This is a genomic window from Pseudonocardia autotrophica (genome assembly GCF_003945385.1).
GTDB classification, from domain to species: Bacteria; Actinomycetota; Actinomycetes; order Mycobacteriales; family Pseudonocardiaceae; genus Pseudonocardia; species Pseudonocardia autotrophica.
Genome location: NZ_AP018920.1, coordinates 4,214,892 through 4,445,109, shown reverse-complemented (window position 1 = coordinate 4,445,109; position 230,218 = coordinate 4,214,892). Strand labels below are relative to the sequence as shown.

Here is a 230,218-nt window from a genome sequence, read left to right as displayed (position 1 = left end):
GTCGTCTTCATCCCGGCGGCGGACGCCGGCCGGGTGCTCGACCTGGCCGACCGGATCGTCGAGCGGGAGACCGCGATGGCCGCGGCGGTCGGCGCCGGACGCCCGGTCACCGACGTCATGCACGACAGCAGGTTCCCCACGGTCGAGGAGGCCGATCGATGATCCACCCGCTCGCCGGGTACTCCGCGGCGACGATCTCCGACGCGCTGGACCGGATCGGACGGCCGGGCGCACTGCTCGGGCTGGCGCCGATCGCCGACGGCGTGCGGCTGTGCGGGCGGGCGTTCACCGTCCGCTACGTCCCGGCCGGGTTCCCACCGGGGACGGTCGGCGACTATCTCGACGACGTCGGACCGGGCGAGGTCGTCGTGCTCGACAACGGCGGTCGCACCGACTGCACGGTGTGGGGCGACATCCTCACCGCGATGGCCGCCGACCGCGGGATCGGCGGCACCGTGATCGACGGGGTCTGCCGGGACGTGCAGCGCGCACTCGGTGCGGGCTACCCGCTGTACAGCCGGGGGCGGTTCCCGCGCACCGGCAAGGACCGGGTGGAGGTCGCCGAGGTCGGCGGTCCGGTCGGCGTCGGCGGGGTGCAGGTGCGTCCCGGTGACCTGCTCGTCGGTGACGCCGACGGGATCGTCGCGGTCCCACGGGAGGTCGAGGACCGGATCGGCGAGATCTGCGCCGCGATCACCGCGAGCGAGGACGCGATCCTGGCCGACGTACTGGCCGGGAGCAGCCTGGCCGCCGCCCGCCGCCGGCACGGCTACCACCTGCTGCAGCGTCAGGAGGCGTCCCGGTGACCGGCCGGCCGATCCCGCACGCCGAGCTGATCGAGCTGGGCACCGCCACGGTCTCCGAGGCCTCCGGCGAGCAGATCGTGCTGCCCCCGCGGATGCGTCCGGTCTGGCCGGGCGCCACGGTCGCCGGTACCGCGTTCCCGGTCCGCGCGGTGGCCGGTGACAACCTCCCGCTGCACCTGGCGGTGGAGCTCGCCGGGGAGGGCGACGTGCTCGTCGTCGACGCGGCGGGTGCGCCGCACGGCTACTGGGGCGAGGTGCTCGCCGTCGCCGCGGCCTGCCGGGGGATACGCGGGTTGGTGATCGACGGCGGGGTGCGGGACACCGCGCGGCTCGAACAGCTCGGGTTCCCGGTCTGGAGCAGCACGGTCGCGCTGGCCGGGACCGTCAAGCGGGACTCGGGCGGCGTCGGTGACCCGATCAGCCTCGGCGGGGTCCGGGTCGCCCGCGGCGATCTCGTCCTCGCCGACGGCGACGGCGTCGTGGTGCTGCCCGCCGACCGGCTGCCCGCGGTGCTCGACGCCGCCCGGGAACGGGTGCGCACCGAGGCCGGATACCTGGAGCGGCTGCGGGCCGGCGAGCTGACCGTCGATCTCCTCGATCTCCCACGACCGACCCGGAAGGCGTGAGCATGGACTATCCGGAGCTGTCCCTGCTGGTGGCGGGCACACCGCGCAGCGGCGGCGGGCGGGCGGTGCGGCCGGTCGTGAATCCGGCGACCGGCGCCGCCGTGGGCGAGCTGCCACTCGCCACCGACGACGATCTGGACGAGGCGTGCGAGGCGGCCGCCACGGCGTTCCCCGGCTGGGCGGCGACCCCCGCCTACGACCGGTACGGGGTGCTACGCCGGGCCGCCGATCTGCTCCGCGAACGAGCCGGCGAGATCGGCCGGGCCACCACCCTGGAGCAGGGCAAGCCGGTGGCCGAGGCGACCGTGGAGGTGCGCGGCGCCGCGGACATCCTGGACTGGTTCGCCGAGGAGGGCAGGCGGGTCTACGGCCGGGTGGTCCCGGCCCGGACTCCGGGCGTGCGGCAGCTGGTGCTGCGCAAGCCGGTGGGTCCGGTCGCGGCCTTCACCCCGTGGAACTTCCCGATCACCATTCCGGCCCGCAAGATCGGGGCGGCGCTCGCCACGGGCTGCACCATGGTGATCAAGCCGGACGAGCAGACCCCGGCCACCGCGCTGGCGCTCGCCGGTGCCCTGGTCGAGGCCGGACTACCCCCCGGAGTCCTGTCGGTGGTGTTCGGCGACCCGGCGGCGGTGTCGACCTGGCTGATCCGGTCCCCGCAGATCCGCAAGGTCACCTTCACCGGCTCGACCGCCGTCGGGCGGCAGATCGCGGCGCTGGCGGCCGAGGACGTGAAGCGGGTGACCCTCGAGCTGGGCGGGCACGCCCCCGTGCTGGTGTTCGACGACGCCGACCTGGAGAAGGCCGTCCGGCTGGCGGTGCTCGCGAAGTTCCGCAACGCGGGTCAGATCTGCATCGCGCCAACCCGGTTCCTCGTCCAGTCCGGGGTGTACGACGAGTTCACCGACCGGTTCGCCGCCGCGATCGGGACGGTCCGCCCCGGCGACGGGCTGGACCCGGCCACGACGATGGGGCCGCTCGCCCACGTGCGGCGCCCGCCCGCGATGGCCGCGTTGGTCGCCGACGCGGTGGAGCACGGCGCCGAGATCGCCGCCGGCGGCGGGCCGGTGCCCGGTGCCGGTGGCCACTTCTGGGAGCCGACGCTGCTGACCGGCGTCGCACCGCAGGCCCGGGTGATGCGGGAGGAGCCGTTCGGCCCGCTGGCCGTCGCGGTGCCCTTCGGCGATCTCGACGAGGGGCTGGCCGCGGCGAACCGGGTCCCGTACGGGCTGGCCTCCTACGCGTTCACCGCGGACCGGTCCACCGCGCACGCCGTGGCGGAGGGCATCGAGGCCGGGATGCTCGCGGTCAACCACTTCATGCTGACCGCGCCGGAAACTCCGTTCGGCGGGATCAAGGCGAGCGGGTACGGATCGGAGGGCGGAACCGAGGGGGTGGACGACTACCTGTTCAGCAAGCTCGTCAGCGAGGCCTGACCGCGATCGGGGCGGTGCAGGCGTAGGCCGACGTCCGCACCCGTCCCCGCCGGCCGGGCCTCACCAGCCGAGCAGACCGACCGCCAGCGCGTGCAGCAGCCAGAACGGCCCGAACGCGAGCGCCACCAGCATTCCGGGCCCGGCGCCGCGGCGCGCGGGGAACACCAGCACGGCCGAGCCGACCAGCCACGGCAGGGCGAGCGCGAGCCCGCGCAACGGCCAGGAGGCCACCCCGGTCACGGCGGCGATCAGCAGGGCGACGGCGACCCAGCCGGCGGGCGCGGCGATGCAGCGGGCGAGCACCGGACCCGCACCGGCCGGCGCCGCGGGCCCGGCGGGCTCGGGGGCGGTCCGGGCCGGGTACGGCGGCGCCCCCGGCATCGGCGCGTGCGGGGGGTGCTGTCCCGGATCCACCCCGGACCAGCCCGGTGCGCCCTGCCAGGGGAACCGCTCCCGCTCCTCGCCCACACCCCGGACGGTAGCGCCTCCGGAGCCGGCTGCGGCGTGTTCAGGCCGCGGATCGTGCGCCGCGGCCGTAGGTGAGAGCGCGCAGCAGTGTCTCGGCCGGGCCGCGCAGACCGGCCCGGTCCGATGCGGTGGCCACCAGCACCGTCACCGCCCACACCCCGACCCCGCACAGGGTGGCCGCCCAGACCGGGAGCCCCGAGCCGAGCCCGAGCGTCCACGCCGGGAACAGCGCGACGAACGCGATCGACTGGGCGAGGTAGGCCGACAGCGACCGCTGCCCGGTGGCCAGCAGCGCCGCGCCCAGCGGCCCCGGCCCGCCACGCCCGGCCCACCGGGCCGCGATCAGCCCGGCGGCGGCCGCGTACCCGACCCCGGCGGCGTACCCGGACAGTGCCTGCACCGGCCCGGCGAGCAGGCCCGCGGCCGTGCCCGGTGCCCAGATCCCGGCCGCGACCAGCGCGAGCGGCAACCCACCCAGTACCCCGGCCCCGATCCCCGCAGCGGCGGTGCGGGCCAGCTGCCTGCGGTAGCGGACCGGGTCGTCCAGCCAGCCCGCCCGGGCCAGCAGCACTCCGATCGCGACCGCGCCGGCGAGCGCGAGCGCGTTGATCGGGAGGAACCCGAACAGCCATTCGCCGAACCGTGCCGTGGCGGCCGCAGTGGCCGAGTCGGTGACCGTCGACGGCGTGCCGGACGCGACGTCGGCGCTGGTCGTCGCGACCGGCAGGTACAGCAGGCAGCTGACGGCGATCGTCCCGACGGCGGTGCTCACCAGTGCGACCGTGCTCCCGCGCACCAGCAGGCCGGCCAGCAGTATCGCCAGCAGCCCGTACGCGGCGGCGATGTCACCGGACCACAGCAGAATCGCGTGCGCCGACCCGATCCCGAACAGCGCCGCGCCACGGCGCCGGACCAGCGCGACGACCGGTTCCCCGGCGATCTGCCCCCACTCGGTGCGGCGGCGCGCGAGCATCGCGATGCCGTAGCCGAACAGCACGCCGAACAGCGGATAGGCGCGGCCGTCGACCAGCAGCAGCTGCACGGCGGCGAGCACGGCGTCGGCGCCGGCCAGATCCTGCGGGTAGCCGCGCACGCCGATGCCGCGGTCGTGCACGAAGGTGTGCGCGTTCGCCACCGCGATCAACAACAGGGCGGCCCCGCGGGCCAGGTCCGGGGCCGGGGAACGCCTCGCCACCGGGAGCGCACGCACCCGGCGGACGCTACCGGGTGTGGTTCCGGACACCTGGAGCGATCCCTGTGCTCCCCGTCGCGGCGATCCGGGGCGCACAGGGCTAGGGTCCGGCTCGTGTCTGCTACCCCAGTTACCGTCACCGTCACCGGAGCCGCTGGCCAGATCGGTTACGCGCTGCTCTTCCGGATCGCCTCCGGTCAGCTCCTGGGGTCCGACACCCCGGTGAAGCTGAACCTGCTGGAGATCCCGCAGGCCGTCAAGGCCGCCGAGGGCACCGCGATGGAGCTCGACGACTCCGCCTTCGGCCTGCTGCGCGGCATCGACATCTACGACGACGCGAAGGCCGCCTTCGACGGCGCCAACGTCGCGCTGCTGGTCGGCGCCCGCCCGCGTACCAAGGGCATGGAGCGGGGCGACCTGCTCGAGGCCAACGGCGGGATCTTCGGCCCGCAGGGCAAGGCCATCAACGACGGCGCCGCGAGCGACATCCGCGTGCTGGCCGTCGGTAACCCGGCCAACACCAACGCCCTGATCGCCCAGGCCGCCGCGCCGGACGTCCCGGCCGACCGGTTCACCGCGATGACCCGCCTGGACCACAACCGTGCGCTGGCCCAGCTCGCCAAGAAGCTCGGCGTCGGCCTCGACGAGATCACCAAGCTCACGATCTGGGGCAACCACTCGGCGACCCAGTACCCGGACCTGTTCCACGCCGAGGTCGGCGGCAAGATCGCTGCCGAGCAGGTCGAGCGGGAGTGGCTGGAGAACGACTTCATCCCGACCGTCGCCAAGCGCGGTGCCGCGATCATCGAGGCCCGGGGCGCGTCCTCCGCGGCGTCGGCCGCCAACGCCGCCATCGACCACGTGTACGACTGGGTCAACGGCACCCCGGCCGGCGACTGGACCTCCGCCGCGATCCCGTCGGACGGTTCCTACGGCGTCCCCGAGGGCCTCATCTCCTCGTTCCCGGTCACCTCCGAGAACGGCGAGTGGAAGATCGTCCAGGGTCTGGAGATCGACGAGTTCTCCCGGTCGAAGATCGACGCGAGCGTCGCCGAGCTGGGCGAGGAGCGCGACGCCGTGCAGAAGCTCGGCCTGCTCTGATCCGTCACCGCTGACCCGTACACCGGCCGCGATCACCCCTGGTGGGTGGTCGCGGCCGAGTGGTCTCCGGCTCACGCACCCCGGGGAGGTCGGCGTTGGTGCCGGTGCGTTCCTGGCCGCTCCACACCAGGCAGCTCACGCCGGGTGGGTGTGCCCGGTGGGCGTGGTGGTGGTGATGCCGCCGGGTGTGTGTTCGACCGCCCACCCGGGCTGCTCGCGGACGTGGTTGTGGAACTCGCAGACGCCGCGCCCCGTGTCGAGGTCGGTGACGCCGCCGTCGGCGACGCGCCGGATGTGGTCGATGTGACGGATCGGCGCGTCGCAGTAGGGCTCGGCGCACCGGTTCCGGGTCCGGGCCCGGATGATCTCGGCGAGCAGGCCGGTGAAGCAGCGTTGCCGGGACTCCCCGCCGACGACGGTGCCCCTCCTGGTGACCAGCCGGCGCCAGCTGAGCCGGCCGCGGGCCGTGGCCAGGAGGTCCGCGGGGACCGGGCCGTAGCCCGGGATCTCGACCGGGAGCGGGCTGTCGGGGTCGACGAGCAGCTCCAGGGGGACCAGCACCTGCAGCTGGAGGTCGGTCTCGCCGGCGTGCGCGGCACCGGTGAGCCGCTCGACAAGCGTGTCGGCGGCGAACTGGCCGCGCCCGCGGGTCAGCGGCTCCGGGGCGACCGACGCCTCGGTGTGCGCCCGGTTCAGCGCGGCGAGGCAGCTGACCGCCTGCTCCAGGGGCAGGTAGGCCGATAGGTAGGCCATGCCGTCCGGCGCCGGACGGACGGTGACCCGTCGCTCGGCCCGGGCCCGCACTGCGCGGTCGCGGAACTGCTGCGGTGCGACCTGCGCGGCGATCGAGCGGGCGAGATCGCGGATCCGGCCGAGCCCCAGGCGGGTCAGGTCGTGGGCGGCGAGCCGGCGATCCACCTCGGTCCGCCCGGCCCGGTCCAGGTGATCGGTGGCCGCCGCGACCGCCGCGGCGGCGTCGGCACTCAGCTCGCCGGCCGCGTGTAGCGCGCGGACGAGGTCGAGCCCGTCGTGCAGGTCCCGCGCGACTCGGAAGCGGGTCGCCGCGACCGTCGGGGATGTGCGGGTCGCCAGCGCGACCTGTGCGCGCACGCTGCGGTCGAGCTTCTCCGGCTCCACGTGCCCCGACGCCGTCCGCCCGGCCACATGGGCGCGGGCGAACGCGCGGATGCGCGCCGTCTGCAGTGCGGCGATCGAGTTCTGCAGCGTTTGCAGCTGCGCGATCTGGTCGATCAGCTCGGCCTCGCCGCTCCCCGCGGGCTCGGCGTGCGCCGCCAGTTCGACCGACAGCTGCACCAGCGCCAGGTCGGCGTGCGGGAACGCCGGACTCCCGGAGATGTCCGGCAGGGGCGGGTCGTGGACCGCGGTCATGCCTCGATCATAGCTGGTCCGAGGCTTTGTGTCGAACAGATGTTCGAAATGCTCGGGCGCCTCCCGGACGGTCAGGCCAGCCGGGTCCCAGTCGTCCCGTCGAACAGATGTGTCCGCTCCGGATCCGGCACCAGACGCAGCGTCGCGCCCCGTTCCGGCGGGGTGCGCGCGTCCACCCGCGCGATCAGCGTGGTGCCGTCCGCGGTAACCGCGCCGGGGCTGCCGCGCAGCGTGCCGTAGACGTAGGCGTCTGCGCCGAGCTCCTCGACGACGTCCACCACGACCTCCAGCCCGTCCACGCCCGCGCCGGCCGGTCGCAGGTCCTCCGGCCGGATCCCGACCGTCACCGAGCCGGACCGCGCGGTCCCGGAGAGCGAGGCGCGCGGCAGCGGAATCGAGACCCCGCCGAGCGGGATGGAGTCCCCGGCGACCGGCACCGTCACCAGGTTCATCGCGGGCGACCCCACGAAACCGGCGACGAACGCATTCACCGGCCGGGTGTAGAGCTCGCGCGGCGTCGCGCACTGCTGCAGCACCCCGCGGTCGAGCACGGCGACCCGATCGCCCATCGTCATCGCCTCCACCTGGTCGTGGGTGACGTAGACGGTGGTGACCCCGAGCCGCCGCTGCAGGCCGGCGATCTGCGTGCGGGTCGAGACCCGCAGCTTCGCGTCCAGGTTGGACAGCGGCTCGTCCATGCAGAACACGGCGGGCTCGCGCACGATCGCCCGGCCCATCGCCACCCGTTGCCGCTGCCCGCCGGACAGCGCCCGCGGCTTGCGGTCCAGCAGCGCCGACAGGTCCAGGATCTTCGCCGCCTCCCCGACCCGCCGCGCGATCTCGTCGCGCGGCCGGCCGGCGTTGGTGAGCGCGAAGCCCATGTTCGCCGCCACCGTCATGTGCGGGTAGAGGGCGTAGTTCTGGAACACCATGGCGATGTCCCGGTCCTTGGGCCGGACGTCGGTGACGTCCCGGTCGCCGATCCGGATCGCGCCGTCGTCGACGTCCTCCAGCCCGGCGAGCATCCGCAGCGACGTCGACTTCCCGCACCCGGACGGGCCGACCAGCACCAGGAACTCACCGTCGGCGATCTCCAGGTCGAGGCCGTCGACGGCCGGGGTGTCCGAGCCGGGGTAGAGCCGGGTCGCGTTGTCGTAGCTGACGCTCGCCATCAGAGGTCCCCCATCACAGGTTCGGGGCGACGTCGCCGTCGTAGATGCCCTGCAGGGTGGTCTTCAGCGTGGCCAGCTCGGCCTGCGGGTCGGCCTGCTGGGTGAGGATGTTCGCGCAGGTCCGCGCGATCTCGCCGTCGGCGCCCGGGAAGAAGGCCCGTGCCCGGTCCTGGGTCCGGGTGACGTCGAGCTGGTCGATCGCCACCTGCCGCAACGAGGTCTCGGCGAGCAGCGGCGAGATGTCGGCCGACTCGCGGATCGGCAGGTAACCGGTGGCCTGGGACAGCGCCACGGTGTTCTCCGGCGAGGTGAGGAACGCCGCGAAGGTGGCCGCGGCCAGCTGGCGCTCCGGCTCGATCCCGGCCGGGATGCCGACACCCGCGCCACCGGTCGGGCACACCGGTCCGGACACCGACCCGGCCGGCAGGAACCCGGCTCCGACGTCGAAGTTCGACGACTCCAGCACGGTCACCAGGCTGCCGGTGGAGCCGATCGTGGCGCTGACCGCACCGGCCGAGAGGTCGGTGGTGCCCTCGGTGCCCGCGACGCCGGCCCAGCGGTCGGTGTAGACCGCGTCCTGCAGGAACTGCATCGCCGCGACCGACTCGGGGGAGTCGCAGGTGATGTCCCACTCGTCGCTCCACGCGCCGCCGGCGCCCCAGAGGTTGTTCTGGAACGACCAGCCGGCGTAGTCGGCCAGCGCCGGGAGCTGGAACGCGTTCTGCGTGCCGTTGCCGGCGCCCTGCAGGCGCGGGCCCCACTCGGCCATCTCGGCCCAGGTCTGCGGGGCCCGGTCCGGCAGCCCGGCGGCGGCCCAGTGCGCCTTGTTGTAGTAGAAGATCGGCGTCGAGCGGGCCCAGGGCAGCGCCCACAGCTTCCCGTCGTAGCGGTAGTCCTCGATGAGCTGCTCGCGGTAGTCGCCGGTGTCGATCCCGACCGCGTCGATCAGCGGGTCCATCGGCACGATCGAGCGCTGCATGTAGTAGCGGAACCACCACACGTCGGACAGCACGACGAGATCCGGCAGCGTGCCGCCGGCCTGCGCGGTCTGGAACCGCTGGGCGATCTCCTCGTAGTTCTGGCCGGCGGTGACCAGGTTGACCCGGATGCCCGGGTTCTGCTGCTGGAACCGCTCGATGATCTGCCGGGACACCTCCTCGGAGCTGCCCGGATTGTTCGACCACCAGGTGATCTCGCTCGCGGGCTGGACGCCGGAGTAGTCGATGTCGCCTCCGGCGTCACCGTCGCCGCCGGAGGTGGAGGGGCCGCCGCAGGCCGCGAGGGCCGCGGTGGCGCCGGCGAGGCCGGCGAATGTCAGGAAGGAGCGCCGGTCGAGGGACGGAGCGCGCATGGCGAGGTGTTCCTTTCGAGGGGTGGGCAGGCCGAGGGAGGGAGACTCAGTCCTTGACCGCGCCCTGGGTGAGCCCGGCGATGATGTGTCGCTGGAGCGCGATGAAGACGATGAGGACCGGGACGATGACGGCGACCGACCCGGCCATGAGCTGCCCGTAGGCCGCGGCGCGGTTGTCCACGTTGGCCAGCAGAGTGAGCCCGACCGGCAGCGTCATCATGTCCGGCCGGGAGACGATCACGAGCGGCCAGAGGTAGTCGTTCCACTCGTTGACGATGGTGACCAGCGCGACCGTGGCCACGGTCGGCCCGGACACCGGCAGCACCACCCGGGTCAGCCTTCGCCAGTGCCCGGCACCGTCCAGCTCGGCCGCCTCGAGCAGGCTCGGCGGCAGCGTCCGGAAGTGCTGGCGCATCAGGAACGTCCCGAACGCGGTGCCCAGACCGGGCAGGATGATCCCCCAGTAGGTGTCGGCGCCGCCGAGCGAGGTGATCAGCGTGTAGTTCGGCAGCAGCGACACCTGCGGCGGGACCATCAGGGTCACCAGCAGCCCCGCGAAGATGACGTTCTTGAACGGGAACCGGACGAAGACCAGCCCGTACGCGGTGAGCACCGCCAGCGCGACCTTGATCGCCGAACCGATCACGGTGACCAGCACCGAGTTCGCGAACACCCGGCCGAACGGCAGCCGCTCGGTGGCCGTGGCGTAGTTCGCCCAGGTCGGATCGGAGGGGAACAACGCCGGCGTCTGGGTGATGATCTCGGGTAGCGGCTTGAACGAGGAGAACACCATCCAGAGCAGCGGGAACACCACGACGAGCACCGCGAGCACCAGCGGCACGTAGGCGCTGAGCGCGGCGTCGGCGAGCTTGCGAGGAGACAGGGCCCGGGTGCTCACGCGTAGTGCACCCGCTTCTCCATCCAGCGCAGCTGCACCAGCGTGAAGACGACGAGCAGCGCGAACAGGATCGTCGACACCGCGGCCGAGTAGCCGCCCCGGTTGTAGCCGCCGAAGGCCTGCAGGTACGCCTCGTAGATCAGTGTCGTCGTGCCGCGGCCCAGCGGCGTCATGATCCGGATCAGGTCGAACGCCTGCAGCGAGTTCAGCACGCTGGTGACCAGCAGGAAGAACGTCGTCGGCGACAGCAGCGGCAGGACGACCTTGAAGAACGTCCGGGTGGGGGAGGCGCCGTCGAGTGCGGAGGCCTCCAGCAGGTCGCGCGGGATCGACTGCAGGCCCGCCAGGTAGATCACCGCGGCGTAGCCCATGTTCTTCCACACGTAGACCACGCAGATCATCACCAGCGACAGCGTCGGGTTGTTGAAGAAGTCCGGCGCCGTGCCGCCGAACGTGCGCAGCACCGAGCCCAGCACACCGATCGTCGGGTCGAACACGAACAGCCAGACCAGCCCGACGCCGACGCCGGAGAGCACGAACGGGGAGAACACCGCGGCCCGCGCGACTCCGGTGCCGGGCACCCGCCGGTTCAGCGCGAGCGCGATGAGCAGGCCCAGCACCATCGACCCGCCGACGGTGACGACGGTGAACACCAGCGTCGTCCACAGGATCGTCGCGCTGGAGGGTGATGTGAGGAACCGGACGTAGTTGTCCAGGCCGATGAAGGTCGCCGTCGGCGAGCCGAGCGTCCAGTTCAGCAGCGAGTACTGGAGGTTGGCCAGCACCGGCCGGTAGGCGAAGGCGATGATCAGCGCGACGTTCGGCAGGACCAGCGCCAGGAACACCCAGAAGTCGTGCCGGTCCCGGCCGGTGAACCGGCGCCGGGGGCGGCGCCGCCCCGGCGGGCGCTCTCGTACGGACCCGCCGGGGCGGGTGGTGGTGGCCGTCATCGGACCTCGCGGCGGATCGGGGGACACGGTGGTGACCGCGCCCTTGCGACCCGGGAGACCCTGACAGCCATGGGTGGAGCCGACATTGCGGTGTTCACACGGGCGGGTGAATGCCGGGCGACCTCCCCGGGGTGACCACCCGCCGTGCTCACCGATCCCGGCGTGGCGCCCCCATGCTCGCCGAGATCGTGTCGGCGGCGGCCGAGAGCTGCGCGAGGTACTCGCTGTCGTCGTCGATGTCGAGCACGTCCCGGGTGCTCAGCAGTGCCAGCGACGCGGCCATGCCGCGGTCGTCGTGCACCGGGACCGACAGCACCGCGATCCCGCGCGGGCTGACCTGTGACGCGTGTCCGCGCTCGCGGACGCTCCGGGCCCGGTCGTGGAGCAGCTCCCGGTCGGCCTCGTCGAGTGCGCGTGCCGCGGCGTGCACCCGGGAGTCGTCGAACCGGAACGCGTGGAAGATCAGGCTCTGCGCGGTCGACCAGCCCAGCTGCATCCCGACCCGCACCGTGACCACGATCTCCCGCTGCGGTGGCTCGCTGACCACCGCGACCACCGGCGACGACGCCCCCCACAACGAGAGCACGCTGGTGATCTGGGTGGCCCGCGCCAGATCGGCCATCGGCTCCGCGGCGAGCGCTGCGATGTCGCGCCGTCCGAAGGCGAAGGCGCCGAGCTGCATGAGGATCGGGCCCGGTGCGTAGAGCCGGTCCGGTCGCAGCTCCAGCACGTTGGCCGCCACCAGCGAGTTCAGATACCGATACGTCGTCGTCCGGTTGAGGCCGATCAGCTCGGCCGCCTCGGCGGGGGAGACCGCCTCCCGGTGGGGGCCGAACAACCCCAGGATCATGCCGACGCGATCGACCGACTGGATGTCCACGGTCGCCATCCGAACCCCGCAATCTGGTCGCTTCCTGTTAGCGATGTTCATATCACGAACAGTGACCTGCGGCGATCGTCGCATGCGCACTCGTTGACACTCGTAATGCGAACAGTCATGCTCCGATGCGAACACATCAACGACCCTGCGAGGGGTCGCGCAGTCCGAAGGGATCGTCCATGCCGGCCCACCCCCCGATCGCCGAACTCCTCGACGGAGCCGTCGACCTGCACTGCCACTCGGGTCCGAACCCGTTCGCCAGGGAGTTCGACCACGTGGAGGCGGCCCGCGACGCGCAGCGGCTGAACATGCGCGGGATCCTGGTGAAGTCCCACCACCACAACACCGTGATGGACCTGCTCGCGATGAAGCGCGAGCTCACCGACGTACGCACCCCGGTCTTCGGCGGCGTCGCACTCAACGCCCAGGTCGGGGGCATCAATCCCTACGCGGTGGCGATGAGCCTGCGGATGGGCGGCCGGGCGGTCTGGTTCCCGACCTTCTCCAGCCGCTGCCACTGCGAGAACGACCACCACGGCTTCCCCGAGTCCGAGATCGACATTCCGAACCGCATCGTGAACGTGGTCGATGCCGACGGGGAGTTCGTCGACGGGGTGCACGAGGTCATCGACCTGATCGTGGAGAGCGACGCGCTCATGTCGGCCGGGCACGTCTCCCCGGCCGAGGCGCGCAAGCTCTTCCTGGCGGGCCGCGATCGCGGTGTGCGCCGGATGATCATCAGCCACCCGAACTTCGTGATCGACGCCGATCCCGCCGAGTGCGTCGAGTTCGCCGAGCTCGGGGCCTACGTCGAGCACGAGGTCGGGATGTACGACCCGATGGGTTTTCGCAAGTGGGACCCGCAGCTGCTGCTCGACTGGATCCGTAAGGTCGGCCCGGACCACACCGTGCTGTCGTCCGACCTCGGGCAGCGCGGCCGCCCGATGCCGGTCGACGCATTCCTGCGGGTCGGTGCCGAGCTGCTCGACCGCGGCCTGGGCATCGACGAGCTGAAGCAGGTGACCAGCCGCAACGCGGCGTTCCTGCTCGGTCTCGACGACGAGCGTCCGGCACCGGTCGGGTCCTGAGCGGGCCGGAGACGACGATGACCTACCCCGAGCGTGATCCCCGCTCCCAGCTCGCCGCGGCGCCGACCGCCGTCCTCCCCGGCGCGCCACCCGCGACCCGGTACCTCGACTTCGCCGATCTCGCCCCGGCCTCGGTCTCGGACGCGGGCAGCCGCTCCTGGATCGTCCGGGCGCGCAACATCGTGTTCGTCCTCACCGAGCTCGTCGCGGGCGAGGTGCTGCACCGCCGCGACGACGACGAGGTTCTCCTCGTGGCGACCACCGACGACCTGGAGCTGGATCTCGCCGCGGGCACCGGTGAGCTGCGGGTGAGTGCCGCCACCCGGGGCCAGGCCGTCGCCGTGCTGCCGCCCGGCGCGACCGAGGTCCGGGCAGGTACCGCGGGACGGATCGTGCGCCTGTTCGCCACCGGTGCCGCTGACCTCGCCGACGCCGCCTGCAATGCGGACGACTACCGCGAACCCGCGCCGGCAACCGCGGTGAGCGCGCCGTGGCCCGAGCCCGCCGGCGGTGCGGCGCTGCGGGTCTATCCCGACGTGGCGTCGGTGCCGCGCTCCCCGGACCGGATGGGCCGCATCTATCGCAACCGGCACGCGATGGTGAACGTGCTGTACCCGCGGACCGGCCCGCGCGACCCCGCCAGCCTGTCCCCGCACCACCACGACGACTTCGAGCAACTCAGCTATGCCGACACCGGCACCTTCACCCACCACGTCCGGACCCCGTGGGGCAGCGACCGGCGGCACTGGCGCGACGACGAGCACCGGACCATCGGCTCACCGTCACTGGCGATCATCCCGCCCCCGCTGGTTCACACCACCGAGGCGGTCGGCGACGGGGAGAACCGGCTGATCGACATCTTCGCCGGGCCGCGGGAGGACTTCTCGGCCCGTCCCGGATGGGTGCTCAACGCCGAGGACTACCCGGCGCCCGGCGGGATCGGCGGATGAGCGCGCCGCGCGCCCTGCACCGGTCCGGTGCGGTCGCCGACGGACCCGCCTGGGGCACCTGGATCAAGCTCCCCGGTCCGGAGAGCACCGAGATCATGGCAGCCGCGGGCTTCGACTTCTGTGTGATCGACACCGAGCACACGCTGCTCGACCCCTCGCAGGTCTACAACCACATCGTCGTCGGCAGCGGTCTCGGCATGCGGATGCTGGTCCGGGTCGCCGAGGCCCGGCCCGCGGTCGTGGCGCGGCTGCTCGACGCGGGCGCCGACGGCGTCGTCGCACCGCACGTCGACGACGCCGCGGCGGCAGGCGCGCTGGCCGCCGCCACCCGGTTCCCGCCCGACGGAGGCACCCGGGGATCCGGGGCGACCTCCCGGGCCGGTGGGTGGGGGAGCAGGCCACGCAGCGAGTACCTGGCCGGCCGGTCACTCGCCGTCGCCCAGATCGAGAGCGCCGCCGCGGTGCGCGACATCGACGCGATCTGCGCCGCCGGACCGGGGGCGGTCCTCGTCGGCCCCGCCGACCTGGGGCTGGACCTGGCGCGCGACGGCGGGGCGGGCTCGGTCGAGGAGCTGGCCGGGACCGTGCGCGCGGCGGCGGGCCGGGCCGGTCTGCTGGTCGGCACGGCGTGCGGTGCGGACCGGGCGGCCGCCGTGGCCCGGCAGGGATACGACTTCGTCGTGTGCGGCAACGACGCGACGTTCATGGCAGACGCCGCACGCGCGGCACTGACCGCGGCCCGCGACGCCGGGAGCGGCGCGCGGACCCCCGGGGGCGAGGAGGCCTTCGCATGGCAGAACCGGTGATGACGTTCTCGCACGTCACCAAGCACTACGGGCCGGCCGGGGGCGGGACACGCGCCGTCGACGACCTCGATCTCGAGATTGCCGACGGCGAGTTCGTCTCGATCGTCGGTCCCAGCGGGTGCGGCAAGTCGACCCTGCTGAAGCTGGTCATGGGGCTGGAGCCGCTGACCGGCGGTTCGATCGAGTACCGGGCCGAGGCCACCTCGATCCAGGCCATGACGGGCATGGTGTTCCAGCAGCCGCTGCTGCTGCCGTGGCACACGGTGCTCGACAACGTCCTGGTGCCCTCGGCGCTGCAGGGCCGGGCCCGCAAGCGCGCCGACACCGGCCACGCACGCACCCTGCTGGGGATGCTCGGGCTCACCGACTTCGCCGACCGGTATCCGTACCAGCTCTCCGGCGGCATGCAGCAACGCGTCGGGATCGCCCGGGCGTTGCTGCACGATCCGCGCATCCTGCTCATGGACGAGCCGTTCGGAGCGCTGGACGCGATGACCCGCGACCAGCTCACGATGGACCTGCTCGATCTCTGGGAGCGGGACCGCAAGACGGTCCTGTTCATCACACACAGCATCTCCGAGGCCGTGCTGCTCTCAGACCGGGTCGTCGTGATGACCCCGCGGCCCGGGCGCATCGCCGAGATCGTCGACATCGACGTTCGCCGGCCGCGAACCCTCGACATGGTCAACACTCCCGAGTTCGGGCGGATCGCGGGGCACATCCGGCAGCTGCTCGACGACACCGAAAGGGTGCCGGCATGAGGACCGAAGCGCACGAGCGGGCGGCCCGGGAGGGAACGGCCCAGGGCAGGACGGCCCGGAAGCGGACAGCTCCGGCGACGACCGCGCAGCGCACTCCGCGCACGGTCCGCCGCGAGCCCGGATCCGCGACCGGGCGCCGCCGGCTCTCCGATCTGCCGGGCGGGCTGCTGGCCGGCGGGACGGTCGTGCTGCTGCTGGTGCTGTGGGAGGTCGGGGTCCGGGGACTCGGTGTCTCGCAGATCCTGCTCCCGGCACCGAGCCGCATCGCCGAGGCCCTCTACCAGGGCTTCGCGACCGGCCCGTTCCTCGAGCACACCTGGGTGACCCTGCAGGAGATCCTCTACGGCTTCGCGATCGCGGTGGTCACCGGACTGCTGGTCGCCGTGCTCGTGACGTCGTCGACGCTGGCCGAGAAGATCGTGCTGCCGATCGTCGTCGTGCTGCAGACGGTCCCCAAGGTCGCGCTCGCCCCGCTGCTGCTCGTGTGGTTCGGCTTCGGCATGGAGTCGAAGATCGTCACGACCGCGCTGATCGCGTTCTTCCCGGTGCTGGTCAACGCCACGCTCGGGTTCAACGCGACGAGCACCGACCAGATCCACATGATGCGCTCGTTCGGCGCGACCCGCAGGCAGATCCTGCTCAAGCTCCGCTTCCCGACCGCGGTGCCCAGCATCGTCGCCGGGCTGGACGTCGCCGTGGTGCTCTCGGTGATCGGCGCCATCGTCGCCGAGTTCGTCGGCGCCCAGGCGGGCCTGGGCTACCTGATCATGGCCAGCAACACCTCGCTGGACGTCGCGACGATGTTCGCCGTGCTGGTCGTGCTCTCGGTGATCGGTCTCGTCCTGCACTACGCGGTGGTGCTCGCCGGACACCGGCTCGCCTTCTGGTCCGAGGCCAACCGCACCCGCGCCACCACCCCCTGATCCAGCACCTCCCCGTCGGAACCCCGAGGTACATCGATGAAGAACGTCCTCCGGCTGGCTGCGGCCCTCGCCGCCGGCTCACTCCTGCTCTCGGCCTGCGGTTCGTCGGGCTCCTCGGCCCAGCAGGTCTCCATGACCCTGGCCACCCCCACCTGGAACGCCGGGGTCGCCAGCATCGCCGTCTCCGAGGAACTCGGCTACTTCGAGGCCGAGGGCCTCGACATGGAGGTCATCCTGGTCGACTCCGGGACGACCCAGGTCCAGCAGATCGGCACCGGTCAGGTCGAGACGGGTGCGGTCAGCCCGGAGCCGGTGATCATCGGCAGGCAGGACGGCAAGGACCTCGACCTGCGCTACTTCATGAGCTACTACAAGGGCAACATCTACGGCCTCGCCGTACCCGAGGACTCCGACATCCGCACCATCGCCGACCTGGCGGGCAAGCGGGTCGGCGCGATCTCGCTGTCCAGCGTGTCGGTGACCCAGGCACAGGTCGGGCTGCGAGAGGCGGGAGTCCCGGTCGACTCGGTGAACTTCGTCGCGATCGGTACCGGGGGCCAGCAGGCCGCCGCTGTCACCGGCGGACAGGTCGACGCGGTCGCCCTGCTCGACACGTCCTTCCAGGTACTGGAGAACCAGGGGATCGCGCTCCGGACGATCGACGTCCCGGGGGCCGCGAACCTGACCAGCGGCGGCCTCGCCGCGCGTGCCTCGGACCTCGACGCGGATCCCGAGACCTACACGAAGGTCGGCCGGGCGATCGCGAAGGGTGTCGTGTTCGCCCAGGCGAACCCGGAGGCCGCCGTCCGCATCCTCTACCGGGCCCGCCCGGAGTCCCGGCCGGCCGGGCTCGACGAGCAGCAGGCGATCGACTCCGGGGTGGCGGTGCTGAAGGCGCGGCTGGTCAACCTGGGCGCCGACGCCCCCGACGGCGAGTACGGCGCGATCGACCCGGCCATGCTGGATGCGAACGTCGAGTTCCTGCAGAAGGCCGACCTGATCAGCACCGAGGTGCCCGCCGCCGACCTGTACACCGACGATCTCATCGCGGGCATCAACGACTTCGACGCCGAGGCCGTACGGGCGGAGGCGGCGAGCCATGCCGGCTGATCCGACGGTCACGATCGACGCCGCGGACCTCGAGCCGGCCGCCGCGTACCGGCTGCTGACCGGCGTCGTCGTCCCGCGGCCGATCGCCTGGGTCAGCACCGTCGACGAGCGGGGCGTACCGAACCTGGCGCCGTTCAGCGCCTTCACGATGGTGTCGAACGACCCGCCGATGGTGGGCATCAACATCGGGCGGCGCGGCGGCGAACGCAAGGACACCGCCCGCAACATCCACGCCACCGGCGAGTACGTCGTCAACATCGCCCGGTGGGACGATCACGAGCTGGTGCACGAGAGCTCCCGGGCGATGCCCCGCGGCGCCGACGAGGCGGCCGAGCTGGGGATCCGGCTCGCACCCGCCGACGTCGTGCGGGCGCCGCGGGTGGCGCACGCACCGGTGTCGCTGGAGTGCCGGTTCGCCCGGGCGGTCGAGTTCGGCCGCGGGGGCGCCGAGTTCACCGTCGGTGAGATCGTGCGCTTCCACGTGCTGGCCGAGCTCCTCGACAACGGCAAGATCGACACCGCGGCGCTGGACCCGGCGGCCCGGATCGCGGGGCCCAGCTACAGCAGGCTCGGGACGACCCGGACGCTGCGCCCGGTCCCGGTGGCTCTGGAGGTCCCGGCCCACTGATGTCCCGGCTCGCCGCTGTCCGCGGCCGGCGGGCCGGGTGCGGTGGGCCGGACCGCCGCGCCTCAGACCGCGATGCGGCAGATCGCGAACGCCTCCGCCGGCACGGTGAACGAGTCGTCCTCACTGCGCGTCGGCTCCGAGGCCAGCAGGATCCGGGTGATCGTCGCGCCCAGCGACAGCGTGACCGGCTCCGGGCCCAGGTTCACCACGACCCGCATCGCGCCCCGGTTCACCACGAGCGTCCTGGCCTGGGCGTGCACGTCGACGCCGATCGAGTCCAGCCACGGGTCGGACAGCTCCGGCCAGGCCCGGCGCAGCGCGATCAGCTCCCGGTGCATCCGCAGCAGGGTGGCGTGCGGTTCCTGCTCGGGCTCGCTCCAGTCGAGCGTGGAGTCGACGAAGGTCGACTCGGCATTCGGGTCCGGGACCTCGTCGGCGTCGGACCAGCCGTGGTCGGCGAACTCCCGGCGGCGCCCATCGCGGACCGCCTGCTGCAGACCGGGATCGGGGAACCGGGAGAAGAACTGCCACGGCGTGCGGGCCCCCCACTCCTCGCCCATGAACAGCATCGGCGTGAACCCGGAGGTGAACAGCAGCGCCGCCCCGCAGGCCAGCAGCCCGGGGGACAGGGTGTGGGTGAGCCGGTCGCCGGTGGCGCGGTTGCCGATCTGGTCGTGGTTCTGCAGGTAGGTGACCAGCCGGCTGCCCGGGATCCGCGCGGTGTCGATCGGGGCGCCGTGACTGCGCCCGCGGAACGACGACCAGGTGCCCTCGTGCAGGAAACCGCGGGTCAGCACGTGCGCCAGCCCGTCCAGCCCGGACTCGGCGAAGTCGCCGTAGTAGCCCTGGCCCTCGCCGGTGAGCACCGCGTGCAGGCAGTGGTGCACGTCGTCGGCCCACTGGGCGTCCAGGCCGTATCCGCCGCCCTCCCGCGCGGTGATCATCCGCGGGTCGTTCAGATCGGACTCCGCGATCAGCGACAGCGGGCGCCCGACGTGTGCCTCCAGCGCGGTGACCTCGATCGCGAGCTGCTCGAGGACGTGCTGGGCCCGGGTGTCGCGCAGCGCGTGCACCGCGTCGATCCGCAGCCCGTCGAGGTGGAAGTCGCGCAGCCACATCAGCGCGTTGTCGATCACGAACCGGCGGACCTCGTCGGAGCCGGGGCCGTCCAGGTTCAGCGACGGGCCCCAGATGTTCGAGCCCGCGAAGTACGGGCCGAACCGGTCGAGATAGGCGCCGGACGGGCCGAGGTGGTTGTAGACGACGTCCAGGATCACCCCGAGACCGCGGGCGTGGCAGGCGTCGACGAACCGCTTGAACGCCTCCGGGCCGCCGTAGTTCTCGGTGACCGCGTACCAGCCGACACCGTCGTAGCCCCAGTTCACCGGGCCGTCGACGGCGTTCACCGGCAGCACCTCGATCAGGTCGACGCCGAGCGAGACGAGATGATCCAGCCGGCTGATCGCGGTGTCGAACGTGCCGCCGTCGGTGAAGGTGCCGATGTGGCACTCGTAGAGCACCGCGCCGGCGAGCGTGCGGCCGGTCCAGCTGTCGTCGGTCCACCAGAACGTGTCGTGCTCGTGCACCCGGGAACGCCCGTGCACCCCGGCCGGCTGCCATGCCGACCGCGGATCGGGCAGCGGCGTGGGGTCGTCGTCGACGACGAACGCGTAGTCCGTGCCGTGCCCGTGGTCGGGCAGCTCGGTCCGCCACCACCCGCCCGGAGCGGGATCCAGCGCGATCCGGTCCGCGCCGATCACGACGCTGACACGGTTCCTGTCGGGGGCCCACACGGCGAACTCCGTCACGGACGACGATCCTTCCGCACCGGACCGGGGTAGCGCCCGTCCGGGCCGGGGTGGGACCCCTCACGCTCCGGCCCGGATCGTTCTAGGCTGCCCCGATGACGGACCCGGACTCCGGCGCCGAGGTCGGCGACCTCGACCAGTACGCCCAGCTCCAGCCCGAGGACACGCTCGAGGTCGGCGACCTCACCGATGTCCTGGACGAGGGCTACTCGCCGCCGGAACGTCCCTGGAACAGCCGCGACCACGAGACGCTCGACGAGCGGCTCGCCGACGAGCAGCCCGATCCGTGGAACGCGACCGACCCGGCGGCGGAACCCGATGACCGTCGCGACGTCGACGACGTGACGGGGGAGTACCTCGGTGACACCTCGGACACCGACGGGGAGCTGCGCGACGACGAGGTCGGCCACCGCCGGGCCGGCCGGTTGACCGTCGACGACCCGACCTTCGACGGCAGCGAGGGCGGCACCAAGGACCTCACCGCCGGCGACGCGGGGATCGACGGCGCCGGGGCCTCCGCCGAGGAGGCCGCGGTGCACGTGATCGGCGACGACGAGGTCTGAGCGGCCGGGGATCTCAGGCCGGGCGGACCAGCAGCGCCACCGGGTAGCGGGCCAGCAGCTCCCCGAGCCGGGGCGCCGCACTCCCCACCGGCCGGTTGGCGATCATGTCGTGCCAGTCGGTGAACCCGCCCGGCAACGGCAGCGTGGTGTCGCCCCAGCCGCCGCGCCGGTCGAGGCGCTCCGGCAGCCGGGTCGCGACGGCCACCAGCGCGCCGCCGCCCCGCGAGAACGCGACGGCGTGCTCGGCGGCCGCGCCCTGCACGGGCACCGGGCCGTATCCGGTGAACAGCTCCGGCCGGTACCGGCGCAGGCGCGCGGCAGCGGCCGTGACCAGCAGCTTCGCCGCACCCTCCGCGTCGACCGGTGGCTGCCAGCCGGCATCGATCCGCTCCAGCAGCCGGTCCCGGACACCGAAGTCGACCGGCCGCCGGTTGTCCGGGTCGACCAGCGAGTACTCGAACAGCTCGGTGCCCTGGTAGACGTCCGGCACGCCCGGCCCGGCGATCTGCAGCAGCTTCTGGCCGAGCGAGTTCGACCGGCCGGGGCCGGCGATCCCGGCGACGAACGCCTCGATCTCCTCGACCAGCTCGGTGTCGGCGAGCACGGCCGCCGGCCAGTCCGCGATCGCGGCGTCGACGTCGGCGACCGCGTCGACGTGCGAGGTGACGAGCTTCGCCTCCTTCGAGGCCTTGCCCAGGTAGCCGGCGAGCCGGTCGGCGGGGATCGGCCACGCCCCGACCAGCGACTGCCAGGCCAGCAGCTCCAGCGACCGGTCCGGCAGCGGATGGCGCACCGACCAGCGGCGCACCCGGTCCGCCCAGTCGGCCGGCCGCTCGGCGAGCACGGCCAGCCGGGCCCGGACGTCCTCGGAGCGCTTCGTGTCATGTGTGGACAGCGTGGTCATGGTGCGCGAGCGGCCGGCCTCACGGTGCGCCAGCCCGGCGTGGAACTCGGCCACCGAGACACCGAATCGGGCCGGGTCGCCGCCGACCTCGTTCAGCGCGACGAGCCGGTTGTACCGGTAGAACGCGGTGTCCTCGACGCCCTTCGCGGTGACCATCCCTGAGGTCTGCTGCAGCCGGGTCGCGTACTCCGAGCCCGGATCACCCACCAGCCCCCGGTAGAGCCCGGTGAGCACCGGGCCGAGCTCGGGACGCCGGGTCCTGGCCACGGCGACGGCGACATCGGCGGCGTCGCGGCCCTCGGCGATCTCCGGCGTGAGGTACGAGCGGTACACCGGGAACCCGCAGAGGAACTCGGCGACGGCGTCGTGCAGGTCCGCGGCGGTGACCGAGGTCAGATCGACGCCGGTGAGCCCGGCGTCGGCACCGGGCCCGGCCCGGAACGCGTCGGCGATCCGCCGTACCTCGGCGACCAGGATCTGCTCGACGACCAGGTGCCTGCCGTCGTCCTCGATCGCGTGCGCCGAGCGCTTCTCCCCGGTGTGCTCGGCAGCGAACTGGGTGAGCAGCCCGGCGCCGTCCGGGTCGACGAACACCCCGCAGACCTCGCGCAGTGCCTCATAGCCGGTGCTGCCGTCGACCGGCCAGGACGCCGGCAGGTCCTCGCCGACGCCGAGGATCTTCTCGACCAGCAGCCACTTCCACGGACCGATCTCCGAGCGGAGCCGCCGCAGGTAGCCGCCGGGATCGGACAGGCCGTCGGGATGGTCGACCCGCAACCCGATGATCGTCTCGTGCTCTCGGAGCAGCCGCAGGACCGTCGCGTGCGTGTCGGCGAAGACCTGCTCGTCCTCGACCCGCACCGCGGCCAGATCGGAGACGTCGAAGAACCGCCGGTAGGTCAGCTCGGCGGCACCACGCCGCCAGGAGACGAGCCGGTAGTGCTGCCGCTCGTGCACCTCCTGCGCGGAACCCTCCCCGGTGCCGGGCGCGATCGGGAACCGGTGCTCGAAGTAACGCAGCTCCGGGGCCGGGCCGTCGGACACGGTGAGCTTCTCGAGCGCCCCCGCCTCGTCGGCGTCGAGCACCGGCAGCAGCAGCGGGCCGGCACCCCAGTCGACGTCGAAGTGACCGGCCCACCGGGACGCGGGCCCGTGCGTCAGCACGTCCCACCACCACGGATTCTCCGCGGGCCGCGCGACCCCCACGTGGTTGGGGACGATGTCGAGCAGCAGCGTCAGCCCGCGCTCGTGCAGGGTGGCGAGCAGCGCCCGCAACCCGTCCTCGCCGCCGCGCTCGGCGGACACCACGCCCGGGTCGACGACGTCGTAGCCGTGGTTCGAGCCGGTTCCCGACGCGAGCAGCGGTGACGCGTACAGCGCGCCGATGCCGAGCCGGTCCAGGTAGCCGGTCAGCGCCCTGGCGTCGGTGAAGGTGTGCCGGTCGGAGAACTGCAGCCGGTAGGTGGAACCCGGAAGGCGGTTCATGCTGGTGCGCCTCAGCCCTTCGATCGCAGGACGAGCAGGGAACGAGCGGGCAGGGTCAGTACCGAGCCCGCGGAGACCGGATCGAGATCGGCTCCGCCGTGACCGGCGCCGGCCGGCGGATGGACCTCGCCCGAGTGGGTGTCGACGACGGTCTCCCAGGCCGGGCCGAACTCGGCCGGCGGCAGCGTCGCGTCGATGTCCTCCCAGTAGGAGTTGAAGCAGAGCAGGAACGAGTCGTCGGTGATCCGCTGCCCGCGCTGGTCGACGTCGGCGATCTGCTCGCCGTTGAGGAAGACGACCACGGCGCGGCCGAGCTCGTTGTCCCAGTCCTCCTCGCGCATCTCCCGCCCGGCCGGGGTGAACCAGCCGATGTCGGCGATCTCGTCGTCGGCCGAGGAGCGGCCGATCGGCTTGCCTGCGAAGAAGCGGCGGCGCCGGAACACCGGGTGCGCGTGCCGCAGCGCGGTGACCCCGGAGACGAAGGTGACCAGGTCGTCGTGCTTGTCGCCGAGCTCCCAGTCCTGCCAGGCGATCTCGTTGTCCTGGCAGTAGACGTTGTTGTTGCCGCCCTGGGTGCGGCCCAGCTCGTCGCCGTGCAGCAGCATCGGTGTGCCCTGCGAGAGCAGCAGGGTGGCCAGGAAGTTGCGCTGTTGCTGGGCGCGCAGTGCCCGGATCGCCTCGTCGTCGGTGGGGCCCTCGACGCCGCAGTTCCAGGAGCGGTTGTGGCTCTCGCCGTCGTTGCCGCCCTCGCCGTTGGCGTCGTTGTGCTTGTCGTTGTAGGAGACGAGATCGGCGAGGGTGAAGCCGTCGTGCGCGGTCACGAAGTTGATCGAGGCGTACGGCCGCCTGCCGTCGGCCTGGTACAGGTCCGAGCTGCCGGTGATCCGGGACGCGAACTCGCCGAGTGAGCCGGCCTCGCCGCGCCAGAAGTCGCGGACGGTGTCGCGGTACTTGCCGTTCCACTCGGTCCACAGCGGCGGGAAGTTACCGACCTGGTAGCCGCCGGGCCCGACGTCCCACGGCTCGGCGATCAGCTTGACCTGCGAGATCACCGGATCCTGCTGGACCAGGTCGAAGAACGTCGAGAGCCGGTCGACGTCGTAGAACTCGCGGGCCAGTGTGGAGGCGAGATCGAAACGGAACCCGTCGACGTGCATCTCGGTCACCCAGTACCGCAGCGAGTCCATGATCAGCTGCAGGGTGTGCGGGTTGCGCACGTTGAGCGAGTTCCCGGTGCCGGTGTAGTCCATGTAGTACCGGGCGTCGTCGGAGACCAGCCGGTAGTACGCGTGGTTGTCGATGCCGCGCATCGACAGCGTCGGGCCCATGTCCGAGCCCTCTGCGGTGTGGTTGTAGACGACGTCGAGGATCACCTCGATGCCCGCGTCGTGCAGGTCGCGCACCATCGCCTTGAACTCCGCGACCTGCGACCCGGACCGGATCGCGCCGGCCGAGTAGGCGTGGTGCGGGGCCAGGAAGCCGATGGTGTTGTAGCCCCAGTAGTTCGACAGGCCCTTCTCGGTGAGGTGGTGGTCCTGCACGAACTCGTGCACCGGCATCAGCTCGACGGCGGTGATCCCGAGCCGGCGGTAGTGCTCGATCATCGCCGGGTGCGCGACGCCGGAGTAGGTGCCGCGCAGCTCCTCCTCGACGTCGGGGTGCAGCGTGGTCAGCCCGCGGACGTGCGCCTCGTACACGACGGTCTCGTTGTACGGGATCTTCGGCGGGCGATCGGAGCCCCAGTCGAAGTAGGGGTTCACCACGACCGACTTCGGCACGTACGCCGCCGAGTCGGTGTCGTTGCGCGAGTCGGGATCGCCGAAGTTGTAGCCGAACACGGCCTCGTCCCAGTCGACCGGCCCGTCGAGGGCTTTGGCGTAGGGGTCGATGAGCAGCTTGTTCGGGTTGCAGCGCAGGCCCTGTGCCGGGTCGTACCGGCCGTGCACCCGGTAGCCGTAGCGGCGGCCGGGCTCGACGCCGGGCAGGTAGCCGTGCCAGACGAAGCCGTCCACCTCGCTCAGCCGCACCCGGGTCTCGATCAGCCCACCGGGTTCGTCCGGATCCGGATCGAACAGGCAGAGCTCGACGGCTTCGGCAACCTCGGAGAACAGGGCGAAGTTGGTACCGGTGCCGTCGTAGCTGGCGCCCAGCGGGTAGGCGTGCCCGGGCCAGGGCTGCATGCTGCGGTCCTTTCCTCGCGCCCGGCCGACGGCCGTGTGCGCGCTCAAACCTATCGGGGCGGGCAGCGTTGCCACAGGGACGCGGAGGTCACCCGGGACTGCGTGACGTGCACGTCATGCAGTGCGTGTCATGCAGTGCACGTCACAGCGCCGAGTGAGCGACCGGCTCCCGCTCAGTGTCCCAGGGTGGACGGACGGGACCGGGAGCCGGGCTCAGGAGTCGGCGAGCCGGGCGGGGAACCCGCCGGTCGCGACCGGGCTCCAGCGGGTCGGGGTGATCCGGATCAGCGCCTTGCCCTGGTCGATCATCGCCTGGCGGTAGGCGTCCCAGTCGGGGTGCTCGCCGGAGATCGACCGGAAATAGTCCACCAGCGGCTCCAGCGCGTCGGGCAGCGTGAGGAGCTCGGCATCGCCGTCGACCTGGACCCAGGCGTCGCCGAAGTCGTCGGACAGCACGATCACCGAGGCCGCGCCGCTCCGCCCGACGTTGGCGGACTTGGCCCGCTCCGGGTATGTGGAGATCACGATCCGGCCGTGCTCGTCGACGCCGCCGGTGACCGGGGAGCCCTGCACCCCGCCGTCGGCGCGGGAGGTCAGCAGCACCATGTGATGGCGGGGCCGGACGAACTCGAGCAGCTCGTCGAGTTCGACGCGGGTGGCGGTGGCGATGGTGCGCGGCATGCGCGCCAGCGTATGACCGTCACACGGTCGCCGCCCGGCGTACTAGGGTCCGGACACGTGAGCAGCGTCTTCACCAGGATCATCGACGGTGACCTCCCCGGCCGCTTCGTCTACTCCGACGACCGGTGCGTGGCCTTCCTCTCGATCAACCCGCTCGGCCCGGGGCACACCCTGGTCGTCCCGCGTGCCGAGGTCGACCGGTGGGTGGACGCCGACGTGGAGCTGACCGCACACCTCACCCGGGTCGCGCACGCCGTCGGTGGCGCGGTGCGCGACATCTGGGCCCCGCCGCGGGTGGGGCTCCTGGTGGCCGGATTCGAGGTCCCGCACCTGCACGTGCACGTGTTCCCGGCCTGGGACATGGCTGCGTTCGACTTCGCGAACGCCGCCGCGACTGTGGACGCCGCCGAGCAGGACGGCCACGCCGACGCGCTGCGCGGCGCGCTGCGCGCCGCCGGCCACGGCGATCACGTCCCGGCCTGATCCGGGGCGGCGCAGGTGCAGCTCATCCTGGTCCGGCACGCCCTCCCGCAGCGGGTCGAGCACGGTGACGGCACGTTCGCCGATCCCGGGCTGACCCCGGAGGGACACGCCCAGGCCCGACGCCTGGTCGCGGCCCTGGACGGCGAGCCGGTCGACGCGCTCTACACCAGCACGATGCGTCGCGCGGTGCAGACGGCGGCGCCGCTCGCGACGGCCCGCGGGCTCACCTCGACCACCCGCGCCGACCTGCGGGAGTTCGACGCCGAACGGACCGAGTACGTCCCGATCGCGCAGCTGGCCGAGGCGGATCCGGAGTCCTGGGAGCGGATGCGCAACGGATACCTGCCGGGGCACGTCGACGCCGACGCGTTCCTGGGCCGGGTCCGGTCCGGGATCGAGGAGATCGTCGCGTCGCATCCCGGCCGCGCGACCGCCGTGGTCGTGGCGCACGCGGGGGTGGTGAACGCCTACCTGGCGGCTGTGCTGGGGACCGATCGGACACTGCCGTTCCCGCTCGACTACGTCGGCGTGACCCGGGTCGTCTGTGCCCGGGACGGACTGCGCAAGGCCCGCACGGTCAACGACATCTCGCACGTCAGGGACCTGGTGTGAGCCCGGGGTGATCGGGTGCGGCCCGGCCGGTTCCGGCGACCGTCCGGCGACGGAGGGGGGTACGTTCGTCCGGCGGCGGGCCCATTCGGACAACCGGATGCGTCCGGTTGTTGCCGTTCGTCGCCGTCCTGCTGCCGTCCGTCGGTACGCATACGCGCTGACCTGACGTTTCGGATCGGTGTACCTACGCTCGACGAGAATCCCGGTGGCCGTTTCCGAGTCCGGCGACATCTGAGTAGGCTCGATCGGCGGATGCCCCCGCCGGACCTCCTCACGGCGCGTCGAAGGGACCGGATGGCAGTGACCGGCAGTGGGGGGAGCGCGGCTTCCGGGCGCCCTCACGGTGCCGGGCCGCCCACGACCGGCAGCCCGTTCCGGGTCCGCGACTTCCGGGCACTGTGGTCGGCGGAGATGCTCTCGGCCGCCGGCGACCAGGTCGCGCGGGTCGCGCTCACCGTGCTGGTGCTGGAACGGACCGGCTCGGTGGCCTGGTCCGCGACGTTCTACGCGCTGACCTTCCTGCCGGCACTCGCCGGGGGCCTGCTCCTGGGGCAGCTCGCCGACCGGTTCCCGCGCCGGCTGGTGATGGTGGCGACCGATCTGGTCCGGGCCGGACTGGTCGGGGTGATGGCGCTGCCCGGGCTCCCGCTGCCGGTGCTGTGCGCGCTGCTCGTCGTCGTCGTGCTGCTCGGCGGCCCGCACAACGTGGCCCGCTCGGCGGTGCTCCCGGACCTGCTCGGGGGCGGGCTGCTGGCGCGCGGAATCGCGCTGCGCCAGGTCTCGGTGCAGGTGGCGCAGGTCGTCGGGTTCGGCGGGGGCGGGCTGCTGGTGGCCCTGCTGGCGCCGTCCGGTGCGCTGCTGGTCGACGCGGCCACCTTCGGTCTCTCCGCCGCTGTCGTCGGGTTCGGGATGCGCTCGCGCTGGGCGGTCCGGCGGGCCGACGTCGCCGGTGATCCCGGGGCCCGGGGGGCCGAGCCGGGAACGTGGCTGCAGGGCACCCGGTCCGGGCTGTCGCTGGTGTTCCGGCATCCGCGCCGCCGCTACCTGGTCCTGATCGCCTGGCTGCTCGGGATCTACGTGCTGCCCGAGGCGCTCGCCGCGGCCTACGCCATGGCGATCGGAGCCGGGCCGGTGGCGACCGGGTTGCTGATGGCGGCGGATCCCGCGGGCAGCGCGGTGGGCGCACTGCTGTTCGCCTTCGTACTCCCGGCGCGCTTCCGGGAGCGGTGGATCGTGCCGCTGGCCGTGGGCGCGGCGATCCCGCTGGCCCTCACGCCGCTCGCGCCGGGTCTCTGGCCCGCGGTGGGGCTGTGGGCGGTCTCCGGCGCATGCGCGACGGCATGCCTGGTGCAGGCCCAGGCCGGATTCGCCCGCGAGACACCGACCGCGGTGCGTGGCCGGGCCACCGGCGTTGCCGCGTCGGGTCTGGTCGGCAGCCAGGGAGTAGCGGTGCTGCTCGGTGGGCTGCTCGCCCAGTGGACCGAGCCGGCCACCGCGCTGGGTGTCGTGGGTGTGGTCGGGGTCGTCCTGGCGCTCGGGGCGCGCAGGATGGTCGGGGGCTCACCACCGGTTGTCGCGGGAGCTGCCGGGTGACCCCGCGGGAACGGGGTCCCGGCACCCCCGGGATTCGATGCCGATCGGTCGGTTCTCACCAGCCACGGTTGCGCATCACGTCACCTCCTGTATGTCAGGTGCCCGATCCGGTCACGGTGTGCGATCAACTGGTCACCAGTGTACCCGTTCGGGTGACATCGCCAAGGGGAAGCGATCGTGCTGTCTCGGTTCAGCTGTGGCGGGAGTCACGGACCGGGGTGAGTCGATGACCCGCGCGCGACGGAGCGCCTACCGGTGCCCGACCCTGGACCTGCCCAGGCCGATGGTCCTGGTGCTGTTCACGGTCGAGCTGCTCACCGTGGGGCTGGTCGCCGGTGGTCTCGCCGCACTGCCCGCCGACCGCTCGACCGGTCTCGCCCTGCTCGGCGCGATCGGCCTGGTGGCACTCGGGGTGGTGCACACCGAGCTCGCCACCGGCATCGAACGGGTCCGGCGGCGGGTGGCGCACGCGTCCTACTTCGATCTGTCCAGCGTCTGGACGTTCGCCGGCGCGCTGCTGTTCCCGCCGGGGGTGGCCGGTCTCGTGGTGATCGGCGTCTACAGCCACCTGTGGTGGCGGGTCTGGCGTCCCGCGGGCGCCGGCTTCTACCGGCACGTGTACACGACCTCCACCGTCGTACTCGCCGCGATCGCCGCGTCGACAGTGGTGGCACCGGACGGTCTGGCGACGGTCGCCGGTGCGGGCGGGCCGGGCAGCATGCTCCCCGCCGTGGGCCTGCTGCTGCTCGCGATGGCCGTCTACGTCGTGGTCAACCAGGTGCTGGTCGCGCTGGCGCTGGCACTGACGACCGGGCGCCGGTTCGCACTGCGCGGCGTGCTGGGGGAGTGGGACGACCACATCCTGGAGGGCGCGACGCTGTGCCTGGGCGTGCTGGCGGCGCTCGCCGCGCTCCGGCAGCCGCTGCTGATCCTGCTGGTGCTCCCGCCGCTGCTGGTGCTGCACCGCGCCGTGCTGATCCGTCAGCTCGAGGAACGCGCCAACACCGACGCCAAGACCGGCCTGCTCACCGCGGCGGCCTGGCGGGGGCAGGCACATCGTGGTCTGGCCCGCGGCCGCCGGCACCGCGACGCCGTCGCCGTGCTGATCCTCGACCTGGACCACTTCAAGTCGGTGAACGACTGCTACGGGCACCTCGCGGGCGACGAGGTGCTCACCGCGGTCGCCCGGACGCTGACCGCCCAGGTCCGCGAGGTGGATCCGGTCGGCAGGTTCGGCGGCGAGGAGTTCGTGGTGCTGCTGGCCGGGCTCCCGCACGGGCAGGAGGGCCGCACACTGGCGCACGCCGCGGCCGAGCGGATCCGGCGGGCCGTGCGTGGCCTCGCCGTGCGGGTGGACCAGCCCGGGGGGCCGCTGACCATCGCCGATCTCTCGGTCTCGGTGGGTGTCGCCATCACCGGCCAGGACGGCGAGTCGCTCGAGGAGCTCATGCAGGTCGCCGACTATGCGCTCTACGCCGCGAAGCGGGCCGGACGCAACCGGGTGCGGCTGGGGCGCTCGGAGGGCGAACCCGGCTCGGAGGCCTAGCCGGTCTGCTCGGAGGCCTCGCCGGTCTGCTCGGGGATCTCCGGACGCGGGAACTGGTGCCTGCCGATCCGCACCGCGTCCCGTCCGGCCCGCTTCGCGGCGTAGAGCGCCGAGTCGGCGACCTCGAGCAGTGCCGTGGTCCCGGTGCCGTCGGCCGGGAACAGGGCTCCGCCGATCGACACGGTGATGCCCAGCCCGTCGCGGCCCGGGCGGGGCCCGCTGTTCGAGGCTCCGGTGCCGGGCCCGACACCCTCCTGCTGCCCGGACACCCGGGTTCGGAGCCGCTCGGCGATCTGCCGGACCTCGTCCTGCCCGTCGTGGCCGGAGAGCCGGGGGAGCAGCACCACGAACTCCTCGCCACCGAACCGCCCCACCAGGTCGTGGTCGCGCAGCTCCTCGCGCAGTACCTGTGCGGTGGCGGCGAGCACCTGGTCGCCGTAGAGGTGCCCGTGCGTGTCGTTGATCTCCTTGAAGTGGTCCAGGTCGAGGAGCAGCAGCGCGGCCTGCCGCCGCTCCCGCTCGGCGACCTGCAGCGCGTGGGCGCTCCGGACGCTCCACGCGGCATGATTGAGCAGTCCGGTCTTGGCGTCCAGGTCGGCCTTCTCCCGCAGGTGACGGACCTGGATCGTGCGGTGCAGGACGATGATCGGCGGCACCGCCAGCACCGCCGCGAGCGGGCCGACGGTGAGCAGCGCGACCGCGGTCAGCGCCCCCAGGCAGAGCGTGGCCAGCTCCAGCACCAGCTCGTCGCCACCGAAGAGGATCTGCAGGATGCGGGACTCGGGATTGACGATGGCGACCGCGCCGAGCACGAGGCAGGTGTTCACCACGGTGTAGACGAGCAGCGCCAGCACCAGCCCGAGAATCGGCGGTAGTCCCTCGTAGACGCCGCCCGGGCCGGTGGCGCCGACGATCGCCGAGGCGCCGTGCACCGCGACGATCACGGTGCTCGCGTTGTAGACCTCCCGGTAGGCCGGTCGGCGGTCGGGCAGTGGTACCGGCCGCAGCACCCGCCAGTACAGGTGGGTGTAGAGGACCACCACGACGACCGCCCCGAGTGCCGGCGGGAGCAGCAGCGCCGCGGCGAGCGTCCAGACCGACGTCAGGTTCACGTGATGGGTGTCGGCCGTGTAGCGCCGGATCCGCTCGATGCCGACCACGATCTCGGTGTGCAGCAACCCGGCCACCGTCAGGGTGAGCAGCAGCCCGAGGGTCGCCGGATCGAGATCGGGCCGTAGCACCAGGTCGCTGAGCGTCAGTGCGCCGGCCAGCAGCTCCACCGCGAGCATCGCGCCCAGCAGGCTCGACGGCACCCGCCAGACCTGCCAGCGGTCGATCCGGAACAACGGGGCAGGCGGCGAGGTCATGCCGCCCCCTCTCGTCGTGCCCGGGCCGAAACCGCCGTCGAGGCGGTAGAGCTCTCGATCGTAGCCGTCGACCGGTCGCGCGGAGTGGTCGAAGTCGCCTTTCGCACAGTGCCGTCCCAGCTCGGCCCGCACCCGTCGACTACTCTGCGTAATGATCAGTTTCGGATAGCGCGGAGCGGCTTCGCGCAATGGTGGTTGCCCGATTGTTTTGGATCATGATGAGGGTGATTCTGAACCCGCCGCCCATTTCTGCCCGGCTTCGCCGGCGGGTGTCCGTTCGGTGGACGGTCGCCAGGTCGGAGCCGGAAGTTTCGGTACGCGGGAGATGGATCAAGAAAGGGAGGGTGTCGTGCGCAACTGGGGTTTCTGAGTCCGCCCGGCGGATGTATCGAATGCGTTTCGTGGCTGATCGACGAGGTGAGGGGAGTTGTCATGCGTAACTGGGGATTCTGATCTTGCGAAACCGGACCCGCCGGTAACGGGATGCGGCGCGCCGGGCGGTGACCACCGCCCGGCGCGCGCCCGCGAGCCCGCTCGACGACCGCTCCGTAGAGTGTGGGCGTGAGTCGATGCCGGGGCGTCGTGGGCGGTTCCCCGCCTGCGGGAGGTCTCCGGCGGCGAGGAGGCAGTACGTGACGACGAACCGGGGGCTCACCGCGATCCGGCGCCCGGCCGACCTGCGTGGGCTCGGCACGGAGGAACTCACCTCGCTGGCGGCCGAGATCCGCGGCTTCCTGATCAAGGCGGTCTCGCGGACCGGCGGGCACCTGGGGCCGAACCTGGGTGTGGTCGAGCTGACGATCGCCCTGCACCGGGTCTTCGACTCGCCGCGCGACACCGTGATCTGGGACACCGGGCACCAGGCCTATGTGCACAAGCTGCTGACCGGCCGGCACGACGGCTGGGACCGGCTGAAGAAGACCGGCGGGCTGTCCGGGTACCCCAGCCGCGCCGAGTCCGAGCACGACCACGTGGAGTCCAGCCACGCGTCGTCGTCGCTGTCCTGGGCCGACGGCGTCGCCAGGGCGAACGAGCTCGCCGGACGGGACCGGCACGTCGTCGCGGTGATCGGGGACGGCGCGCTCACCGGCGGGATGGCCTGGGAGGCGCTGAACAACATCGCGGCCGGCAGCGACCGCAACGTGGTCGTCGTCGTCAACGACAACGGCCGCTCCTACTCACCGACCATCGGCGGGCTGGCCGATCGGCTGGCGTCGCTGCGGCTGCAGCCCGGCTACGAGCGGATCCTCGAGGCCGGGAAACGGACGGTCCAGGGCACCCCGGTCGTCGGGCCGGCGCTGTACGCGGGCCTGCACGCGATCAAAGCGGGCGTCAAGGACGCGGTCAGCCCGCAGGAGCTGTTCGGCGATCTCGGCCTGAAGTACTTCGGCCCGGTCGACGGCCACGACATCGCGCAGGTCGAGTCGGCGATGCGCCGGGCGAAGCGGTTCGGCGGCCCGGTGATCGTGCACGCGGTGACCCGCAAGGGCAACGGTTACCCGCCCGCCGAGAACGACGACGCCGAGCAGATGCACAGCCCGGCCGCTTTCGACCCGGCGACCGGGGAGCCCACCGGGACGCCCTCCACCGGCTGGACCGACATCTTCGCCGAGGAGGTCGTCGAGCTGGGTTCGCGCCGCAGCGATGTCGTCGCGATCACCGCCGCGATGCTCGGCCCGACCGGGCTGGCGCCCTTCGCCGCGGCCTTCCCTGACCGGCTGATCGACGTCGGGATCGCCGAGCAGCACGCGCTCACGACGGCGGCCGGATTGTCCCGGGCCGGGATGCACCCGGTCGTCGCGCTGTACTCGACCTTCCTCAACCGCGGGTTCGACCAGCTGCTGATGGACGTCGGCCTGCACTCCGAGCGGCTCACCCTGATGCTGGACCGCTCCGGTGTCACCGGCAGCGACGGGCCGTCGCACAACGGGATGTGGGACCTGTCGCTGCTCGGGATCGTCCCCGGCATGCGGGTCGCCGCACCCCGGGACGAGGAGACCCTGCGCGAGGAGTTCCGGGAGGCCGTCGCGGTCACCGACGGGCCGACCGCGCTGCGCTATCCGAAGGGGGCCGTGGTGTCGTCGGTGCCCGCCGTCCGGCGGCTCGACGGCCCGGCCGGCGTCGACGTGCTGCACGAGCCGTCCGACCGGCGCGCCCAGGTGCTGATGGTCTGTGTCGGTGCGTTCGGCACGCTGGGGGTGGCGGCCGCCGAGCGGCTCACCGACCAGGGGATCGACGTGACCGTGGTGGACCCGCGCTGGGTGCTGCCGGTCCCGCGCGAGCTGCTGACCCTGGCCGCGGACCACCAGCTGCTGGTCACGGTGTCCGACTGCGGCACGCACGGTGGCTTCGGCTCGGCCCTGTCCGACGCGCTGCGGGCCTCCGACATCGACGTCCGGCAGCGGGACCTGGCACTGCCCCAGGAGTACCTGGAGCACGGCAGCCGGGACGACGTGCTGGCCAGGACCGGTCTGACGGTGCAGGATGTCGCGCGGCGGGTCACCGAGTGGGCGGCCGCCTCCGCGCCGACGGTGCCGGAGCTGGACGCCCACCGGGCGGTCCGGGGGTCCTGAGATGCGTGTGATCGTGGTCGAGGACGAGCCCGCCATGGCCGATGCGGTCGCCCGCGGCCTGCGTCGGGACGGGATCGCGGTCGACGTCGCGTACGACGGCGACGAGGGCTCGGAGAAGCTGTCGGTGACCCGGTATGACGTCGCCGTGCTCGACCGGGACCTGCCCGGCCGCAGCGGTGACGAGCTGTGCGACGAGCTCGTCGCCGCCGGTGGCACCACCCGGGTTCTGATGCTCACCGCGTCGGGCACCCTCGCGGACAAGGTCGAGGGGCTCTCCCGCGGCGCCGACGACTACCTGGCCAAGCCGTTCGACTTCCCCGAGCTGGTCGCGCGGGTCCGCGCACTGGGCCGCCGGGCCACCCCGGCCCTGCCGCCGACGCTGGCCGCCGGTGATCTCGTACTGGACCCGGCCCGGCGGATGGTCGTCCGGTCCGGGCGTCCGGTCGAGCTCACCCGCAAGGAGTTCGGCGTGCTGGAGGTGCTGCTCGCCGCCGGCGGTGCGGTCGTCTCGTCGGAGGAGCTGCTGGAGCGGGTCTGGGACGAGAACGCCGACCCGTTCACCACCACCGTGCGGGTCACCGTGATGACCCTGCGCAAGAAGATCGGCGAGCCGGCCCTGATCGAGACGGTGGTCGGCGCCGGGTACCGGGTGCCGGACGCCGCGTACACCGGCATCCCGCCCGGGTCGGCCGCGGGCTGAGCCGGTGCACCGCCTCCGGCCGCGGCTGACCGCGCTGGCCACCGTGCTGGTGGCGGTGGTCGCGGGCCTGTTGCTGTGGCTGGGCTGGATGCTCGTCGGCGCGGCGGTCGCCGGAACGCCGGCGCTCCCCGGGACGGTCGTGGTGAACGGGGTTCCGGTGCCGGCCGAGACGGCCAGGGACGCGATCGCCGCGTCCGCCCGGGACCAGGTGCTGCGGGCCGGACTGATCGCGTTCCCGCTGGTCGTCGTGGCCGGCGCGGTGACGTCGTGGGTGCTCGTGGGCCGGTTGCTCGAACCGCTGCGCCGGGTGGTCGACACCGCGTCGAGGCTCTCGGCGAACTCGTTGGACGAGCGGGTGGCCCTCGACGCGGCGCGGGGCGAGGTCGCGGAGCTGGCGGCGGCGTTCGACGCGATGCTGGACCGGCTGCAGGCGGCCTTCGACGCGCAGCGCCGGTTCGTCGCGAACGCCGGGCACGAGCTGCGCACGCCGCTCGCGGTGCTGCGCACCGAGGTCGACGTGACCCTGCAGGACCCGGACGCCGACGCGGCCGAGCTGCGCCGGATGGCCGAGGTGGTGCGGGACGCCGGCCGCCGCTGCGACGAGCTCGTCACCGGGTTGCTGCTGCTCGCCCGCACCGAGGCGACCGGCCCGCTGACCGGTGCCGACCGGGTCCCGGTGGACCTCGCCGGGGTGCTGACCGCCGAGCTGTCGATGATCGCCCCGGACGTCACCGCGCGGGCGCTGACCGTGCGCACCGATCCGCGGCCCGCGGTCGTCGCGGGCAACGAGGCGCTGCTCCGCCGGCTGGTGGCGAACCTGCTGGAGAACGCGGTGCGGCACAACCGGGACGGCGGCTGGATCGAGGCGGGCTGCGATGCCGGACCCGGGGTGCTGCTGCGGGTGGTCTCCTCCGGCCCGGAGCTGGCGCCGGATCAGGTGGCGGAGTTGTTCGAGCCGTTCCGCCGGGGACCGGTCGCCCGCACCGCGCACACCCGGGGATCCGGGCTGGGCCTGTCGATCGTCCGGGCGGTGGCGGAGGCGCACGGCGGCACCGTGTCCGCCGACGCCGTACCGGATGGTGGGTTGGAGGTTCGGGTGCATCTGCCCGGGATCGACGGCCGGGACGTCACGCCGGTGGACCACGAGGCGCCGGTGGCCACCGGTGATCGCGTCCCGGACCGGCGGTTGCCGGCCTTCCCCGAACGCTGAGCCGGCGCGCAGCGCTCTGCCGCGCACGTCCTCGCGCCGGGAGCACCTGGTGGGGGACCGGCAGCGGGGAGCGGGTGGACTCAGGCGGGGGCGAGGACCGGTTCGAGCAGCGGGGCCAGCAGATCGGCCTGCCACGGCCGGGCGCCGCCGGCGGCGAGTGCACCGCGGACGTCGCCGTCGGCGGGCGGTGTCCAGCACAGCCGGCGCAGGAGATCGGGTTGCAGCAGGTTCTCCACCGGGATGTCGTGCTCGTCGGAGACGGTGGCCAGTGCGGCACGCGCAGCGGTCAGCCGGGCGGCGGCATCCGGGTCGCGATCGGCCCACCGGGACACCGGGGGCGGACCGTCCGACGGCGCGGAGCCGCGGGGCAGCTCGGACTCGGGGAGCTCGGCGGCGCGGCGGAGCGCGTCGAACCAGTAGCGGGCGAGCCGGCGCTGCGACCGGCCGCGGAAGACCGGGAGCTCGGCGAGCGCCTGCGGCGACTCCGGGTTCCGGACGGCCGCGTCGACGATCGCCGCATCCGGCAGCACCCGGCCGGGTGCGATGTCCCGCTCGGCGGCGAGAGTGTCCCTGGCGTGCCACAGCTCGCGGGCCGCGGCCAGCGGCCGGGGCCTGCGCACCTTGTGGATCCCGGAGGTCCGGCGCCACGGTTCGGCACGCGGGCCCGGCGGCGGAGCGGTGCGGACGGCCTCGAACTCCTGGCGGGCCCATTCGGTCTTGCCCTGCTCCTCGAGCAGGCCGGCGAGCACGTCGCGCAGCTCGATCAGCACCTCGACGTCGAGCGCGGCATAGACCAGCCAGTCCTCCGGCAGCGGCCGGCGCGACCAGTCGGCCGCGCCGTGGCCCTTCTCCAGGGACAGTCCCAGCAGGTTCTCCACCATCGGGCCGAGGCCGACCCGGGGCAGCCCGGCCAGCCGCCCGGCCAGCTCGGTGTCGAACAGCGATCCGGGGAGCAGATCGATCTCGGCGAGGCAGGGCAGGTCCTGGGACGCGGCGTGCAGCACCCATTCGGGACCGTCGAGTGCGGTGGCGAGGGGAGCGAGCGCACCGCGCAGCGGGATCGGGTCGACCAGCGCCGAGCCGGAGCCCGCCCGTCGCAGCTGCACCAGGTAGGCGCGCTGCGAGTAGCGGAATCCGGATGCGCGCTCGGCGTCGACCGCGATCGGGCCGGTTCCCCCGGCGAGCCGGTCGGCCACCTCGGCGAGAGCGTCCGGAGACGCCGTCACCTCGGGCAGACCGTCGGCCGGACTGAGCAGGGGAACCGGATCGGGTGAATCGTCCGGGGACGGATGACCGGGCGGCCGGGTCTCCGTACCGCCTGTCGTCCGCATCCCCTGATTCAGCGAATGACCCCCGCACGCATCGCGAGCGCCACCATCTGTGCGCGATCGCCGGTGCCGAGCTTGCGCCCTATCCGGGACAGGTGGCTCTTCACCGTGAGCGCGGAGAGGTTCAGTGCCTCGCCGATCTCCTTGTTGGACTGGCCGTCGGCGACCAGCTGGAGCACCTCGACCTCACGGGCGGAGAGCTCGCGAGGAGTGTTGTCGGTGCCGGGGACCCGCGAGCCCGTCGCCAGCAGCGGGGCGACCGTCGGGTCGGCGTAGACGCCGCCGTCGAGCACCCGCTTGACGCCGTCGGTCACGATCGACGGAGAAGCGGACTTCAGCAGGTACGCCTGCGCCCCGGCCTGGAACGCCGAGCGGACCGCGTACGGGTCGTCCGAGGACGCCAGAACGACGAGCCGGTTCCACCCGAGCGACCGCAGCTCGCTCACCAGGTCCAGACCGCTGCCGTCCGGCAGGGTCAGGTCGAGGATCGCGAGATCACACGGCCCTGCCGCATGGGCGCGGGCCCGTGCCTCGGTGACTGAGGCGGCCTCGTGCACCGTGCCGGCCCCCATCGAGCGGAGCCTGCCGGCGATCGCCTCCCGCAGCAGCGGGTGGTCGTCCACGACGAGAACCGTGAACAGCTCCTCCCGTGGCTGCGGGACGATCCCCGGCGAGAGCACGGCTCCACCGATCGGAGCGCCACCTGCGGTGGTGCTGCCGGAGCTCTGCGCCGGCACTTGCTGGCCAAGTACAGCCACGTCGTCAACCTTCCTGGAGTCGGTCGTCAGCCCCCGACCAACACCGGAACCCGAGGGACGGAGAGTGGCGCTCGGCCGCACGGGTGGGTGCCATGCGGGAGATGGTATCCCTCCATGCGGCCTAACGTCCCGTGTGCATTCGAACTTCTGCCCCGGAAAGTTACATGGATGTGGGGGCGGTCCCACCCCTACGGGTGACATTTCTCGTCAGCACGCCGCTGACCTGCATCTATCAGCCGGGTGACCGAGTCAACGGTACGGCGCCGACCGGGGGCAGCCCGGCCGCGGTGGCCACCAACGAGCCGAACGCGACGGCGTGTCGGGCGAGGTCCGCGTCGCTCTCCGTAGGCGTCCAGGAGGCCCGCAGCTCGACGTCGTCCTCCCGGGGAGGGTGGTCGTCGGGGCCCTGGAGCCCACCGAAACGGACCGACGACGTCTGGGTGACGGTGCCGCCCAGTGCGGTGAAATCCGCACCCGCGTGCTCCAGTGCGTCGGTCAGCCAGGACCAGCCGATGCTCGGCAGCATGTCGTCACCGAGCTGGCCCACCTCGAGCCGCGCCTGGACGAAACAGACCAGCCGGAAGGTGCCCTGCCAGCGGTCCTGGCCCTCCGGGTCGTGCAACAGGATCAGCCGGCCGGAGGTGTCCGGCTCGTCCAGGTCGTCGGTGCCGTCACCGCGGTGGCCGATGTCGGCCTCCACGCTGGTCGCCCAGCTGAACGGCGCGAGCCGGGGTGGCGCCTCGAGCGCGCGCACCACGAGCTCCGGGCGCGGGGCCACCGAGGCGAGCGAGGTCACTGCCCGATGGAACAGCGGCGGTGGGGAGATCGGGTCCGGCACGGCGGGAGACTCTAGGGCGAACCGTCCGTCGTCGCAGGCAGGCGCGCCGACGCGGGTGGCAGCCGATGGAGGACCGGGTCGTGGGAGGATGGCGGGGTCATGACAGCAGGTACAGCAGGCTCCGTCTCCGCCGTCCCCCGGGCCCGGCGGGACCTGGCCGGATCCCCGTTCCTCGAGGCCGCGCGCGGGCGTCGTCCGTCGCGGCTGCCCGTGTGGTTCATGCGCCAGGCCGGGCGCTCGTTGCCCGAGTACCGCGCGCTGCGGACCGACAACGGGATGCTCGAGGCCTGCCTGACCCCCGACCTCACCTGTGAGATCACGCTGCAGCCCGTGCGCAGGCACGGTGTCGACGCGGCGATCCTGTTCTCCGACATCGTGGTGCCGCTGTACCTGGCGGGCATCGGGGTGGACATCGTGCCGGGCACCGGCCCGGTGGTGGACGCGCCGGTGCGCACCGCTGCCGACGTCGAGGCCCTGCCGGAGCTGGCCCCCGAGCAGGTGGGCCGGGTGGCGGAGGCCATCGGGCTGTTGCTACCGGAGCTGGGGGACACGCCGCTGATCGGTTTCGCCGGTGCCCCCTTCACCCTCGCGTCCTACCTGATCGAAGGTGGCCCGAGCCGCAACCACGAGCGGACCAAGGCGCTGATGCGCGCGGAGCCGCAGGTGTGGCACGCGCTGATGGCCAAGCTGTCCCGCTCGACCCTGACGTTCCTGCAGCAGCAGGCCGCGGCCGGGGTCGACGCCCTGCAGCTGTTCGACTCCTGGGCCGGCGCGCTGTCCGAGCGGGACTACCGCGAATTCGTCCTCCCGCACTCGACGGCGGTGCTCGGTGCGCTCGCCGGGACCGGCCTGCCGCGGATCCACTTCGGTGTCGGCACCGCCGAGCTGTACGGCGCGATGACCGAGGCCGGTGCGGACGTGATCGGCGTCGACTGGCGCACCCCGCTCGACGTCGCCGCGCGCCGTGCCGGCGGTGCCGTCCCGGTGCAGGGCAACCTCGATCCGGCGGTGCTGTTCGCCGGGCAGGAGTCGATCGACGCCGATGTCGCGCGGATCGCGGCGGAGGGTGCCCGCTGCCCGGGCCACGTGTTCAACCTCGGGCACGGGGTGCTGCCGCAGACCGATCCCGACGTCATCACCCGCACGATCGAGGCCGTCCACGCCCAGCCGACCGGGTGATCCGGTGACCCGGGTCGCCGTCGTCGGCGGCGGGATCTCCGGACTGGCCGCGGCGCACCGGCTGCGCACCCTGCTCGGGCCGGATACCGCGATCACCGTCCTGGAACAGCGGGACCGGCTGGGCGGGGTCCTGCGCACCGTCGATCTGGCGGGAGCGCCGTTCGACGTCGGCGCCGAGGCGTTCCTGGTGCGCCGTCCCGAGATGCTCGACCTGCTCGACGAGCTCGGCCTGTCCTCGTCACTCACCCACCCGACGCCGGCGACGGCCACCATCCGGGCCGGCGGGCGGACCGTGCGGCTCCCGCGCGGGACCCTGATGGGGGTTCCCGGGCGCGGGGCCGAGCTCGACGGGGTGCTCTCCGCGGCGGGACTGGCCGCGGTGGCCGCGGAACCGTCGACGCCGCTGAAGTGGGAGCCCGGGGGCGACATCGCGCTCGGCGGGTTGCTGCGCGAGCGGTTCGGGCCGGAGGTGGTCGACCGGATCGCCGATCCGCTGCTGGGCGGCGTGTACGCGGGCCGGGTGGACACCCTCGGGCTCCGGGCGACGGTTCCGGCGCTGGCCGCGGCACTGGACGCGGGAGCGTCGTCGGTGTCCGACGCCGCCACGGCAGGCATGCGGTCCGGCGGGCAGCCGGGCGGGACGCTCGCCGCCGGGAAGCGGGACGAGGCGGCCCCGCCGGCGGGGCCGGTCTTCGGCGCGGTGCGCGGCGGCTACCGGGAGGTGGTGGCCGCGCTGGTCGCGGCGTCGGCGGCGACCGTGCGCACGGCGACGACGGTGCGCGCCCTGGAACGCCGCGCCACGGGCTGGCGGTTGGTGCTCGGACCGGTGCCCGATCCCGAGATCCTCGACGTCGACGCCGTCGTGCTGGCCGTCCCGGCGCCCGCGCTGCGCAGGCTCCTCGAACCGGTCGTGCCGGCCGCGGCCGCCGCGGCGGCCCGGATCGACCTGGCGTCGTCGGCGGTGGTCGCGCTGGCCTACCGGCCGTCCGAGGTGCCCGCGCCGCCCGTGACGAGTGGCTGCCTGGTCGCCGCCGACGAGCCGCTGTCGGTCAAGGGGGTGACCCACGCGTCGACGAAGTGGGCGCACCTCGGAGAGGACGGCCTGATTCGGCTGCGGGCCTCGGTCGGCAGGTTCGGCGAGGAGGCGAACCTGCAGATCGACGACGGGGAGCTGGTCGCCAGGGTCCGCGCCGATCTGGCCGAGCTCGACGGCATCGAGGCAGCCCCGGTGGCGTCGTACGTGCAGCGCTGGGGCGGTGGTCTGCCGCAGTACGGCGTCGGGCACACCGGCACGGTCGCGGCGCTGGAGTCCGCGATCGCCGCCGAGCCCGGCCTGGCCGTCGCCGGGTCGCTGCTGCACGGGGTCGGCTTGCCGGCCTGTGTCGGTACCGCGCGGGCCGCCGCCGAGCGGGTCGCGGCCGCGGTCCCGACTACCCGCTGACCCGGCCCGCCACGTGGCTGATCTCCGTGGTGGGCCGCGGTATCGCGTCGGACCCCCGGCGTACCATGCGATCCATGGCCCGCGTGGACGTCAAAGCGATCAACGAGACCATTCGGTACACCATGTGGTCGGTGTTCCGGGTCGAGCCCGGCCGGCTCGGTGACGACCGGTCCGAGGCGGCGCGGCAGGCGACCGAGTACCTCGACTCGCTCGCGAACAAGGACGTCGCGGTGCGCGGCGTGTACGACCTCGCCGGTGTCCGGCACGACGCCGACTACATGATCTGGTGGCACGCCACCGAGATCGAGTCTCTGCAGGCCGCGTACGCCGACCTGCGCCGCACGACCGCGCTCGGCCGCGCCTCGGTCCCGGTCTGGAGCCAGACCGCGCTGCACCGCCCGGCGGAGTTCAACAAGAGCCACGTCCCGGCGTTCATGGCCGGCGAGGAGGCCAAGCGCTACGTCTGCGTGTACCCGTTCGTCCGCTCCTACGAGTGGTACCTGCTGCCCGACGACGAGCGCCGGAAGATGCTCGCCGACCACGGCAAGGAGGCCCGCGGCTACGCCGACGTCCGGGCCAACACCGTGCCGGCGTTCGCGCTGGGCGACTACGAGTGGATCCTCGCGTTCGAGGCCGACGAGCTGTACCGGATCGTCGACCTCATGCGGCACCTGCGCGGCACCGAGGCGCGCCGGCACGTCCGGGAGGAGATCCCGTTCTACACCGGCCCGCGGGTCGAGGTCGGCGATCTGGTCGCGTCGCTGCCCTGACCGGGCCTACTCGCCCGGTTCGAGGGTGAGCGAGACCGAGTTGATGCAGTAGCGCAGGTCCGTCGGGGTGCCGTAGCCCTCCCCGGCGAACACGTGCCCGAGGTGGCTGTGGCAGTTCGCGCACAGCACCTCGGTCCGTGCCATCCCCATCGTCGTGTCGGTCCGCTCGATGACCGCCTCGCCGGCCAGCGGCGTGAAGAACGACGGCCACCCGCAGTGCGACTCGAACTTCGTCTCGCTGCGGAACAGCTCGGACCCGCACGCCCGGCAGCGATACACGCCGGTGCGCTTCTCGTCGGTGTACTCACCGGTGAAGGGCCGCTCCGTCCCGGCCTGGCGGAGCACCTGGTACTCGGCCGGGCTCAGCTGGGCCCGCCACTCCTCGTCGGTCTTGACGACCTTCGGTGCGGGCTCGGTGTCGGAACCGGCGTCACCGGTGTTGCGGCTGAACAGACCCATGCACCCACGCTAACCCCTCTCCGGGCGCCGTGCCTCAGAGCCAGGTGGAGACCACGAAGACGACCGCGTTCGCGATCACCCAGGCGGCGAAGGTCAGCAGCAGCGTGGTGACCACGACGGCCGCCGTGCGGTGCGGCCCGCGCAGCCGGTTCGCCGAGTCGGCGAAGTCCCCGACCCCACGGATGTAGCCCTCCACCGAGCAGGACGGCACGCGCTGCATCCGGTCCAGGTGCTCGGCGAACGCGCGCGCTTCCGGATCGGCCGGATCGAGATCGACCAGGTCGTCGTCGAACCGGGGGGACCGGTCGTCGTTCATGGCGCCACGATAGTCGGCGCGCACCGGTGTGATCGCGGTAGGTTCGCCCGCGTGGCGAGCCGAGACGTCGTGATCCTGCAGGTCGACGGGCCGGACGGGCCCCGGGACGTCCGGCTGACCAGTCCGGACAAGGTCACCTTCCCGAAGCCGGGGATCACCAAGCGCGAGGTGGTCGAGTACTACCTGGCCGTCGGTGGCCCGATGACGCGTGCACTGCGCGACCGTCCGACCAACCTCAAGCGGTTCAACGACGGCGTCGACGGTGATCCGTTCTTCGTCAAGCGGGTGCCGAAGGGGGCTCCGGACTGGGTGCGGACCTGCACCGTGACGTTCCCGAGCGGGCGGACCGCCGAGTCGGTCGCGATCACCGAACCGGCGACGATCGCGTGGGCGGCGAACCTCAACACCCTCGACTTCCACCCGTGGCCGGTCCGCTGCGCGGACACCGACCGTCCCGACGAGCTGCGGATCGATCTCGATCCGCAGCCGGGGACCGGCTTCGCCGATGCCGTCGCCGTCGCCGGGGTGCTGCGGGAGGTGCTCGACGAGGCGGGCCTCACCGGATGGCCGAAGACGTCCGGCGGGCGCGGCCTGCACGTGTTCGCCCCGATCCGGCCGGAGTGGGACTTCATCGAGGTCCGCCGGGCGGTGATCGCGATTGCCCGCCGGGTGTGCCGGCGGATCCCGGAGCGCGCCACCGTCGACTGGTGGAAGGAGGAACGCGGCGAGCGGGTGTTCCTCGACTTCAACCAGGCCGCGCGGGACCGGACGATCGCGTCGGCCTGGTCGGTTCGCGGGCTGCCGGACGCGACCGTCTCGATGCCGCTGACCTGGGACGCGCTCGCCGGCGTCGATCCGGCCGAGTTCACCCTGCGCAGCGTCCCGGGAATCCTGGAGCGGCACGGCGACCCGCACGAGACGATGGACGAGCGGCCGGGTGGCTGCGCGACCGCGCTCGGCTGGTACGCCGAGGACGAGAGCGAGCGCGGGCTGGGGGAGATGCCGTACCCGCCGGAGTATCCGAAGATGCCCGGGGAGCCGATGCGGGTGCAGCCGTCCCGCGCGAAGCGCTCCACCGGCGAGAACAGCGGCTGACCCCACGAGGTGGCCCCCGCGACCCCGCATGACGGCCGGTACTCGCCGCCGGTACTCGCCGACGTCGCCGGGCCGGCCGCTCTCGCCGCGCACGCCGAACGATCTGATGTCACCGGGTACGTGCTGGGCGTGGTCGAGGCGAGCACCGACGAGTACGCCCGCGCCTATGCGCGCACGCCTCCGGCGGAGTTGCTGACCGACGTGCGCGTGCTGGCCCGGCACGTCGGCGCGCTGCTCGACGGCCGGACCACGCCGGCGCAGCGCCGCTGCCTGATGGTCGCGGGCGGCTGGCTCGCCCTGCTCGCGGCCACCCTGTACGTGGATCTCGGCGCCCGCCGGTCGGCCGCCGGCGCCCGCACGGCCGCGGCGACGCTGGGCCGGGAGGCCGAGCACGACGAGATCGCGGCGTGGTCGATCGAGATCGACACCTGGGCCGCCCTGGTCGATCAGGACTAGCGCCGCGCCGCCACCCTGGCCGGGGCCGGGCAGGCTGCGGCCCCGGCCGGATCGGGCGCCGCGGTACAGCTCACCGCGCAACGCGCCCGCGCCGCGGCCCGTCTCGGCGACGGTGCGACGGTGCGCGCCGCCCTCGACCACGCCGAGCGGATCCTGGACGACCAACCGGCCGACCGGCCCGCCGACCACCACGTCAGCTTCGACGGTCGCAAGCTCGACGGCTACACGGCGACCGCGCTGTCATGGCTCGGCGACCCGGCGGGGGAACGCCACGCCCGCGCGGTGGTCGACGCCTACGCCGCGGGTGGCCCGCCGCGCAGGTTGGCCACGGCGCGCCTGGATCTCGGCCTGATCCTGGCTCGCGATCGGCGTCCGGACGAGGCGGCAGGGCTCGGCCTGCTCGCGGTCGACGCCGGGGTGCTGGTGCCCTCGAACGTATGGCGCGCGACGGAGCTGGACGACGCACTGTTCGCGTTCCGCGACGTGCCGGAGGTTACGGAGCTGCACGACCGGCGCCGCGATGGCGGGATGCCGTAGCCCGGCTGCTCGGTCTCCACCGGATCTGCCTCATGCGCCGGTTCGGTGTGAGCAGCGCGCGAGCGGGTCGGCGTCGACCACGTTCACCGCGAAGATCCCGCGCCGGCAGGTGCGGCTGATGCGCAACACCTACCCGCGGGCCCGCGGGTGGGCGAAGCTGCCACCGGGGCGCGACGTGGTGGAGGCTGTCCAGGTGGTGGTTGGGGGCGGTGCGGACGCGGTGACCGTGGACGGCGCGCACAGCGACACCGGCCGGGCCCCGGACGTCGCCGGTCCGGTGGGCCGGCTCCGGTTCGGCGCCCGCGTGGCGGTGTTGACGACGGTGGCTGTGCTGGCCGTGCTGGCCGGACCGGTCCCGTCCGGCTCCGCGCGGGCCGCGCCGGCCCAGCATCAGGACGACCGGCTGGCCGAGGTCGATCGCTTCGTCGCCGAGTTCGCCGCGGCGAACCGGATACCCGGTGTCGCGCTGTCCGTGGTGCAGGACGGTAGTCGGCACGTGCGCGAGTTCGGGTCGGGGATCACACCCGACACGAAGTTCGTCATCGGTTCGGAGAGCAAGACCTTCACCGCCGTCGCCGTACTCCAGCTGGTCCAGGAGGACCGGGTGGACCTGCAGCGGCCGGTCCGCGACTACCTGCCCGACCTGCGCTCGGCCGATCCGCGGTTCGACGACATCACCGTGGACATGCTGCTGCGGATGTCCAGCGGCCTCTCCGAGATCAACAGTCCGGCCCGGCCACGGGCAGCCACCGGCGACGCGATGCTGGCCGCCGCCGTGGACGGGCTGGGTGAGCTGCCGCTGTTCGCCCCGCCCGGCGAGGCCTTCGACTACGCCAACCTCAACTACACCCTGCTGGCGCGGATCGTCGAGCTGGTGTCCGGTACCCCCTACCACGACTACCTGCGGACCCGGATCTTCGAACCGCTGGGCATGACCGGGACGACCACCGTCGAGCTGGCTTCGCAGTTCGATCCCGCCATCCTCCCCGGGCTGGCGCCGGGGCACGCTCAGGTGCTCGGCCTGCCGTTCCCCTGGCCGGAGACCCCGCTGTTCGTCGTCGGCGCGGGCGACGTGGTGTCCACGGCCACCGACATGGCGCGCTGGCTGGAGGTCGTCCGCGGGGGTGACGCGGGGGGCGTGCTGCCGCCGGGAGCGCTCGATCAGGCGCGCCAACCACTCGACCCGGCGCTCAACAACTACGCCATGGGTTGGATGACCTACCCGGCCACCGCCGACCTCCCGCTGCGCATCTACGGCGGCGGCGACCTGCCGACCTACCACGCCGACATCGTCATCGCCCCGGAGACGGGCACGGCGGTGAGCGTCATGGTCAACACCAACCTGGCCTTCCCGCCGGTCCGCCTGCCGCTGCTCTACCGGGAGATCGCCACCGGGGTGTCGGCGATCCTGCACGGCAAGGACCCGCGCAGCGTCGCCGACCCGATCTCCGCCGGGGACGACCCGATCTCCGCCGGGGACGACCCGACCGTGCGCACCGTGGCCGACCTGGTCCCGCTGGCGGTCGTGCTGCTGGCGGTGGTCGGCGCGGACCGGGGCGTGGTCCGCGCGCCGGTCTGGGTCGCGGCGCGGCGCCGCGGCCCGCGGTGGCGGCTGGCGGGCTCACTCGTCGGACTCGGGTTGCTGGTCGTCGTGCCGTTCGCGTTGCTCGGGCTGTTCTCGCTGGCGGCCGGGCGGCCGGTGCCGGTGAACTACCTCTTCTCGGCCTGGCCCAGCGCGTTCGTCGCGGCGGTGAGCCCGGCCGTCGCCGCGCTCGTGGTCGCCGCGGCGCGGGCCCGGGCCGCGGCCACCCGCCCGGCGACCACCGGGGGTTGACCACGTAGTACCTCTCGCAGGCCGACACTCCGGCCGAGCCCGCCCGGCGTCAGCGGAGTTTCAGCAGATCGGCGTCGACCGTCAAGAGTTCGCCGAGCATCGTGTCGTAGGCGAGTGCCCCGTTGATCTCGATCTCGGCGTGCACGGTGTCCCCTTCGGACAGGGCGATGACGTCCCCGCGCAGCGCGACGATGTCCCCGCGCAGCGCGAGCGTGGTCGGATCGTCGAACGACGCCGGGACCGGCCCCGCCGAGAGCAGGACGAGTTCGGTGCCGGTGTTCGCGTCGGCCCGGACCACGGTCCCGTGCACGACGAGTCGTTCGCCGACGTGCGAGTCGGGCTCGCGGACGATCGCGTTCCACTCCGCGATCCCGACCTCCCGGGGCGGCTGCGGTGCGACGACGAGAGCGCCGGCACCACCGGAGGTGACCGACCAGCTGGACGAGCCGACGATCATCGCGGGGAAGGCGACTCCGCACAGCACCAGCGCCATGACGGCCGTGCCCTGACCGGCGCTCCGCCCGGACTGTGCCCGGCGCAGCGCAACGGGGGCGACGACGGCCGCGATCAACCACAGCGACACCGTGAACGGGCGGAATCCCAGGAGGAGCCCGAACAGGGCGGTGGATCCGGCGAGCACCAGGGCCGCCGTCGCGAGCCTCCGCCTGCGCCGCGGCGGTGCCGGCTGCCCGGACCGGGACCGTGTGGGCGGGAACGACGGAATCGGCGGACTCTGACGGCTCGGCACGCCTTGTTGACGGAAGTGCACCCGGCGCCGTTGCGTCGTGCGGCCGAACCTCATCAGTTCTGACGATCCGGACATGGGGGCGCGCCGATCGGGCGTAACGACATCGGGCCGATACCGGAGATGCCTGCGTGAACCCCACCCCGTCCTCGCCGGAAGGCGCCGAGAATTCTCCGCACGATGCGTCGCCGGTGCACCGGCCGGAAGGAGCGCGGCGCGACCGTCCTGTGTGGCACTGGATGGTGGTGAGCAGTGCCGTCACCGCCGTCGTCGTCACCACTGTGGTGGTCGCGGTGATGTCGGCCGGCGGGGGCGGTGGGACGGCCACCGCATCGGCGGACACCCGGTCGTCGGCCACCCCTGCTCCGGTGCGGACGACGACCCGGACGCCGCCGCCACCGACCACGACCGTCGCTCCGCCGCCCGCACCGGCCCGCGAGATCTCGTCCCGGGACTGGCAGAAGATCGCCCGGGACCCGAACTCCCACCTCGGCGACAGCATCGTCGTGCACGGCCACGTCACCCAGTTCGACTCCGGCACGGGATTGACCACCTTCCGCGCCAACGTCGACGGGACCAGGCAGGGCCGGTGGTACGACTACCAGACGAACACGTTGCTCACCGGAGAGCGGGAGGCGGTCGCGGACCTGGTCCAGGGTGATCTGTTCCGGGCCGAGGTCGTCGTCGGCCAGCCCTACAGCTACACCAACACGATGGGCGGCTCGACGACCGTGCCGACCCTCACGATCACCACGGTGACCCGGACGGGTTCCGCCGACTGACGACCCCCGAGCGGCATGCTCGGTGGCAGAATCGGACCGTGTACGCGTTCCTGGACGACGGCCCGCACGCCGGTGAACTCGTGCGCATCGATCCCGAGGCCTCGGGTCGCCCGCCCCGGACGCTGGAGCTGGCCGATCCCGGCGGTGAGCCCGCGGTCTACGACCTGATCGGCCCGCACCACGACCCGGACCGGTGGATCTACCGGCGGGCTCGAGCGACCGAACCGGACGGCTGAGGATCAGCCCTGTTCCCGGGCGCGCTTGCGACGCTTGCCCTCGTGCATGGCCTGCACCCGGGGCACCGGGATGGCGCGGCCCTCCTCGAGCAGGATCGCGGGCGCCGGCGCCGGCGCCGGGCGCAGCGCCCGCCACAGGTCGTCGTCGCCGAGCAACCCGGCCACGGTGCGCACGGTGATCCCGGCGGGGGAGAGGTCGTCCAGGTCGTCCCAGTGCACCGGGAACGACACCGGCAGTCCGGGGCGCGCCCGGGGGCTGTAGACGGCGACCAGGGTCGCCCAGCCCGCCCGGGTCGGGTCCAGGAACACCCGTCCGCCGCGGTCGTCCCGGATGAAGGCGGTCGTCGCGACGTCCGGCCCGAGCATCGCGGCGCGGGCACACAGGGCACGGGTCGCGGCGAACGCGTCGTCGACACCGAGCGCGGTCGACAGCGGCACGACCAGGTGCAGTCCCTTCGCCCCGCTGGTCTTGACGACGGCGTCGAGCCCGAGGGCCCGCAACGCCTGGCGGACCAGCCGGGCGGCGGCGACCACCGCGGCGAACGGACCGTCCGGCGGCGGATCGAGGTCGATCACCAGCTCGTCGGCGGCGGTCGCACCGGCGCTGCGCAGGGTCGGGTGGAACTCGATCGCCCGCTGGTTGCCGAACCACAGCAGGGTCCGCCGATCGGCGCACACCGGGTAGTGCACGGTGCGCTGCGAACTCTCCGCCCACACCGGCATGGTCGGGATCCAGTCGGGCGCCCCGCGGGGGAGGTTCTTCTGCATGAAGGGTTGCTGGCCGGGCCGGGCCCGGACCACCGACAGCGGCCGGTCGGCGAGCGCGGGCAGCAGCCGGTCCGCGACCGCGTCGAGATGGTCGAGCAGCTCCCGCTTGGTCACGCCGGCGCCGTCGAACACCGGACCGTCCAGGCTGGTCAGCTCGACGCCGTCGCGGATCTCGTCGACCTGCCTGCGGGCCATCGTGGGCTCCTCCCTCAGCCGATGAAGCCGCGATCGGCCAGCCAGGTCCTGGCGACCTCGCGGGCGTCCCGGCCCTCGGCCGAGACCTGGCCGTTGAGCTCCTGGACGGTTCGCTGGTCCAGCGCCGCTGAGATCGGCGCGAACGCCTCGGCGATCTGCGGGGCGCGATCGAACGCGTCCTGCCGGATGGTGGGGGCCGCGCTGTAGGTGATGTGGTAGCCGCGGTCGTCCTCCAGGACGGCCAGCCCGAGGCCGGGGATGCGGCCGTCGGTGGCGGCCACCTCGCCGAACAGGCACACCCCGTCGGCGGTCGACTGGAAGATCAGCCCCTGCTCCAGGACGGAGGTCCGTTCCCGGGGAACCTCGACGTCGTAGGCCTGCTGCAGGCCGCGCAGACCGTCCGCCCGGGAGTGGTACTCGGTCTCCACACAGACGGTGCCGGGTTGGCCGGAGCGCACGTAGCCGGCCATGTCGCTGATCGTGTTCAGGCCCAGCCGGGTGGCCGTGGTCCCCTCGACGACGAAGGCGTAGGTGTTGTCGAAACCGGCCCGGTCGAGCCAGACCACGCCGTTCTCCGCGCCGTCGCGGGCCCGCAGCTCGCGCAGCACCTCGTCGTCGGGGAGCTTGCGGGTCTCCTGCAGGAACGACGCCCACGCCGTGCCCGTATACTCCCAGTACAGCGAGATGTCGCCGGAGAGCAGCGCCTGGCGGGTCACGTCGGAACCGCCGACGTTGCAGCGGTCGGTGACCGTCGCCCCGACCGACTCCAGGGCGGCGATGGAGATCTGGCAGAGCAGGATCTGCTCGTCGAAGTTCTTCGAGCCGACCACGTAGGTCTGGCCGGACAGATCCACCGATTCGGCGAGCGAGCCCGACGAGGCGCGCGGCCCGCTTCCGGCCAGCCCGGCACAGCCACTCGCCAGCAGGGCGATGGCGGACAGCATCGCGACGAGTAGCGCGGCCCGCCGGGGAACTCGGTCCGGATGCATCCTCACGCGCTGTCGCCCCAGGTCGCAGGTGTGTTGCCGGTAGCCGATCACGGAACGCGCCGCCGTGCAACACCGTGCGTGCCGCCGGTTGCCTGCGGCGCGCACGGGCAATCCGGGCGAACGGGACGCGGCCCCGCACACCGCCTGTGGGACGGGTGTACGGGGCCGCGGCCGGAGACGTCACACCGGTCAGCCGGTGAAGCCCTCCTCGGTCAACCAGGTGCGTGCGACCTCGCGGGCGTCACGCCCCTCGGACGAGACCTGGCCGTTGAGGCGCAGCATGGTCTCGTAGTCCAGAGCGGTCGAGATCGGCGCCATGACCTGGCGGATGGCCTCGTTCTGGGTGTAGGTCTCGTTCCGGACGATCGGCGCCGCGTTGTAGGTGACGTGGTAGCGCTTGTCGTCGTCCAGCACGGTCAGACCGAGACCGGGGATCCGGCCGTCGGTGGTGAACACCAGGCCGAAGGTGCAGTCGCCGTTCTGGGTGGCCTGGTAGATCGCGCCGGTGGCGAGCACCTGCAGGCGGTCCGCCGGGACCTGGAAGTCGTAGGTCTCCTGCAGGCCGCGCAGTCCGTCGTCACGCGAGTTGTACTCGGTCTCGACACAGACCGTGCCCGGCTTGCCCTCCCGGATGTAGGTGGCCATGTCGGTGATCGTGGCGAGGTTCTCCTCGCGCGCCTTGTCGCCGTTTACGGCGAAGGCGTAGGTGTTGTTGAAGTCGGCCTTGTCGAGCCAGACGAGCTGGTTCTCCTGCAGGTCGCGCTCGGCGACGAGGCGGTAGAGCTCGTTGTCGTCCGGGATGCGCTCGGTCTCCTGGAAGAACGACGCCCACGCGGTGCCGGTGTAGTCCCAGTAGATGTTGATGTCGCCCGCGAGCAGTGCCTGCCGCGCGACGTCGGTGCCACCGAGGTTGCAGCGCGGGGTGACGTTGCCGCCGACCGACTCCAGGGCGGCCACCGTGATCTCGCAGAGCACGAGCTGCTCGTCGAAGTTCTTGCCGCCGACGATGTAGTCGACGCCCTCGAGGTTGCCCGCGTCGGCGAGCGTGCCACCGGAGGCGGAGGGGCCGCTGGCGTCGAGGCCGCCACAGCCGGCGAGCGTCACCGCGGTGACGGCAGCGATGGCCGTCCACGCGATGCGCCGGGAACGTCGTCCGAATCTCAAGGTGTCCTCCAGGAAAAGGCGGTGCGGTGCGACGCCCTGCGGTGCGGCGTCATGGAACGTCGGGGGAGTACGGGGGCGGGTCAGCCCGCGGAGCGACCGACCATGTACTCGGCCAGGCCTGCCAGCCAGTCCACGATCAGCGCGAGGGCGGCCACGATGGCGGCGGCGACCAGGGTCCCGGTCGGCCTGCCGAGCTCGAGCATTCCCTTGATCGGCTCACCGAGACCGCCCGCGCCGATGAAGGTCGCCAGTGCCGCGGTGCCGACGTTCAGCACCAGCGCGACCCGGACACCGGCGACCATGACCGGTGTCGCCAGCGGCAGCTCGACCCGGAACAGGGTCTGCCGGGCCGACATCCCGATGCCGCGGGCCGCCTCGATCAGCGCCCGGTCCACCTGCTGCAGCCCGACGACGGTGTTGGTCAGCACCGGCAGCAGCGCTGCCAGGGCGAGCGCGACGACCGCCGTCGTCAGCCCGAGACCGAGCGGTGAGAAGGCGAGCAGCACGATCACGCCGAATGCGGGCAGTGCCTGCATGAACCCGGTGAAGGCGAGCACCGGCCGCTGGATCCGGCGGGCGGCCGGACGGCTGATCGCGATCCCGGCCGGGATCGCGATGATGATGACGACCAGGGTGGAGAGCCCGGTGAGTACCAGGTGCTCCCAGAGCCGGGTCCCGAGCGCCTGCGGGTTGATCACCGAGCGCTCGACGTCGTCGAGTCCCTGGGACATCGCGTAGGCGAAGACCACCGCCAGGCCGATCACCGCGATGAGCGGGTTGGCGATCAGGGTCCGGTCGAACCGGCGCCGTACCCGGCGAGGCGCGTCCTCGACCTCGGCGGCGTCGGTGGCCGCCTCGGGGGCCGGGGCACTCATGCGCCCGCCTTGGTCTTGAGGCCCTCGACGAGGTCGCGCCACCACAGCGCGCCCTGCAGCTTCTGCTGGTCGTCGACGACGCCGATCAGCTCGGTCTGCGAGTCGAGCATGATGTCGACGGCGTCGTAGACGGTGCCCGACTGCGGGACCGTGACCAGCTGCGGCAGCGCCGCGGTGCCGGGGAGGTAGGCCCAGCGGACCGGGCGGCCCTCGGCGTCCGCCTCGTAGGTCGGCGAGCCGTTGCGCTCGGCCGCCCCGTCCAGCCCGACCGCCTGCAGCTCGAGCCGGGACAGTTCGAGCAGCGAGAGCCGCCGTACCGCGGCGCCGGAGCCGACGAACTCGGCGACGAACTCGTTCGCCGGGTGGGTCAGGATCGTGTCCGGGGTGTCGTACTGCTGCAGCGTCCCGCCGGGCCCGAAGACGGCGATCCGGTCGCCCAGCTTGACCGCCTCGGTGAGGTCGTGGGTCACGAAGCAGATCGTCTTGGCGATCTGCTGCTGCAGCTCCAGGAACTCGTCCTGGATGCGCTCGCGGGTGATCGGGTCGATGGCGCCGAACGGTTCGTCCATCAGCATCACCGACGGGTCCGCGGCGAGCCCGCGGGCCACGCCGACCCGCTGCTGCTGGCCGCCGGAGAGCTGGCGCGGGTAGCGGTCCCGGTAGTCGCGGGGCTCCATGCCGACCAGGTGCAGCAGCTCGTCGACCCGCGCGGTGATCCGGTTCTTGTCCCAGCCCAGGATGCGCGGCACGACGGCGATGTTGTCGCCGATCGTGAAGTGCGGGAACAGTCCGACCTGCTGGATGACGTAGCCGATCCGGCGGCGCAGCTCGTCGGCGTTGACCTGCGTGACGTCGTCGCCGTCGAGCACGATGCGGCCGGTGCTGGGTTCGATCAGCCGGTTCATCATCTTGAGCGTGGTCGTCTTGCCGCAGCCGGACGGCCCGATGAACATCGAGATGGTGCCCTCCGGCACCTCCAGGTTGAGCTCCTGGACGGCCGGCGCGGTGGCCTTCGGGTAGGTCTTGCTGATGCCTTCGAGGGCGATCATGGTTTTGCCGGAATCAGACACGGATCCCCCTCGGGGTGGTGAAACGCTGCACGAGCCAGAACACGATCTCGTAGACGGCAGCCACGACGAGGCAGCCGAGCGTGGCTGCCAGGACCTGGTTGAACGAGTTGACCGATCCGAGGCGCTGCAGCCCCAGGAGCAACGACGAGCCGAAGCCCGGGCCGTTGATGGCGCCCGCGACGACCGCGATACCGATGATGATCAGCACCGCGACCCGGATCCCGGAGAGGATCACCGGCCAGGCCAGCGGGAGCTGGATGGTCAGCATCCGGCGGACCGGGCCCATCCCCATGCCGCGGGCGGATTCGAGCACCGCGTCGTCGACCGAGGAGAGGCCGGCGACCACGTTGCGCAGGATCGGGTAGGTCGCATAGAGGGTCAGCGCGACCAGCGACGGGGTGGCGCCCAGGCCGAGGATCGGCTGCAGCATGCCGAACAGCGCCAGCGACGGGATGGTGAGCGCGGCCGAGCTGGCGATCAGCAGCCCCTCCCGGCCGCCCATCCGCACCGGCTTGCTCCAGGTGTCCGGGGTGAGGCGGTTCGTGTGCAGCAGCGTCCCGGCCGCGAGCGCGATCAGGGCGGCGATTCCGACCGCAATGCCGACCAGCAGAAAGTGCTGCTGGGCGTAGAACGTCAACTGGCTCAGCTGTGTCGCGACATAGGTGAAGAAATCCACCGTGCTCCTTCCGCCCGGATCCCGTGCCCGCCGAGCGGCTCAGGCTGATCGGTCCTTCTGCGCCACTCGGCAACTGGTGCCACCGGCGTTACACCCTCCCGAATGACGTGACGGCTCCCGGCCGCTCGCCCCCCGACGTCGGTGCGACCTGTGGTGACCCTGTCGCCGAGCGGAGCCTAGCCGGACGAGCGTGGCCGAGGTAAGACGAACGGTCCGTTCCGTGACGTCGTGGTGTCCGTTTGGGAAACCGTTTCCCTGAACTGTTCCCGCAGGTCGAGCGGCAAGCGGAGGCGTGAAACGCAACCTCGCCGGAAACTGCCGGATACGGAATCGTGACCTTCGGTGTCGGTTTCGTCGCAGGACGTGGTGACTGCGCGTGCACCGACGGGAGCAAGCCGTTACGGCGGGCAGACCACCGGTTCGGCCGGTGCCCGGCCCTCGACGAGTGCCCGATCGACCACCTCGGTCACGCACGGCGTGTGTCCGTAGGCGCCGGTCCCGGCACCCTGCCAGCGGACCACCCGCCCGTCGCCGAGCTGCTCGGCGGTGCGGTCGGCGCCGCTCTGCGCGGACCGCGGATCCTGCGCGGTACCCAGCACCAGCACCGGCGGCGGTGCGTCACCCTGCGGCGCGGACGGCGGCACCGGGCCACCGGAGGGCCACGGCCCGCACGACACCAGCTGCTGGGCCGCCGCCGTACCGAACAGCGGGAAGCGCTCCACCCAGTCCCCGGCCAGCTCGGCCGCCTCGCCGGGGGTGACCCGGACCCGGCTGTCGTTGCACCGGGTGGCCAGCGCCGCGTCGAACCGGCCCTGCGGCCCACCGATCGGGACCAGCATCCGGACCAGGCCCGCGGGGTCGCCGCCGTCGGCCGCGGCCAGCGCCGCCTGCAGCTCCGGCCAGCGCGCGGGCTGGGCCAGCACCGACCGGACGGCGCGGACGGTGGCCCCCGCGGTGACCGCGTCGCCGTCGCCGACCGGCAGCGCCGTTCGGCCCAATCGGTCGAGCAGCGCCGTCACGGTGGCCCGCGGGTCGGCTCCGAGCGGGCAGTCCGGGCCCGCTGCGCAGGCGGTGGCGAAGGCGTCGAACGCGGACTCGGCGGCCGCGGTGGCGGCCTCGGTGGCGGCCGGGTCGTCCAGGGTGGGATCGCCCGGACCGTCCAGCACGACCCGGCCGACGGCGCCCGGGTGCCGGGTCACCCAGCCCGCGGCCGCGTCCGCCCCGTCGCCGATGCCGACCAGGTTCAGCCGGGCCGGTCCGAGCGCGCTGCGCAGCGACTCGAGATCGTCGGCGGTGGAGGTGGCCCGGTAGCTGGTCAGGGTGCCGGACAGCAGCAGGTAGCAGTCCTGCACGATCGACCGGGAGTGCTCCAGCAGCGCCGACATGGCCGGGGTGTCCCAGCGGTCCGGTGCGGCGTCGAGCAGCGCCGCGCGGGCGTCGGTGGGGGCGCAGTCCAGCAGGTCCTCGCCCGCACCGCGCCGGTCCATGCCGACCACCTGGTAGGTCTGCAGCATCTCGGCGGGCATCCGGCCGGCGAGTGCCGCCGCGGCCCGCGCGGACCCGTCCGTTCCGGTGTCGCCGAGGACGACGAGTGCGGGCAGGTCGGCGGGCGCGTCCGGTGCGCTCACCCGGGTCAGGCCGAGCCGGGCGGGGCCCAGATCGGGCCGGCTTCGGTCGGCGGGCACGGTGAGCTGCCCGCAGCCGACCGTGAGCGCCCGCGCGGCCGGGACCGGTGTCCCGGCCGCGGCGAGCCCGGCCAGCACGTCGGCGGTGCAGTCGGTGAAGGCCGGGCCGCCACCGACCGGCTCGATCCCGGGCAGGGCGTCGGGATCGGCGGCCGGTTCGGACGCCGCCGGCGGGGGAGCGGCGGGCAGCAGCTCGCCGCGCACGGCCACCGGCGGGCGCTGGGACGGCCCGACCGCGCAGCCGGCGAGCAGCGCACCGCACAGCGCCATGACCAGCAGCATCAACGACACCCCGACGGGGGTGCGTCCGCACCGCTGCCGCACCGTGATCCCCCGCTCGTCGTCCCGCCGGTGGGTCAGTGTGCCGGTGGCCCGGTGAGAACCGGGTGAGACCGGCGGATCAGCGGGCGGTCCAGCCGCCGTCCTGGGCGAGCGAGCTGCCGGTGATCGACGGCGAGGCCGGTCCCCACAGCACCGCGGCCAGCTCGGCGGTCTCGGCGGGCTCGATCAGCCGCTTCACGGCCACCGGGGTGAGCATGATCTTCTCGACCACCTCGTCCGGCGAGATGCCGTGCGTGCGCGCCTGGTCGGCGATCTGCGCCTCGACCAGCGGGGTGCGCACGTAGGCCGGGTTGATGCAGTTGCTGGTCACGCCGTGCTCGGCGCCCTCCAGCGCGGTCACCTTCGACAGCCCCTCCAGGCCGTGCTTGGCCGACACGTAGGCGGACTTGAAGGGCGAGGCCCGCAACCCGTGCGCGCTGGAGATGTTGACGACCCGGCCCCAGCCACGGGCGTACATGTGCGGCAGCGACCGGCGGATCAGCCGGAACGGCGCCTCGAGCATCAGCCGCAGGATCGCCGAGAAGATCTCCGGATCGAACTCCTCGAGCCGTGACACGTGCTGACGACCGGCGTTGTTGACCAGCACGTCGACATCGGCCGGCAGCTCATCGACCGCGTCGAGATCGGACAGGTCGCAGGTCAGCGGCGTGATCAGCGGGCTGTCGGCGGCCAGCGCGGCGACCCGGTCCGGATCGCGGTCCACCGCGTACACCGCCGCACCGTCGGCGACCAGCCGGCGGGCGACGGCGGCGCCGATCCCGCTGCCCGCGCCGGTGACCAGAGCCTTCTTGCCGTCCAGCAGAGCACCCATGCCGCCGACCGTACGGCGCCCGGCGGACCCGTCCGCTATGAGCCGGATCACGCCGGGCGACCGGGTGTCTCAAGCGACCCGCGGGCCCCGCTCCCGGGGGCCGGAGTCCAGCTCCAGCCGGACCGCGACCGGCAGATCCGGGTAGCCGAGCGAGTCGCGCACCTCGGGGAGCACCTCGCTGTCGAGCCGGCGGCAGATCTCGGCGACGCCGCTGTCGGCGACGTCCTCCTCAACCCACACGGTGGCCCGTACCGCGGGCGCCGAGGCCCGGCCGACCATCCGGGCGCGGGCGCGGGTGACGCCGGGCAGTGCGCTCGCACCCTCGGCGAGCGCGTCCGCTGCGGCCGCGGCGTCGATCCGGATCTCCGACCCCGATCCGGCGTCCAGCACCAGATCGGGCCGCGACTCCGGGCGCAGCCCGCGGGCCGCCCAGAGCAGCCCGAACACGAACAGCACGATCCCGGCGACGATCGCGGTCACCCGGGCCGCCGTCCCGTTCGCGATCAGGAAGTCGCTGATCATCGGGTCGAGCAGCGGGCGCTGCGGCCGGTTCTCGCCGAACACGCCCGTCACCAGCAGCACCGTGAGTACCCCGGCGGCCAGCAGCACGACACCGAGCACGGTCAGCCCCCAGCGCGCGCCGCCCGCGGAGCGGTACTGCGCGCGGCGGGCCGCCCTGGCCGCCCGCCGGGGATCTGCCGGGGAGATCGTGCGGCCGCCGTCCGAGGGCTGCGGACCGCCGGTGTCGACCGGTGCGGTCGGGGTGGTGTCGGCGGTCATCAGTGCACTCCCTGGGACGAGCGGTGCGAGCCCGGCAGTTCGGCGGTGGCCCGCACGGTGAGCCGGGGACGCCGGGTGAGCGGCAGCGCGTCGAGCACGCCGGACGCGGCGGTGCGGGCCTCGTCGCGGACCTCGCCGGTGTCCCCGCGCCCGCGGGCCCGGACGACGACCGAGCCGGCCGACGCGGTGACCGATGCGGCGGTGACCGGGTCCAGCGCGCGGACCCGGCTGCCGACCAGGCGGGCGAGCACCCGCGGCGCGGTCGCGACGGTCAGGCCCGGCGACGGGGAGTCGAGCGCGACGTCGTGCCGCCGCGCCAGCAGCCCGATCACCAGCAGCAACACGCCCGCGACGATCGCGGCGACGGCGCCCCACAGCACCGGCTGAGCGGTCCAGAGGGTGTTCTCGGCGGTGCTGCGCCAGTCCCGCCATGGCAGCAGCAGGCCGGAGCCGCTTCCGGGGTTCACCCAGGCAGCCACGACCTCGATGACGAGCAGCGCACCGAGCCCGGCCACCGCCAGGCTGAGCAGCGGCGCGAGCACGCGGAGCAGGACACGCACGGTGTGCCACCTGCCTTTCTGGGTCGGGAGATCCGGGTCAGTGCACCCGGGTGGTCTCGGGTTCGGTCGCCCGGTCGGACTGCAGGGCGCTCACCTCGACGGTGAACCCGCGCAACCGGCGTCCGGTCATCCGGCGCAGATCGGCGGCGACGCGCTCGCGTACCTCCGCGACGGCGGCCCGCACCGGGCCGGGATAGACCAGCGTCACCCACAGCCGGACGTCGATCTCGTCGTCGGAGCGGGTGCTGACCCGGGCACTCGGCCGGGACTCACCCACCCCGAGGCCGGCCACGGTGCGCGCGCGGTGCCGGGTCGCCGGTGCGGTGTCGGCGGCGTACTCGACGATCTTCTTCAGGACCGCCGGGTCGATGTCGAGCGAGCCGCGGTCGGCCGGCTCGGGTAGCGCGGTCACCGGTCGCGGCCGCGGCCGAGCACGCCGCTGACGTCGAGCTCGCCGTCGAGCACGCGTCCGGCCAGCAGGCCGATGACACCCAGCACGAGGGTGATGACGAAGGCGAGGAATCCGCCGGTGGCGCCGGCGACGCCGAGCAGGAGACCCGCCAGCAGGCCGGTCTGGGTGGCGTTCATGTCGTTTCCTCCGAGACGGGCACCCGCGCCGTGTGACCGGCGCCGGTGCCGAGGGATCAGGGCTCGCTGGTACCGGAGCGGCCGGGCCGGTCGACCCGGGGGTGCGTACGGCGGCGCACGGTGCGGATCAGCGCCACCAGCACCCGGGTCGGGAGCGGCATGTCCGGGACGATCTCGATCGGTGCGTCGTAGCGCCGGTCGTCGTGCGGTGCGGAGCTGCCCGCTCCCGGGGCGTGCCCCGCGGCCAGCGCCCGGTACCGGGCCAGGCCGGCCCGGAAGACCTCCGGGTCACCGCCCCGGTCCGGATGGTGGGTGCGGACGAACGACCGGTACGCCGCGCGCTGCTCGGGCGTGAGCCCGGCCCGGCCGTCCCGAGCGTCCATCCGAACCTCCGTGCTGTGCGTCATGGAGCGCCGAACACCGTGTGGCCCGGGAGGGCGACCCCCGGTACGACGACGTCGGACACGATGACGTCGACCGGTGTCGCGCCGACGAGCGGTGCGACGGACCGGCGCAGGGCTGCGACGGTATCCGGGATCGGGTGGTCGAGGTTCAGCACCACTCCGATCTCCACCGGCTCGCCCGGCCCTCCGACGTGCACCCCGATCAGCCGGCTGCCCGACAGCCAGGTGGCGACGGCACCGAACATCCCGCCGTCCAGCCGGACGACCGCGGGATGCGCGGTGACCGCCTCGGCGACCAGCTCGGCCAGCACACCCGGTTCCGGGTCGCGGGCGCGCTCCGCGGCGACCGCGGCGGCACCGGGGCTGCCGGTGACCACCGCGGCGGGGGAGTCGGGGGACTCGGGCACCGTCGTCACTCCACGACGCGGCCGGTCGGGGCGGGCGCGCGGTCGGCCGCGGGGGCGTCGTCGTCCTCACCGGCGAGGTGGATGTCGTTCACCGAGATGTTGACCTCGATGACCTGGAGTCCGGTCATCCGCTCGACGGCGCCGATCACGTTGCGGCGCACGGCCTTCGACAGCTCGGCGATGGCGACGCCGTACTCGACGACGAGGTCGAGATCGACCGCCGCCTGCTTCTCCCCGACCTCGACGGCGACACCGGCGACATTCGAGGCACCGGTGGCGCTGCCACCGGGGATCCGCTCGCGCAGCGCACCGAACGCGCGGGACGCGCCGCTGCCCATCGAGTGCACGCCCGCGACCTCGCGGGCGGCGATGCCGGCGATCTTCTGCACCACCGACGCGGCGATCGAGGTCTTCCCCTGGGTGGTCGCGTCGCCGATCGCGGCCGGGCTCGCACCGGAGGTCGTGGCGGGGCTGCTGGAGGTCATCGTCCTGCTCCTCTCGCGGCGGCCGGGAGCGATCCCGTGCCGCCGGCTCGTCCTGCGGTCCCTCGTGTGATGCCCAACGCACGGCAGCCCTCACGGGACTTCACTCGTTCGGCGGATATGAAGCCCTCCGGTAGTGCAACAGGAGGGTCCCGTCGGGTGCGGCGGTGTGCCCGACGAGCCGCATCCGGCGCAGCGGCGCGGCGTCCGGGCCACTCGCGATCCGCCCGGCCGTGCCGGCGGCCAGCACCGGGACCAGGGTGAGCCGCAGCTCGTCGACGGCGTCCGCGGCGACCAGCGCTCCGAGCAGGGTCGGGCCGCCCTCGCACAGCACCTCGTTCAGCCCGCGCCGGGCCAGCTCGGCCAGCAGCGTGCCGGGATCGAGATCGGGCAGCGGCACGATCTCGGCACCGGCGGCCGCGAGCGCGGCCCGCCGCGACTCCGGTGCAGCCGCGGTGGTGAGCACCAGCGGCGCCGTGATCGTGTCGGTGAACAGCGGCGCCGCCGGATCGAGGTCCGCCGACCCGGTGACGACGGCGACCGGCGGAGGCGGGCCGGGAGCAGCCCCGTCCGGCCCGACCGGGCGCGGACGCACCCCGCGGTAGTCCTCGTCCCGCGCGGTGCCCGCGCCGACCAGCACGACGTCGGCGGCCCGGCGCAGGGACCGGAACAGCTCGCGGTCGGCCGGGGTGCTGAGGCCCTGCGAGCCGCGACCGCCCGCGGCGACCGCGCCGTCCAGCGACGTGACCATGATCGCGGTGACCCGCTGGGCGTTCCGGTGTCGCTGCACGTCCGGAGCATGCCGGGCGTCCGGATCGTGAGCGCGACGTACCCCCACAGGTGTTCAGTCATAGGTCAGCCTCACTTATGGTGAGCGGAGCCGCGCCAGACGGGTGCGCTCCGCAAACGATGCGCAGGGAGACCGCAGCAAGGTGAACGCGATCCGCGTCCGACCCCGTCCGACGGGGCCCCCGGCGCCACCGAAGCGCTCGTTGCGGCGCAGACGGCTGATCGGCCTCGCCGGCCTCACCACGGCGGTGCTGCTCGCCGTGCTGGCCAGCATCGCGATCGGCACCAAGGTCATCCCGCCGAACGAGGTGCTGTCCGCGCTGGTCGCACCCACCGGCACCGAGAACGACGTGGTGGTGCGCGCACTGCGGATCCCGCGGACCGTGCTCGGGGTGCTGGTCGGCGTCGCGCTCGGGCTGGCCGGCGCGCTGGTACAGGGCTTCACCCGCAACCCGCTCGGTGATCCCGGGCTGCTCGGCGTGAACGCCGGCGCCGCGTTCTTCGTGGTGGTCGGGATCTACGTCTTCGGCGTCACCTCACTGTTCGGCTACGTCTGGTTCGCCTTCGCCGGTGCGCTGGTCGCCAGCGTGGTGGTGTTCGTGATCGGCACCAGGGCGCCGGGCGGCGCCACCCCGGTGACGCTGGCCCTCTCCGGTGCGGCGGTGACCTTCCTGCTCAGCGCCCTGACGTCGTCGATCGTGCTCCTCGACGAGACCAGCCTGGACGCCTACCGGTTTTGGAGCGTCGGCTCGCTCGCCGGCCGGGACGCGGCCGTCGGCGGCCAGGTGGTGTGGTTCATCGTGGCCGGCGCGATCCTGGCGCTGGCCAGCGCACCCGCCCTGAACGCGCTGTCGCTGGGCGACGACGTCGCCACCTCACTGGGGCACTCGGTGCGCCGGACCCGGATCGTCGGCGTCATCGCGATCACCCTGCTCGCCGGCGCCGCCACCGCGGCCTGCGGGCCGATCGTGTTCCTCGGCCTGATCGTGCCGCACGTGGTGCGCGCCTTCACCGGCCCCGACCACCGCTGGCTGCTGCCCGCCTCGGCGCTGGCCGGCGCGGTGCTGCTGCTGCTCGCCGACGTCGTCGGCCGGGTGGTCGCCCGGCCCGGTGAGCTGCAGGTGGGCATCGTCGTCGCGCTGATCGGCGGGCCGTTCTTCATCGCGCTGGTGCGCCGCCGGAAGCTGGGGGCGGTATGAGCGCCACGACCGAGGCCCCTCCCGCACCGCCCGCGGTGCCCGGGCGGCGCCCGATCCGCTACGGCCGGTTCTCCGGCGTGCTGCGGATGCGCCCGCTCGTCGTGCTGCTGATCTGCGCGGTGGTGCTGCTGCTCGCGGCGGCCGCCAACATGGGCCGGGGCGACTACCCGATCGCGATCACCGACGTGCTGGCCACCCTGTTCGGCGGCGGCGACGCCGGCCAGCAGCTGGTCGTGCTGGAGCTGCGGCTGCCGCGGACGCTGGTCGGCGCGTTGGTCGGCGGCGCGCTCGCGGTGTCCGGCGCGATCCTGCAGTCGATCGCCCGCAACCCGCTGGCCAGCCCGGACATCATCGGCGTGCAGTGGGGCGCCAGCGCGGCCGCGGTCTTCGTGATCGTGCTGGGCGGCGGCGCGGTGGGCGTCGGCGGGTCGTTCGCGGCGCTCGGCATCCCGCTGGCCGCGCTGGTCGGTGGCCTGGTCAGCTCGCTGGTCGTCTACGTACTGGCCTGGCGGCGCGGCATCCAGGGCTTCCGGCTGGTGCTGATCGGGATCGGGATCCAGGCGGTGCTGGTCGCGGCGGTGCAGTGGCTGCTCACCGTCGCCCAGATCTACCAGGCGGCCCAGGCCCAGGTGTGGCTCAACGGCAGCCTGAACGCCCGCAGCTGGAACGAGGTGGTGCCGCTGTCGATCGCGATGGCGGTGCTCGTCCCGGCGGCGCTGATCCTCGCGCACCTGCTCGGCGGCCTGCGGTTCGACGACGACACCGCCCGCGGCCTGGGCATCCGGGTCAACGGCGCGCGCACCGGACTGCTGCTCGTCTCGGTCGGCCTCGCGTCGGTGGCGACGGCCGCCGCCGGGCCGATCGCGTTCGTCGCGCTGGTCTGCCCGCAGATCGCCCGGCGGATCTGCCGGGTCGGGAGCCCGCCGATCGCGGCGTCGATGATGCTCGGCGCCGCGCTCACCGTGCTCGCCGACCTGATCGCACGCACCGCGCTCGGCTCGATCGAGCTGCCGGTCGGCATCATCACCGCCGTCCTCGGCGCCCCCTACCTGCTCTACCTGCTCGCCCGCTCCCGTCAGGAGGCCCGTGCATGACCGCGCATCTCGAGGCTCGGACCACCACCGGGGGCGACCCGGTGGACCCCGACATCGTCCGGCTGCGGGCCGAGGGCGTCGAACTCGGCTACGGCGACCGCACGATCGTCGAGAACCTCGATCTCGACGTGCTGCCCGGCCGGGTCACGACCGTGATCGGCCCGAACGGCTGCGGCAAGTCCACCGTGCTGCGCGCGCTGGGCCGGCTGCTGCCGACCCGGTCCGGCCAGGTGCTGCTGGACGGCAGGCGGATCGACCGGACGCCCACGAAGGAGGTCGCCCGGGTGCTCGGCGTGCTGCCGCAGTCGCCGCTGGCGCCGGAGGGCCTGACGGTCGGCGACCTGGTGGCGCGTGGCCGGCACCCGCACCAGGCCTGGTACCGCCAGTGGTCCGGTGACGACGAGCGCGCCGTCGCGGACTCGCTGGCCTGGACCGGGCTGTCGGACCTCGCCGACCGTCCGGTGGACGAGCTGTCCGGCGGCCAGCGGCAGCGGGCCTGGATCTCGATGGCGCTCGCCCAGGAGACGGACCTGCTGCTGCTCGACGAGCCGACCACCTTCCTCGACCTGGCGCACCAGGTCGACGTCCTGGAGCTGGTCCGCAGGTTGCAGTCCGAGGCGGGCCGCACGGTGGTCATGGTGCTGCACGACCTCAACCTGGCGGCCCGCTACGCCGACCGGCTGATCGCGATGAAGGACGGCCGGATCGTCGCCACCGGCACCCCGGCCGAGGTGATCACCGAGGAGCTGCTCGCCGAGGTGTTCGGACTGCGCGCCCGGGTGCTGCCGGATCCGGTGACCGGAACCCCGCTGGTCGTTCCGGACGTCGGCCCGTCGCTGCACGCCCCGGCACCGGTCGCGCAGCACTGAGGGTGATCCGGCCGTTCCCGGTGCGATCGCGCGGGTGCACACTGACCCGCGAATGATCGGGCGAAGGGGGCACATGTGGACGAATGGGAGCAGACGCTGGGCGCGGGGCCGCTGCTCGGCATAGCTGCGGCGGCGATCGCGCTGATCCTGGTTCTGATCATCCGGTTCCGGGTCCACGCGTTCCTCACCCTGATCCTGGTCTCGCTGCTCACCGCGCTGGCCACCGGCGTCCCGCTGGGCGAGGTCGTGGACGTCCTGACCGACGGCCTGGGCAGCACGCTCGGTGCGGTGGCGCTGCTGATCGCGCTCGGCGCGATGCTCGGCAAGCTCATCGAGCACTCCGGTGGCGCGAAGGTGCTGGCCGAGTCGCTGGTCGAGCGCTTCGGCGAGAAGCGCGCGGTGCTCGGGCTGAGCCTGGCGTCGCTGCTGATCGGATTCCCGATCTTCTTCGACGCCGGCCTCGTGCTGATGCTGCCGATCATCTTCGCGGTCGCCCGGCGGGTCGACGGCGGCCGCAACGTGCTGCTCTACGGCATCCCGGCCGCGGCCGCGTTCTCGGTCATGCACGTGTTCCTGCCGCCGCACCCCGGCCCGGTGGCCGCCACCGACCAGTTCGACGCGAACCTGGGCCTGGTGCTGCTGGTCGGCATGATCGTGGTGCTGCCGATCTGGTGGCTCGCGGGTTACCTGTGGGGCACCTGGATCGGCCGCCGGATCGTGCACCCGGTCCCTGCGTTGTTCGGCACCGTCGACGACGACCAGCCCGCCGACCCGCCGCGGCTGGGCACCGTGGTCATGCTGCTCGCGCTGCCGATCCTGCTGATCCTCGGCAACACCGGGCTGGACGCGCTCGCCCAGGTCGGCGTGGTCGACGCCGACGCGGGCTGGGTGCAGTTCCTGAGCATCCTCGGCTCGTCCGGCATCGCGCTGCTGATCGGCGTGTTCGTCGCGATGGTCGTACTCGGCAGCCGCCGCGGCACCGACAAGAACGCGCTGGAGAAGCTGCTCGAGTCCTCGCTCGGGCCGATCTCGTCGGTCGTGCTGATCACCGGTGCCGGTGGGATGTTCGGCGGTGTGCTGCGGGCGTCCGGGATCGGTGACGCGCTGGCCGACGCGCTGGACGCGGTCGGGCTGCCGGTGATCGTCGCCGCCTACGTGATCGCGGTCGTGCTGCGGGTGGCGCAGGGCTCGGCGACGGTGGCACTGGTCACCTCGGCCGGGCTGGTGGCACCCGCGGTCATCGCCGGCGGCTTCAACTCCGTCGAGGTCGCCTGCATCGTGCTGGCCACCGCCGCCGGCTCGGTGTTCGCCGGGCACGTCAACGACTCCGGCTTCTGGCTGGTCGGACGGCTGATGGGGCTCGACGTCGCCACCACGCTGAAGACCTGGACGGTGCAGCAGACCATCCAGTCGGTGGTCGGGTTCGCCGCGGTGCTGCCGATCTTCCTGTTGGCGGGTGCCTTCGGCTGATCGGTGGTCGGGCAGGATCGGGCGGGTGAGCCCGAACGATCCTGCCGACCGTCCTCCGTTCCTGGCGACCCGCGCCGTGCACGCCGGGAACGACGTCGATCCCGGCACCGGCGCGATCCGACGTCCGATCGTCGCGGCGAACTCCTACGCGCTGCCCGAGGACCCGTCCGAGCTGGACTGGTCCGGCACCGGGACCCGGCTCTACACCCGCAACGGCGGGGCGAACCAGGCGTGGCTGGAGGACAAGCTGGCCGCCCTGGAGGACCCGTCCGGGGTGTCCGAGGGTGGCTGCGCTGCGGTCGCACTGGCGTCCGGGGTGGCGGCGCTGCACGCGGTGCTGTTCACCTTCCTGCGCACCGGCGACCACGTGGTGAGCTCCGACGTCACCTACGTCGCCACCCACCGGCTGCTCACCGAGCTGCTGCCGGACCGCTACGGCATCACCGCGACGCTGGTCGACTCCTCGGACCCGGAGGCGGTGCGGGCGGCGATCCGGCCGGAGACCCGGCTGGTGCACGTCGAGACGCCGGCCAACCCGACGACCCGGATCACCGATGTCGACGCGGTCGCCGCCGTCGCGCACGAGCACGGTGCGCTGCTGAGCGTGGACGCCACGTTCGCCACCCCGGTGCTGCAGCGGCCGCTGGAGCGCGGCGCCGATCTGGTCGTGCACTCGCTCACCAAGTACGTGAACGGGCACGGCGACGCGATGGGCGGGGCCGTGCTCGGCAGGCGCGAGCTGGTCGACCGGATCCGGGCCGACGCGATGGTCGACGCCGGCGGGGTGATCAGCCCGTTCAACGCCTGGCTGATCATGCGGGGCTCGGTGACGCTGCCGATGCGGATGCGGGCGCACTGCGACTCGGCGCTGCAGCTGGCCCGGTTCCTCGAGGGCCGGCCCGAGGTGGCCTGGGTGGCCTACCCCGGGCTGGCGTCGCACCCGCAGCACGAGCTGGCCGGTCGTACCCTGGACGGCGGTTTCGGCGGGATGCTCGCCTTCGCCCTGGACGGGCCGCCGGAGCTGCAGAACCGGTTCGTCGCGAACCTGCGGATCATCACCTCCGCGGTGTCGCTCGGGCACGACGAGTCGCTGATCGTGCACGTCGGTGCCGGGAGCGACGGCCGCGCGGCGCACTTCCCGCCGGAGTTCCGCCGCTACGGCCACCTGCGTTTCTCGGTCGGCCTGGAGGACCCGCGGGACCTGCTCGCCGACCTGGAGCAGGCGCTGGCCGCGCTCACCCGATGAGCGATCGGCCCACGATCTCCTTCATGATCTCGTTCGTGCCGCCGTAGATGGCCTGCACCCGGGAGTCGACGAACGCGCGGGCGATCGGGTACTCGAGCATGTAGCCGTAGCCGCCGTGCAGCTGCACGCAGCGGTCGACGACCCGGTTCTGCAGGTCCGAGCACCACCACTTGGCCTTGGCCGCGTCCGGCACGGACAGCTCGGACGTGACGTGCTCGCGCAGGCAGCGGTCCACGAAGACCCGTGCGATCGACACCTCGGTGTCCATCTCCGCCAGCTCGAAGCGGGTGTTCTGGAAGTTCGCCACCGGACGCCCGAACGCCTTGCGCTCCTTGGTGTACTCCACGGTCGTCCGGAGCGCGGCCTCGGCACCGGCGACCGAGGCGACGGCGATCGACAGCCGCTCCTGGGCGAGGTTCTGCATCAGGTAGACGAAGCCCTGGCCGACCTCGCCGAGCCGGTTCGCGTCCGGCACCCGGACGTCGGTGAAGCTCAGCTCCGCGGTGTCCTGGGCCTTCATGCCGACCTTCTTGAGCCGGCGTCCGCGCTCGAAGCCGGCCATCCCGCGCTCGACGACGAACAGCGTGAACCCGAGGTGCTTCGCATCCGGGTCGGTCTTGGCGACCACGATCACCAGGTCGGCGAGGATGCCGTTGGTGATGAAGGTCTTGGAGCCGTTGAGGATCCAGTCCCCGTCGGCGTCCTGCTTCGCGTTGGTGGCGATGCCCTGCAGATCGGAGCCGGTGCCCGGCTCGGTCATCGCGATCGCGGTGATCAGCTCGCCGGAGCAGAAGCCGGGCAGCCAGCGCTGCTTCTGCTCCTCGGTGCACAGCCGCAGCAGGTAGGGCTGGACGACGTCGTTGTGCAGCGGGTAGCCGACCCCGCTGGTGCCGGCCGCGACGATCTCCTCGTCCAGCACGGCGTTGTAGCGGAAGTCGTCGACCCCGCCGCCGCCGTACTCCTCGGGGACACCCATACCGAGCAGGCCCGCGGCGCCGGCCGCGGTCCAGATCGACCGGTCGACCTGCCCCTCGTCCTCCCAGCGTTCGTGGTGCGGGGTGATCTCCTTCGCGATGAAGGTGCGACAGAGGTCGCGGAACGCGTCGTGTTCGTCGTCGAAGATCTCGCGCTGCATGGCGGTGAGTGTCACATACCGGCCGGTAACTTCGGGAGTCCTCGCGTGCCGTCGGTGACCCCCGAGTGCCGTAGGGTGCGCGCGTGCACCTCGTCGACGCCGTGGCCAACGTCTGGGACCGGACCGTCGTCGGGCAGCTCGCCGATCTGGAGCGGATGCCGCGCGAGGCCGTCGTCGGTTCCCCGGCGGGCATCCTGTTCCGCTATCGCCCGCTGTCCGGTGTGGACGCCGTCGATGGTGCCCCGGTGCTGCTCGTGCCCCCGCTCGGCGCCCCGGACTTCGCCTATGACCTACGGCGCGGCTGCTCGCTGGTGGAGCACCTGTTGCAGCAGGGGCGCACCGTCTACCTGATCGACTACGGCCCGAAGTCGTTCTCCGACCGGACGCTGGGCATCGAGCACTGGGTCGACGACCTGCTGCCGTCGGCGGTCCGCGAGGTCGCCCGCGCCGAGGAATCCGACGTGCACCTGGTCGCCTGGTCGCTGGGCGGGATCTTCGCGCTGCTCACCGTCGCCGCCGCCGTGCAGTCCCGGGAGCCGCTGCCGGTGCGCAGCGTGTCCGTGATCGGCACCCCGGTGGACGTCTCGCGGGTTCCGCTGGTGGCGCCGCTGCGACCGCTCGCGGAGGTCGCGGGCGGCCGGATGGTCTCGTCGATCTATCGCGGTATCGGGAGCTTTCCGGCGCCGTTGGTGAGCTGGGCCTTCCACCTGACCGCGGTGGACAAGCTGGTCACCCGGCCACTCGCGGTGCTGTCCCGGATCGACGACCGGGACTGCCTCGCCCAGATCGAGGCCGTCGATCACCTGATGAACAACATGCACGGCTATCCGGGGCGGGTGTTCGGCCAGATCTTCCATCTGCTGCTGCGCAGCAACGATCTGGCCTCCGGCGGACTGCGGCTGGCGGGCCGCGACGTCGAGCTGTCCGACGTGGACGTCCCGGTGCTGGTGGTCGCCGGCCGGGACGACGTGATCGCGCCGCTCAAGGCCGTGCGCAGTGCGGTGCTGCTGCTCTCCGGCAGTCCGGACGTGCGGTTCACGACCGCGCCGGGCGGTCACCTCGGCGTCCTCACCGGGCGGCGGGCGCGGAGCACGACGTGGCCGGAGCTGGACCGGGCGCTCGCCGACTGGGACGCCGCGGCCGGCGGGGTCGAGCCCGGCTCCGCCGCCTCTGTCGACGCTGCCGGCTCCGGCGCCGGGAGACCGGTCGCCGGGACCTGACGGGGTCCGGGCCGAGCTTGACCTCCCGACTCATCAAGTGATTTAGTCACTTTATGAGTGCGGGGCAGATGTCGCTGTCGGAGCGGCTGGCCGACGACATCATGCGGATCATCCGGGTCGAGGGGCTGGCGCCCGGCGACCAGCTCGAGTCGTCCCGGGATCTGGCACGCCGGTTCGAGGTGACCACCCCGACCGTGCGTGAGGCGTTGCGCCGGCTGGAGGCGACCGGCGCCGTCGAGTTCCGGCACGGCTCGGGGACCTACGTCGGCCCCGGCGCCGACCGGCGCGTGCTGGCCAACCCGCACGGACCCGCCGCCACCCCGGAGAGCGTGCTGGAACTCGTCGAGGCCCGGCTGGTACTCGAACCGCCGATCGCCGCCGCGGCCGCCCGCACCCGGGACGCGGCGGGACTGCTGCTGATGGAAATGAGCGTCACCAATGCGCTGCATCCGCCGCAGGGCGATCTCCGCCCGGCCGTGCACTTCCACGTCGCACTCGCCGCCACCAGCGGCAACGCCGTGCTGCGGGAGACGGTGCAGGCGCTGCTCGAGGTCCGGGCCCGGGACCAGATCGAGATCCGGCACCGTTACGACGACCGCGAGCGCGACCACGCCGAACACGTCCGGCTGCTCGACGCCGTCCGCAGCGGTGATCCCGACCTGGCCGCCGCGCTGACCACCGAACACCTGGCGGCGATCCGCTCGGCGGTCGGCGGGTGAGCCCGCCCGGCTGACGGTCGGGACCGAACAAGCCCGCCTCGCACCCGCGGCGGCACCGACCGGTGCTGTCGCTGTCCCGCCCTGCCCGGAGCACGACCCCGGGCGGGCCGAACCGGTCGTCGACGACGCCGCCCGAAGGGAAGCCCATGCCCGGAACGAGGAGAACCCGGCTGCTCGCACTCGCCGCCTGCCTGTCCGTCGCGATGGCGGGGGCGCTCACCACCGCGGGCACCGCGGCCGCGGGGGAGGCGCCGGCGCCGCGTGCGCCAGGCTGTGACATTCCCGCCCAGCCGCCCGGTGACACGCCTGCCGACACGTCCACCCCGCAGCAGCCCGGCACCAGTGTGGACCGGATCGTCCGCTCCGGTGGGCTGGACCGCGCCGTCCGGCTGCACCTGCCCGACGGCTACACCGCGGACCGCGCCTGGCCGGTGGTGCTGGTCTTCCACGGCCGCGGCAACAGCGGCCCGACCACCGAGGGGTTCACCGAGCTGTCCGCGCTGCCCGCGATCCTCGCCTACCCGGACGGCGTCGTGGGCGGCGACGACCGGCTGGCCTGGCAGGGTGCGCCGTACTCGGCGCCCGGGGTGGACGACGTCGCCTTCACCGGCGACCTGCTCGACGAGCTCGAGTCCACGCTGTGCGTCGACACGAAGCGGGTCTACGCGACCGGGAAGTCCAACGGCGGCGGGTTCACCGAGATCCTGGCCTGCCGGCTGGCGGACCGGATCGCCGCGTTCGCCCCGGTCGCCGGTGCGTACTACCGGGCGGGGGAGCCGCCCTGCGAGCCGGGCCGCGCCGTCCCGGTGCTGTCGCTGCACGGCACCGGCGACACGACGATCCCCTACACCGGCGACGCCGGCCGCGGGCTCCCGGCGATCCCGGACTGGGTCGCGGGCTGGGCCGAGCGGAACTCCTGCGCACCGCAGCCGGCGACCCGCCGGATCGAGCCCGACATCACCGTCTCGACCTGGTCGGGATGCGACGCCCGGGCACAGGTCGAGCACGTTGCGATCGACGGCGCCGGGCACACCTGGCCGGGCGCGACGCTCTACAGCGGCGGTGGCAGCACCACCTACACGGTGCGCGCCACCGACCTGATCTGGGAGTTCTTCAGCAAGCACCACCTGCGGTGACGACTCCCGTGCGGTGCTGAGGGGTCACCGCACGGGTGTGGGCCCGGGGACGTCGGGGAACAATCGCGAGCATGCGATATCTCGACGTCCCCGGGGCCACGCGGACGCCCTGGTCGGTGATCGGCCTGGGCACCTGGCAGTTCGGCTCCACCGAATGGGGCTACGGCACCGGGTTCGAGGGCGAGGCCACGCGGATCGTCGCCCGCGCCCGGGAACTCGGCGTCACCGTGTTCGACACCGCGGAGCTCTACGGGTTCGGCCGCAGCGAGCGGATCCTGGGGGAGGCGCTCCGCGCGTCCGGCGGGACCGACGACGTCGTGCTCGCCACCAAGTTCTTCCCGCTGCTGCCGCTGGCGCCGGTGCTCGAACAACGCGCGGTCGCCTCGGCCGCCCGGCTCGGCGTGTCCTCGATCGACCTCTACCAGATCCACAAGCCGCACCCGGTGCTCGGCGACGCCTCCGCGATGCGGGGAATGGCTGCGCTGCAGCGGATCGGGCTCGTCAGCGAGGCGGGCGTCTCGACCTACTCGCAGGCCCGCTGGCGTGCCGCCGAGGCTGCACTCGGTGCGCCGGTGCTGTCGAACCAGGTGGAGTTCAGCCTGCTGCGTCGCGAGCCGGCCGCCGACCTGGTGCCGTTCGCCCAGGAGAAGGGCCGGGTCGTCATCGCCTACAGCCCGCTCGCCCAGGGCCTGCTGACCGCCCGCTACGACGCGACCAACCGGCCGTCGAACACGGTGCGGCGCACCGCGGCCTGGCTTCCGGAGAACCTGCGGGCGCTCCGTCCGCTGCACGACGTGCTGCGCGACGTGGCGTCCGGGCACGACGCGACGCCCGCGCAGATCGCGCTGGCCTGGGTGGTGCACCACCCGAACACGGTCGCGATCCCGGGGGCGTCGAGTGTCGCGCAGCTGGAGTCCAACGTGGCCGCCGCCGGAATCGCCCTCGCCGCGGACGAGTACGCCGGTCTCACCGCGGCGGCCGCGGCCGTGCGGCGCACCCTCGGACCGCGCGCGCTGCCCGCGCTGGCCCGGGACCTGACCGGTGCGCGAGCGAGTCGTTGCACCGCGTGACGATGTGACATGGACCGGGTGAAAACCGTGAGCGTCGCAAACGAGAGAGGTCTATCGTCGCCCTCATGGTGACGCTCGTCCCCTCCGTATCCCGTGCGGCGCACGACACGGCGGTGGCGGAGCTGCGCCGGCGCCGATCCGGCGCCGGGCGGGTGCAGCTGGGCAAACCGTCGTCGAACCTGTTCCGGTTCGGCGACCGGGACACCGGCCGCGGTGCCACCCGGCTCGACACCTCGGCACTCGACGGTGTGCTCGCAGTCGACCCGGTCACCCTGACCGCCGAGGTCCAGGGCATGGCCACCTACGAGACCATCGTGGACGCCACGCTCGCGCACGGGCTGATGCCGCTGGTCGTCCCGCAGCTGAAGACGATCACGCTCGGCGGCGCGGTGACCGGGCTCGGGGTGGAGTCGACGTCGTTCCGCAACGGTCTGCCGCACGAGTCGGTGCTGGAGATGGACGTGCTGACCCCGGCCGGGGAGCTGCTGCACGTCACCCCGGACGGCGAGCACTCCGATCTGTTCGTGGCCTTCCCGAACTCCTACGGCACCCTCGGCTACGCGCTGCGGCTGGTCGTCGAGCTGGCGCCGGTGCGGCCGTTCGTCCGGCTGACCCACCACCGGTACCCGAGCGCGATCCCCGCCGCGGCGGGGATCGAGGAGCTGGCCGGATCCGGGGCGGACTTCCTGGACGGGGTGGTCTTCGACGCCGGCGAGCACTACCTGAGCGTCGGCGAGTTCGTCGACGCTCCGATGCCCGGCGCACGGATCTCCGACTACACCGGCCAGGAGGTCTTCTACCGGTCGCTGCAACGCCGCCCGGTCGATCACCTCACCGTCCGCGACTACCTGTGGCGCTGGGACCCGGACTGGTTCTGGTGCTCGCGCGCCTTCGGCGTGCAGCATCCGCTGGTACGCCGGTTCTGGCCGCGCCGGTTCCGGCGGTCCGACGTCTACCGCAGGCTGGTCGCTCTCGACCAGCGGTACGGGGCGTCCAACCGGGTCCGTGCCGCGATCGGCGTCCCGACCGAGGAGATGGTCGTGCAGGACGTCGAGATCCCGGTCGAGCGGCTCGCCGAGTTCCTCGCGTTCTTCCACGCCGAGGTGGGGATCGCCCCGGTGTGGCTGTGCCCGCTGCGGCTGCGTGGCGAGCGGTCGTGGCCGCTGTACCCGATGGAACCGGGCCGGCTCTACGTCAACGTCGGTTTCTGGTCGTCGGTGCCGGAGCGCCCGGGGGACCCGTGGGCACACAACCGCCTCGTCGAGGAGTGCGTCGCGGAGCTGGGTGGGCACAAGTCGTTGTACTCGACCGTGCACTACGGCGAGGACGAGTTCTGGTCGCACTACAACGGTGCGGCGTATCGGGCGGTGAAGCAGCGGTACGACCCGGCCGGGCAGGCGCCCGACCTGTACCGCAAGGTGACCGGCCGCTGAGGGGATCCGGCGGCCGGCGGAGCTGGAAGGTGGTTCGGCGATGACGGGAGTGCTGGAGCGACGAGACACGACGACCGAGCCGGTCGCCGGGATCCTGTCCCGGGTGATCGGCAGGGCGCCGGACCTGCGGGTCGAGGCGTTCGACGGGTCCCACAGCGGCCCCGACGACGCATCGGTGACGCTGCGGGTCGACTCACCACGGGCGCTGGCCCGGCTGGTGAGCGCCCCGGGTTCGCTGGGGCTGGCCAGGGCCTATGTGACCCAGGAGATCGACATCGATGGTGACCTCTACACCGCGCTGAGCGCGATGGCCGAGGTGACACTGCACTCGATCCCGCGCCGGGAGCAACTGTGGCTGGCCCGGCGGCTGCTGCCGTACTGGCGCGAGCACCGGATGCCACCACCGGATCTGGAGGCCCGCCCGCGCGGGCTGCTGCACTCCAAGCGCCGTGACTCGCAGGCCATCTCGCACCACTACGACGTCTCCAACCGGTTCTACGAGTTCGTGCTCGGCGAGTCGATGACCTACACCTGCGCCGCGTACCCGCACGCCGACGCCACCCTCGAGGAGGCCCAGGCGAACAAGTACGCCCTGGTCGCGGCCAAGCTGGACCTGCAGCCGGGAACGGCGCTGCTCGACGTCGGCTGCGGCTGGGGCGGCATGGTCCGGCACGCCGCCGCCGAGCACGGTGTGAAGGCACTCGGGGTGACGCTGTCGCGCGAGCAGGCGGCGTGGGGGCAGGCCGAGATCGAGCGCCAGGGCCTCGGCGGGCTGGCCGAGATCCGGCATCTCGACTACCGCGACCTGCCGGACGGCGCCTTCGACGCGGTGTCCTCGATCGGTCTGACCGAGCACATCGGCAAGGCCAACATCGACACCTACTTCCGGGCCATGCAGGCCAAGCTGCGGCCCGGCGGGCGGATGCTCAACCACTGCATCACCCAGCCGTACAAGCCCGACCACCGCAACACCGACCCGTTCATCCACCGCTACGTGTTCCCGGACGGCGAACTCGAACCGATCGGCACCCTGGTGACCGCGATGAACGAGGCGGGTTTCGAGATCCGGCACGCGGAGAACCTGCGCGAGCACTACGCGCTGACGCTGCGCGACTGGGGCACGAACCTGGACCGGAACTGGACCGACGCGGTCGCCGAGGTCGGCATCGGGCGGGCCAGGGTGTGGCGGCTCTACATGGCGGCCTGCCGGCTCGGGTTCGAGCTGAACAACATCCAGCTGCACCAGGTGCTGGGGGTGAAACTGCACGCCGACGGCAGCGCGGGGTTCCCGCTGCGCGGGGAGCACGGGGCGTACTGAGCGGCGGTGCGGCGGGCCGGGCGCACCTCGTCGCGGCACGCCTCGGCTCGTCAGGTGAGCCGGCGGGCCGCGGCGACGGCCTGCCCGGCGTACCCGCCGCCGAACAGCACCGTGTGCACCAGCAGCGGGAACAACTGGTGCAGCGGGACCCGCTCGCGCCATCCCTCGGCGAGCGGCGTGCCGGCGTCGGCGGCCGCTTCGGCGTAACCGGCCAGCACCTGTTCGAGATGGGGCAGGCCGAACAGGTCCAGCATGGCCAGATCGGACTCCCGGTGCCCGCCGTGTGCCGCCGGATCGATCAGCCAGGCTGCGCCGCCGGACCACAGGACGTTGCCCGACCACAGGTCGCCGTGCAGCCGGGCGGGCGGCTCGTCCGGCCCCACGAGGCGATCGATCCGCTCGCACACCCGGTCGATCGCGGCCGCACCCACCGGATCCAGGTCACCGCGGTCGCGCGCGATCCGCAGGTAGGGGAGCACCCGGTCCTGCACGAACCACTCGCCCCACGGGCCGTCGTGGGGCACGTTGCGCATCCCGGCGTGCCCGATCCACGCCGACGCCGGGCCGCCCGGTGGCGGGGCGCCGAACGCCTGCGCCCCAGCGGCGTGCAGGACGGTGAGCCGTCGCCCCAGCTCCCCGGCGGCGTCGGCGGTGGGCCGCCCGGGCGGGATCCAGGTGCTCGACAGCCACTCGTCGTCGGCACCGAGGACCTCGGGCACCGGCGGCCCGCCGGGGACGGCGAGCCAGCGCAGCCCCGCGGCCTCGGCCGGGATCGCGCCGGGATCCGCGGCGCCGCTCTTCACGACCACGGTGACCGCCTCGGCGCCGTCGCCGAGCCGGAACCGGGGCGGGTGCCCGCCGAGCTCCGCGGCGACCGTCCGCCCGGTCAACCGCTGGACGGGAGCGCTCACGCCTGCCGTTTCACGTGCTCGACCAGGCCCGGCAGCGCCGCGGCGATCATCTCGTACACCTCGGTGAACCCGTCCGGCCCGCCGTAGTACGGGTCCGGGACCTCGGCGCCCTCCGCCGCGTCGGGATCGAACGAGCGCAGCAGCCGGACCCGCTTGGGATCCGGTACCGAGGGCTGCAGCGACCGCAGGTGCCCGGCGTCGAGTGCGATGAGCAGGTCGGCGGCGAGGATCTCCGAGTCGACCTGGCGGGCCCGGTGGCCGGTGCCGAAGCCGTGCTCGGCCAGCACCTCGGCAGCGCGGTCGTCCATCGGCTGGCCGATGTGCCACTGGCCGGTCCCGGCGCTCGTCACGCGGACACGGTCGGCCAGCCCGACGGCCTCGACCTCCGCGGCCAGCATCTTCTCGGCGATCGGTGAGCGGCAGATGTTGCCGGTACAGACGAAGACGACGTTCAAGCTCTTACCTCCTGTGGGGAGCGTGCGAGGACGTCGACGCTGACCCTCCCATGTCCGGCCGGGCCGGGAGGAGACCCAGCCCCGTGATCCCGGCCCTCGAACCGGCATCGGAGGCCGGTCCGGTGCTCATCCTCTCCTACGTTGCCGCACTCGTCGCTCCGCCGTGCCCGCACGGTGCGCGCTGCCGGTCGGCCATGGGCCCCGATCACGGCGACCGGTCGACGGTTCGGCCGTCGGTCTCTGCGCGGGTCCGCGCGAGCGCCGCGGAGGCCCGGCCGTGCCTGTATCCAGGTATCGCAAAACTCTTTTGTCGGAATCGTCACTGCTTTCCGTGCGTGTCGTTGAGCTGAACGGGTCAACTCAAATTCACACCAGGTCAGCGAGGAACAATGACGAAGAAGATGCGCCGTACCCTCATCGGCGCTGCGGCGGTGGCCGCATCGGCGGCACTGTTCGCTCCGGTTGCCTTCGCCGGCGACGGCAGCGGCGACCACGGCTCGAAGCACGGTGCGGAGACCTCCGGGCTGACCGCCATGGGCCTGGCCCACGACACACTGGTCAAGTTCACGACCTCCGATGCCGGCGCGGTCGCCGAGATCGGCACGATCACCGGTCTGACCGACGCCGACAAGCGTCTCGTCGGTCTCGACTACCGGGTACAGGACGGCAAGCTCTACGGAGTGGGCGACGGCGGCGGCATCTACACGGTCGACGAGTCGAACGCCTCGGCCACCGAGATCGGCCGGCTCAGCGTCGACCTGGACGGCAAGAACTTCGGCGTCGACTTCAACCCGGCAGCGAACGCGCTGCGGGTCGTCAGCGACACCGGCCAGAACCTGCGTCAGCCGTTCGCCACCATGCCGCTGGCCGCCACCGTCGAGGACACCGACCTCACCAACCCGGCCACCGCACCGGCCACCGGCACGGTCCCGGCCACCGGCGTCACCGCCGCGGGCTACACCAACAACGATCTGAGCGCCTCGACCGCGACCACACTGTTCGTGCTCGACACCGACCTCGACCGTGTGTCGGTGCAGTCCCCGGCCAACAGCGGGACCCTCGCCCCCACCGGGTCGCTGCCGGCCGACATCGGCGCGATCGCCGGGCTGGACGTGTACAGCACCCTGACCGACGGTGTCACCACCGCGAACGACGCGTTCGCCACCGTCGACGTGGCCGGCTCGACGCGCCTGTGGAAGGTCGACCTGCTGACCGGCAGCGCCCAGGACCTCGGCGAGCTGGCCGCCCCGGTGGGTTCGCTGGCGATCAAGCTCGACCAGTAGTCACAGCACCGGTTCAGACACGCAGCGGCGGCGGACTCCGACCCGGAGCCTGCCGCCGTTTCGTCGTCGTCGCACCCGGCGAGGCCGGGTCCACCCCTGCTCACCCACCCCGCCGTGCCGATCCGTACCGGCGCCCGCCGTAGGGTGTCCGGATGCCGTTCGATCACCCTCGGCCCGGTCACGGACCCGGTGACCCGGGCGCCCACGACCTGCGCCACCACGGCGACTCCGAGGTGGCCGACGGCCTCCTCGACTTCGCCGTCAACGTGATCGGGGACGGGCCGCCCGCGTGGCTGCGCGACCGGCTGGCCGCGACGCTCGACGGCCTCGGCCGCTACCCGCGGGCCGACCACGATGCGCAGGCCCGCGAGGTCGCCGCCGCCCGGCACGGCCGCACCCCCGACGAGGTGCTCCCGCTGGCGGGCAGCGCGGAGGGATTCTCGCTGCTCCCGGCGCTGCGTCCGCGCCTCGCCGTGGTCGTGCACCCGGGGTTCACCGAGCCGGAGGCCGCGCTGCGCGCCTCCGACGTGGACGTCGTGCGGGTGCACACCGATGCGGCCGACGGGCACGCACTGCATCCGGCGGCGGTCCCGGACCGGGCCGATCTCGTCGTCATCGGGAACCCGACCAACCCGACCGGCGTGCTGCATCCCGCCGACACCGTGCGCGCGCTGGCCCGGCCCGATCGGGTGCTCGTGGTCGACGAGGCGTTCGCGGACGCGATCCCCGGTGAACCGGAGTCGCTCGCCGGCAACGGCGACGTGCCCGGCCTGCTCGTCCTCCGCTCGCTGACCAAGACCTGGGCCCTGGCCGGGCTGCGCGCCGGGTACGCGCTCGGTGCCCCGGCCCTGCTGGCCCGGCTCGCCCGCCCGCGCCCGCCATGGCCGGTCTCGACACCCGCCCTGGAGGCGATCATCGCCTGCTGCGAGCCGGACGCGCTGTCGGCCGCCGACCAGCGGGCCCGCGAGCTGGCCGCACACCGGGTCTCGATGACGAGCGCACTCGAATCGATCGAGGGCGTCGCGGTGTCCCACGGCGTGGCCCCCTATCTGCTACTGCACCTGCCCGACGGCACCGGGCACGAGGTCCGGCGGCTGCTGCGCGCGGCCGGGATCACGATCCGGCGCGGCGACACCTTCCCCGGGCTCGGCCCGGACCACGTCCGGGTCGCGGTGCGGCCACCGGAGCTCGCCCGCCGGCTCGCCGAGGAGCTGGAGCTGGCCCTGCGCACGCTGGTGGTGCCGGCATGAGCGCGGCCCTGCGGGACGTGACCGACGCCCTGGAGGCGGCCTACCCGCCCGCGCTCGCCATGGAGTGGGACGCGGTCGGCCTGGTCTGCGGTGACCCCGCCGAGCCCGTCGACTCGGTGCTGTTCGCGGTCGACCCGACCCCGGAGACCGTCCGGGAGGCGATCGACTCGGGTGCCGGGCTGCTCGTCACGCACCATCCGCTGCTGCTGCGCGGGGTGCACGGCGTCGGCGCCGACACCCCCAAAGGGGCGCTGCTGCACACGCTGATCCGGGCGGGCGTGGGGCTGTTCACCGCGCACACCAACGCCGACATCGCCGATCCCGGCGTCTCGGACGCCCTGGCGGACGCGCTCGGCCTGCGGACCGAGGGCCCGCTGCAGCCGGAACCGGCCGAGCCACTGGACAAGATCGTCACCTTCGTGCCGGTCGGACCGGCGATCGCGCAGGTGCACACCGCACTGGCGGACGCGGGCGCCGGTCACTTCGGCAACTACTCGCACTGCTCGTTCGCCACCGCGGGCACCGGCCAGTTCCTCCCGTTGGACGGGGCGGTCCCGGCGATCGGCGAGGTCGGGCGCCTGGAGCGGGTCGCGGAGACCCGGCTGGAGATGGTGCTGCCGCGGTCCCGGCGGCACGCGGTCCTCGCCGCGCTGCGCTCCGCGCACCCCTACGAGGAACCGGCCTACGACCTGGTGGAGATGGCTCCGCTGCCGTCGTCGCGGGGGCTGGGCCGGATCGGCACGCTGCCGGAGCCGGAGTCGTTCGCCGCGTTCACCGAGCGGGTGGCCGCGGCGCTGCCCGCCACCGCGTGGGGCGTCCGCGGCGCGGGCGAGAGGGACCGCCGGATCCACCGGGTCGCGGTGAGCGGCGGCTCCGGTGACTCCGCGCTGGGTGCCGCCACCCGGGCCGGGGTCGACGCCTACGTGACCGCCGATCTACGTCACCACCCGGCGTCCGAGCACGTGCTCTCGGGTACCGGACCGGGCGGCCCGGTACCCGCGCTGGTCGACGTCGCGCACTGGGCGTCGGAGTGGCCGTGGTGCGAGCAGGCGGCGGCCGTGGTGCGGTCGGCGCTCGGCGGTAGCGTCTCGGTGTCGGTCTCCCGACTGCGCACCGACCCGTGGACCACGGCGGCCACCGCCGTCGCAGAGGCTGCGCCCCAGCCCACCCCCCATCAGACGGAGGCGAGATCATGAAGGCCGACCCCACCACCCAGGCGAAGCTGCTTCAGCTGGCCGAGGTGGACGCCGAGATCGGCCGTCTCGCCCACCAGCGCCGGACCCTGGCCGAGCACAAGCAGTTCGAGGAGGCGGAGCAGCGGGTCCGGGACGCCCGGGACGCCGCCGTCCGCGCCGAGACCCGCGCCGGTGACCTGGACCGGGACATCGCGCGGATCGAGCGGGACGTCGACGGCGTCCGGGCCCGCACCGAGCGCGACCGGACGATGCTGGCCGGGTCCGGGATCGGGGCCAAGCAGGCCACCGAGCTGCAGCACGAGCTGGACACCCTGGCCCGCAGGCAGGGCGTGCTGGAGGACGAGCAGCTCGGTGTGATGGAGGAGCGCGAGGCGGTCGGGGCGGAGCTGGAGCACGCCCGCGCCGAGCTGGCCGCCGCCGAGGAGCACATCGCCGAGGTCGGTACCCGGCGTGACCGCGCCGAGGGCGACATCGACGTCTCCCGGGCCGGCCGGGACCGGGCGCGGGCCGAGCTGGTCACCGTGCTCCCGGACGAGCTCCTCGCCGACTACGAGCGGATCCGCGCGAAGGGCGGGGTCGCGGCCGGGGCGCTGCGCGAGTCGCGTTGCAGCGCCTGCCGCCTCGAGCTGGACCGCACCTTCATCGCGCAGGTCCGCGGGACCGCTGCCGACGAGGTCGTGCACTGCGAGGAGTGCGGCGCGATCCTGGTGCGTGGCAAGTGAAGCTGGTCGTCGAGGCGGACGGTGGATCGCGCGGCAACCCCGGTCCGGCCGGATACGGCGCCGTCGTGCTCGACGCGGGCGGGCGGCAGGTGCTCGCCGAGGTCTACGACGGGCTGGGCACCGCCACGAACAACGTCGCCGAGTACCGCGGATTGATCGCCGGTCTCGCGGCGGCCCTGCAGCTCGGCGCCACCGAGGTCGAGGCCCGGCTGGACTCCAAGCTCGTCGTCGAGCAGATGAGCGGCCGCTGGAAGGTCAAGCACCCGGGGCTGCAGCTGCTCGTCGACGAGGCCCGCGATCTGGTGCGGCAGTTCGACTCCGTGACGTTCGGCTGGATCCCGCGCAAGGACAACGCGCGCGCCGACGCGCTGGCGAACCGGGCGATGGACGGCGAGTCGAACCCGACCCCGGACCCGTCGGCCGCCGCCGGGCCGGAGCCCAGGCCGGCGCCGCCGGAGAGATCAGCGAGCACCGGGGGTTCCGGGGACTCGGGGATCGCCGGGACCGACTCGTCGGCCGCGGCCGCGGCCTGGACCGGTCAGGCGGGCACCCCGGTCCGGATGATCCTGCTGCGGCACGGGCAGACCGAGCTGTCGGTCGAACGCCGCTACTCCGGGCACGGCGATCCGGAGCTGACCGACATCGGTCAGAAGCAGGCCGCCGCGGCGGCCCGCGCGCTCGCCGCCCGGCTGGCGAAGCAGGGCGTCACCCCCGCCGCGGTGCTGTCGTCGCCGCTGCGCAGGGCCCGGCAGACCGCGGCCGCGGTGGCCGAGGCGACCGGCGCGGACCTGCAGGTCCGCGACCGCTTGATCGAGACCGACTTCGGCGGCTGGGAGGGTCTCTCCTTCGCCGAGGCGCGGGAGCGGGACCCGGAGCTGCACGGCCGGTGGCTCGGATCGGCCGACGTCGAGCCACCGGGCGGGGAGAGCTTCCGTGTGGTGGGGGAGCGGGTCGATGCGGAGCGCCGCCGGATCATCGAGGACTTCCCCGGGGCCACGGTGATCGTGGTCAGCCACGTGACGCCGATCAAGATGCTGATCCGGGACGCGCTCGGCTCCGGCGACGAGGTGCTGTACCGGATGCACCTGGACCTGGCCTGCACCAGCGTGGCCGACTTCTACCCGGACGGCGGCGCCTCGGTCCGGCTGGTGAACGACACGTCCTACCTGGACTGAGCTCCGCCCGATATCGCGGATCGGCGCGCCATGCACGCAGGCGCGCCGCTGTATCGATACAACCATGGCCCGAACGGGCGGAGTCGACTCCGGAGCGTTGTCCCCCCACCACTCCCGGGCGATGATCTGCGGGCACCGTACGGGTTGGTTCTCGTACGGAGCGTGAACGCTGTCTCGGTGTCGGGGAACGGAGAGACGAATGTCGGTGCGGTCTTCTGGAGCGCTGTCCCATGAGCACGACTACGGATACGACCTGGCGCACGAGATGAGCACGATCGCCCGGCTGCCCCAGCAGCGGCGTGGCACGTCCCGTCCGGTCGGGGTGCCGGCCCGCGAGCTGGACCCGGACACCGATCTCGGGCACGACATGGCCCACGAGTTCTGAGCCACCGATCCACTGAGCCACCGATCCACTGATCCACCGACGGCCCCGCCCGGCACCTGCCGCGCGGGGCCGTCGCACGTCCCGCCCAGAGGTCTCCGCTCAGGTCAGCAGTGCGAGCGACGCCCACAGCGCGAGGGTCGACGCGAGCAGTCCCAGCGGCACGGTGACCGCACCCAGCCCGACGAACGTCCCCAGCCGGGGCGGGTCACCGGCGCCGGCCGCGATCCGGCGCCAGAGCAGCGTGGCCAGCGATCCCGCGTAGGTCAGGTTCGGGCCGATGTTCACACCGAGCAGCATCGCGAGCACCAGCCCGGTGTGCGGCGACGGACCGAGCGCCGCGAGCATGACGAGCGTCGCGGGCAGGTTGTTCACCAGGTTGGCCAGCACCGCGGCGACCACCGCGGTGAGCAGCAGGCCGGTGAGATCGGGGGTGTCGGGCAGCAGTGTCCCGAGCCACCCGGCGAGCTCCTGCCCGGCCACGGCGGCCACGACCACACCCAGTGCCAGCACGAACAGGCAGAAGCCGGGGGAGATCGCGGTGACCAGCCGCACCGGGCCCGTCTCGCGGCGCAGCAGGGCGCGGACCGCGAGCACGGCGGCCCCGGCCGCGGCGATCCAGCCCGGACCGACGCCCAGCGCCGAGGACATCCCGAACCCGGCGAGCGTCGCGGCGAGCACCGCCAGCGCGAACGCCGGCGCCCGCTGCGCTGCCGCCGAGTCGGCGGCCGGTCCGGTCACCGCGCTGCCGCGCTCCGGCGCCTCGGGCTGCTCGCCGGGCCCGCCGCGCAGGTCCCGGGCGAAGTAGCGGCGCAGCACCAGGTACTCCACGACGAGTACCGCCGCCCACGGCCCCACCATCAGCCCGGCGAACCCGAGGAAGCTCAGCCCGGTCGCCGGGAACGCCAGCAGGTTCGTCAGGTTCGACACCGGCAGCAGCCCGGAACCCGAGTTCGACAGGTGCGCGCAGGCGTAGGAGTGCGGCCGCGATGGCAGCCGCAGTCGGGCGGCGGTGGCCAGCACCACCGGCGTCAGCAGCACCACCGTCGCGTCCAGGCTCAGCACCGCGGTCGTCCCGGCGGCCGCGCCGAACACCAGTACCAGCAGCCGTCCTGGCATCCCGCCCGAGGCGCTGCCCAGACGTGCACCCAGCCAGCGGAAGACACCCTCGACGTCGGCGAGATGACCGAGCAGCAGGATCGCGGCCAGGAACCCGACCGTCGGCGCCAGCTCGGCGATCTCGTCCAGGGCGACGTCCGGGGTGACCAGCCCGGCGGCGACCGCCAGCAGCGCGGCGGGCACGGCGACCACCGCCTCGGGCAACCCGAACGGCCGCAGCGTGGCGGCGGTGAGCACCGCCGCCAGCAGCGCGACCGCGAGGAGCAGGCTCACTGCAGGAACAGCGCGACGCCGACCGCGAGCCCGAGCAGCACGACGGCCCAGCGGAGCACGTTCTCGGGCAGCCTGCGCGCGACGAGCGCCCCCAGGAAACCGCCGATCAGCGTGCTCGGGGCCAGCAGCGCCACCGCGAGCCAGTCGACCGGCGCGCCGATCGCGAACACCACGACCGTCACCGAGGCGACCACCAGCGACAACACACCCTTCAGCGCGTTCAGCCGGCGCAGCTCGTCGTGGGCGAACAGGGCCAGCGTGGAGATCAGGATGACGCCCAGCGCGCCACCGAAGTAGCCGCCGTAGATCGCGGCCAGGAACACTGCGACCAGCAGCCCGGCCCGCCGATCCCGCGCGCCGCCCGCCGGGTCGCCGATCAGCCGCTTCAATCGCGGGCCGAGTGCCATCGTCAGGCTGGCCAGGATCACCAGCACGGGCACGACGGCGTCGAACACCGTCGCGGGCAGCACCAGCAGCAGTGTGCAGCCGACCCCGGAGCCCAGCGCGGCGACCGCGGCGGTCCGGGCGATCCGCCCGCCCTGACCGACGAGCTCCCGCCGGGCGCCCGCGACCAGGCCGACGTAGCCCGGCCACTGGGCGACCGAGTTGGTGACGTTCGCGGCGAGCGGGGGGAAGCCGACCGCGAGCAGCGCCGGGAACACCAGCAGTGAACCACCGCCCGCGACGGCGTTCACCGCACCCGCGAGCAGTCCGGCGACCAACAGGAAGACCAGGGTCCACGGCTGCGCGAGGTCGATCACCCGCAGACCGTAAACCCACCGGGAGCACACACGGTCCGGGACGGCCGTCCCGCCATCCGGACGTCCGGTTTGCCCCGGAGGTGGGGTTCGGTGCAAGGGTGCGGGGGTGAGTGCGATGCAGCGCGTGCAGACGGTGGGCGACGTGGTCGGCCGATGGTTCCCGGTGATCGTCCTGGTGGCGGGAGCGGTGGCGCTGGCGGTGCCGGGTGTGTTCGACGGCTGGTCCTCGGCCGTCCCGTGGCTGCTCGCGCTGATCATGCTCGGGATGGGCATGACGCTGCGGCCGGTCGACTTCGCCTACATCGTGCGGCGGCCCGCCGCGTTCGCGATCGGCCTGGGCGCTCAGTACGTCGTGATGCCCGCGGTCGGCTGGCTGCTGACCGTGCTGGTCGACCTGCCGCCGGAGATCGCCGTCGGGGTGATCCTGGTGGCCTGTGCACCCGGCGGCACGGCGTCCAACGTGATGGTCTTCCTCGCCCGCGGGGACGTCGCGCTGTCGGTCGCGATGACCTCGGTGTCGACGCTGGTCGCACCGATCGTGACGCCCCTGCTGGTGCTGCTGCTCGCCGGGCAGTACCTGCCGGTCTCGGCGGGCAGCCTGTTCTTCTCCATCGTGCAGATCGTGCTGATCCCGGTGGTGCTGGGATTCCTGCTCCGGCGCTTCGCCGGCGGCGTCGTCGACCGGATCACACCCGCGCTGCCGCTGGCGTCGGTCATCGGGATCACGACCGTCGTGATGATCGTCGTCGCCGGGTCGGCGGACGCGCTGTTCGCCGCCGGGCTCGCCATCGTGGGGGTGGTGATCGTGCACAACCTGGCCGGGCTCGCACTCGGCTACGCGGTCGCCCGCGCGTTCGGGCTCGACGCCACGGCCCGCCGCGCGGTGTCGATCGAGGTGGGGATGCAGAACTCCGGGCTCGCCGCGACCCTCGGGACCGTACACTTCGGACCCGCGGCCGCCCTGCCCGGTGCGGTTTTCTCGGTGTGGCACAACGTGTCCGGTGCCGCACTTGCCAGCTACTGGTCGAAGCGTCCGGTGCCGGTCACCACCACGCGGGAGTGACCGGCACCGGCGCACCGGCTCGGTGCTGATTCACCGCCGCCGGCTCGGTGTCGATTCACCGCCTCCGGCTCGGTGCTGATTCGGAGCCGCCGGCTCGGTGCCGATTCAGTGCCGCAGCCCGGCCTCCTTCAGCAGCGGCATGACCCGCTCGCCGAAGTACTTGAGCTCCTCGTTGTAGTCGATCAGGCCGAAGATCATGCCTTCCATGCCGGCCTCGTTGAGCTTGCCCAGCTCCTCGGTGACCTGCTCCGGGGTACCGACGATCGGGTAACCGCCCCAGCCGGCGATGAACCGTTCCTGCATCGCCTTGACCGCGTGGTCGAACGACTTGCTCTCGCCCGATCCGGCGATCTTGATGACGTTGCCCGCGGCACCCCAGTCGCCCTCGTCCACCACCTGCTGGAAGGCCCGCTTGGCCTCCTCCTCGGTGTCCCGGCAGACGACCAGGCCGTAGGTCATCACCTGGATGTCTCGCTGGTAGTCGTCACGCGCCTTGGCCCGGACCTTGTCGGTGTAGGCGGTGATGTTCTCCAGGGTGTCCAGCGACGCGAAGTTGATGTCGACGTTGCGGGCGGAGAACTCGATCCCGGCCGGCGAGTTGCCGGCGTTGAGCAGCGCCGGCCGCGGCGCCTGGTGCGGCTTCGGGTAGGCCTCGAGCAGGTCGCCGCGGAAGAACTCCGAGTCCAGGCTGAACGATCCCTCCTCGGTCCAGAGCTTGGTGGCGAAGTCGATCCAGTCCTGGCCGAACGCGTAGCGCTGGTCGTGCTCGCGCTGCTCGGTACCGAACATCTCCATCTCCGGCGGCACCCAGCCCATCACCAGGTTGAGCGCGAACCGGCCGCCCGAGATGTGGTCGATCGTGGTGGCGGCCTTGGCCGCGACGATCGGGTGCACCGTCGGCAGGTGCGAGGTGGCGGCGATGGAGATCCGCTCGGTCGCCTCGGCGAGTCCGGCCGCCCAGGCGTAGGTCTCGAAGCAGTTGCCGTTGAAGTTGGTCGATCCGCCGAAGCCCTTCCAGCGGGCGACCGGGACGAGCACGTCGAAGCCGAGATCGTCGGCCCGGGTGGCGATCTCCCTCGTGTGCTCCCAGGTGATCTTGTAGGTGCTCGGGGCGTGGCTCATGATCAGCCCGTACGAGCAGTTGGTGCCGAACAGGCCGAGCTTCACCTTCTGGTCGCCGAACAGCGGGTTGGTCTGCGCGCGGTCGACCAACGGCCGGGTCTCCTCCGGCGGACGGGGGTCGGTCGGGTTGAGGCCGAGGCGCTCGTTCGCGGTGACGGTCACGAAAATGTCTCCTTCTGGTGATGCGGGGAGCTCTAGCCGAGCTGGAAGGGGTCGCGGGTGCCGCCGGTCAGTTCGACGAAGACGGACTTGTTCTCGGTGTACTCGTTGATCGCGTCGACACCGTTCTCCCGGCCGATGCCGCTGGCACCGAAGCCGCCGAAGGGCATGTTCGGGGCGATCACCCGGTAGGCGTTGATCCACACCGTCCCGGCGCGCAGCTTCGCGGCGACCCGGTGCGCGCGGTGCACGTCCTTGGTCCACACCGCACCGGCCAGGCCGTACGGGGTGTCGTTGGCGAGCTTGAGCGCCTCGTCCTCGTCGGTGAACCGGTACGCGGCGAGCACCGGCCCGAACACCTCCTCACGGACGATGGTGTTCTCCGGCGTCACATCGGTCACGACGGTCGGGCGGACGAACAGCCCGCCCCGCTCGGCGTCCGGCTCGCCACCGCAGGCGAAGGTCGCGCCCTCGGCGGCGGCACCGCGCAGGTAGCCGAGCACCTTCTCGTACTGCGGCCGGTTCGCGACCGGACCCATCTCGGTGGCCTGCTCGGTCGGGTCGCCGAGGACGATCGCGTTCGCCCGTGCGGCGACCTTCTCCACCAGCGCGTCGTGCACATCGGCATGCACGATCAGCCGGGACCCGGCCATGCAGGTCTGTCCGGTCGCGGCGAACACCCCGGCGACCAGGCCGTTCGCGGCGGCGTCCAGGTCGGCGTCGGCGAACACGATCTGCGGGGACTTCCCGCCCAGCTCCAGGGTGACCCGGTTGATGTTCGCCCCGGCGGCCTGCGCGACGGCCGCACCGGTCGCCGTCGAGCCGGTGAAGGCGACCTTGTCCACCCCGGTGTGCCCGGCGAGCGACTGCCCGGTCGCCCGGTCCCAGCCGGTGACGACGTTCAGCACGCCGTCCGGGAGACCGGCCTCGTGCAGCACCTGGGCGAACGCCACCGTCGATGCGGGGGAGTGCTCGGAGGGCTTGACGACCATCGTGCAGCCCGCGGCCAGCGCGGGTGCCAGCTTGAAGGTCAGCAGTAGCAGCGGCGAGTTCCACGGGGTGATCGCGCCGACCACGCCGACCGGCTCGCGGGTGGTGTAGCCGAAGTAGTTCGGGTTCACCGGCGGGATCGTGCGGCCCTCGATCTTGTCGGCCAGCCCGGAGAAGTAGTAGTACCACTGCGGCAGCGCGGTGAGCTGCCCGCGCATCTCGCGCAGCAGCTTTCCGGAGTCGTTGACCTCCAGCCGGGCCAGCCGCTCGGCGTTGGCGGCGATCGCGTCGCCGCAGCGGCGCAGGATCGCCGCCCGTTCGAACCCGGTCTTCGCGCCCCACTCGCCGTCGAACGCGTTGCGGGCCGCGGCGACGGCCTCGTCGACGTCCTCGGGTGAGCCGTCGGCCAGCCGGGCCCACGGTGCGCCGGTGTAGGGGTTCTGCGACTCGAACGTGGCGCCCGACCTGGCGGGCACGGTCCGGCCGTTGATGAAGAGCCCGAACTCTTCCAGTGCTGGTGTCTCCGCCATCTGCTGTGACATCTCCTCGGACATCTCCTCTGGTGGCTCCGTCGCCTGCCTGCGGTGGATCCGGAGGCTATGGCGGTCCGTGTGTCGGTCGATATCCGCGCGCCGCACCGGTGGAGCCGTTCCGCGCAGCACCCGGGATCCGCACTGAGCGGCTGGCCGGACGCACTCAGCGGCTGGTAGCAGCGCCGCAGACGGGCTTAGGCTGGCCTGCACGAGGTATCCGCGGCACGAGGAGGTGTCGAGTTGATGCAGATGCAGCCCGGCGGCACGCTCGAGCGCTATCCGGTCCTGGCGACGTGCAGCCTCGAGCACGCGCGCGAGGCGGTCACCCAGACCTACCTGCGGCACGACATCACCGCACCCGACGACCGGGTCGCGATGACGCTGAACGCCACCACCGACCGGGTGTTCACCGTCGGCTACCTGACCTACCAGTCGCCGGCGACGCTGGTCATGCCGCCGACCGAGGACAACTACCACGTGAACCTCACGGTCGCGGGCGGCACCAGGGCCGAACGCAGCGACGGGTGCCGGGCGCGAACCGAGGCCGGCTCCTCGGGCGTCGTCCTGCTGCCGGACCGGACGAACACCGTGCGATGGTCCTCGGACGCCGAACAGCTGATCCTCAAGATCCCGCGCACCAGCCTGGAGACCCACCTGAGCGAGCAGCTCAACCGCCCCGTGCACGACGTCGTCGACTTCGGGTTCGGCCTCGACCTCACCACCCCGGCCGGACGGACACTGCTGGCGTCGGTGGAGTTCCTCGCCCGCGAGCTGGACCGCCCCGGCGGGCTGGCGGACATGCCGATCGCCCGGGAGCAGCTCGAGGCGTTCGTGATGACGCAGCTGCTGCACGCCGGCCGGCACCGCTACAGCGACGCGCTGGCCGAGCCCGCCGATCCGGTGCGCTCGGGCCGGCTCGGCCCGGTCCTGGACCACATGGAGCAGCACGCCGACTCCCCGCTCACGCCGCAGGAGCTGGCCCGGGTGGGGTGTATGAGCGTCCGGACCCTGCATGCGGCGTTCCAGCAGGAGCTGGGGGAGTCCCCGATGAGCCACCTGCGCCGGATCCGGCTCGACCGGGTCCGCGCCGAGCTGCAGCGCTGCGACCCGGCGACGGTACGGGGCACCGAGGTCGCGCTGCGCTGGGGGTTCCTGCACCAGAGCCGGTTCGCCCAGCAGTACCGGCAGCGGTTCGGGGAGCTGCCCCGGGAGACGTTGCGGGGCTGATCAGCGGCGGGGCCGTCCGGCTCTCCGCTCGGACGCCGTCCAGCTCGCCAGGAGGTCCATCGCCTCCCGGGACGGCGACCCGGCCGCGGTCGTGTAGAGGAACAACACGGTGTCCGGATCACCGGGGGGTACGAGTGTCTCGTACTCCACGGTGAGCTCCCCGACGACGGGATGGCGCAGCCGCTTCGACCCGTGGGTCCGCTGGTAGACCCGGTGTTCGGACCACCACCGGCCGAACTCGGGGCTCTCCTCGCGCAGGTGTGCGACCAGCGCGACGGTCGCCCGGTCGCCCGGATCACGGCCCGATTCCAGCCGCAGGGTCTCCACCGCCGCCCGCGCCTGGATCTCCCAATCGACGAACAGCGCCCGGGCGTCGGCGTCGAGCAGGATCCACCGGGCGTAGTTGCGCTCGGGGCCGGGGAACCGCTCGAAGTCGGTGAACAGCGCCGTCGCAATCGGGTTCGCGGCTAGTGCCTCGTCAGGCAACGTTCGGTAGGTAATCCGGTCTGCGGATCTTGGACTCGGGGGCGAAGTGCCGTTTCGGGGTCGCGTGTCTGTTGGCCCACCGGATGTAGCCGGCGATCGAGGCTTCTTGGGCGGTGTGGGAGGGGTAGTCGCTGCCGTCGAGGGTGAAGTAGCGCAGCGCCGTGAACTCGCACTCGATCCAGTTCAACCACGAGGCGTTGGTCGGGGTGAACACCAACTCGACGTCGTGGCCGGCGCACCAGTCGGCGACCTGAGCCTTGCGGTGCGGGGAGAAGTTGTCGCACACGACATGCAGCCGTCCGGTCGGGAACCGGGCACGCAGCTGCTTGAGGAAGGCGAGGAACTCCTGCCAGCGCTTCGGGTCCCGGAACCGGTAGAACATCTGGCCCGAGGCCAGATCCAGTGCCCCGAACACGTGCCGCACCCCGCCGACGCGGTTGTAGGTCGCGCGCAGCCGCGCTGGTCGCCCGCTGGGGAACCATCCCCGCCCTGGTCGGGGCTGCAGGTTCAGCGGCCCGAACTCATCGACGCAGATAACGCGCCCACCGTCGGGGATCTGCCCGGCTGCGGCCTGGTCATAGAGCTCCAGGATCCGGTTCATCTTCACGGTGAACTCCGGGTCCCGACTGGTCTTCCAGGTCTTGGTGGCCTGCCAGCGCACACCGGCATCGCGCAGGACCTGACGCACGGTCTCGGTGCTCCCCACGATCCGATGCCGCTCGCGCAGGTGGGCGACCAGCTTGGTCAGGCTCCACGTGGTGAACGGCAACTTGAGGTCCTGCGGCGGGGTGCGGGCGACCCGGCAGATCAGCTCGCGGGCATCGGGGCCGAACCTACGGGGTCGGCCCCCGCTCCATTTTGGGTCCAGCCCGGCGAACCCCTTCTCGTTGAACGCGTGGATCACCTCCCGCGCGTACTGGGCCGTGGCGGCGAACATCGCCGCCGCCTCGGTGGCGCTGCGGCCCTGCACCGAGGCCAGCACGATCCCCGCCCGGCGCAGTCGGACCCGGTCCCGCGCAGTCCTGGTGATCTTCACCAGACGCTCCGCGTCGGCCGGGTCCAACTCCCGGACGAACACCTCAGGCTGTCGAGCCATCGCCCACCTCCAGCGACAGCCTCGCGCTCGCCGGCCCAGTCGATCAAGCTGGCCGGTTACGCCCCCAACGTTTCCTGACGAGGCACTAGTACGTCCATCCGTCGCCCCAGTAGCAGGGCGGGTTCACCGTCGAGCGCGTCCAGCAGCTGGTGCAGGCCGGGGCGCACCCGTTGCACCTCCCGGGTACGGGGCCGCGGTGACGCGGAGCCCAGGCCGATCAGGTCGGCCAGGTGCGCCCGGCCTGCGGCGTCCAGCTCCAGGGCACGGCCGAGGGCGTCGACGACCGCGGGCGACGGCACGATGCGGCGGCCCTGTTCCAGTCGGGCGTAGTAGTCGGTGGAGACGCCGGCGAGCAGTGCCACCTCCTCGCGGCGCAGCCCCGGCACCCGGCGGACCCGGCCGTCGGCGGGCAGACCGGCGTGGGCCGGATCGCACTGGCTGCGCGCGCGTCGCAGGAAGTCGGCGAGCTCGCGGTTGTTCCCGGCCATGCCGATCAGTGTCGCGCACAACGGTGCGACGGGACCTGGTCCTCCGAGTCCTGGGTAGCCGGGTCCGCGGTCGCGGAGGGCCCGCGCCGGGCCTCCGGAGCGGCTTCCCGGACGCCAGGCTGGGAGCACGTCATCACCGGCGGCGGGTCGCCACCGAACATGCGACCGCCGCCGGAAACCCGATCCATCCGAGGGAGCACCACATGAGCCGGATCCTGGTCGTCATGTCCGCGGCCGACACCTGGGAGCGCACCGACGGCACGTCCTACCCGACCGGCTACTGGGCCGAGGAGTTGGCCGCGCCGTACGAGACGTTCACCGCCGCCGGGCACACCGTCGAGTTCGCCTCGCCGGGTGGGGTGCTCCAGTCCCTGGACCGGCACAGCGCCGACCCCGGGGTCGCCGGGCCCGACTGCGAGCGGTGGGTCCGGATCGCCGAGGTCGCGCTGCGGGAGTCCGGACCGCCGCTGCGCCTGTCCGACGTCGATCCGGACCGTTATGCGGCGATCGTGCTGCCCGGCGGTCACGGGCCGGTCGTCGACCTGTTCTCCGACGCGGATCTCGGTGCCCTGCTGGCTCGGGCCGACGCTGCCGGCACGATCGTCGGCGCGGTGTGTCACGGGCCCGCAGGCCTGCTCAGCGCCACCGGGCCGGACGGCGGATGGCTGTTCGCCGGGCGTCGGATGGCGGCGTTCACCGACGAGGAGGAGTCGCTCTTCGGCACGGCCGACGGGGCTCCGTGGCTGTTGGCGAGCCGGTTGCGCGAGCGTGGCGCGCGGCACGAGAGCGGTCCGGCCTATCAGGCCTTCACGGTGGCCGACGGCAATCTGATCACCGGGCAGAATCCGGCGTCGAGCGCCCCGATGGCCGACTTGATCGTCGCGGAGCTGGCGACGCGTGCGTAGCCGGGGGGTCCCCGGGAACGGGGCGACCTCCCGGCCGCGGAGATCGACCGGCTGCTCGATGTGGTCGAACAGCAGCGACGTCCGGGCGGGACCCGCGCCGAGGGCGTGCACCCGGCCCACGGCGATCGTGTTCCCCGCCCGGGAACTCGTCGGCGAGTGTGCAGTCGACCCGGGCGGCGACGCCGTCGAGCGCCGGGGAACCGGATGGGGCCGATGTCGAGCCGATGCCGGACGCGGCTCGTAGCCTGGGGCCATGACCACAGCCACCGAGATCGCGTTCGAGAACACCTTCGTCCGCGACCTGGAAGGCCTGTACCTGCCGTGGGAAGCGGCGCCGGCCCCGGAACCGCGGCTGGTGCTGTTCAACGAGGCGCTGGCGGCAGAGCTCGGCCTGGACCCGGCGGCGCTGCGCACGCCCGAGGGTCTCGGCCTGCTCACCGGCACGGTCGTGCCGGAGTCGGCGACGACGGTCGCGCAGGCCTACGCCGGGCACCAGTTCGGCAACTACTCGCCGCGCCTCGGCGACGGCCGCGCGCTGCTCGTCGGGGAGCTCGTCACACCGTCCGGGGAGCGCCGCGACCTGCACCTCAAGGGTTCCGGCCGGACCCCGTTCGCCCGCGGCGGTGACGGGAAGGCGCCGCTGGGCCCGATGCTGCGCGAGTACCTGGTGTCCGAGGCGATGCACGCACTCGGCGTCCCGAGCACCCGGTCGCTGGCGGTCGTCGCGACCGGTGAGCACGTGATGCGCGACCGCGGCCCGGAGCCGGGCGCGGTGCTGGCCCGGACGGCGTCGAGCCATCTGCGGGTGGGGACCTTCCAGTTCGCCGCCGCCACCGGCGAGATCGACGTGCTGCGCAGGCTCGCCGAGCACGCGATCGCCCGCCACCATCCCGGCGCCGCCGATGCCGAGCGGCCCTACCTGGAGCTGTTCCGCCGGGTGCTCGGCGTGCAGGCGGAGCTCGTCGCGCGCTGGATGCAGCTGGGCTTCGTGCACGGCGTCATGAACACCGACAACATGACGATCTCGGGCGAGACGATCGACTACGGCCCCTGTGCGTTCCTCGACGCGCACGATCCGGCGACCGTCTTCAGCTCGATCGACCACGGCGGTCGCTACGCCTACGGTAACCAGCCCGGGATCGCCCAGTGGAACCTGGCCCGCTTCGGGGAGGCGCTGATCCCGCTGATCGACGACGACTCCGACGAGGCGATCCGGCTGGCGACCGAGGTGCTCGGGGAGTTCGCGGACTGCTACCTCGCCGCCCGCGACGAGGGCTACCGGGCGAAGCTCGGCCTCCCCGCGGGTCTTGCGGCGGGTCCGCTGCTGGAGGATCTCGCGACCCTGCTCGCCGACGGCAGGCCCGACCACACGCTGTTCTTCCGGCGGCTCGCCGACGCCGCCCGTGGCGATGCCGGCCCGGTCCGCGAGCTGTTCGACGACCCGTCCGCCGTGGACGGGTGGCTGGCGTCGTGGCGGGCGGTCGAGCCGGACGCCGCCGCGATGGACCGGATCAACCCGGTCTACGTCCCGCGCAACCACCTGGTCGAGGAAGCGCTCGGCGCGGCCGTCGTCGACGACGACCTGGAGCCGGTCCAGTGGATGCTGCAGGTGCTGAGCCACCCCTACGACGAGCGCGAGGGCTACGAGCGCTACGCCCGGCCGCCGGGAGACGACGCGCCGCCTTTCGTGACGTTCTGCGGGACCTGAGGCCTGGGCCGGGACACGGTGTCCCTGGAACCCGGGACGCCGGGACGGACACGGTCGTGATCCGACCACCGTCCCAGCCGGCCCAGGAGCACCGATGTCCGGAACACTCCCGCACGACACGCCCGTATCCCTCGACGTCCCGGCCGCCCGGCGCGGTGGCCGTTTCCTGCTCGGTTCGTTCCTCGTGTTCGCCGCGATGATCGTCGTCGATCTGGTCCGTAGCACGCTCGACGGTTCGCTCGCCGCCGAGCGGACGGCCGCCGACCAGCTCGGCGTCGATCCCAACGAGCTCCCCCCGGAGGTCGTGGCCCGGATCCACGGGGAGCCGAGCCTGCTGGACCCGATGCCGTACGTGCTGATCGCCGGGGCCACCGCGTTCGCGGTCGGGGTGACCGTCGTGGCGCGTGCCTCGGGTCCCACCCGCCGACGTCCCGGCGCCGTGGCGGCGACCGCGGCTGTCGTGTGTGCTGTGGCGTGGGGTGCTGCCCAGGTGGTCGCGCTCCTGGTGAGGAGTGCCGGGATGGCCGTCGGCAACGTGCTGCCGGTACTGGTGACGGTGACGTGCGCAGCCGGTGGGGTGGCGCTCGTCGCGCTCGTCGTGGCACTGCGACCGAGTGGCGTTGCCCGCCGGACCGGCACCGTGGTGGCCGGGCTGGGGGTCGTGACGGTCGCGGCGTGCTTCACGCTCCCGCCGCTGGTGCCGTTCGCGCTGGGGGCGGTGCTCGGTGTCCCCTTGGCGGCGACCCGCCGGTCCCGCACACTCTGACCTCCGAGACGAGCCCATGGGAGAGCGGGATGGCCGGCGGAACACCGCGGCTGCCGGCGACCGCCGCCGCGACGATCGCGGTACTCGGCTGGGCGGCGTGGCGGACTCCCGCGTTCGTCGACGCGGTCGCACAGCCGTGCCCGGACGGGATCTGCCGGAGGTTCGAACGCCCGTCCCCGCAGGCGGTCGACCTCCTGGCCGCGGCCGGGGTTGCGCCCGCCGGTTACGCGGTGACGGTCGCCGTCGTCGCGTGGGCGGAGCTGCTCGTCTTCCTGACGGTCGCGGTGGCGCTGGTTCGGAGGGTCCCGCTCCGTCGGCTCGTCGTGGTCACGACCGTGCTGTTGCCACTGACCGCGCTCGCGCCGTTCACCACGGCCGCCGCCGGATCCTCGCCGACGTGGTGGGTGGACCTGGTCCGTGCCGCGGTGGTCGCCGTCCTCGTCCCGGTGTTCGCCGGGCTGTTCCCGGACGACCGCTGGCACCCCCGCTGGTTCCGATGGATCTGGCCGCTGCCCGCGCTGGTGCTCGTCACCGGGACGTCGGTGCTCACGGACGTCCCACCCGGGCACGAGTACGCCGAGCTGCTCGCCTGGCTGCTGCTGGCCGGGATCCAGGTACACCGCTACCGGACCGTGTCGGACACCTCGGCCCGGCAGCAGGCGAAGGTGCTGCTGCTCGTGGCGGTGCTGCTGGTGATCAACTCGGCACTCGTCACCGTCGCTGGAGTGAGCGGGGTGCTTCCCGTCGTACAGCCGTTCGCGGTGCTGCTCGACTACCTGGCGTTCGCCGCGCTGGGTGCCGGGCTGGGGTGGGCGCTGCTGCGTCACCGGCTCTACGACGTCGATCCGGTGCTGCGGAGGACCGCACTCTACGGCGGCGCCCTGGTGGGGCTCGCGATTATCTACGTCGGACTGGTCGCCGTCGCCGGATCGGCGCTCAGCGGCCGGGCCGCGCCCGCCCTGGCCGGTACCGCCGTCGGGGTGCTGGCGTTCACCGCGGGGCTCGCCGGATACGCCATGCGGGGGCGCCTTCGCCGCCAGATCCTCGGCGGCCACGGACTGGTCCGATCGCTCGCCGCCCTCGCCCGGGAGCCGCAGGCGGGGGCCGGCCGGGATCTCGCCTCGACGCTCGCGGCCGGGCTGCAGCTGCGCTACGTGCAGGTGCTCGACACCGCCGGGGTCCCGCTCTGGAGCCACGGCGAGCCGGTCGCGGCTGCACACCGCGAGTCGGTCGTGGACGCCGCAGGGCGGGACCGCGGTGCGTTGCTGCTCGCCCCGGCCCACGGCGACCGGCTGGACCGGCATCACCGGCGGGTACTCGTCGAGATCCTGCCCTTCGTCGCGCTGGTGCTGTACCTGCGCGAGGAGACGGTGTTGCTCCGGCGGGCCCGCGCGGCCGCCGCTGAGGTGCGCGAGACCGAGCGTCGTCGGCTGCGCCGTGACCTGCACGACGGTGTCGGACCACTGCTGGCCTCCCAACTGCTGACCCTCGACACGGTGCGGGTGGTGGGGGAGCGACCGGAGCTGCTGGCCCAGCTGGAGGCCCAGGTCCGATCCGCCATCGGCGAGGTGCGCCGAGTCGCCCACGATCTCCGCCCACCGGTGCTCGATCACGCGGGTCTGCCGGGGGCGCTGCGCGCCGAGGTCGACCGACTGTCCACGGCCGGGCTGACCGTCGAGTTGCGAACCGGCCCCGGAACGGCGGCGCTGGGTCCCGCGATGGAGGTCGCCCTGCTGAGGATCGCCCAGGAGGCGCTGGCCAACGTCGTCCGCCACTCCGGTGCCGACACCGCACGGGTCGATCTCGCGGTGGAGAAGACGGTCGCGGTACTCGTCGCCGCCGACGACGGCCGCGGGCCGGCGGCCCACCCGGATCCGGCCGGTGGCGGGATCGGCGGGTCGTCGATGCGCGAACGGGCCGCAGAGCTCGGCGGCACCGTCACGGTGGGCCCCGGACCGGGCGGCGCCGGTACCCGCGTCGAAGCGAGGATCCCGCTGTGAGCGGGGGAGCCCCGGCCTCGATCGACGTGCTCGTCGTCGACGACCATCCGATGTTCCGGCTCGGGGTGCGGACCCGATTGTCGGCCGAGCCGGACATCGTCGTCGTCGGCGAGGCGGAGACCGGCGCCAGGGCGCTGGAGCTCGTGGAACGGACGGCACCGGACGTCGTCCTCGTCGATCTGAACCTGCCCGACACCGATGGCGTCGAGCTGATCCGGGCACTCGGCGTGGTCGCACCACGCGCGGCGCCACTGGTGCTGACGATGCTCTCCGCCGATGCGGTGACCGCAGCGGTCCGGGCGGGGGCACGCGGCTACCTGCTCAAGGATGCCGAGCCCGGCCGGATCGTCGCCGCGGTCCGCGCCGTCGCGGCGGGTGACTCGGTGTTCGGCCCGCAGACAGCCGCCCGGTTGCTCGGGAGCCTGGACCGGACGGGGCCCGACCGGACAGCGTTCCCGGGCCTGACCGAACGGGAGCTCGAGATCCTCGGCCTGCTCGCCGAGGGGTTGGACAACTCCACGATCGGTCGTCGCATGGGGCTGCGACCGAAGACGGTACGGAACTACGTGTCGAACGTGATCGGCAAGCTACAGGCCGCGGACCGGGCCGAAGCGGTGCTGCGGGCCCGCCGGGCCGGTCTCGGCGACACCGGGTCCGATCTTCGGCCCACCAGGAGCCCGATCGAGCCGGGTCGCTAGACTCGACGACGCGGACGAGTCGGTCGGGCGACCGCGTCGGGATCTCCGGATCCCGTCGAGGAAAGTCCGGACTCCACAGGGCAGGGTGGTTGTCAACGGCAACCCGGGGCGACCCGCGGGACAGTGCCACAGAGAACAGACCGCCTCCGGGTCCGCCCGGAGGTAAGGGTGAAACGGTGGTGTAAGAGACCACCAGCACCCCGGGTGACCGGGGTGGCTCGGTAAACCCCACCCGGAGCAAGGTCGAGAGACCGCACCGCCACCCGTGGCGGAACGGTTGCGCAGGCGTTCGAGGGCTGCCCGCCCGAGCCTGCGGGTGGACCGCTGGAGCCTGCCGGCGACGGCAGGCCGAGATGGATGGTCGCCGAACGGAGCACCGTGAGGTGCCCGGGAACAGGATCCGGCTTACAGACCGACTCGTCCGCCCCGCACTCCGGCACCAGGCTCGGGGAGCGGTCGTGACCAGGCGCGATGCTCGCGTGAGCTCTCGACGGTTCGCATCCCTCCCGAACGCCCCACGGCCCGGACACGGCCCAGGGGACAAGGACTGGATGCTGGAAGCAACAGCCGATCGCCGAAGCCGTCGTGGCGGACCTGCACGGTCTCCCGGCCCGTACCCGGTGTGCGATCGACGTCGTGCTCGGGGAGCACGAATGAACGAGCTTCAGGTTGTCCTCACCGGTACGGTGCTGCCCGTGGAGGAAAGACCGATTCCTGTCGTGGACCACGTGACGATCGTGGTGTCCGACCTCGCTGTCAGCGACCGCTTCTACACGGCCGCTTTGGCGCCTCTGGGAATCGAGCGCCTCCGCAGTGGGGACGTGGATGGCGGGGTGGCGTTCGGGCGACCGCACGCCGATGACTTCGGGATCATGCCGGCAGGTGAGGTCGCGGCGACGACGACGGCGCATATCGCTTTCGGATCTCCGAGCCGGGCGGCCGTCGATGACTTCTACCGCGCCGCACTGGCCACTGGTGGAGAGAGCCGGCGGCCTCCAGGTGTGCAGACCGAGTACTCGGAGGGCTACTACGCCGCGTTCGTCAGCGACCCTGACGGGAACAACATCGAGGCGGTCCACCACGGTTGATCGCGGTCGCGGTAGAGGTGCGGCACGGCCCGGAGACGGCCGGATGCCCGAATCGGGCCGCTGACCTTCGACGCCGGCTGCATCCGGTCTACAGACCGACTCGTCCGTGCCTCCACGGCCACCGGCTCGTAGGTCCTGCTCGCTGGAGACGCTGCAGGGGCTGGTTCCGCCAGGCCGCCTGGAGTCGGTCCGCTCGAGCCTGGGCCCCCGGCTGTGAGGTGATGTTCGTGGACGACTCGCACCGCCCGGGGGAGGAGATGATCGAGGGTCCGTCGTCGCCGGTCGTTCGCAGGGAGCTGTTCGACGGCACCGGCTTCGAGATCATCAAGGTGCCGTACGCGCCGGAGAAGCTCGTGCGCCTGGGCTGGACGTTCCGGGTCGAACCGACCGCGGGCCAGTTCCACTGGGGTGCGGGTTCGCCGGCCGACGGGCCCGGCTGACCCCACTCGCCCGGCCCCCGCAACAGGCAACCGCCCCGCTCCGCCCCTCCCCGCCCCTCCCCGCCCCGGCCTGCTCCCGCCCCCTGCTCCCGCCCCCGGCCTCCCGCCCCCGCCCCGGCCCGGTGAGAGTCACACCAGTGCTGTGCAGAGATCGACATCTCGCTCTCGTGTACCCCTCGGCGAGTCGAGGGCGTGGGGCGCTGCTGCCGGACCCATCGCTACGTCACCCGCTGAGGGCGCCGCAGCTCGTCGGCGACACAGGCCCAGCCGTCCGCCACGCCCCACCCAACCGGTCCCGGCCCGCCGAGAGTCACACCAGCGCTGTGCAGAGATCGACATCTCGCCCTCCTGTACCTCTCGACGGGCGGCGGCGAGCGGCGGCGGCGGCGGGCTGGGCGCGCGTCGGGTCCGATGCCAGGATCGGCGGGATGGGTGACTTCTACCATCTCTGTTTCGCCGTACGGAGCATCGAGGTCGCGACGGGTGAGCTCACCGCCGCGCTGGGCGTGCGGTGGAACCCGGTCCGGGACGGCAGCCTGGGCGACTGGGCCTACCGGATCGTGTTCTCGACCGCCGGGCCGCCGTTCTTCGAGGTCATCGAAGGGCCCCCGGGGAGCCCGTGGGACATCACGCAGACCGGCCCCCGGTTCGATCACATCGGTTACTGGTCCGCCGACGTTGCGCGTGACCGGGATCGGCTGAGCGACCGGGGCGCGCCGGTCGACTTCGACTCCTGCCCGTACGGGCGGTCCTTCACCTACCACCGTCTGGCCGGCATCGGGGCCCGGGTGGAGCTGGTCGATCTCGGCGCCCAGCAGGGATTCCTCGAGACGTGGGCGCCCGGCGCGCTGCCGATGCCGCCGATCGATCTCGGCCCACCCGGCGCCGCCGGCGAGCGGTGAACCACCGGTAACCCCTCGTCGGCCCGCTCGTTGGGCAGGACACGGCGAGTCGAGGGGGACGCATGCGTCGAGGACCACGCAACGCGCTGGCGGGGGCGGCGACGGCGCTCGCCGCCCTGGTCGCGGTGGGCGCGGTGCAGCCCGCGCTGGCGTTCGACCCGTTCGGCCCGTCCGGCACGGTGGTCGTCACCCCGACGTCGTCGAACCAGTTCGCCGGCACCTACGACCGCGGAGCGGGCAGCCGCGAGTTCAGCACCCGTCTCGGCGCGCCCCCGGGTGGCGGTGCGGGTGCGCTGGAGCTGCGCACCCCCGGCGACGACGACCGGATCCAGTTCGGCACCGACGAGATCGCCGGCCCGCTCAGCCGCTTCCGGTCCAGCAGCTACTGGGCCGTCCGGGATCCGGAGTCGACGTCCGGCGCGATGCCGTCGTTCCAGATCGCGGTCGACATCGACGGCGGCGACCTGGCGCCCCGGGACCTGCACATCCTGAGTTACGTTCCCGATCCGGCGCCGGCCGGGACGTGGACCCGCTACGACGTCGGCTCCGGCACCTTCTGCCTCGCCCGGCAGATCGGCGCGGCCGACGCCTACCGCGACTGCGTCGCCGGCGGCGAGCGCCGGACGCTGGATCAGATCATCGAGGCGTATCCGCAGGCCACCGGCTACGCGGCCGGGGTCAACCAGGGCGGCGGCACCGCCGGTCTGGTGTCGGCGGTCGACCTCGTCCAGGTCGGGAACCGGACCTACGACCTGGACCCCGGCTGATCAGGACACGCAGAACTCGTTGCCCTCGGGATCGCGCAGCGTCGTGGTGACCGGCCCGCGGTCCGACGTCGTCCACAGCACCTCGGCGCCGAGCGCGACCAGCCGCGCCACCTCGCCGGCCGCGGCGTCCGGGCCGACCTGCAGGTCCAGGTGCATCCGGTTCTTGGCGGACTTCGGCTCCGGGACCCGGGCGATGAAGATCCTCGGGCCGGGCCCGTGGCAGGTGGCGACATCCCGGAACGCCCGCCGGTCGCCGTCGGCGACGGTCTCCTCCTCGGTGATCCGGCCGGCCGCGAGCAGGCCGTCGACGACCACGGTGTGGTCCTCGACCTCGTAATCCAGTGCGGCCGCCCAGAACCGGGCGAGTGCGTGCGGGTCGGCGGCGTCGAAGGCGATCTGCAGCTTCACGACGCCGATCGTGCCGCGGAACCCGGTCAGCCGCTGTCCTGCACAGCCGAACTGCCGGGCGACGGCGATGGCGCGATGGCATCGAGGGATGCGGTCACCGGCGGTGCCGGTGCCGTGCGGGGCCCAGGCGGGTATCGGCGTGGGCCCCGCACGACCTCACACGACGGCGCCGTCGGAGTTGCGGTTGCGGGCCCGGTCGGCCCGCGAGGGGTTCCGCCGCCCGGCCTTGCCGACCGGCTGCTTCGACTTCCCGACCCGCGGCGGCATCCCGCCGTAGCGGCGCTGCAGCAGGATCGAGACCGGACCGGCGATCACGATCGTCGAGATCGTGCCGACCACGATGCCGACGATCAGTGCCAGCGCGAAGTCGGCGAGTGTCGCGCCGCCGAGCGCCAGTAGCATCACCAGGATCGTCAGCGTGGAGATGCCGGTGTTGACCGTCCGGGGCAGCGTCGAGAGCACCGCGGACCCGACGACCCGGTGGAAGGGTTCCTTCGCGCGCTGGGCCCAGTGCTCGCGCACCCGGTCGAACACCACCACCGTGTCGTTCACCGAGTACCCGATGACGGTGAGGAGCGCGGCCAGGAAGACGCCGTCGGCCGTCCGGCCGGTCCAGGCGAAGACACCGACGACGACCATCACGTTGGTGAACAGCGCGGCGACCGCGCCGGCGCCCAGCGTCCACCGGAACCGGTAGGCCAGGTAGAGGAACTGCGCGGCGAGCGCGACGCCGAGCGCGATGATGCCGCCGCGGGCCAGCTCGGCACCGAGGCTCGGGCCGATCATCTCGTCGCGCAGCACCTCGGCGCCGCCGCCGGCGCCGCCGACGGCCTCGCGCAGTGCGGCCACACCGGCGTCGTCCAGCTCACCGGCCCGCAGCCCGATCGCGCCGTCGCCGGTCGCGGTGACCGACAGGTTCGGGAACCCGGCCGCGGTGACGGCGTCCCGGGCCTGCTCGACGGTGATGTCGTTGGTCGTCGTGAACTCGACCAGCCGGCCGCCGGTGAACTCGACGCCGAGCTCGAGACCGCGCACGAACAGCCCACTGACGGCCACCACGAGCACGACACCGGCGACGGCGAGGAGCTTGCCCGGGTTGCGCAGGAAGCCGGGATCGCGGGCCTCCAGCTTCCGGCGGATCGGGCCGATGGCCGCGATACCGGTGATCTTCGGCCGGCGTCGTACGGCGGGGATCTTCAGCACGGCCAGGGTCAGCAGCCGGGACAGCACCAGCGCCGAGAACAGCGACACCACGACACCGATGACCAGCGTGACACCGAAGCCGCGGACCGGCCCGGAGGCCAGGCCGAACAGCAGCACCGCCGCCAGCAGCGAGGTGACTGCGACGTCACCGACCGCGGACAGCGAGTTCTTGTAGCCGTTCTCCGAGGCCCGTTCCAGGCGTGGTTTGAGCGAGTACTCCTCGCGTGATCGTTCGGCGATCAGCACGTTGGCGTCCACCGCCATACCGACGGCGAGCACGAACGCGGCCAGGCCGGGCAGGGTCAGGGTCGCACCGAGCCCGGTCTGCACCGCGTAGGCGGTGATCGCGTACCCGCCGAGCGCGACGACGGCGACCAGCCCGACCAGGCGGTACACGACGATCAGGAAGGCACCGGCGAGCGCCGAACCGATGATCGCGGCCAGCGCGCTGGCCTCGATGGCGTCCGCACCGAGCGTCGGGCCGACGGTCCGCTGCTCGATGATCTCGACCGGGACCGGCAGCGCGCCGCCCTCGATCAGCACCGCCAGCTCGGAGGCCTGGTCGGGGGAGAAGTTGCCGCTGATCTGGGTCTGACCGCCGACCATGCCGATGTTGCACTGGATCGTCTCGTGCACCTGCGGCGAGGAGATCACCTGGTCGTCGAGCACGATCGCGACCCGGCGCTGCGGGTCGCCGGGCGGGTTGCAGGCCGCCTGCCCGGTGAGCGCCTGCCACCGGGCGGGGCCCTCACCCTCGAACCGGACGTCGACGACGTGCCCGACACCCTGCGGGTTCGGTGCCGACATCGCCGAGCCGATCAGGTCACCGGCGAGCGCCGGCGGGCCGAGCTGCAGCGGCTGCCCGTCCTCGTCGGCGTTGGCCTGCTCCTCGCCGGGCACGCCGATCCCGAGCACCGGGTGCATCGTCAGCTGGGCGGTCCGGCCGAGGGTCTCGGCGGCCTCGGCCGGGTCGGTGAGGCCGGGAAGTTCGACGATGATCCGGTTCTCGCCGGAGCGGGCCAGCGTCGGCTCGGCGACACCGAGGCCGTCGATCCGGCCGCGCAGCACCTCGAGCACCCGGTCGGTGGCCTCGCCGTCGGCCCGCACCTCCTCGGTGTCGCGGGTCTCCAGCACGATCTGGGTGCCGCCGCGCAGGTCCAGGCCGAGGGTGGGGGCCGTGGTGAGCGCGATGACGGAGGACAGGACGAGTACGGCGAGCGCGATCAGCGAGCGCCAGAGCACGGGTCGTTGCTGCACGAGGTTCCTCGGGGGAGCGTCCGGTGTGGACGGGGGAGGGGCGGCGGGTCGGGGGTACGCGTCGCGCCGGGCCCGGTCGGGCCCACCCGGAACCGGTCCGGGCACGGGTGGTGCCGGCCGGACGGGGCCGGGGCGGCGGCCGCGGATCAGGCCGCGGGCGGCCCGCGCGGATCGGCCGGCGTCCGATGTCCGGGTTCCGGCCCGCCGGTGGGGTCGCGGTCGGTGTCCGGGGTGTCCCCGCCGACCTCCGGCAGCGCGAGGACCAGCGCGTCGAGCGCCGGGCCGGGGTGCCCGTGTGCGGTGGCGTCGTCCGGCGCCGAGCCGGGGCCGCCGGGTGCAGCCCGTCCCGGCAGTGCCGACTGGGGTGCCGACGCGCTCGGTGCGAACTCGCTGTGCAGCGTCGTCGGCACCGGCGGGGTGTCGGCGACCGCGGGGCCCGCCACCGGAGCGAGGACCGCGAACAGCGACAGCAGCAGCACGGCGACGATGCGTCGCGCGGGTGTGCGGGTCGGGCTCACGAGCGGTCCGTCCGGTTCGGGTGGGATACGGCGGTTCCGTCCCGACGGTACCGGCGACCGGCGGGTCAGCCGTCGGCGGGCAGCACCGCCGGTGGCAGCGGTGGCAGGATGCGTTCCGGCAGGGCGTCCTGCACGGCCGCCGCGAGCGCGAGCAGGTCGCCGTCCGCCCAGCGCGGTCCGATCAGCGACACCCCCAGCGGGAGCGTCCCGCCGTCGCCGTCGGGGGCACCCCCGGCCGGGACGGTGATGTGCGGGTGACCGGCCACCGCCGCGGTGGCCGAGCTGCTCAGCACGAAGTCGTCGCCCGCGCCCAGCTCGACCCGCCAGGCCGGGCTGTTCGTCGGTGCGATCACGGCGTCCAGACGGTGCCCGGTGAGGGCGGCGTCGAGGTCACGGCGGCTCAGCGTGATCGCGGTCTCCCGCGCCGCCAGGTACTCCTCGTCATCGGTGTCGCCCCGGGTCGCCAGTGCCGCCTCGAACAGCTCCTGACCCCAGTGCGGCATCTCCACCTCGGCGTGCCGCCGGTTGTAGTCGACCAGCTCGGCCAGCGATCCCGGGCCGGTCACGCCGGGCGAGCGCAGGTAGGAGTCGATGTCCCGGGCGAACTCGGTGACCAGCGCGGTCAGCTCCGCCCCCGCGGCCTGCGCGGTGCCGGGCAGCTCGACCGGGTCCACCAGCACGGCCCCGTGGCCCCGCAGCACCTCCAACGTCGCGGCGAAGGCGGCATCGGTCTCCGGGCTCGCGCCCTCGGCGACCCGGAACACACCGAGTCGCACACCGGCGAGCCCCCGGTCAGCCGGCCGGACCGGCACCGGATGCGCGGCGGACTCCGCGGTCACCGGATCGGCCGGGTCGTGCCCGGCGATCGCGGCGAGCACCCGGGCCGCGTCGGCGACCGAACGCGTCATCGGACCGGCGGTGTCCTGCTCCGCAGAGATCGGCACGATGCCGGTCCGCGACACGGTGCCCAGCGTCGGCTTCATCCCGACGATCCCGTTCATCGCGGCGGGGCAGACGATCGAGCCGTCGGTCTCGGTCCCGATCGCCACCGGGGTGAGCGCCGCGGCCACCGCGACCGCCGAACCGGCACTCGATCCGCAGGCGGTCCGCTCCGGCGAGTGCGGGTTGCGGGTCAGCCCGCCGACCGCGCTCCAGCCGCTGCTCGACCGCACGGACCGGAAGTTCGACCACTCCGAGAGGTTGGTCTTCCCGAGGAGCACCGCGCCGGCCTCGCGCAGCCGGGTGGCTATCGTGGCCTCCGGGGGCCGCGACCGGGCGAGCGCGGTGGATCCGGCCGTGGTCGGCAGCTGCGGCCCGGTCGACATGTTGTCCTTCACCAGTACCGGGATGCCCTCGAGCAGGCGTGGCGGTTCCCCGGCGGCCCGCCTGCGGTCGCTCGCGGCCGCCTGTTCCGCCGCCGTCGGGTCGACGGCGACGACCGCGCCGAGCTGCGGATCCAGGGTGGCGATCCGATCGGTGTAGAAGGCCGTCAGCCGGGCGGAGGTCAGCCGGCCGGACGCCATCGCGGACTCGAGCCCGGCCAGATCCGTCCGATGCAGATCCAGGTCCACGATTCCTCCCCTCACCGCCGTCCCGCCTGCGCAGCCGGCGATCACCCCGGGTGCTGGAATCGCACTACTGTTGTCAGGCGCACGGGTGTCCTTCGGCCCTCCGGATACCGGCGCGACGATCATGGCCGGGGCACCGGGCCGGGACAAGGCGGACGGGAAGTCGACCACCCCGCGGGCGTTCGGCAGAATCGACCCGCCCGCACCGGGGCACACGCCAGCACCAGGGAAGCGAGGACCGGACGTGAGCACGGAGACGATCGAGTTCCAGGCCGAGGCGCGGCAGCTGCTGCGCCTGATGATCCACTCGATCTACTCGAACAAGGACGTGTTCCTGCGCGAGCTGATCTCGAACTCCTCGGACGCGCTGGACAAGCTCCGGCTCGCCGCGTACCAGGACAAGGATCTCGGCGCCGACACGTCCGACCTGCACATCGAGCTGCACCCCGATTCGGAGGCGCGCACGCTGACGATCCGGGACAACGGCATCGGGATGACCCGCGACGAGGTCGTCGAGCTGATCGGCACGATCGCGAAGTCCGGTACCGCCGAGCTGCTCGCCCGGCTCAAGGAGGCCGACGGCGACTCGAGCTCCGAACGGAACCTGATCGGCCAGTTCGGGGTCGGCTTCTACTCCGCCTTCATGGTGGCCGACCGGGTGGAGCTGACCACCCGCAAGGCGGGCTCCGACGAGGGCGTCCGCTGGGAGTCCGACGGCGAGGGCTCCTACACGATCGAACCGGCCGCCGGCCTGCCGCAGGGCACCGCCGTCACGCTGCACCTCAAGGCGTCCGACGCCGAGGACCAGCTGCACGACTACGCCGACCGGAACGTGCTGCGCCGCACCGTGAAGACCTACTCGGACTTCATCACCTGGCCGGTCCGGATGGTCCCGGAGCCGGCCCCGGCGACCGACGAGGGGACGGACGAGGAGCCGGAGACCACCCCGGCCGCCCCGGAGCCCGAGACGCTCAACTCGATGAAGGCGCTCTGGGCCCGCGCCCAGAAGGACGTCTCCGAGGAGGAGTACGCCGAGTTCTACCGGCACATCAGCCACGACTGGCAGGAGCCGCTGGAGACGGTCCGGCTCGCCGCCGAGGGCACCTTCGAGTACCAGGCGCTGCTGTTCCTGCCGCAGGTCGCGCCGATGGACCTGCACATGCGCGACGCCCGCCGCGGCGTCCAGCTCTACGTCCGCCGGGTGTTCATCATGGACGACTGCGAGGCACTCGTCCCCGAGTACCTCCGGTTCGTCAAGGGGGTCGTCGACGCCGCCGACCTGTCGCTGAACGTCTCCCGGGAGATCCTCCAGCAGGACCGGCAGATCTCGGCGATCCGGCGTCGTCTGGTGCGCAAGGTGCTGTCCACCATCGGCACGCTGCGCGACGAGCAGCCGGAGAAGTACGCGACGTTCTGGGCGCAGTTCGGCCGCGCGCTCAAGGAGGGCCTGCTCTCCGACGCCGACAACCGCGAGACGATCCTCGGGGTCTCGTCGTTCCTCAGCACGCACGGCGAGGAGCCCACCGGCCTGGCCGCCTACAAGGAGCGGATGCGCGAGGGCCAGGACGCGATCTACTACATGACCGGTGACTCGCGCACGGCCATCGAGTCCTCGCCGCACATCGAGGCGTTCCGCGAGAAGGGCTTCGAGGTCCTGCTGCTCACCGACCCGGTCGACGAGGTCTGGGTGGACACCGTCGAGGGCTTCGACGGGACCCCGCTGCGCTCCATCGCCAAGGGCCAGGTCGATCTGCAGACCGACGAGGAGAAGGAGCAGGCGGAGCAGCAGCGGACCGAGTTCGGCGGGTTCTGCGAGTGGATGGCGGGGGTGCTCGCCGACGACGTCAAGGAGGTCCGGCTGTCGTCGCGGCTCACCACGTCCCCGGCGGTCCTGGTCGGCGACGAGTTCGACATGACCCCGACCCTGGAGAAGATGTACCGGGCGATGGGTCAGGAGCCGCCGAAGGTGAAGCGGATCCTGGAGCTGAACCCCTCGCATCCGCTGGTCACCGGGCTGCGTGACGCGCAGGCCGCCGGCCGGGACGAGGGCGGGACCGCCGAGCTGGTGTACGGCATGGCGCTGCTCGCCGAGGGCGGCGACCTGCCCGATCCGTCGCGGTTCGTCGGGCTGCTCGCGGAGCGGTTGCAGCAGAACCTGTGACCAACAGCTGAACAGCTGCACAGATGTCGACCCCGGCGGGAGTGCGGGCTAGCGTGTTCCGGTGCCCCGCTCCCGCCGGATTCCGGCCAGGTCGCTGATCGCGGCGCTGGCGCTCGTGCCCGCCCTGCTCGCCGGCTGCGGTGCCGGACCGCCCACCCCGGAGACGCCGGCCGAGCCGTCCGCGGCGGACACGATCCGCAACTGCGACGTCGACGTCCCGGTCGAGCGCCCGGAGCGGATCGTCGCGATGTTCCACAACGGGGTGGAGGCGGTGCTCGCGCTGGGCGCCGGTGACCGGCTGGTCGGCGCGGCCTACCTCGACAACCCACTGCTCCCCGAGCTCGCGGGTGACTTCCACCCGGACACCGACCAGCCCATCTACTGGCCGGAGGAGTACCCGTCCCGCGAGGAGGTGCTCCGGATCGCACCCGACCTGGTGGTCTCGGGCTTCACCGGTGCCTTCACCCGGGAGGGCCTGGGCACCCGCGCCGAGCTGGCCGATGCCGGGATGAACACGTTCCTGTTCAGCTCGTTCTGCCCGACCGCCGACGGCGGCACCCAGGAGGCGCTCGCGGCGAACGACGCCTCGCTGGACGCCGTGCAGCGCGATCTCACCGAACTGGGACGGCTGCTCGGCGCCGAGGACCGCGCCGCCGAGCTGGTCGGTGAGATGCGCTCGACCCTCGACGACGTCGCGGGACGGCTCGACGGAGTCACCGAGCGACCCCGGATCGCGATGCTGAACGCCCCGGCGTCCCGCACGGAGCTACGGGTGTTCGGCACCGGTGACGTCGCGACCACGATCATCGAGGCGGCCGGCGGGACCCAGGCGTTCCCGGAGATCGCGGGCCGCCAGCGGACGGTGAGCTCCGAGGGCATCATCGCGGCCGCGCCGGACGTCATCGTCATCCCGGCCTGCTGCGGGATCGACGCCGGACCGGAGTCCGCGGAGCCACTCGCCGAGAAGCTGCGGAACGACCCGGCGCTCGCCACGGTGCCCGCGATCCGCGAGGGCAAGGTCTTCACGACGACATTCGCCGAGGTCAGCCCCGGTATCCGGAACGCCGACGCGGTGCGGGCGCTGGCCGGTCGGCTGCATCCGGACCGGTTCACGGACGGCTGACACGGGGCGGCGCCGGGGGAGAAGGTGCATCCGCCCGGCGCCGTTGCCGAGCGGACGCGGTGACCGTAACCCGACACCGCGGCCGAGTACAGCGAGCGAGATTCGATCGTTGCCGTTGTGTGAACCGGCGCCGGTCATCCGGACGCGGGCAGCGGGGGGTGCCCGGGCCGCAGCCCGTCGAGCAGCAGGGCCAGGTAGCGTCGCCGGTCCTCGCCGGTCGTGTCGTCGGCGCCCTCGCCCCCCTCGGCGACGGCGAGCGCCATGACCAGCAGCGCCGACAGGTCACGGGCGGTCAGCTCGGGCCGTACGGCGCCGGCGTCACGGGCCCGGTCGAGCAGCCGGACCAACGTCCGGCCGTAGCGCTGCACCGACTCCACGTCGAAGGCGCCCGCCTCGCGGGCCAGCCGCAGGACCGTTCGCCGGCCGGCGATCGCCTCCACCGCGCGGGACAGCGATCCGGTCAGGTCGGCCCACGGATCGTCGGTCCCGGGCGCAGCGGTCGGCTCGATCTCGTCGGCGAAGACCTCTTCCAGCACCGCCCGGATCAGCAGGTCACGGGTGCGGAAGCGGCGGTAGAGGGTCGCGACCCCGACGCCGGCGCGCCGCGCGATCTCCTCGAGTGCCACGTCCGGGCCCTCGGACTCGAACGCGGCCGCGGCGGCCTCGACGATCCGCCGATGGTTGCGCGCGGCGTCCGCCCGCAACGGCCGGGCCGGGCCGGTCCCGGTCATGGTGGTCATCGCAGCACGGTAACCGGTGGTGGCGGCCGGTCTCGCGAGACGGTGAGAGGCGGCGGGACGGACCGGTCTGCGGAAGGATCGCGGCGTGCGTGCCGAACTTCGCGTCCTGTCCACCGCCGACCTCGGGAAGGACGGGTTGCGCGGACTGCGCGGGTTGCTGGACGCCGCGTTCGACGACTTCGACGACTCCTCCTGGGATCACGCACTCGGTGGCCTGCACGTCGTGGCGGGCCCGCCGGACGCGCCGTTCGGGCACGCCGCCGTCGTCCTGCGGCGGGTGCTGCACGGCGGTGTCGCACTGCGCACCGGCTATGTCGAGGCGGTGGCCGTGCACCCGTCCCGGCAGGGGGGCGGGCTGGGCGGCGAGCTGATGGACGTCGTCGAGGGCCTGGTCCGGGGCGGCTACCGGCTGGGTGCGCTCGGCGCGGCCGAACGTGCCGCTCCGCTGTACCGCAGGCGCGGCTGGCATGTGTGGCACGGGCCGCTCGCCGCGATCACGCCGGACGGCGTCGTCGGCACCCCGGACGAGGCCGGCAGCGTGCACGTGCTGCCGGTGGACGCGCCGCTCGACCCGGCGGCACCGCTGGTCTGCGACTGGCGTGACGGCGAGCTCTGGTGAGCACCCGCGGATCCGGTGCCGCGTCGCCGGAGTGACCGGTCCGGTTCACCCCGAAGTCGGACGGACGTCGGGTACCGGACATCCGGGGGCGTTGGAGTTCCCTCGTGCAACTGGCGGTGCTCGATCTCGCAGGCACGACGATGGCCGACGACGGGTTGGTACTCGCCGCGCTGCGGGCCGGGCTGCGCGCGGTCCGGGTCCGGGTGGACGGGCCGGGCTACCCGGCGCTCGACCGGCAGGCCCGCTCCACGATGGACCGGTCCACGATCACGGTCCTGGGCGAGCTGCTCGACGGCGACATGTACCGCGCCCGGCGCGCGCACTCCGCCTTCGCCGAGTACCTGACCGCGGCCGCGGACGACGGCCGGGTACGACCGGTGCCCGGCGTGCCCGAGGCGCTCGAGGCGTTGCGCTCCGCGGGTCTGAAGATCGCCCTGACGTGTGGGTTCGATCCGGAGCTGCGGGACCGGCTGGTCGTCGCACTCGGGTTCGGGGCGCGCGCCGATCTGCTGCTGTCCCCGGCCGACGTCGACGGCCGGGGCCTCCCGGAGCCCGACCTGCTGCACGCCGCGGTGCGCCGCACCCGTTCGGAGGCCTCACAGCTCGCGGTGGCCGGGGACGCCACCGCCGACATCGACGCCGCGGTCCGGGCCGGCGCCGGACTGGTGATCGGCGTCCGCGGGGGTGCGCACGGCGAACCCCGGCTGCGGGCCGCGGGCGCGGACACCGTCATCGACTCGGTGGCCGATCTCCCGGCGCTGCTGGGCCTGCCCAGCTGAGCCCGGCCACCCGGCCAGGTCCCGCCGGGCTCGGCCGGGCGTACGGTCGGCGAGGCTCATCGATCGGCGGAGAGGCGAACGCGTGGCGCGACGCACGGTGGCGGTGGCGGCCCTCGGGACGACGCTGGCACTGATCTCCTACACCGCCCCGCTCGCGACCCTGGAACCGATCTCGGCCGATCTCGGTACCGGCCCGTCCGGGCGATCCTGGATCCTCAGCTCGATGAGCCTCGGGCTCACCGCGGTGCTGCTGACCGCGGGGACCCTCGCGGACCGGCTCGGCCGGCGGGTGACCTTCGTGACCGGCGCCGCCGTTCTCGCACTGGCCTCGGCGGGCGGTGCACTCGCCACCGGCACGGCCGGGTTCGTCGCGGGCCGGATCGGGCAGGGCGTCGGCGCGGCCGCGATGATCGCGTGCAGCCTGGCGCTGATCGGGCACGCGCTGCCACCCGGCCCGGCCCGCGCCCGGGCGACCGGTGTGTGGGGTGCCGCGCTGGCTGCCGGGATCGCCGCGGGCCCGTTGCTGGCCGGTGTCACGCCGTGGCGGTCGCTCTACCTGCTGATCGCGGCCGCGTCGGTGGTGCTCGCGGTCGCGGGCCGGCTCCTGCTCGTCGAGTCGTCGGCCGCCCGTCCGCGCCCGGTGGACCTGCCCGGCATGGTGCTGCTGGCCGGTGGGCTCGCCGTGCTGCTGGCCGGGCTGACCGAGGCGCGACGACTGCCGATCGGCACCGGGACGGTGTTCCTGCTGGTCGCCGGGGTGCTGCTGCTGGCAGGCTTCGTCGTGGTGCAGTTCCGGTCGCGGCACCCGATGGCCGGCCCGGAGCTGTTCGCGAACCCGGGACTGATCGCGGCGACCGTCGCGAGCCTCGTCACCGGGCTCGGCATCATCTCGCTCAGCTCGTACCTGCCCGCCCTGCGCAGCGGCGTGCACGGCGACCCACCGGCGGTCGCCGCCCTGCTGCTGCTCGGCTGGTCGGGCACCGGGATCGTCACCGCACTGCTCGCCCGGCGGATCAGCGAACGGATCACCGGCAGCGTCCGGCTCGGCGCCGGGCTGCTGGTGATGGCGGTCGGGCAGCTGGGCCTGCTGGCCGCCGGCGGCGGATCCGGGGTGGTCCTGGCGTCGCTGATCGTCACCGGCGCGGCGACCGGCGTGGTGAACGCGAGCCTCGGCCGGGAGGCCGTCGCATCGGTCCCGGCCGACCGGGCCGGGACGGGCAGCGGGATCAACAACACCAGCCGCTATCTCGGCGCCGCGATCGGGGTGACGGTCACCTCCGTGCTCACCGCCCCGACCGGCGACGAGACCGTCGCCGAGCTCCTGGCCGGCTGGCAGGTCGCGGTGCTGGTGGCATCCGGTGCGACGGCCGCCGGTGCGGTCGTCGCGCTGGTCTGCGCGCGGTCGGCCGCGCGCACACCGGTGCGCTGACCGCAGCGTCCGACACCGCAGCGTCCGACACCGCAGCGTCCGACACCGCAGCGCCCGACACCGCAGCGCCCGACCGACACCGGGCATCAGCACGGAGTGCGCCCATGCGTGCGGGGGAGCGACCGGCCCCGGTCGCGGTCGCTACTGTCGATCGCGATGAGAATCGCCGACGAGGTGTCCCGGGCACTCGCCGCGGGCCGGCCGGTGCTGGCCTGCGAGTCCACGATCGTCACGCACGGCCTGCCCCGGCCGCGGAACCTGCAGGTCGCCCGGGAGGCCGAGGCGCTGGTCCGGTCCCTCGGAGCCGTCCCGGCGACGATCGGTGTGCTGGACGGTGAGGCCGTCGTCGGGCTGTCCGGCGCCGAGCTCGAACGGCTCGCGTCCGCCACCGGTGCCGCGAAGCTCAGCGCACGCGATCTCCCGGTGGCCGCGGCGACCGGGCTCTGCGGCGGCACGACGGTCGCGGCGACCGCGCACCTCGCCCACCGGGCCGGGATCCGGGTGTTCGCCACCGGCGGCCTCGGCGGGGTACACCGCGGGGCCTCGGCGACCTTCGACGAGTCCGCCGACCTGCCGGCGCTGGCCCGGCTGCCGATCGTGGTGGTCAGCGCCGGGGTGAAATCGGTGCTCGACATCCCGGCCACCCTGGAACGGCTGGAGACCCTCGGTATCCCGGTCGCCGGATACCGGACGGATGCGTTCCCCGGCTTCTACGTCGCCGACTCCGGGCATCCGGTCACCCAGCGCGTCGAGTCCCCGGAGCAGGTGGCGACCGCCTGGCGGGCGGCCCGCGAGCTCGGGCTGGACGCCGCGTTGCTGGTCGCGAACCCGGTCCCGGTCGAGCACCAGCTGCCCCCCGCCGAGCACGACGCCGCGCTGGCCGACGCACTCGCGGCCCTGGACGCGACCGGGATCACCGGCCAGGATGCGACCCCGTTCCTGCTGCAGCGGGTCCGGGACGCCACCGGTGACCGCAGCCTCGAGGTGAACGTCGCGGTCTACCGCAACAACATGACGCTCGGTGCCCGGATCGCCGCCGCGCTGGCCGGCTGATCCGGTGCCGGGCACCGCCGGGTTGCTGGCCGTGCTGGGTGATCTCGTCGAGGACGTCGTCGTCTGGCCGTCCGGTCCGCTCGATCCGGGCACCGACACCCCGGCCCGGATCTTCCGCCGCCGCGGCGGCAGCGCCGCGAACGTCGCAGCGGGCGCGGCGCTGCTCGGCGCCCCGGTCCGCTTCCTGGGCCGGGTCGGTGCGGACCGGACGGGGGAGGCGCTGGTCGCGGGCCTGGCCGAGCTCGGGGTGGACGTCCGGGTGCAACGGCACGGGACGACGGGCTGTGTCGTCGTGCTGGTCGAGGCAGGCGGCGAGCGCACGATGCTGCCCGACCGGGGCGCCGCGGCCGGGTACGCGACCCCGGATCCGTCGGTCGTCGACGGCGTGACGCTGCTGCACCTGCCCGCCTACGGGCTGCTGGCCGATCCGTGCGCCGCGGCGGCCCGTGCGCTGGCCGCCCGGGTGCGCGACGCCGGGGGAGCGATCTCGGTGGACGCGTCGTCGACCGGTGTCCTGCGGGCCTACGGTCCCCGGCGATTCCTCGACGACCTGGCAGCGCTCCGGCCCGCGCAACTGTTCGCCAACCGGGACGAGGCGGATCTGCTCGGGCTGCCGGGCACGGCACCGTCCGGGGCGGTCGTCGTGGTCAAGGACGGCGGCGCACCCGCTCAGGTGTGGCGAGCGGGGTCCGTCGTGCACGTCCCGGCCGAGCCGGTCGACGCCGTGCGGGACACGACGGGCGCCGGTGACGCCTTCGCCGCGGGGTATCTGACCGCCGTCCTCGGCGGGGCGGATCCGGTGCCGGCGACCGCCGCCGGGCACCGCAGCGCGGCCCGGGTGCTGGCCGGGCCGGGCGCCGGCGGCGGGTGAACCCTCAGACCACCGGGGTGATCGAACGCAGGGCCTCCGAGGAGCGCACCGCGGTGGTCAGGTCGGACAGCGCCCGTCCGTGCGCCGCGGCCAGCTCGGCCGAGTCGTCGGTGAGGGTGTTGCGGTCGACGTAGCCGGAGTGGTCCAGGTACAGGCCGGGGGAGAGCACCTGCACCGCGAAGAACCCGGCCAGCACGGACCGGAGCCCGTCGACGGCGAGGAAGTGGTGCCCGGTCGCGCCGGTCAGCACGACGGCGGCGGCCTTGCCCTGCAGCGGGGCGGTCTTCTCGCCCCACTTCCCGCGCTCGGTCGCCTCCAGCAGCGCCTTCAACGACGCCGTGTGCCCGGCCCGGTACACCGGGCTGCCGAACACCACCGCGTCGGCCTCGGCGAACGCGGCGGTGACCTCGTCGAACGGGGTCTGCGACAGCTCGATCAGCCGGGTGCTGTCACCGGCCTTCTCCGCCCCGGCGAGGATCCCGGCCACCGCGGCGGCGGTGCGCCCACCCGGCTCCGGACCTGCGACGACACCGACGATGCTGCTCACGACGACTCCCGTGGGGTGAGGTGGTAACCGCCGCGGTAGAACAGCAGCGGCAGTCTCTGCGGGTCGGCACCCAGTGCCTCGACCCGGGCGGCGACGATCGTGTGGTCGCCGCCGTCGTACTCGTTCCAGAGGGTGCAGTCGATCCAGGCGCCGACCCCCTCCAGCACCGGCGCACCGGACGGCGCCGGCGTCCACTCGACCCCGGCGAACTTGTCCGTCCCGGAACGGGCGAACCCGGCGCTGTGGCGCTCGTGATCGGCGGCCAGGACGTTCACGCAGAACCGGCGCACCGTCCGGATCCGCGGCCAGGTCGAGGAGCCGCGGGACGGCGAGAAGCTGACCAGCGGCGGGTCCAGCGACAACGAGGAGAACGACTGGCAGGTGAAGCCGATCGGACCGTCCGGGCCCTGCGCCGTGACGACGACGACGCCCGATGCGAAAGCGCCGAGCGCGTCGCGCATCGCCTCGGGGGTGACCGGGCCGGGAACGGGCGACATGTGGGCCGTGGATCCGGACATGCCCCGACCCTAGGCATCCCGCGGGCCGGCAGCCAATGATCTTGGGTCCGGTGTCTCATCCCGTGCGACGGACGGGCCGCCCGGACGGGCCATCCGGGTACGGCACACGGACGACGACGGCCGCGCGGGGCACCGGGATCCACCCTGTGCTCCACGCGGCCGTCGTCGTGTGCTCATCGCCTGCCGGGGCGGGGAGTGCCCGGCCCGTGCTCAGCTGGCGTAGGCGCGCAGCTTGTCGGCCCGCTCACCGACCCGCAGCTTCCCCATGACCTCGCGCTCGATCTGACGCACCCGCTCCCGGGAGAGCTTGAAGGCGCGGCCGATCTGGTCGAGCGTGTGCGGCTGACCGTCGTCGAGACCGAACCGCATCCGGATCACCTTCTGCTCGCGGTCCTCCAGGGTGGACAGCACCCGGCGGAGGTCGTCGTGCAGCAGGCTGGAGATCACGGTGTTCTCGGCGTCGGTGGCCTCCGCGTCCTCGATGAAGTCCCCGAGCGGGGCCTCCTCCTCGGAACCGACCGGCATGTCGAGGCTCACCGGGTCCCGCGCGTGGTCGAGCAGGTCCGAGATCTTGTGCTCCGGGATCCCGGACTCCTCGGCCAGCTCGGCCTCGCTGGGCTCGCGACCCTGCCGCTGGTGCATGTCCCGCTTGATCCGGGCCAGCTTGTTGACCTGCTCCACCAGGTGCACGGGCAGCCGGATGGTGCGGGCCTGGTCGGCCATCCCGCGGGTGATCGCCTGCCGGATCCACCAGGTGGCGTAGGTCGAGAACTTGAAGCCCTTGGCGTAGTCGAACTTCTCGACCGCGCGGATCAGCCCGAGGTTGCCCTCCTGGATCAGGTCCAGCAGCGGCATCCCGCGCCCGGTGTAGCGCTTGGCGAGGCTGACCACCAGGCGGAGGTTGGCCTCCAGCAGGTGGTTCTTCGCCAGCAGACCGTCCCGGACGATGGCGCGCAGGTCACGCCGGTACTGCGGGTCCAGCTCGTCGATCGTGCCCTCGGCGGTGGCGGTGTCCAGCCGGTGCTGGGCGAACACGCCGGCCTCGATCCGCCGGGCCAGCTCGACCTCCTCCGCGGCGCTGAGCAGCGCGGTCTTGCCGATGCCGTTGAGGTAGACGCGCACCAGGTCGGCGGCCGGGCTCTGGGCGTCCAGATCTTCGGCCACGGCGGCTGCCGCGCCGGGTACGGTGGACGCGAGCGTGGTCTCGCGATCCGACCCGGCCGACCGGGAGCGCCGCGAGACCGGAGCGCTCGGCACGGTCTTGGTCACGCTTCCTGGAGCGGGGGCCTCCGTCGTGAGGCGGGGGCCGGGAACGGCCGGGTTCTCGGCCGTCGGCACGGCCGGAGCGGTCGTGGTCGCCGTCATGTGCATTCCTCCCCTGCTCGGGCGCGACGAGGGACGGTTGGTGCTCGTCGCATCGCCCTACACCGGGTCCAACGCACTGCCGCAATGGATCGTTCCCGCGACGAGGCCCCGGCGACCAGGAAATCGTCGCCGGGGACCGTGTCGTCGGTCACATGAGGTTGCGGTTCTCTCAGGATCCTCTTAGAGAGCCCTCAGGGCGCGGGCACCCGCGGGGTGTTGCGCGGGTCCGCCACCGCCCGCACGCTGCTGCGCCGGCGCGAGGCCTTGCCGCCGCCCCGCTTGCCCGTCTCCGGCACCGAGTGCGTGTAGACGGTCTCCATCAACACCGGCCAGTCGTGGCGCAGGGCGTCCCGGCCCATGAACAGGCCCAGGTGCCCGGCGGTGGCCGTCCGGTAGGTGATGTCGTCGACCGGCGTGGAGACCTTCTCCGCCGCGGCGAACAGCTGCGGCGCGGGCGTGATGTGGTCCGTCGAGCCGGCCAGCATCAGCAGCGGGCAGTCGATGGCGGCCATGTCGACCTGCCGGCCGTCGACGGTCAGGGTGCCGTCGATCAGCCGGTTCTTCCAGAACAGGTTCTCCACCAGCCAGAGGTAGAACGCGCCGGGGATGTCCTGGGTGTACTTGAACCAGTCCTCGAAGACCCGGTAGCGCTCCACGTGCGTGGGGTCGTCGATGTTCTCCAGCAGCTGCAGCTGCCGGGAGATCTCCGACTGCGGCTGGATCGAGATGAAGTTGGACAACACCGCGGAGCCCGGCATGTTCCCGCCGCCCGCGCCGACCAGCGCCTTGTAGGGCGCCATGCCCATCGTCCCGGCCATCAGCTTGGTGGAGGCCGCGATCACCGAGTCGCCCGCGTGGAAGTCGATCGGCGCACCGGCCAGGGTCAGCGTGTTGACCCGCTCCGGGTGCAGTGCCGCGTAGATCGTGGCCAGCCAGCCGCCCTGGCAGTCGCCGACCAGGTTGGCCTTGCCGCCCATCCGGCGGATCGAGCGGTCGATCACCTCGAGGTAGTCGGTGATGGAGACCTTCCGGGTCGCCGTCGTCGCGGGGCGCCAGTCGAGCGCGTAGAGCCGGGTCAGTCCGGCGGCCCGGATCATCGCGAGCTGGCTCTGCTGCGGCGAGTAGTCGACGACGGTCGAGGAGTGCCCGGCCTGCGGCGGCAGTACCAGGGTGGGGACGACGGCGTCGTCCCGGTGCTCGGGCTCGGTGAAGTCGCGCAGCAGCGCGAACGGAGTCGCCAGGGCGACCTCGTTCCGGAGGTGCCACTTCGGCTCGCTCCGGTCGGCCATCGCCGAGAGCCAGAGCAGTGAGCGGCGGGCCGCGTCGCCGGGCTTGGCGATCCGCTGGGCGGCGTCGATCCAGTAGGCGCCGGTCGCCCGGCCGACCTCGGTGACCACCTTGGTGAGGTTGCGCGCGTTGTAGGAGATCAGGAAGCGCAGCGGGTCGATCCGACCGCCCTTCTTCGGGGCGGTGTCCGAGGTGTTCTCGGGCAGGGCGTGCGGTCGGCGCTCTCCTGTGGAGGAGCTCGCCTGCGAGGTCGCTGTGCTCATTGGCCTCTCCCATCAACCTTGATGACCGGGGCTCGCCGGTTACCGCACGGTAAAGCGCGATCGGTATGTCAAGCAAGAGCGGAGCTACTCCGGAGTAGTGCTTGCTCCATCAAGCGCAGGTGAGGGGGGTCTCAACGTGACCCGGCGCGCCTCGCGCTGCCTACCGATGAGTACCCCGCCACCATGGGACATCCTCTCGCGTCACCCGTTCCGGGGCGCGTGAGACGAACGGACACACACCCGGCTGTCCAGGAGTGAGGCGAACAGTGACGACGCAGCCCCTAGCAACGCCCGAGCCCGAGAACGACGCCACCCCGGCGAGTCAGGCCGGTAACGCTGCGGAGGTGCTGCGTCGGCAGGCCGCCGGTCTGGTGCGCGATCTGCGCGAGCTGGCCGATCCCGAGGGGCTGGCCGCGAAGGTCGATCCGGTGGGCTTCGGCGGCGCACTGGGTGAGGCGGCGAAGTCGCTCGCCACGAGCCCGGGCGCCGTGCTGCGCACCGGGCTGGGCTTCGGCCTGGACTCGGTCCGCGCGGTCGCCGCCGCGGCGTCCCGTGCGGTGGGCGGGACCACCACCGGCCCGGCGTCGCTGCCGGAGCGGGACAAGCGGTACGCCGACCCCGCCTGGGAGGACAACGCCTGGTACTACCTCGCCCGGCAGGAGCACACGCTGCTGGCCGACCGGCTCACCGAGCTCTCGCAGGCCGCCCGGGTCTCGCCGGTCGCGCGCCGCAAGCTGGACTGGCTCGTCGGGCAGACGATCGAGGCGCTGGCCCCGTCGAACACGATCGTCACCAACCCGGCCTGGCCGAAGAAGATCGTCGACACCGGCGGGCTGAACGTGGTGCGCGGTGCCCGCAATCTGCTGCGCGACGCCGTCCAGAATCGGGGGATGCCGCGCCAGGTGACCCCGGGGCAGTACGTGGTGGGCAAGGATCTCGCGGTCACGCCGGGGCACGTGGTCTACCGGAACCGGCTGATCGAGCTGATCCAGTACGAGCCGCAGACCGAGAAGGTCCACGAGGTCCCGCTGCTGATGAGCCCGCCGTGGATCAACAAGTACTACATCATGGATCTCGCGCCGGGTAAGTCGCTGGTCGAGTGGGCGGTACAGCACGGGCACACCGTCTTCATGATCAGCTACCGGAACCCCGACTCGGCGCTCGCCGACGTCACGATGAGCGACTACCTGCAGGAGGGGCCGGTCACCGCGCTCGACGTCGTCCGGGAGATCACCGGGCAGGACCGGGTGAACGTCGCCGGGCTGTGTCTGGGCGGGGCGCTGTCGGCGGCGGCGGTGGCCTGGCTGGAGGCGAAGGGCAAGCAGTCGGTGAACTCGCTGACCCTGATGAACACCCTGCTCGACTACACCGGCCCCGGGCAGCTGGGTGTGTTCACCGACGAGAAGACGGTCAGCCGGCTCGAGCGCAGCATGCGCAAGGACGGCTACCTCCCCGCGTCGAGCATGAAGACCACCTTCGATCTGCTGCGGGCCACCGACCTGGTGTGGAACTACGTGGTGAACGACTGGATGCTCGGCGAGGACCCCAAGCCGTTCGACATGCTGAGCTGGAACGCCGACTCCACCCGGATGCCCGCCGCGATGCAGACCGAGTACCTGCGCACCCTGTACCTGGAGAACCGGTTCGCCGAGGGCAAGCTGGAGCTGGCGGGGGAGCGGCTCGACGTCGCCGACGTCCGGCCGGACAGCTACGTCATCTGCGCGGAGTCCGACCACATCGCGCCGTGGCGCTCGGTCTACCAGGGTGCCGCGAAGATCGGCGGGACGGTCCGGTTCGTGCTGTCGAACTCCGGGCACATCGCCGGTGTGGTGAACCCGCCGTCGCCCAAGTCGCGGCACTGGTTCGGCGAGTCCGACGCGCTCCCCGAGTCCGCCGACGAGTGGCGCGACGACGCGGGCGAGCGCAAGGCCTCCTGGTGGGAGGACTGGACGCCGTGGATCGCCGAGCGCGCAGGCAAGGAGATCGCGGCGCCGAAGCAGATCGGCAGTGACGCCCATCCGCCGCTCGAGCCCGCGCCGGGCCGTTACGTGCTGAAGGGCTGATCGGGACACAGCAGGCCCGTTGTGCGCGGATGGGTGCGCAACGGCCGTGCAACGGGAACAATGCGCGGCCATGGACCGCGTACGTTTCCCTTCCGCGCGCCGGTGCCTGCCGCGCGGACCGATCCACACCGGTGCCCGCCGGTGAGCCGGGCACAGCGGGGAGCAGAGCCCGGCACCAACGGCAACGGCCACCACCCGGGTGGAGCCGACGGTGCGGATGCCGTGTCGGCCGCCGAGGGGCTGCGTGATGCCGGGAAGCGGGCCGCGGAGGACGCCTGGAGTGCGCAGGTGAACGCGCTCGGTGGCTTCATCCGGGCCCAGCGCCAGATGGCCAAGCTCTCGCTGCGCGAGATGGCGGCGATGACCAAGGTGTCGAACGCCTACCTGAGTCAGGTCGAGCGCGGCCTGCACCAGCCGTCGCTGAAGGTGCTGAGGTCCATTGCGGACGCTCTGCACCTCAACACCGACCAGATGCTCAGCCGGGCGGGCTGGGCGGTCCGCGACCCGGTGGAGGCGGAGGCCGAGCAGGCGCCGCCGCCCGTCGCCGAGGAGGTGCCCGGCGTCGAGGCCGCGATCGCGGTCGACCCGCGGCTGTCCGACGAGCAGCGGGCGGCGCTGCTCGGGGTGTACCGGAGCTTCGTGGAGCGCGGCCAGGGCTGAGCAGGCGTGCTTGACATACTTAACGCTCGTGCGTAGTTTCCTTGGCGTGGCGGAGTGCGAATCCGCGCCCCGTACCCCTGGAGCAGACCTCCACGAGAGGAGTTCGTCATGAGCGCCCCCACCGACCAGTTCGTCGACTTCGCCAAGCGCGGCCAGGATCTCGTCACCGAGTCCGTCCGCAGCTGGAGCGACACCGTGCAGGGCCTCGCGGGCCAGTTCACCGGTGGCACCCGCCCGCAGCTGCCGGATGCCGGCGTCACCGTCGACCGGGTCTTCGACTTCTACGAGCAGGTGCTGGGCCACCAGCGCGAGCTCGCCCGCACCGTGGTCGGCGCCGGCAGCTCGGTCGTCGACCAGCTCACCGAGCAGGCCTCGAAGGCTGCCGAGGCCGTGACCGAGCACGCCGCCGCCGGTGCCGAGAAGGTCACCGAGACGGCCCAGAAGACGGCCCGCACCACGCGTCCGTCCGCGAAGTAGCACCGGCCGGCACGAACCCCGGGGCCCTCGTCCGTGCGGACGGGGGCCCCGTCGCGTGCGCTGCCCGCCGGATGTGTCCGAGGTGACCGTCGCGCGGGGCCGCCGGCCCTGTCCCTTCCGGGCCGGCGCCGGTAGACCTGGGCGTATGAGCACTCCCGGGAGCCCCCGCAGGATCGCGATCGCCTGCCAGGGCGGGGGCAGCCACACCGCGTTCACCGCCGGTGTGCTGGCCCGGATGCTGCGCACCGGCGCGTTCGACGGCACCGAGATCGTCGGACTGTCCGGGACCTCGGGCGGGGCGATCTGCGCGCTGATCGCCTGGGACCGGCTGCGCCACGGCGACGAGCCCGAGCACCGGGCCGCCGCCGCGGACGCCCTGGAGGCGTTCTGGGCGGACAACGCCGCGCGCGGTCCGGTCGCCCGGCTGCAGAACGCGGGGATGGTCTGGGCCGGCGCGCTGCAGGGTCTCGGGCTGCTGCCCGCCGGCACGCCGTACGCGATCCCGCGCCCGATCGACGGCACCCGCCAGTTCCTGGAGCTGCTGGCCCGGCACGTCGACTTCGACGCGATCGGCGCCGATCCCGGCGGCCGGGAGCCGCTGCTGCTGCTCGGCGCCGTCGACGTGCTCGACGGCCGGTTCCGGGCGTTCTCCAGCCGCACCGACACCCTCACCCCGGAGATGGTGCTCGCGTCCGCGGCGATCCCGAACCTGTTCCGCGCCGTGCACGTCGACGGCGGCACCTACTGGGACGGCCTGTTCTCCCAGAACCCGCCGGTGCGCGACCTGCTCGACGCCGATCCCGACGAGCTCTGGATCATCCAGATCAACCCGTCACGGGTCGACTCGGAGCCCCGGACGCTGATCGAGATCTCGGATCGGCGCAACGCGCTGGCCGGCAACCTGTCGCTGAACCAGGAGCTCGGTTTCATCGAGACGATCGACCGGCTGCTCGCCGACGGCGAACTCCGGCCGGAGGCGGGATACCGGCACGTCACCGTCCGGATCCTGGAGATGCCGGCCTCGGTGATCGCGTCCCGGATCCTGGGGTCGGCGTCGAAGCTCAACCGGGACGCGTCGTTCCTCGCCCGGCTGCAGCGGCGCGGGGCGGCGCAGGCCGATCGCTTCCTCGGTGCGCTGGCGTTCGAGCGCGCCGTGCGTGCGCAGGATGCGGCGGGCTTCGCGGCGGCGATCGCCCCGGACGCGCTGCTCCGCTCCACCGCCCCGTTCCCGGAGCGCGATCCCGGCGGGACGCCGCTGGCCGGCGCGGCGGGGGAGATCCTGGCGGGGGAACTCACCATCGACGCCACCCGCAAGCAGGTCGCGCGGGACGACGCGGTGTGGGCGGTACGGATCACCACGCCGGACGGCGAGCGGGCGGAGGGGCTGGCCCGGGCCACCCTGGACGAGCAGGGCCGGGTCACCGCCCTGTGGCTGGGCCCGGCCGGGTAGGCCGGATCAGAACGGGATCAGCGGGACCACGATGAGCCGCAGTGCCAGCACCACCAGGAACACGATCAGCACGGACAGGTCGAGCCCGACGGCCCCGACCCGCACGGTGTTCATCCGGCGGCGGATCGGCGCCACGACGGGCTCGGTGACGCCGTGGGTGATCCGGCGCGCGGTGTCCAGCACGGCGCCGCCGCGGCCGGAGCCGAGCACGTCGATCCAGTCGACGATCACCCGGGCGATCAGGACGAACTGGAAGACCATCAGGATCAGGGCGAGCAGCGACGCGATCATGCCCCCATCGTCCCCTTCCGACCTGAGAGTCCGGTGAGAGAGCTCTGCGGATCTGCTGACCGTATCGCGACACTCCTTGACCACCGTGCGAATCCGGCCGGAACGAGACTGACCCGGACCGCCCCGGGCTCCCATGGTCGCGCCGGGGGCGGCGGACCCGCTCGGCGCCGCGGTCGACGCGGTGCTGGCCGGGCGGACCGGCGTCGTCGTGGCGCACCGGCTGGAGCAGGCCCGGGCGGCGGACGCGATCCTGGTCCTCGACCGGGGCCGGATCGTCGGCTACGGCGGGCACGAGGAGCTGCTCGCCGCCGACGGGCCCTACGCGCGGTCGTGGCGGGCGGCGGCCGGAGCGGAGGTCACACCTCGACCAGCACCGTGAACGGGCCGTCGTTCACCGACTCGACGGCCATGTTCGCGCCGAACTCCCCGGTCTGCACGGTCGCGCCGCGCTCGCGCAGCGCGGCCACGACCGCGTCCACCACCGGGGCGGCGTCCTCCGGCCGGGCCGCAGCCGACCAGGTCGGCCTGCGCCCCTTGCGGGTGTCCCCGTACAGCGTGAACTGGCTGACGACCAGCAGCGGGGCCCCGGTGCCCGCGCACGACGCCTCGGTCCCGTCGGCGCCGCGCAGCACCCGGAGCTCGTGCAGCTTGCGGGCCATCGTGGCGGCCAGGGCGGGATCCCCGACGTCGTCGCGGTGCACGCCGAGCAGCACCAGCAGGCCGGGCCCGATCCGCCCGGCGACGCGCAGCGGGTTGCCGTCGTCGTCGGAGATCGTCACCGACGCCCGCTGCACCCGGGCGGCGACCGCCCTCATCCGACCGGTCCGGCCGGGTCGGCCGCCGCCACCCGGTGCGCGACCGGATGCGGCCAGCCGTCCACCGGCAGCAACAGCCCGTGCCGGACGAACTCGCGCACCGCGGGCAGCGCCGCGGCGACCAGCGCGTCGGCGGGCACGTCGTGCGCGTAGGACAGCAGCGCGACCAGCTCGGAGAGCGGCAGGTGCCCGCGGCACCCGGCGAGCAGCGCGGCCGCCGGACCGTCGACCGGATGTTCCCAGCCCGGTCCGCCCCAGCGGCGCACCGTCGTCGAGAGCTCCGACCAGCCGCCGTCCGGGTCCACCGAGGAGGCGCTCTCCAGCACCGTCTCCGGGGCGATCAGCAGCGTCGCACCGAGCAGGTCGGCGTCGCGCTCGTGGGCGCGCAGCCAGTCGATCCGGTCCAGCCAGCCGGTCATCTCCCTGGCCAGGCCCTCGCCGAGCTCACCGGGCAGGTCCTCGACGACGACGGTGGGCGTCGAGTCGGTGCGCCGCAGCATCAGGAAGCCGAAGCCGACCCCCTCGACGCGTTCGGCGGCCATCCAGTCCAGCCAGGCGGCCGCCTGTCCCCGGGCGGCCGGCGACGACGGGACAAGTCCGGCGTCGCGCTGCCAGGTGCCGACGTGCATCGCCGGATCGACGACCTCCCGCTGCAGCACCCACGCGTCGACACCGTCGGGCAGCCAGGACCGCACCCGATCGGGCCAGTCCTCGCCCCGCACGTGCAGCCACGAGCCCAGCAGCTGGGCGATCCCGCCCGGGTTGAGCCGGTCCGCGAGCCCGCCGAGCAGCGACGCCAGCGCCGCGTCCCCGGCGAGGCCGGAGTCCCGGTAGACGTAGTCGACGCGCTCGGGGCCGGGGACGAACGGTGGATTGGACACGATCTGGTCGAACCGTTCGCCCTCGACGGGCGCGAACCACGGCCCCTCCCGCAGGTCGACGTCGACCCCGGACAGCCCGCAGGACAGCCGGGCCAGCGCCAGCGCGCGCGGCAGCACGTCGGTGGCGACCACGTTCACCGCGTGCCGGGATCCGTGCAGGGCCTGCACCCCGCAGCCGGTGCCGAGATCGAGCAGCGAACCGACCGGGCGGCGCACCGTGGCGGCGGCCAGCGACAGCGACGCGCCGCCCACCCCGGTCACGTGCTCGCGGTCCTGGCGGGAGGCCGGGCTGTCCAGGTCCGACACCACCCACCAGTCCGCGCCGGGCTCGCCGTCGTCGCCCGGCCCCTCGCCGTAGGGCCGGACGTCGAGTGCCGCCCGGATGCCCTCCGGGGTGCGGCGCAGGATCCGGCCGGCCAGCAACGGATCGAGATCGCCGAGCGCCGCCGTCACCGCCGGCTCGGGCTCGGTGTCCTCCAGCAGGAAGAGCCGGACCAGCGTGCCGAGCTCGTCGCCGTCGCGGCTGGCCCGGGCGGCCGGCTCCGGCTCGCCACGGGTGAGCGCGTCGTGTGCGGAGCGGCCGAGCAGGGCGCGGACACCGTCTGGGGTGTATCCGGCGTCGAGCAGACAGCCGCGCACACGCTCGGCATGTCCGGGTTCGAGGCCGGGTTCGGAAGGGTGGAGCACGCCTCATTGTCCCGTGCCATCCTTTCCGGCATGACCGGCATCTGCATCGCCCAGGAACCCGAGGCCGACGCGCTGTTGGAACGCGAGCCGCTGGCGCTGCTGATCGGCATGCTGCTCGACCAGCAGATCCAGATGGAGGTCGCGTTCCGCGGGCCGCTCAAGCTGCACGAGCGGCTCGGTGGGCTCGACGTCCGGGTCATCGCCGACCACGACCCGGAGGGGTTCGCCACCCTGGCCACCACACCGCCCGCGATCCACCGCTACGGCGGCTCGATGGCCCGGCGGGTGCAGGAGATGTGCCGCGCGATCGTCGACGACTGGGACGGCGACCCGGAGGCGATCTGGACCCGCGGCGAGCCGGACGGCCGCGAGGTGCTGCGCAGGCTGAAGGCGCTCCCGGGTTACGGCGAGCAGAAGGCGAAGATCTTCCTGGCGTTGCTCGGCAAGCAGTACGGCGTGACCCCGGACGGCTGGCAGGAGGCCGCGGGAGACTACGGCGGATCCGGTACCCGGCTCTCGGCCGCCGACGTCGTCGACGCGCAGACACTGACCGAGGTACGGGACACCAAGAAGGCCATCAAGGCCGCGGCACGCGAGAAGAAGGCCGCGGCGGCGGAGGGAACGCGGGCGTAGGACTAGCATCGGCAGCGTGCACAAGGTTCCGGAGGCACTCAGCGGCGCTCGTGTGATCGACCCGGACCAGGTCTGCGACGCCGTCGCGGTGCTGTCCGACGGCGACAAGGTCGCCGAGGCGGCCACCGTCCTGGACGTTCTCGGCGAGGTCAACCGGCTGTCCATCCTGCTCGCGCTGCAGCACGCCGGGGATCTCTGCGTCTCCGACCTGGCGGTCGCGGTGGGGATGAGCGACTCGGCGGTGTCGCACGCCCTGCGGTTGCTCCGCGCGCACGGCATGGTCACCGCGCACCGGCACGGCAGGCTGGTCCGGTACCGCCTGGCCGACGGGCTACCGCGCAGGCTGCTCGAGGTGGTGTCGGCGGTCGCCGTCTCGCCGGGGCAGCTGCACGCGCACGGCGGCGCCGACACCGAGCCGGCCGTCGACCGGTCGGACTCCGCATGACCCCGGCCCTGGTGGAGCAGATCCGCCCACCGGTCCCCGAGGACAAGCTCGACCTGGAGATCGACCGGCTGCTCGACGCGCTGGACGCGGTGCACCGGGACGGCTGGTACCCCGAGATCGAGGTCGTGCGGCCGTGGTCGGCGCACAATCCCCGGATCTCCGGCGAGTTCTCCCGACCCAGCGCGATCCGCCGCTACCTGCGCCGCGAGGTGCGCGGGCTGGTCGCCGCGGGTGCCACGGTCACCGCGCGGGCGGCCCGCCCGGCCCGCGCCTTCACCGATCGGGAGTTCTTCGCCGCGCTCGACGAGGACCGCTTCGATCTGCGGGTGAAGAAGCTCTTCCTGTTCGGTCCGGAGCGGATGGCGCTGTCGCTGGACCGGCTGTCGCACTACACCGGGACGCCCGCCGAGTCGTTCCAGCGGCACGTCCTGTTCACCAACTACGCGATGCACGTCGAGTCGTTCCTCGAACGTTTCCCGGACGCCGAGCGCCCGGATCGCGACGGTGTCCAGATGCCCGCCTACCACCACCCCCGCCCGGACGGCGACGGTGTCTCCCTGGTCAACATCGGCGTCGGGCCGGCCAACGCGAAGACGATCACCGATCACCTGGCCGTCCTCCGGCCGGACACGATGATCATGATCGGGCACTGCGGCGGCCTGCGGAACCGCCAGGAGCTGGGCGACTTCGTGCTGGCGACGGCCTATCAGCGGGCCGATCACGTGCTCGACGAGGTGCTCCCGGCGGACGTCCCGGTGATCCCCAGCCTGCGGCTCAACGGCTACCTGATGGACGCGCTCGAGCGGGCCGGCACGACTTACCGGCCGGGTGTCGTGCACACCACGGACAACCGGAACTGGGAGTTCAACCAGGCCTCGACGCTGCACCGGATGCGGCTCGCCAGGGCGGTCGCGGTCGACATGGAGTCGGCCACGATCGCGGCGAACGGATTCCGCTACCGGATACCGAACGCCACCCTGCTGTGCGTCTCCGACAAGCCGCTGCACGCCGAGCCGAAGCTCGCCGGGGGAGCCAGGGCGTTCTACGAGGCCAGCAAGCGCAAGCACCTGGGCATCGCGCTCGACGCCGTCGAGCGGGTCCGCACCGAGCACCCGGCCGGGCTGCCCGGCTCCGAGGTGCGCTCCGCCGACGAGCCACTGCTGGGCAACGGACCGGACGGCGCCTGACCGGACGGCGCCTGACCGGACCGCGCCCGAGCGGACGGTGCCCGACCGGTCGAAACGCCGGGCCGGCCGCGCCGAACGCTGTCGACCGACCGCTGTGGCGGCGGCGTCGTGGCGCCCGGTCGTGACACCCACTCGCGATCGCCCGCGAGGGCGCTGCGCGAAGTCGCACAGGAGGTGTCACCATGGAACCGGAGGTGGTCACGTGAGCGACCAGCGACGCGAGGACCCCGTGCTCATCACGGACGCGCAGATGTCCTACGACGAAGAGCTGGAGGTCCGTAAGCGGCGCTACAAGTGGACGATGGGCCTCCGGATTCCCTGCATGATCCTGGCCGGGGTCTTCTATCAGATCCCCTGGCTCGCGGTGACCCTGCTGGCGATCTCGGTGCCGCTGCCGTGGATCGCGGTGCTGGTGGCCAACGACCGGCTGCCGCGCCGGGTGGAGAAGCCGAACCGGTACCGGCACGAGCACCGGGCCATCGAGGAGCGTCCGCACCCGGTCGTCGAGCCAGGCGGCGACAGCCCCGAGCAGGACGGCGAGCGGCGCAGCAATCAGGCCGGCAAGCAGGCCGGCGAGCCGGGCAGCAAGCAGGCCGGCGAGCAAGGCCGCAAACAGGGCGGCGAGCCGGGCAGCGAGCAAGGCAGCGAGCAAGGCAGAGAGCAGAGTAGCCCCGAACAGGGCGAACCTGAGCGTCGCGGCGCGACCGGCTGATCCGCGACCGTGGTGCATCATGTGTGCATGACCACGACGACTCTTCCCGAGGTCGACACCCGGCCGGAGGGCACCGAGACGACCGGCGACGACACGCCGGACATGTTCCACTACGTCCAGAAGTCCAAGATCACCGAGAGTGCGGTGCTGGGCAACATGGTGGTGGCGCTCTGCGGCGAGACCTTCCCGGTCACCAAGTCGCCGAAGCCCGGCTCGCCGGTCTGCCCGGACTGCAAGAAGATCTTCGAGGGACTGCCCAAGGGCGGCGACGACTCCTGATCCCGGATCACCCGCGGGCGAGCACCAGCCGCCGCGCGGGAGACGACGGATCGCCGAGCACCGACGGCAGCCGTGCCTCGGTGACCAGCCCCTCCGAGCGGTAGAGGTGCACCGCGGCGGTGTTCGCCGGGTGCGCCTCCAGCCACAGGCGGCCGGCCGCCAGCCAGTCCGGACGCACCCATCCCGGGTCCGGGCTCAGCCCGGCCGGTGGCTGTGGCACCGCCGCGAGCGCCAGTGCGGTGCGGAGCAGCGCGCGGCCCAGTCCGCGGCCGCGGCGGTCGTCCGCGACGACCAGCCGGTGCAGTTCGATCCCCGGTTCGAGGCCGCGCGGTGCGGCCAGGACCAGGTAGCCGGCCGGACCACCGCCATCACCGCAGCCGGCATCACCGCCGCCACACCTGCCGTCACCGCCGGACTCGCCGCGGCCGTTGCCGTCGTCGAGGACGAGATGGGCCTTGCCGGGATCCGCCGCGACGGTGATGTGCCAGTCCGGCCCGGACGGGCCGAGTACGTCGGCGAGGGGCGCGTCCAGCCGGGCCAGCGCGATCGCGTCGGCCGACGCGACGCACGCTCGCAGAACCTCTCGCACCGATGACCCCGTTCCCGGCCCACGACGGGCCCGGAGTCCAGGATGGCCGATCATCGGCGCGCCGGGGCCGGGACGGACGACTGATCGTCGGCCGGTCGGGGTCAGGACGGTCGATCATCGGCGGATCCAGGACGGTCGATGGTCAGCGGGCCGGGAACCGGGCCGGCCGATCGTCAGCCGGGGAGTGCGGAGACGGCGTCGCGGACCGCGATCCGCCACTGATCGTCGGAGGGGTTCCGGCCGGCCACCGCGATCGTGACGAGGTACCGCTCGGTGCCGATCTGCACCGTCGGCCCGGCGACCGTCTCCAGCAGCACCGCGACGATCCCGTCACCGGTGCCGCCGATCCCGCGGGCGCCGCCCGTGGAACGGATGTGATCGGCCGGGGTGCCCCGGTTCGTGGTGTAGACGTTCACCGCGGCCGTCGCCGAGCCGCCGACCGCGAAGCAGGCCCTGGTCCGGGTCCCGTCCGGCCTGGCCACCTGGGCGCCGGCGGCCGGTACGGCGGGTTCGGCACCGAGTAGTCCGGCGAGTGCGTCCGGACCGAGCAGGCACTCGTCGTCCAGCACGTCGGCGGTCAACGGTGCGGCGCCGCCCGCCGGGGCGCCGCCGTGCGCGGTACGGCCCGGCCGGGCGCGGGTGGCACTGCCGGTCGCCGAGCCGGTGCCGGTGGCCGTGCCGGTCGGGGGCTCGGTGGGCGTGCCGGTCGCGGTGTCGTCGACCGGGACCGGCAGCACCGTCCTGGTCGGGGCGGCCTCTCCGGTGGCGTCCGGCGTCGGGGCCGGCATCGGGTCGGGCACCGGCAACCGGTCCGCCGGCCCGGTGAAGGACGTCGGCGGCCCCTGCTGCGTGGTGGGTGCCTCGGCGACCGGCTCGGCGGGCCAGGCCGGCCCGGCGCCGGCCGGCCACGGGGTCCCGGGCACGGTCGCGGCACATCCCGCGAGGGCCGGTGCCAGCACCGCGAGCACGGCGAACGCCGCCGCGCGGCGGACCGGGCCACCCGCCGGGATCCCGCTCCGTCGCCACTGCACCGTCTGCTCCGTCCGCACCGGCGGGAGGCTAGGGTTCGCCCGGCAGGCACGCGGCCGGTCCCGGCCCCACGATCGCGATCGTGAACCGCGTTGCATGAAATCTCGCGGCCCTGCATAATCATTCACGTGGTACGCATCGCAGTAGCAGGAGCCAGCGGATACGCCGGGGGAGAGCTCCTCCGGCTGCTCCTCGCACATCCGGACGTGGAGATCGGCACGCTGACGGCAGGCGGCAACGCCGGCAGCCGACTCGGCGAGCACCAGCCGCACCTGGCCCCGCTCGCCGACCGCGTGCTGGCCGAAACCACCGCGGAGAACCTCGCCGGTCACGACGCGGTGTTCCTCGCGCTCCCGCACGGCCGATCGGCGGAGCTCGCGGCCGAGCTCGGCGGCGACACGCTGGTGATCGACTGCGGTGCCGACCACCGGCTGACCGATCCGGCGGCCTGGGACCGCTGGTACGGCGGTGAGCACGCCGGGCACTGGCCCTACGGGCTGCCCGAGCTCCCCGGCGCACGCGAGCGGCTGATCGGCGCGAGCCGGGTCGCGGTACCCGGCTGCTACCCGACCGGGATCAGCCTCGCGCTGTTCCCGGCGCTGGTCGCGGGCCTGGTCGAGCCGGAGGTGGTGGTCACCGCGGTCACCGGCACGTCCGGCGCCGGGAAGTCGCTCAAGCCGCACCTGCTGGGTGCCGAGGTGATGGGCTCGCTGTCCGCGTACGGGGTCGGCGGCGTGCACCGGCACACCCCGGAGATCGCGCAGAACCTCTCCGCCGCGCTCGGGTCGCCGGTCTCGGTGAGCTTCACGCCGGTGCTGGCACCGCTTCCGCGCGGCATCCTGGCGTCCTGCTCGGCGCCGCTGGCCGATCCGGCCACCGACACCGGGACGGTCCGGCAGGCCTACGAGAAGGCCTACGCCGGCGAACCGTTCGTGCGGTTGCTCGGCGAGGGGCAGTGGCCCACCACCGCGCAGACCCTGGGCTCCAACCTGGTGGCGTTGCAGCTGACCGTCGATCCGGACGCGCGCCGCCTGGTCGTCGTCTCCGCCATCGACAACCTGACCAAGGGCACCGCCGGCGGGGCGGTGCAGTGCATGAACCTGGCGCTGGGCCTGCCCGAGACGACCGGCCTGCCGACGACGGGAGTGGCACCGTGAGCGAGGCGACCGGCGTGACCGCCGCGCAGGGATTCCGGGCAGCCGGGATCGCGGCCGGGATCAAGAAGTCCGGCCGGGCCGACCTGGCGCTGGTCGTCAACGACGGCCCGCGCACCGAGGCGGCCGGTGTGGTCACCCGGAACAAGGTGAAGGCCGCGCCCGTGCTGTGGACCCAGCAGGTCCTCACCAGCGGCGCGCTGCGTGCGGTCGTCCTGAACTCCGGCGGGGCGAACGCCTGCACCGGGCCGGAGGGCTTCCGGACCGCGCACGCGACGGCCGAGAAGGTCGCCGAGGTGCTCGGCTGCGGGGCGGTCGAGGTCGGGGTCTGCTCGACCGGACTGATCGGCGAGCAGCTGCCCAGGGACACCGTGCTGGCCGGCGTCGAGAAGGCGGCCGCGGAGCTGGCCGCGACACCCGAGGCCGGGACCGCCGTCGCCACCGCGATCATGACGACCGACACCGTCCCGAAGCAGGCGCACGTCACCGACCCGGCGGGCTGGACGGTCGGCGGCACCACCAAGGGCGCCGGGATGATCGCCCCATCGATGGCGACCATGCTCACCGTGCTCACCACCGACGCCGTCGTCGAGCGGCCGTTGCTGGACGCCGCGCTGCGCGAGGCCGTGCGCTACAGCTTCGACCGGCTCGACATCGACGGCTCCATGTCGACCAACGACACCGTGCTGGTCCTGGCCTCCGGTGCGACCGGCGTGCCGGCCGATCCGGCCGTGTTCACCGCTGCGCTCACCCGGGTGTGCCGGAACCTGGCCGAGCAGATGCAGGCCGACGCCGAGGGCGTCACCAAGCGCATCACCGTCCGGGTCACCGGCGCCGCCTCCGAGGACGACGCGGTGACCATCGCCCGGACCGTCGCCCGGGACTCCCTGGTCAAGACCGCGATGTTCGGATCGGACCCGAACTGGGGCCGGATCGCCGCGGCCGCCGGCTACGCCGACGCCCAGCTCGATCCCGAGCGGCTCGACGTGACGATCAACGGGGTGCTGCTGTGCCGGGGCGCCGTCGTCGCGGGGGACCGCGCCGACTGCGACCTCTCCGGCCCGGACATCACGATCGAGGTCGAGCTGGGCCTGTCCGGCGGCGCCGACGGCAACACCGCCGAGATCCGGACCACCGACCTGTCGCACGCCTACGTGGAGGAGAACAGTGCCTACTCCTCCTGAGCCGCTCGCGGCCCCGGACCGGCTGAAGCGGGCCGGCGAGAAGGCCGCCGTGCTCGCCGAGGCGCTGCCCTGGCTGCAGCGGTTCCACGGCCGCATCGTCGTCGTGAAGTACGGCGGCAACGCGATGATCGACGAGGACCTCAAGCAGGCGTTCGCACGGGACATGGTGTTCCTGCGCCTGGCCGGCATCCATCCGGTCGTCGTGCACGGCGGTGGCCCGCAGATCAGCGCGATGCTCAAGCGCCTCGGCATGCCGGGCGAGTTCCGCGGCGGCCTGCGGGTGACCACGCCGGAGACGATGGACATCGTCCGGATGGTGCTGTTCGGCCAGGTCGGCCGGGAGCTGGTCGGCCTGATCAACGCGCACGGACCGCTGGCCGTGGGGCTCTCGGGTGAGGACGCCGGACTGTTCACCGCGGAGCGGCGGACCGCGCTGGTCGGCGGCGAGCCGGTCGACATCGGCCTGGTCGGCGACGTCACCGAGGTCAATCCGGACGCGGTGCTGGACATCATCGCGGCCGGCCGCATCCCGGTCGTGGCCGGCGTCGCACCGGACGCCGACGGCCAGGTCCACAACATCAACGCCGACAGCGCGGCCGCCGCGCTGGCCGGGGCGCTGGACGCCGCGAAGCTCGTGGTGCTGACCGACGTCGAGGGGCTCTACGCGAACTACCCCGATCCCGACTCGATCATCACCTCGCTGACGGCGGGCCAGCTGGAACCGATGCTGCCGCGGCTCGAGAGCGGGATGGCGCCCAAGATGGAGGCCTGCCTGCGGGCGGTCCGATCCGGGGTGGCGCAGGCGCACGTCATCGACGGCCGGGTGCCGCACTCGGTTCTGCTCGAGGTCTTCACACACGAGGGTGTCGGGACCATGGTCCTTCCCGATCCCGTCCCGGCTGCTGGGGGAACGGCATGAGCTCGTACACGGCGCGGTGGCAGGCCGCGGTGATGAACAACTACGGCACGCCGCCGCTGACCCTGGTCCGCGGCGAGGGTTCCCGGGTGTGGGACGCCGAGGGGCGCGCCTACCTGGACCTGTACTCCGGGATCGCGGTGAACGCACTCGGCCACGCGCACCCGGCGATCGTCGAGGCCGTGTCGGAGCAGATCCGCACGCTCGGGCACACCTCGAACTTCTTCATCACCGATCCGGCGCTGCAGCTCGCCGAGCGGCTGCAGGGGCTGCTCGGCCGCGACGACGCCCGCACCCTGCTGTGCAACTCGGGCACCGAGGCGAACGAGGCCGCGTTCAAGATCGCGCGCCGGACCGGCCGCCCGGGGATCGTGGCCTGCGAGGGCGCGTTCCACGGCCGCACCATGGGCGCGCTCGCACTGACCGGGCAGCCGGCCAAGCGGGCCCCGTTCGAGCCGATGCCGCCGGGTGTCAGCCACATCCCGTTCGGCGACCTCGACGCGCTCGACGCCGCCGTCACCGCCGACACCGCAGCGGTGTTCCTGGAGCCCATCCTGGGTGAGGCGGGTGTCGTGGTGCCGCCCGACGGCTACCTGGCGGGCGCCCGCCGGATCACCGCCGAGCGCGGCGCGCTGCTGGTGCTCGACGAGGTGCAGACCGGCATCGGCCGCACCGGCCGCTGGTTCGCCCACCAGGCGGACGGCATCGTCCCCGACGTCGTCACGCTGGCGAAGGGGCTCGGCGGCGGATTGCCGATCGGGGCCTGCATCGGGATCGGTGACGCGGGGACGCTGCTCGAGCCCGGTCAGCACGGCACCACCTTCGGCGGCAACCCGATCTCGTGTGCGGCCGCACTCGCCGTCCTCGACACGATCGCCACCGCAGGCCTGCTGGAGCACGTCGACCGGCTCGGCAAGGAGCTCCGCAGCGGCATCGAGGGCCTCGGCCATCCGCTGGTCTCCGACGTCTCCGGTGACGGCCTGCACATCGGGATCGGGCTGCGGCACCCGGTGTCGGCGCAGGTGGCGTCCGCGGCCCGGGAGGCCGGGCAGCTGGTCAACAACGCGACCCCGGAGCGGGTCCGGCTGGCGCCGGCGCTGACCTTCGGCGACGACGAGGCGGCCGAGTTCCTGGGGGCGCTGCCGGCGATCCTGGACGCGGCGGCCGCGGTCGAGGGGCAGGGCAGCTGATGGTCCGGCACCTGTTGCGCGACGACGACCTGTCGCCTGCCGAGCAGGCCGAGGTCCTCGATCTCGCCGACCGGCTCAAGGCGGACCGGTTCGCCCGCCGGCCGCTCGACGGTCCGAAGGCGGTCGCGCTGGTCTTCGACAAGTCCTCCACCCGCACCCGGGTCTCGTTCGAGGCGGGGATCACCCAGCTCGGCGGCACCGCGATCGTGCTGGACGGCAACTCCAGCCAGCTCGGGCGCGGGGAGACCATCTCGGACACCTCGCGGGTGCTGTCCCGCTACGTCGACGCGATCGTCTGGCGCACCTCGGGCCAGGAGCGGATCGAGGAGATGGCCTCGGTCGCGACGGTCCCGGTGGTCAACGCGCTGACCGACGCGTTCCACCCGTGCCAGATCCTGGCCGACCTGCAGACGATCCGGGAACGGCTCGGCGGCACGGCCGGCCGCACCCTGACCTACCTCGGGGACGGCGCGAACAACGTCGCGCAGTCGCTGCTGCTCGGCGGTGCGACCGCCGGGATGCACGTGCGTATCGCCGCACCGGCCGGGTTCACCCCCGACTCCGAGGTGCTGCGTGACGCGAAGGGACGCGCCGAGCAGACCGGCGGCTCGGTGACGCTGGTCGCCGACCCGGCTGCGGCCGTGGAGGGGGCCGAGGTGCTCGTGACCGACACGTGGACCTCGATGGGGCAGGAGAGCGACGGTCTCGACCGGGTCGCGCCGTTCCGGCCCTACCAGGTCAACGCCGAGCTGCTGCGCCGCGCGGCACCCGGGGCGATCGTGCTGCACTGCCTGCCGGCCCACCGCGGCGACGAGATCACCGACGAGGTGCTCGACGGCCCGGCCAGCGCCGTGTGGGACGAGGCGGAGAACCGGCTGCACGCACAGAAGGCGCTGCTGACATGGCTACTGGAGCGATGAAGGGGACTCGTGGCGGCGCAGCGACCCGGGTCGCACGGCAGGCCCGGATCATCGAGCTGATCACCCAGCGTGCCGTGCGCAGCCAGAGCGAGCTGCTGACGCTGCTGCGCGCCAGCGGGATCGAGACGACCCAGGCGACACTCTCGCGTGATCTGGACGAGCTGGGCGCGGTCAAGGTGCGCGGCGCGGACGGCGGCGCACCGGTCTACCTCATCCCCGAGGACGGCAGCCCGGTGCGCGGCGTCGAAGGCGGTACCGGGCGACTGTCCCGGTTGCTGGGGGAGCTGCTCGTCTCCTCGGACGCGAGTGGGAACCTGGCCGTGTTGCGTACCCCGCCGGGTGCGGCGCACTACCTGGCCAGTGCGCTGGACCGGGCCGCACTGCACGACGTCGTCGGCACGATCGCCGGCGACGACACACTCCTGGTGGTGGCCCGTGAGCCGCTCACCGGTGACGAACTGCTCGCGCTGCTGCGCGGACTCTGAGCGAACTCTGACGAAGGAGCATCCATCCCGTGAGCAAGGTCCTGAGCTCCCTCCCCCGGGGCGAGCGCATCGGCATCGCGTTCTCCGGAGGACTCGACACCTCCGTGGCGGTCGCGTGGATGCGCGACAAGGGCGGGATCCCGTGCACCTACACCGCCGATCTCGGGCAGTACGACGAGCCGGACATGTCCGGGGTGCCCACGCGGGCCAGGGAGTACGGGGCGGAGATCGCCCGCGCGGTGGACATCAAGCCGCAGCTGGTCGACGAGGGCCTCGCCGCGCTGGCCTGCGGTGCGTTCCACATCCGTTCCGGCGGCAAGACCTACTTCAACACGACGCCGCTGGGCCGTGCCGTCACCGGGACGCTGCTGGTGCGGGCGATGCAGGCCGACGACGTGAACATCTGGGGCGACGGCTCCACGTTCAAGGGCAACGACATCGAGCGGTTCTACCGCTACGGCCTGCTGGCCAACCCGGCACTGCGGATCTACAAGCCGTGGCTGGACGACGCGTTCGTCACCGAGCTCGGCGGGCGTGACGAGATGAGCCGGTGGCTGACCGAGCACCGGCTCCCGTACCGCGACTCGGCGGAGAAGGCGTACTCCACGGACGCGAACATCTGGGGTGCCACCCACGAGGCCAAGACGCTCGAGCAGCTCGACGTGTCCCTGGAGACCGTCGAACCGATCATGGGCGTGAAGTACTGGGATCCGTCGGTCGAGATCGAGTCCGAGGACGTCTCGGTCACCTTCGAGGGCGGCTACCCGGTGGCGATCAACGGCAAGCAGTTCGCGGACCGGGTCGACCTGGTGCGCGAGGCCAACGCGATCGGCGGCCGGCACGGCCTCGGCATGTCCGACCAGATCGAGAACCGGATCATCGAGGCGAAGTCGCGTGGTATCTACGAGGCGCCGGGGATGGCGCTGCTGTTCATCGCCTACGAGCGGCTGATCAACGCGATCCACAACGAGGACACCGTCGCCAACTACCACGCCGACGGCCGCAAGCTGGGCCGGCTGCTCTACGAGGGCCGCTGGCTGGACCCGCAGGCGCTGATGGTGCGCGAGGCGATCCAGCGCTGGATCGCCTCCGTGGTCAGCGGCACGGTGACGCTGCGGCTGCGCCGCGGCGACGACTACACGATCCTCGACACCGACGGTCCCGGGTTCTCCTACCACCCGGACCGGCTCTCGATGGAGCGGGTGGAGAACGCCGCGTTCGGGCCGGCCGACCGGATCGGGCAGCTCACCATGCGCAACCTCGACATCGCCGACTCGCGCGCGAAGCTGGAGACCTACGCCGGTCAGCCGCAGGAGCAGGGGACGGTGCTCGTCGAGCACGGCACGCTGTTCGGTGAGCTGCCCTCCGGCGGCTTCGACCGGATCGCCGGCGCGGGCGAGGGGAGCGGCGACAACGAGACGTTCCTCGACGAGGCCGCTCTGGAATCGGGCACCGACTGATGGCCGGCGGGACCACCGGTGCCGGCTCGGCGCTGTGGGGCGGCCGGTTCGCCTCCGGTCCGGCCGACGCGCTGGCGGCGCTGAGCAAGTCGACCCACTTCGACTGGGCGCTGGCTCCCTACGACATCCGCGGCTCCCAGGCGCACGCCCGCGTGCTGCACGGCGCCGGACTGTTGTCGGACGACGAGCTCGCCGGCATGCAGAAGGCCCTCGACGAGCTGGCCGCCGACGTGCGGTCCGGGGCGTTCGTCCCCGAGCCGGGCGACGAGGACGTGCACACCGCGCTGGAACGCGGCCTGATCGAGCGGGCCGGTCCGGATCTCGGCGGGAAGCTGCGCGCCGGCCGCTCGCGCAACGACCAGGTCGCGACCCAGTTCCGGATGTGGCTGCGCGACGGCACCCGGCGGGTCGCGGACGGGGTGCTCGACGTGGTCGACGCCCTGGTCGCGCAGGCGCAGGCACATCCGGGCGCGGCGATGCCCGGCCGGACGCACCTGCAGCACGCGCAGCCGGTGCTGCTGGGCCACCAGCTGGCGGCGCACGCGCACGCACTGCTGCGCGACGTCGACCGGCTGCGGGACTGGGACCGGCGCAGCGCCTACTCGCCGTACGGGTCGGGCGCGCTCGCCGGCTCGTCGCTCGGGCTGGACCCGGAGGCGGTCGCGGCCGAGCTGGGCTTCACCGGGTCGTCGGCGAACTCGATCGACGGGACGGCGTCGCGGGACTTCGCGGCCGAGGCCGCGTTCGTACTGGCGATGATCGGGGTGGATCTGTCCCGGCTGTCCGAGGAGGTCATCCTCTGGGCGACCGCCGAGTTCGGCTACGTGACCCTCGACGACGCCTTCTCCACCGGCAGCTCGATCATGCCGCAGAAGAAGAACCCGGACGTCGCCGAGCTCGCCCGCGGCAAGTCCGGGCGGCTGGTCGGCAACCTGACCGGCCTGCTCACCACGCTCAAGGGCCTGCCGCTGGCGTACAACCGGGACCTGCAGGAGGACAAGGAGCCGCTGTTCGACTCGGTCGCGCAGCTGGAGCTCCTGCTGCCCGCGGTGGCCGGGATGGTGGCGACCCTGACCTTCCACACCGACCGGTTGGCGGAGCTGGCCCCGGCCGGGTTCACGCTGGCCACCGACATCGCCGAGTGGCTCGTCCGGCAGGGCGTGCCGTTCCGGGTGGCGCACGAGGCCGCCGGTGGCTGTGTCCGGGCCGCCGAGGCACGCGATGTCGGTCTGGAGGACCTGACCGACGCCGAGCTGGCCGCGGTGCACCCGGCGTTGGACCCGAGTGTCCGCGAGGTACTGACCGTGGAAGGCTCCATCGCGTCGCGGAACGCGCGGGGCGGAACTGCCGGCGACCGCGTCGCCGAGCAGCTGGCCGACCTGCGTACCGAGGCGGCCGCAGCACGAGAGTTCACCGGAGGAACAGCATGACCGAGCCTGCCGCAGCCTACGAGGAGCTCAAGGCCGCAGGCCTGAAGCTCGACCTGACGCGGGGCAAGCCGTCGTCCGAGCAGCTGGACCTGTCGAACGCGTTGCTCGGCCTGCCGGGCGTGGGCGAGTACCGCTCCGCGGACGGCACCGACACCCGCAACTACGGCGGCCTGCTGGGCCTGCCCGAGCTGCGCGAGATCTTCGCGCCGTCGCTGCAGGTCCCGGTCGGTCAGCTGGTGGCCTGGAACAACTCCAGCCTCGAGCTGATGCACGACGTCCTGGTGCACGCGCTGCTGTCGCCGGTCCCGGGTGCGCCGGCCCGCTGGGCGGACGCCGGTCGGGTCGCCTTCATCGCACCGGTCCCCGGCTACGACCGGCACTACGGCGTCTGCGAGCGCCTCGGGATCGACCTGGTCACCGTCGGCATGACGGCGGACGGCCCGGACATGGACGAGGTCGAGCGGCTGGTCGCCGACGACCCGTCGATCAAGGGCATCTGGTGCGTGCCGAAGTACTCGAACCCGGACGGGGTCGTGTACTCCGACGAGGTCGTCCGCAGGCTCGCCTCGATGCCGACCGCGGCGCCCGATTTCCGGATCATGTGGGACAACGCCTATGCGGTGCACCACCTGACCTCCGACGAGCTCGAGATCGCGGACCTGCTGACGCTGGCCGCCGACGCGGGCAACCCGGACCGGCCGTTCGTGTTCGGCTCCACGTCGAAGATCACCCTCGCCGGTGCCGGCGTCGCGTTCTTCGGTGGATCCGAGGCGAACGTCGACTGGTGGCTGAAGCTCACGTCGAAGAAGTCGATCGGCCCGGACAAGGTCAACCACCTGCGCCAGGCGATGTTCCTGACCGACGCCGCGGGTCTGCGGGCGCACATGGCGGCGCACCGCGAGCTGATCGCCCCGAAGTTCGCCGCCGTCGAGCGGCTGCTGGCCGAGGCCTTCGCCGACACCGAGGGGGTCAGCTGGACCACGCCGAAGGGCGGCTACTTCGTCAGCCTCACCGTGCCCGACGGGCTCGCCTCGGAGATCGTGCGGCTGGCGAAGGAGGCCGGCGTGGTGCTGACCCCGGCCGGTGCGACGCACCCGTACGGCAAGGACCCGCAGGACGCGATCATCCGGCTCGCTCCGACCCTTCCCCCGCTGGACGAGGTCGAGAAGGCGATGGCCGGCGTGGTCACCTGCGTGCAGCTCGCACTGTCGCGCCGCTGAGTGTCCGACGGCACGACGGCCGGGCCCGGCCGATCGTCCCCGAGGGGCGATCGGCCGGGCCCGTCCGCGCTGCTGGACCGCGCCGAGCTGGCGATCGATGTGCTCCCCGCCGCGGAACGCCTGCTCGGGTGTGTGCTGGAGGCCGACACCCCGGACGGCGCGGTCGCGGTGCGTCTGGTCGAGGTGGAGGCCTATCGCGGGGCCGACGATGCGGCGTCGCACAGCCACCGCGGTCGCACCCCGCGCAACGCGGTGATGTTCGGCCCGCCCGGTCATCTCTACGTCTACTTCGTCTACGGGATGCACTTCTGCGCGAACGTGTCCTGCCTGTCCGACGGTGAGCCGGGCGCGGTGCTGTTCCGGGCGGGGGAGGTGCTGACCGATCCGGGGGTCGCCCGGGTCCGGCGCCCGACCGCCCGGTCCGACGCGGAACTGGCCCGCGGTCCCGCCCGGCTGGCATCGCTGCTCGGGCTCGCCCGGGACGACGACGGCGCCGACCTGACCGACCCGGCATCGCGGGTCCGGCTGCTCGCGGCTCCCCGGGTGCCGTCGTCGAGCATCCGCCGTGGGCCACGGGTCGGTGTGGCGGCCGCGGCGGAGCTGCCGTGGCGGTTCTGGATCGACGGTTCGCGGGCGGTGAGCCCCTACCGGGCCGGCGGGAAGCGCTCCCGGCGCCGGACCGGGTGACTCCGGAGCCGCTCGAGGACGGGCGGTGCGGCCCCGGCGGACGCCCACCGCGGTCGCCGCTCCCGGCCCACAGGCCGATCTGCACGGCGCCGGTGCGCAGTGCGACGGCGGGCAGCGGGAACCCGGGTGCACGGCGCGTCGGGCGGCGGCGAAGATGGTGGCGTGAGTACGGACATCCTGGACGACCTGGAGTGGCGCGGGCTGATCGCGCAGAGCACGGACCGCGACGCGCTGGCGAAGGACCTCGCCGGCGACGGGCCGATCACCCTCTATGCGGGGTTCGACCCGACCGCGCCGAGCCTGCACGCCGGGCACCTGGTCCAGATGCTCACGCTGCGCCGGTTCCAGGAGGCCGGTCACCGGCCGGTGATCCTCGCCGGGGGAGCGACCGGGATGATCGGCGACCCGCGGGACGTGGGGGAGCGGTCCCTGCACGACGAGACCACGGTGGCCGAGTGGACGGGCCTGATCCGCGGGCAGCTGGAGCGGTTCGTCCGGTTCGACGAGTCACCGACCGGGGCGCTGACGGTCAACAACCTGGACTGGACCGGGCAGCAGACGGTGCTGGAGTTCCTCCGCGACCTGGGTAAGCACTTCCCGGTCAACACCATGCTCGCCCGCGAGACGGTGAAGCGCCGGCTCGCCGCCGACGGGATGTCCTACACCGAGTTCAGCTACCTGCTGCTCCAGTCCCAGGACTACCTACACCTGCACCGTGAGCTCGGCTGCCGGTTGCAGATCGGCGGCTCCGACCAGTGGGGCAACATCGTCGGCGGGGTGGACCTCATCCGGCGGGTCGAGGGTGCGCACGTGCACGCGCTGACCACGCCGCTGGTGACGGACTCGGAGGGGCGCAAGTTCGGCAAGTCCACCGGGGGCGGGAACGTCTGGCTCGATCCGGAGCGGACGTCGCCGTACGCCTGGTACCAGTACTTCGTCAACGTCGCGGACAGCGACGTGCTGAACTTCCTGAAGCTGTTCACCTTCCTCGGCCGCGAGGAGATCGACGCGCTGGGTATCGAGCTCACCGAGAAGCCCCACCTGCGCAGTGCGCAGCGCCGGCTCGCCGCCGAGCTCACCACCCTGGTGCACGGGGAGGAACAGACCCGCCAGGTGACGACGGCGAGCCAGGCCCTGTTCGGACGAGCCGAGCTGGCCGAGCTCGATGCGCGCACCCTCGACGCGGCACTCGCCGAGGTCCCGCACGCCGACAGCGGCGGAGCGGACACGATCGTCGATCTCCTCGTGGCGACCGGGCTGACCGAGAGCAAGGGCGCTGCCCGCCGTGCGGTGAAGGAGGGCGGCGCGTACGTCAACAACGTCAAGGTGACCGACGAGGACTGGGTTCCGGGCGCCGGCGACGCACTCGACGGCGGCTGGCTCGTGGTGCGCCGCGGGAAGCGCAACCTGGCCGGGGTCCGCATCATCCGCTGAGCAGGGGCTCTGACCTGGGCAGATGCCGAAAGTGGACCCCCCGTGCAGAGCCCCCTGAGCGGTCCTGTAACTTTCTCCTCGTCGCCGAAACGGGACGGAGAGCGCAGGACAGGCCGAGAGGCCGGGCCGCGCGACCGGAACGAGGGCGACGGCCTCGGATACTCACCTCGGTGAGCGTCCAGCCGCCCGAAGTAAGGGTTGACTCTGAGCTTCGGTCCAAGTAGCATAAGAGAGTTGCCTCCTTACAGGAGCAACTCGATCGCCCCCGGTGGTAACGGCCATCAGGCCGGGAAGCCGGAGCGCGGGTGTCTTTTGAGAACTCAACAGTGTGTCGAGCTATTTATATAGTTTTGGCGTTTTTATGCCAGTTTGTTTGGCTGTGGCTGGTCGATCCCGTCGGCTGGTCATGGTGTTTGTCAGGGTTTTGTTGGAGAGTTTGATCCTGGCTCAGGACGAACGCTGGCGGCGTGCTTAACACATGCAAGTCGAGCGGTAAGGCCCTTTCGGGGGTACACGAGCGGCGAACGGGTGAGTAACACGTGGGTGACCTGCCCTCCACTCTGGGATAAGCCCGGGAAACTGGGTCTAATACCGGATAGGACACGTTGATGCATGTCTTCGTGTGGAAAGTTTTTTCGGTGGGGGATGGGCCCGCGGCCTATCAGCTTGTTGGTGGGGTGATGGCCTACCAAGGCGGTGACGGGTAGCCGGCCTGAGAGGGCGACCGGCCACACTGGGACTGAGACACGGCCCAGACTCCTACGGGAGGCAGCAGTGGGGAATATTGCGCAATGGGCGGAAGCCTGACGCAGCGACGCCGCGTGGGGGATGACGGCCTTCGGGTTGTAAACCTCTTTCGCCAGGGACGAAGAGCAATTGACGGTACCTGGAGAAGAAGCACCGGCCAACTACGTGCCAGCAGCCGCGGTAACACGTAGGGTGCGAGCGTTGTCCGGAATTATTGGGCGTAAAGAGCTCGTAGGCGGTGTGTCGCGTCGATCGTGAAAACTTGGGGCTTAACTCTGAGCGTGCGGTCGATACGGGCATCACTTGAGTTCGGCAGGGGAGACTGGAATTCCTGGTGTAGCGGTGAAATGCGCAGATATCAGGAGGAACACCGGTGGCGAAGGCGGGTCTCTGGGCCGATACTGACGCTGAGGAGCGAAAGCGTGGGGAGCGAACAGGATTAGATACCCTGGTAGTCCACGCCGTAAACGTTGGGCGCTAGGTGTGGGGACCATTCCACGGTTTCTGTGCCGCAGCTAACGCATTAAGCGCCCCGCCTGGGGAGTACGGCCGCAAGGCTAAAACTCAAAGGAATTGACGGGGGCCCGCACAAGCGGCGGAGCATGTGGATTAATTCGATGCAACGCGAAGAACCTTACCTGGGTTTGACATGCACAGGACCGCGGCAGAGATGTCGTTTCCCTTGTGGCCTGTGTGCAGGTGGTGCATGGCTGTCGTCAGCTCGTGTCGTGAGATGTTGGGTTAAGTCCCGCAACGAGCGCAACCCTTGTTCCATGTTGCCAGCACGTAATGGTGGGGACTCATGGGAGACTGCCGGGGTCAACTCGGAGGAAGGTGGGGATGACGTCAAGTCATCATGCCCCTTATGTCCAGGGCTTCACACATGCTACAATGGCTCATACAGAGGGCTGCGAGACCGTGAGGTGGAGCGAATCCCTTAAAGTGAGTCTCAGTTCGGATCGGGGTCTGCAACTCGACCCCGTGAAGTTGGAGTCGCTAGTAATCGCAGATCAGCAACGCTGCGGTGAATACGTTCCCGGGCCTTGTACACACCGCCCGTCACGTCACGAAAGTTGGTAACACCCGAAGCCGGCGGCCCAACCCTTGTGGAGGGAGCTGTCGAAGGTGGGACTGGCGATTGGGACGAAGTCGTAACAAGGTAGCCGTACCGGAAGGTGCGGCTGGATCACCTCCTTTCTAAGGAGTCTCACCGAGTGGTGAGGCGCCAACGTTTTACGCACGTTGTTTTGTGTGGATTGTGTTGGTTCCTTATTCGAGATCATGCCTGTCGGGGCCGTTCGTGTTCCGGGGTGTGTCTGGGTGGAACATGAGGCGTCAAGGCTGAGTTCGGCACACTGTTGGGTCCTGAGGGGACATCCGGTTGGGTGTTGTCTTCTGGCCGTCCGTCTGGTGGTTTCCTAACGCGTTCCTTGTGTGGGGTGTGGTGGTTGCTGTCCGGGTTGGTGTGGTTGTGGGTTGAGTGTTGCATAGTGGATGCGAGCATCTTGTTGTGGTCAAGTTGTTAAGAGCACATGGTGGATGCCTGGGCATCAGGAGCCGATGAAGGACGTGGGAGGCCGCGATAGGCCTCGGGGAGCTGTCAACCGAGCTGTGATCCGAGGGTGTCCGAATGGGGAAACCCAGCACCCGTCATGGGGTGTTACCCGTACCTGAATTCATAGGGTGCGTGGAGGGAACGTGGGGAAGTGAAACATCTCAGTACCCACAGGAAGAGAAAACAATAGTGATTCCGTGAGTAGTGGCGAGCGAAAGCGGAAGAGGCTAAACCGTGTCCGTGTCAAGCCGGCAGGTGTTGCGGGTGCGGGGTTGTTGGGACGTGTTGTTCACCTTCTGCCGAGGGTGGGATGATGTGGTGCTGTGTTAGCGGAAGACTTCTGGGAAGGGTCGCCGGAGTGGGTGAGAGCCCCGTACGCGAAAATGCAGTGTCTGTCATGAATGTTGTTCCCGAGTAGCAGCGAGCCCGTGAAATTCGCTGTGAATCTGGCGGGACCACCCGTCAAGCCTAAATACTACCTGATGACCGATAGCGGACAAGTACCGTGAGGGAAAGGTGAAAAGTACCCCGGGAGGGGAGTGAAATAGTACCTGAAACCGTGTGCTTACAAGCCGTCAGAGCCTGAAGTCTCTTTGTGGGGCAGGGTGATGGCGTGCCTTTTGAAGAATGAGCCTGCGAGTTATGCTTCGTGGCGAGGTTAACCTGTGTGGGGTAGCCGTAGCGAAAGCGAGTCCGAATAGGGCGGTGGAGTCGCGGGGTGTAGACCCGAAGCGGAGTGATCTACCCATGGCCAGGGTGAAGCGTCGGTAAGACGTCGTGGAGGCCCGAACCCACCAGGGTTGAAAACCTGGGGGATGAGCTGTGGGTAGGGGTGAAAGGCCAATCAAACTTCGTGATAGCTGGTTCTCCCCGAAATGCATTTAGGTGCAGCGTCGTGTGTTTCTCACCGGAGGTAGAGCACTGGATGGCCTAGGGGGCCGACAAGCTTACCGAAGTCAGCCAAACTCCGAATGCCGGTGAGTGAGAGCGCGGCAGTGAGACTGCGGGGGATAAGCTTCGTGGTCGAGAGGGAAACAGCCCAGATCACCGGCTAAGGCCCCTAAGCGTGCGCTAAGTGGGAAAGGATGTGGGATCGCCCGGACAACCAGGAGGTTGGCTTAGAAGCAGCCACCCTTGAAAGAGTGCGTAATAGCTCACTGGTCAAGTGGTCCTGCGCCGACAATGTAGCGGGGCTCAAGCGCACCGCCGAAGCCGTGGCAATGACACGTAGAGTGTTGTTGGGTAGGGGAGCGTCCTGCATCTGGTGAAGCCCGGGAGTGATTTACGGGTGGAGGGTGTGGGAGTGAGAATGCAGGCATGAGTAGCGAATGCAGAGTGAGAATCTCTGCCGCCGGATGACCAAGGGTTCCTGGGCCAGGTTGTTCCGCCCAGGGTGAGCCGGGACCTAAGGCGAGGCCGTCAGGCGTAGTCGATGGACAACGGGTTGATATTCCCGTGCTCGTGATAGTGCGTCCATGCTGAATCTGGTGATGCTAACCATCCGAACCCACCTCGGCTCCTTCGGGAGTTGTGTTTGTGGGGGAGCGTGGGATCCGATCTGGTAGTAGGCAAGTGATGGGGTGACGCAGGAGGGTAGCTCCGCCACGCGGTGGTTGTCGTGGTGTAAGCCTGTAGCCTGATTTCCTAGGTAAATCCGGGGGATCGTGAAGGGTGAGAGGTGATGCGTAGCCGATTGAGGCGAAGAGGGTGATCCCATGCTGTCGAGAAAAGCCTCTAGCGAGTGCTGTTGCGGCCCGTACCCCAAACCGACACAGGTGGTCAGGTAGAGAATACCGAGGCGATCGAGAGAACTGTGGTTAAGGAATTCGGCAAAATGCCTCCGTAACTTCGGGAGAAGGAGGGCCATCTGCCTTGAGGCCTCTTGCAGGCTAGGGGTGGGTGGTCGCAGAGACCAGGCCCAAGCGACTGTTTACTAAAAACACAGGTCCGTGCGAAGTCGCAAGACGATGTATACGGACTGACGCCTGCCCGGTGCTGGAACGTTAAGAGGACCTGTTAGTCCTTCGGGGCGAAGCGGAGAATTTAAGCGCCAGTAAACGGCGGTGGTAACTATAACCATCCTAAGGTAGCGAAATTCCTTGTCGGGTAAGTTCCGACCTGCACGAATGGCGTAACGACTTGGGCGCTGTCTCGACCACAGACTCGGCGAAATTGCACTACGAGTAAAGATGCTCGTTACGCGCGGCAGGACGGAAAGACCCCGGGACCTTTACTATAGCTTGGTATTGATGCTCGGTTCGGCTTGTGTAGGATAGGTGGGAGACTGTGAAGCGTTCACGCTAGTGGGTGTGGAGTCGTTGTTGAAATACCACTCTGGTCGAATTGGGTGTCTCAACCTCGGGCCATGATCTGGTTCAGGGACAGTGCCTGGTGGGTAGTTTAACTGGGGCGGTTGCCTCCCAAAGAGTAACGGAGGCGCCCAAAGGTTCCCTCAGCCTGGTTGGCAATCAGGTGTTGAGTGTAAGTGCACAAGGGAGCTTGACTGTGAGACTGACGGGTCGAGCAGGGACGAAAGTCGGGACTAGTGATCCGGCACCACCTTGTGGAAGGGGTGTCGCTCAACGGATAAAAGGTACCCCGGGGATAACAGGCTGATCTTGCCCAAGAGTCCATATCGACGGCATGGTTTGGCACCTCGATGTCGGCTCGTCGCATCCTGGGGCTGGAGTAGGTCCCAAGGGTTGGGCTGTTCGCCCATTAAAGCGGTACGCGAGCTGGGTTTAGAACGTCGTGAGACAGTTCGGTCCCTATCCGCCGCGCGCGTTGGAGATTTGAGGAAGGCTGTCCCTAGTACGAGAGGACCGGGACGGACGAACCTCTGGTGTGCCAGTTGTCCCGCCAGGGGCACGGCTGGTTGGCTATGTTCGGGAGGGATAACCGCTGAAGGCATCTAAGCGGGAAGCCTGTTCCAAGATGAGGTCTCCTACCACCTTGAGTGGGTAAGGCTCCCAGGAGATGACTGGGTTGATAGGCCGGAGATGGAAGCCCTGTGAGGGGTGGAGTTGACCGGTACTAATAGGCCGAGGGCTTGCTCACAACATTTTGTTCGCATCCACTGTGTGACCCTGAGCCCACAACCAGTTTTGGTTGTGTGGTGGGTTGAAGAGAAGTTGATAGTGTTGTCGGTGGTCATAGCGTTAGGGAAACGCCCGGTCCCATTCCGAACCCGGTAGCTAAGCCTTTCCGCGCCGATGGTACTGCACTCGACAGGGTGTGGGAGAGTAGGTCGCTGCCGACATTCAACCTTCGAGAGGGGGAGTCCGTTCCGGTGTTGTCACCGTGCGGACTCCCCCTTTTTCTTTTGTCTCCGATCGTCTCCGCCGGCTCCGGCGCGAAGAACGGTCAGCTCGGTGCGGTCGTCCGACCGCGGAAGTGACGGTGTTCCTTTGTACCCTGAGCACGTGACGGACGGGGAACGTCCCGGCAGCGGCCGGGGAGGCGGTGACCGCGGGCGCTCGGAGCGGACCGGCGGTAGCGGCTCCCGCTCCGGCTCCGGCTGGGGCCAGAGCGGCGGCGACCGCGCGCGGAACGACGCCGGCGGACGGTCCGGCGACTCGCGCGGCCGGCGCGACGACCGGGGCGACCGCAAGGGCGGGGACCGGCCGCGCGACGACCGGCCCCGCGCAGGCGGCGGTCCGAACCGCAGCGGCGGCTACCGCGGCACCGATGACGGCGGCACCAACCGTGCGCGTCGGGACTCCGGCGGTTACCGCGGCGACGGGCCACCGGCCCGCGGTCGCCCCGAGTCCGGCGGCAACCAGGGCCGCGGAGGCCGGGACGAGAACCGCGGCGGCGGGTTCCGGGCTCGCGACAAGAGCGACGGCGACCGACGCGAGCGCGACGGTGGTGGCTACCGGGGCCGAAACGACGGTGCCGGCGATCGCAGCCGGAACGACAGCGGCGGCTACCGCGGTCGCGACGACCGTGGCGGCGGCTACCAGGGGCGTAAGGACGACGGCGGTGGCTACCGCGGTCGATCCGAGAGCGATGGCGGCTATCAGGGCCGCAAGGACAGCGGCGGCGGTGACCGCGGCCGGAACGACGGTGGCGGCTACCGCGGTCGTCCCGACAGCGGTGGTGGTTACCAGGGCCGCAAGGACAGCGGCAGCGGCGACCGTGGCCGGAGCGAGGGCGGCGGTGGTTACCGGGGTCGGTCCGACAGCGGTGGCGGTTACCGCGGTCGTGATGACAGCAGCGGTGGTCACCGGGGCCGTAAGGACGATGCCGGCGGCTTCCGCGGCCGCGAGGGCGGCAGCGGTGGTTACCGGGGCCGTGATGACGACTCGCGTGGCCGTGGTCGCGGCGAGTCGGGTGGCGATCGGCCCCGTGAGGGTGGCCGGGGTCGTGGAGATTCCGGCGGCTACCGCGGGCGTGACGACCGGGACCGCCGCGGCGACCAGCGCGGCTCGGGCAGTTCGTGGTCCGCGCGCGACGGCAGGTCAGGTCAGGGCGGCGCGCGCCGCGACGACCGGGACCGCCGTGCCGACGATCGCGGGCCCCGTCGGGACGACCGCGCCCGGGGCGGTGGCTACCGCGGCGGAGACGACCGCGGCGGACGCGGCGGCGAGAGCCGACCGGCGCGTTCTTTCCGCGACAGCGGTGCTCGCCCGTCCGGTGGGCGGGACGAGCGGCCCAGGTCGTTCGACGACCGCGGCGATCGGGGTTCGTCCTCGGCCGGACGTGAGGACCGCGGCTACCGCGGCCGGGACGACCGGGGACGCACCGAGAGGCCAGGTGGCTCGCAGGGCGGCCGTCCGACCCGTGACGGCGACCGGCGCACCGGTGGGTCCTACCGGGACGACCGCGGTGGTCGTCCGTCCCGGGACCGGGATGATCGTGGCGCAAGCCAGGGGCGTGAGCGCCCCGCACGTCCGGTCCGCGACCGGCCGCGTGACGACCGGCCGCGTGGATCCCGGACGGACGGTCCCTCCGAGAATCGGGACGCCGGGCACCGTCCGGCCGATCGCGGTCCCCGGGAGGACGCAGGCAGCACCGGGATCGGGCACGAGCGGCGTCCGGCCGAGCAGGTCGACGGCGACGTCCGTCCCGATGAGCAGGTCGGTCCCGTTCGATCGGAGCCGGACCAGCGACGGTCCGCGACACGGCACGAGGAGCCGTCCGGTGGGCAGGGCTCCGTCGCGGAGAGCACCGGCGTCGTCGCCGACCGGACCGACGCCGTGCCGGACCGGACCGACGCCACGGCGGACCGGACCGATGCTGTGGCGGACCGGGCTGAGGCTTCGTCGGACCGGGCTGACGCGGCGGCGGCGAGCGCCGGTGCGGTGTCGGCGAGCGCCGGTGCTGTGCGGGACAGTGCCGACCACGTCGCGGTGGAGCAGGAGCGGCGCGTCTCGGCAGACGTGACGACCCCGCCGGCACAGGAGCAGGCCGTCACCGAGCGGTCCGCGGAGCAGCGCACCTCCGGGCGGCAGACGCCGCAGCGCGACCGGGGCGATCGCGGGCACCGCGACAACCGGCCCGCACGTCGCGATGACGGCCGCGGTGCGTCCCGGCGGGACTCCCGCGGCGGTCCGTCGGACCACCGGGAGCGTGGGGACCGGGGCGACCGTCCCCGTCGTATCCCCGAGTCCGCCGAGCGGACGTTCGTGACCGAGCCGGATCTCCCGCACTCGGTCTCGGCCGCCGAGCTCGACCCGAGTGTCCGGCGTGACCTGCGCGGCCTGCAGAAGGAAACCGCTGAGAGCGTCGCCCGGCACCTGGTTGCGGCCGGTGTGCTGGTGGACGAGGACCCGGCGCTGGCACTCGAGCACGTCCGGTACGCACGGCGTCGCGCGTCGCGGATCGCCGTGGTGCGCGAGGCAGCCGGGATCGTCGCCTACCACGCCGGTGAGTGGAACGAGGCGCTCGGCGAGTTCCGTGCCGCCCGCCGGATGGGTGGGGGGCCTGGTCACGTCCACGTCATGGCGGACATCGAGCGGGCGCTCGGCCGTCCCGAGCGTGCACTCGACCTCGCGCGCAGCCCCGAGTCGAGGGACCTGGGCCAGGAGGAGCGCATCGAGCTGCTGATCGTCGCGGCCGGTGCCCGGCGTGACCTCGGTGAGTTCGATGCGGCCGTCGTCGGGCTGCAGGTTGCCGAGCTCGACGCCGCTGCCCGCGACCCGTGGAGCTCGCGGCTGTTCTACGCCTACGCCGACAACCTGCTCGCCGCGGGCCGCGAGGCGGACGCCATCCAGTGGTTCGTGCACGCCCACGACGCCGACACCGACGAGCAGACCGACGCCGCCGTCCGGATCGCCGAGCTGACCGGTGAGGAGCTTCCGGCGTCCGACGACGACGATCTGACCATCGGCTACGAGGAGCTGCCGGGCGAAACACCCGACGAGCCGGCCCGCTCCGCTGCGCCCACCGCCGACGAGCCGGTGTCGGCGGACTCCGCCGGGGACACTGTCTCCGTGGAGGGCACTGTCTCCGTCGAGGACCGGGTCGCCGCCGACGAGCCGGTCGCTGCTGACGGGCCGACTCCCGCCGACGGGCGGACGCCCGCTGAGGAGCCGGCTGCTGCCGGCGAGCGTGCTGTGGCCGACGGGGACTCCTCCGCTCCGGGGGAGCCCGTCACCGGCGAGGCCGCCACCGGCGAGGCCGCCACGGGAGAGTCCGGCACCGACGGCCCGACGGCCGTGGACCCCGGGACGGCACGCTCATGACCGACGATCTGCTGTCCCGGCACGACGTTCTGCTCGCCGACCTGGACGGGACCCTCTACCGGGGCCCGGAGGTCGTCCCCGGCGCGCTGGAGGCGGTGCTCGCCGCCGCCGCGCGGGGTGTGCCGACGGTCTACGTCACGAACAACGCCTCCCGCAGCCCCGCGGACGTCGCCGCGCACCTGACCGAGCTGGGCTTCCCGGCCGGGGTCGCCGACGTCCGCACCAGCTCGCAGGCCGGCGCCACGATGCTGGCGGAGCAGCTGCCCGCCGGTGCACCGGTCCTCGTCATCGGTACCGACGCGCTCGCCGACGAGGTCCGGGCACGTGGCCTCACCGTGGTCGGTACGGCGAACGAGGCCGTCGCCGTCGTCCAGGGGCACTCGCCGGACACCGGATGGCGGGTGCTCGCCGAGGCGGTGGTCGCGATTCGGGCCGGTGCGCTGTGGATCGCGACGAACGTCGATCCGACGCTGCCGACCGATCGCGGCCCGCTACCCGGCAACGGCTCCATGGTGCAGGTCGTGCGCACCGCAACCGGTGCGCAGCCGCAGGTCGCGGGCAAGCCCGCCGCGCGGCTGCTGCGCGAGGGGCAGGGCGACGCGACCCGTCCGCTGGTCGTGGGGGACCGGCTGGACACCGACATCGAAGGTGCACACGCGCTGCAGGCGCCGTCGCTGATGGTGCTGACCGGTGTGAACGGGGCCGCCGACCTGCTCGCCGCGCCGCCCGCGCTGCGCCCCACCTATCTCGGTGCGGACATGGCGGCCCTCGGCAGGGACCCGGACGAACTGACGCCCGGGCCGCGCCCGGGCTGGCAGGTGGAGCACGGTCCGGACGGGCTGCGGCTCGCCGGCTCCGGTGAGGGCCCGGAGCCCGCTGTCGACGCCCTCCGCGCGCTGTGCGCGGTCGCCTGGGAGCACGGTGCGAACCGGGTGACCGCCGACGGTGCGGCGGCCGCCGCGGTGCTCGACGAGCTCGGGATCGGCACCTGAGACGCCCGGCCCGTCCGGAGGGACGGGGCGAGCGCGGTGCCCGCGATCGCACCCGGCCGCATTCGACTACCGTGGCCAGCGAGTCCCCCGTCCCCGGAGATCATCGATGAGCGTCCCCACCCCCGGCCCGCGTCCCGGTGACCCGCGGCAGGCGGAAGATCGCCCGGTCGCGGCGCTGCGCGCCGACGTCGAGGCGGCCGTGGCCGGCCTCGACGATCTCGCCGACCGGCCGATCTCCGAGCATCCGGCCGCGTTCGAGCGGGTGCACGGCGCGCTCGGCCGGGCGCTCGGCGCCGGATCGGAACGGGGCTGAGCGTGCCGCCCACCCGCGCACGGCTGGACGCCGAGCTCGTCCGGCGCAAACTCGCCAGGTCCCGGGGCCAGGCCGCCGAGTTCATCGCGGCCGGCCGGGTCACGGTCAACGGGATGCCCGCCGCGAAGCCCGCGACGGTCGTGGAACGGGATGCGCCGGTGGTCGTCCGGCCCGACGACGACGGCCCGGAGTGGGCCTCGCGCGGCGCGAAGAAACTCCTCGGCGCGCTCGACGCCTTCACCACCGTCGACCCGGCGGGGCGGCGCTGCCTGGACGCCGGAGCCTCCACCGGCGGCTTCACCGACGTGCTGCTCGAGCGCGGGGCACGCGAGGTCGTCGCCGTCGACGTCGGCTACGGCCAGCTCGTCTGGCGGCTGCAGTCCGACGAGCGGGTCCGGGTGCACGACCGCACCAACGTCCGCGCGCTGGAACCGGAGCAGATCGGCGGACCCGTGGACCTGACCGTCGCCGACCTGTCGTTCATCTCGTTGCGGACCGTGTTGCCGGCGCTCGCCGCGTGCACCGCCCCCGGCGGGGACCTCCTCCCGATGGTCAAACCGCAGTTCGAGGTCGGCAAGGCGCGGCTCGGCTCCGGCGGCGTCGTCCGCGATCCCGGACTGCGGACCGACGCGCTGCACGGTGTCGCCGCCGCGGCCGGTGAGCACGGCCTGCAGGTGCTCGGCGCCGTGGCCAGCCCGCTGCCCGGCCCGTCCGGCAACGTCGAGTACTTCCTGCACCTGCGACGCCCCGACGGCGACCCCGGGCCCGGTCCCGAGCTCGAACCGATGCTGGCCGCGGCCGTCGCGGACGGACCCGCATGAGGGAGGTCCTGCTCGTCCTGCACACCGGGCGTCCGGCCAACCGCAAGACGGCCCTGCGGGTGATGGGCGAACTCGGCGGACTGGGCCTGCGGACCCGGGTACTGGCCGACGAGTGGGCCGAGATCGGCGCCGATCCCGATGTCCCGGCGCACCTCGCCCCGGTACAGGTGTCGGCCGGCCCGGACTGCGCGACCGGTGCGGAGGCCGTCCTCGTCCTCGGCGGCGACGGGACGCTGTTGCGCGCCGCGGATCTCGCGCGCCCGTCCGGGGTGCCGCTGCTCGGGGTGAACCTGGGGCACGTCGGGTTCCTCGCCGAGGCCGAGGAGGACACCCTCGACGAGGCGCTCGACAAGCTCGCCGCGGGCGCCTACGAGGTCGAGGAGCGGACCACGCTGGAGGCGGTGGTACGGGCCAACGGGCACGTGCTGGGCCGGACCTGGGCGCTGAACGAGGCCGTCGTCGAGAAGACCACCCGAGGCCGGATCCTGGAGGTCGTGCTGGAGGTGGACGGCCGGCCGGTGTCGTCGTTCGGCTGCGACGGCGTGCTGTGCTCCACCCCGACCGGCTCGACCGCGTACGCGTTCTCCGCGGGCGGCCCACTGATCTGGCCACAGGTTCAGGCCCTGCTGGTGGTCCCGAGCAACGCGCACGCACTCTTCGCCCGGCCGCTGGTGATCGCACCGGACAGCGCGGTCGCGATCGAGGTCTCCGCCGAGGGGCCGCCCGCGGTGCTCGACTGCGACGGACGACGGACGATCGCGGTGCCGCCGGGAGCTCGGGTCGAGCTGACCCGGGCCGCCGAGCCGGTGCGGATGGTGCGGCTGGCGGCGCAGCCCTTCGCGGACCGGCTGGTCCGCAAGTTCGATCTTCCGGTCCGCGGCTGGCGCGGCGCACAGCAACGGCGGTCCTCGAACACCTGATCGACCGCTCGCCGCACGGATCCGACCGTACGAACACATGTTCGCCCCTGATCGCGTGTCGGCGATGTTTTCCGTCGGGGTTCGAACGTATGGTCCCACCCATGTTGGCCGAGATGCGGATCCAGGGCCTCGGAGTGATCGACGACGCGACCCTGGAGCTCGACCCGGGCCTGACCGTGCTGACCGGTGAGACGGGTGCGGGAAAGACCATGGTCGTGACCGGGCTGAACCTGCTCGGTGGCGGTCGCGCGGAATCGTCGAGGGTGTCGTCCGGGGCCCGGCGGGCGGTGGTCGAGGGTCGCTTCGCGGCGTCGCCGGGTGCGCTCGAGCTGGCCGAGGAGGTCGGCGCCGAACCGGACGAAGACGGTACGTTGATCGCCGCGCGCACCGTCTCCGCCGACGGGCGGTCACGGGCCCACCTCGGTGGCCGGTCGGTGCCGGTCGGGGTACTCGGCAGGCTGGCCGAGGCGCAGCTGGCGGTGCACGGGCAGAACGACCAGCTGCGGTTGCTGCGCAGCTCCGACCAGCGGGCGCTGCTCGACCGGTTCGCCGGCGAACCGGTGGCGGTCCCGCTGGCCGCGTACCGGGCGATCCGCACCGAATGGACCGGTGTGATCGCCGAGCTGTCCGAGCGCCGGGGCAACGCCCGCCGGCTGGCCCAGGAGGCCGACATGCTGCGGCACGGTCTGGCCGAGATCGAGTCGGTGGATCCGCAGCCGGGGGAGGATCGTGAGCTCGTCGAGCTGGGCCGCCGGATGACCGAGGCCGATGACCTGCGCGCCGCCGCGGAGACCGCGCGGGCCGCGTTGTCCGGGCCGGACGACGGAGAGCTTCCCGGCGCGATCGGGCTGGTCGGGCAGGCGCGCTCGCTCACCGAGGGCAGCGGCGATCCGGCGCTGCAGGAACTGGGGCCACGGCTCGCGGAGGTGCTCGCGATCCTGGCCGACACCGGCGCCGAGCTCTCCGGGTACCTGGACCGGCTCGACGCGGATCCGGAACGGCTCGAACAGGTGCTCGCCCGGCAGGCCGAGCTGCGTTCGCTCACCCGCAAGTACGCCGGCGACACCGACGGGGTGCTGGAGTGGGCGCGCACCGCCCGCGAGCGGCTGAGCGGTCTCGACACCTCCGACGACGCGCTGGCCGCACTCGCCGCCCGCCGGGACGAGCTGGCCGCCGAGCTGGCTCAGCACGCGGCCGCGGTGACCGCGGCACGCACCGAGGCCGCCGGGCGGCTGGCGGAGGCCACCACCGCCGAGCTCGCGGGTCTCGCGATGCGCGACGCCCGGCTGCAGGTCGGTGTCGCGCCGCGCCCGGCCGGCGACTCCGGCCCGGTGCTGGTGGTCGACGGCCGCGAGTGCCACGCCGGCTCCGGCGGCGTCGACGAGATCGAGATCCGGCTCGTCGCGCACGCCGGTGCCGCGGCTCAGCCACTGCACAAGGGGGCATCGGGCGGCGAGCTGTCCCGGGTGATGCTCGCGCTCGAGGTCGCGCTCGCCGGTGCCGATCCGGTACCGACCATGGTGTTCGACGAGGTCGACGCCGGAGTCGGTGGCCGTGCCGCGGTGGAGATCGGCCGCAGGCTGGCCCGGCTCGCCGCCCGGCACCAGGTGATCGTCGTGACGCACCTGCCGCAGGTGGCGGCCTACGCCGATCGGCACTTGGTGGTGCAGAAGGCATCCGGAGCGGGGGTGACCCGATCCAGCGTGCGGCGGCTCGCGGAGGAGGATCGCACCGCGGAGCTGGCGCGGATGCTCGCCGGGATGGACGACACCGACACCGGCCGCGCGCATGCCGAGGAGTTGCTCGCCGCGGCCACCGCGCACCGCGAGGCGGACCGTCGCGAGGAGATCGTCGCGGCCGAGCCCGCGGACCTGGCCGAGGCGCGGTCTCGGCGGGCGGGAGCGTCGTCCTCCGGCGGTGGGGCCCGGCGCCGGCGGGTGCCGCGCGCGGGATAGCCGGGCACCGGCCCGGCGTGCCTTCGCCGTCACAGCCGTCTCACCTGCCACAGTGCGACCCATGAAGCTGTCCGGCCTGCTGCACCGTTCGCGACCGGAGCTGCCGGGCCTGACCGGCCCGGTCCGCACCGACCGCCGTACCGAGGCCTTGCTGCGCCGGCTCAAGCCCGGTGACATCGTCGTCCTCGACCAGGTCGATCTCGACCGTGCCACCGCCGACGCGCTGGTGGCCGCGCGGGTCGCCGCGGTCGTCAACGCCGCACCGTCGATCTCCGGCCGGTTCCCGAACCTCGGCCCGCAGGTGCTGGTCGAGGCCGGTGTCCCGCTGGTCGACGACTGCGGCGCGGACCTGATGCGCGCGGTCAAGGACGGCGCGAAGGTCCGGCTGCACGACGGCGTGCTCTACTCCGGCGAGCAGCCGCTCGGCGAGGGCCGGGTGCAGACCGAGGACACCGTCGCCGACGCACTCGACGAGGCCAAGTCCGGCCTCACCCACCAGCTCGAGGCGTTCGCCGCCAACACCATCGAGTTCATGCGCCGGGAACGCTCGCTGCTGCTCGACGGGCACGGGGTGCCCGAGGTCGACGTCCCGCTCGACGGCAGGCATGTGCTGGTCGTCGCGGCCGGGTTCGAACACACCCGGGTCCTGAAGCGGCTGCGCGCCTACATCAAGGAGTACCGGCCGGTCCTGATCGGGGTCGGGGCGGGCGCCGACGCGCTGATGAACGCGAAGTACAAGCCGGACCTGATCGTCGCCGACCCGTCCGAGGTGTCGAACCAGGCGCTGACCAGCGGGGCCGACGTCGTCGTGCCGGCGTTCCCGGACGGGCACGCGCCCGGCCTGCACCGGGTGCAGGATCTCGGTGCCAGCGCCGTGACGTTCCCGTCGATGGCCAACCCGGAGGACCTCGCCCTGCTGCTCGCCCACCACCACGGTGCGGCGATGATCGTGACCGTCGGGCTGTCCGCGTCGATGGCCGAGTTCCTCGACCGCGGCCGCTCCGGCAGCAACGCCTCCACCTTCCTGACCCGGCTGCAGGCCGGTGGCTCGCTGGTGGACGGCGCACTGATCGCGCAGATGTACCGGAGCCGGTCGTCGTTCGCTCCGTTGCTGCTGCTCGTCGTGGCGGCGATCGTCGCCGTCGTCGTCGCGGTGATGGTGTCCGGGGCCGGTCCCGCAGTGCTGGAATGGGCACGCGGGCTGCTGGAGACCGTGCGGTCCTGGTTCCCGGCGTGATCTCGCGGCGCTACCACCGGATCGCCCTCGTCGCGGTCTTCGTGCTCGCACTCGCCGCCGGTATGGCGATCGCGACCGTCGGGCTGCCGCAACGCATCGCGGCCTCGGTCGCGGCGTCGGCCACGACGAGCGAGGTCGACCAGCTGCGGGCCGAGCGGGACGTGCTCGCCGCCCGGCAGGCCTCGGGCGACGAGTTCACCGCCGGCATCGGGCCGGACGTCGTGCGCGACACGCTGACCGGGGTGCCGGTCACCCTCGTCGCGCTCGGCGCCGAACCGGCCGACACCCGGGCCGTCGCCGAGCTGGTCGCCGCGGCGGGCGGGACGGTCGCCGCGGAGATCGTGCTGACCCCGGCCGTCGCCGACCCGGCCCGTGCCGATCAGCTCCGCGACCTGTCGGCGCAGCTGTTGCCCTCCGGCGCGCAGCTGCCGGCGTCCTCCGAGGCGGGCACGCTCGCCGGTGGGTTGCTGGGAGCCGCACTGCTGGTGCCGGCCGACGGGCCCGCGCCGGACCCGCAGCAGGCGTCCGCGGTGCTGGCCGGTCTCGCCGGTGGCGGGTTCGCCGAGCAGCCGGCCGGGGATCCGGCGGCGGGACGGCTCACCGTCGTCGTCACCGGGGGACCGTTCGAGGGCGTCGACGCCGCCGGCTCGGCCGCCACCGCGACCGAGCTCGCGGTCGAGCTGGACCGCCGCGGCGCGGGAGCGGTGCTGGCCGGCCGGGACGCCGCCCCGCACGGCGCGGTCGGCGCGGCCCGTGTAGCAGGCGATCCGCTCTCCACGGTCGACGGCGTCGGCACCGGCGCCGGCCGGATCGCGACGGTGCTCGCCGTCGCCGAACGCAACGGTGGCGGGACCGGTCACTACGGCTCCGGCGACGGTTCGGAGGGGCCGGTTCCCGCCGTCCCACAGCGATCGGTAGGCTGAAAATCCGTGCAGACTCGCGCCACCCGTCATCTTTTCGTCACCGGTGGGGTCGCTTCCTCACTGGGTAAAGGACTGACCGCCTCGAGCCTCGGTCAGCTGCTCACCGCGCGCGGGCTCCGCGTCACGATGCAGAAGCTCGACCCGTACCTCAACGTGGATCCCGGGACGATGAACCCGTTCCAGCACGGTGAGGTGTTCGTGACCGAGGACGGCGCGGAGACCGACCTCGACATCGGCCACTACGAGCGATTCCTCGACCGGAACCTGCAGGGCCGGGCGAACGTCACCACCGGCCAGGTCTACTCCGAGGTGATAGCCAAGGAACGCCGCGGCGAGTACCTCGGCGACACCGTGCAGGTCATCCCGCACATCACCGGTGAGATCAAGGACCGGGTGCTGGCGATGGCAGCGCCGGACGCCGAGGGGATCGCCCCGGACGTCGTCATCACCGAGGTCGGCGGCACGATCGGCGACATCGAGTCGCTGCCCTTCGTCGAGGCCGCTCGCCAGGTCCGGCACGAGGTGGGCCGGGACAACTGCTTCTTCCTGCACGTCTCGCTGGTGCCCTACCTGGCGCCGTCCGGCGAGCTGAAGACGAAGCCGACCCAGCACTCGGTCGCCGCCCTGCGCAACATCGGTATCCAGCCCGACGCGCTGGTGCTGCGCGCCGACCGCGAAATCCCGGACGCGATGAAGCGCAAGATCTCGCTGATGTGCGACGTGGAGCTCGACGGCGTCGCCGCCGCGCCGGACGCGCCGTCGATCTACGACATCCCGAAGGTGCTGCACGGCGAGGGCCTCGACGCCTACGTCGTCCGCCGACTCGGGCTGCCGTTCCGCGACGTGGACTGGACGGTGTGGGGCGACCTGCTCGACCGCGTCCACCACCCGCAGGAGACCGCGACGATCGCGCTGGTCGGCAAGTACGTCGACCTGCCCGACGCGTACCTGTCGGTGACCGAGGCGCTGCGCGCCGGCGGGTTCGCCCACCATGCGAAGGTCACCATCCGCTGGGTGCCGTCGGACGCCTGTGAGACCCCGGCCGGTGCGGCCGAGGCGCTCGACGGGGTGGACGCCGTGCTGGTGCCGGGCGGGTTCGGTATCCGCGGCATCGAGGGCAAGCTCGGCGCGATCACGCACGCACGTACCCGGCGGATCCCCACCCTCGGGCTGTGCCTCGGCCTGCAGTGCATGGTGATCGAGACCGCGCGCAGCATCGCCGGGCTGGACGGCGCGAGCTCGTCGGAGTTCGACCCGGAGACCCCGCATGCGGTGATCTCGACGATGGCGACCCAGCGCGACGTCGTCGCCGGCGAGCGCGACATGGGCGGCACGATGCGGCTCGGGGCATACCCGGCGCTGCTCGAGCCGGGATCGGTGGTCGCGAAGGCGTACGGGACCCGTGAGGTCTCCGAACGGCACCGGCACCGCTTCGAGGTGAACAACGACTACCGGCAGCGGCTGACCGATGCCGGTCTCGTGTTCGGGACCTCGCCGGACGGCTCCCTGGTCGAGTTCGTGGAGCTGCCGGAGACCGAGCACCCGTTCTTCGTCGGCACCCAGGCGCATCCGGAGCTGAAGAGCCGGCCGACCCGGCCGCATCCGCTGTTCGCGGCGTTCATCCGTGCCGCGCTGCGTTACCGGGCCGAGGAGCGGCTGCCGGTGGAGCTGCCCGGGCGGCACGGGAGCGTGGCCGAGGAGGCCGGCGCCGGGGAAGCCGGGGCCGCGCAGACCGGTGCCGGACAGACCGGTGCCGGACAGTCCGGTGCCGGACAGTCCGGTGCTGGGCAGGCCGGTACCGGGGAGGTCGGCGTCGAGGCGGGCAGCAACGGCGTCGCCCCGGCGGAGCGGACCGCCGGCCCGAGCTGACGGGCACCCGCCGACGGCCCGGCTCGCGTCGACGATCACTGCTGCCGGGTTCGTCCCGGTTCCTGACCAGTACCGGTCCGACGGGATCGACGTCGTGACCGGTACGGGGGAACGTTGTTGCGCGGCAGGCTCGTGGCGGAGCAGTAGTGTTCCGTGGGGTGAAGATCAGGCGCTGGCCGGTCCCCGGCCCCACGTCCCCGGTCGTCGGCTCGTGACCCGCCCGGGAGAGCACGACTTCCCGGTCCGCTCGGCCACCGACATCTACTCGGGCCGGGTCATGGCGCTGCGCTCGGACCGAGTCGTCATGCCCGGTGGGCGGGTCGCCACCCGGGAGATCCTGGAGCACCCGGGCGCGGTCGCGGTGCTCGCCGTCGACGAGCAGCGGCGGGTCCGGATGCTGTACCAGTACCGGCACGCCGTGCGGCGCCGGCTCTGGGAGCTCCCGGCCGGGCTGCTGGACGTCGCGGGGGAGGACCCCGTCGTCACTGCCGGGCGTGAGCTCACCGAGGAGGCCGGACTGTCGGCGACCGACTGGGCGGTGCTGCTCGACGTCGTCCCGTCGCCGGGTTTCTCCGACGAGTCGGTCCGGATCTTCCTGGCCCGCGGGCTCACCGAGGAGCCGCGCCCGGACCTGGGTGACGACGAGGAGGCCGATCTCGAGCTGCGCTGGATCCCGCTCGACGAGGCCGTCGCGATGGTGTTCGCCGGTGAGATCGTCAACGCGGTCACCTGTGCCGGGCTGCTCGCCGCCCGGTCGGTGCTGGCCGGGGAGGCCGAGCCGCGCCCGGTCGGGACCGAGTGGGTGGACCGGCCGGAGCGTTTCGCGCGCCGCCGCGACGGCGACGACTGAGCCGGATCAGGGCCGCAGCGGGCGACCGGCCGGGTCGGTCGGGCTGCCGCCCAGGATCACGATCCCGTCGACGAACGACCAGATCGCGCCGAGCCCGAAGGTGACCAGCGTGACCACCAGCTGCGCCACCGCCAGACCGGTGTGCCCGGTGTAGAACCGGCCGACGCCGAACGGCAGGAACAGCTGCAGCAGACCGCCGACGGTCCGCTGCCGGTCCGAGTACGGCCGCCCCGAGTAGGGCTCCCTGCCGAACGGGGCCGCCTGGTCGTATCCGGCGTACGCGCCGTAGGCGGGCGGGCCGGGATGCGGCGGGTAGCTGCCTGCATAGGGGACGGCGGCCGGCGGCGGGGCGGCGAAGGCCGCGCCGCTCGCCCAGCCCGGGCCGGGCGGTGGCGCGGGCCACGCCGGGTGCCGGCCCGCTCCCGGTGGCTGCCCGGCATCGGGGGCGGGCGGCGCCCCCGGGGAGTGCGGGGTACCGAAGTGCGGGGCGCCGGGGGAGTGCGGGGCGCCTGGGGACGACGGGGCGTCGGGGACCTGACCGAGGCCCGGCGCGTACGGCATGCCCGGTGTGTAGGGCGTGCCCGGTGCGTACGCCGTGCCCGGGGTGTGCGAGGTGCCCGTGGTGCCCGTGGTGTCTGAGCTGCTCGGGGTGCGCTGCGCGACAGTGACATCCGCGCCTCCGCCCGGCGCGGGGGCCGCCGCGTCCGGGACCGGGCCAGGGAGGTCGGTGAACAGCTCGGCCAGCTCGGCCGGGGTCGTCGCGGCACGAGCCCGGCGGACCCGCTCGTCGTACTCGTCGATCTGCAGCCGCCCGGCGGTGTAGTGCGCGGACAGCGCCCGGACCACCTGCTCCTGCTCGGCATAGCCGATCGCACGCTCCCCGCCTGTGCCCATGACACCGACGGTAGCCCCCGACCCTCCCGGGGAGGGCGGGTGCCGGTCAGCTGTGGAACGACACGCTGCGGCAGGCGAGGTGCACCGCGAGCCGCTCGTCCGGGTCGCCGAGGTCGATGCCCAGCAGGTCGCGGATCCGGTCCACCCGGGTCGCGACGGTGTTGCGGTGCACGCCCAGTACCGCGGCCGTCTCGGTGAGTGACGACTCGGCGTCCAGGAACGTGGTGAGGGTCCTGATCAGGTCGCCCGGCCGCCCCTGCAGTGGTTCCAGCATCGACCTGGCCGCCGGGAGGAAGGTGTCGGTGCGGGTCCAGGCCAGCAGCAGCGCGCCCAGACCGAGCCGGTCGACGTGCACGAACCGGCCGCTCGCCGAGCGCTCGGCGGCCAGCCGGGCGGCGTCCCCGGCCTCACCGAGGCTGCGGGCGAGCCCGGCGGCGTCGCGATGCACCCGGCCGACCCCGGTCGAGGTCGGCAGCGAGGTGCGCAGCAGCCACTGCGCGCGGCGCGCCGCCGTGGCGTGCTGCTGCAACTCGGTGGCACCCGGCTCGTGCGCGAACGTCGTCCACGCACTCCATCCCGAACCCAGCTCGACGACCACGGCGCGCAGCCGCGCCGACTCCATCGCGCGCAGCACCCGCTCCCGGGCCGCGACGGCGTCGACCGACGGCGGCACGTCCATCCGGATACCGATGTGCCATCCGTCCAGCGACCACCCGGCGTCCAGGGCCCTGCGGCGCAACGCGGCCGGTACCGGATCACCGGCCTGCAGGATCTCCGAGAGCAGCGCGGTGCGCAGCCGGGCGTCGCGCTCGACGGTCAGCCGCTGCTCGGCCATCCGCTGCCGGACCGTCCCGGCGGCGACACCCAGCGCGGCCCGCACCGCCGCCGTCTCGGCGGGCACACCCACCGGCACCGCAGCGGCGAGCCTGCCGCCCGGCGGCTCCGGGCCGAGCGGCACCTCGAGCAGCGCCGGCTCCTCCGGCGGCTCGCCCGTCCCGGCGACGACCGAGCCTGCCGGGTCGAGCAGCCACACCGGATGCCGCCAGGTCCTGGCCAGCTCGGCGACCAGCGCATCCACCCCACCGGAGGCGGTCGCGCAGGCCGCAGCGGTGCGGGTCACCAGCGCAGCGATCACCCGATCGCTCTCGTGCAGCAGCCGGGCCGCGGCCAGCGCGGCGGCCAGCGCATCGTCGGCGCCGAACACCGGCAACCCGATCCGTTCGGCGAGCAGCCGGGTCGCGGGCTGCAGCGGCTCGGCTCCGGCGAGCAGCACCGCGGCCACGCCGGCCGCGACCGCGCGCCGGAGCAGCACGTCGAGATGCCAGTCGTCGCGGGGCGCGGACACCACGACGGCGAGCAGCGCACCGCCTGCCGCCGCCGGGTCGCCGTGCACGTCCGCCGTCGTCACGACGCTCTCGATGCGGGCCGCACCGGGGGCACCGCCGGCCAGTGGCAGCACCGCAGCCCAGTCCGGGTGGGCGAGCAGGCCGGCCAGCTCGAGACCGTTCACCGGATCGCCTCCGGTGCAACGGGTCGCCCCAGCCCGAACGCCTCCGGGCCGACGTGCCGGTGGGCGTCCGCCCTGGCCGCCCACCAGGGCGGAGCCGGCAGTACCAGGACGAGTACGTCGTCGCCGGTGCGGACGGCGTCGGTGGCGATCGGGGCGGCTGAGCGCCGGTGCAGCAGCACGATCAGCTCCGGTGACGCGGCCACCGGCTCACCGTCGGTGAGCACCAGCAGGTACTCGTTCTCGGCCTCCACCCGCAGCACGCCGGTGCCGCCGCCGTCGACGGTCACGGTGGCCCGCCCGAACCGGGCACCCGGCGCCCGCCGGACGTCGACGACGCGTCCGGCACCGGCCGGGAAGCCCTCCAGAGCGGCGGCGACCCGCTCGGGGGCCGGCGTGTCGCCGAGCCCGGCGTGCGCGCGGCCCAGGCGCAGCGCGCGGCCCAGCGTGCCCAGGCAGGCGTCGTGCAGGGCGTCCGATGCCGGTGCGGCGGCCATCGCGGTGCCCGCCCAGCCGCCAGCCTGCGCCACGAACGACCGGACCGTCAGCTCGGTGCCGACCGGGTCGCCGCCGTCCACGACGACGGTCCGGCCGACCGGCTCCACCAGCGCCATCGGCGTCACCGAGCCGCCCGAGACGATCCGGGTGAGCTGGTCGACCCGGGGCAGCGCCCGGCCCATGAGATCGGCGTCGACCAGTGGCAGCCCCAGCTCGCAGGCCAGCGGGATCGGCAGCACACCGTTCAGCCCGGCGGCCTCCAGCGGCATCACCGCTGCGGGCTGCACCCCGGTCCAGCGGACCAGGGCACGGACCGCGTCAGCCAGCTCGCGGCCCGAGGGCAGCTTCTCGTTCAGCACCCGGGTGCCGCCCAGCATCCCGACCGGGGTCACCGGGGCGTCGCCGAGCTCGGCGGGGGAGTGCAGCCGCACCGAGCGGTCGCGCAGCGCCGAGCGCAGCACGTGCGTGTAGACCCCGGCGTCCCCGCCGCCGCCGGAGCCGAGCAGCGTCAGCCCGGCGACCAACGGGTCGACGTCCGCAGCGGTCAGCTCCACGGTCGCCGATCCTGCCAGTGCGGGCGGCGGCGCACCGGTGGTGCGGTCAGACCCGATCGGTCGCGCGGTCCCGCTCGACCGGCACGAACGGCACGTCCAGCCCGAAACAGGCCGGGCCGAACACCGCGAGTGCCTCCGGGGTGCGCATCATGTCCGGGGTGGAGATCCCGACGACGACCACCCGTTGGCCGTAGCGCAGCGCCTCGGTGGTGATCGGCTCGCCGGACTCGGCCTCCAGCACGCAGATCAGGTCGGGGACGACGGCGACCGTCTCTCCGTCGACGGTCGCGACCAGGGTCTCGTTCTGGAACACGGTGTGCAGCTCGGCGCCGCCGTCGAAGGCCGCGAACCGGGCGCTGCCGCGGGCGAACCCGTCGACGGTGCGCCGCTCGACGTCGGTGACCTTCCCGGCGAACAGCACCCGCAGGTGCCGGTAGAGGGTCGGGGCGAGGGTCTCGGCGATCGCGCTGACCGGGTCGTGCAGCCGCTCGCGGGCCTCCCTGATCGCCCGGCCGAGCCGCAGCGCCAGGGTGAGGGTGTGCGGGATCGCGGTGCGCCGCACGTCGTGCCCGGACATCGGGTACTCGGCGATCAGCGCGGAGCCGCCCATTCGGATCGCCGTGCCGCGGGCCAGGTACTCCATCCGATGGTTGTCGGCGCCGGTGTCGATCAGCACCGACTCCCCGTGGTCGCCCGCGACGACCATCGGGGACCCGGCGACCCCGTAGACGCCGAACGTCTCCATCTGCAACTCGGGGAACGCCCGGCCCATCCCGTCGGCGTCGATCACCGGGAGCCCGGTCCTGGCGGCGACCAGCAGCGGGATCATCGAGTTGATGCCACCGCACTCCATCGGGATGGTCGCGTCCGCGGTGCGGCCCAGATGCGCTTCGAGCCGGCGCAGCGCGAGCACCGGCTCCTCCCCGCGCGGGATCTTCTCGATCATGACCGTGGGGGCGCCCATCATCGCGGTGGCGATGACGAACGCCTCGTCGGCGAGGTCGGCCGGATCGTGTGGGTCGAGCACCGTCACCGGACCGTGCTCACGCATCGCCTGTTCGACCATCAGCCTGCCGATGTAGGGATCGCCGCCACCGCCGGTGCCCAGCAGCGCCGCGCCGCGGGCCAGGTCGGGCAGGTCGTCGGGGGTCAGGGTCCAGCTCACGCGGTTCCTCCTGGTGCGCCGACCCGCACCGGGTCGGTGTCGTAGCCGAAGTAGCGGGGTCCGACGACGGCGAGCGCGGCCGGGGTGTGCCAGCGCGGGTCCGCCGGGGCGCCGAGAACACTGACCCGGTGCCCGAAGCGCAGCGCCTCGGTGGTGACCGGCTCACCGGTCGCGGTGTCCAGCACCATGATCAGATCGGGGGTGGTGGTGACGATCCGGCCGTCGACCTCGGCCAGCAGGTGCTCGTTCTGGAAGCGGAGCAGGCAGTCGCCGCCGTCGCCGGTGATCCGGGCCTCACCGCGGGCGAAGCCGGTGGTGGTGCGCCGGGCGACGTCGACGACCTTGCCGGTGTGCAGCACCGTCCCACCGGTCTCGGTGGCGACCGCGGCCACCGGGTCATCGAGCCCGGCCCTGGCCGCGGCGATCGCGCGCCCGATCCGGACGCAGAGCCCGAGCGTCCCGCCGATCAGCGTCTCCCTGGCCTGCGCGCCGGTCATCGGATAGTTCGCGATGATCGCGGTGCAGCCCATGGTGATCGTCATCGACCGCGCCAGATCCTCCGCCCACTTCGCGGTGGGGCAGGTCAGCACGCCGGTGTTGCCCTGCTCGTCGGTGATCGACATCGGGGTGGCGGGCACCCCGGCGATCCCGGGCAGCACCATCTGCAGCTCCGGGAACGCCCGGCCCATCCCGTCCCCGTCGACCAGCGGGAGGCCGAGCAGTGCGGCCCCGGCGACCGGCAGCGTCGAGTTGATCCCGCCGGCCTCGATGCAGGCGACGTGCGTCGGGGTGCGCCCGAGGTGCTCGGCCAGCGTGGTGACGGCCCGCCCGATCTCGGCGTAGGCGGGCAGCTTCTCCACACTCACGGTGGGTGCGCCCATCTGCGCGACCGGCAGCACACAGGCGTCGTCGGGAAGATCCTCGGGCCGGACCAGCGGGACCGGGCCGTGCTCGCGCAGGGCCTGCTCGGCCAGCAGCCGTCCCAGGTAGGGGTCCCCGCCGCCGCCGGTGCCCAGTACCGCGGCGCCGCGGGCGAGATCGGGCATGTCCTCGACGTCGAGGACCGGCCGGACCGGCGGCGCGATGACGCTCGCAGCCGGCGACTCCGGGAACCAGGCCGCGTTCATCGGGCGCTCGCCCGCTCCAGCCGCAGGTCCCCGACCGCCTTCGCGCGGATCCGGGTGGCGTTGCCGGGCAGGTAGGGGATCGGGACCTCGTCGAAGTCGACGAGTGCAACGGTCGCCGGATCGGCACCGGAGGCCACCGCACGGTCGACCGCCTCCTGCCTGGCCTCGTCGACGACGGCGTCGCGGCGGCCGGGCGCGATCGCGTAGACCCGGTCGACCTCGCCGCCGACCTGCGCGATCGCCGCGCCGATCGCGTTCGCCACCGCGAAGTTCTCCGGCCGGTGTACGGCGCCCAGCCCGGGGAACCCGTCGGGCAGCAGCACCGATCCGCCGCCCACCGCGACGACCGGGAGCGGATCGGCGGAGATCCGCATCCGGTCCACGACGTCGGCGACGTCGGTCGCGATCCGGTCCAGCGCGGCGGCCACCAGATCCGGCGCGAGATCGGCGACCAGGGAGCCGTCGCCGATCTCGGCGCGGCCCGCCGCGACCGCGATGTCGGTGGCGGTCAGTGTGTCCCCGCCGAAGACCAGTGCCTTCTCGGTCAGCCGGTAGCCGACCGAGTCCGGCCCGACCGTCACCGCGCCGTCCGAGCGGACCAGCGAGCCGCCACCGATCCCGACGCTCAGCACGTCGGGCATCCGGAAGTTGGTGCGGACCCCGGCGACGCTCACCTCCACCGCGGCCTCCCGGGGGAACCCGTGGGTGAGCACGCCGACGTCGGTGGTGGTCCCGCCGACGTCGACGACCGCGCAGCTGCCGAGCCCGGACAGCACGGCCGCACCGCGCATCGAGTTCGTCGGCCCGGAGGCGAAGGTGGCCACCGGGTAGCGGCGGGTGTAGCCGACGTCCATCAGAGTGCCGTCGTTCTGGCTGAGGTAGAGCGGTGCGGCGATGCCGGCGCCGGAGACGGCGCCGGCGAGTGCGTCGACGATGTGCGCCGCGAGCTCGCGCAACGCGGCGTTGATGATCGTCGCGTTCTCCCGCTCCAGCAGGCCGACCCGGCCGATCTCGTGCGAGAGCGAGACCGGGACGTCCGGGCCGAGCTCCTCGGCGAGAATCTCCGCGGCGCGCACCTCGAACTCGCTGTTGACCGGGGAGAACACCGACGACACCGCGACCGAGCGGACCCCGTGCGCGGCCATGTCGGCGGCGTGCAGCCGGATCTCGTCCGGGTCGAGCGCCGAGATGTGCCTGCCGTCGAACTCGTGGCCGCCGTGCGCGAGATAGGACCGGCCGGAGATCGCGCCGATCAGTCGCTGCGGCCAGTCGACCATCGGCGGCAGCGCCGCCGTGGCCGGGAGGCCGAGCCGCAGCGCCGCGGTCGGGGCCAGCCGCCGGGCCTCGACGAGCGCATTCACGAAGTGCGTGGTCCCGATCATCACCGCCTCCACGTCCGACGGGGTGAACGGGTGGCGCTGCTGCAGCCCGGCGAGCGCGCCGACGATGCCGGAGGTGACGTCGTCGGTGGTCGAGGACTTGACGGCCGCCAGCACCCGGCCCGGGCCGGAACCGCTCGCGTCGTCGCCGAGCAGGACGGCGTCGGTGTTGGTGCCGCCGACGTCGATGCCGATACGCATGGAAAAGGGACCTCCAGGGTGAGTCCGCTCAGGGACGGACGGGTGCGGTGCTGCGCTGCGGAAGCTCGGTCCGGGACTCGCCGAACCCGCGGATCAGGCCCGCCTTGCCGGCGACGACGTAGAGCACGAACGCGACGACGATCGAGTTGATGCTGGGCAGGCCGATCTCCACCAGGCCGCCGACCAGGCCCGCGACCACCCAGATCAGCAGCGTCGCCGGAACCCAGGTGGGCGAGGTCGGCGGCAGCTCGCCGCGCTCCCGGGAACGCTCCAGGTCCCCGCGCCAGCGCTTCACCACGAAGTACTCGGCGACCATGATCCCGGCGATCGGCGGGAACGCGATGCCCAGCAGCGACAGGAACCCGGTGAACTGGCCGAGTATGCCGCCCGCCGCCAGCGCCGAGCCGACGACGCCGAGCAGGAACGTGGCCAGCGGCCGGTTGACGGTGCGCCCCAGCACGGTGCCCGCGAAGTTCACCACGCCCAGACCCGCCGAGTAGAGGTTCCAGTCGTTGATCTTCAGGGTGCCCAGGATGATGATCAGCGTTCCGATCCAGCCGACCGACGACGTGACGATCATGATGATGTCGTCGGAGCGGATCGCGTGCGCCAGCAGGACACCGGACATGCCGATCAGCCACTGGCCGAGTGTGAAGCCGACGACGGTCTGCTTCACGACGTCGGCGGAGCTGCGGTTGAACCGGGTCATGTCCGGGGTGATGATCGCGCCGACGATGAACCCGCCCGCGACGAGCGTGGTGGCTTCCACCATCGACAGCGCGGGACCCGGTGGCGGGCTCGCCGTCAGCGCGCCGAGGTCGTGGCCCAGCAGCACGCTCCCGATCGACCAGCAGACCAGCGCCAGGAACGCGGGCACCGTGATGTAGGCGACCCACTGCATGGAGCCGAAGCCCCACAGCACGATCATCGTGACCGCCAGTCCGAAGACCAGCGACCAGGCCCAGGCCGGCAGCCCGCCGATCAGCGTGACCAGGCCCTCGGCGGAGACCCCGGACTGGATGCCGAACCAGCCGACCAGGCTGATCCCGATCGCGACGCCGATCAGTGCGCTCCCGCCCTGGCCGAACCCGGTCCACCGGGCCAGCACCGAGGTGTTCAGGCCCTCGCGGCAGCCGATGATCCCGACGCCGATCGCGACGATCTCCAGGATCACCGCGCCGAGGGTGAAGGCGATGAAGGCGTCCCAGAACCCCATCCCGAAGCCGAGCGTCGACCCGAGCAGGAACTGGCTCAGCGCCGACACCTGCCCGAAGCGCTGCACCGCGACGCTCCACCAGGAGTACCGGGCGTGCGCAGGCACCCTGGCCAGTGCGTAGTCGTCCGTGCCGACCCCACCGCTCATGGCTGTTCTCCCTCGGCCCTCGTGCGGGTGATGGTCGGCAACGCTAGGTGCAGGTCGGAGCCCGGTCACGGGTCACTGTGTGGAATCGGACGGCCCCGACTGTGCAGAGTGCACTCCTCGCGCCGGACGGGCGCGGGCGTCCTAGGCTCGGCCCATGCGCTTCGGACTCTTCGTGCCCCAGGGCTGGCGACTCGATCTCGTCGGTATCGACACCAACGCCCAGTGGGACGTCATGCGTGGCCTCGCCGAGTACGCCGACCGCGGCGACGTGTGGGAGTCGGTGTGGGTCTACGACCACTTCCACACCGTTCCGGCGCCGACCGACGAGGCCTGTCACGAGGCGTGGAGCCTGATGGCCGCGTTCGCCGCCAGCACCGAGCGGGTGCGGCTCGGCCAGATGTGCACCTGCATGGCCTACCGCAACCCCGCCTACCTGGCGAAGGTCGCCGCCACCTGCGACGTCATCTCCAAGGGCCGGGTCGAGATGGGCATCGGCGGCGGCTGGTACGAGCACGAGTGGCGGGCCTACGGCTACGGGTTCCCGCGCCCCGGCGTCCGGCTCGGGATGCTCGACGAGGGCGTGCAGATCTTCGCGCAGGCGTGGCGGGAGGGCCGGGTCAGCCTGGACGGGAAGCACTACCAGGTCGACGACGCGATCGTCGCACCGAAGCCGCTGCAGGACGGCGGCATCCCGCTCTGGATCGCCGGCGGCGGGGAGAAGGTCACGCTGAAGATCGCCGCGAAGTACGCGCAGTACACCAACTTCGACGGCACTCCCGAGGGGTTCGCGCACAAGTCCGAGATCCTCGCCGGGCACTGCCGCGAGCTCGGCACCGACTTCGACGCGATCGTCCGGTCGTCGAACTACAACATCGCGATCGGCCGCACCGAGGACGAGGTGGAGGACCGGCTGCAGCAGCTCGTCGCCCGGCTGGAGCCGCTGGTCGGGAAGGAGAAGGCGCAGGGTGCGCTCGGCGCGTTCCGCGGGATGCCCGGCTGTGGCACGCCCGAGCAGATCATCGAGAAGCTCTCGGTGTTGCGGGACAAGGGCATGAGCTACGCGATCTGCTACTTCCCGGAGGCCGCCTACGACCGGTCCGGGATCGAGCTGTTCGAGCGCGAGGTCGTCCCGGCGCTGCGGGGCTGAGCCGGTGGTGCCGTCGCCGGAGCAGGTCGTCGAGGACTATCTCGGGCATCTCGCCGTCGAGCGCGGGCGGGCGCAGAACACGCTGCGCTCGTACCGGCTCGACCTGGACCGCTACACCGAGCACCTGGCGTCGGCGGGCCGGAGCGATATCGCCGCGGTGCGCGAGGCCGACGTGTCGGCGTTCGTGACGGCGCTGCGGACCGGGGAGCGGCCGCTCGCGGCGTCCTCGACGGCGCGGGCGCTGGCGGCGGTGCGCGGGCTGCACCGGTTCGCCGTCCGGGAGGGGATCGTCCCGGCCGACGTCGCGGCCGCCGTCGCACCACCGTCGCTGCCGTCCCGGCTGCCGAAGGCGCTCTCGGTGGACCAGGTCGACCAGCTCCTCGCCGGCTGCGTGTCCGACGGGCCGATCGGGCTGCGGGACCGGGCGCTGCTGGAGCTGCTCTACTCCACCGGCGCCCGGATCTCCGAGATCGTCGGCGCCGATCTCGACGACCTCGATCCCGACGCCCGAACGATCCTGTTGCACGGCAAGGGGAACAAGCAGCGGATCGTGCCGGTCGGACGGCCGGCGCTGGCCGCCGTCGACGCCTACCGGGTGCGCGCTCGTCCGGACCTGGCCACCCGCGGCGCCGGGAGCCCGGCGCTGCTGCTCAACGCCCGTGGCGCCCGACTGTCCCGGCAGAGCGCGTGGCACGTGCTGCGCGGGGCCGCCGAGGCGTCCGGGCTGGAGCAGGCGGTGGTGGCGTCGGTGTCCCCGCACACCCTGCGGCACTGCTTCGCGACGCATCTGCTCTCCGGCGGGGCGGACGTGCGCGTGGTGCAGGAGCTGCTCGGGCACTCCTCGGTCGCGACGACCCAGGTCTACACCCACGTCACGGTGGACACGCTGCGCGAGGTCTACGCCACCGCACATCCGCGCGCCCGCGGCTGATCACGGATCGGGAACCGGATGCGTCGGTCACCGAACGTCCCGGTTCCCGATCCGTGATCACCCGGGTTCGCGGGCGCGAACGGTTGCGCCGGATCCGGGCCGGGCCCTGGGAGGGGTGGGCAGGGTCGGGGGATGGATCCGGCACGGGTGCTGCGGGAACAGGACGGCGTGCTCACCGCCGCCCAGGCCGGGGCGTGCGGGATCTCGGCGCAGGCCGCCCGGCGGCGGATCGCGGCCGGGCGGTGGTCGGCGCCCTTCCCGGGCGTGTTCCACGACCGCGGGCACCGGTACGGGCCGCGGGCCCGGATACGCGCGGCCGGGCTGTGGTCCGGGGGCGTGGTGTCCGGACCGGCGGCGGCGTGGTGGTGGGGGATGCTCGACGCGGTGCCCGCGGTCGTCGACGTCACGGTGCCCCGGAGCAGACGCCGGCGGGCGCGGCCCGCGGTCCGGGTGCGGCGGCGCGATCTCGATCCCGCCGACCGGGTGCTGCGTCACGGTCTCGGGGTCACCGGCCGCCCGCTGACGGTGCTGGAGACCGCGGCCGTCCTTGACGACGGAGCGGCACTGCTCGACCGGGCCCTGCAACGATGGGTCACCTTCGATGCGCTGCACACCGCCTGGTGCCGGATGGCCGGGGCCACCGGCGCCCACCGGGCCCGGGAGCTGCTCGTCGCCGCGGCCGATCGGGCCGGGTCGGGTGCGGAACGCCGGCTGGTCCGATTGCTCCGCGCCGCCGGTATCGACGGGTGGGTGCTCGGCCACCGGATCGGCCCCTACGAGCTGGATCTCGCGTTCCCGGCGATCCGGCTCGGCGTCGAGTTCGACGGCTGGGCCTGGCACAGCGACGTCGTCCGGTTCCGCAACGACCGCCGCAAGGGCAACGAGCTCGCCAACGCCGGCTGGACGGTGCTGCGGGTGACCTGGCACGACCTGGACACCGCGCCCGGCCGGGTCCTCGCCCAGATCCGGCAGGCGCTGCGCCGGGCCGGCTGATCACGAATCGGGAACCAGGACGTTCGGTGACCGAGCGCCTCGGTTCCCGATTCGTGATCACCCGACCCGGCGGCGGGGACCGTCGGCGAGGGGACTACCTTCCGGAACCGATGCGATACGGAGTGTGGGTCGTCGGGGTCGTGGCGTGCCTGGTGATGGCCGGGTGCGGCAGCAGCGGACCCGAGCAGCAGGAGAACGTCGACGACCGGATCGACGGCGCCGTCTCCCGGGTCGAGATCGACTCGGATGCGGGTTCGGTGCGGCTGGTCGCCGGTGCGGAGTCCTCGGTCGCGCAGGACCTGCGCTGGACCGGGGACGCGAAGCCGCAGGTCGATCACCGGCTCGACGGCGACATCCTGCGGATCACCGCACGCTGCCCGGGCTCCGGTACCGACCGTTGCCAGGCGGGTCTGGTGGTCACCGTGCCGGCCGAGGCGTCCTCCAGGGTGGAGCTGTCCGCCGGCGGGATCGAGGTCTCCGGCCTGACCGGCGAGCAGGACGTCCGGACCAGCGCCGGTGGGGTCACCGGCACCGGTCTCGGCCCGGGTTCGGTCACCGCGTCGTCCACGGCGGGTGAGGTCGATCTCCGCTTCGCCGAGGCGCCCCCGGAGGTGGACGCGGAGTCGACGGCCGGGGCGGTGGAGATCCGGGTGCCGATCGGGCCCGCCTACTGGGTCACCGCCGAGACGACCGCGGGCAGCAGCACCGTCGAGGTCCCCGACCAGCCGGGCGCCGACCACCGCATCAACGCGCGCAGCACGGCCGGGAGCGTGTCGGTCCTGCCGGGCTGAGGTGCACGGCGACACGCCGGGCCCGGGCGCCGGGGAACCGCCACGTTGCGCGGGTAAGGTTGCGATATCAGTTCGCGAGGTGCACGGCGAGGCGTGTTGCCGCACGTGGGGGCGGTTCCTACAGTGCGGGTCCGGATCAGTGCAGTTGACCCAGGACTCGGTACGCACCCCACGACGAGACCGGAGACCGCATGAACCCGACGCGGCCGGAACCCCAGGACCGGCACGACGACTCGGCCGACGAGTCGTCGCCGACCCCGGGGCGAGGCATTCCCCGCACCAGCAGCCGTGCGCCGGAACCGGCGCCGCTGACCGTGCACGGCCCGGCCCGGGTGATCGCCGTGGCGAACCAGAAGGGCGGCGTCGGCAAGACGACGTCCACCATCAACCTCGGTGCCGCGCTCGCCGAGTACGGCCGCAAGGTGCTGCTCGTCGACTTCGACCCGCAGGGTGCGCTGTCGGTGGGGCTCGGTGTGCAGCCGCACCAGCTCGAGGCGACGGTCTACAACCTGCTGATGGAGCGCGGCGTCGAGGCCGACGAGGTGCTGCAGGACACCGGCGTCGAGAACATGGACCTGCTGCCGTCCAACATCGACCTGTCCGCCGCCGAGGTGCAGCTGGTCACCGAGGTCGGCCGGGAGCAGGCGCTCGGGCGGTCGCTGAAGCGGTTCCTGCCCGACTACGACGTCGTCCTCATCGACTGCCAGCCCTCGCTCGGCCTGCTCACCATCAACGCGCTGTCCTGCGCCGACGAGGTGCTGATCCCGCTGGCGTGTGAGTTCTTCTCGCTGCGCGGGGTCGCGCTGCTGATGGACACGATCGACAAGGTCACCGACCGGCTCAATCCGGACCTGCGGCTGCTCGGCGTGCTGGCGACCATGTTCGACACCCGCACGCTGCACACCAAGGAGGTGCACGACCGGGTGGTCGAGGCGTTCGGGGAGAAGGTGTTCGACGCCGTCATCAACCGGACGATCAAGTTCCCGGAGACCACCGTCGCGGGTGAGCCGATCACGGTGTGGGCGCCGACGTCGTCCGCGGCCGCGTCGTACCGGATGCTGGCCCGGGAGGTCATCGCCCGGTGACGCTGCTGGCCGACGGCCCGGGTGGGCCCGTCCCGGAGAACCTGGACGACGGCGACGTCGCCGCACCGCGGTCACGGCGCTTCACGGTGCGCCTGAAGAACTTCGAGGGCCCGTTCGACCTGCTGCTGCAGCTCATCGGCAAGCACGAGCTCGACGTCACCGAGATGGCGTTGCACAAGGTCACCGACGACTTCATCGCGCACCTGGCCTATCTCGGCGACGACGCCGATCTCGACGAGACCACCGAGTTCCTGGTCGTCGCGGCGACCCTGCTCGACCTGAAGGCCGCCCGCCTGGTGCCCGGCGCCGAGGTCGAGGACGACGAGGACCTCGCCCTGCTCGAGGCCCGTGACCTGCTGTTCGCCCGGCTGCTGCAGTACCGCGCCTACAAGCAGGCGGCGCAGCTGTTCGTCGAGCTGGAGAACGGTGCGATGCGCCGGTTCCCGCGGTCGGTGTCGCTCGAGGACCGGTACGCCGAGCTGCTGCCCGAGGTGCTGCTCGGGGTCGACGCGAACGCATTCGCCGAGCTCGCCGCCGCCGTGTTCCGGCCGAGACCGCCGGAGGAGGTCGGTGTCGACCACCTGCACGCGGTGCACGTGTCGGTCGCCGAGCACACCCAGCTGCTGCGCGAGCGGCTCGCCGTGGTCGGGACGGCCACCTTCGCCGAGCTCACCGCGGACTGTGTCGGCACGCTGGAGGTCATCGCCCGGTTCATGGGGCTGCTGGAGCTGTACCGGGAGCGTTCGGTCGCGCTGGAGCAGCCGGAGCCGTTCGCCGATCTGACCGTCACCTGGACCGCCGACCGCACCGACGACCCGGTCGCCTACGCGGCCGCGCTGGAGGACGAGCGGGCCGCGGCGGAGGAGGCGGTACAGGCCAGGAACAAGCGGCGGCGGAAGAAGAACCGGGTCGACGAGGCGGTTGCGGACGACGCGGCGGATCCGGGGGGTTCGGATTCGGACGGCTCGGATTCGGACGGCTCGGATCCGGAGGACTCCGAGCTGGAGGGCTCGGATCTGGACTCCGGCTCCGAGGACTCCGACTCCGACTCCGACGATTCCGGTCCGGGCGACGTCGACCCGGACTCCGACTCGGCATCGGCCTCGGGCGACGCCGATCCTGACGGTGCCGATCTGCACGACGCCGATCTGTACGACGCCGATCTGTCCGGATCCGACCCGGACGGCTCGGATCCGGACGGCTCCGCCCCGTACGTCGGCCCCGGCCCCGACGGCCCGGATCATGCTGCCGAGCCGGACCGGGCTGCCGGCCCCGGCCCGCGCGACGGCACGGGGCCCGATCGCGAGGGGACCGGGACGACCGGTGGCTGAGCCGGACGACCGGCCGGGGTCCGACGACCCGGAGGACCCGTCCGAGCTGATGCGCCTGATCGGCCGCACGGTGCCGCGCAGCCCGCACGCGGGCGCGAAGCGGACGGCGGCCGAGCCGATGACCGAGGACGGGCCCGGCGACCCTGCCGCGCCGAGCGCCGCCGCACCAGGCCCTGCCGCGCCGAGCGCTGCCGCGGTGCCCCCGGCCGTGACGCAGCCCGATGCGGCATTGCAGGACGCCACGCGACCCCGGACGGTCCCGGCCGACACGGCCCTGCCCGAGCCGCCCCTGCCCGAGCCGCCCCTGCCCGAGCCGCCCCTGCCCGAGCCGCCCCTGCCCGAGCCGGCGCAGCCCGACGTACCCGCAGCCGCGGCACCGCCCGCCGTCCCGGCACCGGATGCCTCCGACAGCCCGGCGCCCGGTGACCTCGAGGCACCGGCGGCCCCGGCCCCGCACACACCGGCCCCGCACACACCGGCCCCGCACACACCGGCCCCGCACACACCGCCGCCGGACGACCGAAGCGGCGCCCCGGCTCCGCCCGAAGCCCCGGAGCCACCTTCCGGCGCCGCCGAGCCCGAGGAGGACCCCGACGAGGTACACCCCGGTGCCGACGAGCCGTCGTTCGCCGAGCTGGCCGACGACACCGAGCTGGAGAAGACCCTCGAGGCACTGCTGCTGGTCGTCGACACCCCGGTGGACGAGGAGTCACTGGCGACCACCCTCGATCAGACCCCGTCGCGGATCCGGCAGACCCTCAACCGGATGTCGCTCGCCTACACCGCCGACGACCGCGGCATCGACCTGCGCCGGGTGGGCGGGGGCTGGCGGTTCTACACCCGCGACCGCTACGCCCCCTACGTCGAGAAGCTGCTGCTCGACGGCCAGCGTGCCCGGCTCACCCGGGCCGCGCTGGAGACCCTCGCCGTCGTCGCCTACCGGCAGCCGGTGACCCGGGCGCGGGTCGCCGCGGTCCGTGGGGTGAACTGCGACGGCGTCCTCCGGACCCTGCTCACCCGCGGTCTGGTGGAGGAGGCGGGAACCGAGGAACACACCGGAGGGACACTGTTCCGCACCACCGAACTGTTCCTGGAACGGCTCGGACTCTCCTCGGTACAGGAGCTGCCGCCGCTGGCGCCGCTGCTGCCCGACATCGACGCGATCGACGACCTGGAAAGCTAGAGGACATGAGCAACACACACGACCCCGACGGAGTCCGGCTGCAGAAGGTGCTGGCCCGCGCGGGTGTCGCCTCCCGGCGGGCCGCGGAGGAGCTGATCGCGCAGGGGCGCGTCCAGGTCGACGGCGTGACCGTCCGCGAGATGGGCCGCCGGATCGATCCGGACACCGCCGTCCTGCACGTCGACGGCGCCCGGATCACCTTGCGCGACGACCAGGTCTATCTGGCGCTGAACAAGCCGCGTGGCCTGCACTCGACGATGTCCGACGACCTGGGCCGGCCCTGCATCGGTGATCTGCTCGCCGACCGGGTGGAGCTGATGAACGAGGCGCAGCGGCTGTTCCACGTCGGCCGTCTGGACGCCGAGACCGAGGGGCTGCTGCTGCTCACCAACGACGGCGAGCTGGGGCACCGGCTGATGCACCCGTCCTACGAGGTGCCCAAGACCTACCTCGCCGAGGTGTCCGGCATGCCGGCCCGCGACCTGGGCAAGCGGCTGCGCGAGGGGATCGAGCTGGACGACGGCCTCGCCCGGGTCGACTCGTTCAAGCTGGTCGACTCGCTGCCCGGCCGCGCGACCGTGGAACTGGTGCTGCACGAGGGCCGCAAGCACATCGTCCGGCGGCTGCTCACCGAGGTCGGGCACCCGGTGCAGCGGCTGGTGCGCACCGCCGTCGGCGGGGTGCGGCTGGGCAACCAGAAGCCGGGCAAGCTGCGTCCACTGGACCGGGTGGAGATCGGCGCGCTCTACAAGGCCGTGGGGCTGTAGCGGTGGCGGTGCGTGCGCTGCGCGGCGCCACCCAGGTCGACGCCGACGAGCGGCAGCTGATCCTGGACCGATCCGCCGAGCTGGTGAGTGCGGTCCTGGAGCGCAACGAGCTGGCCCCGGCGGACATCATCTCGATCTGGTTCACCGCCACCCCGGATCTCACCGCGGAGTTCCCGGCCTACGCCGCCCGGCTGCTCGGGCTGACCGACGTACCGCTGATGTGCGCCACCGAGATGTCGGTCCCGGGCGCACTGCCGCGGGTGCTGCGGCTGCTCGCCCACGTGGAGACCCCGAAGGATCGCTCCGAGATGCGGCACGTCTACCTGCACGGGGCGCGGGCGCTGCGCACCGACCTGCCCCGGTAGGACACCCCGCCCCGGGCGTGCCACACCGGACCGGCGAGAATGCCCGGAGGATCACGGGCACGGGATCACAGGTACGACAGTGTGGGGGACAGGTGGCCTTGCGGGGCGTCGTCGCGATGGACGGTCCGTCCGGGACGGGCAAGTCGACCGTCTCCCGGCGGCTGGCGCAGGCCTGCTCGGCCGCTTACCTGGACACCGGTGCGATGTACCGGGCCGCGACCCTGGCGGTGCTGCGCGCCGGGCTCGGTGAGCAGGCCCCGGCCGCGGAGCTGGCCAGGGCCGCGACGTCGGCGTCGATCGAGTCGGGCACCGACCCGGCCGCGCCGACGATCACGCTGGACGGCGCCGACGTCTCCGCGGAGATCCGTGGCCCCGAGGTGACGGCGCTGGTGTCGGCGGTCTCCGCGGTGTCCGAGGTCCGCACCGAGCTGGTCGCCCGTCAGCACGCGCTGATCCGGGCGGCGGTCGACGGTGGCGGCGGCATCATCGTGGAGGGCCGTGACATCGGTACCGTGGTGGTGCCGGATGCGCCGCTGAAGGTGTATCTGACGGCGTCGCCGGAGGTTCGCGCGGCGCGGCGCGGCAGGCAGGATGCGAAGGCGGGCCGGGACTCCGACCTGCACCGGACCCTCGCCGACGTGGAGCGCCGGGACCGGCTGGACTCGTCGCGGCGGGTGTCACCGCTGTACGCGGCGGCCGACGCACTCGTGCTCGACACCGACCTGCTCTCCGCGGACGCGGTACTGGACAGGCTGCGGGAGCTGGTCGCGGATCGGGGGCTGGACGGGTGAACCGACCGGGTGCCGGGCCGTCCGGGTTGACCCCCGGCAGCATCGGGTGGCTGCACGACCTGGCACGATGGCTCGGTACCTGGATCTTCACACCGTTCTTCCGGATCCGGGTGCGGCATCAGGACCGGATACCGGCCGAGGGGCCGGTGGTCGTCGTCGCGAACCACAGCGCGTTCGTCGACGGGCCGCTGCTGTTCGGCATGTTCGGGCGCCGGGTGGTGTTCCTGGTGAAGCAGGAGATGTTCCGGGGGCCGTTGCGGCTGCTGCTGCCGGCGCTGGGCCAGATCCCGGTCCGCCGGGAGGTGGCCGACCGGCGGCCGCTGACCGCCGCGCTGGACGTGCTGCGCGGTGGTGGTGTGGTCGCGGTGTTCCCGGAGGGCACCCGTGGCACCGGCGAGGTCGCCGCTGCCCGGCAGGGCGCGGCCTGGCTGGCCAGGACGGCGTCCGCGCCGCTGCTACCGGTGGCGGTGCGCGGGACACGACGTCCGGACGGGGTGGGACGCAGGTTCCGCCCCACGGTGGACGTGCTGGTCGGTGCGGCACTGCCGATCCCGTCCGCCCCCGGACGGGAGGGGCTGGCGGCGGCGACCGCGGACGTCGCGGACGCACTGCGGGCCCTGGTCCGCGAGCTCGACGGCGGCGGGCCGCGCAACGGAGACAGCTATGAGGCCGGATCGAACCGGCCGGGACGTGAGTGACAGGTGAGTGACAACAGGAGCGGCGCCGACATCGTCGGGGACGCCGACCGGGTGGAGATGGACCGGCTGGGGCTCGACCCCACCGAGTTCTTCGCCGTCGACGAGGAGGGGCACGTCGCGGCCGGGATCGACCCGGACGAGGTGCTCGCCACCCCCACACTGGCGGTGGTCGGACGGCCGAACGTCGGCAAGTCCACACTGGTCAACCGGCTGCTGGGCCGCCGGGAGGCGGTCGTGCAGGACGTGCCGGGGGTGACCCGTGACCGCGTCGTCTACGACGCGCTGTGGAACGGCCGCCGGTTCAAGCTGATGGACACCGGCGGCTGGGAGCCGGACGCCGCCGGGCTGCAGGCGTTCGTCGCCCAGCAGGCGGAGACCGCGATGCGGATGGCCGACGCCGTACTGCTGGTGGTGGACGCCTCGGTCGGCGCGACCGCGACCGACCAGGCCGTCGCCCGGGTGCTGCGCCGCGCCGACGTGCCGGTCATGCTGGCCGCCACCAAGGTCGACGACGACCGGCTCACCTCCGACACCGCCGAGCTGTGGCGGCTGGGGCTCGGCGAGCCGCATCCGGTGTCCGGCCTGCACGGCCGCGGCTCCGGTGACCTGCTCGACGCGGTGCTCGAGGTGCTGCCGGAGACCCCGCGCGACGACTTCGGCGCGTCCGGCGCCGGGCCGCGCCGGGTGGCGCTGGTCGGCAAGCCGAACGTGGGCAAGTCGAGCCTGCTCAACAAGCTGTCCGGGGAGATCCGGTCGGTGGTGCACGACGTCGCGGGTACCACGGTCGATCCGGTCGACTCGCTGGTCGAGCTGGACGGCGAGGTGTTCCGCTTCGTCGACACCGCGGGCCTGCGCAAGCGGGTCAAGATGGCGTCCGGGATGGAGTACTACGCGTCGCTGCGCACCAGCTCCGCGATCGAGTCCGCCGAGGTCGCGCTGGTGCTGATCGACGCCTCCGAGCCGATCGCCGAGCAGGACCAGCGGGTGCTGACGATGGTCGCCGAGGCGGGCCGGGCGCTGGTCATCCTGTTCAACAAGTGGGACCTCGTCGACGAGGACCGTCGTGAGCAGCTGACCCGTGAGCTGGAGCGGGACCTGATCAGCGTCCGCTGGGCGGAGCGGGTCAACGTCTCCGCGCTCACCGGGCGCGCCACCCAGCGGATCACCCCGGCGATGCGCCGGGCGCTGGAGTCCTGGGACACCCGGGTGCCGACCGGGCGGCTCAACCAGTGGCTCAACGACCTGGTCGCCGCGACCCCGCCGCCGGTCCGCGGCGGAAAGCAGCCGAAGATCATGTTCGCCACCCAGGCGCAGACCCGGCCGCCGACGTTCGTGCTGTTCACCTCCGGGTTCCTGGAGGCGGGCTACCGCCGCTTCCTCGAGCGCAGGCTCCGTGAGGAGTTCGGCTTCGGCGGCACCCCGATCCGGCTGTCGGTCCGGGTGCGCGAGAAGCGCCCGCGGAAGAAGTGACGATGCGCGCCCTGCTCGGCGGCCGTCCCGGATCCCGGAGCTGGGAGCTCGGCGAGACCGGGACGCCCGAACCGGGACCGGGTGAGCTGCTGGTCCGGGTGCGGGCGGCCGGGGTGAACCGGGCCGACCTGCTCGCGCTCGGCGGCGGCTATCCGGTCCCGCACGCCGATCCCGACGGCGTGTTCGTCGCCGGGATGGAGCTGGCCGGGGAGGTCGTGGCGGCCGGGCCGGGGACGGCCGGCCGAGGGCTGGGCGACCGGGTGTTCTGCAGCGCGCCCGCCGCGTTCGCCGAGTACGCGGTGGTCGACGCCCGCCGCGCGCTCCCGATCCCGGCCGGGCTGTCCTGGACCGACGCCGCGGCGCTGCCGGTGGCGCTGGAGACCGCGCACGACGCGCTGGTCACCCAGGCCGGTTTCGGCTCCGGCTCGGTACTGGTGCTGGGCGGGACGACCGGCGTCGGCCAGGTGGCGATCCGGCTGGCGCTCGCGCTCGGGGCCGATCCGGTGTTCGCGACGACCACCTCCCCGGGCAAGCAGGAGGCGATCATCGCGGCCGGGGCGGTCCCGCTGGTGGGCCCGGAGGGGCTCGCCGACCAGCTGCGGGCCGCGACCGGTGACGCCGGGGTGGACGTCGTGCTCGACCTGGTCGGCGGCGACCATCTCGCCGCCGCGCTCGGCGGGATCCGGATCGGCGGGACCGCGATCCAGGTCGGCCGGCTGGCCGGTCCGGCCGCCACCCTGGACCTGAACACGCTGTCGTTCCGGCGGTTGCGGCTGATCGGCACGACCTTCAGCGTGCGGAGCGCCGAGGAGCGGGCCGCGGTCGCCGCCGCCGTGCTTCCGGTGCTCGATCTGGTCGCGGACGGCCGGGTTCGTGCCACCGTCGACCGGGTCGTCCCGTTCGGTGAGGCTCCCGCGGCGCTCGAACACCTCCGATCCGGCGCGGCGGTCGGCAAGGTGGTCCTCGATCCGGCCGATCCCGCTCCGGGGCAGGCGTAACCGACGCGCCGTGTCCGGCGAGTGCGCAGTCGTGACGGTGTTCGAGCGGTGGTGGATCTGGCGGGTGCGCGCCGCCTGCGTGCTCGCCCTCGCCCGCCGTGGCGGCGACGCGCTGGTCGGCGACGCGTGCACCGAGGCGTCCTGGTACGCCGACATGATGCACCCGTGGGACGGCCGCGGCTGCGAACCCGCCGCCCGGGTGTACGCCTGGCTGAGCATCCTCGCGGCGCGAGGCACACTGGCCGAGGGCCGCTACTCCCTGGATCACCGACAACACCAGCACTGATGCCTCGTCGCAGGACGTTGGGGCCGAACTCGGCGGCCCAGCCGCCCGCTCGCGGCGTTGCCGAACGAGCCGAGTACCTCCCGGTACCGGGCCCGTCCGGCGCCTTGCGAGCGAACGCCTGGATCCACCGATTCCGACTCCAACGTCCTGCGACGAGGCACTAGCCTGTCCCGGTGAGTGACACACCGGCGGGGCGTCCCTTCCACGGTCGCTCCGCCGAGCTGGAGCTGCTGCGCTCGGCGCTGCGCGGCGCCGTCGCGCACGGTGCGTCCGCGGTGCTGCTCGGCGGCGACGCCGGGGTCGGGAAGACCCGGCTGGTCACCGAGTTCGGCCGTTCCGCGGTCGCCGAGGGAACCGTCGTGCTGACCGGGCGGGCGCTGGACATCGCCGACGCGCCGTCGTTCTGGCCGGTGGTGTCCGCGCTGCGCGAGCACGCCCGCAGCGGCACCGGGGAGGTCGCCCGGACGTTCGCCGCCGCGCTGGGCGACCTCGACGGCAGCGCCGGGGCGTCGGCGTCCGGCCGGGTCGAGATGCTCGGCGAACTGTGCGGCCTGGTCGGGCGGGCCGCCCGGGAGTCGCCGGTGGTGCTGGTCGTCGACGACCTGCACTGGGCCGACCGCTCCACCCGGGACCTGTTCGCCTACCTGCTGGCCGGGCTCGCGACCGAGCCGGTGCTGCTGGTCGGGACCTACCGTGACGATCCCGCGGGCGGCATCCCGGCCGTGCTGCTGCCGCTGGTCACCGAGCTGCGCAGGCACCGGGCGGTCACGTTCCGGCAGGTACGGCCGTTGCCGCGGGCCGAGCTCGCCGAGCTGCTCGGCGTGTGGGAGCCGGACCGTCCGGATCTGGAGCCGTTGGTGTGGGCGCACTCCGCCGGCAACGTGTTCCTGGCCGAGGAGACCGTGCGCGCGGTGCTCGACGGCGATCCGCGCGGGGTCCCGCAGACCGTGCGGGAGCTCGTCCGGGCCGGGGCCGCCGGTCTGTCGCCGGTCGCCAGGCAGGTCGTCCGGGCGATGGCCGCCGGGATCGGTGACGTCGAGCATCCGCTGCTCGCCGCCGTCGTCGACCGGCCCGGTGCGGAGCTGGCGGTCGCGGTGCGGGAGGCGGTGGACGCCGGGTTCGTCGTCGCCGCGGGCGACGACGGTTACGCGCTGCGGCACGGGCTGATGTCCGAGGTCGTCGCCGGGGATCTGCTCCCGGCGGAGCGGATCGACCTGCACGAGCGGTTCGCCCGCGCACTGTCCACCCACGACGGTCCGGGGGGCGCGGCCCGGCTCGCCCACCACTGGCAGCGGGCCGGGCATCCGGCGCAGGCTCTGGCGGCGACGCTCTCGGCCGCCGAGGAGGCGGAACGGCTGCGCGGCTACGCCGAGGCGCACCGGCACTGGCTGCGGGCGGCGACGCTGCCGGTCGCGGGCGCCGCCGCGGCCCGCGGCGGCTTCCTGGAGAAGGCGGCGGCCGCCGCCGAGCTCGCCGGTGACCACGAGTCGGCGGTCGCGCTGCTCTCCGAGCGGCTGTCCGGCCCGGAGGCACCGACCGGGCTGGACGAGGCGGTACTGCGGTCCCGGCTGGCCCGCTACCTGATGGCCGCCGGGCAGGTGGGTGAGGCGCAGGAGGCCGCGCGACGGGCGGTCGCGGTGCTGCCGGGGGACTCCGCGGACGGGACGCCCGGTACCGATGCCGCGCGGGCGGAGGTGCTCGCCGGGTACGCGACGGCGCTGCTGGCCCAGGCCGAGTTCTCCGCCGCCCGGGAGGTGGCCCAGGAGGCGCTCGTCCCGGCCCGCCGGGTCGGCGAGCCGCGGGCGCTGGCCTCGCTGCTGTCGGTACTCGGCTTCGGCGCGGCCTTCACCCGCGACGGCGAGGCCGGGCTCGAGGCACTGTCCGAGGCCGTCGGGATCGCCGAGGCGAGCGGCGACCCGGTGACGCTGGGGGAGTGCCTGCAGCAGCGGGCCGAGCTGCTGTCCGGCCCGCTGAACGCGCTCGACGACGGTGTCGCCGAGGCGCTGGCCGGCGCCGAACGGATGGCCGAGCTCGGCCTGGGCCGGACGGCGGCGGTGTCGCTGCGGGCGCTGGCCGCGAACGGGATGTTCCGGCGCGGCAGCTGGGACGATGCCGAGCGGCAGGTGGCGCTGGCGTGGGCGGCGGCACCCGCGGGCGCCCAGGCCGTCGAGGTGCGGCTGGCGCGGGCCCGGCTGCGGATGGGGCGCGGGGACCTGGACGGCTCCGAGGAGGACCTGGCCGCCGTCGAGCTCGTCGCGGGCTCGGCGGGGCTGCCCAAGCTGCGGCTGCCGCTGCTGATCCTGCGTGCCGGGCTGGAGATGTGGCGGGGCCGTCCGGAGCTCGCGCGTGAGCACGTCGGGGCGGGGCTCGACGTGGTCGAGTCCGGGATCGACGACGTCTGGGCGTACGCCCCGCTGCTCTGGCACGGCGCGCGGGCGCACTCCGAGGCGGTGCTCGCCGGACGCGCGCCGGACCCGAGCGGGCTGCGCAAGCACCGGAGTGAGCTGGTCGCCCGCGGCGACCGGTCCGTCCCGGCGCTGCGCGCGGTCCTGGCGACCTTCGAGGCGATGTGCACCGCCGAGGACGCCCGGGTCACGCCCGGGGCCGATCCCGGCATCTGGGCCGGGGTGGCGGACCTGCTGGAACGGCTCGGCCAGCCCTATCCGACGGCGTATGCACGGCTGCGCAGCGCGGAGGCACTGCTCGGCGCGCGCCGAGCCGGTGCCGGGACCGACGAGCTGGGCCGGGCGGCGTCCGGTGCGTGGGAGCTGCGGGCGGCACCGCTGCTGGCGGAGATCGCCGGCATCGCCCGCCGGGCGCGGGCGCCGATCCCGGAGCTGCCGGCGACCGTGGCGCCGCTGATCCGGGACCGGACGCCGCACACCGACCCGGCGCCGGAGAACCCGCTGACCGCGCTCACCGATCGCGAGCTGGAGGTCCTCGAGGTGCTGGCCGGCGGGGCGACGAACAAGGAGATCGCCACGACGCTGTTCATCGCCCCGAAGACCGTCGGCGCCCACCTCGCCCGGATCTTCGCCAAGCTCGGAGTCAGCAACCGGACGCAGGCCGCCGGAGTCCTGCGCCGATACGTGCCGGAGCGCGGTGTGACCGAATAGGGGCACGCTCCGTGCACGGCTAGGGCATTCACCCGATGGCCCGGCGCGGGCCGTCGGCAAGGCTGAACCGCACGCCGACAGCTCCAGGAGGCCCGGGTGACCACGTTGATCGACACCTCGCCGGGTGGACGTGATGGCGGCCCGCCGGACGGGCCCGCGCGGGTGGCCGCGCTGCTCGCCACCGCCCCCGAGGACATCGACGGTGTCATCGCCCACCTGGAAGAGCTCCAGGAGATCCTGGAGCAGGAGTACGGGCAGCGCGACGGGCTGGCCTGCTTCAACCACCTGTACCTGCACATCACCCGCGGGATCCGGTACCAGCTCGACGGCGACCACTTCTCCGACCGGGATTTCCTGGTCCGGCTCGACGTCGAGTTCGCCCGCCGCTACTTCAGCGCGCTGCTCGCCGAGGCGACCGGCTCCGCGCCGCCCCGCGCCTGGGGGGTGCTGCTCGAACGACGGTCGCACCCGCGGATCGATCCGATGGAGTACGCCGTCGTCGGGGTCAATGCGCACGTCAACTTCGATCTCGCACCCGCCGTCGTCCGGACCTGCACGGTGCTGGGGCGGACGGCGCTGGGGCCGGCCGAACGGGCCGACTACCGGGCCGTCAACGACGTCTTCGCGCTGCACATGAACAAGCTGATCGAACACTTCGAGGGCTGGCTGGGCGACGCGCTCGACGGGACCGTCGCCGAGCAGCTCATCGGAGCGGTCGCCGACGTACCGGTGGTGCTCGCCCGCGAGGTCGCGTGGCGCCAGGCGCTGGAACTGTGGGAGCAGCGGTCGCGGCCGACCGAGTACGAGCGCGAGATCGACGCGCTGGACCGGCGCACCGCGCTCATCGGACGGGGACTCCTCACGCTGGGAGCCCTGACATGACACCCGCCCGCGTGAGGGACGGGCGGGTGTCATCGTCACCGGCCGGCGGCGCCCTGCTGCTCGTCGACGACCACGAGCTGGTCGGGGCGTCACTGGCCGAGGCACTGCGCCGGGACGGCGAACAGGCGCACTTCCGGCCCGCGCACTCGATGGCCGACCTGTACACCGCCGTCGACGGCGTCGAACCGGGACTGCTGGTCCTGGATCTCGATCTCGGGCGGGACGCACACGGGCGCCGGATCGACACCATCCCGATGATCCCCACCCTCGTCGGCGCCGGCTGGCGGATCCTCGTGCTGTCCGGCAGCTCCAACCCGCTGCGCATCGGGGCGGCCCTGCACCACGGCGGCTTCACCTGGGTGTCGAAATCCGCGCCGATGACGACGCTGCTCGCGGCGATCCGCGAGGCCAGGGCAGGCCGTTCGCTGCTGCCCCCGGCGCGGCGGGCGGAGCTCGTTCGCGGCTACCTCGACTGGGAACAGCACCAGCGCGCCGTCCGGTCCAAGCTCGTCACCCTCACCCGGCGGGAGCGGGAGGTGCTCGATCTGCTCGCCTCCGGGATGCGGGCCCAGGCCATCGCGGAGCACTTCGTCGTGTCGCTCCCGACGGTCCGGACGCAGGTCAGGGCGGTGCTGTCGAAGCTGGACGTGGGGGCGCAGCTGGAAGCCGTGGCGCTGGTGCGGAGCCTGGAGTCGGGGGAGGACACCCCCGGCGTACCGGGCCGGGGGGTGCGGTAGGCTCTTCCTGCCCCGCAAGGGGTGGCCGGGACGTGGCGCAGCTTGGTAGCGCACTTGACTGGGGGTCAAGGGGTCGCAGGTTCAAATCCTGTCGTCCCGACGGTCGGAAACAGGCGGTATCACCTTCGGGTGGTGCCGCCTTTTCTGCGTCTGACCTGGGGATACGTTGACGGTGGTGATCCTCGAATGATCGTCTTAAATGATCACGACTGAGTCCACTGTGGTCTCACCATGGAGCAAATGTGGAGCACGTCGCTCCACGGCGCAAAATGAGGTCAGGGTTCTGCTCCACGATCGTTGTGCCGTTCGAGTGAATCTGGTGCGGTGTGGTGCGGTTGGGTTCGGTTGACCGCAGGGAGCCGACGTTCGCATCGGGGTGATCGTTCGGCCGTGGTCGTCGGAGTATTGGGGTCGGGTCCGGGGAGCCGGTGGCGGCCTCGCCGCCCCGCCGGAGGCCAGAACCTGCGCTGTGCCCCCGGCAGGATTCGAACCTGCGCTCCCGCCTCCGGAAGTCGGTGGACCGGGTGATCCGTCGCGACCGCAGCGGTCCTACCAGGGCCCCCGCTCAGCTCGGCGTGTCCGCTCTGGTCCCAAGTAGCCGGTGGTTCATTCCACGCGTCGATTCCACGACGGCGACTTGTTCCTTGGAGCTGTCATCGATGTCGTCGTCGGAGTGGTAGCTGACCGACACCCCGACCCGCGCCCGCGACTCCCCTGTGATGCGCTGGAGCCGCTGAAAGAGATCGGGGCGCAGCAACAGGTCGGCGCCATCAACTGCGGGGAAGGCCGGTTGGTAGCCGCCGTCGTGGACGAGGTCGCTTCGCCACACCCGGCCCACGAGGCCGGGCCCGTCCCGATCGCCGAGGCTGAATCCGCTGATGCCCGGCGTCGGTACCAGCCCGAGTGCCACGACGAGGGCGAAGGCGGGGATGAGCAGGAACGGTGGCTCACCAAGGCTGGCAACTCGTACGCGTTCCTCACGCAGTCCGACTAGGAGCTGTTTACGAAGTCGGCGAGCGGGTCCCGGGCGGCGTGTCGGTGCCCGGGCATGGTGAGGTCTCCGGTAGGTGATCAACGACCAAGAAGACCGCCCGCCCGGAGACCTCGTTGAGCAGCCTATCGATCGGAGCACGTAAGGACCTGACGGACCGGCAGTGGCGGATCCTGAAACCGCTGCTCCCGGCCCCGTCGGGTCGCGGCCGGCCCCGCAAGTGGCCCCACCGGACGCTGATCGACGGGATCAGGTGGCGCACCAGGGTCGGTGCCCCGTGGCGCGATGTGCCCGACCGCTACGGACACTGGCAGTCGATCTACTCGCTGTTCCGGCGCTGGCAGCGCCAGAACGTGTGGGCGCTGGTGTGGTCGACCCTGCTGGCCTGGGCCGACGCCGGCGGGCTGATCCGCTGGGACGTCTCGGTCGACTCGACCATCAACCGCGCTCACCAGCACGCCGCCGGGGCCCGACGCCGACCGCAGGAGCAGGCCGAGCCACCCGGCGACGAACCCGCCGATCACGGGCTCGGCCGCTCCCGCGGCGGCTGGACCACGAAGATCCACCTGGCCTGCGAGCAGGGCCGCGGACCACTCGCCGCCCTGGTCACCGCAGGTCATCGCGGGGACTCCCCGCAGTTCATCCCCGTCCTGGAGGCGTTGCGAGTGCCCAGGACCGGACCTGGGCGCCCGCGGACCCGCCCGGACCGGGTGCTCGCGGACAAGGCCTACTCGTCGCGGGCCAACCGCGCCTACCTGCGTAGCCGCAAGATCGCCGCGACGATCCCGGTGAAGGTCGACCAGCAGGCCCACCGGCGAGCACGAGGCTCGGCCGGTGGGCGCCCACCAGGGTTCGACGAGCAGATCTACCGGCAGCGTCATGCCGTCGAGTGCGGCATCAACCTGCTCAAACAGCACCGCGCGCTCGCCACTCGCTACGACAAACTGGCGCTGCGCTACGAGGCCACCATGCACATCGCCACGATCAACATCTGGCTACGAGCACTCGCCGCCGCGCTTTCTTAAACAGGGCCTAGGGCTTGGTCGCCGCTCGACAGGATCGCTGCCGCTCGTTCTGGGTTCATGCTCGGGTCGATCTGGTGCGGCAGCACGGTCCAGAGCCGCCAGGGCAGCGAGGTGAACGGCAGCGACCCCTCGGGTGGTTCGCCGTCGGCGATCTCCAAGGCGGACGCGACGAACACATGCCGGCCCGCCAGGTCGGGGTAGCGGCGTGGGGGTGTGCTGTGGCTTTCGATGAAGCCGATCTGAGTCCAGCCAGCGCGCGGACCGTGCTCGACGTGGGCAAGCGCGGCGCAGCCTCCCGGCAGGCTGCGCAGGCCGACGGTCGCATCGGCGCCCGGTGGTGGCCACGAGCTGTCGTCGCGCGGGTCGGTGGCCCAAGGGGCTGGGGTCACCGACCAGGCTAGCGGTCCGGGTCGGGTTGAGGGCCTCGGTACGCGCGTGAGCTCGGCGCGGACGGCGAGGCGGGAGTCTTCGTGGAGCCTGAGGAGGGCGCCGCGCTCGAAGGACAGGGCATCGACGAGGTGCCCGGCTTTGGCCATGGCGGTGCGGATCCCCGCGGCTGCGCGTTGGAGAGCGTCCTCCACGGCAGCCTCGTCGGCCAGGTAGGCATCGGGAATTGCCCGGCTGCTCGGGTGGCGGAGTTGCCCCAGCTGAGCACGGATCAGTCGCTCGAAGGCGTCCGTGCTTAGCACCGTCGCGGTGAGGGCGGAGGTGGACTCCCGCAGTCCGGTAGGTTCGCCGGCGGCGGCCAGGCGTTTCCCCGCGTACATCTCCACGAGGTGGCCCGCCGCCGCGTGCACGTCGTCGATGAATTGGGCCTCTCGGAGAGGTCGTCCCGGAACGCTCGTTCGAGCAGTGGGTGCGCCGCGGTGGCGGGAGGAGCGGGAACGGGGCGCCTGGCCTTCGCCAGGACCGCGGCGGCCAGCGCTCGGACGGACAGCAGTTCGCTGCGGGTCAGCTCGGTCAGTCGAGCGGCGAGGTCGTCGGGGACGCCGGTTTCCCCGAGCCCGTCATGGGCCACGGTCAGGAGCCACGTCAGCGGTCCGGCACCGAGATCCGCGGCGAGGATCTCCATGATCGCCGCCCGCGCCACGGCCGGTCGCGCGGCGAACAGCACGGTAGCAGCGACTAGGGCTCGGCGGCGGTCGGCGCGACCCGGCATCGCGACGATGGCCAGCGCGAGGCGGGCAAGGGCGATGTCGGTGGCGGACCGGCAGGATGGCACCGACGTCGGCTCGTAACTCTTCGCGTCGTCGTACGGGGTCGATCCCGGCAGGCGGTGCGCGATTACGTCAAAGGCGGCGTCCCAGCAGGCAAATGCGCTGTCCCCGCGCGCTTCGGCTGGATCGACGGCTTGAGCGGCGAACGCTGACACCACCGCCCGGGTGACGCCGTAGGTCTTGTACGACCGTCCTGCGACAGCCGCGAGGACCTGGTTGGCGAGGATGGAGGCTGCTGCATCACTATTCGAGGCGACCGCCCGTCGCCAGAGGTCTGATCGTCGGCTATCTCCCGCGTCGTGCCATCCACTCCGCGATCCGGTGAAGGCCAGCGAGAAGGCCACGGCGGCCAACGGGGTCAGCATCGGACCGGCGGTACGTCGCAGGTCGAGCCCGGCGGCAAGCTCGGCTAGTACCGCCCTATCGGACGGGGCGCGAAGTTCGTCGGCGACGCGGTGTAAGAGGTCGAGTGCGGCGTTCTCCCCCTGGTCGAGGGCAGTCTGCAGCAGTCGCCAGCCGACAGCGTTGATCAACGCAGCGGTGTCCCAACGCGGCGCGGCCTGATCGTCCTCGTACGGCTTGGACGCATAGTCGTGGACGGCGTCGACGGCACCCGGGGCGCCGAGAGCGAGCACCGGGCGCTGCCGGGCATGCAGGATCTGAGCCAGCTTGTGCGCGGTGGGGCTAGGGCGTGTCCTGTAAGTCGGTGCGCAGCCACAACACGGTCGCGGCGATGATGATCTGTAGTAGGCCACGCGCTTCGCGTAGCGGGTGGCGAGGGCGCGGAACTGTTTGAGCCGGTTGAAGCAGCGTTCGACCACGTTGCGACTGGCGTAGAGGGCCGGGTCGAACGCCGGTGGGCGACCGCCGCGGGGGCCCTTCGCGCGTCGGCGCTGGATCTGGTCGCTGCGTTCGGGGCTGGTGAACGCGATGCGGCGCCGGCGTAGCGCCGCGCGGGTCGAGGGGTGGGAGTAGGCCTTGTCGGCCAGCACCCGGTCGGGCCGGGTGCGTGGTCGGCCGGGTCCGTCTCGGCCGACCACGATCTGATCGAGCAGCGGGAGCAGTTGTGGGTTGTCCCCGGCCTGGCCCGGGGTGAGGATCACCGACATCGGCAGTCCGCGCCCATCGACCGCGAGATGAATCTTGCTGGTCAGCCCGCCACGGGACCGTCCGAGGGCTTCTCCGTCGACGGCGAGGGCTTCGACCCACCCAGTGGTGCAGCCCCCTTTTTCCGGGCACCGGCGGAGTGCTGGTGAGCCCGGACGCTGCTGGAATCGATGCTGAAGGTCCACTCCACGTTCCCGACGGCGTCATCCTTGACGATCACGTCGTCGAGGATGCGTTCCCAGGTGCCGTCCGCGGTCCAGATCCGCAGGCGTTCATGCGCGGTCTTCCAGGGTCCGTAGCGCTCGGGCAGGTCGCGCCACGGGGCGCCGGTGCGCAGCTTCCACAGGATCGCGTTGATCACCTGACGGTGATCGCGCCACCGCCGGCCTCGCCCTGCGACCGGGGGCAGCAACGGCTCGATTCGCGCCCAGGCCTTGTCCGTCAGCTCACCCCGACCCACCACCCGAGCATGATCACCGACAGCAGGTCAGAACCCTTACAGGACACGCCCTAGCCCGGTGCCCGCACCAGCACCGTCCCGGTCACTCGGCCACCAGCTCCACGACGATCCTGGCGCCGCGCCGCGGCAGGGGCGGGGGAGCCGGTGGTGGCCGGGGGCCGGCTGGGGTTGGCGCGCCCGGCCGAGTTGCGGATTGCGACCGAGCACCGCGCCGACCCGCTGCGGGCGCTGATCGGCGCACCCGGCCCGCTCACCGAGCGGGAGACGGTACAGGTGCAGATCCTGGCCCGACCGCTGCCCGCAGCCCAGCTCGCTGCCCTGGCCCGGCCACACCGGCGCCGCGCCGCCGGTGTCATGGCCTCGGCGGTGTCCGGGCTCGCCGCGCTGGCAGCGAGCGTTGTGCAGGAGGTTGTTGCGACCGCGGTGCACGGACCCGCCCACCGCACCACCCGCACCCGCCACTCCCACCCGCCCCCGAGGTCAGGTCCGGCGGTGGGGGCGGGCCGGCTGGTCGACTCAGCGCAGGACCGCGCAATCGCCACGAAAATCAGCGGGTCGGGCGGCGGCTACACCGTCGCGCTGCGCTACCTCGCCACCACCCACCCCGACGACACCAGCGACCACACCCAGCACGCAGCCCGCGCCGCCACGACACGCCGCGCAAGGGCGGTGGCGAGCGCGTTCGCCGAGTTCTCCGGCCACAACCACTTCCACCGCCGCCCCCTCCGCCACCCGCAGAAGGTGGTGGGGAGCGGGCGCTGCACCACGGCGTGAACCGCCCCGGGTTCAGTGGAGGCTGGGTTCTGCCCGTTCAGCATGCTGCTGTGGGGCGTGATCGCGGTAGTAGGTGGCTTCGGCTTCGGTCGGTGTGATCATCCCGAGTTCGCCGTGCAGGCGCCGATGGTTGAACCAGTCGATGTACTCAAGGGTGGCGATCTCAAGGTCGTCCAACCCTCGCCACGGGCCCTGCGGACGAATCAACTCGGTCTTGAACGGGTCCTGACCCCGTTCCGTGGACACGTTGATCCCCGCACGGTCGGGGAAAGCGAGATGATGTCTGACCATGGCCCGCAAGAACTACTCCGACGAGTTCCGTCGGCAGGCCGTCGAGTTGTACGAGTCCACGCCCGGGGCGACGGTGAAGGGCACCGCCGCTGACCTGGGGATTGAGCGCACGACGCTGCGCTTGTGGCTCGACCGGCACGGCAGCGGCACCCGCACCACCGCGGACGGCACCACGACCCGAGACCCGCGATCGGGCCGTGACCGGACACCGAACCGCGCGGCGGCCCCGGGCCGCGATGAGACACCCGAGCAGCGCCTGGCCCGTCTCGAGGCCGAGAACAAGGCGTTGCGGGCGGAGAAGACCAAGCTCGAGACCGAGCGGGAGATCCTCCGCCAGGCGGCCAAGTATTTCGCCGGGGAGACGCGCTGGTGACCCGCTTCCAGTTCGTCGCCGACCACCGTGAGACCACCTCCAGGCCCCGTGCGGGCTGGACGGTGAAGCGGCTGTGCGCCCTGCTCGATGTGCGGCGCTCCTCGTTCTACGCCTGGCTCGCGGCTGCGCCCGCGCGGGCGCAACGCGAAGCGGCCGACATCGCCCTGGCCGAGCGGATCCGTGTCGTGCACGAGGGCGACCGCACCTGCGGACGGCCACGGATCACCGCTGAGCTCAACGACGGGGTCGCACCCGAGCAGCGGGTGAACCACAAGCGCGTCGCCCGCGTCATGCGCGAGTACGGCATCACCGGCTACCGCCGACGCCGCCGGGTGCGCACCACCATCCCCGAGCCCGCCCAGAGCCCGGTGCCCGACCTGCTCGGACGCGACTTCACCGCCGCCGCCCCGAACACCGTCTACGTCGGTGACATCACCTACCTGCCGCTGGCCGACGGGCGCAATCTCTACCTGGCCACCGTGATCGACTGCTACTCCCGGCGGCTGGCCGGGTGGGCCTTGGCCGACCACATGCGCACCGAGCTCGTCGCCGACGCTCTGCGCGCAGCGTCCGCGGACCGCGCAAGCCTTGCCGGGGCGATCTTCCACTCCGACCACGGCTCGACCTACACCAGCCGCGCCTACGCCGAGCTCTGTGACCGGCTCGGCGTCCGCCAGACCATGGGCGCGGTCGGGTCCAGCGCCGACAACGCCCTGGCCGAGTCGTTCAACGCCACCCTGAAACGGGAAGTGTTGCAGGACAACCCGTTCTGGCCCGACGAAATGACCTGCCGCCGAGAACTGTTCCGATGGATGACCCGCTACAACACCCGACGGCGACACTCCTACTGCCGCTACCAGACCCCGAACAACTACGAGGCGAGCTACGCAACTACCGTCCCAGCAGCCGCGTAATCCACCCCGTGTCCACTATCCGGGGTCAAGGCCCGGTGTCGTGCTGGACACGTTGGCGACACAGGTCGAGCTTGTGCCCGGCCAGGGCGACGACGTGGAACGGGTCCATCACCGTGACCGCATCGGGCAACGCGTCGGTGGCGGCGTTCTTGTAGCCGCCGAAACCGTCCATCGCCACGACCCGGACCCCGTCGCGGAAGGCCGGGTCGCGGGCGTCGAGCCAGGTCTTCAGGGCCGCCGCCGAGCGGCCCGGGACCAGGTCGAGCAGCCGCGCACGGCCGTGGCCTGCGACGACATCGGTGAGGTCGGTGATCACGGTGACGAACCCGTCTCCGTCGGCGCCGAACACGTGCGCCCACTTGTGCTCGTCGACCCCGATCACCCGCACCCCGTCCAGGCGGGCCGGCCCGGCGGAGCGCAGCAGCTGCTCGGTCGCGGCGACCGCGACGCTGTTCACGGTGTCCCAGCTGCGGCCCAGCTCACGGGCGACCGCGGCGACCGTCGCCTTGTCGATCGCCAAGCGGCGCAACACGTACTCCGCGCAGCGCCGGGTCGTGGACGCACCGGGACGGGCCAGGCGGGTCGAGTCGTGGGCGAAGATCTCGCGGGCGCAGTCATCGTGGACACACCGGTAGCGCGGCACCCGGACCCGCAGTTGCAGCGGATGGCCGACCACCGGGACGTCGCTGACGCGGCGCTCGGTGCTGTCGCGGTAGATCCCGGTCAGTCCGCACCCCGGGCAGGCGCCGGGCCCGTCGGTGAGCAGGTCGCACCACAGCACCGTGGTCTCCCCGGCCAGGGCGGCGTCGGTGATCCGCACCCCGAGCTCGACGGTACGGATGATCGTGTCGGCCACGATCTGGGCAGGCGGGCACGTAGGCTGCGACATCGGGTCCCCGGGCTTGTTGACGGTGTTCGGCGTAGGAACCTTCATCATCAACTTCTCGGGGCCCGCCTCACCGCAGCGACACGACCCCACCCGCGCGGTCGATCACGCCCTCACCTGCACTCCATTTCCGGAAGAGCCGGTTTGCCGCCACCATCGTGGGGTCCGAACGAGGAGGCGGGCCGTCGTGGTCAACGCGATCGTGGGCTCGATGCGGTGATCTCATTGGTGACCCGGGTGTCGGTGTGTCTGAGGTGCTGTTCCTGTGGCGAGGAGTCGCATGGTCCGGGGTTCGGGAGCGGCGTCGATGACGTCGAGTTCGGCGCGCAGCAGCCGAAATGTGCGGTGTGCGTCGTCGGTGTGCCCGGCGCGGAGCTGGATCATCATGATCGATCGGTAGAGCGCTTCGTTGGTGGGTTCGATCGCGCGTGCTTGTTCGAGAAGCCTGAGGGCGGCGTGGTCGTGGCCGGCGCGGAGTTCGAGGCCGACGAGTTCGTTGATGATCTCCAGGTGTCGTCGGCGGGCGGCTTCGCGCAGCGTGTGGGCCCAGACGGGGGACAGGTCCGCGGCGTAGAGCCCGCGGTACACCTCGACCGCCGCAGTGAGCTGACGGCGCCGGCTGTCGAGGTCGGGGGCCGGGATCGTGGTGGTGAGCAGGGCCCAGTAGTCGATGGTGACGACGTCGGGGTCGAGTCTCCACCGGCTGCTGCTGGTGTCGATCGGGTCGACGGCGTGGCCGCCGGTGGAGTCGGCGACCAGGCGGCGGAGCCGGGACAGGGCGGCGTAGAGGGTGGTTTCGGGGCGTTTCGCGGTGCTGTCGGGGCAGAGGGTGTCGACGAGGTGGTCGCGGGTGGCGCCGTCGGGGTGGGCTGCGAGCCAGGCCAATAGTTCCCGGGCGAGGCGGGGTAGCGGTGTGATCGCGACGTGCTCGCCGTCGCCGGTGTGGTGGTGGAGCTCGACGGGGCCCAGGACCCGCAGGGCGAGGGGTACGCGCGAATCGTCGTCAGCGGCCTCGGCTCCAACCACTTCGGGGGTGTCGTCGCTCTCTGGTCGAAGCGTGTCCGGTGTCGCTGCTCCGAGCAGGCGGGCGAGGAGTTCGGCCGGGCTGGTGGGGTGCAGGCGGCAGCCGGTGAGGTCGCGAGTTCCGGGCCGGTGGTGGGCGTGGATCAGGTGGTCGTGGTCGATGTCGAGTTCGCTGCCGAGGGGCCATGGGCCGATCAGGACGGCGGCGGCGGGCGCGGGTCGGGGTGCGCGTAGGGCTGTGGTCAGTCGAGTGCGGGCGAGGTCATTGTGCGGGGCGGGGACGACCAGCAGGCACGCCCGTGTCGGGTTCCCGGCCAGGACAGTGAGCCCGTGGAAGGGATCGGTGACCACGTTGACTCGGGCGGCCCCGTCGAGCGGGAGCACCGGCTCCGGCTCGGTGGTTTCGGTCAGGGCGGCGAGCAGGCTGGCGGGGACGATGACGAGGGTGTCGGTGTGGGTGAGGAGTTCGTGCAGGGTGGTGCGGGTGGTGTCGTCGGCGCCGGCGCCGAGGAGTCCGATGCCGGGGGAGTCGGTGAGGTCGAGCCAGGTTCCGGTCGGATTGTTGGGGCACAGGTTGACCCACATCGGTGCCCGTCCGGTGTCCCGGCGCCGTGACCGCCACGGCGGGCGTCCCGGGCTCGTGCTCGGGGTGACACCGCTGCGACCTGGGACGAGCGTCGGCGAGGGTTCGGGCCGTCCGGGCGTGGGAGTCGCGGGCTGGTCGCGCTGTGCTGGCGGGGCCAGGACAGTGTCATCAACCTTCGCACCCGGGGACGGGGTGGGCGGGGTGGTGGGGAGGGTGATCTCGCGGATGACGTGGTGGTCGCGTTCGGCGCGGGCCAGCGCGGTCGCACCGGCCATCGCAGCGCTGGGGACCGTCGCCCCGCCGGTCGCGGGCTGATCCGCGGGCGGTGCGACTCCGGCGACGGCAGCTGAGCCGATCGCCGCCGGACCGGGGCCGGGGCCGCCCGCGGTTGTGGCGAGGTCGGGCTCGTCCTGCACAGAGCGCGGGGCCATCGACGCCACCTCGTCGAGGTCGTCGCGCTCGTCCGGGAGAGCAGGCCGGTCGGACTCCCTGGTGGGGCGTTCCGCTGGCGGATCGGCGGGGTCGATGTCGTCGATCGGGCCCGGGAGAGGCGTGATTGTCGATACGGTCGCGTTGTCGACCGGTCGAGTCGGTGGCGGGATGTCGAGGGGGACAGAGATGTCGAGGCGAGGCACCGGGGCCGGGGAGCCGTCGGCAGGGGTGTCGACCAGTGTGCGGACGACCCGGTCGGCGACCTCGGCCATGCCACGCCACTGCTGCACGTGCGCGTCGGCCCAGGCGGTGAAGGCGGTGGCGGCGGGCCCGGTCCAGCGCAGCTGCCCGAGCGCGGCGGTCAGAGCGTGGCCGGTGTCGGCGGCGTGGTCGCGCCGGGACCGCCAGACGACGATCGCATGGTCCAACGACCGGACGGCCGTACTCACCGCGTCGTCGGACGGACCCTCGGGTAGGCGCTCGGGGCCCGCGCCGGGACGATGCGCCGCAGCTTCGACGAGACGTTCCTCGGCTGCCGACCGGCGCAGGGCGGCGGCGAGGCGAGCATCGACGTCGATGTAGGAGCGCAAGACCTCGACCAACGATGCTGCGGTGCTCTGCTGGGCGCGCACCAGGACTGCGCGGTGGTGCTGCCACCGCCGGTCGAGTTCGTCATGCCACCTCGGCACCGACACCGACACCGCAACCGGCGGAGCCCAGGGGCGGCTGTGGTCCGCGGTGGGGGAGTCGTCGAGGCGGTCCTCCGACCTGCGGGCCTCCAGTAGAGTCCGGGAGAGGTCGTCGAGCACCGCCTGCACGTGCCGCACTGTGTCCGGATCCACCGCGAACCCGCCGGCTGCCCCGCCCGTGTCGATCATGGCGATGTCCTCTCGCCTGCCCAGTGGTGAGGGCCGGGGTTCTACACCTCCCACCGCGTCACCACGGGCAGTTCCGCCAAAGCCATCTGCATCGATCACTCGCGCCGGCGAGGTGTTCGTGCACGTCACCCCCTTTGTGTTCGCTGGTCACGCAAGGTGATGAGGAGCGTTCGCAGATGCGAACATTCCTCGTGTTCGCCCGTGTCGGTACGTCGGGCGTTCGCCGATACCCGGGGGCTGATGTTGCTGCAGGGAAGCGCGAGGTCGTGCCGTCTCAGACGCCGCACGGAGTCGACCTCGCGCGTCCATCTCGGCTGCCGCCGCGGCGGCGAGAAGCGAGGTCAGGGTGTCACGAAAGGTTTGACGACTGAACTCCGAGGGACGCAGCCTCCCGAGAGAAAAACTGTCGACCGGTGTCGTTGAGGTTCTCTCGCATTGGTCTCGTTCACGGTCTCGTTTCCGTCGTCGCCTCCGGACTCGTTCTAATGCGAGGGTGCCGTGTCGACCAGACTGCTGGGTGCGGCTGCAATGGGCCGGTCGGGTCGACCCAGACTCCCGACGGGGAACCCGATAACCCGTCGGTCCCGCAGAACGGCCCCGCCGCACAACCTCATCACCCCGATGGTTCTTCGTCGACCCCGACCGCCTCGCGACCCGTCAGGCGCTTCTGACGTGCAGATCGTGGTCCATCTGATCGGCACTGGTGCGTCCTGTCCGGCCGCCGCTCGCACCGCTGATTCATTCCCGCTGCTGTGTGACTGGTCCCCGGCGTGTCCCCTGTCCGGTGAAGCGCACCGGCGGGAATTACACTCTGTTCTACGAGACCAGATCGACTGCGCCAAACGACGCATTCGGCCATTGCTGGGGTCGGTGGCGAGGAGTAGCGTTTTTCGTGTCGGACCGGGAATGCGAAATGTGAACCACGAAGGTCCGGTGTTTCATCTGATTCCGTCGGAATCGGATGCGCGACATTCCTCATCACCTGATCGGAGACAGCCATGTCCACCACCGCCAACACTGCCAAGCCCGCCGGGCGTCGCCCCCGACGGTCCACCACCCCACTCACCACGGTCGACACCACCCCCGACCCCACGCCCGACGACGTCGCCGTCGCTGAGGTCGAGGACACCGCGACCACCAGCCCGACGGCCCCGGCCGAGGCCGTGACCCCGACCGACGACGTGTCCCCGGCCGATACCCCGGCCGCGGAGTCCGCGACCCCGGCGGCGGCTGAGGCTCCGGGGGAGGAGGTCGTGGTGTCGTGGTCGGATGCGGTGCCGTGGCTGGCGCTGCAGGTCGGATCGCGGCCCTCGGTGCCGGAGATCTCGATCGCGGTGGCGGTGTGGCGGATGCTGCACCACTCGCCCGGCGCGACCGCGCTCCGGTTGGCCGCGGACGCCGAGACGGTCGGGGTGGCGCTGGACCCGGCGGTCGTGGCAAGGGTCCTGATGCGTTACCAGCGGGCCGGGATCGCGACCGCGGTCGAGGACGGCGCGGTGACCCGCTGGTCGCCGGTCTCACCCGCCCAGATCGTGGCGGCGGTCCAGCGGGGCATGGTCAACGCCGCGTCCGGGGTGTCGGGGCTGTCGTCGGGATCGCGGGGCGTGCGCGCCGTCGTCGGCACCGGCGGCCCGGCCGGGGGGCTGCGGGATGCGGTCGCGGAGTACCTGGCCGCGCACCCGGGGCAGGAGTTCTCCCCGACCGAGATCGCCCGCGGTCTCGGTGGGCGCAGCGTCGGGGCGGTGTCGAAGGCGTGTGAGCGGCTCGTCGGTGACGGCGTCGCGGTCCGCACCTGCGACCGCCCCTCCCGCTACCAGCACACCGCCCCCGCCACCACGGACGCGGTCGGTGCCGAGATCACTACGACCGCGATCTCGACCGACGACGGCGTCGAGTCCGAGCGCTGACCGAACCGGGTGCGGGCCGGGCCGATCTCCAGTCGGCCCGGTCCGCCCCCGGCGCCCACGGCTGCCCTCGGGCGGCCCCGAGCACCCCGTCCCGGGAACGAACCCGGGGGGTGGGGCTGGTCCGTGTCCCGCGCTGCAACGCGAGACACGGACCTGACCGATCCCCTGCACAGATCAGGAGTCACGGCTGTGAACGAGCCTGCCAGCAACCTGCCCCAGAATCACCACCCCGACACCGATCCCGCCTCGGCGACAGCGCCCGGACCCCTCCACCCGGCCCGCCACGACCGCGAGCACGGGCCCGGGGCCCGGCGGGTCCGGGCGGTCCGCCGCGCTCGACACCGTCAGCAGTGGCCGCTGCCCCACACCCGATCCCGCCCGTGGTGGCTGCGGGTCGCGCGGGGTGCCGCCGTGGTCGGGCTGGGTCTGACCGCGCTGCTGCTCGTGTGCTCGGCGGTGTCGGCTGCGACCGAGTGCGGGGGGTGGTGAGCGTGAGTATCAGCCGCTACGAGCGCCTCGCGCGGATCGTCATCGACACCGTCCGCCTGCGCGCGCAGGAGTCGCGCCCGTCTCGGTGTGACTGGTGCGGCACCACCGAGGAGCTGTTGTTGTGGGAGGTGGCCCCGAGCGGGGGGATCGTGCACGTGTGCACCGGCTGCGGCGACATGTGCGGCTGCACCCCGGTTCCGCCGTGCCCGTACGCGCCGGTCGGCTGCGGGGCCGCGCCGGGGCAGTACTGCGAGCCCGGCTGCCCCCAGGCCGACCTCGACGGCGTCCCGAACCCCAGCCGGTGGTGGTGACCACGATGACCGCGACTACCGACCCCGACACCCCGCCACCGCGCCGGGCCGAGGAGACGGTCGGCGACGTCATCGGGTGGTCCGGCGTCGATGCTGTCGCTGTACCGGAAGACCTGGCCACGGACACGGCCCATGAGGCGACCGGGGGCCGGATCTGTGGAGGTAGCGAGGGCGCCGCCTGCCGCGACGGAGGAGTCGGGGACATCGTGCTCGTGCTTAACCGCGCGGGCGCGGTCGGGTGGATGAGCCGCTGCTGTGCTCGCGTGCACGACTACGAGCTGGCTCCGGCGTGCACCGGAGCGCCGGATCTGTGCGGTGCCCCGGCCGGGCGGCCACGCGCACCCGGCTGTCCGTCCCAGGCCGCGGAGGTGAGCAGCACCGACGCCCTGTAGCGGTCGTGAAGGCGGTCGAGCAGGGACATCGCACGCTGTCCCTGCTCGACTGCCTCGATGCTGACGATGCGGGTTTCAGATGGTGGCGCCGCGCGTGGCGCTCAACGCGACGTGTGCTGAGTGACCGATGATCGTGATGGTCTTGCGTGCGCGAGTGAGCGCGACGTAGAGGTTGCAGACATCGGTGAGAGCGCTGATGTCGGTGATGATCACGTGGTCGTACTCGAGGCCCTTGACCAGCAGAGTCCGGGAGACCTGGCGGTGGCGTTCGGGGCGACCGATGTGGCGGAGCTGGTCGCGGAGCGCTGCGAGAGACCGCAGCAGCTCGTCGCGCAGCTCCGCGGCGTCGCAGTCGCGGGGGACGCCGTCAATCGCGGCCGCGACGGTCCGCCACGCCTCCGAGGAGTGGGCGGACGCCTCACGTGCGCGGTCGATGCCCCGCATGGCGGCTGCGAGAGTCGTCAACGACGGCGCGGCTGCCACAACGTCGAGCGCGGCGACTGTGGCCGCGAGACCGGGTCGGGACAGTCCGGCTGCCGGGCGTTTCGCTGCCAGGCGTTTCATGACCGTATCGTCGATCTTGCTGTATCCGGTGAAGCATCTCTTCGCGAGGCGGGCGAGCCAGCACGCCCATCCGTCGACGGGGGTCGCGGCGAGTTCGATCAACTGTTCTCGCATGAAAGCGCCGTTGATGTCCTCCATGGCGGAGTAGCCCTGGCGACAGACTTGAGAGGCGATCTTGCGGGTCTGTGCGGGCGCGTTTCCGGTCAGTACCAGCACCGACTCTCCGGGCGGACGGGTTCGGTAGACCTCGTTCTTCAGCGCCTTGTTCGTGGGGTCCGCGGGCAGGAACCGCATCCCGGACGGCGTCTCGGCGTCGCTGAGGTCGAGGGTGGTTCCGGGGACGAGCCTGGCGCGCAGCGACAGCAACCAGGTCCCGAGGTCGCGGTTGTGCCCGTGCCACCGCCACGGCTCGTGCTGGACCGAGTAGCGGGAAAAGCTGGCCTCCACGTCGGCCCAGGACACGAGTGGGAGCGCTCGATCGAATCCGAAGACGCCTTGCAGACGGTCACCGAATACCGCCGTCGCCGGGATGCAGCCGCTCAGCGACACGATGAGCTCGTGCTGGGGTCGCGAGCAGTCCTGGTACTCGTCGACCAGCAGGTGGGTGTAGGAGGCGGCTAGAACTCGACGGATGTGGGTGCTTCCGCACACGCGGACTCCGGCCTGCAGATAGGCGGCCGACTGCTCCCAGTCCGGATGCTCCGGCACCGTGATCCCGCCTAGCTGCGGGTAGGAACGGGCGACGTCGAAAGCGAAGCTGCTCAACGTCGAGATGTCGGTGACGTCGGCGAGCGCGTGTCCGAGTCGCTGGCGGACGGCCTGCACCCCCGCGTGCGTGTGGGTCAGTACGAGCACCTTCGGTCGTCGCCCCGACGGCGACGAGGTGTGCTCGTCCGCGATCTGCTGGACGACATCTACGAGGAGGTGTGTTTTCCCGGTTCCGGCGGGCATCTCCACCGAAGCGGGGAGTGCGGCGAGTAGCTTGGCAGCCTGCTCGGCACGAGCGGTATCGCTCACTGCCGCGAAACTGCCGTGGCGACGGGACCGGCCGATACGGGCCCTTCCTCCGTGCCCGTCCGGTCGCAGTAGATGGCGTCTTTCAGGTCTGTGATCAGCTGTTGGAGCGCTTCGGATTCGGCGAGGTCGCGATGGTCGAGGAGCATCGCCCCCAGGCGCTTGCCGGCCTCGATGATCTTGAACCAGGCTTTGCCGTCCTTGCTGTCGGTGGCGGCATTGGCGACGGCGTCGCGAGCGGAGTCGAGGTCCAGCCCGCTTCCGGCCCAGGTCGCAGTGTTGAGGGGGTCGGTCACCGTAGCCGGGAGGTGCTTGATCAGGCGCGTGCGCAGGGTGTTCTCGACGGTGTCGTTGTCGGCGCCCGCGTCGAGCATGATCGCTCGGGCGAGGTCGATCAGATCAGACAAGCCCGTCCAGGTCAGGTGAGCGCAGACGACTTGCTCGGTGTTGTAGCCCTCGGGCCAGCGCACGATTCGTACACCAGCGGCTTCGAGTTCATCGGCGTGGTCGTTCGTGTCGGCGCGGTCGGCGTCGAGGAAGAAGGTGACCTCGTAGCCGGCTCGACGGAGGTCACGAACCCGTCCGACGGCCTGAGATCCGCCTCCTTCGATCGCGTAGACGCCGAGCGCGGCCGCCGGCGGACGCGGAGGGTCGTCCTTCTGACGTTCGGCGTCCCATCGATCGCGGAGCTGCATGGCGATGCCCAGCTCGGTCTTGCCCTCGGCGACCAGAACATGGCGGGCGAGGAACGCGCCGGGATGGGTGCGAAGGGTCGACTGCAGGTTGGTGCCGAGGCGCTCGGTCTCGACGGTGCCGTCGTCGCGGCATCGGACCCTGACGAGGTCGCTGGCATGCAGGTGCTGCAGTGCGATGGGCGAGTGCGTGGTGACGATGGTCTGTGCGGAGGCGCCGGAGAATCGCAGTCGGTCGGCGAGATGGATGACGCGGTGGGGCTCGAGGCCGTGCTCGAGCTCATCGACGAGCAGGATGGACTTCCCCGGGTGGGTCAGCTGCTGGACCGAGACACCGGTCAGTCGCCGGGTCCCCAACCCGTAGCTGGTCAAGGGGATCTCGCCCTCGTGCAGGGCGAGGTTGCCGTGGGACTGGCTCAGCGAAGTGTCCAGGCCCGGGCGCAATGCCTGGAAGGTTCCGCTGCCGTTGTCGACGATGTGACCCTGCACGGTGGTCGTGAGCGCCTGCAGCTCGTCACCGACCGACTCGGCCACGGCCCGGCGAGCCGTGCGCTGAGCCCCGATCAGGACCTCGCGCGTGCCGTGATGTGCCTCGGTGAGCTTGCCGAGCGCCGAGGTCCGCGACCAGCGCAGGTGTCCGTCGATCCGGTCATCGACGCGGAACGCGCGAAACTTCGACCGGACCGAGGTGCGGATCGGCGTCGGTTCACCGGCATCGCCCGGGCGGAAGAATGTCCACCGAGGCTCCAGGTCAGCCTCCACCCGTAGTTCCACAACCACGCACGGCTCGTCACCATCGGCCGGGTCGTGATGCAGCTCCCCGGTCGCGGTGATCCCGCACAGGTGCATGCCCGCGACATCGCGGCCGAGGAGGTCTTCGTCGAGATCTGTAACGGCGACCCGGATGACGATCGGCTCGTCGACCTCACCACCGAAGAAGTCGCTGTCCTGGAACGTCAACTGCCAGGTGTCGGAGAGCGCTCTCTGGATCGCCGTCAAGATCGTGGTCTTGCACGCGTCCCCGGGACCGATCAGCGCGACGAACGGCGACGGGGCCGGGAGGGCCCAGACGAGTTCTCGGATCCCTCGGAACCGCAGGATCTCGACACGTCGCACACTCGGCACAGGTCCTCCGTCGTCGCAGGCTCACGATCTCGCTGCCTGGATGGCGGACCGTCTGGCCACAGCATCGCCGACCGTGGCAGCAGCGTTACCGAACGTCGCAGCCGGTCCGCTGTCGCAGGCGTACGTCGGCCCCGGCCCGACGAGACCGGGGCCGACCGCCTTCGTCTACCGGGTGCGGATCAGCAGCGATCCCCAGCCGACGACCTTGGCGCGGGTAGGCATCGGTCGGGTGGTGACGATGACGCCGCTGGTGGGGTCGGTGGGGTCGGGTGCGGGGTCGAGGTAGGAGACGTGGACCTTCCCGCCGAGGCCGTCGTGGACGGCGTCGTGCAGGGTGTAGGTCCCGGCGGGGACGGCGAGGGCGGTGTGGTCGTGGGTGAGGACGCCGTCGTAGGTCTGGCCGTAGGTGTAGGTCCCGGCGTCGAGCCGGATGCGGGTGTGGTGGCGCTGGGCGACGAGGTCGGGCCGGTAGTCGCTGCCGATGATGTCGGTGGCGATGTTGGTGATCGGCGGGCCGATCGGGGGCGGCGTGGCGAGCGCGGTCCCGGCCGCGGCGACGGCGAGCAGGACGGCGGCGAGCACGGTGGCCGCGAGGCGGGCGAGGCGCTGGCGTGCGGACATGGCGAAGCTCCGATCAGAGGCTGACGGGTGTGAGGAGACGGAGTGCGCGCGCGGCCTACTGCGCCGGGGCGTCGGTAGAGCCGGAGGTCCGCCGCGACCGCCGCCCGGGCCCGCGCTGATCGCCGCGGTCGCCCGGACGTCGACGGCGGTGTCGGGCACGGCGGTCGGCGTCGAGCTCGGCCTGCCACTCGGAGAACCGCCGGCCCTGGAGCCGCTTGACGAAGTGGGGGATGCGGTTGGCGGGCACCCCGACGAGGCGGGGGCCGAGGACGGCGAGCAGGTCGGAGGCCTCGTTGGAGGTCCAGCCCGCGTCGGTGATCGCGGTGGTGTCGGGGAAGACGTCGGCGACCCGGTCGCGGTCGGGGTCGATCGCAGGGTCTTGGGTGCCGCCGTAGCTGTAGACCCAGAGCAGGTTGGCCGGTGGGTCCGGTTCGACGAGGCGGCGGAAGCGGTCGATCTCCTTGGTGTAGGCGTAGAAGTTCGTGTCCGGGCGCTCACGGCAGACGGTCAGCCAGGCGGTGAGGTAGGTGTCGGAGAAGAAGTCGCCGGCGTCGTGGATGCGCACCCACGCCCCGCGCATCCGCGGGTGGGCGAGCTCGGCGAGCATCGCCGTCGTCCAGCCGTCGAGGTCGTCGAGGACGTAGGCGAGGTTGGCGTGGTGTTTGGCGCGGACGGTGGGGAACAGGTAGGTGCCCTGGCGGGCATAGCAGACCTGGGCGCAGACCCCGGCGGACGGGCAGGTGTTGTAGGTGCGGCCGTCGGGCAGGCGTCCGGCCCAGGCGGGCAGCGACCAGTTCCAGGCGCCGATCTCGCGCATCTCCGAGTTCTGCGTCAGCAACCGCGCCGGACGCGGAATCCCGGCGGTCGGACCCGACATTGCCGTCATGACCGATGTGGACTGTTCGGGTTGTTCGGTGGGCATGGCTGTCTCTCCCTCATGTGTGGGCAGGGCAGGGCTGGGCGGGAATCGACGCGGCGGCGCAGTTCTCTGCGCGCGAGTGCGGGTGAGGCCCGGGGACGTCCGGTCAGGCGGGGCGGGCGGCGGCGAGGAGGTCGGGCAGGGTCGCGGCGTCGCCGAGTCGCACGGTCTGGCCGCGGTCGGGGGCGTGGATCATCGCCGTGCCCGCACCGGTGGCGATCCCGACGTGATGCACCCGGGAGGGGGTTCCGAAGAACACGAGGTCCCCGGCCTGGAGTTGGTCGAGCGGCACGGGTGGGAGGGCGCGGTACTGGGTGTGTGCGGTGCGCGGGATCGCGATGCCGACCGAGGCCCAGGCGGCGGTGGTGAGTCCGGAGCAGTCGAAGCCGGCCTCGCCGGCGGCGGGGCCGTCACCGCCCCAGAGGTAGGGCAGGCCGAGTTGCCCGCGGGCGTAGCCGAGCGCGGCCAGCCCGGCCCCGGAACCCGCACCGGGCGCGGGCACGGGCGCGGGTGCGGGTGCGGGTGCGCGGTAGTGGGCGGCTTGGTCGAGGACCTGGTCGACGTAGGCGGTGGAGTGGTTGTAGGCGAACAACGCCCCCCGTAGGTCGCCCGGCCGTTCGGGGGTGGTGTGGGCGCCGGAGTCGCAGAGGTAGGCGGCGGCGGTGTGGACGGCGTCGTGCGGGTCGTAGCGCGACGGCGGCGTCGCACCTCCCGGCGGCGGGGGATGGGCCGCGATCACGGCGGCGAAGGTCGGGGCGAGGAACTGCATCGGTCCGGCGGCGCCGGCGGAGTTCTCCCCGGAGGTGACCCCGGGCAACCGGGAGCGGCCGTGGTCGGTCTCGACCTTCCCGACCGCGGCCAGCACCGACCAGTCCAACCCCGGACAGCCCAGCGCCGCCTGGCGGTAGAGGGCGAGCATCGGCGCCGGAACATCGGAGACGGCATCGGCGCTGGCGCCAGATGCGACTCCGAGGGGCGAGGTGCTGAACACGGCCGCGACCGCAGCGACGAACAGCATCAGCCCGGCGGCGGCGACCCCGAGAACGACGGCGACGGGGCTCCGCCCGCTCACCGACGGCCCCCCGCCCGAGAACGGCTGCGGTGCGGGGGCCGCGGCGACGGTGCGGGCAGCACCGACGGATCACCGGAACCGCCACCCCGCACCGGAACCGCGACCTCACCCCCACCGGCCGGGGCCGGGGCGGGGTGCGGTGCGTGGCGGGCGAGGTCGGACAGGGAGACCCGTTCGGCGCGGTGCCCGGGCGGGCCGAGCGGCAGCCACACCCGCCCGGTCACGGTGCAGGGGGCTCCGGAGGCGGTGAGGATCGGGACCAGCCACGGGCGGGTGAGCCGGTGGAGCGCGGCGATCAGGGCGCGGCGGGCTCCGGGTTCGCGGCCGGGTAGCGCGGTCCAGATCGCGACGGGGGTGGCGATCCCGGTGGCGGCGGCGAGGCTGTGATAGCCGGCGAGTTTGTCGGCGAGCCGGGTCAGGGTTTCGCTGCCGGTGTCGTACTCCAGGAACATCTCCCACCACTCCACCCCGCCCGCACCGGCGTCGGTGCTCTGGCGGTCGGCGGTGAGGGTGAGGTAGGCGTCGGGGCGGACGTGGTGGCCGAAGCAGCGACGGCACCGCGCCGCGCTCCACCACTGCGCCAGCACCACACCGGTCCCGGGACCGGCGGCGTCGGACCGGACGGATCGGTCGAGGTGGTGGGGGCGGGCGAGGCGGGTGACGAGGGTGTGGGTGGCGACGTCGTGGGCGAGGGTCATCCGGTGCGCGACGGCGAGGGTGCGGGCGGGGCCGCGGTAGCCGATCTCAGCGGTGGTGTGGCCGTGTTCGGCGGCGAGCAGTGCGGCGCCGTGCGGGCCGAGCAGGTGATGGATCGGGGCGCTGCCCTGACCGCGGTCGAGGACGGGCCGGAACCGGTCGATCAGCCCGGCTGCGTGGAGGGTGCGGGTGCGGTTCTGGACCTGCCGCAGTCCGTCGGCGAACCCCAGATCCAGCAGCTGTCCCGTGGTGAGGACGGTGTGTTCGGCGAGCATCGCCAGCAGCCACCGGTCCCGCCCGGTGATCCGCCCCAGCGCCTGACGGAGCCGGTCGGTCTCGCTACGCCGCCCACTCACCGCGAGCCCGTCCCGGCGAGAGCGAAGACGTAGACGTCCTCGTGGGCGATCAGATGGACCGGATCACCGGCGGCGCGGGCGCGCAGCAGGTTGTGGCGGGCGAAGAAGCTCGCCCGCACCACCAACCGCGCCCGACTTTCCCCGCCATCTTCGGTGGGGTCGTCGAGGCGGGCGAGGACGGCGACGGCCCGGTCGACCAGGGCGAGTCCGGCCGCGGCGGCGCAGGCTGTTACCTGCCCGGGCAGGTCGACCAGGACGCCGTGGCGGCGCCACGGGCGAGCGACCACGACGATCCGTCCGTCCGGACGGAGCACCCGCGCGCTCCCGGCGAGGATGCGGGTCATGTTCTCGGCCAGCCGGCCGGGGGTGTGGGCGAGGTTCGCGGCGTGGCGGGTCTGGGCGTAGTGGTGGTCGTGCTTGGCGACACCGGTAGTGGTGCCGGTGACCTGTCCGTGGACACCGGCACCGTAGGGCGGGGAGGTGAGTACCAGCGCGACGTCCCCGACCGCATCCGGGCACTCCCGCCGCAGCAGATGATCGACGTCGCGGGCATCGCCGCGCAGCACGCGCCCGCCCGGACCGCCGGCCCCCGCGTCGGTGTAGGAAACTGCGGACTCGGCGAGGGCGAGGTTGTCGGTGCTGACCCGGGCCCAGCGGGCTTCGAGCTCGACGCCGATCGCACGGCGTCCGGCGTGGACGGCCTCGACGAGGGTGGTGCCGATCCCGCACATCGGGTCGAGCACCAGATCCCCGGGGCGGCTGTAGGCGGCGATGGCGTGGGCGGCGAGGTCGGGCAGCATCCGCGCCGGATGCGCCACCGACTCCGTGCCGAGACGGCCCCGGCGCTGCACGACCGGCGAGCGCTGCGCACACCACCACACCCGCCCGACCCCGGTCGGGGACATCGGGTCGGTGCGGTCGTCCGCGGGTGAGCTGTGGCCGTTCATCGGCGGTCTCCTCGCGGTCGGTGGGCCGGGGCGGGGCGGCGCCGGAACAGCGAGATGTCCGGACCCAGACACCAGCCGCCGGGCTCGCCGCCGGTGCTGTGGTGGCGGGTGATGGTGACGATGTGTTGCAGGTGGTCGAGCCCGACCGCCACCGCCGCGACGACCAGGGCCGGGCGCGCATCCACCAGCGCCCCCCGCCCGCGGTGACGGTGGGTGAGCACGGCGAGGACAGTGCGCGGGCCGAGCCCGCCGGCGACCGCGGCGAGGACGGGCGACGAGACCAGACCGGCGCCGGGGTCGAGCAGCACCAGCCCGACCGCCTCGTCGTCGGCCGCCGCTTTCGAGAACGCCGACCCGGACCGTCCGACATTCCGATGTTGCTCCCCGACCGAAGGGGCCACGCCGCCGTCGTCCCTCTGCTCGCGCCGGGGCATGCTGGGAGGACCTGCGAGAGCGTCGCCGAGATCCACGCCCGCGGTGCCGGACTCGCGGCAGGCTGAGGTGCCCGAGCGAGGTCCGCCGGTCGGGGTGGCTGCCTCGGTGTCGATCGGCGGGGTGTCGATCAGCGACGTCGCGTTGTCGAGCTCGTCGTTCGGGTCCGGCCGCGGCGCACGGTGTGACGGCGTGGGGTTGCCGGTGGCGAGGGTCGCGAGCAGTCGTCCGTGCAGGACCTCGCGGATCGTCGCGGGGTTCGATGGGAGTGGGTCGAGCAGCCACACCGTCACCGGCAGCTGCGCTACTGACGACACCGAGGACGCGGTTGCCGTGGCGCGGCGGCGCCGGCCACGTGCGCCGATCCGGGTCGCCGGGTGATCGATGCGGCCGCTGGGGCGGGGCGAGTCGTCGCGGTGGGCGGGGCCACGACCTGCCCGGCCCGGGCGGCGCGCGCCCGGGCCGGCGGGACCGCGGTCGTTGGGGGAACGGTCGGGCATCGACACCTCTCACAGGGGATTCGGCAGAACCCGGAAAACGAGGCGGCGCGCCGGGCAGTGCGTCGCGTCCGCCTACTGCGATGAGGCCGGCGAGCGACTCGTGTCGAGAATCGTCCCGCGGCTCTCACTGCAGAAAGCACGAACACGAGACCGAATCTCACGCAAGCCTCTCGCTTCATTCCCTTCGCGTATGAAAACGGCTCGACTTTTCGCTCGCGGTGTCGAGGGACCAGCGTGTGACGCCATGGTGGCCGCCTATCGGCCTCGCCGAACCCGGCATCAAGGTCGGGTGACGCGAAGAGTCATGCTGCATCGATCCAGGGCTCAGGGGTTCGAGGTGACTGCTACCCGTAAGTAGTCAGCGGTCTGGCGGCTGTCGAGGAGCTGGGCCAGCTGATCGCTGCGCCGAGAATCGATATTCACCCTGGTGGCGACCATGGTTGCGGGGTGTCGACACTGCGGTTTGCCGCGGACCGCTGCGGCGGTGTTCACCGCCCCGGGGGCCCGCCGGCGTTGCTCCGAGCGTTCGAGAGAGCGGCTTCGTCACGGTCGGATCGGTGCTGTATCGACATCGCGTCGACTCCGTGTGGGCGATCTGTCAACGCCTGCCGGTTCTGCTCTTCCCCGTTCCCGGATCGGTTCCGGGTTCCGTGGTGGCGGTGTGAGGAGTTCGGTGATGGCGGATAACGGGCGAGGCGATGGGATTCCGCGTCGGGATCGGGGTGTGGTGGCGGTGTTGGACGGGATCCGGGTGTCGTGGGAGTGGCTGTGCACCGAGCCGTATCCGGTGACGGTGGACGGTTCCCGGATCGCCGGGGTGGCGGATCGGGAGATCCCGCTGGGGGAGCTGCGGGCGCTGCTCCTGGACCGGTCCACGGGGCGGCCGGTGCGCGATGCGGTGTGGGCGCATCTGATCGGAAGGTCGCGACAGGAGGGCGCGACGTGGACGGTGGCGTGCGCGGGGATGGCGTTGCCGATGCTGGCCGGGGCCTATCGGGAGTGCGTGGCGCGCGTCGGTGGAGACGGTGAGGAGATCGCCTCCGCCGTGGTGACCGGGTTCCTGGCCGAACTCGCCGCGATCGATCCCGGCCGCCCGGGTCTGGCTTCGGCGCTGAGGTGGGCGGCGCTGCGCGCCGGGTTGCGCACCGGCCGCGTCACCAACTCCACGACCGCTCTTCTGCCGGATGAGGCTGCTGCCGAGGTCGCCGGTGAGTCGGCCGGATCGGTGGAAGGGCATCCGGATCTGGTGTTGGCCGGGGCGGTGGCGGCAGGGGTGCTGTCGTATGCCGAGGCGGATCTGATCGGGGAGACACGCCTGCAGCGGGTCCCGCTGCATGTCTACGCGACCCGGCACGGAGTGTCGGTCGGGGCGATGACGATGCGACGGCTGCGCGCGGAGGCACGGCTGGCTGAGCACTTGCACGCCCCAGCCACGCGCACCTCCGACCGGTCCCGCGTCATCTCGGCACCGCGAACCATCGCGCCGGCCGCGCCGTCGTCGACAGCCCCCGGGTGCGATGGGAGCGACACCGCTGAGCCCGTCGGGGCCTCGATCAGCACCGACCGACCAGCTCTCTCGTCGTCGCCGAGCGTGCTCGACGTGGCCGGGTCGACGACCCCGGACGCGCCGGAGAGCCGCAGTTCGACGAGCAAGCGCTCGGCGATGGAATCACTGTCGGTGACCGGGCGTTGTCGCCGGCGCACCCGAGGTGCCCGCCGCCCCGGCCCGGGCCAGGCGCAGCGATGAGCGGCCCGACGGCGTCGACCCCGAGCTTCCCGGGCGCGGGGCGAGGTGCGTCGACGGCGCGACGACCGATCGCCGGTCGACGTCCGCAGTGGCTCCGGTTCGGCGTAGTGCCACTGGTCGTGGTGCTGGTGTGCGCCCTGCTGCTGCCCGGCGGGGGGACGGCGTGGGCGGCGGGAGTGGTGCCGGTGCAGGCGCCGGCTCCGGCGGCGTCGGTGGAGCAGGTGTTGACGAATCTGCGGAACTGGGTGATGGGGATCGTCGGGGTGTTGGCGACGGTGTGCTTCACGATCGGCGCGGTCCGCTATATGGCCGCTGCCGGTGACATGGGTGAGGTGGAGAAGGCCAAGACCGCGTTCCGGTCGGCCGCGTTCGGCTACGCGATCGTCGTCCTGGCCCCGCTGCTGGTGTCGGTGCTCTCCGGCATCGTCGGAGCCTGACCGGTGACCGCCACAGCACCCCGCCCGACCCCGCGGCCGGTCACGGCCGGGCGCAACCACGGCCGGGTCGGCGTCCTGGTCGGCGGCTCGTCGGGGGTCGTCGTCCGAGCCTTCATCGTGGCCGTCGTGGCGGCGGCGATCGCCTCGCCGAGTGTCGGTGCGGACCCGGCGGCGTCGCCATCGAGCGCTGCGCCGGTCGTGATGACGGCGTCAGCGCCGATCGGGGTTCCGGTGTCGCCCATGTCGGTATCGGCCACGCAGTGGACGTCGAACACCGTCGTCTCGACCGTTCCGGCGCAAGCACCGTCGCCGGCACCGGTGGGGTCGTGCGGGGTGTTCGACGTAGCGGGCTGTATCGGGGAGGCGTTCACCGGGCTGCTGCGCGCAGCGGTCACCGATGTGGTCAACCCGGCGTTGGAGCTGCTGTCGGACACCTTGTTGTCGACGCCGCTGCCCTCGACGATCCCGCGGCTCACGGAGTTGTGGGGGGTATCGTGGCGGATCGCGCTCGCCGCCTACACCGCCCTCGTCCTGGCCGGCGGGTTGCTAGTGATGGTCCATCAGAGCGTGCAGACCCGCTACGGGGTGCGGGAGGTCGCACCGCGGCTGGTGGTCGGGTTCGTGGCGGCGTGGTGGTCGCTGCCGCTGGCCGACACCGGCGTGCAGATCGCGAACTCCCTGTCGGGTGAGCTCGTCGGCGGTGTCGACGAACGAGCCGGGATGGCCGGCCTCGCCGCGCTGGTGCGGGCGGCGATCACCTCACCTCCTGCGGTGGCGGGGGTGGCGGCGTCGTGGCCGCTGTTGCTCGCCTCCGCCGTCGTCGGGGTGCTGTTGGTGGCGGTGCTGGCGGGGTGGGTCCTGCGCGTGGTGATGGTGATCGTGCTCGTGGCGGGGGCGCCGCTGGTGGTGATGTGGCACGCCCTGCCCCAGACCGATCCGCTGGCCCGCTGGTGGTGGCGGGCGATGACCGGGCTGTTGTCGATCCAGGTCCTGCAGGCCCTGATCGTCTCGGTCGGCCTGGTCGTCCTCCTACCCGACCCGGACAGCCCGGACGGTACCGCGGGTGCGGCGGGGGTGTTCGGTCTGCCGAGCGGGCAGGCGAGCTGGGTGACACTGCTGGTGCTCGGGGTGTTGCTGTGGTTGTTGCTGCGGGTCCCGGGCTGGGTGTGGTCAACGGTCAAGTTGCGCGCGGGCGGCTCGTCGTTGCTGGCGACCGCGATCAAGATCGGGTTCGCGGTCAAGGGCGCCAGGCTGCTCGGCGCCGGGCTGGGTGGCGGCGCGGTCGCCGCCTCGACCCGCCGTCGGCTTCCCGGCGGGTGGGGCGATGTCTGCGATCCTCTCGACCGGGCCCCGATGCTGCCCAGCGGGCAGCTCGCCCTCCCGCTACCCGGGCTGCGGCCCCGCCGCGCCACCCGCCGGGCCACGCCCGTCCCACCGCCCGGTGAGGGGCGCAGGCCTGGGCCGGGCCAGCTGGCGTTGCCACTGACGGAAGGGGTGTGGCCGGAGCACCGGGCGGTCGCCGGCCGGGACGGGCAGTGGCGCCTGCCGATCGACGTCGCCCGCGTCCCCCGCACCACCGACACCCCGACCCCCACTGTCGCGGTGGGAGCGGGGCGGTCGCCGGGGCGTGGGGAGCAGCTGCGGTTCCCGGGCGACGGGCTGTGGCCCGAGCAGCGCGCGGTGGCGGGGGCGGACGGTCAGTACCGGTTCGCGTTCCCGGTCGCGCGCCGGCCATCACCGCCACGGTCGGGTGGGAGGGCGGGGAGTGGTCGTCCAGCGGTGGCGAGCTTCGGCGGTCGTCAGGTCCCGCTGAACCTGCGCCCACCGGATCCGTATCGCGGGGTGCGGGCACTGCGTTCGGGGCAGTACCCGCTCCCGCTGCCGAACCTGCACCGCACGCCCCGCCCCGCACCACCCGCACCGGCCCCACGACCGGATGCGGCGCGCCCGGCGTCGGGCGGGGTGCAGCTGAGGCTGCCGATCCCGGCCGGCCCCACACAGTCGTCGGCCGTCGCGCCTCGCCCCGCGGCTCCGGGCGCACCGCCGCGAACACCCACTCCGAGGACACCGCCCCCGACACCGCCCCCGCCCTCGACTCCGCCGGTTGCGCCGCGTCCGGCCACGTCGCCGTCGCCGTCGCCGTCGCCGTCGCCGGATCGTGCTGCTCCGCGGGTGCCGTCGGCTCCGATGCCGCGGGTGCGTCCGCGGCGGGCCCCGCGGCTACCGATGAGGAAGGACCCCCGATGAGTGCCCCGGTGCAGATCCCGGCCGATGTCGACCGCGAGGACCAGATCCTCGGCTCGCTGACCGCCCGCCAGCTCGCCATCACCACCGTCGCCGCGACCGTGGTGTTCGGGGTGTGGCAGCTGACCGGTCCCGCCCGGCTGCTGGTGTTCGCGATCGCCGTCGTCCCGGTCGCTGTCCTGGCGATCGCGCTGGTGGTCGGGCGCCGTGACGGCGTGCCTTTCGACCGTCTGCTTCTCGCCGCGCTCGGTCAGCGCCTCGCCCTGCCCGGAGTGCCACGCCGACTGCGGACGCCGGGGGTGGGGCGGGTCGTCGCCGCCCAGTTGCCGGTGGGCGGGGTGCGGGCGGTGGGCTCGGACCAGCTCGGGGTCGTCGATCTCGACGGGCACGGGTGGGCGGTGGTCTGTGCGATCGTCCCGATCAATCTGAGTTTGCGGTCGGGGGCGGAGCAGGACGCGGTGATCGGCGGGTTCGCCCGCTGGCTGCACTCGCTGTCCGGTCCGGTGCAGCTGCTCACCCGCAGCCGCCCCCTCGACCTCAGCGCACCGATCGCGCACCTGCACCAGCACGCTCACACCCTCCCCACCCGCGAACTCGCGGGCGCGGCGCTCGCCCATGCCGATCACCTGCACGATCTCGATAGCCGAGCGGAGCTGCTGCACCGGGAGATGCTGATCGTCTTCCGCGACCCCGCTCCCGCTCGCGGGGCGCGGGCCGGGGCGGCGGCGGGGCAGCGGCTGCGGCGCCGTACGGAGGAGGCCGTCGCGCTGCTCTCCCCGCTCGGGCTGCGGGTCAGCCCGCTGTCCAACGCCGAGACCGCCGCGGTGCTGCGGCGGGCCACCGCACCCGCCACCACCCTGCACCCCGACCACCCGGCAGCGGCTCCGGCTTCGCGGTCCGACGCGGTGTCGGTGCGCTCGGCGGACGACGACCCGCCCACCGTCGAACTCCCCGCCGTCTCGTCCGAGTCCCGTGCCGGCGAGGGAGTCCCGCCGGGACGCGGGCTGGTCCGGCGGCGTCGCCGGGAGGCCGTGACCGGTGGCCGGTCGCAGGCGTCGCGGTGGTTCGCGCCGGGCCGGGTGCGGGTCGCCGCCCGCCAGGTCGTCCTGGACGAGGTGTGCACGACGACACTGGTGGTGACCGGGTTCCCGCGTGAGGTTCCAGGGGCGGGGTGGTTGGCGCCGATCACCGGGCACCCCGGGCTGGTCGACGTCTCGGTCCATGTGACCCCCCTCGACACGACGATCGCCGCCGGACGGCTACGGCGGCGGCTGGCCCGCCTGGAGGCCGCCCGCCGCTCCGGCTCGATCCACGGCCGACTCCCCGACCCCGATGTCGACGCCGCCGCCGAGGACGCCCACTTGCTCGCCGAGCGGGTCGCCCGCGGGGAGGCCCGGTTGTTCACCACCACGATCACCGTGACCGTCACCGCGACCACCCCTGCGGGGTTGGATGGTGAGGTTGCGGCGGTGCGGGCGCTGCTGTCCTCGATGCTGATCACCGCCCATCCGGCGACGTGGCGGGCCTGGCACGGCTGGCTGACCGGGCTGCCCCTGGGGCTGGATCGCGTCGGGACCGGGCGGGTCCTCGACACCGCCGCCCTCGCGGCGGCGTTCCCGTTCGCCAGCCCCGACCTCCCACCACCCACCTCGCCGACCACGGTTCTGTATGGGCAGAACCTGGTGTCGAGCTCGCTGGTGTTCTGGGACCGCTGGGCGTGCGACAACTACAACTCCGTCATCCTCGGCCGCTCTGGGGCCGGGAAGTCCTACCTGGTCAAACTCGACCTGCTGCGCTCGTTGCAGACCGGGGTCCACGCCCAGGTCGTCGACCCCGAGGACGAGTACCGGCGCCTCGCCAACGCCGTCGGCGCGACCACGGTCCGCCTCGGCGCGCCCGGGGTGCGGATCAACCCGCTCGACCTTGACACCCACACCCTGCCCGACGGCACCCTGACAGCGGCACCGGACGCGCTCGCCCGCCGCCGCCTCACCCTCCACACCCTGCTCACCGTCGCCCTCACCACTACCGACCACAGCGCCGACGACCGTGCCCGTGCGGGGGAGCTGTCGGCGGCGGAGCGCGCGGTCCTGGACGAGGCGATCACGGCGACGTATCTGCGGGCCGGGATCACCGACGACCCTGCCACCTGGACCCGACCCGCGCCGTTGCTCGCCGACCTGCACCGCACCCTCACGACCCACGGTCAGGACCGGATCGCCCCCGGGCTGATCGACCGGGCCCTGCACCCCGACACCGCCGTCGAGGACGACGACCTCGACATCGACGCGGGCAACGACGCCGCGGTCGATCTCGCAGCCGGCAGCGCCGTTCGGAACGTTCACGCGGCCACGGACGGGATCGCGGCGGATCTGGCTGCCCGGTTGCGGCCGTTTGTCGACGGCGCGTTCAGTGGCCTGTTCGACGGCCCCACCAGCCACCCGCCCACCGCCGGACCGCTCACGGTGTGGTCGGTGCGCGAGGTCCCGGAGCAGCTGCGGCCGCTGGCCACGATGCTCGTCCTGGACGCGATCTGGCGCACCGTCACCCACCCCCACGACCGGCGCCGCCGCCTCGTCGTGGTCGACGAGGCGTGGCTACTGCTGCAACACCGGGCAGGCGCGCGGTTCCTGCTGCGCACCGCCAAGGCCGGGCGCAAGCACTGGTGCGGGCTCACCGTCGCCACCCAGGACACCGCCGACATCCTCGGCTCCGACCTCGGCCGGGCCGTGATCACCAACGCCGCCACCCAGATCCTGCTCCGCCAAGCCCCCCAGGCCATCGACCGCGTCACCCAGGTCTTCGGCCTGTCGGCGGGGGAGCGTGGGTTCCTGCTGTCCGCGCAGCGCGGCGACGGGCTGCTCACCGGCGGCGAGCAGCGCGCCGCGTTCACCGCGCTGGCCTCCGACCAGGAAGACGCCCTGATCACCACCGACCCCGCCCACCTCGCCACGCACTCCACAGACCCGGCGTGGGTCCGGCTCGACCCCGCACCGGCCCGCGCCGGGGCCCATCCCGGCGTCCACGTGGAGGGAGCGTGGTGACACCACTCTCCGCGATCCCCCTCGCCGAGGTTCTCGCCGTGCTGGGCGGCTCCGCCGCGATCACCGCCGTCGGGGTCACCGGCTCGTGGACGCTGCGGCGGGGCCGTGAGCGCCGTGACCGTCACGGGGCGGCGCGGGTGGAGATCGCGGTCCCGCCGCGGGTCGACCCGGGGTCGGCGACGGCGTTCTGGCAGCACCTGCTCGGCCTGCTGCCCGCCCGAACCCGCCTGCTGCGCCGGTTGGCCGGTGCGCCGCATGTGTCGTTCGAGTACGAGTTCGCCCCGGGCGGGCTGACGATCGCGCTCTGGGTTCCGTCCTCGATCCCGCCACCCCAGATCGCCGCCGCGGTGCGTAGCGCCTGGCCCGGCGCCCGCACCACCATCGCCCCGACCCGCCCGGCCGTCGACCCGGCACATGCCGAGGCAGGAGGGCGCCTGCGGTTGGCACGCCCGCCGCGGTTCCCGATCGCGACCGATCACCGCACCGACCCGCTCCGCGCGGTGATCGGCGCCGCGTCACCCCTGCCGGTCGGGCAGCGAGTGCTCGTTCAAGTCCTGGCCCGCCCGGTCAGCAGTGCCCGGATGGCCGCCCTCACCCGAACCCGGGCCAGGACGCCCGCGGCTCTCGCCGTCCGGATCGCGGGGCTGGTCGCGAGCGCGGCGGCAACCCTCGCGCAGGAGATCGTCACGACCCTCGTGCACGGCCCCGCTCACCGCGCCACCCAGCCCGCACGACCCCGGACCGCGGCGGGCCCGGATCGGTGGGTGGACTCCGCGCAGAACCGGGCCGCCGCGGGCAAGGCCCACGGCTCGGGCGGCGGCTACCGCGTCGCCATCCGCTACCTCGCCACCATCGACAGCCCGCCCGCCGAGCACGACGGCGGGGACCTCGCGCGGGCCGTGTGCGCGGCGCGGGCACGCGCGGTGGGGGCGGCGTTCGCCGGGTACTCCGGACACAACCACTTCCGCCGCCGCCCCCTCCACCACCCCACCACGACGACCGCTGCCCGGGCGCTGCGGGGCGGGGACCTGCTCTCGGTCGCCGAGCTGGCCGCGCTCGCGCACCTCCCGACCGACGAGCACGTCCCCGGCCTGCGCCGCGCCGGCGCCGCCGCGGTCGCGCCGCCCCCGCAGATCCCGGCCACCGGGGCGGGGGTGCGGCCCCTGGGCGATGCCGACGCCGTCCCCGCCCGCCCGGTGGGTCTCTCGGTTGCTGATGCGCGGCATCACGTGTGGGTGCTGGGTGCGACCGGTGCGGGGAAGTCGACGCTGTGCGTGCACGGGGTCCTCGCCGACGCCGCCTCCGGACGCGCCGTGGTGGTCATCGACCCGAAAGGCGACCTCGTCCACGACATCCACACCCGCCTGTCCGACCACGCCCGCGCCCGCACGATCCTGATCGACCCCGCCCACCCCGGCCCGCACGGCTGGCCCAGCCTCAACCCCCTCCACACCCCCGACCACCGCTCCGCGTCTACGCCCCCGGGGCCGGAGGTGGGGGACACCGCGGTCGAAAACGTGGTGAGTGTCTTTGCCCGGGTGTTCTCCTCCGCGTGGGGGCACCGCAGCGAGGACCTGTTCCGGGTCGCCTGCCTGACCCTGCGCCACCACCCCGGCGTCGCGAGCCTCGACCAGATCCCGGAGCTGCTCACCGACCGCGCCACCCGAGCCCGCCTCCTCACCGGCGTCACCGATCCACGGTTGCTGCGGTTCTGGCGGCAGTTCGACCAGCTCTCCGACCCCGCCGCCGCCCAGATCGCCGCACCCCTGCTGAACAAGCTGCGTGCTGTCCTGCTCCGCCCGTTCGCCGAACAGCTGCTGTGCCGACCCACCACCGTCGACCTGCCGCGGCTGCTCGACCGGGGCGGGTTGCTGCTGGTGCGGATCCCCAAGGGAGTGCTCGGGGAGGACACGGTCCGGCTGGTGGGGTCGTTGCTGGTGTCGCAGGTGTGGGCGGCCGCGCTGACCCGCATCACCCAGCCCGAACACCAGCGCCGCGACGCGAGCCTGTTGGTCGACGAGTGCCACAACTTCCTGAATCTGCCCTACCGGATCGAGGACATGCTCGCCGAAGCCCGCGGTTTCCGCCTCTCCCTCACCCTTGCCCACCAACACCTCGGGCAGCTCACCCCGGCGTTGCGGGACGGGATCGCCGCGAACGCCCGCAACAAGATCCTCTTCCAGCTCTCTCCGTCTGACGCCGCCTGGCTGGCCCGCCACACCCTGCCCGAGCTCGGGCCCCACGACCTCGCTCACCTCGACGGCTTCCACGCCGCCGCCGCTCTACTCACCGACAGCGCACCCGCCCGCGCGTTCACCCTCACCACCCGCCCCCTACCTCCGGCGGCAGCGATCCCCATGCCGGCCCGGGTCGGGTCCCGCGCCGACCGCCCCGCCCGCCGCCCGAATCCGGGCACCGCTCGGCCTGACGTTCGTGATCCTCGCCTGCACACACGCCCGAAGCCCGGGAGTCCCACATGACCCGTACCCGTCCCCGCCGCCTCGCCCGGCCGACCTCCGAGGCCGGAGGTTCCCGTCCGCGTACCGGGCGGCGCCGCGACGGCGTCGTGCTCGCCGCCACCGGCCACATCCCGCCTGCCCTGCGCGATCGCGTTCTCACCGAGCACCGCGCCCAGCTCGCCACCCGGGTCCGCGACGAGATCATTTGGCGCGTGCACCGCGGACTCCATCCGCTGCGGATCACCTACGGCTACCGCCGCCCCGCACTCCACGACCTGCACCCACCGAGCGAAGCGTGGGGGATCGCCGTGCCCGACCTGGACGTGGGACCTGACCAGCGCGAGAGCCCCGGCGCGAGAGCGGCCCGCACCGGCCGCGCCCAACCCTGCACCTGGCAGCTTGACCACGCATGCGCTCACACCGTGCGCGTCGCCGCGTCCTGGGCTCGCGCCGGGATCCCGCTGCCCGAGATCGCCCACCGCCTCGCCCACGACCCCGCCTACCCGCACCCGGTCACCCTGACCGGCACCCGACGCTCCTGGACCGTCGGCACGGTCCGGCAGATCCTCACCGACCCCGGCCTCACCGGGTACAGCGTCTGGGGCCGCACCCATCACCGGCGACCGGTCCCCGAACACCACTGGGTCATCTCACCCGACCCGACCCATCCCGCGATCCTGCCCGGCGAGCTGTGGCAGACGACCCGCCGAGCCATCACCACCGATCCGACCGACGCCACCCATCCGGCCCGAACCCGATAGCGCCGCACCGGCCCCACATCGCCGCCCGGGCGCCACCGGACCCCTGATGGCCCGGGGCCGACGACAGGGCGTCAGCGACGTCGTCAGCCCCCATTTCGGGCCACACCGTAGACCGCCGACGCCACCATCCGTCGAAACACCCGAAACCGATCATGAATCGGCATGTCGAACGGTGCGCCGCCCGATCGGGACGGAACCACGATCCGACTCCTCGAATCGAAGTATCCGAACGGTGAACCGTCGCGACCGAACGAGAAGCACCAGCTCGTTCGTTCGCGAGGCGCCATCCGATAATTCTGTGTCACCAACAATTGGAGCAGTCACATGCGTGACAGCGAGTCTTCTCGATCCGACAACTCCGTTCGGGAAACGGTTCCGCCCAGCGACGAGAACGTCGGAGTGCTTCCACTGCACACTCCCGCCGACGCCGCTCGGATCCTCGCGATCCGCGAGTCGTGGCTGCGCCGCGCCGCAGGTGAGCGACGTATCCCCGCCACCTACATCGGCCGACACCTGCGCTTCTCCCGCGCCGACATCGCAGCCATCGCCGCCGACGGAGCACGCCCCGCCCAGCTCGTTCCACGCAGGTGCCCGACGGAATCGACGACGCGCCCGCCGCGACGGATGGAATCGTGCAATTCACCCGACCGGCGGACTGGACGAAACCGCCCACCCAAGCGTTCATAAATGGGGTCGCCGCGATTCGATACGCGGCCACGGGAAACGCCGAATCGACCGAAATCGGATGTGGGTGACGCATGGCGTGGGTGTGTAAGAGTGCGCGCAGTACGTGGCGTGTGCGGTTCCGACGTGACGACGGCAGCATCGGGACGGTCAATGGATTCGCCTCCGAGACCGCCGCGCGGCAACACGCCGAATCGATGGAGACCGACCAACGCCGAGGCGTGTTCCTCGACCCCGACGGGGCGCGCACCACGGTGGGGGAGTGGGTCGAGCAGTGGCTCGACGCCCTCGACGTCTACGACACGACCGAAGCCCAGTACCGCAGCCTGCTGCGCAACCACATCCTGCCCCGCTGGGGCGAGCACGGCCTCGGCGAGATCAGCGCGATCAGAGTCAACGCCTGGTACAAGCAGCTTCGCGCCGACGGCTACGCGGCCTCGACCGTCGCCACCATCGGGAAGCTGCTGTCAATGTTGCTCTCCGACGCCGCCGACGAACGCCTCATCGCCGCGAACCCGCTCCTCGGGTCCCGCCGCCGACGCGGGAAACGCCGCCGCGAACGCACCCCCGAACGCCCCTGGGCGACCCACCAGCAGGCCCTCGCGATCGCCGACAACGCCGCACGCCTACCCGGCGCCGGGCAGGGGGCGGCCACGCTGATCGTCACCGCCGGATGGACCGGCGCCCGCTGGGGCGAGCTCACCGGCCTGCAGCGCCACAACCTGCACCTCGACCCCACCGGCGACACCACCAGCTACCTGGTGATCGACCCCGACATCGGCGCCCTGCACGAAGTCGGGAACCGGTTGTTCCTCGGACCCCCGAAGACCCCGGAATCGGCCCGCACCATCGCGCTACCGCCGTTCCTGGTTCCACTGCTCGCCGCGCACCTGCGCTCCCACCCACACCGGCACGTGTTCGTCTCACCCCAGGGAGAACTGCACCGGCGCAGCAACTTCTCCCGCCGCGCGATGCGCCCCGCCGCCGACGGCACCGAACACCTCGCCCGCCCCGCCGTCGCCGTCCCGCCCGCACGGCCCGGCCTGACGTTCCACGGGCTACGCCACAGCCACAAGACCTGGATGATCGCCGACCAGATTCCCGACATCGCCCAAGCCCGACGCCTCGGCCACATCCTCGGCGACAAGATCGCCCAGACCTACTCCCACGTCGCCGCCGAGGTCGACGCCCGCCTTCTCCAAGGGTTGCAGGATCGCTGGGACAAAGCCGTCGCCGACAGCGGAGACATCCCCGACTGGCGCGCCACACCCTGACCGACACCCCAGTCCTCGCTACCGGAACACACTCCGCGAGCGAATCTGAGATGTGCGGCCCTGTGGGTCAGGGCCAGGTCCACACCGCGGCCTGAACCGCCCCGGCGTGTCGGGAGACTTGATCTTCTGAGGAGATGGAGTCATGACACGTCGTTCCCAGCCGCCGTATCCGCCGGAGTTGCGTGAGCGGGCGGTGCGCATGGTCGCCGAGGTCGAGTCGGACTACGACTCGCCGTGGGCGGCGATGAACGCCGTCGCCACCAAGCTCGGGGTCGGCACCGGGGAGACGGTGCGCAAGTGGGTCCGTCAAGCCGAGATCGACGGTGGTGTCCGGCCGGGCACCACCACTGAGGAGTCCGAGGAGGTCAAGCGGCTGCGCCGGGAGGTCGCGGAGCTCAAGCGGGCCAACGAGATCCTCAAGGCTGCTTCGGCTTTCTTCGCGGCCGAGATCGACCGGCCACACAAGCGTTGGTGAGGTTCATCGACCAGCACGCCGCCCGCTCCACGGTGGGACGGCGGTGGGGTGTCGCGTCGATCTGCGCCCAGCTCGCCGAGCTGGGCGTGGCTATCGCCCCGTCGACCTACTACGCCGCCCGCGCCGCGGCGTTGAGGGCCCCGAGCAGACAGCAGGTGCGTGACGAGGAACTGACCGCTCAGATCAGCAGGGTGTATGCCGAGAACTATGGCGTCTACGGCGCTCGGAAGGTCTGGATCCAGCTGGGCCGCGAGGGCATCGACGTCGCCCGATGCACGGTCGAGCGGCTGATGCGCGCGGCGGGGCTGGCCGGGGTCCGCCGCGGACGCCGGGTCCGCACCACGATCGACGGTGGTGGGCCGCGGGCCGGTGACCTGGTCGAGCGCCGGTTCGACCGGCCGGCCCCGGACCAGCTCTGGGTTACTGACTTCACCTACGTGCCGACGTGGTCGGGGATGGTCTACGTCGCCTTCGTCATCGATGCCTGTTCGCGGCGGATCCTGGGCTGGCGCGCGGCCACGTCGATGCGTACCGAGCTGGTGCTCGATGCCCTCGAACACGCGGTATGGACTCGCGCCCGACAGGGCCATAAGGACCTGTCCGGGCTGGTCGCACACTCGGATGCGGGGTCGCAATATCGGTCCATCGCCTACACCGAACGACTCGCCGCGGCCGGCGCGGCGCCCTCGGTCGGGTCGGTGGGCGACGCGTATGACAACGCGTTGGCGGAGTCGACGATCGGGCTGTTCAAGACCGAGCTGATCAAGCCGAGAGGTCCGTGGCGCACGGTCGAGCAGGTCGAGATCGCCACCCTCGAGTACGTCGACTGGTTCAACCACCGACGGCTGCACTCCGCTGCCGCGGACCTGCCCCCGGCCGAGCTGGAGGCCGCGCACTACCGTCAACACATCGGCCAGCCCGAGTCAGAGCACTCAACCCGATAGCTCTCCGGACACGCCGGGGCGGTTCACTCTGGCCACGAGAATCCGGCTGGCCCCGCCGCGGGACCCGGAGTTCAAAGGGCTGGTCGAGCGCAACAACGGGTACTTCGAGACCTCGTTCCTGCCCGGACGACGGTTCGCCTCCCCGGCTGACTTCAATCGGCAGATCAGCGACTGGCTGACCAGGGCGAACGCCCGAACCGTCCGAGCGATCGGCGGGCGCCCGGCCGATCTGCTCGAGGGTGACTACGCGGCGATGACTCCGCTGCCGCCGCTGGACCCGCCGATCGGGCTGACCGCGCGGGTCCGGTTGGCGCGGGACTACTACGTCCGCGTCGATGCCAACGACTACTCGGTGGACCGACAGGTGATCGGCCGGTTCGTCGACGTCGCCGCCACCCCGGGCGAGGTGGTCATCTACTGCGCCGGGCAGGTCGTCGCCCGCCACCAACGCAGCTGGGCCCGCCACGCGGTGATCACCGACCCGGCCCATCGCGACACCGCCGCGACGATGCGCCGCGCCCTGGCCCACGACCGCAGCGCGCGGCGGGCCGCCGAGCGGCGTCATCTCGACGGGCACCCGGTGACCCTGCGCGCGCTGCCCGACTACGACGCCCTGTTCGGCGTCGACTTCACCCCCACCCCGATTCCGGATCCGAGCTCGGACAGCAGCCGGGACAGCCCCGCTGAGGAAGTGAGCAGCTCATGACCACCTCACCGAAGACGCCCACCGACCCCGGCCCGGAGCCGTCGGGACCGGTGCTGGCCGCAGTCCCCGACGGGTTACCGGCGATGATCGCCTACCTGACCCGGGTCCTGAAGACCCCGACGATCGGGGCCTGCTGGGAACAGCTCGCCGCCCAGGCCCGCGATGAGAACTGGTCGCACGAGGAGTATCTGGGCGCGCTGCTGCAGCGTCAGGTCGCCGACCGCGAGTCCAAGGGCACCGTGATGCGGATCCGGACCGCGCACTTCCCGCAGGTCAAGACCTTGGAGGACTTCAACCTCGACCATCTTCCCTCGCTGCGCCGCGACATCCTGGCCCACCTGGCCACGAGCGCGTTCGTCGCGAAAGCCGAGGTGCCGCCGCTCATCTGAAAGTGACCACTGCTGATCAGTGGAAGTGACCACCCTTGCGACCCGCCGACTGAGATCCACCACCAGTAGGCGGGCCCCCTCGACGCTCCGGTTGAACCGGCCGGAAGTCGTCGAGGGAGCCCACTCGGGATGCTCGCATGGGAGTCGTACGTGGAAGCACAAGCACTACGCGCGCAGGGATGGACGATCTCCGCGATCGCCCGGCATCTGGGCGTCACACGGGTGACCGTGCGCCGCTATCTGAGCGGCGAACACACGCCGGGGCAGCGGGCCCGCAGCGTGCCGGATCCGTTCGAGGGGTTCGCCGAGTACTGCCGGCTGCGGCTCGGTGCGGACCCGCATCTGTGGGCGACCACGTTGTTCGACGAGGTCACCGCGCTGGGCTATGCGGGCTCGTATCCCTCGTTCACGCGCGCGCTGCGCGCCCGGGAGCTGCGCCCGGCCTGCGAGCCGTGTCGGTCGGGCAAGACCAGCCAGCGGGCGGTGATCGCCCATCCGCCGGGCGCCGAGACCCAGTGGGACTACCTGGAGCTGACCGACCCGCCCGCGCACTGGGGGTTCGCCGGCAGCGCGTTCGTGCTGCTCGGGGTGCTGGCGCACTCGAGCCGGTGGCGGGGCTGGATCACCGAGTCGCTCGATCAGCCGCACCTGATCGAAGGCCTCGACCAGGTCGTCGGCCGTCTCGGCGGGGTGACGCGGCGGTGGCGGTTCGACCGGATGTCCACGGTGTGTCATCCCGGCTCGGGCCGGCTCACGGTCAGCTTCGGACCGGTGGCGGTGCACTACCGGGTCGGGATCGACATCTGCCCGCCGCGGCACGCCTGGCGCAAGGGCGCGGTGGAGAAGAGCGCGCACGTGATCGCCCAACGCTGGTGGCGCACCCTGGCCGACGACACCACCCTCGCGGGGGCCCAGGCCGGGCTGGACCGGATCTGCGCCCGCCTCGACGGACGCCGCCGCGCCGACGCCGACGGGGGCAAGACGACCGTGGGCGCGCTGGCCGAGGCCGAGCCGTTGCGGGCGGCACCGGCGCCGCTGCCGGCGGTGCTGAGCGTCGAGCGCACCGTGTCCGAGCAGGCCCTGGTCGCGTTCCGCGGCAACCGCTACTCGATCCCACCCGGGCACACCGGCGAGATCGTGACCGTTCGCCACCAACTCGGCACCCCGGCACTGGACATCGCCACCGCACGCGGTGTCGCGCTGGCGCATCACCTGCGGTCCCCGGACGGAGCCGGCGCACTGGTGCGCCTCGACGAACACGTCGACGCCATGACCCGGGTGGTGCTCGCCGAGTTCACCGACCGCGCGCCCTGCCCGCGCAAGCACCGCCGCCCACCCACCGCCGACGCCCTGGCCGAAGCGGATCGGATCCGCCACGCCCAGGCCGGCCCGGCCAGCGGCGAGCAGGTCGTCATCGACTTCGACGCCTACGCCTCCGGCACCCGCCCGCTGCGCGGACGCGCCCACACCGGCGAGACCAGCGGACAGGATGGGCGGGAGAGCTCATGAACACCCACCGGCCCGACCATGCGGTCAACCAGGCTGAACCCGACGGCTCGAGCGAGGCGGCGACCTATCAGCGGCTGCGCGCTCACCTGGAGGTCCTCAAGCTGGGCACGGCCGCCGAGGCGTTGACCGGGGTGCTCGACGCCGCCCGCGCCGAGCAGCTCTCGCCCACCGCGGTGATGGAACGGCTGCTCGGGCTCGAGGTCTCCCACGCCGAGGCCCGTCGGTTGGCCGGCAGGTTGCGGTTCGCCTGCCTGCCGCACTCCTGGACCCTGGACGAGTTCGACTTCGCCGCCCAACCCGGGGTCGACGAGAAACTCGTGCGTGAGCTCGCGGCGCTGCGCTTCCTCGACGACGCCGGCAACGTCCTGTTCGTCGGTCCACCCGGCACCGGCAAGACGATGCTCGCGGTCGCACTCGCCCGGGCCGCGGTCGATGCCGGGCACCGGGTCTACTTCACCACCGCCGCCGAACTGGCCAAACGCTGCCGCAAGGCCGCCTTGGAAGGACGCTGGGCCACCGCGATGCGGTTCTACTGCGGCCCCCGGCTGCTGGTGATCGACGAGTTCGCCTACTCCCGCACCGCGCCGGACCCGGACGCGAACGCCGCCCTGTTCGAGGTGATCAACCGCCGCTATCTGAAGTCGTCGACGATCGTGACCAGCCACGCCGGAGTGGCCAGCTGGGGTGACCGGCTGGCCGACCCGATGCTGGCCGCCGCGCTGCTCGACCGGCTGCTGCACCGGGGCATCGTCGTCGCCATCGACGGGCCCTCCTACCGGATGCGGGCCCACCAGCAACGCAGTAACCAACTCCGGCTGGCGCTCGGCGAGCACGACCCGACCGGGCAGGGCCGATCATGACCATCCTGGGCGAGCACCCCTGCCCGGCCTGCGGCCGGCAGGTCACCGTGACCCGACGCAACCCCAACCGCCGGTTCTGCTCCTCGCGCTGTCGAGCCGCGCATCACCGCGACCACCCGCACACCGCCCCGGACGTCGTCCCGGACGCCGTTCCCGGCTCGTTCAACACCGCGAACGCCGTCACGCGCGATGCCCTCACCAGCCCGAACGGCGACCACGCCGTTCCCGACGCCGTCCCGAACGCCGTCCCACCCGGGCACGCCGTTCCCGCCGCGAACGGCGTCCAACGCTGCCCGCACTGCCGCACCGAGCTGGCCGTCATCACCGTCGTCGTCCCCGCCGGCGCCGCCCACATCCGCACCCCGGAGGTGACCCACATGACCCCGACCTGACCACTACTCTGGCCGCGCCAGGGTGGTCACTTCCACCGATCAGAACTGGTCATTTTCGCTGAGCGCCAGCAGAGAACGTGATCCTGCTCGGCCCGCCCGGGATCGGGAAGACCCACCTCGCGATCGGGCTCGGGGTCAAGGCCGCGCACGCCGGCTACTCGGTCCTGTTCGACACCGCCAGCAACTGGATCACCAGACTGTCCGCGGCGCACCAGAGCGGACGGCTCGAGGCAGAGCTGAAGAAGATCCGCCGCTACAAACTGATCATCATCGACGAGGTCGGCTACATCCCGTTCGACCAGGACGCGGCGAACCTGTTCTTCCAGCTCATCGCCTCCGCTATGAACAAGGCAGCGTCATGGTCACCAGCAACTTGCCCTTCGGCCGCTGGGGCGAGACGTTCTCCGACGACGTCGTCGCTGCAGCGATGATCGACCGTCTCGTCCACCACGCCGAGGTGCTGACCCTGTCCGGGGACTCCTATCGGACCCGCGCCCGACGCGAGCTACTGGCGAAGCACAACCGCGCCAGCAACGACTGAACACCGACAGGGGGTCAGTCCCAGTCCGTCGTTACGGGGTCACTCCAAACCCGCCGTTGACAGGGTGTGGCTCTGGATCAGTCGGGTAGCCGGAGACTGCGAGAGCAGCTCGGCCAGGCACCGAAACCTCCGCGGTCGGCGCGGACGAGTTCGGCGATCTCGATCTGCTGT

The 230,218-nt window shown here is 72.7% G+C and carries 209 protein-coding genes, 2 tRNA genes, 3 rRNA genes, 1 other RNA gene and 5 pseudogenes (2 of these 220 only partly in view); 138 read left to right on the top strand and 82 right to left on the bottom strand.

Translation table 11 applies throughout. The features are described 5' to 3' along the window. The 4 genes in view from Pdca_RS20805 to Pdca_RS20790 are tightly spaced (at most 2 nt apart) and all read left to right on the top strand, a layout consistent with a single transcriptional unit that may run on beyond the window. Positions 1–162, top strand: partial view of an RraA family protein gene (locus tag Pdca_RS20805; protein ID WP_085913021.1) — the 3' portion only. The gene continues 513 nt to the left of window position 1, outside the view; the window shows 162 of its 675 coding nt (coding positions 514–675); the start codon falls outside the window, past its left edge; it ends in the stop codon at positions 160–162. Further along, the gene (locus Pdca_RS20800) at positions 159–806 is read left to right on the top strand and encodes an RraA family protein (RefSeq protein ID WP_085913022.1); all 648 of its coding nucleotides are present in this window, start codon (positions 159–161) and stop codon (positions 804–806) included. The genes Pdca_RS20805 and Pdca_RS20800 overlap by 4 nt, the downstream gene beginning before the upstream one ends. Further along, entirely contained in the window at positions 803–1,432 is a 630-nt protein-coding gene (locus Pdca_RS20795; RefSeq protein ID WP_085913023.1) for a 4-carboxy-4-hydroxy-2-oxoadipate aldolase/oxaloacetate decarboxylase, read from the top strand. Before Pdca_RS20800 ends, Pdca_RS20795 begins: the two co-directional genes overlap by 4 nt. A gap of 2 nt (positions 1,433–1,434) precedes the next feature. Continuing rightward, positions 1,435–2,868 (top strand): NAD-dependent succinate-semialdehyde dehydrogenase, encoded by a 1,434-nt coding sequence (locus Pdca_RS20790; protein ID WP_085913024.1) that lies wholly within the window; start codon positions 1,435–1,437, stop codon positions 2,866–2,868. A gap of 60 nt (positions 2,869–2,928) precedes the next feature. Here Pdca_RS20790 and Pdca_RS20785 read toward each other — a convergent pair whose 3' ends face one another. Both Pdca_RS20785 and Pdca_RS20780 read right to left on the bottom strand, forming a co-directional pair. Further along, a complete protein-coding gene (locus Pdca_RS20785) occupies positions 2,929–3,336 on the bottom strand; it encodes a hypothetical protein (protein ID WP_085913025.1) in 408 nt (135 codons plus the stop codon). Positions 3,337–3,376: 40 nt separating this feature from the next. Further along, entirely contained in the window at positions 3,377–4,546 is a 1,170-nt protein-coding gene (locus tag Pdca_RS20780) for a DUF418 domain-containing protein (RefSeq protein WP_085913026.1), read from the bottom strand. A 96-nt stretch (positions 4,547–4,642) separates the two neighbouring features. Here Pdca_RS20780 and Pdca_RS20775 point away from each other — a divergent pair, with 96 nt between their 5' ends. Beyond that, entirely contained in the window at positions 4,643–5,629 is a 987-nt protein-coding gene (locus tag Pdca_RS20775) for a malate dehydrogenase (RefSeq protein WP_085913027.1), read from the top strand. A 135-nt stretch (positions 5,630–5,764) separates the two neighbouring features. Here Pdca_RS20775 and Pdca_RS20770 read toward each other — a convergent pair whose 3' ends face one another. The 6 genes from Pdca_RS20770 to Pdca_RS20745 form a co-directional block, all read right to left on the bottom strand. Then, complete coding sequence (locus Pdca_RS20770) at positions 5,765–7,018, bottom strand: HNH endonuclease signature motif containing protein (RefSeq protein ID WP_085913028.1); 1,254 nt, start codon at positions 7,016–7,018, stop codon at positions 5,765–5,767. Between the two features lie 71 nt (positions 7,019–7,089). Then, on the bottom strand, positions 7,090–8,190 hold the full coding sequence (locus tag Pdca_RS20765; protein WP_085913029.1) for an ABC transporter ATP-binding protein: 1,101 nt from the start codon (positions 8,188–8,190) through the stop codon (positions 7,090–7,092). A gap of 13 nt (positions 8,191–8,203) precedes the next feature. Beyond that, positions 8,204–9,541, bottom strand: a complete 1,338-nt coding sequence (locus Pdca_RS20760; RefSeq protein ID WP_085913030.1) for an ABC transporter substrate-binding protein — start codon at positions 9,539–9,541, stop codon at positions 8,204–8,206. Positions 9,542–9,587: 46 nt separating this feature from the next. Continuing rightward, the gene (locus tag Pdca_RS20755; RefSeq protein WP_197719786.1) at positions 9,588–10,439 is read right to left on the bottom strand and encodes a carbohydrate ABC transporter permease; all 852 of its coding nucleotides are present in this window, start codon (positions 10,437–10,439) and stop codon (positions 9,588–9,590) included. Beyond that, positions 10,436–11,389: a carbohydrate ABC transporter permease gene (locus tag Pdca_RS20750; protein WP_085913031.1), complete on the bottom strand. Its 954-nt coding sequence runs from the start codon at positions 11,387–11,389 to the stop codon at positions 10,436–10,438. The genes Pdca_RS20755 and Pdca_RS20750 overlap by 4 nt, the downstream gene beginning before the upstream one ends. 148 nt (positions 11,390–11,537) lie before the next feature. Beyond that, entirely contained in the window at positions 11,538–12,278 is a 741-nt protein-coding gene (locus Pdca_RS20745; protein ID WP_158092167.1) for an IclR family transcriptional regulator, read from the bottom strand. Between the two features lie 170 nt (positions 12,279–12,448). Here Pdca_RS20745 and Pdca_RS20740 point away from each other — a divergent pair, with 170 nt between their 5' ends. Genes Pdca_RS20740 through Pdca_RS20710 form a run of 7 tightly spaced genes read left to right on the top strand, consistent with a single transcriptional unit; the run spans position 12,449 to position 18,535 of the window. Further along, positions 12,449–13,357, top strand: coding sequence for a DUF6282 family protein (locus tag Pdca_RS20740; RefSeq protein WP_085913033.1), 909 nt, complete (start codon positions 12,449–12,451; stop codon positions 13,355–13,357). A 17-nt stretch (positions 13,358–13,374) separates the two neighbouring features. Then, on the top strand, positions 13,375–14,307 hold the full coding sequence (locus tag Pdca_RS20735) for a cupin domain-containing protein (protein WP_085913034.1): 933 nt from the start codon (positions 13,375–13,377) through the stop codon (positions 14,305–14,307). Beyond that, the gene (locus Pdca_RS20730; protein ID WP_158092168.1) at positions 14,304–15,113 is read left to right on the top strand and encodes an HpcH/HpaI aldolase family protein; all 810 of its coding nucleotides are present in this window, start codon (positions 14,304–14,306) and stop codon (positions 15,111–15,113) included. The genes Pdca_RS20735 and Pdca_RS20730 overlap by 4 nt, the downstream gene beginning before the upstream one ends. After that, complete coding sequence (locus tag Pdca_RS20725) at positions 15,098–15,874, top strand: ABC transporter ATP-binding protein (protein ID WP_197719785.1); 777 nt, start codon at positions 15,098–15,100, stop codon at positions 15,872–15,874. Before Pdca_RS20730 ends, Pdca_RS20725 begins: the two co-directional genes overlap by 16 nt. Further along, the gene (locus tag Pdca_RS20720) at positions 15,871–16,797 is read left to right on the top strand and encodes an ABC transporter permease (RefSeq protein WP_085913037.1); all 927 of its coding nucleotides are present in this window, start codon (positions 15,871–15,873) and stop codon (positions 16,795–16,797) included. The genes Pdca_RS20725 and Pdca_RS20720 overlap by 4 nt, the downstream gene beginning before the upstream one ends. A 36-nt stretch (positions 16,798–16,833) precedes the next feature. Then, complete coding sequence (locus tag Pdca_RS20715) at positions 16,834–17,907, top strand: ABC transporter substrate-binding protein (protein ID WP_085913038.1); 1,074 nt, start codon at positions 16,834–16,836, stop codon at positions 17,905–17,907. Then, a complete protein-coding gene (locus Pdca_RS20710) occupies positions 17,897–18,535 on the top strand; it encodes a flavin reductase family protein (protein WP_085913039.1) in 639 nt (212 codons plus the stop codon). The genes Pdca_RS20715 and Pdca_RS20710 overlap by 11 nt, the downstream gene beginning before the upstream one ends. A gap of 62 nt (positions 18,536–18,597) precedes the next feature. Here Pdca_RS20710 and treZ read toward each other — a convergent pair whose 3' ends face one another. Beyond that, positions 18,598–20,343 (bottom strand): malto-oligosyltrehalose trehalohydrolase, encoded by a 1,746-nt coding sequence (gene treZ, locus Pdca_RS20705; RefSeq protein WP_085913040.1) that lies wholly within the window; start codon positions 20,341–20,343, stop codon positions 18,598–18,600. A 95-nt stretch (positions 20,344–20,438) separates the two neighbouring features. On the opposite strand from treZ, the gene Pdca_RS20700 reads away from it, so the two are divergent. Then, positions 20,439–20,906, top strand: a complete 468-nt coding sequence (locus Pdca_RS20700) for a DUF5709 domain-containing protein (RefSeq protein ID WP_085913041.1) — start codon at positions 20,439–20,441, stop codon at positions 20,904–20,906. Between the two features lie 13 nt (positions 20,907–20,919). On the opposite strand, the gene treY is transcribed toward Pdca_RS20700, so the two are convergent. From treY to Pdca_RS20685, 3 genes are all read right to left on the bottom strand, one after another. Next, positions 20,920–23,295: a malto-oligosyltrehalose synthase gene (treY, locus tag Pdca_RS20695; RefSeq protein WP_085913042.1), complete on the bottom strand. Its 2,376-nt coding sequence runs from the start codon at positions 23,293–23,295 to the stop codon at positions 20,920–20,922. 11 nt (positions 23,296–23,306) lie between these two features. Beyond that, on the bottom strand, positions 23,307–25,475 hold the full coding sequence (gene glgX / locus Pdca_RS20690) for a glycogen debranching protein GlgX (protein WP_085913043.1): 2,169 nt from the start codon (positions 25,473–25,475) through the stop codon (positions 23,307–23,309). A gap of 213 nt (positions 25,476–25,688) precedes the next feature. Beyond that, the gene (locus tag Pdca_RS20685; protein ID WP_085913044.1) at positions 25,689–26,156 is read right to left on the bottom strand and encodes a PPOX class F420-dependent oxidoreductase; all 468 of its coding nucleotides are present in this window, start codon (positions 26,154–26,156) and stop codon (positions 25,689–25,691) included. Between the two features lie 57 nt (positions 26,157–26,213). On the opposite strand from Pdca_RS20685, the gene Pdca_RS20680 reads away from it, so the two are divergent. From Pdca_RS20680 to Pdca_RS20665, 4 genes are all read left to right on the top strand, one after another. Beyond that, positions 26,214–26,639, top strand: a complete 426-nt coding sequence (locus Pdca_RS20680) for an HIT family protein (protein ID WP_085913045.1) — start codon at positions 26,214–26,216, stop codon at positions 26,637–26,639. 15 nt (positions 26,640–26,654) lie between these two features. Next, on the top strand, positions 26,655–27,251 hold the full coding sequence (locus tag Pdca_RS20675; protein ID WP_085913046.1) for a histidine phosphatase family protein: 597 nt from the start codon (positions 26,655–26,657) through the stop codon (positions 27,249–27,251). Positions 27,252–27,503: 252 nt separating this feature from the next. Then, positions 27,504–28,844 carry an MFS transporter gene (locus Pdca_RS20670; protein ID WP_085913047.1) on the top strand — a complete coding sequence of 447 codons (1,341 nt, stop codon included), beginning with the start codon at positions 27,504–27,506 and terminating at the stop codon, positions 28,842–28,844. A 226-nt stretch (positions 28,845–29,070) separates the two neighbouring features. Then, complete coding sequence (locus Pdca_RS20665) at positions 29,071–30,390, top strand: GGDEF domain-containing protein (RefSeq protein WP_125911495.1); 1,320 nt, start codon at positions 29,071–29,073, stop codon at positions 30,388–30,390. Here Pdca_RS20665 and Pdca_RS20660 read toward each other — a convergent pair. Then, entirely contained in the window at positions 30,387–31,757 is a 1,371-nt protein-coding gene (locus Pdca_RS20660) for a GGDEF domain-containing protein (protein ID WP_125911494.1), read from the bottom strand. The two genes, Pdca_RS20665 and Pdca_RS20660, sit on opposite strands and share 4 nt — an antisense overlap. Before the next feature lie 632 nt (positions 31,758–32,389). On the opposite strand from Pdca_RS20660, the gene dxs reads away from it, so the two are divergent. Genes dxs through Pdca_RS20645 form a run of 3 tightly spaced genes read left to right on the top strand, consistent with a single transcriptional unit; the run spans position 32,390 to position 36,240 of the window. Continuing rightward, the gene (gene dxs / locus Pdca_RS20655; RefSeq protein ID WP_085913050.1) at positions 32,390–34,330 is read left to right on the top strand and encodes a 1-deoxy-D-xylulose-5-phosphate synthase; all 1,941 of its coding nucleotides are present in this window, start codon (positions 32,390–32,392) and stop codon (positions 34,328–34,330) included. 1 nt (position 34,331) lies between these two features. Then, positions 34,332–35,030 (top strand): response regulator transcription factor, encoded by a 699-nt coding sequence (locus Pdca_RS20650; RefSeq protein WP_085913051.1) that lies wholly within the window; start codon positions 34,332–34,334, stop codon positions 35,028–35,030. 4 nt (positions 35,031–35,034) lie between these two features. Next, the gene (locus Pdca_RS20645) at positions 35,035–36,240 is read left to right on the top strand and encodes a sensor histidine kinase (protein WP_232021091.1); all 1,206 of its coding nucleotides are present in this window, start codon (positions 35,035–35,037) and stop codon (positions 36,238–36,240) included. Positions 36,241–36,320: 80 nt separating this feature from the next. Here Pdca_RS20645 and Pdca_RS20640 read toward each other — a convergent pair whose 3' ends face one another. The 3 genes from Pdca_RS20640 to Pdca_RS20630 all read right to left on the bottom strand — a co-directional run bounded on the left by Pdca_RS20640 (position 36,321) and on the right by Pdca_RS20630 (position 39,164). Beyond that, positions 36,321–37,571 (bottom strand): HRDC domain-containing protein, encoded by a 1,251-nt coding sequence (locus Pdca_RS20640; protein ID WP_085913052.1) that lies wholly within the window; start codon positions 37,569–37,571, stop codon positions 36,321–36,323. Between the two features lie 8 nt (positions 37,572–37,579). Then, positions 37,580–38,248 carry a LuxR C-terminal-related transcriptional regulator gene (locus tag Pdca_RS20635; protein WP_085913110.1) on the bottom strand — a complete coding sequence of 223 codons (669 nt, stop codon included), beginning with the start codon at positions 38,246–38,248 and terminating at the stop codon, positions 37,580–37,582. Between the two features lie 310 nt (positions 38,249–38,558). Beyond that, positions 38,559–39,164: a DUF3000 domain-containing protein gene (locus Pdca_RS20630; protein WP_085913053.1), complete on the bottom strand. Its 606-nt coding sequence runs from the start codon at positions 39,162–39,164 to the stop codon at positions 38,559–38,561. Between the two features lie 99 nt (positions 39,165–39,263). Here Pdca_RS20630 and hemE point away from each other — a divergent pair, with 99 nt between their 5' ends. The 3 genes from hemE (at position 39,264) to hemQ (ending at position 42,554) form a co-directional block, all read left to right on the top strand. Further along, positions 39,264–40,343: a uroporphyrinogen decarboxylase gene (hemE, locus tag Pdca_RS20625; RefSeq protein ID WP_085913054.1), complete on the top strand. Its 1,080-nt coding sequence runs from the start codon at positions 39,264–39,266 to the stop codon at positions 40,341–40,343. 4 nt (positions 40,344–40,347) lie between these two features. Then, positions 40,348–41,784: a protoporphyrinogen oxidase gene (gene hemG / locus Pdca_RS20620; RefSeq protein WP_085913055.1), complete on the top strand. Its 1,437-nt coding sequence runs from the start codon at positions 40,348–40,350 to the stop codon at positions 41,782–41,784. 74 nt (positions 41,785–41,858) lie between these two features. Beyond that, entirely contained in the window at positions 41,859–42,554 is a 696-nt protein-coding gene (gene hemQ / locus Pdca_RS20615) for a hydrogen peroxide-dependent heme synthase (protein WP_085913056.1), read from the top strand. A gap of 6 nt (positions 42,555–42,560) precedes the next feature. Here hemQ and msrB read toward each other — a convergent pair whose 3' ends face one another. Both msrB and Pdca_RS20605 read right to left on the bottom strand, forming a co-directional pair. Further along, the gene (gene msrB, locus Pdca_RS20610) at positions 42,561–43,013 is read right to left on the bottom strand and encodes a peptide-methionine (R)-S-oxide reductase MsrB (protein WP_085913057.1); all 453 of its coding nucleotides are present in this window, start codon (positions 43,011–43,013) and stop codon (positions 42,561–42,563) included. A 34-nt stretch (positions 43,014–43,047) separates the two neighbouring features. Continuing rightward, positions 43,048–43,329 (bottom strand): hypothetical protein, encoded by a 282-nt coding sequence (locus tag Pdca_RS20605; RefSeq protein WP_085913058.1) that lies wholly within the window; start codon positions 43,327–43,329, stop codon positions 43,048–43,050. Positions 43,330–43,380: 51 nt separating this feature from the next. On the opposite strand from Pdca_RS20605, the gene ligD reads away from it, so the two are divergent. The 4 genes from ligD (at position 43,381) to Pdca_RS20585 (ending at position 47,251) form a co-directional block, all read left to right on the top strand. Then, positions 43,381–44,424 carry a non-homologous end-joining DNA ligase gene (gene ligD, locus Pdca_RS20600; protein WP_085913059.1) on the top strand — a complete coding sequence of 348 codons (1,044 nt, stop codon included), beginning with the start codon at positions 43,381–43,383 and terminating at the stop codon, positions 44,422–44,424. A gap of 9 nt (positions 44,425–44,433) precedes the next feature. Further along, entirely contained in the window at positions 44,434–44,880 is a 447-nt protein-coding gene (locus Pdca_RS20595) for a hypothetical protein (protein ID WP_085913060.1), read from the top strand. Positions 44,881–45,000: 120 nt separating this feature from the next. Beyond that, complete coding sequence (locus Pdca_RS20590) at positions 45,001–45,417, top strand: hypothetical protein (protein ID WP_085913061.1); 417 nt, start codon at positions 45,001–45,003, stop codon at positions 45,415–45,417. Between the two features lie 118 nt (positions 45,418–45,535). Beyond that, complete coding sequence (locus Pdca_RS20585; protein WP_158092170.1) at positions 45,536–47,251, top strand: serine hydrolase domain-containing protein; 1,716 nt, start codon at positions 45,536–45,538, stop codon at positions 47,249–47,251. A gap of 49 nt (positions 47,252–47,300) precedes the next feature. Here the strand turns inward: Pdca_RS20585 and Pdca_RS20580 are convergent, their stop codons facing one another. After that, entirely contained in the window at positions 47,301–47,891 is a 591-nt protein-coding gene (locus Pdca_RS20580; RefSeq protein ID WP_085913063.1) for a hypothetical protein, read from the bottom strand. 350 nt (positions 47,892–48,241) lie between these two features. Here Pdca_RS20580 and Pdca_RS35685 point away from each other — a divergent pair, with 350 nt between their 5' ends. Both Pdca_RS35685 and Pdca_RS20565 read left to right on the top strand, forming a co-directional pair. Next, complete coding sequence (locus Pdca_RS35685) at positions 48,242–48,778, top strand: hypothetical protein (RefSeq protein WP_158092171.1); 537 nt, start codon at positions 48,242–48,244, stop codon at positions 48,776–48,778. Positions 48,779–48,816: 38 nt separating this feature from the next. Then, positions 48,817–49,014, top strand: a complete 198-nt coding sequence (locus tag Pdca_RS20565; protein WP_085913065.1) for a hypothetical protein — start codon at positions 48,817–48,819, stop codon at positions 49,012–49,014. Between the two features lie 3 nt (positions 49,015–49,017). On the opposite strand, the gene Pdca_RS20560 is transcribed toward Pdca_RS20565, so the two are convergent. The 16 genes from Pdca_RS20560 to Pdca_RS20490 all read right to left on the bottom strand — a co-directional run bounded on the left by Pdca_RS20560 (position 49,018) and on the right by Pdca_RS20490 (position 61,600). Then, complete coding sequence (locus Pdca_RS20560; RefSeq protein ID WP_085913066.1) at positions 49,018–49,977, bottom strand: DNA polymerase domain-containing protein; 960 nt, start codon at positions 49,975–49,977, stop codon at positions 49,018–49,020. Between the two features lie 14 nt (positions 49,978–49,991). Continuing rightward, a complete protein-coding gene (locus Pdca_RS20555; protein WP_085913111.1) occupies positions 49,992–50,966 on the bottom strand; it encodes a glycine betaine ABC transporter substrate-binding protein in 975 nt (324 codons plus the stop codon). A gap of 189 nt (positions 50,967–51,155) precedes the next feature. Beyond that, on the bottom strand, positions 51,156–52,130 hold the full coding sequence (locus tag Pdca_RS20550; protein ID WP_232021090.1) for a glycine betaine ABC transporter substrate-binding protein: 975 nt from the start codon (positions 52,128–52,130) through the stop codon (positions 51,156–51,158). A gap of 80 nt (positions 52,131–52,210) precedes the next feature. After that, a complete protein-coding gene (locus Pdca_RS20545) occupies positions 52,211–53,005 on the bottom strand; it encodes an ABC transporter permease (RefSeq protein ID WP_085913067.1) in 795 nt (264 codons plus the stop codon). Continuing rightward, a complete protein-coding gene (locus tag Pdca_RS20540) occupies positions 53,002–54,054 on the bottom strand; it encodes an ABC transporter ATP-binding protein (RefSeq protein WP_085913068.1) in 1,053 nt (350 codons plus the stop codon). The genes Pdca_RS20545 and Pdca_RS20540 overlap by 4 nt, the downstream gene beginning before the upstream one ends. A 13-nt stretch (positions 54,055–54,067) precedes the next feature. After that, positions 54,068–54,751: an ABC transporter permease gene (locus Pdca_RS20535; RefSeq protein WP_085913069.1), complete on the bottom strand. Its 684-nt coding sequence runs from the start codon at positions 54,749–54,751 to the stop codon at positions 54,068–54,070. 398 nt (positions 54,752–55,149) lie between these two features. After that, positions 55,150–56,718: an alpha/beta hydrolase gene (locus Pdca_RS20530; RefSeq protein ID WP_125911491.1), complete on the bottom strand. Its 1,569-nt coding sequence runs from the start codon at positions 56,716–56,718 to the stop codon at positions 55,150–55,152. A 118-nt stretch (positions 56,719–56,836) separates the two neighbouring features. After that, positions 56,837–57,589: an SDR family NAD(P)-dependent oxidoreductase gene (locus Pdca_RS20525; protein ID WP_085913071.1), complete on the bottom strand. Its 753-nt coding sequence runs from the start codon at positions 57,587–57,589 to the stop codon at positions 56,837–56,839. Between the two features lie 69 nt (positions 57,590–57,658). Continuing rightward, positions 57,659–58,369 (bottom strand): Asp23/Gls24 family envelope stress response protein, encoded by a 711-nt coding sequence (locus Pdca_RS20520; protein WP_085913072.1) that lies wholly within the window; start codon positions 58,367–58,369, stop codon positions 57,659–57,661. Then, a complete protein-coding gene (locus tag Pdca_RS20515) occupies positions 58,369–58,929 on the bottom strand; it encodes a DUF6286 domain-containing protein (RefSeq protein WP_085913073.1) in 561 nt (186 codons plus the stop codon). Before Pdca_RS20515 ends, Pdca_RS20520 begins: the two co-directional genes overlap by 1 nt. A gap of 37 nt (positions 58,930–58,966) precedes the next feature. Then, positions 58,967–59,341, bottom strand: coding sequence for an Asp23/Gls24 family envelope stress response protein (locus tag Pdca_RS20510; protein ID WP_232021089.1), 375 nt, complete (start codon positions 59,339–59,341; stop codon positions 58,967–58,969). Further along, positions 59,338–59,517 carry a hypothetical protein gene (locus Pdca_RS37045; RefSeq protein ID WP_232021088.1) on the bottom strand — a complete coding sequence of 60 codons (180 nt, stop codon included), beginning with the start codon at positions 59,515–59,517 and terminating at the stop codon, positions 59,338–59,340. The genes Pdca_RS20510 and Pdca_RS37045 overlap by 4 nt, the downstream gene beginning before the upstream one ends. 56 nt (positions 59,518–59,573) lie before the next feature. Beyond that, positions 59,574–59,900 carry a hypothetical protein gene (locus Pdca_RS20505; RefSeq protein ID WP_085913075.1) on the bottom strand — a complete coding sequence of 109 codons (327 nt, stop codon included), beginning with the start codon at positions 59,898–59,900 and terminating at the stop codon, positions 59,574–59,576. 20 nt (positions 59,901–59,920) lie between these two features. Then, a complete protein-coding gene (locus Pdca_RS20500) occupies positions 59,921–60,328 on the bottom strand; it encodes a hypothetical protein (protein WP_232021085.1) in 408 nt (135 codons plus the stop codon). Between the two features lie 5 nt (positions 60,329–60,333). After that, entirely contained in the window at positions 60,334–60,813 is a 480-nt protein-coding gene (locus Pdca_RS20495) for an Asp23/Gls24 family envelope stress response protein (protein WP_085913076.1), read from the bottom strand. Between the two features lie 100 nt (positions 60,814–60,913). After that, a complete protein-coding gene (locus tag Pdca_RS20490; protein ID WP_232021083.1) occupies positions 60,914–61,600 on the bottom strand; it encodes a dihydrofolate reductase family protein in 687 nt (228 codons plus the stop codon). Positions 61,601–61,802: 202 nt separating this feature from the next. Here Pdca_RS20490 and Pdca_RS20485 point away from each other — a divergent pair, with 202 nt between their 5' ends. The 5 genes from Pdca_RS20485 to Pdca_RS20465 all read left to right on the top strand — a co-directional run bounded on the left by Pdca_RS20485 (position 61,803) and on the right by Pdca_RS20465 (position 67,477). Beyond that, positions 61,803–62,798, top strand: coding sequence for a FecCD family ABC transporter permease (locus Pdca_RS20485; RefSeq protein WP_232021082.1), 996 nt, complete (start codon positions 61,803–61,805; stop codon positions 62,796–62,798). After that, positions 62,795–63,892: a FecCD family ABC transporter permease gene (locus Pdca_RS20480; protein ID WP_085913078.1), complete on the top strand. Its 1,098-nt coding sequence runs from the start codon at positions 62,795–62,797 to the stop codon at positions 63,890–63,892. Before Pdca_RS20485 ends, Pdca_RS20480 begins: the two co-directional genes overlap by 4 nt. Further along, positions 63,889–64,761, top strand: coding sequence for an ABC transporter ATP-binding protein (locus Pdca_RS20475; RefSeq protein WP_085913079.1), 873 nt, complete (start codon positions 63,889–63,891; stop codon positions 64,759–64,761). Before Pdca_RS20480 ends, Pdca_RS20475 begins: the two co-directional genes overlap by 4 nt. A 75-nt stretch (positions 64,762–64,836) precedes the next feature. Then, positions 64,837–66,231, top strand: coding sequence for a GntP family permease (locus Pdca_RS20470; RefSeq protein WP_085913080.1), 1,395 nt, complete (start codon positions 64,837–64,839; stop codon positions 66,229–66,231). Positions 66,232–66,256: 25 nt separating this feature from the next. Beyond that, positions 66,257–67,477, top strand: coding sequence for a trans-sulfuration enzyme family protein (locus Pdca_RS20465; RefSeq protein ID WP_085913081.1), 1,221 nt, complete (start codon positions 66,257–66,259; stop codon positions 67,475–67,477). Here the strand turns inward: Pdca_RS20465 and Pdca_RS20460 are convergent. After that, positions 67,467–68,612, bottom strand: a complete 1,146-nt coding sequence (locus tag Pdca_RS20460; RefSeq protein ID WP_085913115.1) for an acyl-CoA dehydrogenase family protein — start codon at positions 68,610–68,612, stop codon at positions 67,467–67,469. The genes Pdca_RS20465 and Pdca_RS20460 overlap by 11 nt on opposite strands. Before the next feature lie 83 nt (positions 68,613–68,695). Between Pdca_RS20460 and Pdca_RS20455 the strand changes: the two genes are divergently transcribed. The 6 genes from Pdca_RS20455 (at position 68,696) to Pdca_RS20430 (ending at position 75,508) form a co-directional block, all read left to right on the top strand. Continuing rightward, positions 68,696–69,832, top strand: a complete 1,137-nt coding sequence (locus Pdca_RS20455) for an alpha/beta fold hydrolase (protein ID WP_158092172.1) — start codon at positions 68,696–68,698, stop codon at positions 69,830–69,832. 68 nt (positions 69,833–69,900) lie between these two features. Beyond that, a complete protein-coding gene (locus Pdca_RS20450) occupies positions 69,901–70,551 on the top strand; it encodes a FadR/GntR family transcriptional regulator (RefSeq protein WP_232021081.1) in 651 nt (216 codons plus the stop codon). Between the two features lie 146 nt (positions 70,552–70,697). Then, positions 70,698–71,687, top strand: a complete 990-nt coding sequence (locus tag Pdca_RS20445) for a CE1 family esterase (RefSeq protein ID WP_085913083.1) — start codon at positions 70,698–70,700, stop codon at positions 71,685–71,687. A gap of 71 nt (positions 71,688–71,758) precedes the next feature. Continuing rightward, on the top strand, positions 71,759–72,757 hold the full coding sequence (locus Pdca_RS20440) for an aldo/keto reductase (RefSeq protein WP_085913084.1): 999 nt from the start codon (positions 71,759–71,761) through the stop codon (positions 72,755–72,757). Positions 72,758–72,822: 65 nt separating this feature from the next. Beyond that, positions 72,823–74,190, top strand: coding sequence for an FAD-binding oxidoreductase (locus tag Pdca_RS20435; RefSeq protein ID WP_085913085.1), 1,368 nt, complete (start codon positions 72,823–72,825; stop codon positions 74,188–74,190). Between the two features lie 40 nt (positions 74,191–74,230). After that, complete coding sequence (locus tag Pdca_RS20430; RefSeq protein WP_085913086.1) at positions 74,231–75,508, top strand: SAM-dependent methyltransferase; 1,278 nt, start codon at positions 74,231–74,233, stop codon at positions 75,506–75,508. Between the two features lie 50 nt (positions 75,509–75,558). Here the strand turns inward: Pdca_RS20430 and Pdca_RS37040 are convergent, their stop codons facing one another. Both Pdca_RS37040 and Pdca_RS37035 read right to left on the bottom strand, forming a co-directional pair. Next, a complete protein-coding gene (locus Pdca_RS37040; RefSeq protein WP_269462808.1) occupies positions 75,559–76,419 on the bottom strand; it encodes a fructosamine kinase family protein in 861 nt (286 codons plus the stop codon). Next, complete coding sequence (locus Pdca_RS37035; RefSeq protein ID WP_232021705.1) at positions 76,416–76,817, bottom strand: low molecular weight protein-tyrosine-phosphatase; 402 nt, start codon at positions 76,815–76,817, stop codon at positions 76,416–76,418. The genes Pdca_RS37040 and Pdca_RS37035 overlap by 4 nt, the downstream gene beginning before the upstream one ends. Before the next feature lie 446 nt (positions 76,818–77,263). On the opposite strand from Pdca_RS37035, the gene Pdca_RS20420 reads away from it, so the two are divergent. The 6 genes from Pdca_RS20420 to Pdca_RS20395 all read left to right on the top strand — a co-directional run bounded on the left by Pdca_RS20420 (position 77,264) and on the right by Pdca_RS20395 (position 82,885). Next, positions 77,264–78,157, top strand: coding sequence for a DUF4394 domain-containing protein (locus Pdca_RS20420; RefSeq protein WP_197719784.1), 894 nt, complete (start codon positions 77,264–77,266; stop codon positions 78,155–78,157). Positions 78,158–78,309: 152 nt separating this feature from the next. Continuing rightward, positions 78,310–79,407, top strand: coding sequence for an Rv2231c family histidinol phosphate aminotransferase CobC (gene cobC, locus Pdca_RS20415; RefSeq protein ID WP_085913088.1), 1,098 nt, complete (start codon positions 78,310–78,312; stop codon positions 79,405–79,407). Further along, the gene (locus Pdca_RS20410; RefSeq protein ID WP_085913089.1) at positions 79,404–80,603 is read left to right on the top strand and encodes a Nif3-like dinuclear metal center hexameric protein; all 1,200 of its coding nucleotides are present in this window, start codon (positions 79,404–79,406) and stop codon (positions 80,601–80,603) included. Before cobC ends, Pdca_RS20410 begins: the two co-directional genes overlap by 4 nt. After that, positions 80,600–81,325: a zinc ribbon domain-containing protein gene (locus Pdca_RS20405; protein WP_085913090.1), complete on the top strand. Its 726-nt coding sequence runs from the start codon at positions 80,600–80,602 to the stop codon at positions 81,323–81,325. Before Pdca_RS20410 ends, Pdca_RS20405 begins: the two co-directional genes overlap by 4 nt. Before the next feature lie 2 nt (positions 81,326–81,327). Next, a complete protein-coding gene (locus tag Pdca_RS20400) occupies positions 81,328–82,500 on the top strand; it encodes a bifunctional RNase H/acid phosphatase (RefSeq protein WP_208115269.1) in 1,173 nt (390 codons plus the stop codon). A 205-nt stretch (positions 82,501–82,705) separates the two neighbouring features. Further along, positions 82,706–82,885: a hypothetical protein gene (locus Pdca_RS20395; protein WP_125911490.1), complete on the top strand. Its 180-nt coding sequence runs from the start codon at positions 82,706–82,708 to the stop codon at positions 82,883–82,885. A gap of 99 nt (positions 82,886–82,984) precedes the next feature. Here Pdca_RS20395 and Pdca_RS20390 read toward each other — a convergent pair whose 3' ends face one another. Next, positions 82,985–84,274: an SLC13 family permease gene (locus tag Pdca_RS20390; RefSeq protein ID WP_085913093.1), complete on the bottom strand. Its 1,290-nt coding sequence runs from the start codon at positions 84,272–84,274 to the stop codon at positions 82,985–82,987. Next, positions 84,271–85,035: a sulfite exporter TauE/SafE family protein gene (locus tag Pdca_RS20385; RefSeq protein ID WP_085913094.1), complete on the bottom strand. Its 765-nt coding sequence runs from the start codon at positions 85,033–85,035 to the stop codon at positions 84,271–84,273. Before Pdca_RS20385 ends, Pdca_RS20390 begins: the two co-directional genes overlap by 4 nt. Before the next feature lie 115 nt (positions 85,036–85,150). Here Pdca_RS20385 and Pdca_RS20380 point away from each other — a divergent pair, with 115 nt between their 5' ends. Next, positions 85,151–86,098 (top strand): bile acid:sodium symporter family protein, encoded by a 948-nt coding sequence (locus tag Pdca_RS20380; protein ID WP_085913095.1) that lies wholly within the window; start codon positions 85,151–85,153, stop codon positions 86,096–86,098. A gap of 105 nt (positions 86,099–86,203) precedes the next feature. On the opposite strand, the gene Pdca_RS20375 is transcribed toward Pdca_RS20380, so the two are convergent. Together Pdca_RS20375 and Pdca_RS20370 are read right to left on the bottom strand one after the other, a co-directional pair. Continuing rightward, positions 86,204–87,382, bottom strand: coding sequence for an LLM class flavin-dependent oxidoreductase (locus Pdca_RS20375; protein ID WP_085913096.1), 1,179 nt, complete (start codon positions 87,380–87,382; stop codon positions 86,204–86,206). Between the two features lie 32 nt (positions 87,383–87,414). Beyond that, complete coding sequence (locus Pdca_RS20370; RefSeq protein ID WP_085913117.1) at positions 87,415–88,899, bottom strand: aldehyde dehydrogenase; 1,485 nt, start codon at positions 88,897–88,899, stop codon at positions 87,415–87,417. 246 nt (positions 88,900–89,145) lie between these two features. Here Pdca_RS20370 and Pdca_RS20365 point away from each other — a divergent pair, with 246 nt between their 5' ends. Then, positions 89,146–90,129 (top strand): AraC family transcriptional regulator, encoded by a 984-nt coding sequence (locus Pdca_RS20365; RefSeq protein ID WP_085913097.1) that lies wholly within the window; start codon positions 89,146–89,148, stop codon positions 90,127–90,129. On the opposite strand, the gene Pdca_RS20360 is transcribed toward Pdca_RS20365, so the two are convergent. Genes Pdca_RS20360 through Pdca_RS20350 form a run of 3 tightly spaced genes read right to left on the bottom strand, consistent with a single transcriptional unit; the run spans position 90,130 to position 92,199 of the window. Continuing rightward, a complete protein-coding gene (locus tag Pdca_RS20360; RefSeq protein ID WP_232021080.1) occupies positions 90,130–90,615 on the bottom strand; it encodes an MmyB family transcriptional regulator in 486 nt (161 codons plus the stop codon). Then, positions 90,608–91,711, bottom strand: coding sequence for an IS630 family transposase (locus Pdca_RS20355; protein WP_125911472.1), 1,104 nt, complete (start codon positions 91,709–91,711; stop codon positions 90,608–90,610). The genes Pdca_RS20360 and Pdca_RS20355 overlap by 8 nt, the downstream gene beginning before the upstream one ends. Positions 91,712–91,767: 56 nt before the next feature. Then, complete coding sequence (locus Pdca_RS20350; RefSeq protein ID WP_232021079.1) at positions 91,768–92,199, bottom strand: helix-turn-helix domain-containing protein; 432 nt, start codon at positions 92,197–92,199, stop codon at positions 91,768–91,770. A gap of 203 nt (positions 92,200–92,402) precedes the next feature. Here Pdca_RS20350 and Pdca_RS20345 point away from each other — a divergent pair, with 203 nt between their 5' ends. The 10 genes from Pdca_RS20345 (at position 92,403) to Pdca_RS20300 (ending at position 101,473) form a co-directional block, all read left to right on the top strand. Further along, positions 92,403–93,104, top strand: coding sequence for a type 1 glutamine amidotransferase domain-containing protein (locus tag Pdca_RS20345; RefSeq protein WP_085916160.1), 702 nt, complete (start codon positions 92,403–92,405; stop codon positions 93,102–93,104). Positions 93,105–93,357: 253 nt separating this feature from the next. Continuing rightward, entirely contained in the window at positions 93,358–94,812 is a 1,455-nt protein-coding gene (locus Pdca_RS20340; RefSeq protein ID WP_085916159.1) for a protein adenylyltransferase SelO, read from the top strand. A gap of 94 nt (positions 94,813–94,906) precedes the next feature. After that, positions 94,907–95,578, top strand: coding sequence for a hypothetical protein (locus tag Pdca_RS20335; RefSeq protein ID WP_085916158.1), 672 nt, complete (start codon positions 94,907–94,909; stop codon positions 95,576–95,578). A 29-nt stretch (positions 95,579–95,607) separates the two neighbouring features. Further along, positions 95,608–97,578 (top strand): sensor histidine kinase, encoded by a 1,971-nt coding sequence (locus Pdca_RS20330; protein ID WP_085916157.1) that lies wholly within the window; start codon positions 95,608–95,610, stop codon positions 97,576–97,578. Beyond that, entirely contained in the window at positions 97,575–98,276 is a 702-nt protein-coding gene (locus tag Pdca_RS20325; protein WP_269462807.1) for a response regulator, read from the top strand. The genes Pdca_RS20330 and Pdca_RS20325 overlap by 4 nt, the downstream gene beginning before the upstream one ends. 15 nt (positions 98,277–98,291) lie before the next feature. Then, an RNA gene (gene rnpB, locus Pdca_RS20320) (RNase P RNA component class A) lies at positions 98,292–98,700 on the top strand. 229 nt (positions 98,701–98,929) lie between these two features. Further along, positions 98,930–99,364: a VOC family protein gene (locus Pdca_RS20315; RefSeq protein WP_085916156.1), complete on the top strand. Its 435-nt coding sequence runs from the start codon at positions 98,930–98,932 to the stop codon at positions 99,362–99,364. A 227-nt stretch (positions 99,365–99,591) separates the two neighbouring features. Next, the gene (locus tag Pdca_RS20310) at positions 99,592–99,804 is read left to right on the top strand and encodes a hypothetical protein (protein WP_125911489.1); all 213 of its coding nucleotides are present in this window, start codon (positions 99,592–99,594) and stop codon (positions 99,802–99,804) included. Between the two features lie 428 nt (positions 99,805–100,232). Next, positions 100,233–100,706: a VOC family protein gene (locus tag Pdca_RS20305; RefSeq protein WP_085916154.1), complete on the top strand. Its 474-nt coding sequence runs from the start codon at positions 100,233–100,235 to the stop codon at positions 100,704–100,706. 62 nt (positions 100,707–100,768) lie between these two features. Then, complete coding sequence (locus Pdca_RS20300; RefSeq protein ID WP_085916153.1) at positions 100,769–101,473, top strand: hypothetical protein; 705 nt, start codon at positions 100,769–100,771, stop codon at positions 101,471–101,473. Here Pdca_RS20300 and Pdca_RS20295 read toward each other — a convergent pair whose 3' ends face one another. From Pdca_RS20295 to Pdca_RS20280, 4 genes are all read right to left on the bottom strand, one after another. Next, positions 101,474–101,881 (bottom strand): VOC family protein, encoded by a 408-nt coding sequence (locus Pdca_RS20295; protein ID WP_085916152.1) that lies wholly within the window; start codon positions 101,879–101,881, stop codon positions 101,474–101,476. A 156-nt stretch (positions 101,882–102,037) separates the two neighbouring features. Continuing rightward, positions 102,038–104,341: a protein translocase subunit SecD gene (gene secD, locus Pdca_RS20290; RefSeq protein WP_232021077.1), complete on the bottom strand. Its 2,304-nt coding sequence runs from the start codon at positions 104,339–104,341 to the stop codon at positions 102,038–102,040. A gap of 146 nt (positions 104,342–104,487) precedes the next feature. Continuing rightward, positions 104,488–104,859, bottom strand: coding sequence for a hypothetical protein (locus Pdca_RS20285; protein ID WP_085916150.1), 372 nt, complete (start codon positions 104,857–104,859; stop codon positions 104,488–104,490). 65 nt (positions 104,860–104,924) lie between these two features. Further along, complete coding sequence (locus Pdca_RS20280) at positions 104,925–106,430, bottom strand: amidase (protein WP_232021075.1); 1,506 nt, start codon at positions 106,428–106,430, stop codon at positions 104,925–104,927. Between the two features lie 295 nt (positions 106,431–106,725). Between Pdca_RS20280 and htpG the strand changes: the two genes are divergently transcribed. Both htpG and Pdca_RS20270 read left to right on the top strand, forming a co-directional pair. Next, positions 106,726–108,588, top strand: a complete 1,863-nt coding sequence (gene htpG / locus Pdca_RS20275) for a molecular chaperone HtpG (RefSeq protein ID WP_232021703.1) — start codon at positions 106,726–106,728, stop codon at positions 108,586–108,588. Positions 108,589–108,649: 61 nt separating this feature from the next. After that, on the top strand, positions 108,650–109,711 hold the full coding sequence (locus Pdca_RS20270; protein ID WP_085916148.1) for an ABC transporter substrate-binding protein: 1,062 nt from the start codon (positions 108,650–108,652) through the stop codon (positions 109,709–109,711). Positions 109,712–109,845: 134 nt separating this feature from the next. On the opposite strand, the gene Pdca_RS20265 is transcribed toward Pdca_RS20270, so the two are convergent. Beyond that, entirely contained in the window at positions 109,846–110,451 is a 606-nt protein-coding gene (locus tag Pdca_RS20265; RefSeq protein ID WP_232021073.1) for a TetR/AcrR family transcriptional regulator, read from the bottom strand. Between the two features lie 85 nt (positions 110,452–110,536). Here Pdca_RS20265 and Pdca_RS20260 point away from each other — a divergent pair, with 85 nt between their 5' ends. From Pdca_RS20260 to Pdca_RS20240, 5 genes are all read left to right on the top strand, one after another. After that, positions 110,537–111,070, top strand: a complete 534-nt coding sequence (locus Pdca_RS20260; protein ID WP_085916147.1) for a GNAT family N-acetyltransferase — start codon at positions 110,537–110,539, stop codon at positions 111,068–111,070. A gap of 104 nt (positions 111,071–111,174) precedes the next feature. Further along, entirely contained in the window at positions 111,175–111,849 is a 675-nt protein-coding gene (locus Pdca_RS20255; RefSeq protein WP_197719782.1) for an HAD family hydrolase, read from the top strand. An 82-nt stretch (positions 111,850–111,931) separates the two neighbouring features. After that, the gene (locus Pdca_RS20250; RefSeq protein ID WP_197719781.1) at positions 111,932–113,278 is read left to right on the top strand and encodes an MFS transporter; all 1,347 of its coding nucleotides are present in this window, start codon (positions 111,932–111,934) and stop codon (positions 113,276–113,278) included. A gap of 156 nt (positions 113,279–113,434) precedes the next feature. Next, on the top strand, positions 113,435–114,331 hold the full coding sequence (locus Pdca_RS20245; RefSeq protein ID WP_085916164.1) for a pseudouridine-5'-phosphate glycosidase: 897 nt from the start codon (positions 113,435–113,437) through the stop codon (positions 114,329–114,331). After that, entirely contained in the window at positions 114,300–115,202 is a 903-nt protein-coding gene (locus tag Pdca_RS20240) for a PfkB family carbohydrate kinase (RefSeq protein ID WP_232021071.1), read from the top strand. The genes Pdca_RS20245 and Pdca_RS20240 overlap by 32 nt, the downstream gene beginning before the upstream one ends. A 4-nt stretch (positions 115,203–115,206) precedes the next feature. On the opposite strand, the gene Pdca_RS20235 is transcribed toward Pdca_RS20240, so the two are convergent. The 4 genes from Pdca_RS20235 to Pdca_RS20220 all read right to left on the bottom strand — a co-directional run bounded on the left by Pdca_RS20235 (position 115,207) and on the right by Pdca_RS20220 (position 119,182). After that, positions 115,207–115,749, bottom strand: a complete 543-nt coding sequence (locus Pdca_RS20235) for an NAD(P)H-dependent oxidoreductase (RefSeq protein ID WP_085916146.1) — start codon at positions 115,747–115,749, stop codon at positions 115,207–115,209. After that, positions 115,746–116,267 carry a flavin reductase family protein gene (locus Pdca_RS20230; protein WP_085916145.1) on the bottom strand — a complete coding sequence of 174 codons (522 nt, stop codon included), beginning with the start codon at positions 116,265–116,267 and terminating at the stop codon, positions 115,746–115,748. Before Pdca_RS20230 ends, Pdca_RS20235 begins: the two co-directional genes overlap by 4 nt. Before the next feature lie 210 nt (positions 116,268–116,477). Further along, positions 116,478–117,638, bottom strand: a complete 1,161-nt coding sequence (gene sigB / locus Pdca_RS20225; RefSeq protein ID WP_232021068.1) for a sigma-70 family RNA polymerase sigma factor — start codon at positions 117,636–117,638, stop codon at positions 116,478–116,480. Positions 117,639–117,823: 185 nt separating this feature from the next. Beyond that, positions 117,824–119,182 carry an alpha/beta fold hydrolase gene (locus Pdca_RS20220; RefSeq protein ID WP_085916144.1) on the bottom strand — a complete coding sequence of 453 codons (1,359 nt, stop codon included), beginning with the start codon at positions 119,180–119,182 and terminating at the stop codon, positions 117,824–117,826. 266 nt (positions 119,183–119,448) lie between these two features. Here Pdca_RS20220 and Pdca_RS20215 point away from each other — a divergent pair, with 266 nt between their 5' ends. The 4 genes from Pdca_RS20215 to Pdca_RS20200 all read left to right on the top strand — a co-directional run bounded on the left by Pdca_RS20215 (position 119,449) and on the right by Pdca_RS20200 (position 123,832). Then, positions 119,449–121,245: a PHA/PHB synthase family protein gene (locus Pdca_RS20215; RefSeq protein ID WP_085916143.1), complete on the top strand. Its 1,797-nt coding sequence runs from the start codon at positions 119,449–119,451 to the stop codon at positions 121,243–121,245. A 141-nt stretch (positions 121,246–121,386) separates the two neighbouring features. Further along, entirely contained in the window at positions 121,387–121,905 is a 519-nt protein-coding gene (locus tag Pdca_RS20210) for a helix-turn-helix domain-containing protein (RefSeq protein ID WP_232021067.1), read from the top strand. 108 nt (positions 121,906–122,013) lie between these two features. Beyond that, positions 122,014–122,382 carry a hypothetical protein gene (locus tag Pdca_RS20205; RefSeq protein ID WP_085916141.1) on the top strand — a complete coding sequence of 123 codons (369 nt, stop codon included), beginning with the start codon at positions 122,014–122,016 and terminating at the stop codon, positions 122,380–122,382. Between the two features lie 145 nt (positions 122,383–122,527). Continuing rightward, positions 122,528–123,832, top strand: a complete 1,305-nt coding sequence (locus Pdca_RS20200; protein ID WP_085916140.1) for a patatin-like phospholipase family protein — start codon at positions 122,528–122,530, stop codon at positions 123,830–123,832. A gap of 6 nt (positions 123,833–123,838) precedes the next feature. Here Pdca_RS20200 and Pdca_RS20195 read toward each other — a convergent pair whose 3' ends face one another. After that, positions 123,839–124,123, bottom strand: a complete 285-nt coding sequence (locus Pdca_RS20195; RefSeq protein ID WP_232021066.1) for a YggT family protein — start codon at positions 124,121–124,123, stop codon at positions 123,839–123,841. A gap of 133 nt (positions 124,124–124,256) precedes the next feature. Between Pdca_RS20195 and Pdca_RS20190 the strand changes: the two genes are divergently transcribed. After that, entirely contained in the window at positions 124,257–124,502 is a 246-nt protein-coding gene (locus Pdca_RS20190; protein WP_085916139.1) for a hypothetical protein, read from the top strand. On the opposite strand, the gene dtd is transcribed toward Pdca_RS20190, so the two are convergent. After that, positions 124,480–124,938, bottom strand: coding sequence for a D-aminoacyl-tRNA deacylase (gene dtd / locus Pdca_RS20185; protein ID WP_085916138.1), 459 nt, complete (start codon positions 124,936–124,938; stop codon positions 124,480–124,482). The genes Pdca_RS20190 and dtd overlap by 23 nt on opposite strands. Then, complete coding sequence (locus Pdca_RS20180; protein ID WP_085916137.1) at positions 124,935–126,506, bottom strand: DUF7782 domain-containing protein; 1,572 nt, start codon at positions 126,504–126,506, stop codon at positions 124,935–124,937. Before Pdca_RS20180 ends, dtd begins: the two co-directional genes overlap by 4 nt. Before the next feature lie 30 nt (positions 126,507–126,536). Here Pdca_RS20180 and Pdca_RS20175 point away from each other — a divergent pair, with 30 nt between their 5' ends. The 5 genes from Pdca_RS20175 (at position 126,537) to Pdca_RS20155 (ending at position 129,762) form a co-directional block, all read left to right on the top strand. Next, a complete protein-coding gene (locus Pdca_RS20175; RefSeq protein WP_085916136.1) occupies positions 126,537–127,139 on the top strand; it encodes an HhH-GPD-type base excision DNA repair protein in 603 nt (200 codons plus the stop codon). A 16-nt stretch (positions 127,140–127,155) separates the two neighbouring features. Beyond that, complete coding sequence (locus Pdca_RS20170; RefSeq protein WP_085916135.1) at positions 127,156–127,584, top strand: ArsR/SmtB family transcription factor; 429 nt, start codon at positions 127,156–127,158, stop codon at positions 127,582–127,584. Further along, complete coding sequence (locus Pdca_RS20165; protein ID WP_085916134.1) at positions 127,581–128,771, top strand: AMP nucleosidase; 1,191 nt, start codon at positions 127,581–127,583, stop codon at positions 128,769–128,771. Before Pdca_RS20170 ends, Pdca_RS20165 begins: the two co-directional genes overlap by 4 nt. A gap of 202 nt (positions 128,772–128,973) precedes the next feature. Beyond that, positions 128,974–129,483 carry a DUF3099 domain-containing protein gene (locus tag Pdca_RS37805; protein ID WP_085916133.1) on the top strand — a complete coding sequence of 170 codons (510 nt, stop codon included), beginning with the start codon at positions 128,974–128,976 and terminating at the stop codon, positions 129,481–129,483. Between the two features lie 27 nt (positions 129,484–129,510). Then, complete coding sequence (locus tag Pdca_RS20155; protein ID WP_085916132.1) at positions 129,511–129,762, top strand: DUF3039 domain-containing protein; 252 nt, start codon at positions 129,511–129,513, stop codon at positions 129,760–129,762. 7 nt (positions 129,763–129,769) lie between these two features. Here the strand turns inward: Pdca_RS20155 and Pdca_RS20150 are convergent, their stop codons facing one another. Then, on the bottom strand, positions 129,770–130,351 hold the full coding sequence (locus Pdca_RS20150) for a GNAT family N-acetyltransferase (protein ID WP_085916131.1): 582 nt from the start codon (positions 130,349–130,351) through the stop codon (positions 129,770–129,772). A 173-nt stretch (positions 130,352–130,524) separates the two neighbouring features. Then, the gene (locus Pdca_RS20145) at positions 130,525–131,400 is read right to left on the bottom strand and encodes a hypothetical protein (RefSeq protein WP_085916130.1); all 876 of its coding nucleotides are present in this window, start codon (positions 131,398–131,400) and stop codon (positions 130,525–130,527) included. Between the two features lie 102 nt (positions 131,401–131,502). Here Pdca_RS20145 and argC point away from each other — a divergent pair, with 102 nt between their 5' ends. The 24 genes and pseudogenes from argC to Pdca_RS20025 all read left to right on the top strand — a co-directional run bounded on the left by argC (position 131,503) and on the right by Pdca_RS20025 (position 162,328). After that, positions 131,503–132,537 carry an N-acetyl-gamma-glutamyl-phosphate reductase gene (argC, locus tag Pdca_RS20140; protein WP_174824367.1) on the top strand — a complete coding sequence of 345 codons (1,035 nt, stop codon included), beginning with the start codon at positions 131,503–131,505 and terminating at the stop codon, positions 132,535–132,537. Beyond that, the gene (argJ, locus tag Pdca_RS20135; protein WP_085916128.1) at positions 132,534–133,718 is read left to right on the top strand and encodes a bifunctional glutamate N-acetyltransferase/amino-acid acetyltransferase ArgJ; all 1,185 of its coding nucleotides are present in this window, start codon (positions 132,534–132,536) and stop codon (positions 133,716–133,718) included. The genes argC and argJ overlap by 4 nt, the downstream gene beginning before the upstream one ends. Further along, positions 133,702–134,637 carry an acetylglutamate kinase gene (gene argB / locus Pdca_RS20130; protein ID WP_085916127.1) on the top strand — a complete coding sequence of 312 codons (936 nt, stop codon included), beginning with the start codon at positions 133,702–133,704 and terminating at the stop codon, positions 134,635–134,637. The genes argJ and argB overlap by 17 nt, the downstream gene beginning before the upstream one ends. Next, the gene (locus Pdca_RS20125; protein ID WP_085916126.1) at positions 134,634–135,824 is read left to right on the top strand and encodes an acetylornithine transaminase; all 1,191 of its coding nucleotides are present in this window, start codon (positions 134,634–134,636) and stop codon (positions 135,822–135,824) included. Before argB ends, Pdca_RS20125 begins: the two co-directional genes overlap by 4 nt. Beyond that, entirely contained in the window at positions 135,824–136,744 is a 921-nt protein-coding gene (gene argF, locus Pdca_RS20120) for an ornithine carbamoyltransferase (protein ID WP_085916125.1), read from the top strand. Before Pdca_RS20125 ends, argF begins: the two co-directional genes overlap by 1 nt. Beyond that, the gene (locus Pdca_RS20115; RefSeq protein WP_331852677.1) at positions 136,726–137,229 is read left to right on the top strand and encodes an arginine repressor; all 504 of its coding nucleotides are present in this window, start codon (positions 136,726–136,728) and stop codon (positions 137,227–137,229) included. The genes argF and Pdca_RS20115 overlap by 19 nt, the downstream gene beginning before the upstream one ends. Before the next feature lie 29 nt (positions 137,230–137,258). Continuing rightward, positions 137,259–138,689: an argininosuccinate synthase gene (gene argG / locus Pdca_RS20110; protein ID WP_085916123.1), complete on the top strand. Its 1,431-nt coding sequence runs from the start codon at positions 137,259–137,261 to the stop codon at positions 138,687–138,689. Then, positions 138,689–140,119 (top strand): argininosuccinate lyase, encoded by a 1,431-nt coding sequence (gene argH / locus Pdca_RS20105; protein ID WP_085916122.1) that lies wholly within the window; start codon positions 138,689–138,691, stop codon positions 140,117–140,119. The genes argG and argH overlap by 1 nt, the downstream gene beginning before the upstream one ends. Then, positions 140,116–141,339, top strand: coding sequence for an aspartate aminotransferase type Ic (locus Pdca_RS20100; protein ID WP_085916121.1), 1,224 nt, complete (start codon positions 140,116–140,118; stop codon positions 141,337–141,339). The genes argH and Pdca_RS20100 overlap by 4 nt, the downstream gene beginning before the upstream one ends. A gap of 72 nt (positions 141,340–141,411) precedes the next feature. Continuing rightward, positions 141,412–142,026 (top strand): DNA-3-methyladenine glycosylase, encoded by a 615-nt coding sequence (locus tag Pdca_RS20095; RefSeq protein WP_085916927.1) that lies wholly within the window; start codon positions 141,412–141,414, stop codon positions 142,024–142,026. 162 nt (positions 142,027–142,188) lie between these two features. After that, a complete protein-coding gene (gene tyrS, locus Pdca_RS20090; RefSeq protein ID WP_085916926.1) occupies positions 142,189–143,460 on the top strand; it encodes a tyrosine--tRNA ligase in 1,272 nt (423 codons plus the stop codon). A 424-nt stretch (positions 143,461–143,884) separates the two neighbouring features. Further along, a 16S ribosomal RNA gene (locus tag Pdca_RS20085) occupies positions 143,885–145,404 on the top strand. Positions 145,405–145,719: 315 nt separating this feature from the next. Further along, positions 145,720–148,819 (top strand): 23S ribosomal RNA (locus Pdca_RS20080). 85 nt (positions 148,820–148,904) lie between these two features. Beyond that, positions 148,905–149,021: ribosomal RNA gene (gene rrf, locus Pdca_RS20075) — 5S ribosomal RNA — on the top strand. Together the 16S, 23S and 5S rRNA genes form the textbook arrangement of a ribosomal RNA operon. A 2,065-nt stretch (positions 149,022–151,086) precedes the next feature. Further along, entirely contained in the window at positions 151,087–152,448 is a 1,362-nt protein-coding gene (locus tag Pdca_RS35680) for a tetratricopeptide repeat protein (protein WP_158092344.1), read from the top strand. Beyond that, positions 152,445–153,440, top strand: coding sequence for an HAD hydrolase-like protein (locus Pdca_RS20065; protein ID WP_085916333.1), 996 nt, complete (start codon positions 152,445–152,447; stop codon positions 153,438–153,440). Before Pdca_RS35680 ends, Pdca_RS20065 begins: the two co-directional genes overlap by 4 nt. Positions 153,441–153,546: 106 nt before the next feature. Further along, positions 153,547–153,753 (top strand): hypothetical protein, encoded by a 207-nt coding sequence (locus Pdca_RS20060; protein WP_085916334.1) that lies wholly within the window; start codon positions 153,547–153,549, stop codon positions 153,751–153,753. Positions 153,754–153,755: 2 nt separating this feature from the next. After that, positions 153,756–154,574, top strand: coding sequence for a TlyA family RNA methyltransferase (locus tag Pdca_RS20055; RefSeq protein ID WP_085916335.1), 819 nt, complete (start codon positions 153,756–153,758; stop codon positions 154,572–154,574). Beyond that, the gene (locus Pdca_RS20050; RefSeq protein ID WP_085916336.1) at positions 154,571–155,494 is read left to right on the top strand and encodes an NAD kinase; all 924 of its coding nucleotides are present in this window, start codon (positions 154,571–154,573) and stop codon (positions 155,492–155,494) included. Before Pdca_RS20055 ends, Pdca_RS20050 begins: the two co-directional genes overlap by 4 nt. 101 nt (positions 155,495–155,595) lie before the next feature. Beyond that, positions 155,596–157,449: a DNA repair protein RecN gene (gene recN / locus Pdca_RS20045; RefSeq protein WP_085916337.1), complete on the top strand. Its 1,854-nt coding sequence runs from the start codon at positions 155,596–155,598 to the stop codon at positions 157,447–157,449. A gap of 61 nt (positions 157,450–157,510) precedes the next feature. Continuing rightward, entirely contained in the window at positions 157,511–158,686 is a 1,176-nt protein-coding gene (steA, locus tag Pdca_RS20040; RefSeq protein ID WP_085916338.1) for a putative cytokinetic ring protein SteA, read from the top strand. After that, on the top strand, positions 158,683–159,609 hold the full coding sequence (locus Pdca_RS20035; RefSeq protein WP_085916339.1) for a copper transporter: 927 nt from the start codon (positions 158,683–158,685) through the stop codon (positions 159,607–159,609). Before steA ends, Pdca_RS20035 begins: the two co-directional genes overlap by 4 nt. Positions 159,610–159,615: 6 nt before the next feature. Beyond that, positions 159,616–161,283 (top strand): annotated as a pseudogene (locus Pdca_RS20030) (CTP synthase); the annotation flags it as partial. A 406-nt stretch (positions 161,284–161,689) separates the two neighbouring features. Next, positions 161,690–162,328, top strand: a complete 639-nt coding sequence (locus Pdca_RS20025; protein ID WP_085916340.1) for an NUDIX domain-containing protein — start codon at positions 161,690–161,692, stop codon at positions 162,326–162,328. A 6-nt stretch (positions 162,329–162,334) separates the two neighbouring features. On the opposite strand, the gene Pdca_RS20020 is transcribed toward Pdca_RS20025, so the two are convergent. From Pdca_RS20020 to Pdca_RS19990, 7 genes are read right to left on the bottom strand one after another with little or no spacing between them, the layout of a single operon-like run. Beyond that, complete coding sequence (locus tag Pdca_RS20020; protein ID WP_085916341.1) at positions 162,335–163,222, bottom strand: DUF1707 domain-containing protein; 888 nt, start codon at positions 163,220–163,222, stop codon at positions 162,335–162,337. Between the two features lie 46 nt (positions 163,223–163,268). Continuing rightward, positions 163,269–164,732: a PucR family transcriptional regulator gene (locus Pdca_RS20015; RefSeq protein WP_085916342.1), complete on the bottom strand. Its 1,464-nt coding sequence runs from the start codon at positions 164,730–164,732 to the stop codon at positions 163,269–163,271. Next, positions 164,729–165,781 (bottom strand): DUF917 domain-containing protein, encoded by a 1,053-nt coding sequence (locus Pdca_RS20010; RefSeq protein ID WP_158092345.1) that lies wholly within the window; start codon positions 165,779–165,781, stop codon positions 164,729–164,731. Before Pdca_RS20010 ends, Pdca_RS20015 begins: the two co-directional genes overlap by 4 nt. A gap of 46 nt (positions 165,782–165,827) precedes the next feature. Next, positions 165,828–166,946: an S-methyl thiohydantoin desulfurase family protein gene (locus Pdca_RS20005; RefSeq protein ID WP_085916344.1), complete on the bottom strand. Its 1,119-nt coding sequence runs from the start codon at positions 166,944–166,946 to the stop codon at positions 165,828–165,830. After that, positions 166,943–168,073: an S-methyl thiohydantoin desulfurase family protein gene (locus Pdca_RS20000; RefSeq protein ID WP_085916345.1), complete on the bottom strand. Its 1,131-nt coding sequence runs from the start codon at positions 168,071–168,073 to the stop codon at positions 166,943–166,945. The genes Pdca_RS20005 and Pdca_RS20000 overlap by 4 nt, the downstream gene beginning before the upstream one ends. Then, the gene (locus Pdca_RS19995) at positions 168,070–169,653 is read right to left on the bottom strand and encodes a hydantoinase/oxoprolinase N-terminal domain-containing protein (protein ID WP_085916346.1); all 1,584 of its coding nucleotides are present in this window, start codon (positions 169,651–169,653) and stop codon (positions 168,070–168,072) included. The genes Pdca_RS20000 and Pdca_RS19995 overlap by 4 nt, the downstream gene beginning before the upstream one ends. Before the next feature lie 28 nt (positions 169,654–169,681). After that, positions 169,682–171,016, bottom strand: a complete 1,335-nt coding sequence (locus tag Pdca_RS19990) for a purine-cytosine permease family protein (RefSeq protein ID WP_085916347.1) — start codon at positions 171,014–171,016, stop codon at positions 169,682–169,684. A gap of 154 nt (positions 171,017–171,170) precedes the next feature. Here Pdca_RS19990 and Pdca_RS19985 point away from each other — a divergent pair, with 154 nt between their 5' ends. From Pdca_RS19985 to Pdca_RS19900, 18 genes and pseudogenes are all read left to right on the top strand, one after another. Next, the gene (locus Pdca_RS19985; RefSeq protein WP_085916348.1) at positions 171,171–172,163 is read left to right on the top strand and encodes an LLM class F420-dependent oxidoreductase; all 993 of its coding nucleotides are present in this window, start codon (positions 171,171–171,173) and stop codon (positions 172,161–172,163) included. Positions 172,164–172,167: 4 nt separating this feature from the next. Beyond that, on the top strand, positions 172,168–173,094 hold the full coding sequence (locus tag Pdca_RS19980) for a site-specific tyrosine recombinase XerD (RefSeq protein WP_373865513.1): 927 nt from the start codon (positions 172,168–172,170) through the stop codon (positions 173,092–173,094). A 132-nt stretch (positions 173,095–173,226) separates the two neighbouring features. Further along, positions 173,227–174,087: an endonuclease domain-containing protein gene (locus Pdca_RS19975; RefSeq protein WP_085916349.1), complete on the top strand. Its 861-nt coding sequence runs from the start codon at positions 173,227–173,229 to the stop codon at positions 174,085–174,087. 110 nt (positions 174,088–174,197) lie between these two features. Next, on the top strand, positions 174,198–174,878 hold the full coding sequence (locus Pdca_RS19970) for a DUF4097 family beta strand repeat-containing protein (RefSeq protein WP_125911487.1): 681 nt from the start codon (positions 174,198–174,200) through the stop codon (positions 174,876–174,878). 191 nt (positions 174,879–175,069) lie between these two features. Beyond that, on the top strand, positions 175,070–175,963 hold the full coding sequence (locus tag Pdca_RS19965) for a ParA family protein (protein WP_085916351.1): 894 nt from the start codon (positions 175,070–175,072) through the stop codon (positions 175,961–175,963). A 5-nt stretch (positions 175,964–175,968) separates the two neighbouring features. Next, positions 175,969–176,829 (top strand): annotated as a pseudogene (locus tag Pdca_RS37025) (segregation and condensation protein A); the annotation flags it as partial. Positions 176,830–177,628: 799 nt separating this feature from the next. After that, positions 177,629–178,477 (top strand): SMC-Scp complex subunit ScpB, encoded by an 849-nt coding sequence (scpB, locus tag Pdca_RS38060; RefSeq protein ID WP_197720091.1) that lies wholly within the window; start codon positions 177,629–177,631, stop codon positions 178,475–178,477. Positions 178,478–178,482: 5 nt separating this feature from the next. After that, a complete protein-coding gene (locus Pdca_RS19950) occupies positions 178,483–179,244 on the top strand; it encodes a pseudouridine synthase (RefSeq protein WP_085916352.1) in 762 nt (253 codons plus the stop codon). A gap of 2 nt (positions 179,245–179,246) precedes the next feature. Then, positions 179,247–179,609, top strand: coding sequence for a chorismate mutase (gene aroH, locus Pdca_RS19945; RefSeq protein ID WP_085916353.1), 363 nt, complete (start codon positions 179,247–179,249; stop codon positions 179,607–179,609). A gap of 116 nt (positions 179,610–179,725) precedes the next feature. After that, positions 179,726–180,400: a (d)CMP kinase gene (gene cmk / locus Pdca_RS19940; protein ID WP_085916365.1), complete on the top strand. Its 675-nt coding sequence runs from the start codon at positions 179,726–179,728 to the stop codon at positions 180,398–180,400. Beyond that, positions 180,397–181,098 (top strand): lysophospholipid acyltransferase family protein, encoded by a 702-nt coding sequence (locus tag Pdca_RS19935; protein ID WP_085916354.1) that lies wholly within the window; start codon positions 180,397–180,399, stop codon positions 181,096–181,098. Before cmk ends, Pdca_RS19935 begins: the two co-directional genes overlap by 4 nt. Positions 181,099–181,155: 57 nt before the next feature. After that, on the top strand, positions 181,156–182,568 hold the full coding sequence (gene der, locus Pdca_RS19930; RefSeq protein WP_174824334.1) for a ribosome biogenesis GTPase Der: 1,413 nt from the start codon (positions 181,156–181,158) through the stop codon (positions 182,566–182,568). A gap of 2 nt (positions 182,569–182,570) precedes the next feature. Beyond that, positions 182,571–183,566, top strand: a complete 996-nt coding sequence (locus Pdca_RS19925; RefSeq protein ID WP_085916355.1) for a quinone oxidoreductase family protein — start codon at positions 182,571–182,573, stop codon at positions 183,564–183,566. Between the two features lie 31 nt (positions 183,567–183,597). Then, positions 183,598–183,852, top strand: coding sequence for a hypothetical protein (locus Pdca_RS19920; RefSeq protein WP_125911486.1), 255 nt, complete (start codon positions 183,598–183,600; stop codon positions 183,850–183,852). 173 nt (positions 183,853–184,025) lie between these two features. Beyond that, positions 184,026–186,968 carry a helix-turn-helix transcriptional regulator gene (locus Pdca_RS19915; protein WP_085916357.1) on the top strand — a complete coding sequence of 981 codons (2,943 nt, stop codon included), beginning with the start codon at positions 184,026–184,028 and terminating at the stop codon, positions 186,966–186,968. 96 nt (positions 186,969–187,064) lie between these two features. After that, positions 187,065–187,850, top strand: coding sequence for a DUF5995 family protein (locus Pdca_RS19910; protein WP_085916358.1), 786 nt, complete (start codon positions 187,065–187,067; stop codon positions 187,848–187,850). Positions 187,851–187,876: 26 nt separating this feature from the next. After that, positions 187,877–188,587: a response regulator transcription factor gene (locus Pdca_RS37600; protein WP_269462805.1), complete on the top strand. Its 711-nt coding sequence runs from the start codon at positions 187,877–187,879 to the stop codon at positions 188,585–188,587. A gap of 26 nt (positions 188,588–188,613) precedes the next feature. Further along, positions 188,614–188,687 (top strand) — tRNA-Pro (locus Pdca_RS19900). 370 nt (positions 188,688–189,057) lie between these two features. Here the strand turns inward: Pdca_RS19900 and Pdca_RS35675 are convergent. Together Pdca_RS35675 and Pdca_RS19895 are read right to left on the bottom strand one after the other, a co-directional pair. Continuing rightward, positions 189,058–189,146, bottom strand: a tRNA-Arg gene (locus Pdca_RS35675). Positions 189,147–189,152: 6 nt separating this feature from the next. After that, a complete protein-coding gene (locus Pdca_RS19895) occupies positions 189,153–189,497 on the bottom strand; it encodes a hypothetical protein (RefSeq protein ID WP_125911485.1) in 345 nt (114 codons plus the stop codon). A gap of 197 nt (positions 189,498–189,694) precedes the next feature. Here Pdca_RS19895 and Pdca_RS19890 point away from each other — a divergent pair, with 197 nt between their 5' ends. Continuing rightward, on the top strand, positions 189,695–190,603 hold the full coding sequence (locus tag Pdca_RS19890; protein WP_085916390.1) for an IS5 family transposase: 909 nt from the start codon (positions 189,695–189,697) through the stop codon (positions 190,601–190,603). Here Pdca_RS19890 and Pdca_RS19885 read toward each other — a convergent pair. After that, positions 190,600–191,184: a hypothetical protein gene (locus tag Pdca_RS19885; protein ID WP_125911484.1), complete on the bottom strand. Its 585-nt coding sequence runs from the start codon at positions 191,182–191,184 to the stop codon at positions 190,600–190,602. The genes Pdca_RS19890 and Pdca_RS19885 overlap by 4 nt on opposite strands. A 1,379-nt stretch (positions 191,185–192,563) precedes the next feature. After that, positions 192,564–193,387: pseudogene (locus Pdca_RS19875) on the bottom strand (IS5 family transposase); the annotation flags it as partial. A gap of 147 nt (positions 193,388–193,534) precedes the next feature. On the opposite strand from Pdca_RS19875, the gene Pdca_RS19870 reads away from it, so the two are divergent. Next, positions 193,535–194,161: a hypothetical protein gene (locus Pdca_RS19870; protein WP_085916387.1), complete on the top strand. Its 627-nt coding sequence runs from the start codon at positions 193,535–193,537 to the stop codon at positions 194,159–194,161. 12 nt (positions 194,162–194,173) lie between these two features. On the opposite strand, the gene Pdca_RS19865 is transcribed toward Pdca_RS19870, so the two are convergent. Beyond that, a complete protein-coding gene (locus Pdca_RS19865; RefSeq protein WP_085916386.1) occupies positions 194,174–194,452 on the bottom strand; it encodes an integrase core domain-containing protein in 279 nt (92 codons plus the stop codon). Here Pdca_RS19865 and Pdca_RS19860 point away from each other — a divergent pair. Beyond that, a protein-coding gene (locus tag Pdca_RS19860; protein WP_125911481.1) for an IS3 family transposase occupies positions 194,451–195,739 on the top strand; the annotation gives its coding sequence in 2 pieces (ribosomal slippage) (positions 194,451–194,805 and positions 194,805–195,739; 1,290 coding nt in all). The two genes, Pdca_RS19865 and Pdca_RS19860, sit on opposite strands and share 2 nt — an antisense overlap. A 25-nt stretch (positions 195,740–195,764) precedes the next feature. On the opposite strand, the gene Pdca_RS19855 is transcribed toward Pdca_RS19860, so the two are convergent. Both Pdca_RS19855 and Pdca_RS19850 read right to left on the bottom strand, forming a co-directional pair. After that, positions 195,765–196,628, bottom strand: a complete 864-nt coding sequence (locus tag Pdca_RS19855) for an ISL3 family transposase (protein WP_197719780.1) — start codon at positions 196,626–196,628, stop codon at positions 195,765–195,767. A 219-nt stretch (positions 196,629–196,847) separates the two neighbouring features. Then, complete coding sequence (locus tag Pdca_RS19850; protein ID WP_085916385.1) at positions 196,848–199,544, bottom strand: AfsR/SARP family transcriptional regulator; 2,697 nt, start codon at positions 199,542–199,544, stop codon at positions 196,848–196,850. A 998-nt stretch (positions 199,545–200,542) separates the two neighbouring features. Here Pdca_RS19850 and Pdca_RS19845 point away from each other — a divergent pair. The 3 genes from Pdca_RS19845 to Pdca_RS19835 all read left to right on the top strand — a co-directional run bounded on the left by Pdca_RS19845 (position 200,543) and on the right by Pdca_RS19835 (position 202,643). After that, positions 200,543–201,451, top strand: coding sequence for a hypothetical protein (locus Pdca_RS19845; RefSeq protein WP_085916384.1), 909 nt, complete (start codon positions 200,543–200,545; stop codon positions 201,449–201,451). A gap of 491 nt (positions 201,452–201,942) precedes the next feature. Next, positions 201,943–202,251: a hypothetical protein gene (locus Pdca_RS19840; protein ID WP_125911480.1), complete on the top strand. Its 309-nt coding sequence runs from the start codon at positions 201,943–201,945 to the stop codon at positions 202,249–202,251. Between the two features lie 5 nt (positions 202,252–202,256). Further along, positions 202,257–202,643 (top strand): hypothetical protein, encoded by a 387-nt coding sequence (locus Pdca_RS19835; RefSeq protein ID WP_125911479.1) that lies wholly within the window; start codon positions 202,257–202,259, stop codon positions 202,641–202,643. Positions 202,644–202,718: 75 nt separating this feature from the next. Here Pdca_RS19835 and Pdca_RS19830 read toward each other — a convergent pair whose 3' ends face one another. The 8 genes from Pdca_RS19830 to Pdca_RS19795 all read right to left on the bottom strand — a co-directional run bounded on the left by Pdca_RS19830 (position 202,719) and on the right by Pdca_RS19795 (position 211,374). Next, the gene (locus Pdca_RS19830; protein WP_085916380.1) at positions 202,719–204,224 is read right to left on the bottom strand and encodes a UvrD-helicase domain-containing protein; all 1,506 of its coding nucleotides are present in this window, start codon (positions 204,222–204,224) and stop codon (positions 202,719–202,721) included. Continuing rightward, on the bottom strand, positions 204,221–206,029 hold the full coding sequence (locus tag Pdca_RS19825) for an AAA family ATPase (protein ID WP_085916379.1): 1,809 nt from the start codon (positions 206,027–206,029) through the stop codon (positions 204,221–204,223). Before Pdca_RS19825 ends, Pdca_RS19830 begins: the two co-directional genes overlap by 4 nt. A 174-nt stretch (positions 206,030–206,203) precedes the next feature. Further along, positions 206,204–206,659, bottom strand: a complete 456-nt coding sequence (locus Pdca_RS19820) for a hypothetical protein (protein WP_085916378.1) — start codon at positions 206,657–206,659, stop codon at positions 206,204–206,206. 55 nt (positions 206,660–206,714) lie between these two features. Then, a complete protein-coding gene (locus Pdca_RS19815) occupies positions 206,715–207,545 on the bottom strand; it encodes a GP88 family protein (RefSeq protein ID WP_158092347.1) in 831 nt (276 codons plus the stop codon). A gap of 139 nt (positions 207,546–207,684) precedes the next feature. Next, on the bottom strand, positions 207,685–208,650 hold the full coding sequence (locus Pdca_RS19810) for a C40 family peptidase (protein WP_232021064.1): 966 nt from the start codon (positions 208,648–208,650) through the stop codon (positions 207,685–207,687). Then, on the bottom strand, positions 208,647–209,702 hold the full coding sequence (locus tag Pdca_RS19805; protein ID WP_085916377.1) for a replication-relaxation family protein: 1,056 nt from the start codon (positions 209,700–209,702) through the stop codon (positions 208,647–208,649). Before Pdca_RS19805 ends, Pdca_RS19810 begins: the two co-directional genes overlap by 4 nt. Beyond that, positions 209,699–210,649, bottom strand: coding sequence for a TRM11 family SAM-dependent methyltransferase (locus Pdca_RS19800; RefSeq protein ID WP_085916376.1), 951 nt, complete (start codon positions 210,647–210,649; stop codon positions 209,699–209,701). The genes Pdca_RS19805 and Pdca_RS19800 overlap by 4 nt, the downstream gene beginning before the upstream one ends. After that, complete coding sequence (locus tag Pdca_RS19795) at positions 210,646–211,374, bottom strand: hypothetical protein (protein WP_085916375.1); 729 nt, start codon at positions 211,372–211,374, stop codon at positions 210,646–210,648. The genes Pdca_RS19800 and Pdca_RS19795 overlap by 4 nt, the downstream gene beginning before the upstream one ends. Positions 211,375–212,308: 934 nt before the next feature. On the opposite strand from Pdca_RS19795, the gene Pdca_RS19785 reads away from it, so the two are divergent. The 15 genes and pseudogenes from Pdca_RS19785 to Pdca_RS19715 all read left to right on the top strand — a co-directional run bounded on the left by Pdca_RS19785 (position 212,309) and on the right by Pdca_RS19715 (position 230,047). After that, a complete protein-coding gene (locus Pdca_RS19785; protein WP_125911477.1) occupies positions 212,309–213,328 on the top strand; it encodes a hypothetical protein in 1,020 nt (339 codons plus the stop codon). Between the two features lie 107 nt (positions 213,329–213,435). Continuing rightward, on the top strand, positions 213,436–213,765 hold the full coding sequence (locus Pdca_RS19780) for a pilin (protein WP_232021063.1): 330 nt from the start codon (positions 213,436–213,438) through the stop codon (positions 213,763–213,765). A 3-nt stretch (positions 213,766–213,768) separates the two neighbouring features. Next, on the top strand, positions 213,769–216,012 hold the full coding sequence (locus Pdca_RS19775; protein ID WP_125911476.1) for a hypothetical protein: 2,244 nt from the start codon (positions 213,769–213,771) through the stop codon (positions 216,010–216,012). Next, the gene (locus Pdca_RS19770) at positions 216,009–219,053 is read left to right on the top strand and encodes a PrgI family protein (RefSeq protein WP_085916371.1); all 3,045 of its coding nucleotides are present in this window, start codon (positions 216,009–216,011) and stop codon (positions 219,051–219,053) included. The genes Pdca_RS19775 and Pdca_RS19770 overlap by 4 nt, the downstream gene beginning before the upstream one ends. Continuing rightward, complete coding sequence (locus Pdca_RS35215; RefSeq protein WP_085916370.1) at positions 219,047–221,533, top strand: DUF8128 domain-containing protein; 2,487 nt, start codon at positions 219,047–219,049, stop codon at positions 221,531–221,533. Before Pdca_RS19770 ends, Pdca_RS35215 begins: the two co-directional genes overlap by 7 nt. After that, complete coding sequence (locus Pdca_RS19760) at positions 221,530–222,273, top strand: recombinase family protein (protein WP_085916369.1); 744 nt, start codon at positions 221,530–221,532, stop codon at positions 222,271–222,273. Before Pdca_RS35215 ends, Pdca_RS19760 begins: the two co-directional genes overlap by 4 nt. Positions 222,274–222,597: 324 nt before the next feature. Continuing rightward, complete coding sequence (locus Pdca_RS19755) at positions 222,598–222,960, top strand: helix-turn-helix domain-containing protein (RefSeq protein WP_085916368.1); 363 nt, start codon at positions 222,598–222,600, stop codon at positions 222,958–222,960. A 194-nt stretch (positions 222,961–223,154) separates the two neighbouring features. Continuing rightward, positions 223,155–224,231, top strand: coding sequence for a tyrosine-type recombinase/integrase (locus Pdca_RS19750; protein ID WP_232021062.1), 1,077 nt, complete (start codon positions 223,155–223,157; stop codon positions 224,229–224,231). Between the two features lie 142 nt (positions 224,232–224,373). Then, a protein-coding gene (locus Pdca_RS19745) for an IS3 family transposase (RefSeq protein ID WP_232021061.1) occupies positions 224,374–225,650 on the top strand; the annotation gives its coding sequence in 2 pieces (ribosomal slippage) (positions 224,374–224,662 and positions 224,662–225,650; 1,278 coding nt in all). A 22-nt stretch (positions 225,651–225,672) separates the two neighbouring features. Next, positions 225,673–226,356, top strand: a pseudogene (locus tag Pdca_RS19740) (Mu transposase domain-containing protein); the annotation flags it as partial. Next, the gene (locus Pdca_RS19735; protein ID WP_269462804.1) at positions 226,353–226,745 is read left to right on the top strand and encodes an ATP-binding protein; all 393 of its coding nucleotides are present in this window, start codon (positions 226,353–226,355) and stop codon (positions 226,743–226,745) included. The pseudogene Pdca_RS19740 and the gene Pdca_RS19735, both read left to right, overlap by 4 nt. 129 nt (positions 226,746–226,874) lie before the next feature. Continuing rightward, positions 226,875–228,254, top strand: coding sequence for a Mu transposase domain-containing protein (locus Pdca_RS19730; protein WP_085916918.1), 1,380 nt, complete (start codon positions 226,875–226,877; stop codon positions 228,252–228,254). Next, positions 228,251–229,114 (top strand): IS21-like element helper ATPase IstB, encoded by an 864-nt coding sequence (istB, locus tag Pdca_RS19725; RefSeq protein ID WP_085916919.1) that lies wholly within the window; start codon positions 228,251–228,253, stop codon positions 229,112–229,114. The genes Pdca_RS19730 and istB overlap by 4 nt, the downstream gene beginning before the upstream one ends. Further along, complete coding sequence (gene yacG, locus Pdca_RS19720) at positions 229,111–229,506, top strand: DNA gyrase inhibitor YacG (protein WP_085916920.1); 396 nt, start codon at positions 229,111–229,113, stop codon at positions 229,504–229,506. The genes istB and yacG overlap by 4 nt, the downstream gene beginning before the upstream one ends. A 77-nt stretch (positions 229,507–229,583) precedes the next feature. Further along, positions 229,584–230,047 (top strand): annotated as a pseudogene (locus Pdca_RS19715) (ATP-binding protein). A 77-nt stretch (positions 230,048–230,124) separates the two neighbouring features. Here the strand turns inward: Pdca_RS19715 and Pdca_RS37005 are convergent. Continuing rightward, positions 230,125–230,218, bottom strand: partial view of a transglycosylase family protein gene (locus Pdca_RS37005; RefSeq protein WP_269462868.1) — the 3' portion only. 89 nt of this gene lie beyond the right edge of the window; only the last 94 of its 183 coding nucleotides appear in the window; the start codon falls outside the window, past its right edge; it ends in the stop codon at positions 230,125–230,127.

What these genes read in the sequence shown, in the direction of transcription:
- Pdca_RS20720 (WP_085913037.1), top strand. Translation starts at nt 15,871, where the DNA reads ATGAGGACCGAAGCGCACGAGCGGGCGGCCCGGGAGGGAACGGCCCAG.
- Pdca_RS20345 (WP_085916160.1), top strand. Translation starts at nt 92,403, where the DNA reads ATGAGCCGGATCCTGGTCGTCATGTCCGCGGCCGACACCTGGGAGCGC.
- Pdca_RS20700 (WP_085913041.1), top strand. Translation starts at nt 20,439, where the DNA reads ATGACGGACCCGGACTCCGGCGCCGAGGTCGGCGACCTCGACCAGTAC.
- cmk (WP_085916365.1), top strand. Translation starts at nt 179,726, where the DNA reads ATGGACGGTCCGTCCGGGACGGGCAAGTCGACCGTCTCCCGGCGGCTG.
- Pdca_RS20670 (WP_085913047.1), top strand. Translation starts at nt 27,504, where the DNA reads ATGCCCCCGCCGGACCTCCTCACGGCGCGTCGAAGGGACCGGATGGCA.
- Pdca_RS19990 (WP_085916347.1), bottom strand. Translation starts at nt 171,016, where the DNA reads ATGAGCGGTGGGGTCGGCACGGACGACTACGCACTGGCCAGGGTGCCT.
- cobC (WP_085913088.1), top strand. Translation starts at nt 78,310, where the DNA reads ATGCCGTTCGATCACCCTCGGCCCGGTCACGGACCCGGTGACCCGGGC.
- yacG (WP_085916920.1), top strand. Translation starts at nt 229,111, where the DNA reads ATGACCATCCTGGGCGAGCACCCCTGCCCGGCCTGCGGCCGGCAGGTC.
- Pdca_RS19755 (WP_085916368.1), top strand. Translation starts at nt 222,598, where the DNA reads ATGCGTGACAGCGAGTCTTCTCGATCCGACAACTCCGTTCGGGAAACG.
- Pdca_RS20200 (WP_085916140.1), top strand. Translation starts at nt 122,528, where the DNA reads ATGAGCACTCCCGGGAGCCCCCGCAGGATCGCGATCGCCTGCCAGGGC.
- Pdca_RS37035 (WP_232021705.1), bottom strand. Translation starts at nt 76,817, where the DNA reads ATGCTGGCCGCGGAGGTCGAGGCCGTCGGGCTGGCCGACCGTGTCCGC.
- Pdca_RS19865 (WP_085916386.1), bottom strand. Translation starts at nt 194,452, where the DNA reads ATGGTCAGACATCATCTCGCTTTCCCCGACCGTGCGGGGATCAACGTG.
- Pdca_RS20335 (WP_085916158.1), top strand. Translation starts at nt 94,907, where the DNA reads ATGTCCGGAACACTCCCGCACGACACGCCCGTATCCCTCGACGTCCCG.
- Pdca_RS19950 (WP_085916352.1), top strand. Translation starts at nt 178,483, where the DNA reads ATGAGCAACACACACGACCCCGACGGAGTCCGGCTGCAGAAGGTGCTG.
- Pdca_RS20560 (WP_085913066.1), bottom strand. Translation starts at nt 49,977, where the DNA reads ATGGCCCGCAGGCAGGTCGACGAGATCCGCGACGGCGTCGAGCTGACC.
- Pdca_RS19855 (WP_197719780.1), bottom strand. Translation starts at nt 196,628, where the DNA reads ATGTCGCAGCCTACGTGCCCGCCTGCCCAGATCGTGGCCGACACGATC.
- Pdca_RS20115 (WP_331852677.1), top strand. Translation starts at nt 136,726, where the DNA reads ATGGCTACTGGAGCGATGAAGGGGACTCGTGGCGGCGCAGCGACCCGG.
- Pdca_RS20355 (WP_125911472.1), bottom strand. Translation starts at nt 91,711, where the DNA reads ATGGCTCGACAGCCTGAGGTGTTCGTCCGGGAGTTGGACCCGGCCGAC.
- Pdca_RS20730 (WP_158092168.1), top strand. Translation starts at nt 14,304, where the DNA reads ATGAGCGCGCCGCGCGCCCTGCACCGGTCCGGTGCGGTCGCCGACGGA.
- Pdca_RS20440 (WP_085913084.1), top strand. Translation starts at nt 71,759, where the DNA reads ATGCGATATCTCGACGTCCCCGGGGCCACGCGGACGCCCTGGTCGGTG.
- Pdca_RS20505 (WP_085913075.1), bottom strand. Translation starts at nt 59,900, where the DNA reads ATGGACGCTCGGGACGGCCGGGCCGGGCTCACGCCCGAGCAGCGCGCG.
- Pdca_RS20175 (WP_085916136.1), top strand. Translation starts at nt 126,537, where the DNA reads ATGACCGGCATCTGCATCGCCCAGGAACCCGAGGCCGACGCGCTGTTG.
- Pdca_RS19760 (WP_085916369.1), top strand. Translation starts at nt 221,530, where the DNA reads ATGACCCGTACCCGTCCCCGCCGCCTCGCCCGGCCGACCTCCGAGGCC.
- Pdca_RS19985 (WP_085916348.1), top strand. Translation starts at nt 171,171, where the DNA reads ATGCGCTTCGGACTCTTCGTGCCCCAGGGCTGGCGACTCGATCTCGTC.
- Pdca_RS20430 (WP_085913086.1), top strand. Translation starts at nt 74,231, where the DNA reads ATGACGGGAGTGCTGGAGCGACGAGACACGACGACCGAGCCGGTCGCC.
- Pdca_RS20125 (WP_085916126.1), top strand. Translation starts at nt 134,634, where the DNA reads ATGAGCTCGTACACGGCGCGGTGGCAGGCCGCGGTGATGAACAACTAC.
- Pdca_RS20330 (WP_085916157.1), top strand. Translation starts at nt 95,608, where the DNA reads ATGGCCGGCGGAACACCGCGGCTGCCGGCGACCGCCGCCGCGACGATC.
- glgX (WP_085913043.1), bottom strand. Translation starts at nt 25,475, where the DNA reads ATGCAGCCCTGGCCCGGGCACGCCTACCCGCTGGGCGCCAGCTACGAC.
- Pdca_RS20340 (WP_085916159.1), top strand. Translation starts at nt 93,358, where the DNA reads ATGACCACAGCCACCGAGATCGCGTTCGAGAACACCTTCGTCCGCGAC.
- argH (WP_085916122.1), top strand. Translation starts at nt 138,689, where the DNA reads ATGGCCGGCGGGACCACCGGTGCCGGCTCGGCGCTGTGGGGCGGCCGG.
- Pdca_RS20195 (WP_232021066.1), bottom strand. Translation starts at nt 124,123, where the DNA reads ATGATCGCGTCGCTGCTCGCCCTGATCCTGATGGTCTTCCAGTTCGTC.
- Pdca_RS20365 (WP_085913097.1), top strand. Translation starts at nt 89,146, where the DNA reads ATGCAGATGCAGCCCGGCGGCACGCTCGAGCGCTATCCGGTCCTGGCG.
- treY (WP_085913042.1), bottom strand. Translation starts at nt 23,295, where the DNA reads ATGAACCGCCTTCCGGGTTCCACCTACCGGCTGCAGTTCTCCGACCGG.
- Pdca_RS20480 (WP_085913078.1), top strand. Translation starts at nt 62,795, where the DNA reads ATGAGCGCCACGACCGAGGCCCCTCCCGCACCGCCCGCGGTGCCCGGG.
- Pdca_RS20245 (WP_085916164.1), top strand. Translation starts at nt 113,435, where the DNA reads ATGAGAATCGCCGACGAGGTGTCCCGGGCACTCGCCGCGGGCCGGCCG.
- Pdca_RS20100 (WP_085916121.1), top strand. Translation starts at nt 140,116, where the DNA reads ATGACCGAGCCTGCCGCAGCCTACGAGGAGCTCAAGGCCGCAGGCCTG.
- steA (WP_085916338.1), top strand. Translation starts at nt 157,511, where the DNA reads ATGAAGCTGTCCGGCCTGCTGCACCGTTCGCGACCGGAGCTGCCGGGC.
- Pdca_RS20665 (WP_125911495.1), top strand. Translation starts at nt 29,071, where the DNA reads ATGACCCGCGCGCGACGGAGCGCCTACCGGTGCCCGACCCTGGACCTG.
- Pdca_RS19815 (WP_158092347.1), bottom strand. Translation starts at nt 207,545, where the DNA reads ATGACGGCAATGTCGGGTCCGACCGCCGGGATTCCGCGTCCGGCGCGG.
- Pdca_RS19820 (WP_085916378.1), bottom strand. Translation starts at nt 206,659, where the DNA reads ATGTCCGCACGCCAGCGCCTCGCCCGCCTCGCGGCCACCGTGCTCGCC.
- Pdca_RS20165 (WP_085916134.1), top strand. Translation starts at nt 127,581, where the DNA reads ATGACCCCGGCCCTGGTGGAGCAGATCCGCCCACCGGTCCCCGAGGAC.
- Pdca_RS20205 (WP_085916141.1), top strand. Translation starts at nt 122,014, where the DNA reads ATGAGCGCCCCCACCGACCAGTTCGTCGACTTCGCCAAGCGCGGCCAG.
- Pdca_RS20265 (WP_232021073.1), bottom strand. Translation starts at nt 110,451, where the DNA reads ATGACCACCATGACCGGGACCGGCCCGGCCCGGCCGTTGCGGGCGGAC.
- Pdca_RS20715 (WP_085913038.1), top strand. Translation starts at nt 16,834, where the DNA reads ATGAAGAACGTCCTCCGGCTGGCTGCGGCCCTCGCCGCCGGCTCACTC.
- hemQ (WP_085913056.1), top strand. Translation starts at nt 41,859, where the DNA reads ATGGCCCGCGTGGACGTCAAAGCGATCAACGAGACCATTCGGTACACC.
- Pdca_RS20765 (WP_085913029.1), bottom strand. Translation starts at nt 8,190, where the DNA reads ATGGCGAGCGTCAGCTACGACAACGCGACCCGGCTCTACCCCGGCTCG.
- Pdca_RS19970 (WP_125911487.1), top strand. Translation starts at nt 174,198, where the DNA reads ATGCGATACGGAGTGTGGGTCGTCGGGGTCGTGGCGTGCCTGGTGATG.
- Pdca_RS19770 (WP_085916371.1), top strand. Translation starts at nt 216,009, where the DNA reads ATGAGTGCCCCGGTGCAGATCCCGGCCGATGTCGACCGCGAGGACCAG.
- Pdca_RS20520 (WP_085913072.1), bottom strand. Translation starts at nt 58,369, where the DNA reads ATGACCGCCGACACCACCCCGACCGCACCGGTCGACACCGGCGGTCCG.
- Pdca_RS20650 (WP_085913051.1), top strand. Translation starts at nt 34,332, where the DNA reads ATGCGTGTGATCGTGGTCGAGGACGAGCCCGCCATGGCCGATGCGGTC.
- Pdca_RS19800 (WP_085916376.1), bottom strand. Translation starts at nt 210,649, where the DNA reads ATGAACGGCCACAGCTCACCCGCGGACGACCGCACCGACCCGATGTCC.
- msrB (WP_085913057.1), bottom strand. Translation starts at nt 43,013, where the DNA reads ATGGGTCTGTTCAGCCGCAACACCGGTGACGCCGGTTCCGACACCGAG.
- istB (WP_085916919.1), top strand. Translation starts at nt 228,251, where the DNA reads ATGAACACCCACCGGCCCGACCATGCGGTCAACCAGGCTGAACCCGAC.
- Pdca_RS20585 (WP_158092170.1), top strand. Translation starts at nt 45,536, where the DNA reads ATGCGCAACACCTACCCGCGGGCCCGCGGGTGGGCGAAGCTGCCACCG.
- Pdca_RS20020 (WP_085916341.1), bottom strand. Translation starts at nt 163,222, where the DNA reads ATGGGCACAGGCGGGGAGCGTGCGATCGGCTATGCCGAGCAGGAGCAG.
- recN (WP_085916337.1), top strand. Translation starts at nt 155,596, where the DNA reads ATGTTGGCCGAGATGCGGATCCAGGGCCTCGGAGTGATCGACGACGCG.
- Pdca_RS19850 (WP_085916385.1), bottom strand. Translation starts at nt 199,544, where the DNA reads ATGATCGACACGGGCGGGGCAGCCGGCGGGTTCGCGGTGGATCCGGAC.
- sigB (WP_232021068.1), bottom strand. Translation starts at nt 117,638, where the DNA reads ATGCACATGACGGCGACCACGACCGCTCCGGCCGTGCCGACGGCCGAG.
- Pdca_RS20475 (WP_085913079.1), top strand. Translation starts at nt 63,889, where the DNA reads ATGACCGCGCATCTCGAGGCTCGGACCACCACCGGGGGCGACCCGGTG.
- Pdca_RS20640 (WP_085913052.1), bottom strand. Translation starts at nt 37,571, where the DNA reads ATGCGGACGACAGGCGGTACGGAGACCCGGCCGCCCGGTCATCCGTCC.
- Pdca_RS20405 (WP_085913090.1), top strand. Translation starts at nt 80,600, where the DNA reads ATGAAGGCCGACCCCACCACCCAGGCGAAGCTGCTTCAGCTGGCCGAG.
- Pdca_RS20740 (WP_085913033.1), top strand. Translation starts at nt 12,449, where the DNA reads ATGCCGGCCCACCCCCCGATCGCCGAACTCCTCGACGGAGCCGTCGAC.
- Pdca_RS20530 (WP_125911491.1), bottom strand. Translation starts at nt 56,718, where the DNA reads ATGCTGCTGGTCATGGCGCTGTGCGGTGCGCTGCTCGCCGGCTGCGCG.
- Pdca_RS20420 (WP_197719784.1), top strand. Translation starts at nt 77,264, where the DNA reads ATGACGAAGAAGATGCGCCGTACCCTCATCGGCGCTGCGGCGGTGGCC.
- Pdca_RS20445 (WP_085913083.1), top strand. Translation starts at nt 70,698, where the DNA reads ATGCCCGGAACGAGGAGAACCCGGCTGCTCGCACTCGCCGCCTGCCTG.
- Pdca_RS20800 (WP_085913022.1), top strand. Translation starts at nt 159, where the DNA reads ATGATCCACCCGCTCGCCGGGTACTCCGCGGCGACGATCTCCGACGCG.
- Pdca_RS20735 (WP_085913034.1), top strand. Translation starts at nt 13,375, where the DNA reads ATGACCTACCCCGAGCGTGATCCCCGCTCCCAGCTCGCCGCGGCGCCG.
- Pdca_RS20230 (WP_085916145.1), bottom strand. Translation starts at nt 116,267, where the DNA reads ATGTCCGGATCCACGGCCCACATGTCGCCCGTTCCCGGCCCGGTCACC.
- Pdca_RS20050 (WP_085916336.1), top strand. Translation starts at nt 154,571, where the DNA reads ATGAGGGAGGTCCTGCTCGTCCTGCACACCGGGCGTCCGGCCAACCGC.
- Pdca_RS19735 (WP_269462804.1), top strand. Translation starts at nt 226,353, where the DNA reads ATGACCACCTCACCGAAGACGCCCACCGACCCCGGCCCGGAGCCGTCG.
- Pdca_RS20065 (WP_085916333.1), top strand. Translation starts at nt 152,445, where the DNA reads ATGACCGACGATCTGCTGTCCCGGCACGACGTTCTGCTCGCCGACCTG.
- Pdca_RS19995 (WP_085916346.1), bottom strand. Translation starts at nt 169,653, where the DNA reads ATGCGTATCGGCATCGACGTCGGCGGCACCAACACCGACGCCGTCCTG.
- Pdca_RS20370 (WP_085913117.1), bottom strand. Translation starts at nt 88,899, where the DNA reads ATGGCGGAGACACCAGCACTGGAAGAGTTCGGGCTCTTCATCAACGGC.
- Pdca_RS20540 (WP_085913068.1), bottom strand. Translation starts at nt 54,054, where the DNA reads ATGATCGCCCTCGAAGGCATCAGCAAGACCTACCCGAAGGCCACCGCG.
- Pdca_RS20315 (WP_085916156.1), top strand. Translation starts at nt 98,930, where the DNA reads ATGAACGAGCTTCAGGTTGTCCTCACCGGTACGGTGCTGCCCGTGGAG.
- hemE (WP_085913054.1), top strand. Translation starts at nt 39,264, where the DNA reads ATGACAGCAGGTACAGCAGGCTCCGTCTCCGCCGTCCCCCGGGCCCGG.
- dtd (WP_085916138.1), bottom strand. Translation starts at nt 124,938, where the DNA reads ATGAGGGCGGTCGCCGCCCGGGTGCAGCGGGCGTCGGTGACGATCTCC.
- Pdca_RS20725 (WP_197719785.1), top strand. Translation starts at nt 15,098, where the DNA reads ATGGCAGAACCGGTGATGACGTTCTCGCACGTCACCAAGCACTACGGG.
- Pdca_RS20745 (WP_158092167.1), bottom strand. Translation starts at nt 12,278, where the DNA reads ATGGCGACCGTGGACATCCAGTCGGTCGATCGCGTCGGCATGATCCTG.
- Pdca_RS20685 (WP_085913044.1), bottom strand. Translation starts at nt 26,156, where the DNA reads ATGCCGCGCACCATCGCCACCGCCACCCGCGTCGAACTCGACGAGCTG.
- Pdca_RS20660 (WP_125911494.1), bottom strand. Translation starts at nt 31,757, where the DNA reads ATGACCTCGCCGCCTGCCCCGTTGTTCCGGATCGACCGCTGGCAGGTC.
- Pdca_RS20770 (WP_085913028.1), bottom strand. Translation starts at nt 7,018, where the DNA reads ATGACCGCGGTCCACGACCCGCCCCTGCCGGACATCTCCGGGAGTCCG.
- Pdca_RS20155 (WP_085916132.1), top strand. Translation starts at nt 129,511, where the DNA reads ATGACCACGACGACTCTTCCCGAGGTCGACACCCGGCCGGAGGGCACC.
- Pdca_RS20605 (WP_085913058.1), bottom strand. Translation starts at nt 43,329, where the DNA reads ATGAACGACGACCGGTCCCCCCGGTTCGACGACGACCTGGTCGATCTC.
- Pdca_RS20305 (WP_085916154.1), top strand. Translation starts at nt 100,233, where the DNA reads ATGGGTGACTTCTACCATCTCTGTTTCGCCGTACGGAGCATCGAGGTC.
- Pdca_RS20790 (WP_085913024.1), top strand. Translation starts at nt 1,435, where the DNA reads ATGGACTATCCGGAGCTGTCCCTGCTGGTGGCGGGCACACCGCGCAGC.
- Pdca_RS20000 (WP_085916345.1), bottom strand. Translation starts at nt 168,073, where the DNA reads ATGAACGCGGCCTGGTTCCCGGAGTCGCCGGCTGCGAGCGTCATCGCG.
- Pdca_RS20060 (WP_085916334.1), top strand. Translation starts at nt 153,547, where the DNA reads ATGAGCGTCCCCACCCCCGGCCCGCGTCCCGGTGACCCGCGGCAGGCG.
- Pdca_RS37045 (WP_232021088.1), bottom strand. Translation starts at nt 59,517, where the DNA reads ATGAACGCCACCCAGACCGGCCTGCTGGCGGGTCTCCTGCTCGGCGTC.
- Pdca_RS20350 (WP_232021079.1), bottom strand. Translation starts at nt 92,199, where the DNA reads ATGGCCGGGAACAACCGCGAGCTCGCCGACTTCCTGCGACGCGCGCGC.
- Pdca_RS20750 (WP_085913031.1), bottom strand. Translation starts at nt 11,389, where the DNA reads ATGACGGCCACCACCACCCGCCCCGGCGGGTCCGTACGAGAGCGCCCG.
- Pdca_RS19750 (WP_232021062.1), top strand. Translation starts at nt 223,155, where the DNA reads ATGGAGACCGACCAACGCCGAGGCGTGTTCCTCGACCCCGACGGGGCG.
- Pdca_RS20495 (WP_085913076.1), bottom strand. Translation starts at nt 60,813, where the DNA reads ATGACCTCCAGCAGCCCCGCCACGACCTCCGGTGCGAGCCCGGCCGCG.
- Pdca_RS20460 (WP_085913115.1), bottom strand. Translation starts at nt 68,612, where the DNA reads ATGCAGCGCGAGATCTTCGACGACGAACACGACGCGTTCCGCGACCTC.
- Pdca_RS20220 (WP_085916144.1), bottom strand. Translation starts at nt 119,182, where the DNA reads ATGAGCACAGCGACCTCGCAGGCGAGCTCCTCCACAGGAGAGCGCCGA.
- Pdca_RS19965 (WP_085916351.1), top strand. Translation starts at nt 175,070, where the DNA reads ATGAACCCGACGCGGCCGGAACCCCAGGACCGGCACGACGACTCGGCC.
- argF (WP_085916125.1), top strand. Translation starts at nt 135,824, where the DNA reads ATGGTCCGGCACCTGTTGCGCGACGACGACCTGTCGCCTGCCGAGCAG.
- Pdca_RS20410 (WP_085913089.1), top strand. Translation starts at nt 79,404, where the DNA reads ATGAGCGCGGCCCTGCGGGACGTGACCGACGCCCTGGAGGCGGCCTAC.
- Pdca_RS20300 (WP_085916153.1), top strand. Translation starts at nt 100,769, where the DNA reads ATGCGTCGAGGACCACGCAACGCGCTGGCGGGGGCGGCGACGGCGCTC.
- Pdca_RS20525 (WP_085913071.1), bottom strand. Translation starts at nt 57,589, where the DNA reads ATGGGTGCTCTGCTGGACGGCAAGAAGGCTCTGGTCACCGGCGCGGGC.
- Pdca_RS20190 (WP_085916139.1), top strand. Translation starts at nt 124,257, where the DNA reads ATGGTCGCGCCGGGGGCGGCGGACCCGCTCGGCGCCGCGGTCGACGCG.
- Pdca_RS20760 (WP_085913030.1), bottom strand. Translation starts at nt 9,541, where the DNA reads ATGCGCGCTCCGTCCCTCGACCGGCGCTCCTTCCTGACATTCGCCGGC.
- Pdca_RS19845 (WP_085916384.1), top strand. Translation starts at nt 200,543, where the DNA reads ATGTCCACCACCGCCAACACTGCCAAGCCCGCCGGGCGTCGCCCCCGA.
- Pdca_RS20380 (WP_085913095.1), top strand. Translation starts at nt 85,151, where the DNA reads ATGCAGCGCGTGCAGACGGTGGGCGACGTGGTCGGCCGATGGTTCCCG.
- Pdca_RS20555 (WP_085913111.1), bottom strand. Translation starts at nt 50,966, where the DNA reads ATGCATCCGGACCGAGTTCCCCGGCGGGCCGCGCTACTCGTCGCGATG.
- Pdca_RS20545 (WP_085913067.1), bottom strand. Translation starts at nt 53,005, where the DNA reads ATGAGTGCCCCGGCCCCCGAGGCGGCCACCGACGCCGCCGAGGTCGAG.
- der (WP_174824334.1), top strand. Translation starts at nt 181,156, where the DNA reads ATGGACCGGCTGGGGCTCGACCCCACCGAGTTCTTCGCCGTCGACGAG.
- Pdca_RS19730 (WP_085916918.1), top strand. Translation starts at nt 226,875, where the DNA reads ATGCTCGCATGGGAGTCGTACGTGGAAGCACAAGCACTACGCGCGCAG.
- Pdca_RS19975 (WP_085916349.1), top strand. Translation starts at nt 173,227, where the DNA reads ATGGATCCGGCACGGGTGCTGCGGGAACAGGACGGCGTGCTCACCGCC.
- Pdca_RS19835 (WP_125911479.1), top strand. Translation starts at nt 202,257, where the DNA reads ATGACCGCGACTACCGACCCCGACACCCCGCCACCGCGCCGGGCCGAG.
- Pdca_RS20450 (WP_232021081.1), top strand. Translation starts at nt 69,901, where the DNA reads ATGTCGCTGTCGGAGCGGCTGGCCGACGACATCATGCGGATCATCCGG.
- Pdca_RS19925 (WP_085916355.1), top strand. Translation starts at nt 182,571, where the DNA reads ATGCGCGCCCTGCTCGGCGGCCGTCCCGGATCCCGGAGCTGGGAGCTC.
- Pdca_RS20710 (WP_085913039.1), top strand. Translation starts at nt 17,897, where the DNA reads ATGCCGGCTGATCCGACGGTCACGATCGACGCCGCGGACCTCGAGCCG.
- htpG (WP_232021703.1), top strand. Translation starts at nt 106,726, where the DNA reads ATGATCCACTCGATCTACTCGAACAAGGACGTGTTCCTGCGCGAGCTG.
- Pdca_RS20435 (WP_085913085.1), top strand. Translation starts at nt 72,823, where the DNA reads ATGGTGACGCTCGTCCCCTCCGTATCCCGTGCGGCGCACGACACGGCG.